General features: G+C 70.0%; 210 protein-coding genes, 2 tRNA genes and 2 pseudogenes (2 of these 214 running past the window's edge). 116 read left to right on the top strand and 98 right to left on the bottom strand.

Annotated features, from left to right (window positions below; translation table 11 throughout):
• The 3 genes from AC5DRG_RS22520 to AC5DRG_RS22510 all read right to left on the bottom strand — a co-directional run.
• Positions 1–832, bottom strand: the 5' portion of a protein-coding gene (locus tag AC5DRG_RS22520; protein ID WP_491812400.1) for a metallophosphoesterase. It extends 539 nt beyond the left edge of the window; only the first 832 of its 1371 coding nucleotides appear in the window; it begins with the start codon at positions 830–832; its stop codon lies beyond the left edge, outside the window.
• 691 nt (positions 833–1523) lie between these two features.
• Positions 1524–2438, bottom strand: a complete 915-nt coding sequence (locus tag AC5DRG_RS22515) for an SDR family NAD(P)-dependent oxidoreductase (RefSeq protein ID WP_491812399.1) — start codon at positions 2436–2438, stop codon at positions 1524–1526.
• Between the two features lie 299 nt (positions 2439–2737).
• The gene (locus tag AC5DRG_RS22510; RefSeq protein ID WP_491812398.1) at positions 2738–2887 is read right to left on the bottom strand and encodes a hypothetical protein; all 150 of its coding nucleotides are present in this window, start codon (positions 2885–2887) and stop codon (positions 2738–2740) included.
• 54 nt (positions 2888–2941) lie between these two features.
• Between AC5DRG_RS22510 and AC5DRG_RS22505 the strand changes: the two genes are divergently transcribed.
• Positions 2942–3445, top strand: a complete 504-nt coding sequence (locus AC5DRG_RS22505; RefSeq protein ID WP_491812397.1) for an MmyB family transcriptional regulator — start codon at positions 2942–2944, stop codon at positions 3443–3445.
• 250 nt (positions 3446–3695) lie between these two features.
• Here AC5DRG_RS22505 and moaA read toward each other — a convergent pair whose 3' ends face one another.
• From moaA to AC5DRG_RS22480, 5 genes are all read right to left on the bottom strand, one after another.
• Positions 3696–4685, bottom strand: a complete 990-nt coding sequence (gene moaA, locus AC5DRG_RS22500) for a GTP 3',8-cyclase MoaA (RefSeq protein ID WP_491812396.1) — start codon at positions 4683–4685, stop codon at positions 3696–3698.
• Positions 4675–5784: an XdhC family protein gene (locus AC5DRG_RS22495; RefSeq protein ID WP_491812395.1), complete on the bottom strand. Its 1110-nt coding sequence runs from the start codon at positions 5782–5784 to the stop codon at positions 4675–4677. The genes moaA and AC5DRG_RS22495 overlap by 11 nt, the downstream gene beginning before the upstream one ends.
• Positions 5785–5963: 179 nt before the next feature.
• On the bottom strand, positions 5964–8156 hold the full coding sequence (locus tag AC5DRG_RS22490) for a xanthine dehydrogenase family protein molybdopterin-binding subunit (protein WP_491812394.1): 2193 nt from the start codon (positions 8154–8156) through the stop codon (positions 5964–5966).
• Entirely contained in the window at positions 8153–9133 is a 981-nt protein-coding gene (locus AC5DRG_RS22485; protein ID WP_491812393.1) for an FAD binding domain-containing protein, read from the bottom strand. The genes AC5DRG_RS22490 and AC5DRG_RS22485 overlap by 4 nt, the downstream gene beginning before the upstream one ends.
• Positions 9134–9146: 13 nt before the next feature.
• Positions 9147–9797: a (2Fe-2S)-binding protein gene (locus tag AC5DRG_RS22480; protein ID WP_491812392.1), complete on the bottom strand. Its 651-nt coding sequence runs from the start codon at positions 9795–9797 to the stop codon at positions 9147–9149.
• 372 nt (positions 9798–10169) lie between these two features.
• On the opposite strand from AC5DRG_RS22480, the gene AC5DRG_RS22475 reads away from it, so the two are divergent.
• Together AC5DRG_RS22475 and AC5DRG_RS22470 are read left to right on the top strand one after the other, a co-directional pair.
• Positions 10170–11216, top strand: a complete 1047-nt coding sequence (locus AC5DRG_RS22475; protein ID WP_491812391.1) for an NAD(P)-dependent alcohol dehydrogenase — start codon at positions 10170–10172, stop codon at positions 11214–11216.
• 94 nt (positions 11217–11310) lie between these two features.
• The gene (locus tag AC5DRG_RS22470; RefSeq protein ID WP_389353236.1) at positions 11311–12228 is read left to right on the top strand and encodes an alpha/beta hydrolase family protein; all 918 of its coding nucleotides are present in this window, start codon (positions 11311–11313) and stop codon (positions 12226–12228) included.
• A 150-nt stretch (positions 12229–12378) separates the two neighbouring features.
• Here the strand turns inward: AC5DRG_RS22470 and AC5DRG_RS22465 are convergent, their stop codons facing one another.
• From AC5DRG_RS22465 to AC5DRG_RS22450, 4 genes are all read right to left on the bottom strand, one after another.
• Positions 12379–13197, bottom strand: a complete 819-nt coding sequence (locus AC5DRG_RS22465) for an aminotransferase class I/II-fold pyridoxal phosphate-dependent enzyme (protein WP_491812390.1) — start codon at positions 13195–13197, stop codon at positions 12379–12381.
• 206 nt (positions 13198–13403) lie between these two features.
• Positions 13404–14501 (bottom strand): Gfo/Idh/MocA family protein, encoded by a 1098-nt coding sequence (locus AC5DRG_RS22460; RefSeq protein ID WP_491812389.1) that lies wholly within the window; start codon positions 14499–14501, stop codon positions 13404–13406.
• Positions 14486–15184, bottom strand: a complete 699-nt coding sequence (locus AC5DRG_RS22455) for a ThuA domain-containing protein (RefSeq protein WP_491812388.1) — start codon at positions 15182–15184, stop codon at positions 14486–14488. Before AC5DRG_RS22455 ends, AC5DRG_RS22460 begins: the two co-directional genes overlap by 16 nt.
• A gap of 181 nt (positions 15185–15365) precedes the next feature.
• Positions 15366–16589 (bottom strand): ROK family protein, encoded by a 1224-nt coding sequence (locus tag AC5DRG_RS22450; protein ID WP_491812387.1) that lies wholly within the window; start codon positions 16587–16589, stop codon positions 15366–15368.
• Positions 16590–16978: 389 nt separating this feature from the next.
• On the opposite strand from AC5DRG_RS22450, the gene AC5DRG_RS22445 reads away from it, so the two are divergent.
• The 7 genes from AC5DRG_RS22445 to AC5DRG_RS22415 all read left to right on the top strand — a co-directional run bounded on the left by AC5DRG_RS22445 (position 16979) and on the right by AC5DRG_RS22415 (position 24739).
• Positions 16979–18118 carry a Gfo/Idh/MocA family protein gene (locus AC5DRG_RS22445; protein ID WP_491812386.1) on the top strand — a complete coding sequence of 380 codons (1140 nt, stop codon included), beginning with the start codon at positions 16979–16981 and terminating at the stop codon, positions 18116–18118.
• Positions 18115–19083, top strand: a complete 969-nt coding sequence (locus tag AC5DRG_RS22440; protein ID WP_491812385.1) for a sugar phosphate isomerase/epimerase family protein — start codon at positions 18115–18117, stop codon at positions 19081–19083. The genes AC5DRG_RS22445 and AC5DRG_RS22440 overlap by 4 nt, the downstream gene beginning before the upstream one ends.
• Complete coding sequence (locus tag AC5DRG_RS22435; protein WP_491812384.1) at positions 19080–20444, top strand: ABC transporter substrate-binding protein; 1365 nt, start codon at positions 19080–19082, stop codon at positions 20442–20444. Before AC5DRG_RS22440 ends, AC5DRG_RS22435 begins: the two co-directional genes overlap by 4 nt.
• A 77-nt stretch (positions 20445–20521) precedes the next feature.
• On the top strand, positions 20522–21493 hold the full coding sequence (locus AC5DRG_RS22430) for a carbohydrate ABC transporter permease (RefSeq protein WP_491812383.1): 972 nt from the start codon (positions 20522–20524) through the stop codon (positions 21491–21493).
• Complete coding sequence (locus AC5DRG_RS22425) at positions 21490–22422, top strand: carbohydrate ABC transporter permease (protein WP_491812382.1); 933 nt, start codon at positions 21490–21492, stop codon at positions 22420–22422. Before AC5DRG_RS22430 ends, AC5DRG_RS22425 begins: the two co-directional genes overlap by 4 nt.
• 112 nt (positions 22423–22534) lie before the next feature.
• Positions 22535–23692 (top strand): Gfo/Idh/MocA family protein, encoded by a 1158-nt coding sequence (locus AC5DRG_RS22420; protein WP_491812381.1) that lies wholly within the window; start codon positions 22535–22537, stop codon positions 23690–23692.
• 39 nt (positions 23693–23731) lie between these two features.
• The gene (locus AC5DRG_RS22415; RefSeq protein ID WP_491812380.1) at positions 23732–24739 is read left to right on the top strand and encodes a sugar phosphate isomerase/epimerase family protein; all 1008 of its coding nucleotides are present in this window, start codon (positions 23732–23734) and stop codon (positions 24737–24739) included.
• 539 nt (positions 24740–25278) lie between these two features.
• On the opposite strand, the gene AC5DRG_RS22410 is transcribed toward AC5DRG_RS22415, so the two are convergent.
• From AC5DRG_RS22410 to AC5DRG_RS22380, 7 genes are all read right to left on the bottom strand, one after another.
• Entirely contained in the window at positions 25279–26148 is an 870-nt protein-coding gene (locus AC5DRG_RS22410; RefSeq protein ID WP_491812379.1) for a helix-turn-helix transcriptional regulator, read from the bottom strand.
• A 93-nt stretch (positions 26149–26241) separates the two neighbouring features.
• Positions 26242–26556: a MoaF-related domain-containing protein gene (locus tag AC5DRG_RS22405; protein ID WP_491812378.1), complete on the bottom strand. Its 315-nt coding sequence runs from the start codon at positions 26554–26556 to the stop codon at positions 26242–26244.
• Between the two features lie 39 nt (positions 26557–26595).
• A complete protein-coding gene (locus AC5DRG_RS22400; protein ID WP_453679350.1) occupies positions 26596–26934 on the bottom strand; it encodes a MoaF-related domain-containing protein in 339 nt (112 codons plus the stop codon).
• A gap of 49 nt (positions 26935–26983) precedes the next feature.
• Entirely contained in the window at positions 26984–27685 is a 702-nt protein-coding gene (locus tag AC5DRG_RS22395) for a type 1 glutamine amidotransferase domain-containing protein (protein ID WP_491812377.1), read from the bottom strand.
• Between the two features lie 29 nt (positions 27686–27714).
• On the bottom strand, positions 27715–28104 hold the full coding sequence (locus AC5DRG_RS22390; protein WP_491812376.1) for a nuclear transport factor 2 family protein: 390 nt from the start codon (positions 28102–28104) through the stop codon (positions 27715–27717).
• A 46-nt stretch (positions 28105–28150) separates the two neighbouring features.
• A complete protein-coding gene (locus AC5DRG_RS22385) occupies positions 28151–28750 on the bottom strand; it encodes a flavodoxin family protein (RefSeq protein WP_491812375.1) in 600 nt (199 codons plus the stop codon).
• A 132-nt stretch (positions 28751–28882) separates the two neighbouring features.
• Positions 28883–29740, bottom strand: a complete 858-nt coding sequence (locus tag AC5DRG_RS22380) for a helix-turn-helix domain-containing protein (protein ID WP_491812374.1) — start codon at positions 29738–29740, stop codon at positions 28883–28885.
• Between the two features lie 296 nt (positions 29741–30036).
• Between AC5DRG_RS22380 and AC5DRG_RS22375 the strand changes: the two genes are divergently transcribed.
• The 4 genes from AC5DRG_RS22375 to AC5DRG_RS22360 all read left to right on the top strand — a co-directional run bounded on the left by AC5DRG_RS22375 (position 30037) and on the right by AC5DRG_RS22360 (position 34079).
• Positions 30037–31053, top strand: coding sequence for a zinc-dependent alcohol dehydrogenase family protein (locus AC5DRG_RS22375; RefSeq protein WP_491812373.1), 1017 nt, complete (start codon positions 30037–30039; stop codon positions 31051–31053).
• 89 nt (positions 31054–31142) lie between these two features.
• Entirely contained in the window at positions 31143–31514 is a 372-nt protein-coding gene (locus AC5DRG_RS22370) for a DUF2255 family protein (RefSeq protein ID WP_491812372.1), read from the top strand.
• 18 nt (positions 31515–31532) lie between these two features.
• Positions 31533–33119: a Na+/H+ antiporter gene (locus AC5DRG_RS22365; protein WP_491812371.1), complete on the top strand. Its 1587-nt coding sequence runs from the start codon at positions 31533–31535 to the stop codon at positions 33117–33119.
• Between the two features lie 24 nt (positions 33120–33143).
• The gene (locus tag AC5DRG_RS22360) at positions 33144–34079 is read left to right on the top strand and encodes an NADP-dependent oxidoreductase (protein ID WP_491812370.1); all 936 of its coding nucleotides are present in this window, start codon (positions 33144–33146) and stop codon (positions 34077–34079) included.
• A 230-nt stretch (positions 34080–34309) separates the two neighbouring features.
• On the opposite strand, the gene AC5DRG_RS22355 is transcribed toward AC5DRG_RS22360, so the two are convergent.
• The 4 genes from AC5DRG_RS22355 to AC5DRG_RS22340 all read right to left on the bottom strand — a co-directional run bounded on the left by AC5DRG_RS22355 (position 34310) and on the right by AC5DRG_RS22340 (position 41791).
• Positions 34310–35374 carry a LacI family DNA-binding transcriptional regulator gene (locus AC5DRG_RS22355; RefSeq protein ID WP_491812369.1) on the bottom strand — a complete coding sequence of 355 codons (1065 nt, stop codon included), beginning with the start codon at positions 35372–35374 and terminating at the stop codon, positions 34310–34312.
• 184 nt (positions 35375–35558) lie between these two features.
• Complete coding sequence (locus tag AC5DRG_RS22350; RefSeq protein WP_491812368.1) at positions 35559–37322, bottom strand: cellulase family glycosylhydrolase; 1764 nt, start codon at positions 37320–37322, stop codon at positions 35559–35561.
• A 50-nt stretch (positions 37323–37372) separates the two neighbouring features.
• The gene (locus tag AC5DRG_RS22345; RefSeq protein WP_491812367.1) at positions 37373–38887 is read right to left on the bottom strand and encodes a glycoside hydrolase family 43 protein; all 1515 of its coding nucleotides are present in this window, start codon (positions 38885–38887) and stop codon (positions 37373–37375) included.
• A gap of 54 nt (positions 38888–38941) precedes the next feature.
• Positions 38942–41791 carry a glycoside hydrolase family 3 C-terminal domain-containing protein gene (locus AC5DRG_RS22340; protein ID WP_491812366.1) on the bottom strand — a complete coding sequence of 950 codons (2850 nt, stop codon included), beginning with the start codon at positions 41789–41791 and terminating at the stop codon, positions 38942–38944.
• A gap of 369 nt (positions 41792–42160) precedes the next feature.
• Here AC5DRG_RS22340 and AC5DRG_RS22335 point away from each other — a divergent pair, with 369 nt between their 5' ends.
• From AC5DRG_RS22335 to AC5DRG_RS22320, 4 genes are all read left to right on the top strand, one after another.
• Positions 42161–43843, top strand: a complete 1683-nt coding sequence (locus tag AC5DRG_RS22335) for an ABC transporter substrate-binding protein (RefSeq protein ID WP_491812365.1) — start codon at positions 42161–42163, stop codon at positions 43841–43843.
• Positions 43844–43902: 59 nt separating this feature from the next.
• Positions 43903–44898 carry an ABC transporter permease gene (locus AC5DRG_RS22330; protein WP_491812364.1) on the top strand — a complete coding sequence of 332 codons (996 nt, stop codon included), beginning with the start codon at positions 43903–43905 and terminating at the stop codon, positions 44896–44898.
• Positions 44895–45848: a carbohydrate ABC transporter permease gene (locus AC5DRG_RS22325; RefSeq protein WP_491812363.1), complete on the top strand. Its 954-nt coding sequence runs from the start codon at positions 44895–44897 to the stop codon at positions 45846–45848. Before AC5DRG_RS22330 ends, AC5DRG_RS22325 begins: the two co-directional genes overlap by 4 nt.
• A 334-nt stretch (positions 45849–46182) precedes the next feature.
• A complete protein-coding gene (locus AC5DRG_RS22320) occupies positions 46183–46836 on the top strand; it encodes a zinc-binding dehydrogenase (protein ID WP_491812362.1) in 654 nt (217 codons plus the stop codon).
• Here the strand turns inward: AC5DRG_RS22320 and AC5DRG_RS22315 are convergent.
• Entirely contained in the window at positions 46785–47306 is a 522-nt protein-coding gene (locus tag AC5DRG_RS22315) for a winged helix-turn-helix transcriptional regulator (RefSeq protein ID WP_491812361.1), read from the bottom strand. The genes AC5DRG_RS22320 and AC5DRG_RS22315 overlap by 52 nt on opposite strands.
• A gap of 148 nt (positions 47307–47454) precedes the next feature.
• Here AC5DRG_RS22315 and AC5DRG_RS22310 point away from each other — a divergent pair, with 148 nt between their 5' ends.
• Positions 47455–48501 carry an LLM class flavin-dependent oxidoreductase gene (locus AC5DRG_RS22310; protein ID WP_491812360.1) on the top strand — a complete coding sequence of 349 codons (1047 nt, stop codon included), beginning with the start codon at positions 47455–47457 and terminating at the stop codon, positions 48499–48501.
• A 76-nt stretch (positions 48502–48577) separates the two neighbouring features.
• Here AC5DRG_RS22310 and AC5DRG_RS22305 read toward each other — a convergent pair whose 3' ends face one another.
• The 6 genes from AC5DRG_RS22305 to AC5DRG_RS22280 form a co-directional block, all read right to left on the bottom strand.
• Positions 48578–48820, bottom strand: coding sequence for an antibiotic biosynthesis monooxygenase family protein (locus AC5DRG_RS22305; RefSeq protein WP_491812359.1), 243 nt, complete (start codon positions 48818–48820; stop codon positions 48578–48580).
• Between the two features lie 340 nt (positions 48821–49160).
• The gene (locus tag AC5DRG_RS22300) at positions 49161–49520 is read right to left on the bottom strand and encodes a hypothetical protein (protein ID WP_491812358.1); all 360 of its coding nucleotides are present in this window, start codon (positions 49518–49520) and stop codon (positions 49161–49163) included.
• Positions 49521–49536: 16 nt separating this feature from the next.
• Positions 49537–50001 carry a hypothetical protein gene (locus tag AC5DRG_RS22295; RefSeq protein WP_491812357.1) on the bottom strand — a complete coding sequence of 155 codons (465 nt, stop codon included), beginning with the start codon at positions 49999–50001 and terminating at the stop codon, positions 49537–49539.
• A 31-nt stretch (positions 50002–50032) separates the two neighbouring features.
• Positions 50033–50452 carry a hypothetical protein gene (locus AC5DRG_RS22290; RefSeq protein ID WP_389353155.1) on the bottom strand — a complete coding sequence of 140 codons (420 nt, stop codon included), beginning with the start codon at positions 50450–50452 and terminating at the stop codon, positions 50033–50035.
• 660 nt (positions 50453–51112) lie between these two features.
• A complete protein-coding gene (locus AC5DRG_RS22285) occupies positions 51113–51298 on the bottom strand; it encodes a hypothetical protein (RefSeq protein ID WP_491812356.1) in 186 nt (61 codons plus the stop codon).
• Positions 51299–51335: 37 nt separating this feature from the next.
• Positions 51336–51602, bottom strand: a complete 267-nt coding sequence (locus AC5DRG_RS22280) for a hypothetical protein (protein WP_491812355.1) — start codon at positions 51600–51602, stop codon at positions 51336–51338.
• A 41-nt stretch (positions 51603–51643) separates the two neighbouring features.
• On the opposite strand from AC5DRG_RS22280, the gene AC5DRG_RS22275 reads away from it, so the two are divergent.
• A complete protein-coding gene (locus tag AC5DRG_RS22275) occupies positions 51644–51859 on the top strand; it encodes a hypothetical protein (RefSeq protein WP_491812354.1) in 216 nt (71 codons plus the stop codon).
• 14 nt (positions 51860–51873) lie between these two features.
• Here the strand turns inward: AC5DRG_RS22275 and AC5DRG_RS22270 are convergent, their stop codons facing one another.
• Positions 51874–52575 (bottom strand): response regulator, encoded by a 702-nt coding sequence (locus tag AC5DRG_RS22270; RefSeq protein WP_491812353.1) that lies wholly within the window; start codon positions 52573–52575, stop codon positions 51874–51876.
• Between the two features lie 406 nt (positions 52576–52981).
• Complete coding sequence (locus AC5DRG_RS22265) at positions 52982–54700, bottom strand: SulP family inorganic anion transporter (RefSeq protein WP_491812352.1); 1719 nt, start codon at positions 54698–54700, stop codon at positions 52982–52984.
• Between the two features lie 238 nt (positions 54701–54938).
• On the opposite strand from AC5DRG_RS22265, the gene AC5DRG_RS22260 reads away from it, so the two are divergent.
• The 5 genes and pseudogenes from AC5DRG_RS22260 to AC5DRG_RS22240 all read left to right on the top strand — a co-directional run.
• The gene (locus AC5DRG_RS22260; protein ID WP_491812351.1) at positions 54939–55574 is read left to right on the top strand and encodes a hypothetical protein; all 636 of its coding nucleotides are present in this window, start codon (positions 54939–54941) and stop codon (positions 55572–55574) included.
• A 207-nt stretch (positions 55575–55781) separates the two neighbouring features.
• Entirely contained in the window at positions 55782–56699 is a 918-nt protein-coding gene (locus AC5DRG_RS22255) for a universal stress protein (protein ID WP_491812350.1), read from the top strand.
• A 49-nt stretch (positions 56700–56748) separates the two neighbouring features.
• A complete protein-coding gene (gene adhP, locus AC5DRG_RS22250; protein WP_491812349.1) occupies positions 56749–57771 on the top strand; it encodes an alcohol dehydrogenase AdhP in 1023 nt (340 codons plus the stop codon).
• Between the two features lie 5 nt (positions 57772–57776).
• The gene (locus AC5DRG_RS22245) at positions 57777–58649 is read left to right on the top strand and encodes a universal stress protein (RefSeq protein WP_491812348.1); all 873 of its coding nucleotides are present in this window, start codon (positions 57777–57779) and stop codon (positions 58647–58649) included.
• A gap of 48 nt (positions 58650–58697) precedes the next feature.
• Positions 58698–59135 (top strand): annotated as a pseudogene (locus AC5DRG_RS22240) (flavodoxin domain-containing protein); the annotation flags it as partial.
• On the opposite strand, the pseudogene AC5DRG_RS22235 reads toward AC5DRG_RS22240, so the two are convergent.
• Positions 59121–59537, bottom strand: a pseudogene (locus AC5DRG_RS22235) (pyridoxamine 5'-phosphate oxidase family protein); the annotation flags it as partial. The pseudogenes AC5DRG_RS22240 and AC5DRG_RS22235 overlap by 15 nt on opposite strands.
• A 167-nt stretch (positions 59538–59704) precedes the next feature.
• On the opposite strand from AC5DRG_RS22235, the gene AC5DRG_RS22230 reads away from it, so the two are divergent.
• From AC5DRG_RS22230 to AC5DRG_RS22215, 4 genes are all read left to right on the top strand, one after another.
• Positions 59705–61219, top strand: a complete 1515-nt coding sequence (locus AC5DRG_RS22230; protein WP_491812347.1) for a GAF domain-containing sensor histidine kinase — start codon at positions 59705–59707, stop codon at positions 61217–61219.
• A 228-nt stretch (positions 61220–61447) separates the two neighbouring features.
• A complete protein-coding gene (locus AC5DRG_RS22225; protein ID WP_491812346.1) occupies positions 61448–62281 on the top strand; it encodes a hypothetical protein in 834 nt (277 codons plus the stop codon).
• Complete coding sequence (locus AC5DRG_RS22220) at positions 62281–64464, top strand: bifunctional serine/threonine-protein kinase/ABC transporter substrate-binding protein (protein WP_491812345.1); 2184 nt, start codon at positions 62281–62283, stop codon at positions 64462–64464. Before AC5DRG_RS22225 ends, AC5DRG_RS22220 begins: the two co-directional genes overlap by 1 nt.
• Before the next feature lie 22 nt (positions 64465–64486).
• Entirely contained in the window at positions 64487–66751 is a 2265-nt protein-coding gene (locus tag AC5DRG_RS22215; protein WP_491812344.1) for a bifunctional serine/threonine-protein kinase/ABC transporter substrate-binding protein, read from the top strand.
• A 42-nt stretch (positions 66752–66793) separates the two neighbouring features.
• Here the strand turns inward: AC5DRG_RS22215 and AC5DRG_RS22210 are convergent, their stop codons facing one another.
• The 3 genes from AC5DRG_RS22210 to AC5DRG_RS22200 form a co-directional block, all read right to left on the bottom strand.
• The gene (locus AC5DRG_RS22210) at positions 66794–68545 is read right to left on the bottom strand and encodes a tannase/feruloyl esterase family alpha/beta hydrolase (RefSeq protein ID WP_491812343.1); all 1752 of its coding nucleotides are present in this window, start codon (positions 68543–68545) and stop codon (positions 66794–66796) included.
• A 95-nt stretch (positions 68546–68640) separates the two neighbouring features.
• Entirely contained in the window at positions 68641–70311 is a 1671-nt protein-coding gene (locus tag AC5DRG_RS22205) for an IclR family transcriptional regulator domain-containing protein (RefSeq protein ID WP_491812342.1), read from the bottom strand.
• A gap of 222 nt (positions 70312–70533) precedes the next feature.
• Positions 70534–71820: a M6 family metalloprotease domain-containing protein gene (locus tag AC5DRG_RS22200; protein WP_491812341.1), complete on the bottom strand. Its 1287-nt coding sequence runs from the start codon at positions 71818–71820 to the stop codon at positions 70534–70536.
• Positions 71821–72086: 266 nt separating this feature from the next.
• On the opposite strand from AC5DRG_RS22200, the gene AC5DRG_RS22195 reads away from it, so the two are divergent.
• Entirely contained in the window at positions 72087–72731 is a 645-nt protein-coding gene (locus AC5DRG_RS22195) for a TetR/AcrR family transcriptional regulator (RefSeq protein WP_491812340.1), read from the top strand.
• Positions 72732–72878: 147 nt separating this feature from the next.
• Positions 72879–74408, top strand: a complete 1530-nt coding sequence (locus AC5DRG_RS22190) for an MFS transporter (protein WP_491812339.1) — start codon at positions 72879–72881, stop codon at positions 74406–74408.
• A 102-nt stretch (positions 74409–74510) separates the two neighbouring features.
• On the opposite strand, the gene AC5DRG_RS22185 is transcribed toward AC5DRG_RS22190, so the two are convergent.
• A complete protein-coding gene (locus AC5DRG_RS22185) occupies positions 74511–75041 on the bottom strand; it encodes a MarR family winged helix-turn-helix transcriptional regulator (protein ID WP_491812338.1) in 531 nt (176 codons plus the stop codon).
• A 137-nt stretch (positions 75042–75178) separates the two neighbouring features.
• On the opposite strand from AC5DRG_RS22185, the gene AC5DRG_RS22180 reads away from it, so the two are divergent.
• Complete coding sequence (locus tag AC5DRG_RS22180; RefSeq protein ID WP_491812337.1) at positions 75179–75970, top strand: dioxygenase family protein; 792 nt, start codon at positions 75179–75181, stop codon at positions 75968–75970.
• A gap of 20 nt (positions 75971–75990) precedes the next feature.
• On the opposite strand, the gene AC5DRG_RS22175 is transcribed toward AC5DRG_RS22180, so the two are convergent.
• Complete coding sequence (locus tag AC5DRG_RS22175; RefSeq protein WP_491812336.1) at positions 75991–76509, bottom strand: GNAT family N-acetyltransferase; 519 nt, start codon at positions 76507–76509, stop codon at positions 75991–75993.
• Between the two features lie 201 nt (positions 76510–76710).
• Between AC5DRG_RS22175 and AC5DRG_RS22170 the strand changes: the two genes are divergently transcribed.
• Complete coding sequence (locus tag AC5DRG_RS22170) at positions 76711–77709, top strand: sigma-70 family RNA polymerase sigma factor (RefSeq protein ID WP_491812335.1); 999 nt, start codon at positions 76711–76713, stop codon at positions 77707–77709.
• A 432-nt stretch (positions 77710–78141) separates the two neighbouring features.
• Entirely contained in the window at positions 78142–78885 is a 744-nt protein-coding gene (locus AC5DRG_RS22165; RefSeq protein ID WP_491812334.1) for a TetR/AcrR family transcriptional regulator, read from the top strand.
• A 21-nt stretch (positions 78886–78906) separates the two neighbouring features.
• Here the strand turns inward: AC5DRG_RS22165 and AC5DRG_RS22160 are convergent, their stop codons facing one another.
• Positions 78907–79872 carry a helix-turn-helix transcriptional regulator gene (locus AC5DRG_RS22160; RefSeq protein ID WP_491812333.1) on the bottom strand — a complete coding sequence of 322 codons (966 nt, stop codon included), beginning with the start codon at positions 79870–79872 and terminating at the stop codon, positions 78907–78909.
• 62 nt (positions 79873–79934) lie between these two features.
• Between AC5DRG_RS22160 and AC5DRG_RS22155 the strand changes: the two genes are divergently transcribed.
• The 5 genes from AC5DRG_RS22155 (at position 79935) to AC5DRG_RS22135 (ending at position 86073) form a co-directional block, all read left to right on the top strand.
• The gene (locus tag AC5DRG_RS22155) at positions 79935–81458 is read left to right on the top strand and encodes an MFS transporter (protein ID WP_491812332.1); all 1524 of its coding nucleotides are present in this window, start codon (positions 79935–79937) and stop codon (positions 81456–81458) included.
• A gap of 222 nt (positions 81459–81680) precedes the next feature.
• Complete coding sequence (locus tag AC5DRG_RS22150; RefSeq protein WP_491812331.1) at positions 81681–82442, top strand: DeoR/GlpR family DNA-binding transcription regulator; 762 nt, start codon at positions 81681–81683, stop codon at positions 82440–82442.
• Positions 82439–83386 (top strand): 1-phosphofructokinase, encoded by a 948-nt coding sequence (gene pfkB / locus AC5DRG_RS22145; protein WP_491812330.1) that lies wholly within the window; start codon positions 82439–82441, stop codon positions 83384–83386. The genes AC5DRG_RS22150 and pfkB overlap by 4 nt, the downstream gene beginning before the upstream one ends.
• Before the next feature lie 271 nt (positions 83387–83657).
• Positions 83658–85733, top strand: a complete 2076-nt coding sequence (locus AC5DRG_RS22140; protein ID WP_491812329.1) for a PTS fructose transporter subunit IIABC — start codon at positions 83658–83660, stop codon at positions 85731–85733.
• A 103-nt stretch (positions 85734–85836) separates the two neighbouring features.
• Positions 85837–86073: a hypothetical protein gene (locus tag AC5DRG_RS22135; protein ID WP_491812328.1), complete on the top strand. Its 237-nt coding sequence runs from the start codon at positions 85837–85839 to the stop codon at positions 86071–86073.
• 31 nt (positions 86074–86104) lie between these two features.
• On the opposite strand, the gene AC5DRG_RS22130 is transcribed toward AC5DRG_RS22135, so the two are convergent.
• The 4 genes from AC5DRG_RS22130 to AC5DRG_RS22115 form a co-directional block, all read right to left on the bottom strand.
• Positions 86105–86851, bottom strand: a complete 747-nt coding sequence (locus AC5DRG_RS22130) for a DUF6227 family protein (protein WP_491812327.1) — start codon at positions 86849–86851, stop codon at positions 86105–86107.
• 193 nt (positions 86852–87044) lie between these two features.
• Positions 87045–88259: a L,D-transpeptidase gene (locus AC5DRG_RS22125; RefSeq protein WP_491812326.1), complete on the bottom strand. Its 1215-nt coding sequence runs from the start codon at positions 88257–88259 to the stop codon at positions 87045–87047.
• Positions 88260–88463: 204 nt separating this feature from the next.
• The gene (locus tag AC5DRG_RS22120) at positions 88464–89492 is read right to left on the bottom strand and encodes a P1 family peptidase (protein WP_491812325.1); all 1029 of its coding nucleotides are present in this window, start codon (positions 89490–89492) and stop codon (positions 88464–88466) included.
• A gap of 40 nt (positions 89493–89532) precedes the next feature.
• Entirely contained in the window at positions 89533–90735 is a 1203-nt protein-coding gene (locus AC5DRG_RS22115; RefSeq protein WP_491812324.1) for a low temperature requirement protein A, read from the bottom strand.
• A gap of 138 nt (positions 90736–90873) precedes the next feature.
• Between AC5DRG_RS22115 and AC5DRG_RS22110 the strand changes: the two genes are divergently transcribed.
• Positions 90874–91056 (top strand): hypothetical protein, encoded by a 183-nt coding sequence (locus AC5DRG_RS22110; RefSeq protein WP_491812323.1) that lies wholly within the window; start codon positions 90874–90876, stop codon positions 91054–91056.
• 67 nt (positions 91057–91123) lie between these two features.
• Here the strand turns inward: AC5DRG_RS22110 and mscL are convergent, their stop codons facing one another.
• The 6 genes from mscL to AC5DRG_RS22080 form a co-directional block, all read right to left on the bottom strand.
• The gene (gene mscL / locus AC5DRG_RS22105) at positions 91124–91588 is read right to left on the bottom strand and encodes a large conductance mechanosensitive channel protein MscL (protein ID WP_491812322.1); all 465 of its coding nucleotides are present in this window, start codon (positions 91586–91588) and stop codon (positions 91124–91126) included.
• A 138-nt stretch (positions 91589–91726) separates the two neighbouring features.
• Positions 91727–92290, bottom strand: a complete 564-nt coding sequence (locus AC5DRG_RS22100) for a hypothetical protein (RefSeq protein ID WP_491812321.1) — start codon at positions 92288–92290, stop codon at positions 91727–91729.
• Positions 92291–92477: 187 nt separating this feature from the next.
• On the bottom strand, positions 92478–93311 hold the full coding sequence (locus AC5DRG_RS22095; protein ID WP_491812320.1) for an S-methyl-5'-thioadenosine phosphorylase: 834 nt from the start codon (positions 93309–93311) through the stop codon (positions 92478–92480).
• 108 nt (positions 93312–93419) lie between these two features.
• Positions 93420–93770, bottom strand: coding sequence for an FmdB family zinc ribbon protein (locus AC5DRG_RS22090; RefSeq protein WP_491812319.1), 351 nt, complete (start codon positions 93768–93770; stop codon positions 93420–93422).
• 67 nt (positions 93771–93837) lie between these two features.
• Positions 93838–95100, bottom strand: a complete 1263-nt coding sequence (locus AC5DRG_RS22085; protein ID WP_491812318.1) for an MFS transporter — start codon at positions 95098–95100, stop codon at positions 93838–93840.
• A gap of 277 nt (positions 95101–95377) precedes the next feature.
• Positions 95378–96916: a potassium/proton antiporter gene (locus AC5DRG_RS22080; RefSeq protein ID WP_491812317.1), complete on the bottom strand. Its 1539-nt coding sequence runs from the start codon at positions 96914–96916 to the stop codon at positions 95378–95380.
• A gap of 228 nt (positions 96917–97144) precedes the next feature.
• On the opposite strand from AC5DRG_RS22080, the gene AC5DRG_RS22075 reads away from it, so the two are divergent.
• A complete protein-coding gene (locus AC5DRG_RS22075; RefSeq protein WP_491812316.1) occupies positions 97145–99898 on the top strand; it encodes a penicillin acylase family protein in 2754 nt (917 codons plus the stop codon).
• A 76-nt stretch (positions 99899–99974) separates the two neighbouring features.
• On the opposite strand, the gene AC5DRG_RS22070 is transcribed toward AC5DRG_RS22075, so the two are convergent.
• A complete protein-coding gene (locus tag AC5DRG_RS22070) occupies positions 99975–100595 on the bottom strand; it encodes a 5-formyltetrahydrofolate cyclo-ligase (protein WP_491812315.1) in 621 nt (206 codons plus the stop codon).
• A 94-nt stretch (positions 100596–100689) separates the two neighbouring features.
• Between AC5DRG_RS22070 and galU the strand changes: the two genes are divergently transcribed.
• The 8 genes from galU to AC5DRG_RS22030 all read left to right on the top strand — a co-directional run bounded on the left by galU (position 100690) and on the right by AC5DRG_RS22030 (position 107699).
• Positions 100690–101592 (top strand): UTP--glucose-1-phosphate uridylyltransferase GalU, encoded by a 903-nt coding sequence (gene galU, locus AC5DRG_RS22065; protein ID WP_491812314.1) that lies wholly within the window; start codon positions 100690–100692, stop codon positions 101590–101592.
• Positions 101593–101597: 5 nt separating this feature from the next.
• Positions 101598–102920 (top strand): molybdotransferase-like divisome protein Glp, encoded by a 1323-nt coding sequence (gene glp / locus AC5DRG_RS22060; RefSeq protein ID WP_491812313.1) that lies wholly within the window; start codon positions 101598–101600, stop codon positions 102918–102920.
• Between the two features lie 85 nt (positions 102921–103005).
• On the top strand, positions 103006–103485 hold the full coding sequence (gene moaC, locus AC5DRG_RS22055; RefSeq protein WP_491812312.1) for a cyclic pyranopterin monophosphate synthase MoaC: 480 nt from the start codon (positions 103006–103008) through the stop codon (positions 103483–103485).
• Positions 103482–103991 carry a MogA/MoaB family molybdenum cofactor biosynthesis protein gene (locus AC5DRG_RS22050; RefSeq protein WP_491812311.1) on the top strand — a complete coding sequence of 170 codons (510 nt, stop codon included), beginning with the start codon at positions 103482–103484 and terminating at the stop codon, positions 103989–103991. Before moaC ends, AC5DRG_RS22050 begins: the two co-directional genes overlap by 4 nt.
• Complete coding sequence (locus AC5DRG_RS22045; protein ID WP_491813122.1) at positions 103988–104668, top strand: GNAT family N-acetyltransferase; 681 nt, start codon at positions 103988–103990, stop codon at positions 104666–104668. Before AC5DRG_RS22050 ends, AC5DRG_RS22045 begins: the two co-directional genes overlap by 4 nt.
• Positions 104669–104853: 185 nt before the next feature.
• A complete protein-coding gene (gene sepX, locus AC5DRG_RS22040) occupies positions 104854–106176 on the top strand; it encodes a divisome protein SepX/GlpR (RefSeq protein WP_491812310.1) in 1323 nt (440 codons plus the stop codon).
• Positions 106177–106256: 80 nt separating this feature from the next.
• Positions 106257–106330 (top strand) — tRNA-Ala (locus AC5DRG_RS22035).
• A gap of 121 nt (positions 106331–106451) precedes the next feature.
• Positions 106452–107699: an MFS transporter gene (locus AC5DRG_RS22030; protein WP_491812309.1), complete on the top strand. Its 1248-nt coding sequence runs from the start codon at positions 106452–106454 to the stop codon at positions 107697–107699.
• A gap of 22 nt (positions 107700–107721) precedes the next feature.
• Here AC5DRG_RS22030 and AC5DRG_RS22025 read toward each other — a convergent pair whose 3' ends face one another.
• The 3 genes from AC5DRG_RS22025 to AC5DRG_RS22015 form a co-directional block, all read right to left on the bottom strand.
• Positions 107722–108288: a cysteine hydrolase family protein gene (locus AC5DRG_RS22025; protein ID WP_491812308.1), complete on the bottom strand. Its 567-nt coding sequence runs from the start codon at positions 108286–108288 to the stop codon at positions 107722–107724.
• 113 nt (positions 108289–108401) lie between these two features.
• Complete coding sequence (locus AC5DRG_RS22020) at positions 108402–110954, bottom strand: FtsX-like permease family protein (protein WP_491812307.1); 2553 nt, start codon at positions 110952–110954, stop codon at positions 108402–108404.
• Positions 110948–111697: an ABC transporter ATP-binding protein gene (locus AC5DRG_RS22015; protein WP_491812306.1), complete on the bottom strand. Its 750-nt coding sequence runs from the start codon at positions 111695–111697 to the stop codon at positions 110948–110950. Before AC5DRG_RS22015 ends, AC5DRG_RS22020 begins: the two co-directional genes overlap by 7 nt.
• A 187-nt stretch (positions 111698–111884) precedes the next feature.
• On the opposite strand from AC5DRG_RS22015, the gene AC5DRG_RS22010 reads away from it, so the two are divergent.
• Positions 111885–113180, top strand: coding sequence for a sensor histidine kinase (locus tag AC5DRG_RS22010; protein WP_491813121.1), 1296 nt, complete (start codon positions 111885–111887; stop codon positions 113178–113180).
• Positions 113177–113812 (top strand): response regulator transcription factor, encoded by a 636-nt coding sequence (locus AC5DRG_RS22005; protein WP_491813120.1) that lies wholly within the window; start codon positions 113177–113179, stop codon positions 113810–113812. The genes AC5DRG_RS22010 and AC5DRG_RS22005 overlap by 4 nt, the downstream gene beginning before the upstream one ends.
• A gap of 12 nt (positions 113813–113824) precedes the next feature.
• Here AC5DRG_RS22005 and AC5DRG_RS22000 read toward each other — a convergent pair whose 3' ends face one another.
• Positions 113825–114301, bottom strand: coding sequence for a GNAT family N-acetyltransferase (locus AC5DRG_RS22000; RefSeq protein ID WP_491812305.1), 477 nt, complete (start codon positions 114299–114301; stop codon positions 113825–113827).
• A gap of 46 nt (positions 114302–114347) precedes the next feature.
• On the opposite strand from AC5DRG_RS22000, the gene AC5DRG_RS21995 reads away from it, so the two are divergent.
• On the top strand, positions 114348–115172 hold the full coding sequence (locus tag AC5DRG_RS21995; protein ID WP_491812304.1) for an exodeoxyribonuclease III: 825 nt from the start codon (positions 114348–114350) through the stop codon (positions 115170–115172).
• Between the two features lie 44 nt (positions 115173–115216).
• On the opposite strand, the gene AC5DRG_RS21990 is transcribed toward AC5DRG_RS21995, so the two are convergent.
• Positions 115217–116467, bottom strand: a complete 1251-nt coding sequence (locus AC5DRG_RS21990) for a recombinase family protein (RefSeq protein ID WP_491812303.1) — start codon at positions 116465–116467, stop codon at positions 115217–115219.
• Between the two features lie 318 nt (positions 116468–116785).
• Here AC5DRG_RS21990 and AC5DRG_RS21985 point away from each other — a divergent pair, with 318 nt between their 5' ends.
• Positions 116786–117385, top strand: coding sequence for a DinB family protein (locus tag AC5DRG_RS21985; RefSeq protein WP_491812302.1), 600 nt, complete (start codon positions 116786–116788; stop codon positions 117383–117385).
• 16 nt (positions 117386–117401) lie between these two features.
• On the opposite strand, the gene AC5DRG_RS21980 is transcribed toward AC5DRG_RS21985, so the two are convergent.
• The gene (locus tag AC5DRG_RS21980; protein ID WP_491813118.1) at positions 117402–118025 is read right to left on the bottom strand and encodes a MerR family transcriptional regulator; all 624 of its coding nucleotides are present in this window, start codon (positions 118023–118025) and stop codon (positions 117402–117404) included.
• A 191-nt stretch (positions 118026–118216) separates the two neighbouring features.
• Between AC5DRG_RS21980 and AC5DRG_RS21975 the strand changes: the two genes are divergently transcribed.
• The 4 genes from AC5DRG_RS21975 to AC5DRG_RS21960 all read left to right on the top strand — a co-directional run bounded on the left by AC5DRG_RS21975 (position 118217) and on the right by AC5DRG_RS21960 (position 121812).
• The gene (locus AC5DRG_RS21975; protein ID WP_491812301.1) at positions 118217–119716 is read left to right on the top strand and encodes a flavin-containing monooxygenase; all 1500 of its coding nucleotides are present in this window, start codon (positions 118217–118219) and stop codon (positions 119714–119716) included.
• Between the two features lie 8 nt (positions 119717–119724).
• On the top strand, positions 119725–120663 hold the full coding sequence (locus AC5DRG_RS21970; RefSeq protein WP_491813117.1) for an alpha/beta fold hydrolase: 939 nt from the start codon (positions 119725–119727) through the stop codon (positions 120661–120663).
• Positions 120660–121544: an SDR family oxidoreductase gene (locus AC5DRG_RS21965; RefSeq protein ID WP_491812300.1), complete on the top strand. Its 885-nt coding sequence runs from the start codon at positions 120660–120662 to the stop codon at positions 121542–121544. The genes AC5DRG_RS21970 and AC5DRG_RS21965 overlap by 4 nt, the downstream gene beginning before the upstream one ends.
• A gap of 88 nt (positions 121545–121632) precedes the next feature.
• Positions 121633–121812, top strand: a complete 180-nt coding sequence (locus tag AC5DRG_RS21960; protein WP_491812299.1) for a hypothetical protein — start codon at positions 121633–121635, stop codon at positions 121810–121812.
• Between the two features lie 141 nt (positions 121813–121953).
• Here the strand turns inward: AC5DRG_RS21960 and AC5DRG_RS21955 are convergent, their stop codons facing one another.
• The gene (locus tag AC5DRG_RS21955; protein ID WP_491812298.1) at positions 121954–125217 is read right to left on the bottom strand and encodes a S41 family peptidase; all 3264 of its coding nucleotides are present in this window, start codon (positions 125215–125217) and stop codon (positions 121954–121956) included.
• Between the two features lie 188 nt (positions 125218–125405).
• Here AC5DRG_RS21955 and AC5DRG_RS21950 point away from each other — a divergent pair, with 188 nt between their 5' ends.
• Entirely contained in the window at positions 125406–126005 is a 600-nt protein-coding gene (locus AC5DRG_RS21950; RefSeq protein WP_491812297.1) for a TetR/AcrR family transcriptional regulator, read from the top strand.
• A 137-nt stretch (positions 126006–126142) separates the two neighbouring features.
• Positions 126143–128362: an MMPL family transporter gene (locus AC5DRG_RS21945; RefSeq protein ID WP_491812296.1), complete on the top strand. Its 2220-nt coding sequence runs from the start codon at positions 126143–126145 to the stop codon at positions 128360–128362.
• A 55-nt stretch (positions 128363–128417) separates the two neighbouring features.
• Here AC5DRG_RS21945 and AC5DRG_RS21940 read toward each other — a convergent pair whose 3' ends face one another.
• From AC5DRG_RS21940 to AC5DRG_RS21930, 3 genes are all read right to left on the bottom strand, one after another.
• The gene (locus tag AC5DRG_RS21940; protein ID WP_491812295.1) at positions 128418–128621 is read right to left on the bottom strand and encodes a hypothetical protein; all 204 of its coding nucleotides are present in this window, start codon (positions 128619–128621) and stop codon (positions 128418–128420) included.
• 167 nt (positions 128622–128788) lie between these two features.
• Complete coding sequence (locus AC5DRG_RS21935; RefSeq protein ID WP_491812294.1) at positions 128789–129037, bottom strand: type II toxin-antitoxin system VapB family antitoxin; 249 nt, start codon at positions 129035–129037, stop codon at positions 128789–128791.
• 45 nt (positions 129038–129082) lie between these two features.
• Positions 129083–129484, bottom strand: coding sequence for an ATP-binding protein (locus AC5DRG_RS21930; RefSeq protein WP_491812293.1), 402 nt, complete (start codon positions 129482–129484; stop codon positions 129083–129085).
• Between the two features lie 137 nt (positions 129485–129621).
• Between AC5DRG_RS21930 and AC5DRG_RS21925 the strand changes: the two genes are divergently transcribed.
• Genes AC5DRG_RS21925 through AC5DRG_RS21915 form a run of 3 tightly spaced genes read left to right on the top strand, consistent with a single transcriptional unit; the run spans position 129622 to position 131065 of the window.
• A complete protein-coding gene (locus AC5DRG_RS21925) occupies positions 129622–130470 on the top strand; it encodes a helix-turn-helix domain-containing protein (RefSeq protein ID WP_491812291.1) in 849 nt (282 codons plus the stop codon).
• Entirely contained in the window at positions 130467–130652 is a 186-nt protein-coding gene (locus AC5DRG_RS21920; protein WP_491812290.1) for a DUF397 domain-containing protein, read from the top strand. Before AC5DRG_RS21925 ends, AC5DRG_RS21920 begins: the two co-directional genes overlap by 4 nt.
• A complete protein-coding gene (locus AC5DRG_RS21915) occupies positions 130652–131065 on the top strand; it encodes a thioesterase family protein (RefSeq protein ID WP_491812289.1) in 414 nt (137 codons plus the stop codon). The genes AC5DRG_RS21920 and AC5DRG_RS21915 overlap by 1 nt, the downstream gene beginning before the upstream one ends.
• Positions 131066–131070: 5 nt before the next feature.
• Here AC5DRG_RS21915 and AC5DRG_RS21910 read toward each other — a convergent pair whose 3' ends face one another.
• Positions 131071–131463, bottom strand: coding sequence for a DUF3592 domain-containing protein (locus AC5DRG_RS21910; RefSeq protein WP_491812288.1), 393 nt, complete (start codon positions 131461–131463; stop codon positions 131071–131073).
• A gap of 117 nt (positions 131464–131580) precedes the next feature.
• Between AC5DRG_RS21910 and AC5DRG_RS21905 the strand changes: the two genes are divergently transcribed.
• Together AC5DRG_RS21905 and AC5DRG_RS21900 are read left to right on the top strand one after the other, a co-directional pair.
• Complete coding sequence (locus tag AC5DRG_RS21905) at positions 131581–132087, top strand: YbaK/EbsC family protein (RefSeq protein ID WP_491812287.1); 507 nt, start codon at positions 131581–131583, stop codon at positions 132085–132087.
• On the top strand, positions 132084–132929 hold the full coding sequence (locus tag AC5DRG_RS21900) for an EamA family transporter (RefSeq protein WP_491812286.1): 846 nt from the start codon (positions 132084–132086) through the stop codon (positions 132927–132929). Before AC5DRG_RS21905 ends, AC5DRG_RS21900 begins: the two co-directional genes overlap by 4 nt.
• Positions 132930–133062: 133 nt before the next feature.
• Here AC5DRG_RS21900 and AC5DRG_RS21895 read toward each other — a convergent pair whose 3' ends face one another.
• Positions 133063–133470, bottom strand: a complete 408-nt coding sequence (locus tag AC5DRG_RS21895; RefSeq protein ID WP_491812285.1) for a RidA family protein — start codon at positions 133468–133470, stop codon at positions 133063–133065.
• Between the two features lie 127 nt (positions 133471–133597).
• Positions 133598–135070, bottom strand: coding sequence for a purple acid phosphatase family protein (locus AC5DRG_RS21890; RefSeq protein WP_491812284.1), 1473 nt, complete (start codon positions 135068–135070; stop codon positions 133598–133600).
• 125 nt (positions 135071–135195) lie between these two features.
• Here AC5DRG_RS21890 and AC5DRG_RS21885 point away from each other — a divergent pair, with 125 nt between their 5' ends.
• Positions 135196–135471: a DUF1876 domain-containing protein gene (locus AC5DRG_RS21885; RefSeq protein WP_491812283.1), complete on the top strand. Its 276-nt coding sequence runs from the start codon at positions 135196–135198 to the stop codon at positions 135469–135471.
• A gap of 62 nt (positions 135472–135533) precedes the next feature.
• On the opposite strand, the gene AC5DRG_RS21880 is transcribed toward AC5DRG_RS21885, so the two are convergent.
• From AC5DRG_RS21880 to AC5DRG_RS21855, 6 genes are all read right to left on the bottom strand, one after another.
• Positions 135534–136712: a serine hydrolase domain-containing protein gene (locus AC5DRG_RS21880; RefSeq protein WP_491812282.1), complete on the bottom strand. Its 1179-nt coding sequence runs from the start codon at positions 136710–136712 to the stop codon at positions 135534–135536.
• 34 nt (positions 136713–136746) lie between these two features.
• A complete protein-coding gene (locus AC5DRG_RS21875) occupies positions 136747–137214 on the bottom strand; it encodes an organic hydroperoxide resistance protein (protein WP_491812281.1) in 468 nt (155 codons plus the stop codon).
• Positions 137215–137341: 127 nt separating this feature from the next.
• Complete coding sequence (locus AC5DRG_RS21870; protein ID WP_491812280.1) at positions 137342–137812, bottom strand: MarR family winged helix-turn-helix transcriptional regulator; 471 nt, start codon at positions 137810–137812, stop codon at positions 137342–137344.
• Positions 137809–138567, bottom strand: coding sequence for an energy-coupling factor ABC transporter ATP-binding protein (locus tag AC5DRG_RS21865; protein ID WP_491812279.1), 759 nt, complete (start codon positions 138565–138567; stop codon positions 137809–137811). The genes AC5DRG_RS21870 and AC5DRG_RS21865 overlap by 4 nt, the downstream gene beginning before the upstream one ends.
• Complete coding sequence (cbiQ, locus tag AC5DRG_RS21860; protein ID WP_491812278.1) at positions 138555–139316, bottom strand: cobalt ECF transporter T component CbiQ; 762 nt, start codon at positions 139314–139316, stop codon at positions 138555–138557. Before cbiQ ends, AC5DRG_RS21865 begins: the two co-directional genes overlap by 13 nt.
• Positions 139316–140359, bottom strand: a complete 1044-nt coding sequence (locus AC5DRG_RS21855; RefSeq protein ID WP_491812277.1) for an energy-coupling factor ABC transporter permease — start codon at positions 140357–140359, stop codon at positions 139316–139318. Before AC5DRG_RS21855 ends, cbiQ begins: the two co-directional genes overlap by 1 nt.
• A gap of 173 nt (positions 140360–140532) precedes the next feature.
• Between AC5DRG_RS21855 and AC5DRG_RS21850 the strand changes: the two genes are divergently transcribed.
• A complete protein-coding gene (locus AC5DRG_RS21850; RefSeq protein ID WP_491812276.1) occupies positions 140533–140901 on the top strand; it encodes an SsgA family sporulation/cell division regulator in 369 nt (122 codons plus the stop codon).
• Here the strand turns inward: AC5DRG_RS21850 and AC5DRG_RS21845 are convergent, their stop codons facing one another.
• Both AC5DRG_RS21845 and AC5DRG_RS21840 read right to left on the bottom strand, forming a co-directional pair.
• Entirely contained in the window at positions 140902–142575 is a 1674-nt protein-coding gene (locus tag AC5DRG_RS21845) for a penicillin-binding transpeptidase domain-containing protein (RefSeq protein ID WP_491812275.1), read from the bottom strand.
• A 115-nt stretch (positions 142576–142690) separates the two neighbouring features.
• Positions 142691–144322, bottom strand: a complete 1632-nt coding sequence (locus tag AC5DRG_RS21840) for a penicillin-binding transpeptidase domain-containing protein (RefSeq protein WP_491812274.1) — start codon at positions 144320–144322, stop codon at positions 142691–142693.
• 243 nt (positions 144323–144565) lie between these two features.
• Between AC5DRG_RS21840 and AC5DRG_RS21835 the strand changes: the two genes are divergently transcribed.
• Positions 144566–144856: a hypothetical protein gene (locus AC5DRG_RS21835; RefSeq protein ID WP_491812273.1), complete on the top strand. Its 291-nt coding sequence runs from the start codon at positions 144566–144568 to the stop codon at positions 144854–144856.
• Positions 144857–144919: 63 nt separating this feature from the next.
• Here the strand turns inward: AC5DRG_RS21835 and AC5DRG_RS21830 are convergent, their stop codons facing one another.
• Positions 144920–146668, bottom strand: coding sequence for a dolichyl-phosphate-mannose--protein mannosyltransferase (locus AC5DRG_RS21830; protein ID WP_491812272.1), 1749 nt, complete (start codon positions 146666–146668; stop codon positions 144920–144922).
• A gap of 96 nt (positions 146669–146764) precedes the next feature.
• Between AC5DRG_RS21830 and rsmI the strand changes: the two genes are divergently transcribed.
• From rsmI to AC5DRG_RS21785, 9 genes are all read left to right on the top strand, one after another.
• Positions 146765–147622 (top strand): 16S rRNA (cytidine(1402)-2'-O)-methyltransferase, encoded by an 858-nt coding sequence (gene rsmI / locus AC5DRG_RS21825; protein ID WP_491812271.1) that lies wholly within the window; start codon positions 146765–146767, stop codon positions 147620–147622.
• 271 nt (positions 147623–147893) lie between these two features.
• The gene (locus tag AC5DRG_RS21820) at positions 147894–148331 is read left to right on the top strand and encodes a hypothetical protein (RefSeq protein WP_491812270.1); all 438 of its coding nucleotides are present in this window, start codon (positions 147894–147896) and stop codon (positions 148329–148331) included.
• A 234-nt stretch (positions 148332–148565) separates the two neighbouring features.
• Positions 148566–149444, top strand: coding sequence for a TatD family hydrolase (locus AC5DRG_RS21815; RefSeq protein WP_491812269.1), 879 nt, complete (start codon positions 148566–148568; stop codon positions 149442–149444).
• Positions 149445–149564: 120 nt separating this feature from the next.
• Positions 149565–150923 (top strand): resuscitation-promoting factor, encoded by a 1359-nt coding sequence (locus AC5DRG_RS21810; RefSeq protein ID WP_491812268.1) that lies wholly within the window; start codon positions 149565–149567, stop codon positions 150921–150923.
• A 154-nt stretch (positions 150924–151077) separates the two neighbouring features.
• A complete protein-coding gene (gene rsmA / locus AC5DRG_RS21805) occupies positions 151078–151965 on the top strand; it encodes a 16S rRNA (adenine(1518)-N(6)/adenine(1519)-N(6))-dimethyltransferase RsmA (protein WP_491812267.1) in 888 nt (295 codons plus the stop codon).
• Complete coding sequence (locus tag AC5DRG_RS21800; RefSeq protein WP_491812266.1) at positions 151966–152862, top strand: 4-(cytidine 5'-diphospho)-2-C-methyl-D-erythritol kinase; 897 nt, start codon at positions 151966–151968, stop codon at positions 152860–152862.
• A 295-nt stretch (positions 152863–153157) separates the two neighbouring features.
• On the top strand, positions 153158–154204 hold the full coding sequence (locus AC5DRG_RS21795) for an N-acetylmuramoyl-L-alanine amidase (protein ID WP_491813116.1): 1047 nt from the start codon (positions 153158–153160) through the stop codon (positions 154202–154204).
• A 245-nt stretch (positions 154205–154449) separates the two neighbouring features.
• Positions 154450–155229 carry an MHYT domain-containing protein gene (locus tag AC5DRG_RS21790; RefSeq protein WP_491812265.1) on the top strand — a complete coding sequence of 260 codons (780 nt, stop codon included), beginning with the start codon at positions 154450–154452 and terminating at the stop codon, positions 155227–155229.
• 104 nt (positions 155230–155333) lie between these two features.
• Positions 155334–157298 carry a sensor histidine kinase gene (locus AC5DRG_RS21785; RefSeq protein WP_491812263.1) on the top strand — a complete coding sequence of 655 codons (1965 nt, stop codon included), beginning with the start codon at positions 155334–155336 and terminating at the stop codon, positions 157296–157298.
• A gap of 109 nt (positions 157299–157407) precedes the next feature.
• Here AC5DRG_RS21785 and AC5DRG_RS21780 read toward each other — a convergent pair whose 3' ends face one another.
• Positions 157408–159006, bottom strand: a complete 1599-nt coding sequence (locus AC5DRG_RS21780; protein WP_491812262.1) for a S8 family peptidase — start codon at positions 159004–159006, stop codon at positions 157408–157410.
• A gap of 263 nt (positions 159007–159269) precedes the next feature.
• On the opposite strand from AC5DRG_RS21780, the gene AC5DRG_RS21775 reads away from it, so the two are divergent.
• The 3 genes from AC5DRG_RS21775 to AC5DRG_RS21765 all read left to right on the top strand — a co-directional run bounded on the left by AC5DRG_RS21775 (position 159270) and on the right by AC5DRG_RS21765 (position 163596).
• The gene (locus AC5DRG_RS21775; protein ID WP_491812261.1) at positions 159270–161072 is read left to right on the top strand and encodes an ABC-F family ATP-binding cassette domain-containing protein; all 1803 of its coding nucleotides are present in this window, start codon (positions 159270–159272) and stop codon (positions 161070–161072) included.
• A 156-nt stretch (positions 161073–161228) separates the two neighbouring features.
• Positions 161229–162635, top strand: a complete 1407-nt coding sequence (locus tag AC5DRG_RS21770; RefSeq protein ID WP_491812260.1) for an outer membrane protein assembly factor BamB family protein — start codon at positions 161229–161231, stop codon at positions 162633–162635.
• A gap of 253 nt (positions 162636–162888) precedes the next feature.
• Positions 162889–163596 carry a helix-turn-helix transcriptional regulator gene (locus AC5DRG_RS21765; RefSeq protein ID WP_491812259.1) on the top strand — a complete coding sequence of 236 codons (708 nt, stop codon included), beginning with the start codon at positions 162889–162891 and terminating at the stop codon, positions 163594–163596.
• On the opposite strand, the gene AC5DRG_RS21760 is transcribed toward AC5DRG_RS21765, so the two are convergent.
• Both AC5DRG_RS21760 and AC5DRG_RS21755 read right to left on the bottom strand, forming a co-directional pair.
• Entirely contained in the window at positions 163593–163790 is a 198-nt protein-coding gene (locus tag AC5DRG_RS21760; protein WP_491812258.1) for a DUF397 domain-containing protein, read from the bottom strand. The two genes, AC5DRG_RS21765 and AC5DRG_RS21760, sit on opposite strands and share 4 nt — an antisense overlap.
• A 10-nt stretch (positions 163791–163800) precedes the next feature.
• Positions 163801–164649, bottom strand: a complete 849-nt coding sequence (locus AC5DRG_RS21755; protein WP_491812257.1) for a helix-turn-helix domain-containing protein — start codon at positions 164647–164649, stop codon at positions 163801–163803.
• Positions 164650–164851: 202 nt separating this feature from the next.
• Between AC5DRG_RS21755 and AC5DRG_RS21750 the strand changes: the two genes are divergently transcribed.
• The 4 genes from AC5DRG_RS21750 to AC5DRG_RS21735 all read left to right on the top strand — a co-directional run bounded on the left by AC5DRG_RS21750 (position 164852) and on the right by AC5DRG_RS21735 (position 166669).
• The gene (locus tag AC5DRG_RS21750) at positions 164852–165265 is read left to right on the top strand and encodes an ATP-binding protein (protein WP_491812256.1); all 414 of its coding nucleotides are present in this window, start codon (positions 164852–164854) and stop codon (positions 165263–165265) included.
• A gap of 33 nt (positions 165266–165298) precedes the next feature.
• Positions 165299–166177, top strand: a complete 879-nt coding sequence (locus AC5DRG_RS21745) for a hypothetical protein (RefSeq protein WP_491812255.1) — start codon at positions 165299–165301, stop codon at positions 166175–166177.
• Entirely contained in the window at positions 166164–166460 is a 297-nt protein-coding gene (locus AC5DRG_RS21740; RefSeq protein WP_491812254.1) for a hypothetical protein, read from the top strand. The genes AC5DRG_RS21745 and AC5DRG_RS21740 overlap by 14 nt, the downstream gene beginning before the upstream one ends.
• Before the next feature lie 65 nt (positions 166461–166525).
• On the top strand, positions 166526–166669 hold the full coding sequence (locus AC5DRG_RS21735; RefSeq protein ID WP_491812253.1) for a hypothetical protein: 144 nt from the start codon (positions 166526–166528) through the stop codon (positions 166667–166669).
• 85 nt (positions 166670–166754) lie between these two features.
• Here the strand turns inward: AC5DRG_RS21735 and AC5DRG_RS21730 are convergent, their stop codons facing one another.
• The 3 genes from AC5DRG_RS21730 to AC5DRG_RS21720 all read right to left on the bottom strand — a co-directional run bounded on the left by AC5DRG_RS21730 (position 166755) and on the right by AC5DRG_RS21720 (position 169120).
• Entirely contained in the window at positions 166755–166952 is a 198-nt protein-coding gene (locus tag AC5DRG_RS21730; RefSeq protein ID WP_491812252.1) for a superinfection immunity protein, read from the bottom strand.
• Between the two features lie 124 nt (positions 166953–167076).
• The gene (locus AC5DRG_RS21725) at positions 167077–167406 is read right to left on the bottom strand and encodes a hypothetical protein (RefSeq protein WP_491812251.1); all 330 of its coding nucleotides are present in this window, start codon (positions 167404–167406) and stop codon (positions 167077–167079) included.
• 19 nt (positions 167407–167425) lie between these two features.
• A complete protein-coding gene (locus tag AC5DRG_RS21720; protein WP_491812250.1) occupies positions 167426–169120 on the bottom strand; it encodes a sodium:solute symporter family protein in 1695 nt (564 codons plus the stop codon).
• Positions 169121–169235: 115 nt separating this feature from the next.
• Between AC5DRG_RS21720 and galT the strand changes: the two genes are divergently transcribed.
• From galT to galK, 3 genes are read left to right on the top strand one after another with little or no spacing between them, the layout of a single operon-like run.
• Positions 169236–170321 (top strand): galactose-1-phosphate uridylyltransferase, encoded by a 1086-nt coding sequence (galT, locus tag AC5DRG_RS21715; protein ID WP_491812249.1) that lies wholly within the window; start codon positions 169236–169238, stop codon positions 170319–170321.
• A complete protein-coding gene (galE, locus tag AC5DRG_RS21710) occupies positions 170318–171286 on the top strand; it encodes a UDP-glucose 4-epimerase GalE (protein ID WP_491812248.1) in 969 nt (322 codons plus the stop codon). Before galT ends, galE begins: the two co-directional genes overlap by 4 nt.
• Positions 171287–172438: a galactokinase gene (gene galK / locus AC5DRG_RS21705; protein ID WP_491812247.1), complete on the top strand. Its 1152-nt coding sequence runs from the start codon at positions 171287–171289 to the stop codon at positions 172436–172438. It abuts the gene before it with no gap.
• Here galK and AC5DRG_RS21700 read toward each other — a convergent pair.
• Complete coding sequence (locus AC5DRG_RS21700; RefSeq protein WP_491812246.1) at positions 172431–172886, bottom strand: GNAT family N-acetyltransferase; 456 nt, start codon at positions 172884–172886, stop codon at positions 172431–172433. The two genes, galK and AC5DRG_RS21700, sit on opposite strands and share 8 nt — an antisense overlap.
• Positions 172887–173154: 268 nt before the next feature.
• On the opposite strand from AC5DRG_RS21700, the gene AC5DRG_RS21695 reads away from it, so the two are divergent.
• Positions 173155–173925, top strand: a complete 771-nt coding sequence (locus AC5DRG_RS21695; protein WP_491812245.1) for a LuxR C-terminal-related transcriptional regulator — start codon at positions 173155–173157, stop codon at positions 173923–173925.
• Here AC5DRG_RS21695 and tamR read toward each other — a convergent pair.
• Entirely contained in the window at positions 173884–174381 is a 498-nt protein-coding gene (gene tamR, locus AC5DRG_RS21690) for a MarR family transcriptional regulator TamR (RefSeq protein ID WP_491812244.1), read from the bottom strand. The genes AC5DRG_RS21695 and tamR overlap by 42 nt on opposite strands.
• 135 nt (positions 174382–174516) lie before the next feature.
• Here tamR and AC5DRG_RS21685 point away from each other — a divergent pair, with 135 nt between their 5' ends.
• From AC5DRG_RS21685 to AC5DRG_RS21675, 3 genes are all read left to right on the top strand, one after another.
• Positions 174517–175317 carry a trans-aconitate 2-methyltransferase gene (locus tag AC5DRG_RS21685; protein WP_491812243.1) on the top strand — a complete coding sequence of 267 codons (801 nt, stop codon included), beginning with the start codon at positions 174517–174519 and terminating at the stop codon, positions 175315–175317.
• A 4-nt stretch (positions 175318–175321) separates the two neighbouring features.
• Complete coding sequence (locus tag AC5DRG_RS21680; protein ID WP_491812242.1) at positions 175322–175687, top strand: VOC family protein; 366 nt, start codon at positions 175322–175324, stop codon at positions 175685–175687.
• 160 nt (positions 175688–175847) lie between these two features.
• The gene (locus AC5DRG_RS21675) at positions 175848–176471 is read left to right on the top strand and encodes a Uma2 family endonuclease (RefSeq protein WP_491812241.1); all 624 of its coding nucleotides are present in this window, start codon (positions 175848–175850) and stop codon (positions 176469–176471) included.
• Between the two features lie 6 nt (positions 176472–176477).
• Here the strand turns inward: AC5DRG_RS21675 and AC5DRG_RS21670 are convergent, their stop codons facing one another.
• Together AC5DRG_RS21670 and AC5DRG_RS21665 are read right to left on the bottom strand one after the other, a co-directional pair.
• On the bottom strand, positions 176478–177158 hold the full coding sequence (locus AC5DRG_RS21670) for a TetR/AcrR family transcriptional regulator (RefSeq protein ID WP_491812240.1): 681 nt from the start codon (positions 177156–177158) through the stop codon (positions 176478–176480).
• Positions 177155–178168 (bottom strand): acyl-CoA desaturase, encoded by a 1014-nt coding sequence (locus AC5DRG_RS21665; RefSeq protein WP_491812239.1) that lies wholly within the window; start codon positions 178166–178168, stop codon positions 177155–177157. Before AC5DRG_RS21665 ends, AC5DRG_RS21670 begins: the two co-directional genes overlap by 4 nt.
• A 241-nt stretch (positions 178169–178409) precedes the next feature.
• Between AC5DRG_RS21665 and ppc the strand changes: the two genes are divergently transcribed.
• Positions 178410–181163, top strand: a complete 2754-nt coding sequence (ppc, locus tag AC5DRG_RS21660) for a phosphoenolpyruvate carboxylase (RefSeq protein WP_491812238.1) — start codon at positions 178410–178412, stop codon at positions 181161–181163.
• A 67-nt stretch (positions 181164–181230) separates the two neighbouring features.
• Here the strand turns inward: ppc and AC5DRG_RS21655 are convergent, their stop codons facing one another.
• The 7 genes from AC5DRG_RS21655 to AC5DRG_RS21625 form a co-directional block, all read right to left on the bottom strand.
• Positions 181231–181908: an LAVTG motif-containing sortase-dependent surface protein gene (locus tag AC5DRG_RS21655; protein ID WP_491812237.1), complete on the bottom strand. Its 678-nt coding sequence runs from the start codon at positions 181906–181908 to the stop codon at positions 181231–181233.
• 158 nt (positions 181909–182066) lie between these two features.
• Positions 182067–182570 carry a hypothetical protein gene (locus AC5DRG_RS21650; RefSeq protein WP_491812236.1) on the bottom strand — a complete coding sequence of 168 codons (504 nt, stop codon included), beginning with the start codon at positions 182568–182570 and terminating at the stop codon, positions 182067–182069.
• A gap of 52 nt (positions 182571–182622) precedes the next feature.
• Positions 182623–183234 (bottom strand): aminoacyl-tRNA hydrolase, encoded by a 612-nt coding sequence (gene pth, locus AC5DRG_RS21645; RefSeq protein WP_491812235.1) that lies wholly within the window; start codon positions 183232–183234, stop codon positions 182623–182625.
• Between the two features lie 303 nt (positions 183235–183537).
• Positions 183538–184122, bottom strand: coding sequence for a 50S ribosomal protein L25/general stress protein Ctc (locus tag AC5DRG_RS21640; RefSeq protein ID WP_491812233.1), 585 nt, complete (start codon positions 184120–184122; stop codon positions 183538–183540).
• A gap of 186 nt (positions 184123–184308) precedes the next feature.
• The gene (locus tag AC5DRG_RS21635) at positions 184309–185289 is read right to left on the bottom strand and encodes a ribose-phosphate diphosphokinase (protein ID WP_491812232.1); all 981 of its coding nucleotides are present in this window, start codon (positions 185287–185289) and stop codon (positions 184309–184311) included.
• 136 nt (positions 185290–185425) lie between these two features.
• Entirely contained in the window at positions 185426–186874 is a 1449-nt protein-coding gene (glmU, locus tag AC5DRG_RS21630; protein WP_491812231.1) for a bifunctional UDP-N-acetylglucosamine diphosphorylase/glucosamine-1-phosphate N-acetyltransferase GlmU, read from the bottom strand.
• 126 nt (positions 186875–187000) lie between these two features.
• Positions 187001–187072, bottom strand: a tRNA-Gln gene (locus AC5DRG_RS21625).
• Between the two features lie 207 nt (positions 187073–187279).
• Between AC5DRG_RS21625 and AC5DRG_RS21620 the strand changes: the two genes are divergently transcribed.
• On the top strand, positions 187280–188602 hold the full coding sequence (locus AC5DRG_RS21620; RefSeq protein ID WP_491812229.1) for a sensor histidine kinase: 1323 nt from the start codon (positions 187280–187282) through the stop codon (positions 188600–188602).
• 63 nt (positions 188603–188665) lie between these two features.
• Here AC5DRG_RS21620 and AC5DRG_RS21615 read toward each other — a convergent pair whose 3' ends face one another.
• Together AC5DRG_RS21615 and AC5DRG_RS21610 are read right to left on the bottom strand one after the other, a co-directional pair.
• The gene (locus tag AC5DRG_RS21615; protein ID WP_491813115.1) at positions 188666–189160 is read right to left on the bottom strand and encodes an SUKH-3 domain-containing protein; all 495 of its coding nucleotides are present in this window, start codon (positions 189158–189160) and stop codon (positions 188666–188668) included.
• A 179-nt stretch (positions 189161–189339) separates the two neighbouring features.
• Positions 189340–189876 (bottom strand): YwqJ-related putative deaminase, encoded by a 537-nt coding sequence (locus AC5DRG_RS21610; protein ID WP_491812227.1) that lies wholly within the window; start codon positions 189874–189876, stop codon positions 189340–189342.
• A gap of 291 nt (positions 189877–190167) precedes the next feature.
• On the opposite strand from AC5DRG_RS21610, the gene AC5DRG_RS21605 reads away from it, so the two are divergent.
• The 6 genes from AC5DRG_RS21605 to AC5DRG_RS21580 all read left to right on the top strand — a co-directional run bounded on the left by AC5DRG_RS21605 (position 190168) and on the right by AC5DRG_RS21580 (position 198101).
• Complete coding sequence (locus AC5DRG_RS21605) at positions 190168–191154, top strand: SMI1/KNR4 family protein (RefSeq protein ID WP_491812226.1); 987 nt, start codon at positions 190168–190170, stop codon at positions 191152–191154.
• A gap of 8 nt (positions 191155–191162) precedes the next feature.
• The gene (locus AC5DRG_RS21600) at positions 191163–194303 is read left to right on the top strand and encodes an SUKH-4 family immunity protein (protein WP_491812224.1); all 3141 of its coding nucleotides are present in this window, start codon (positions 191163–191165) and stop codon (positions 194301–194303) included.
• Between the two features lie 137 nt (positions 194304–194440).
• Entirely contained in the window at positions 194441–194857 is a 417-nt protein-coding gene (locus AC5DRG_RS21595; RefSeq protein WP_491812222.1) for a YciI family protein, read from the top strand.
• 1 nt (position 194858) lies between these two features.
• Positions 194859–196004: an RNA polymerase sigma factor gene (locus AC5DRG_RS21590; protein WP_491812221.1), complete on the top strand. Its 1146-nt coding sequence runs from the start codon at positions 194859–194861 to the stop codon at positions 196002–196004.
• 138 nt (positions 196005–196142) lie between these two features.
• The gene (locus tag AC5DRG_RS21585) at positions 196143–197030 is read left to right on the top strand and encodes a cellulose-binding protein (protein WP_491812220.1); all 888 of its coding nucleotides are present in this window, start codon (positions 196143–196145) and stop codon (positions 197028–197030) included.
• A 144-nt stretch (positions 197031–197174) separates the two neighbouring features.
• Positions 197175–198101: a hypothetical protein gene (locus AC5DRG_RS21580; RefSeq protein ID WP_491812219.1), complete on the top strand. Its 927-nt coding sequence runs from the start codon at positions 197175–197177 to the stop codon at positions 198099–198101.
• A 30-nt stretch (positions 198102–198131) separates the two neighbouring features.
• On the opposite strand, the gene AC5DRG_RS21575 is transcribed toward AC5DRG_RS21580, so the two are convergent.
• Together AC5DRG_RS21575 and AC5DRG_RS21570 are read right to left on the bottom strand one after the other, a co-directional pair.
• On the bottom strand, positions 198132–199754 hold the full coding sequence (locus tag AC5DRG_RS21575; protein WP_491812217.1) for a sodium/solute symporter: 1623 nt from the start codon (positions 199752–199754) through the stop codon (positions 198132–198134).
• Complete coding sequence (locus tag AC5DRG_RS21570) at positions 199751–200170, bottom strand: DUF485 domain-containing protein (RefSeq protein WP_491812215.1); 420 nt, start codon at positions 200168–200170, stop codon at positions 199751–199753. Before AC5DRG_RS21570 ends, AC5DRG_RS21575 begins: the two co-directional genes overlap by 4 nt.
• Before the next feature lie 266 nt (positions 200171–200436).
• Between AC5DRG_RS21570 and AC5DRG_RS21565 the strand changes: the two genes are divergently transcribed.
• Both AC5DRG_RS21565 and AC5DRG_RS21560 read left to right on the top strand, forming a co-directional pair.
• A complete protein-coding gene (locus tag AC5DRG_RS21565) occupies positions 200437–201186 on the top strand; it encodes an NAD(P)-dependent oxidoreductase (RefSeq protein WP_491812214.1) in 750 nt (249 codons plus the stop codon).
• 167 nt (positions 201187–201353) lie between these two features.
• Positions 201354–202124 carry a hypothetical protein gene (locus AC5DRG_RS21560; RefSeq protein WP_491812212.1) on the top strand — a complete coding sequence of 257 codons (771 nt, stop codon included), beginning with the start codon at positions 201354–201356 and terminating at the stop codon, positions 202122–202124.
• A gap of 168 nt (positions 202125–202292) precedes the next feature.
• Here AC5DRG_RS21560 and AC5DRG_RS21555 read toward each other — a convergent pair whose 3' ends face one another.
• Entirely contained in the window at positions 202293–203045 is a 753-nt protein-coding gene (locus AC5DRG_RS21555; protein ID WP_491812210.1) for a GNAT family N-acetyltransferase, read from the bottom strand.
• 9 nt (positions 203046–203054) lie between these two features.
• Positions 203055–204548, bottom strand: a complete 1494-nt coding sequence (locus tag AC5DRG_RS21550) for an MFS transporter (protein WP_491812208.1) — start codon at positions 204546–204548, stop codon at positions 203055–203057.
• Between the two features lie 432 nt (positions 204549–204980).
• On the opposite strand from AC5DRG_RS21550, the gene AC5DRG_RS21545 reads away from it, so the two are divergent.
• The 4 genes from AC5DRG_RS21545 (at position 204981) to AC5DRG_RS21530 (ending at position 214294) form a co-directional block, all read left to right on the top strand.
• The gene (locus tag AC5DRG_RS21545) at positions 204981–205769 is read left to right on the top strand and encodes an ABC transporter ATP-binding protein (RefSeq protein WP_491812207.1); all 789 of its coding nucleotides are present in this window, start codon (positions 204981–204983) and stop codon (positions 205767–205769) included.
• Complete coding sequence (locus AC5DRG_RS21540; RefSeq protein WP_491812206.1) at positions 205766–208345, top strand: ABC transporter permease; 2580 nt, start codon at positions 205766–205768, stop codon at positions 208343–208345. The genes AC5DRG_RS21545 and AC5DRG_RS21540 overlap by 4 nt, the downstream gene beginning before the upstream one ends.
• A 348-nt stretch (positions 208346–208693) precedes the next feature.
• A complete protein-coding gene (gene mfd / locus AC5DRG_RS21535) occupies positions 208694–212224 on the top strand; it encodes a transcription-repair coupling factor (protein WP_491812205.1) in 3531 nt (1176 codons plus the stop codon).
• An 81-nt stretch (positions 212225–212305) separates the two neighbouring features.
• The gene (locus tag AC5DRG_RS21530; RefSeq protein ID WP_491812204.1) at positions 212306–214294 is read left to right on the top strand and encodes an NACHT domain-containing protein; all 1989 of its coding nucleotides are present in this window, start codon (positions 212306–212308) and stop codon (positions 214292–214294) included.
• A gap of 44 nt (positions 214295–214338) precedes the next feature.
• On the opposite strand, the gene AC5DRG_RS21525 is transcribed toward AC5DRG_RS21530, so the two are convergent.
• Both AC5DRG_RS21525 and AC5DRG_RS21520 read right to left on the bottom strand, forming a co-directional pair.
• Entirely contained in the window at positions 214339–214521 is a 183-nt protein-coding gene (locus tag AC5DRG_RS21525; RefSeq protein ID WP_491812203.1) for a hypothetical protein, read from the bottom strand.
• Between the two features lie 215 nt (positions 214522–214736).
• On the bottom strand, positions 214737–214919 hold the full coding sequence (locus tag AC5DRG_RS21520; protein WP_491812202.1) for an antitoxin: 183 nt from the start codon (positions 214917–214919) through the stop codon (positions 214737–214739).
• A 147-nt stretch (positions 214920–215066) separates the two neighbouring features.
• Between AC5DRG_RS21520 and AC5DRG_RS21515 the strand changes: the two genes are divergently transcribed.
• Entirely contained in the window at positions 215067–215813 is a 747-nt protein-coding gene (locus AC5DRG_RS21515) for an HNH endonuclease family protein (RefSeq protein WP_491812201.1), read from the top strand.
• Between the two features lie 92 nt (positions 215814–215905).
• Positions 215906–216457, top strand: coding sequence for a DUF5018 domain-containing protein (locus AC5DRG_RS21510; RefSeq protein ID WP_491812199.1), 552 nt, complete (start codon positions 215906–215908; stop codon positions 216455–216457).
• Here AC5DRG_RS21510 and AC5DRG_RS21505 read toward each other — a convergent pair.
• Positions 216443–216649, bottom strand: coding sequence for a toxin-antitoxin system HicB family antitoxin (locus AC5DRG_RS21505; RefSeq protein WP_491812197.1), 207 nt, complete (start codon positions 216647–216649; stop codon positions 216443–216445). The genes AC5DRG_RS21510 and AC5DRG_RS21505 overlap by 15 nt on opposite strands.
• A gap of 45 nt (positions 216650–216694) precedes the next feature.
• On the opposite strand from AC5DRG_RS21505, the gene AC5DRG_RS21500 reads away from it, so the two are divergent.
• The 10 genes from AC5DRG_RS21500 to AC5DRG_RS21455 all read left to right on the top strand — a co-directional run.
• Positions 216695–217960: an RNA-guided endonuclease InsQ/TnpB family protein gene (locus AC5DRG_RS21500; protein ID WP_491812196.1), complete on the top strand. Its 1266-nt coding sequence runs from the start codon at positions 216695–216697 to the stop codon at positions 217958–217960.
• 592 nt (positions 217961–218552) lie between these two features.
• Positions 218553–218813, top strand: a complete 261-nt coding sequence (locus AC5DRG_RS21495; RefSeq protein WP_491812194.1) for a hypothetical protein — start codon at positions 218553–218555, stop codon at positions 218811–218813.
• Positions 218814–219087: 274 nt separating this feature from the next.
• Complete coding sequence (locus AC5DRG_RS21490; RefSeq protein ID WP_491812192.1) at positions 219088–219921, top strand: glycoside hydrolase domain-containing protein; 834 nt, start codon at positions 219088–219090, stop codon at positions 219919–219921.
• A 42-nt stretch (positions 219922–219963) separates the two neighbouring features.
• Complete coding sequence (locus tag AC5DRG_RS21485) at positions 219964–220302, top strand: hypothetical protein (protein ID WP_491812190.1); 339 nt, start codon at positions 219964–219966, stop codon at positions 220300–220302.
• The gene (locus tag AC5DRG_RS21480) at positions 220299–220937 is read left to right on the top strand and encodes a type 1 periplasmic-binding domain-containing protein (RefSeq protein WP_491812188.1); all 639 of its coding nucleotides are present in this window, start codon (positions 220299–220301) and stop codon (positions 220935–220937) included. The genes AC5DRG_RS21485 and AC5DRG_RS21480 overlap by 4 nt, the downstream gene beginning before the upstream one ends.
• Positions 220938–221082: 145 nt before the next feature.
• The gene (locus AC5DRG_RS21475; protein WP_491812187.1) at positions 221083–221730 is read left to right on the top strand and encodes a SurA N-terminal domain-containing protein; all 648 of its coding nucleotides are present in this window, start codon (positions 221083–221085) and stop codon (positions 221728–221730) included.
• Between the two features lie 70 nt (positions 221731–221800).
• Positions 221801–222820: a nucleoside triphosphate pyrophosphohydrolase gene (locus AC5DRG_RS21470; protein ID WP_491812186.1), complete on the top strand. Its 1020-nt coding sequence runs from the start codon at positions 221801–221803 to the stop codon at positions 222818–222820.
• Positions 222821–222926: 106 nt separating this feature from the next.
• A complete protein-coding gene (locus tag AC5DRG_RS21465) occupies positions 222927–223283 on the top strand; it encodes a hypothetical protein (protein WP_491812185.1) in 357 nt (118 codons plus the stop codon).
• Between the two features lie 8 nt (positions 223284–223291).
• Positions 223292–223840: a type 1 periplasmic-binding domain-containing protein gene (locus tag AC5DRG_RS21460; RefSeq protein ID WP_491812184.1), complete on the top strand. Its 549-nt coding sequence runs from the start codon at positions 223292–223294 to the stop codon at positions 223838–223840.
• A gap of 228 nt (positions 223841–224068) precedes the next feature.
• Positions 224069–226291, top strand: partial view of a LamG-like jellyroll fold domain-containing protein gene (locus AC5DRG_RS21455; RefSeq protein WP_491812183.1) — the beginning only. It continues 8466 nt past the right edge of the window; 2223 of the gene's 10689 nt are visible here — the first part of the coding sequence; it begins with the start codon at positions 224069–224071; the stop codon falls past the right edge of the window.

The following is a 226291-nucleotide window of genomic DNA, read 5'->3' as shown; positions in this document are numbered from 1 at the left end:
CGTCCACCAGATCGCCGACGACCGCGATCAGGTCGGGCTGCGTCGCGTTGATGGTGTCGACAACCCGTTGGGAGAAGCCGCGGCCCAGGATCGGGCCGAGGTGCACGTCGCTGACCACGGCGATCCGGAACCCGTGTGCGCTGCGGGGCAGTTTGGCCAGGGGAACGGTGACGCGCTTCACCTGCGGGCCACGCAGGACGCCGTACGTGCCGTGGCCGACGGTCCCGACCGCGACGGCCGCTGCGGCACCGCCCACGACGCGGGAGACGAACAGGCGCCGCGAGGGCGGGGCAGGAGCGGTGGTGGGCGACGGCTCGGGCTCCTGTACGGGCGCGGGTCCCCGTACAGCGACCCGCTCGGCAGTGTCCCGTACGTCACCCGACTCGTCGCGTTGTGTGGTGACGGACCGGAGCTCACCGGCCAGGACGAGTGCCTCGTCCCGCTCGGCTCCGGGCTCAGCAGGGTGTACCGCCGTGGCTTCCGCGCCCTGCCGCGTCTTGTGTTCCGCTCCGGTGTCCCGCCGCGCGAGCACGCGGCGCAGCAGGGGACGGACGATCTCGCCCGCCAGAAGGGCGAGCAGCAGGTACAGGAAGAGCGCCAGCCACAGGTATCCGGGCCAGGCCAGGATCTGCTGGAGGAGGAACGGCGCTCCCGCGCGGTCGGCCACCAGGGTGCCCACCGTGAGCAGGGGACCGGCCACGAAGACGACGCTTCCTGCTCGCAGGAGGGCCGAGCCCCGGGCCGTGGTGTCGCGTACGAGGCGGCGCCACGCGTACCAGTGGAGTGCACCGAAAGCGGCCAGTACGGCGATGGGGGCCAGCACATTGACCACGGCTCGGCGCTGTCCTTCCTTGAGACGTTCCCGACGATGACTCGGCCTGGGGCGGAGGCGTACCTCTACGGCTTGTGACCGGTCGCGTCACGGGACGTGCGGGTGATCCGCGACCCGATGTCCGCAGTCTGCGGAGCCCGATGGTCGCGACGGATGTCCACAGCACATTAACCAGGGGACTGCAGATCGAACGCCCCGCCAAGGGGGGCGAATTTCCTCCCTGGATAACGGCGGTCATGCCGATCAGGAGCCCGAGACGGGCATCGACGTGGTCCGTGACGGCTGGTTCAGGCAGATGGCCGACGCCGAACGCCTGCTCGCCGCCTACGAGTTGTCCTCCGGCGACACGGCACTCTCGCTCCAGACGGTGTAGGACCGGGCCCGTCGGCCCGCGCACCCTGGTCGGCGAGGTCGCGCAGTTGGTCCGGGGCCAGGGCCAGGCCGATCAGCATGTCGCCCGGTTCGTCACCGGGTCGGCCGGTGCACCGGGCGAGCCAGAAGCCCACCGCGTCGTCCACTGTGTCGCCGTCCAGGCGGGCCAAGGCGCCGCAGGACACCGATCAGAGAGGATGACACGCGAGCGCGACCCCTGTTCATGATGAAAGGCTTCGACAACCTTGATCATCAGGTTCGCGTTCACTGCTGCCAGTCGGGCTGTTCGGTCACTGTTCGATCTATCCGTCCTCGCTGCTCACGCCGCGGTGAATCGTTCGGCGGCATCCCAGAGTTCGCCTTCGCGCCGTGGGTCGTAGGACTCCTCCGACGAGTGGTCCACACGGGTGCGGTCTACGTAGGAGCCGGTCGGCGCCTGGAACGTGCCGAGGACGACGTCAGCGAGACAGCGGCCCGCGGCATTGCGGCTGGTGGCGAACGGGGTGAGGGTCATCACCGGCAGGATGCGCCGCATCGCGAACCGGGAGACGGGGTCGGCATTGCGGGCAAGGTCGGTGCCGGGGACGAAGCCCGGGTTGTAGGCGACAGCGTCGATCCCGGCCGGCAGGCGGCGCGCGTACTCGTGCACGAGGTAGATGGCGGCCAGCTTGCTCGTCGAGTACGCAGTGCGCCCAGCGACCACGGTGGCTGGCTTGGGAAAGGCGCAAGTGCGGGCGAGGACGTCCGGCGACTTCCATGCCGGGCCGGGAACCATGCCCATGTTGTGCCTGAAGTCGCCGAAGTGGGTGTCACTGGCGGTGATCACGATCCGGGCGGGAGCGATGAAGCGGTCCCAGAGCAGGCGGACGAACAGGTGGTTGGCGAGCACGTTTACGGCGAAGGTGGACTCGAACCCATCGGGTGTCTCGGTGAGCGCGTTCGCGTACTGCATGCCCGCGTTGCCCACGAAGCCGCGCAGCGGCGGCAGGTCACCGCTATCGAGCCGGTCGCAGATCTCGGTAGCGGCCGAGCGGACGCTGCCCAGCGAGCCGAGGTCCGCCGAGACGTGTGAGACCGCGTGCCCGCCCGTAGCGAGTTCCGCAGCGAGCTGTGCGCCGGAGGACCCGCGGGCAACGACGAGGAGGTGCACGTCCGGCGACCGACGCAGGATGCGCCCCGCAGCGACGCGACCGATCCCGCGGCTCGCGCCCGTCATCACGATGGTGTGCTTCATGCAAGGCTCCTTCGCTGCTTCGCCGAGGCGCCCGGCTCGGACACATCTCCACGCTCGCCGCTTGCACCACCGCCAACCAGTGCCGTCCCCGTCACTAGGACCGGCAGTACCCAGGCTGATGCGGCGCCGCGCGGCGAGAATGACCCCATGGCTTCCTCCCGCTCCGACTTCGGCGCCCTCCTGCACGCCTGGCGAGACCGCCTGGCTCCGGCCGACGCCGGCTTCCCCGTGACGGACGGCCGTCGTGCCCCGGGACTGCGCCGCGAGGAGCTCGCGCAACTGGCCGGGCTTTCCGTCGACTACGTCCTGCGCAGGGACGCGCGAAGAACCCCTCGGCCCAGGTCGTCGGCGCCCTCGCCCGGGCCCTTCAGCTCTCCAACGCCGAGCGCGACCAGCTCTACCGGAGCACCGGGCTCCTGCCGCCGCAGGACGGGACTGTCAACACCCATGTACCCGCGGGCATCCAACGGCTCGCCGCGCGTCTGGGCGACGTCCCGGTCGGCGTGTTCAGCGCGGACTGGTCCCTGGTGTGGTGGAACACCTTGTGGAGCGCCGTGTTCGGCGACGCCGCCGTCGTCCCGCCCGCCGAACGCAACCTCGCCCGCGCGCTCTTCGGCAACGGCCTCGCACACGCCGCGATGCTGCCCGTCCAATCCGAGCGCGGACCAGACGTCTTCGAGGCGTCGATCGTCGCCGACCTCAAGGACGCGGTGTCCCGCTATCCCGGGGACGCCCAGCTCGATCGTCTGGTACAGGAACTGCGCGTCGTGTCCGACGCCTTCGCTCATTACTGGGCCGCTCAGACGACCGCCGCCCAACACACCACTGACCGCAAGACGATCCAACATCCGAAGATCGGCAACATCCAGCTCGACTGCGACGTCCTCATCGTCCCCGGTGCCGACCTGCGTCTGGTCGCCTACACGGCAGCGACCGGAAGCAGCGACGCGGGGAAACTGGACCTTCTTCGCGTCACAGGTGGCCATACCGCCACCGCGTTCCCCTGACCGACGGCTGCTGGGCGGTTTCACCAAGCCGACTGGGGCGAACCTCACCGCTGCCGCCAACCAGTATCGGTCGGGGCCCGAGCACGCGCTCGACCTGCTTCATCTCGCAGTCTGAGAACGCATCAGCCCTGCACGGAGGCCGCGAGCCCGTGCCGGTAGCCCGACACGGCGAACAGCAGCACGGCCAGCAGGATGAACAGGCCGAGCAGTGTCACGGAAGAATCCCTTTCCTGTCCCCCGAGAGATTTTCCTAGCCGCCGATGGCGGACATGGGCCGGTCCGGCTGGACGAAAGACGGGTCGTCCAAGCCTGCGCCCGCCTTCTTGCCCCACATCGCCACCTTCCAGATGCGGGCTATCTCCTCGTCCGGGGCTCCCGCGCGCAAGGCCGCGCGCAGGTCCGTCTCCTCCATCGCGAACAGGCATGTGCGGACCTGGCCGTCGGCGGTGAGGCGGGTGCGGTCGCAGGCGGAGCAGAAGGGGCGGGTGACCGAGGCGATGACGCCGACCACGTGCGGGCCGCCGTTCACCAGCCAGCGCTCCGCGGGGGCCGAGCCGCGCCTTTCGGCTCCCTCCTCCGTCAGCTCGAAGCGGGTGCGCAGGGAGGCCAGGATGTCGCCCGCCGTCACCATGCCCTCGCGCTTCCAGCCGTGCTGGGCGTCCAGCGGCATCTGCTCGATGAAACGCAGCTCGTAGTCGTGCTCGACCGCCCAGGCCAGCAGGTCCGGGGCCTCGTCGGCGTTCGGGCCCGGCATCAGCACCGAGTTGACCTTGACCGGGGTCAGACCCGCCTCAAGGGCCGCGTAGAGGCCCTCGATGACGTCCTTGTGACGGTCCCGGCGGGTGAGGGTCTTGAAGACGTCAGGGCGCAGGGTGTCCAGGGAGACGTTGACCCGGTCCAGGCCCGCCGCCTTCAAGGCGGTCGCGGTGCGCTTCAGCCCGATGCCATTGGTCGTCAACGACATCTGGGGACGCGGCTCCAGGGCGGCCACCCGCTCGACGATGCCCACCAGGCCCGGCCGCAGCAGCGGCTCGCCGCCCGTGAAGCGGACCTCCTCGATGCCCAGCGAGGTGACCGCGATGGCGATCAGGCGGACGATCTCGTCGTCCGTGAGCAGATCGGGCTTGGCCAGCCACTGCAAACCCTCTTCCGGCATGCAGTACGTACAGCGCAGATTGCACCGGTCGGTCAGTGAGACTCTCAGGTCGGTGGCCACTCGGCCGTAGGTGTCAATGAGCATGGATCGGTCCGGTGACCCGAGTCAGGGGCAGGCCGGTGCTCCGGTTGGCGTGGGCGATGATCTCGGCGGTGATGGAGATGGCCGTCTCCTCGGGGGTACGGGCGCCGAGGTCGAGGCCGATCGGGGAGCGGAGCCGTGCCAACTGCTCCTCGGTGACGCCGACTTCACGCAAGCGGTCAAGACGTGCGTCGTGGGTGCGGCGGGAACCCATGGCGCCCACGTAGCCGACGGGCAGGTCGAGTGCGAGCCGGAGCAGGGGGATGTCGAACTTGGCGTCGTGGGTCAGGACGCAGACGGCGGTCCGGGCGTCCACGGCCGTCTGGGCCAGGTAGCGGTGGGGCCAGTCGACGACCACCTCGTCGGCGTGCGGGAAGCGGGCTTCGGTGGCGAAGACGGGGCGGGCGTCGCACACGGTGACGTGGTAGCCGAGGAAGCGGCCGGCCTGGGCGAGGGCGGCGGCGAAGTCGATGGCGCCGAAGATCAGCATGCGGGGGCGGGTGGCGGCCACGTGGACGAGGACGGTGAGCTGCTCGGGGCAGGTGTCGGCGTCGCCGCCGAGCGAGACAAGTCCGGTGCGTCCGCTGCGGAGTTGGGCGGTCGCCCGGTCTCCCACGGCCCGGCCGGTCGGCCCGTCGCCGAGCGCGCGGCCGGCGATCCAGCTGTCGCCGAGCACGCTCAACGTGGCGCCGAGCAGTCCCTCAGCCCCGTCCACGACTTGGGCGATGGCGGCGGGCCGCCCCTCGACCGCCTCGGCGAACGCGGCGCCGAGATGCGGCTGGGCGGCCGGTTCGATGTGCTGGACCAGGACGTCGAGTTCGCCGCCGCAGGTCAGCCCGACGGCGAACGCGTCGTCGTCGGAGTAGCCGAACCAGGCCCGCTGGGCAGGCCCTTGGTCGTGCAGCACCTGGCGGCACAGTTCGTACACCGCGCCCTCGACGCAGCCGCCGGAGATGCTGCCGACGGCGTTGCCGTCCTCGTCGACGGCGACGGACGTACCGATGGGCAGGGGTGCGCTGCCGGTGACGTCGACGACGGTGGCCAGGGCGAAGGGGCGTTCCTCGCGGCACCAGCGGTGCAGTGTGTCCGCGATGTTCAGCATGGGGGGGGGCTCCAGAATCTCCAGGGTCTCCGGAGCAGGCGGTCGCTGTCGCAGAGGTCTCGGAAGGTGAGCGGGCCGCCGCCGCGTCGACAGGGGCGCGTGCGCGGCGGCGGCCCGGGGAGGGTCCGGCAGCCGTACGGGGGGCTCGGCTGCCGGACCCGTCTATGGAGGCGGTGGTGTCAGAGCAACGCCTCGGCGGTGATGGGCAGTTGGCGGACCCGTCGGCCGGTGGCGTTGAAGACCGCGTTGCCGATCGCGGCCGCCACGCCCACCTGGACGACCTCGCCGAGTCCCTTGACGCCCAGCAGGTTGCCGGCGTTGTCCTCGCCGTCCAGGTAGATCGCCCGGATCTCGGGGACGTCGGCGTTGACCGGGACGAGATAGTCGGCCAGGCTCGCGTTCACGATCCGCCCGTCCCGGTGGTCGGTGACCGTGTGCTCAAGGAGCGCCGTGCCGATGCCGCCCACGATGCCGCCGAGCGCCTGGCTGTCGGCGAGCTTGGGGCTGATGATCCGGCCGGCGTCGTACACACCGAGCATGCGCCGCACCCGCACCAGGCCCAACCGCCGGTCCACGGCGACCTCGGCGAAGGTGGCGTTGTAGGCGAAGTAGGCAGACCGCTCGGCGCCCGGCCCCTCGTAGGAGCCGTTGGCTTCGAGTTGGGCGCGGTCGTTGCGGGCCAGCAGCCTCTTGTACGTCTCGCCGCGCGCCGGATCGCCCTGCACGTGCAGTCGGCCGTTGCGCACGACCACGTCGTCCGCGTTCACGCCGTACAGCGGCGACTCGCGGTCCTCGACGGCCAGCTTGATCGCCTGTTGCCGCACCTTGTTGCAGGCGTCGACGACGGCCGAGCCGACGCTGGCCATGGTCGCCGAGCCGCCGTGCGGCGAGGTCGGCGGATAGAGGGAGTCACCGAGCCGGAAGGTGACCGTGCGCATGGTGAGCCCGAGCGCGTCGGCGGCGACCTGGGTCTGGGAGGTGTAGGTGCCGGGGCCCATGTCGGTGGTGGCCGCCTCGACCACCGCGGTGCCGTCGGCGTCCAGGCGGGCCCGGGCCTGCGCGGGAAATCGCCCCGGGTCGTACACGCCGGCGGCCATGCCGAGGCCGATCAGCCAGTCCCCGTCCCGCGTCGAGCGCGGCTTGGGGTTGCGGCGGTCCCAGCCGAACTCGCGGGCCCCGACCGTGTAGCACTCGCTCAGCCGCCGGGTGGAGAACGGCTCGTTAGTCGACTCGTCCTCGCTCGGCTCGTTGCGTCGGCGCAGTTCGATCGGGTCGATACCCAGGTTGTGCGCGAGCTCGTCCATCGCGGACTCGATCACGAACGACGCCGAGGCGAAGCCGGGGCCGCGCATCCAGATCGGGGTGTTCACGTCCAGGGGCACCCTCCGGTACGCCTGAGTGACGTTGGGCATGCTGTAGAGCATCTGGCCCGCACCCATGACGGCCTCGAAGAACGTCTCGTACGACGAGGTCTCGGCGTCGATGTCGTGGATCGCGGCGTTCAGCTTGCCGCGCCGGTCGCTGCCCAGGCGCAGCCGGTACTCGTACGACGGCCGGAAGCCGGTGCCGAAGTACATCTGCCTGCGGCTGAGGACCAGCTTCACCGGGCGCCGCACCACCCGCGCGGCCAGCGCGGCGACGATCGTGTGCGGCCAGCAGCGCAGCCCGCTGCCGAATCCGCCGCCGACGAACGGGTTGATGACCCGTACCGCGTCCGCCGGGAGGTCGAAGACCGCGGCGATCTCGTCGTGGGTGCCCATCACCCACTGGGTCTTGTCCCACACGGTCAGCTTGTCGCCGTCCCAGCTGGCGACGGTGGCGTGCGGCTCCATCGGGTTGTGGTGGTTGCGGGCCAGCTCGTACGTCAGGTCCAGCCGTACGGCGGAGGAGCGCAGGCCGGCTTCGGCGTCGCCGCGCGCGTAGGGAACCGCCTCGCCCGGCTCGGCCTCGTGCAGGTCGGTCGAGGGCTGTCGGGCGTCGTAGGCGAGTTCGACCAGGCTCGCGCCGTGCTGCGCGGCCTCCAGGCTGGTGGCGACCACGACGGCGACCGGCTGGCCGTGGAAGAGGACCAGATCGTCCTGGAAGACCCGAAGTCTGCGCCCGGGCGGGTTGTTGGACCCGGCATTGTCGCGGTACGGCAGCTTCGGGGCGTTGCCGTGGTGGATCACCCGCAGCACGCCCGCGTGTTTCTCGGCGGCGCGTGTGTCGATGGAGGTGATGCGGCCGCGGCCGATGCTCGCGTCGACGATGACGGCGTGCACGGCACCCTTGAGGTCGTGCTCGGCGGCGTACTCCGCCTTGCCGGTGACCTTGAGCCGACCGTCCACGCGGGACAGCGGCGCGCCCACGGCTGCCTGTGGCTGGGGGCTCACTTGGTACCTCCTACGATGCGCAGCTGGCGTTCGACGGTCCGCTTCAGCAGCTCGACCTTGAAGCCGTTCTGCTGGAGGGGCCGGGCGCCGGCCGCCGCCTTCGCGGCGGCGGACGTCCACAGGGACTCCGAGGGACGCTCACCGACGAGGTGCTGCTCGACGACGGGCAGTTTCCACGGCACGGTCCCCACGCCACCCGCGGCGACCTTGGCCTCCTGGATGACCCCGCCGCGTATGTGCAGCGCGACGGCCGCCGACGTCAGGGCGAACTCGTAGGACTGCCGGTCGCGCACCTTCAGATAGCCGGACTTGAGTGGACGCGGAAGCGCCGGGATCTCCACGGCCGTGATCAACTCGCCTTTTCTGAGGGCCTGTTCACGGTTCGGGGTCGTGCCGGGCCGGAGCAGGAAGTCGGCGAACGGCAGGGTGCGCGCGCCGTCCGGCCCGAGGAGGTGCACCGTTGCCTCCAGGGCGGCGAAGGCCACGGCGACGTCGGAGGGGTGGGTGGCCACGCAGGCGTCGGACGTGCCGAGGATCGCGTGCATCCGGTTGAAGCCCTCCCGGGCCGCACAACCGGAGCCGGGCTCACGCTTGTTGCAGGCGGCGGTGACATCCCGGAAGTAGGTGCAGCGGGTGCGCTGCATGATGTTGCCGCCGATGGTGGCCATGTTGCGCAGCTGGGCGGACGCGCTCAGTTCCAGCGCCTGGGAGACGACGGGATACAGGGTGCGCACCTTGGCATGCGCGGCGGCCTCGGACATGCTCACCAGCGCTCCGATGCGCAGGCCCCCGCGCCCGGTGACGGTGACCTCGTGCAGGGGCAGGCCGGAGATGTCGACCAGGGTGTCCGGGCGTTCGACGGTCTCGCGCATCAGGTCGACGAGCGTGGTGCCCCCGGCGATGTAACGCCCGCCCGTGCGACCGGCGTTGAGGGCTTCCCGGGTGGTGGAGACGCGGGTGTAGGAGAAGGGATGCATGTGGGGCCGCTCCTTACTTCCGGGCGGCGGTCTGCTCGACCGCGCGCACGATCTTGACGTAGCAGCCGCAGCGGCAGATGTTGCCGCTCATCCACTCCTGGATCTCCTCCGCCGAACCGGTGTGGCCCTCCTGGATGCAGCCGACGCCGGAGAGGATCTGCCCCGGGGTGCAGTAGCCGCACTGGAAGGCGTCCTCGTCGATGAACGCCTGCTGGAGCGGGTGGAGTTGGTCTCCCTTGGCCAGGCCCTCGATGGTGGTGACCTCTGCCCCTTCCAGCCGAACTGCCAGCGTCAGGCAGGAGTTGACCCGCTGTCCGTCGACCAGCACCGTGCACGCGCCACAAGCCCCCGCGTTGCAGCCCTTCTTGGACCCGGTCAGGTCGAGGTGCTCGCGCAGCAGGTCCAGCAGCGACGTCCGGTTGTCCACCGTCACGGTCCGGCGCATGCCGTTGACCGTCAACGACACCTGGCTGGAGGGAGACGCCCCGGCGGCGGCCGCCTCCGCGGAACCGGCAAGGTACGACCCCCCGATCACACCGCCCGCAACGACCGCACCACCCACCGCGGTACTCGTGGCGATGAACGTGCGCCGACTGGGCGCCGAGGATGACTCGCTGGACCCGGTGGGGGGTGGAGCAGCAGATTCAGAGAGATCAGTGGTCATGGATTTGCCTTCGCGTCACGGGCGGATCGGCCGTACAGAACGGCACGGAAGGAGGCGGGATCGTCGTCGCCGCAGACCTGGGCGGCCGCGCTCTCAGTGCTGCGGCCGTCCTCGTGAGGAGTCTGGCACCACGAGTAGTGCGTGTGACGGGGAGAGTTTTGTCCCCCCTTGGTTTTCTCACCGCCCAACTAGAGGTAGTTGAGCCTGTGTTCCCGGCGCCGTACGCACCCGGGCCTGCCCCCGCCAGAGGCAGGAACAGAGAAGGTAGGCACATTCCCTCCCTGGATGATCGCCCTGCGGAGCCGCATGCTCGTCACCGTGCCCGGCCGGAAGGCAGCCGGGCGCGTGAGCACCGCTAGGAGATCCCCCCTCATGACGACCACTGTCGCCGCCTACGCCGCCCCCTCCGCCAAGGCCCCGCTGGAGCGCACCACCATCGAGCGCCGCGAGGTCGGCGAGCACGACGTCCTGATCGACATCAAGTTCGCGGGCATCTGCCACTCCGACATCCACCAGGTCCAGGAGGGCTGGGGTACCGCCATCTTCCCGATGGTCCCCGGTCACGAGATCGCCGGCGTGGTCTCCGAGGTCGGTCCGGGCGTCACCAAGTACGCCGTCGGCGACCGGGTGGGCGTCGGCTGCTTCGTCGACTCCTGCCGGGAGTGCGACCACTGCAAGGCCGGTCTGGAGCAGTACTGCACCGGCACCGGCATGGTCCAGACGTACAACTACATCGGCAAGGACGGCGAGCCGACGTACGGCGGCTACTCCGAGAAGATCGTCGTCGACGAGAACTACGTCGTCCGCGTCCCCGACGGACTGGCGCTGGACGTGGCCGCACCGCTGCTCTGCGCGGGCATCACCCTCTACTCCCCGCTCAAGCACTGGAACGCCGGTCCCGGCAAGAAGGTCGCGATCCTCGGCATGGGCGGCCTCGGCCACATGGGCGTCAAGATCGCGCACGCGCTCGGCGCCGAGGTCACCGTCCTCTCCCAGTCCCTGCGCAAGAAGGACGACGGCCTCAAGCTGGGCGCCGACCACTACTACGCCACCAGCGACCCCAAGACCTTCGAGGAACTGGCCGGCACCTTCGACCTGATCGTCTCCACGGTCTCGGCCCCACTGGACTTCAGCGGGTACGTGAACCTGCTGAAGATCGACGGAGCCCTCGTGAACGTCGGCGCCCCCGAGGAGCCGATCTCCGTCAACGTCTTCCCCCTGATCATGGGCCGCCGCTCGATCGCCGGCTCCGCCATCGGCAGCATCGCCGAGACCCAGGAGATGCTCGACTTCTGCGCCGCGCACGGCCTCGGCTCCGAGATCGAGCTGATCCGCGCCGACCAGATCAACGAGGCGTACGAGCGGGTGCTGAACAGCGATGTGCGGTACCGGTTCGTGATCGACACGGCGACGATCTGACGCGGCAGCCGCGGCCGGACACGGGGAGCACCCACGAGATGAACTCGTAAACCTCCTATACCGCCCATAGCATCCCCATCGAGAGGAGCACATCATGACCGAAGTCGATATGGCGGAGCTGGCGTTCAACGGATTCGTCGGGCAGTGGACGGAGGGGACCACGGACGGCCGTCGCGCGCCCCTGTACCGCCGGCCCTCCGAGGTGGGCCTGGCCTACGAGGACGTGACGTTCCCGTCGATGGACGGCGTACCTCTCGAAGGCTGGTTCATCCCGGCCGACTCCGACCGGCTCATCATCCACAACCACTTCTCCCCCGGGAACCGCTACGGCTACCCCGGACATCTGCCGGGCTGGGACCGCTTCGGCGGCTTCGAGGTCAACTTCCTGCCCGCGTACAAGGGGCTGCACGACGCGGGCTACAACGTGCTCACCTACGACCTGCGCAACCACGGCATGAGCGGGTACGGCAACGGCGGGATCTGCACGATCGGCCTCACCGAGTACCGCGATGTCATCGGCTCCCTCCGCTATGTCGCCGCGCGTCCGGACACGGCGGGCATGAAGAAGGCGCTGCTGTCGGTGTGCCTGGGCGGCAACTCCACGGCCGTGGCGTGGGCGAAGCATCCGGAGGAGTTCGCCGAGATCCAGGCGATGGTCCTGCATCAGCCGCTGGAGGGCCGTTCCATCGGCGAGCAGTTCTCCAAGGCCATCGGCTTCGAGGGCGGCTACGACCGGCTCGACCAGGCCGTCCTGGAACGCACCGGCTTCCACCTGGCCGAACAGTCGCCCGCGAAGTACGCGTCCGCCATCACCGTGCCCACCCTGGTCGGGCAGGTGCACGACGACGTGATGACCACCCCGGAAGCCGTACAGGCGGTCCACGACGCCATCCCGGTCGAGGACAAGAAGATGCACTGGATCCACGGCACCACCCGCCGCTTCGACGGCTACAACTACTTCAGCGAACACCCCGAGGTCGCCGTCGCCTGGTTCGACGAGCACGTCCGCTGACCAAGGAACCTCTTCCAGGACTCCGGCGCCGCACCTGACCACGTACCGAGTGCTCAGGTGTGGCGCCGGTACTGCTTCCACGCGGTGGCAAGTCGGCCGACGCCCTCGGTGAGCTGGTCCTCGGGCAGGTGGTAGGAGACACGGATCCTGTCAGTGAAGTAGCCGGGCGCCGACAGGAGGGGTCCGGGCAGGACCGCCGCGCCGGCGCGCAGGGCGTACTGCTTGGCGTCGGCGCCGGGGAGGCGTACCCACAGGGACAGGCCTCCGGTGGGTTCTTGCCACTCCCATTCTGGCAGGTGTCGTTCGAGCTCGCGGGAGAGGACTCTGAGGCGGACGAATGCTGTCGCTCTGCGTTCCTGGTCTATCTCCGGTGCCTTGTGCAGGAGTTAGGCGGCGATGCACTGGCTGAGCTGGGGGGGTGCCGAGGTCGGCGACGCTCTTGGCGCGGCCGTGGGAGCCGACGGCGGAGGGGGGCGCGATGATCCAGCCGACTCTCAGACCGGTCCAGGCCCGTTTACTCATGGAGTCGGCGACGGCGATCTCCGCGGTCTGGCTGAAGGAGGCCAGTGGGGGCGGCAGTTCGTCGATGAAGCCGACTCCGGCATGGCTGCGGTCCTCGATGACAGTGGTGCCCGTCTCCTCGGCGACGCGGGCGATGCGGCGGCGTTCGAACACCGACGTCACCTCGCCGGTGACGTTGTTGTGGGTGGGGATGACGTAGATCAGTGCGGGCTGGCGTTCGGCGGCGAGATGGAGGAGTCCGTCGATGCCCTCGGGGCAGGCGGGGGCGGCTTCGATGCGGGCGCCGACGGCGCGGAAGGCGTCCAGCGCTCCGAGCGAGGTGGCGGGCTCGGTGATGACCAGGGCTCCGGGCCGCAGATGATGGGCGGCCAGGAGGGAGACAGCCTGCTGGACGCCGGTGGTGACGATCACCCGGTCGGTGTCGACGGGGACGCCTTCGCGGTGCATCTGAGTTTCGACCGCCCTCTCGAAGGTGCTCAGGGGCCATGGAGGGGCCACAAGGACAGAAACAGATCGACAAGCACCACACAGGGCCGACACCGATCAACGCGTCCGACCTGATCCGCGCCGGGCAGCAGCGGGGTGTGCGCGGCCAGGCGGGGCAGCAACCGGCGGGCCATAACGTGCAGTTGCTTCGGCGTGACCGGCTTGCCTCACGCCCGCCGCGCGAGATCCTGTAGCGGCACCGGCTCCGGCCGTTCGACGGAGCTGGTGACCGGCAGGCTCCTGTCGGCGTGTGCCGACTCCAGCAGCTGCTCCATCACGTCCAGCACATGGTGGGCCAGCAGCCCGCTCGCGCGCGGCGGCCGCTGCGGCGTGGCTGTGGCCAGGTCGGCCAGGCCGCAGCCCCGGCCCGTGTCGCGGTACCCGGCGGAGACCGGCAACACCTCCCAGCCGGTGCCGCCGAGCCGACGTATCGCGACGTCGCCGTCGAAGTTGTTCGGGTCGGGCACGACCAGGCTGCCGCGTTCGCCGTGCACCTCGATCCGGGACGCCTTCGAGTCCACCGCGTCGAAGCTCATGACGATGGTGGACAGCACCCCGCCACGATGTTCCAGCACACCGGTGACGTGGGTGTCGACGTCGACGGGTATCACCTCGCCGCGCCTGGGGCCGGAGCCGATGACCCGTTCGCTGCGGGTGCGGGTGGCCGCTCCGGTGACCCGGACGACGGGTCCGAGCATGGTGACCAGGGCCGTGAGGTAGTACGGGCCCATGTCCAGCAGCGGGCCGCCACCGGGCTGGTAGTAGAAGTCCGGGTTCGGGTGCCATGCCTCGTGCCCGGGCGTCACCATGGTGGCGGTGGCGGCGATGGGGGTGCCGATCTCGCCGTCGTCCACGGCCTTGCGTGCGGTCTGTATGCCGGTGCCGAGCACGGTGTCGGGGGCGCAGCCGAGCGCGAGTCCGGCGCGGTCTGCCGCGGCGAGCATGGTGGCCGCGTCCGCGGCGGTGCCGGCCAGCGGCTTCTCCCCGTAGACCGGCTTGCCCGCGGCGATGGCCCGCAGCGCCACCTCCGCGTGCGCCTGCGGCACGGTCAGGTTGAGGACCAGGTCCACATCCGACGCCGCGAGCAGGTCGTCGACGTCCGCCGTCCGTGCCGTCGGCACGCGCTCCAGCACCGCGGCCGCGCGCTGCGGTGCCAGGTCGGCCACGGCCACCAGTTCCAGGCTCTCCAGCACTGTCAGCCGGTCCAGGTAGGCGCTGCTGATCGCGCCGGCACCCACGAGCCCGATCTTCAGCGGCTGGCCCACAGCATCCCCCGCTCGATGATCGTTTTCACACTGCTGTGCTGCAGTACGTCGAGGCTGTGCCCCGGCGTGGCGACGAAGATCCGTCCGCGGCCCCATTCCCGTGTCCAGACGGCCGGGTGGACGACCTCGCGGTGCCATGGATCGAAGTCGCGGCGCTTCTGGGTGGTGGTGGCCAGCACATTGATGTACGAGTCGGCCAGCACCCAGTACTGCTCGGTGACCAGGTCGAAGTCGTCGATGCCTGCGGTGATCGGATGCTTCTTCCCGGCCTCGTTGATCTCGACCGTGTACGGCACGAATTCGTCGGTCGGGCCGTTGTTGTGCGGGAAGGGGTGCTTGCCGGGATGGCAGCCGAACTGGCCCCCGACCAGGTGCAGGTAGTCGTTGGTGTTACGGAAGGAGTCGACGATGCCGCCGTGCCAGCCGGCGAACCCGGTGCCGGCCTCCACCGCTGCGCGCAGTCCGCGGAACTCGTCGGCCTCGATTGTGCTCATGGTGACGCTCTGCAGGACGAGATCGACCCCTGCCATGTACGCGCCGTCGGCATAGACCGCCGTCGACTCCTCGACCCGCACGTCGTACCCGTTGGCCTTCAAGTGGGGGATGAACAGCTCGGTCGCCTCGACCGGCCGATGGCCTTCCCACCCGCCCCGTACTACCAGAGCGGTCTTGTTCGTTGACACGGATGTCCTTTCGTCACTTGCTGAATCCGACGGTCACACCTCTGACGAGCTGTCGGCACGCGACGACGTACACCACCTGCAACGGCAGGCTCGCCAGCACGACCGACGCCAGCACCGCCGGGGGATCCGCGGCAGGGCCGTGCCCGGGTGCGCGGCGTGAACGTACTTCACCGGGACCGGATCAGAGCCAGGCGGCGAGCCCTGCCGGGGAGAGGGCGTGTTCCACCGCGAGGTGGCCGCCGCCCAGCAGGCCGAGGTCGGCGTTGAGGGTCGTGGTCTCGATGCGGATGCGGTGGGTGGCCTGGGCCAGGGCTCGTTCGTAGACGACGCTGCGGACGCCGGCCAGCAGATCTTCCTCGAGGGCGGCGAAGGATCCGCCGATCACGATGAGTTCGGGGTTGTGGAAGCAGACCACGATGGCCAGCACCTCACCGAGTCGTTCGCCGGCCTCGCGCACCGCGCGCAGGGCTCGGGGTTCGCCCTGCTGGGCGAGGCGGATGACGTCGTGTTTGGTCTCTACGGGAAGCCCTTCGGCGGCGAGCCGGGCGGCGATGGCGTTGCCGTTGACGATCGCACGCAGGCAACCGGGGTTGCCGCAGCTGGTGCACAGCTGGTCTCCGTAATCGGTGCCGCGCAGTCGTACATGGGCGATCTCGCCCGCGATGCCGTTGGCGCCGCGGTGGATCCTGCCGTTGCTGATGATGCCGCAGCCGAGTGCGGAGCCGAACTTGACGAAGAGCATGTCGTCTACCGCATCGGCCCGGGACCGGTACTCGCCGAGTGCCATGAGGTTGGCATCGTTGTCGACCAGCACAGGGGCGTCGCACATGGGGGAGAAGACGTCTTGGGGCCGGAAGCTTTCCCAGCCGGGCAGTTTGACGGGCCGGATCGGAACGGCCTTGTCGGTGTCGACCGGGCCCGGCACGCCGATGCAGATCGCCCGGACGTCGGACCACCGGCGGTCGACTCCGGTGAGTAGTTCTTCAAGAGTGGCCAGGATGCCGGCCATGGCGGCTTCGTGCCCTGCCTCGGGCGTGATGTCGACGTAGCCGCTGTCGAGAAGTTGTACGCCCAGGTCGAGGACGCCGACGCGGCAGTGTGCGGCGCCGATGTCGATGGCGGCGACGACTCCGGCGGCCGGGTTGACGCTGAGTTCCACGGCGGGACGGCCGCCGGTGGAGTCGCCGAGGTGTGTGGTCAGGAGACCGCGCCGGGTCAGCGCGTCCAGTCGTTTGCCGACCGTGGTTCTGGACAGTCCGGTCAGCCGTGCCAGGTCGGTCTTCGATGAGGCGCGGCCGGTGGCGACATGGGTGACGAGTTCGCTGTGCTCGCGCAGCCCGGCATGCGCGGACTCGACACCGTTGACCGCACCAGTTCTGCCGGATCTGGCGAAAGCTTCTGACACTGCCGCTGTCTCCCTTGTCGAAGGTGCTGTTTGGAATGCCCTGATGCACAGTAAGCAGCTCGTTGAGCCAAGAGCAACTCCCCGTTGGACCCGTCATCCAGGCGGTGACGACGGGGTTCCGGGAAGGTTTCGTCGCATCTTGCATAAGTTCTGTCTTGTCTACCTGGCGGGGCCGGGGCAATAGTTGCGGTGCGGCGCCACCCGGCCGAAAACGACCGTCACCCGGTCTCCCGGACCACCGGCTTGTCGCCCACCACCTGCGGGTTCCCGTGTCTTCGGCGCTTCGCGCCCATCCCGGGATCACGGAACACAGATCCCATTCGGACACCCGCACTTCCGAGATTTCCAGATGTCCGAGAGACATCGAGTCGTCTGAGGCAGGAGTCGCGATGCATGACCCCGTCCGCGTCGGTGTGATCGGCTGCGGCAACATCTTCAGCCGGTACGCCACCGGTATGTCCCGCTTCCCCGGACTGGAACTGGTCGCGGTCGCCGACGCCGATCCCGTCCGGGCCCAGGCGGCGGCAGCCGAGTCGGGTGCTGTCGCCTGCACCGTCGACGGGCTGCTCGGCCGGACGGACGTCGATGTGGTCGTGAACATCACTCCACCCGCCGCGCATGCCGTCGTCAGCGAGCAGGTCGTGGCCGCGGGCAAGCACCTCTATGTGGAGAAGCCGCTGGCCGCCACCACGGCCGCGGCCCGCGCCGTGTTGGCCGAGGCCGACCGTCGGGGGCTGCTGTTCGGGGCCGCGCCGGACACGTTCCTGGGCTCCGCCGGGCAGACCGCACGGGCCGCGATCGACGGCGGCGTGATCGGCGAGCCCGTCGGTGCCACGGCCTTCGTGACGCATTCGCAGGCGGAGACCTGGCACCCGGACCCCACGTTCCTGTTCCGGCCCGGCGGCGGTCCGGCCCTGGACATGGGCCCCTACTACCTCAGCGCGTTGGTCAACTGTCTCGGGCCGGTGTCCGCGGTGTACGGCACCAGCCGGATCGGCGCTCCGCAGCGCACCGTGACCGCCCCGGGCCGCCTGGTCGACCGGATCGAAGTGAGCGTGCCGACGCACACGGCCGCCACGGTCACCTTCGCGAGCGGCGTGCTGGCCACCGTGATGCTGAGTTTCGACGTGTGGGACCACCACCTGCCCTTCGTCGAGATCTACGGCACCGAGGGCACCCTCTCCCTGCCCAACCCCAACGGCTACGACGGCCCCGTCCTGCTGCGCCGCCACGGCGACCCGCAGTGGTCCGAACTACCCCCGGCCGTACCACCGTTGGGCCGGCCGGGCAGCGACGATCAGCTGATGCGCGGCATCGGCGTCGCCGATCTGGCCGCCGCCCTGCGCGAGGCCCGCCCGCACCACGCCACCGCCGGCCTGGCCTTCCACGTCCTGGACGCGCTGGAGGCCATCGCCGTCTCCGCCGACACCGGCGCCCCCGTACAGCTGACCACCACCTGCGAACGCCCCGAGCCGGTCGACGGCACCTACGGGGCCGAGGCCCTGAACACCCTGGAGGTACACCCGTGAGCGACCCGCAGTCCACCCCCCGCTTCGGCGCCGACCTCATCACCTTCTACGACCCGGCGTTCTGGCAGGTCGCGAGCGACCGCGAACTCGCCGCCACCGCCGCCGAGCGCCCGGAATGGTTCTGGACCCGGCTGCTGGACTCGGCCGTGGAAGCCGGACTGTCCACCCTGGAGCTGACCTTCCCGCCCGGCGACTGGCGCACCGCCCTGGCCGCGTTCGGCTCGGCGGACGGTTTCCGCAAGGAACTGGACGTACGCGGGCTGAGCGTGCTGTCCGGGTTCTTCGTCGACATCTCCTCGCAGCCCAGCCTGGAGTCCACCGACTGGGCGGCCCTCACCGAGCAGGCCCTGGAGTACGCGGAGTTCCTCGCGTCGATGGGCTGCTCCACCATGGTCGCGGGCCTGCCCATGCGCACCACCCGCGACGCGGTACCGCCCCTGTTCGTCGACCTCGGCTACGCCACGACGCTCGGCGGCCACCTCAACGAGATCGCCGCCGCCACCCTGCGCGGCAGCGGTGTGCGACTGGCCCTGCACACCGAGGCGCACTCGGTGTTCTGGACCCCCCGTGACGTCGACCTGTTCATGATGGCGACCGACCCGCTCTACGTCGCCTTCTGCCCCGACACCGGCCACATCAGGATGTCCGGCAGCGAACCCGCGGGCGTCGCGGAGCGGCACCGCGAACGGATCGTGATCGCCCACTGGAAGGACGCCTCCGGCACCGCGCCCTTCGACATCCCCATCGACGAGCACCTCCACCACGACCACCAGACCTACTTCCGCCGCGTCGGCGCGGGCGCCGTGGACTGGGCGGCCTGGGCCACGCTGATGGCCCGGACCGGCCTGCGCGACGACGTGCTGCTGGAGGTCGACGCCGTCCCCGATCCGGTCGCCGAGCTCACCGCCGCCCGCACGTTCATCCAGCACAACCTCCTTCCCCTTCTGCACGGGAGCACCTCATGAGAAGCACCCTCGCCCGCGCCCTGCCCGCCGTCCTCATCACCTCCTGCCTGCTCGCCACCGCCGCCTGCGCGGACAACACCTCCACCGGGGCCGCTGCCAACGACACGGGACAGTCGGCGGCTCTGGCGGCCGCGGCCCGCAAGGAAGCCCTTGCCGCGGCCGGCGGCAAGAAGATCGGCGGCAAGGTCACCATGCTCGGCATCAACGGCGGCGCCGAGGGGCAACTGATCAAGAACGCCCTCAAACCCTTCACCGACGCGACCGGTATCCAGGTCGACTACACCGGCAACGAGGACCTGGCCACGGTCGTGCAGACCCGCGTCCAGGCCGGCAACGCGCCGGACGTCGTGGACGCCGCCGACCTCGGCTCCGTGCTCAAATACGCCAAGCAGGGCAAACTGGTCGACCTTGGCAGTCTCATCGGCACCAGCACCCTGAAGTCGAACTACCCGCAGAGCCTGCTGGACGCCACCACCGTCAACGGCAAGACCTACGGCATCTTCACGGAGATCGACAACTTCATGGTCTGGTACAACCCCAAGACCTACAAGGGCCCCAAGAACCCCTCCAGCTGGGCCCAGTTGGAGGCGTTCACCAAGCAGCAGGCGGCAGCGGGCAAGACCCCCTGGTGCATGGCGCAGAACGCGGGCGCGGGCAGCGGCTGGCCCGGCGCCCAGTGGATCGAGAACTGGTTCCTCAAGCACTACGGCGCCGCCAAGCTCACGGACTGGGCCGAGGGACGGCTGTCGTGGACCTCTCCCGAGGTCACCGCGGCCTGGAAGGCCTTCGGCGCGGTCGCCACCGACGACAAAATGGTCGCCGGCGGCCCCACCTCGGTCCTGTCCGCGTCGGTCGTCAACAACGGCACCGGCCTGGTCTCCTCGCCCCCGACCTGCTCGGTGATGCTGTGGGGCGTGTACGCGGGCGGCGTCACCCTCGGCCAGAAGCCTTCCCTGAAGCCCGGTACCGACCTGGACTTCTTCCCGGTCCCCGCCGGGTCCCCGGCCCACGCCGACGACGAACTGTTCAGCGGACATGTCGCCTACGCCTTCAACAGCAACCCCAGGACGCGTGCGCTGATGAAGTACTGGGCCTCCGCCCCGGCCCAGACGATGCTGGTCGCCAGCGGCCAGTGGACCGAGGCCAACTCCAGGATCCCCGCCTCCGCCTACACCAACCCGCTGCTGAAGAAGGCGTCCCAGCAGATGCTGACCGGCAAGAACCTGGTCGCGGGACCCAGCATGTACAGCGACCCGGCCGTCGTCGCCGCCTTCGACAAGGGCGTGGTCAGCTACATCCAGAAGCCGGGCTCCCTGAACGGCATCCTCGCCGGAATCCAGCGCACCGCCGCGACCGGCTGAGCCTGCCTCCCTTCCTCCCTTTCCACCCGCGCCCGCACGGCCTGTAACAACCGCTTCGCACAAAGAAGGTGACCGCCATGGGCCTGCTTCCCCGGTTGCTGCAGATCACCACCGCGGTGATCGCCGTACCCGCGATTATCGCAGCCCTGATCATCAGCGCCGAACGCGCACTCGGCCGACGCCCGCAGCGGGCGGTACGCGTCCGCCCATGGGTATGGCTGCTGCCCGCCTGCCTGCTCACCGGCGGCATCCTGGTCTACCCGATGGCCGACACCGTCCTGCTCAGCTTCCACCGCGCCGACGGGACCGGCTGGGCCGGACTGGGCAACTACGCATGGTCCCTCGGCAGCGCCCTGCTGCCGACCCTGCGCAACAACGCCCTGTGGCTCGTCCTGGTCCCCGCCGTCACCCTCACCCTCGGCCTGGCCGTCGCCGTCCTCGGCGACAAGGTCCGCTACGAGCGGATCGTTCGGACCCTGCTGCTGGTGCCGGCCGGGATCTCCTTCGCCGCGGCCGGGGTGATCTGGCGATTGATGTACGAGTACCAGCCTCCCGGCGCCCGGCAGACAGGCACCATCGACGGCCTGTTCTCCTCCGCGGGCCTCGATCCCGTCGCATGGATCGCCGACCCGTCCGTGGCCACCTACGCGCTGATCTTCGTCGGCTGCTGGATGACCTTGGGTACCACCGCGCTCATCCTCTCCGCAGGCGTGAAGAACATCCCCGGCGAGCTGATCGAGGCCGCCCGGCTGGACGGCGCCGGCGAATGGCGGATCTTCCGCTCCATCACCCTTCCGACGCTGTGGCCCAGCATTCTGGTCGCCCTCACCACCCAGGTCATCTTCTCGCTGAAGGTCTTCGACATCGTCTACGTCATGACCAACGGCCAGTTCGACACCGATGTCGCGGCCAACCGCATCTACTCCGAACTGTTCGTCGCCCAGAACTTCGGCCACGCGAGCGCCCTCGCAGTGATCCTGCTGATCATCTCCTCACCCGTCATCGTCCTCAACATCCGCCAGTTCCGGCAGGAGGCGACCGCCCGATGAGCGTCACCACCCCGCCCGCGCCCCGCGCCACCGAAGCACACCGGCCGACGGACACGACGCGCCCCGTGCCCCGGCTCCCACTCCGACTCCGGCTCAGGCGCACCCTGTCGCGCTCCCCGATGCATCTGGTCCTGACCGTCATCGGCGTCATCTGGGCCGTACCCGTCGTCGGACTCCTGGTCACCTCCTTCCGCACCACCGGCGCCGTCGCCACCAGCGGCTGGTGGACCGAGTTCGCCCACCCCGCCTTCACTCCCGAGAACTACGGCAACGCCGCCACCTTCATCGACCTCGGCGCCGCCGCGGGCAACAGCCTCGCCATCGCCGTCCCGGCCACCGTCGGCACCGTCACCGTCTCCGCCGTGGCCGCCTACGCCTTGGCCCGGATGTCCTTCCGGGGACGGCTGCCACTCCTGCTGCTGGTCATCGCCCTCCAGGTCACCCCGCCCCAGCTCACCCTCGTCCCCGTGTTGCGGCTGTTCAACGCGATCGGCCTGACGGGCAGCACCCCGGCCGTCTGGCTCTACCAGATCGGCTTCACCATCCCCTTCGGCGTGTTCCTGCTCTACGGCTTCTTCGCCTCCGTACCCGCCGAACTCCTGGAAGCCGCGGCCCTCGACGGCGCGGGGGAGTTCACCATCTTCCGCAGCATCGTGCTGCCCACCGCCACACCGGTACTGTCCGCCCTGGCCATGCTCCAGTTCATCTGGTCCTGGAACGACCTGCTCACCCCGTTGCTCTTCCTCGGCGGCGGCAGCGCGAACGCCCCCTTCACCGTGCAGATCGCCGGACTCCTGCAAGCCACCGGCCAGGGGCAGGAAACCATGGCCGCTGCCGCGCTGGTGTCCGTACTCCTTCCGTTGGCCGTCCTGCTGCTGCTCCAGCGGTACTTCGTCCGCGGCATCCTCGGCGGTGCGGTGAAGGGATGACCCGCCACCCGGGCGTAGTCGGCAGTCGTTTCACGCGGCCGGCCGGCCGGCCGAACCTGTGACCCGGGATCGGCGGCACGTCGGACACGCCTGAGCAGATTGGAATCCCCACGTGCAACACCTCGGCGTCGCACTCATCGGCCATTCGTTCATGGGAGCCGTGCACTCCCAGGCCTGGCGCACGGTCGGCCATGCCTACGACCTTCCGGCGCGACCGGCCAGGACAGTACTCGTCGGACGCCGCGCGCAGGCTGCCGCGCACGCGGCCGAGCGGCTCGGCTGGCAGGACTCCACCGACGACTGGAAGTCAGTGCTGCGACGCGACGACGTGCACATCGTCGACATCTGCACCCCCGGCGACAGCCACGCCGAGATAGCGGTGGCCGCGCTTGAGGCAGGCAAGCACGTACTGTGCGAGAAACCCCAGGCCAACACGGTCGCCGAGGCCGAGACCATGGCGGCAGCCGCACGCCGGGCCCACGAACAGGGGATCCGGGCGATGGTCGGTTTCACCTACCGACGCGTCCCCGCCCTCGCTCTGGCACGGCAACTCATCACGGAGGGCCGCCTCGGCGACATCCGGCACGTGCGCGCCGCCTACCTCCAGGACTGGCTGTATGACCCCCGCGCACCGTTCACCTGGCGGCTGCAGCGTGAACGGGCCGGAGCGGGCGCCCTCGGCGACATCGGCTCGCACATCGTCGATCTGAGCCAGTATCTGCTCGGCGACACCATCGACGGAGTCTCCGCACAGACCGCCACCTTCGTCGGTGTTCGTCCGCTCGCCGACAGCCCCGGGCGGACCGGGCAGGTCACCGTCGACGACGCGGCCGTGTTCACCGCGCGCTTCACCGGCGGCGCCCTGGCCACCTACGAGGCCACCCGGTACGCCACCGGCCGCAAGAACGCCCTCCGTATCGAGGTCAACGGGTCGTCCGGCAGTCTGGCCTTCGACTTCGAGTCGATGAACGAACTCTCCTTCCACGACGCCGCCCAGGACGCCGAGAACACCGGGGGCTTCCGCCGCATCCTCGTGACCGAGCCCGGACACCCGTATCTGGAGGGGTGGTGGCCGCCGGGGCACGGGCTGGGCTATGAGCACGCATTCGCGCACCAGGCACGCGATCTGGTGAAGGCGATCACCGAAGGGACCGATCCCGCTCCGGGGTTTGAGGAAGGCCTGCGGGTCCAGAAGGTGCTCGCCGCCGTGGAAGCGAGCGCAGTGGATGGCAGCCGCTACACGCGCATAGACCGCCACGGGTCGGTTTGAACCCCGCAACGAAGCCCGCAACGAACGAAGGAACCGCTGATGTCCCGTCCCGTCACCCTCTTCACCGGCCAGTGGGCCGATCTGCCCTTCGAGGAGGTGTGTGAACTTGCCGCCGGATGGGGTTACGACGGCCTGGAGATCGCCTGCTCCGGCGACCACCTCGACGTCGCCAGGGCTCTTGCCGACTCCGACTACGTGCCCGCCAAGCGGGCCTTGCTCGACAAGCACGGCCTGAAGGTTTTCGCGATCTCCAACCACCTGGTCGGCCAGGCGGTGTGCGACCACCCCATCGACGAACGCCACCGCGCCATCCTGCCCGCCCGGATCTGGGCCGACGGCGATCCCGAAGGCGTACGGCAGCGGGCCGCGACTGAGCTCAAGGACACCGCCCGGGTCGCCGCCGCGCTCGGTACACACGTCGTCACCGGCTTCACGGGGTCGTCGATCTGGCACACCGTAGCCATGTTCCCGCCGGTGCCCACTTCGGTGATCGAGCGTGGCTACGAGGACTTCGCCGAACGCTGGAACCCCATCCTCGATGTCTTCGACGCCCAGGGTGTGCGCTTCGCCCACGAAGTGCACCCCGGCGAGATCGCCTACGACTACTGGACCACCCAGCGCGCTCTGGAAGCCGTCGATCACCGCCCCACCTTCGGCATCAACTTCGACCCCAGCCACTTCGTCTGGCAGGACCTGGATTACCTCGGCTTTGCCTGGGACTTCCGAGACCGCATCTACCACGTCGATTTCAAGGATGCGAAGAAGAACCTCAACGGCCGTAACGGGCGCCTGGGATCTCATCTGGCTTGGGCCGACCCCCGGCGGGGCTGGGACTTCGTCTCACTGGGACACGGCGACATCGACTTCGAAGCGTGCGTACGCGTCCTGAACTCCATCGGCTACACCGGTCCCCTCTCGGTCGAGTGGGAGGACGCCGGCATAGACCGCCTCATCGGCGCCCCGGACGCCCTCGCCCGGGTGCGCGCCCTCACTGCCATCGAGCCGCCCGCCTCCTCCTTCGACGCAGCCTTCATCACAGGCCGCTGAGCAGGGCGTGGATCAAATTACGGGCACGGTTCGCCCAAGCGCGGGTGTGTCCAACTCATTGACCCCCAGGGGCCGTTGAGGGGCCACAAGGACAGAAACACAAGCGTTGATCGGCAAGGGCGAGTCCCACTCGCCCCACTGTGCAGGCTTCTGACCTGCGGAAGCGTCTCATCAGGGGTGCGGATTCAGAACTTTGGGCCAACGGACTGAATCCGCTGCTGGTTGGCTCGCCATCAGGGCAAGTCGCTGCAGGGCTTCGATCATGGTCGCTCGGACGGCCCGCGGATGGGTCGGCGCAGCGGGGCGGCGCGTGCGTACGCGGTGATCGAAGAGTCGGTCATGCCTTCTGTCCTCCTACACGTCCGCGGGCAGCGACCTGAGCCGTAGGGCTCCTCGGTGCGCGTCCGGGATCCGAGCCATCGCTCCTCATCCTGTGGCGGAGGCGCCGCCGGGTTAAGGACCACTTGCCGACGAATTGGTTCCCGTGTGGAGGGAGGAGGGCGTGCGGTGGACAATCCCGACGTGCCCGGACCGTGCGGTCAGGCGGAGCTGCCGCTGGTCGTGTGGCTGGGGTCCGCCGCCCAGGACGCCAGCATGCGCAGGCTGTCGTGGGTGGGCGTGCCGGACTCGGCGGTCCAGACGATGATCTGCAGGTCGGGATCGGCGGCCCAGGTCACGGCGTTCCAGTCGAGATGCAGATCCCCCACGACAGGGTGGCGCAGGTGCTTGGTCCCGGTGTCGCGGACGGCGACGTTGTGGGCTGCCCACCACTGGTTGAATTCACTGTCCCGGACCGAGAGTTCGCCGACCAGAGCGGCCAGTTGCGCGTCCCCGGGGTTGTTCGCGTTGTGCATCCGCATCTGGGCGATGGCCAGCCGGGTGACGCCCTCCCAGTCCGCGTACAGCTCGCGCATCGCGGGGTCGGTGATGAGCAGCCTGATGTAGTAGCGCTGTTTCTCCGGAATCTTTGCGAAGTCGGTGATCAGGGCGGCGCCCATGGCGTTCCAGGCGACGATCTCGGTCCGCGGACCGATCACGAAGGCGGGAGTGTGCGCCATGTCGTCGAGCATGCGCTGCAACTGCGGCTGCGCCTTGAGGCGTGGCTGCCTCCGGGGAGGGCGGAATTCGTCCTTGACCGCGAGCTCGTACAGGTAGGCGCGCTGATCGTCGTCCAGGCGCAGCACCCGGGCCAGGGACTCCAGCACGGACGGCGAGGGCTGGATACGGCCCTGCTCGAGGCGGGCGTAGTAGTCGGTGCTGATCGCCGCGAGCACGGCGACCTCCTCACGGCGCAGGCCCGCCACGCGACGCGAGCCGCCGTCGGGCAGACCGACGGCGGCCGGGTCGAGCTCGGCGCGGCGCGCTTTGAGGAATTCCCCAAGATCGTGACGGTGAGGATCGCGGTTCATGCCATCACCCTGACATCGGAACGCGGTGTTGTCAGGGGGAGAGACTTGTCCCTGGAAGTCCTCACCGCCGAGAAGCCGCGCTGCCCTGCGGGATCAGCGGACGCGGCTCCACTTCCCGGTGAGCTGGACGAACTCGCCACCCACGATGGAGCTGGCCAGGGACGTCCCCGCCGTGTAGTCCTGGATGTGGGTGACGATGTCACCGGAGAAGGGTTCGACCCAACGCACGACATACAGGCCGTCGCGAACCTTGGTCGCGCTGTAGTCCATGGTCTTGCCCTTGTGGTCGCCCGTTGTCAGCACGAAGCTGACCTCGGACTCCGATGCGAAGGTGATCTCCGCCGCGAAGGGGCCGAGTTCCGCCAGCCAGGTCTGGCCCACGCTGGGGAGAATTGCGTTGGTCTCCATCGGTACTGCCTCTCTATGACAGCGCTCGGCCCCGCGGGGTCAGCGGACCCGGGACCACTTCCCGTGGAGCTGGACGAACTCGCCGCCGATGACCGAGCTGGCCATGCAGGTGCCCTCGGTGTAGTCCTCGATGTGGGTGACGTGGTCACCGGCGTCGGGCTCGGTCCAGCGCACGACGTACAGGCCGTCGCGGAGCTGGGTGGTGGTGTACTCCATCGTCTGCTTGCGGCCCTTGATGGCACCGCCCGTCACCTCGAAGCTGACCTGGGTCGCCGAGTCGAAGGTGATCTCCACCGTGAAGTGGCCGAGCGGGGTGTCCGGGCCGAGGTCCGCCAGCCAGGTCTGGCCCACGCTGGGGAGGGTCGCGTTGCTGTCCATCCGTACTACCTCTTTCTTCGAACGTTGAGCGGTGTGGTGCGGGGTGTGGTCAGCCGAGGGCCTTGACGACTTCCTGGGCGAGCGGGACGGCCGAGGCGGGGTTCTGGCCAGTGATGAGAGTGCGGTCCACTTCGAGGTGGGGGGCGAAGTTGTCCTCACCCTTGTGGTAGTCCGCGCCCACGTCCGCGACGAGACGGTCCTGGAGCAGCCACTTCGCCCGGTCGGCGAGGCCGTTCTGGATCTCCTCGGAGTTGGACAGGCCGGTCAGGCGGTAGCCGGAGAACGGGGACTTGCCGTCGGCGTCCACGGTGGACAGCAGCGCGGCCGGGCCGTGGCACACCAGCGAGACGATCTTGCCGGAGGCGAGCCAGTCGCTCAGCAGCCGGCCGGCCGCGGGGTCGTCGGACAGGTCCTCCATCGGGCCCCAGCCGCCGGGCACGAACACGGCGTCGTAGTCGTCGATGTTCACGTCCTCGATGCGGACGGGGTTCGCCAGTTCGGTGGCCTCCTTGAGGGCGGTCCGCATCTGCTCGGCGCCCTCCTCGCCGCCGTTGAAGTCCGGGGTGAGGCTGAGTGCGTCGGGAGTCGGCGGGACGCCGCCCGGGGTGGCCGCGGCGATCTCGTAGCCGGCCTCCTTGAAGACGCCGTACGGGCCGATGGCCTCCTCGGCCCAGAAGCCGGCCGGCTGCTCGAACCCGTCGGCCAGGGTCCAGTGGTCGGCGGCGGTGATGAGGAAGAGGATCTTCGCCATGGGGTGCTCCCTGGGGTGAGTGCGGGCGGTCAGCTGTTCGCGGCCAACTGGACGACGTGGCTGTCGGCGGCCTGGATCAGGTGCGTGAGCTTGCCGTCGCCGACCGTCCACAGGTGGATGAAGCGGGCGTCCGACTCCTCGCCGGACTTGGCCACGGCGTGGTAGTGGCCACGGACGAACACGTGCTCACCGGCGTCGTAGAAGTCCTCGGCCACCGCGCCGAAGGAGGTGAAGCGCGGCGCGAGGCGGCCGAAGAAGTCGCCGCCGGCGCTGGCCCAGGTCTTGTAGACGCCGCCGTAGGGGAAGCCGGGGGTGATGTCCCAGACGATCTCGGGGTCGATGACCTCGGCGACCACGTCCGGGGCCATGCCGGAGTCGTAGAGCCGACGGACGAGGGCGAGGTTCGGGGAGTCGGACATGATGCTGCTCCTTTTGCGGGTCGGGCTGCGGGTGGTTCTGGGAGATTCAGGCGGCGAGGGCGGCGCGGCCGGCGCGGAAGAACGCGGTCTGCCGGGCGACTCGGGCGCCGAGGCCCTCGGCGGTGGCGATGTCGGACTTGTGGACCGCCTCCGGGCCGGCATCGACCGGGGTCTGCGCGCCCGCACCGACGAAGTAGCCCAAACGGTTGACGTCGTCCTCGCTGCCTTCGGTGGAGGCCCAGCCCGGCTGGACACCGAGGCTGATCCAGTGCATGCCGTGCTGGGCGGCCATGGTGAAGAAGTAGCCCAGGGTCGAGGACTTGTCGCCGTTCTTGGCACCGGAGTTGGTGAAGCCGGCGGCGATCTTGTCGGCCCAGGTCTGGGTGTACCAGCGCTTGCTGCTGGCCTCGGCGAAGGTGTGGAAGGCGGCGGAGGCGGTGCCCATGTAGGTGGGGGCACCGAAGATGATCGCGTCGGCGGCGTCCAGCTGCGCCCACTGCTCGTCGGTGATCGTGTCCACAGGGATGGAGATCACCTCGGCACCGGCTGCCGCGGCACCGCGCGCCACTGCCTCGGCGATGACAGTGGTGTGGCCGTAGCCGGAATGGAAAGCGACGGCGACCGTGGGGCGGGAGGTGGAGGACATGGGGGTATTGCTCCTCGAAAAGGATCTCGAAAGGGATTGCGTGAATCGCGCCCTGGAAGCTTGGCACGGAATTCAACAGCGAAGGTAGGAAGGATTTGTCCCTGGCTTTACGCCGGGAATCACCTGCTGATTTTACGAATTCATGGCGCGTGTCGCCGCCCAGGAGGAAAGGAAGCGCAGCCCCTCGTAGGCGCGCGAGTCGGGTTCGGCGCTCCAGACGATCAGCTGCTGGTCGGGGTCGGCCACGCAGGTGAGGGCGTCCCAGGCGAGGGCGAGTTCACCGGCGACCGGGTGGTTGAACACCTTGGTGCCTCCGCCGCGGGGTGCCAGATGGCGGCCTCCCCACCACTGACGGAACTGGTCGTCCTGGACCGACAGCTCACCGACGAGGGCGGTCAGTCTCCGGTCGTCGCAGCAGGCCGCGGCCTGCTGCCGCAACACGGCCACAACGTTGCGGGCGGAGTCCTCCCAGTCGGCGTACAGCGTTCTCATGGCCGGGTCGGTGAAGAGCCGGCGGACGTAGTTGCGGTGCGGCTTGGGGATTTTCGCGAAATCGGTACCGAACAAGGCGGCGGCCATCGGGTTCCACGCCAGGATGTCCAGGTGCCGGCCCAGGATCATGCCGGGGGCCACGCTCAGCTCGTTCAGCACGGTACGCAACCGGGGGTGCGCCTTCTGCGGAGCGCGCCGCCGCGTCCCACCGGCCTCCCGTCCGGCGAGCTCGAACAGCTGGTCCCGCTGGTCGTCGCTCAGGTGCAGGACGCGAACGAGCTCGGACAGCAGGGATGCGGAGGGGGCCGTACGGCCCTGTTCCAGGCGGGTGTAGTAGTTGGTGCTGATGGCGGCCAGTACGGCCACCTCGTCCCGGCGCAGACCGGCCACGCGCCGGTGCCGGTCGGTTTCGGGCAGGCCGACCGTACGGGGGCTGAGCTCGGCCCGGCGGGCCTTCAGGAATTGGCCCAGCTCCTTACGGTGCGCACTGCTGTTCATACTGCCCAGTGTGCGCTGCCCGCCACTCGGCTGGGTAGGAAGGTTTTATCCCTGGTTACTTCTGCCCTGGGGTGGAATTCTCCTGTACACAGGTCTTGCGGGCAGAGCCAGAGGCAGAGACCGGGAATTACATTTCTCAGACCGTCGACGCTAGCAGCAGCACCACAGCTACGCACGAAGAGAATCACGATGGAACTCCTGAAGCGTCCGCCGACCGGCCATGGCCGCCCGCCGGCGCGAAGACCCCACCCGCGCCCGAGCCATCCCCACACAAGAAACGCATCAGGAGAAAAGACATGCGCGCAACGCTGATCCACGCCCCCGGCGACATCCGGGTGGAGGACGTCCCCGAGCCCAAGATCGTCAAGCCGACGGACGCGATCATCCGCACCGTCGCCACCTGTGTGTGCGGCTCGGACCTGTGGCCGTACCGCGGCGTGGAGCCCGTCGGCGACCCGCACCCGATGGGCCACGAGTACGTCGGCGTCGTCGAGGAGACCGGCAGCGAGGTCACCCACGTCAAGCCCGGCCAGTTCGTGGTCGGCTCCTTCGCCACCTCCGACAACACCTGCGCCAACTGCGCCAAGGGCTGGCAGTCCTCCTGCCTGAACCGTGAGTTCATGAGCACCTGCCAGGCCGAGTACGTGCGCATCCCCAACGCCCACGGCACCCTGGTCGCCACGGACGAGCACCCCTCCGCCGATCTCGTACCCGGCCTGCTGGCCGTGTCCGACGTGATGGGCACCGGCTGGTGGGCCGCCCTGGCCGCCGAGGTCAAGCCGGGCTCGACGGCCGTGGTGGTCGGTGACGGAGCCGTAGGCCTGTGCGGTGTCATCGCCGCGAAGGAGCTCGGCGCGGAGCGGATCATCGCCATGTCCCGGCACGAGTCCCGGCAGAAGCTCGCCCTGGAGTTCGGCGCCACCGACATCGTCAGCGAGCGCGGCACCGAAGGCATCGCCCGCATCAAGGAGCTGACCGGCGGCATCGGCGCCGACTCCGTCCTGGAATGCGTCGGCACCGCCGAATCCATGAGCCAGGCCCTGCACTCCGCGCGCCCGGGCGGCAACGTCGGCTTCGTCGGCGTCCCCCACGAGGTCGCCGTCGACGGCCAGGAGCTGTTCTTCTCCCAGGTCGGCCTGCGCGGCGGCCCGGCGCCCGTCCGCCGCTACCTGCCCGACCTGATCGACCGCGTCCTGACCGGCCGCATCAACCCCGGCAAGGTCTTCGACCTCACCCTGCCCCTGGACCAAGTCGCCGAGGGCTACAAGGCGATGGACGAACGCCGCGCCATCAAGACCCTCCTCACACCCTGACCCGATCACCTCGTGGGCGTGAGCCGCGCCGACCGCGCTCACGCCCACGAGGACACACCCCGCCACACGGTCGTAGAGGAAGCACACCCATGACGACCTGGACGAACGACGAGCTGACCCGGATCGAGCAAGCCGAGGAACTGCGGATAGCCCCCTCGCGCAGCGACGGAACGCCGCGCACGCCCGTGCCGATCTGGGTCGTCCGCGACGGCGACGACCTCTACGTCCGCTCCTTCCGAGGCAACGCCGGCGCCTGGTACCGCGCGGCCCGGGCCGGCCACGAGGGCCACATCCGCTCCGGCGGCGTCGACAAGGACGTCACTCTTGTCGAGGTCACCGACCCCGACGTCAACGACCGCGTCGACACCGCCTACCGCACCAAGTACGGCCGCTACGGCGCGAGTTACGTGAATCCCATGGTGGCGTCGCGGGACACGACCCTGAAGCTCGTACCCCGCTGAATCCCAGGAGAGAACCCCTTGCTCGGCCTCGAACTCGTCGTGGTCCTGGGCGTGGCCGTGCTGGTGGGCAACGCCGTGGGACAGCGCCTCGGCATCGCCCCGCCCGTCGTCCTGCTCGTGACGGGCGTGCTCCTGGGATTCGTCCCGGCCGTCCGGAACGCGCAACTGCCCCCGGAAGTCGTGCTGTTGCTCTTCCTCCCGGTGCTGCTGTACTGGGAGAGCCTGACCACCTCCCTGCGGGAGATCCGCACCAACCTCCGCGGCATCCTGCAGCTGAGCACCGTACTCGTCATCCTCACCGCGTGGGCCGTCGCGGCTGCCGGGCATGCCCTCGGGCTGCCGTGGGGACCGGCGTGGGTGCTCGGCGCGGCCATGGCGCCGACCGACGCGACGGCGGTCGGTGTCCTCGCCCGCGCCCTGCCACGCCGCCAGGTCACCATCCTGCGCGCCGAGAGCCTGGTCAACGACGGCACGGCCCTGGTCATCTACGGTCTCGCGGTCGGCATCACGGTCGGCGAGGAACACCTGAGCATCCCGCACGTCGGCGGACTGTTCCTGCTCGCATACGGCGGCGGAGCCGCAGTCGGCGTGGCGGTCGCGTGGGTCAACATGAACCTGCGGCGCCGCCTGACCGATCCCCTGCTCGGCAACCTGGTCATGATCCTGGCGCCCTTCACCGCCTACCTGCTCGCCGAACTCATCGAGGCCTCCGGCGTCCTCGCGGTGGTCGTCAGCGGCCTGATCATGTCCCAGGTCGCCCCACGCATCATCCAGGCCGAACACCGCACGCAGGCACTGGCGTTCTGGCCGCTGGCCACCTTCATCATCAACGGGGCGCTGTTCGTCCTGGTCGGGGTGGAACTGCAGTACGCCGTCCGCGACCTGGGCCGCGCCGACCTCCAGGACGCGCTCATCGCGGTCGGTGTCATCTGCGTGGTGCTCGTCGCCGTACGCTTCGCGTTCCTGTACTCCTCCACCTACCTGGTCCGCGCACTCGACCGCAGCCCCCGGCAACGCACGCTCCGGGTCGGGCACCGCACCCGAGTCGTCAACGGACTGGCCGGCTTCCGGGGCGCGGTCTCGCTCGCGATGGTGCTCTCGGTCCCGCAGACCCTCGACTCGGGCGAGGCGTTCCCCGACCGCAGCTTCATCGTCTTCGTCACCGCCGGCGTCATCCTCGTGACGCTGGTCGTGCAGGGACTCCTGCTGCCGGTGGCGGTGCGCTGGGCAAAGCTGCCGCCCGACACCTCGGTCGACGAAGAACACGACCTCGCGGAGACCGCCGCCATCGAGGAGGCGATCAAGGCGATGCCGCAGCTCGCCACCGGTCTGCGGTCCGAACCGAAGATCGTCGAGTGGCTGCGCCAGGAGTACGAGGCCCACCTCGCCTCCGTCCGGGCCAGGAGCGCGGGCGCCCACGACGACCCCGCGGTACTCCAGCACCAGGACTACCTCGCGCTGCGCCTGGCCCTCATCGCCAACAAACGCGCCACCGTCGTCCGGCTGCGCGACGAGCGCCGGATCGACGACACCGTACTGCGCCGCCTGCAGGCCGCCCTCGACAGCGAGGAGATCCGCCTGTCGGGAGGCGTGGCGGTCGAATGACCGACCTCTGAGGAAGGACGATTCATGAAGGCGATAGGGCTGACCGAGTTCGGCGGGCCCGAGGTACTGCGGGTCCTGGACCTCCCGGTCCCCGAGGCGAGGCCGGGCGAGATCCGCATCCGGGTGCACGCGGCGACGGTCAACCCCGTCGACACGCTGGTGCGCCGCGGAATCGCCTTCGTCTCCGACGCCGAGCCGCCCTACGTTCCCGGGATGGACGCGGCCGGCGTGGTCGAGCAGATCGGTGAGGGAACCGACACCGGTCTCGCCGTCGGCGACCGCGTCATGGCCGTCGTGGTCGTCTCCGGGACGCACGGCGCGTACGCCGAACACGTGGTCGTTCCCGCCGAGTCGGTGGTCCGCGCACCGGCGGGCACCACCGACATCGAGGCCGCCACGCTGCCGATGAACGGACTCACCGCCCGGATGGCGCTGGACCTGCTGGAACTTCCCGCAGGCTCCACCGTGGCGGTCACCGGAGCGGCAGGCGCGGTCGGCGGCTACGCCGTCCAGCTGGCTAAGGCGGACGGGTTCCGGGTGATCGCCGACGCGGCACCGAAGGACGAACTGCTGGTGAAGGAACTCGGGGCGGACGTCGTACTGCCACGCGGCGCCGAGTACCCGGACCTGGTACGCGTGGAGATACCCGAGGGTGTCGACGGACTCGTCGACACCGCGGGCATCGCCGCTCAGGCCGTCCGCGCCGTGCGCGACGGCGGCCGGGTGGCCTCGTCGGTCGGCGGCACCCAGGTGCCCGCCGAACGCGGCATCGAGACCAGGTTCACGTTCGTGCCACAGTACGCACGCGAACACGCCAAGCTCGACCGCCTGCGCGAACTGGCGGAGGCGGACCGGCTCACCCCGCGGGTCGCGCGGACGCTGCCGGCCGAACAAGCCGTCGAAGCACACCGGTTGCTGGAGGCGGGCGGCCTCCGGGGACGGGTGATACTCACCTTCTGAGCGGACCACAGCGCTTAAGGTGCTGCTCGCCTGCCACCGACGTCATCCGCAGGACCTCGCGACAGGCCGGGCCGTGGTGACCGCTGCCACCGGCACGTGGATCTCGCCGTACCGGAAGAGCAGGCGGGGGCACGTGCACGGCAGGCGGCTGGTTCGTCGGGGCATGCACTCGTGAACGCCGGAAGGGTGTCGCCCTGAAGGCGTGTGGCCCGTGGGCCACATCAGCGGCCTCAGACCTTCCTCGGCTTCTTCGGGGGTTTCGCCGTGCTGCCGCGCACGGTGAGCGTGGTGGCGATCTCCACGCCGATCTGCGCCGGCCTCTCGCCGCGGCCGAGAGAGAGCGCGAGCTCGGTGGCCGCCGCCGCCATCTCCGTCAGCGGCTGGTGAACCGTCGTCAGCGGTGGGTCCACCCACGCCACGACAGGGAGGTCGTCGAAACCCACGACGCTGAGGTCACCGGGAATGGTGAGTCCCAGTTCGCGGGCGGCCTGGTAGACACCCAGTGCCTGCAGGTCGTTCGAGGCGAAGACGGCGGTGGGCCGCTCGCTCCGCACCAGCAGTTCACGCGCGGCTTCGCTGCCGCCTTCCCTGGTGAGCGGTGCATTGACGACCAGGCCGGGATCGGTGGGCAGGCCTGCCGCCTCCAAAGCAGATGTGTAACCGGCCTGCCGCGCACGGAAGCAGGAGACATCCCGGGGTCCGCCGATCATCGCTATGTGGCGGTGCCCGAGGTCGATCAGGTGCCGGGTTGCCGACTGGCCACCGCGCCAGTTGGTGGCGCCGACGAAGGGCACGTCGTCGGGGGGCTCCTCCGTCGGGTCGAAGACGACGAAGGGGATGCCCTTGACGCTGAGTTGCTCGCGCTCCTCGTCGGACAGTTGGGCGACGGACAGCACGCAGTGCGGTCGGCGGCCCACCATGTCTTCCACGGTCCGTGTGGGTGCGTCATGGAGCCCGAACTCCGAGACCATCACTCCCACCCGGTTCTTGCTGGCCACTCGCTCGACGCCACGGATGATCTCGACCGCCCACAGGCTCTTCAGCTCGCGGAACACCAGCTCCATGGTGGTGTTCCGGCTGCCCGGCGGCTTCTTGTAGCCGTAGCGGTTGATCAGTTCCTCGACGCGGGTGCGGGTGCCGCTGGAGACGCCCGACCTGCCGTTGAGCACCTTCGAAACGGTGGGGATCGAGACTCCTGCCGTCTCCGCGATGTACGCGATGGTGACCGGTCCCCGAGGTTCGTCGGGAACGTCTCCCACGTGCTCCGCCGACGCATCCGCCCCGTTGTCCGCCACGCTCGCCTTCCCTCGCTGCCGCAGCTCTTTGTGTTTTCGTCGTTCCCCGGTTCATTGTGGCACTTCAGGCCGGTGAGCGACCGCCGCGCGTGTTTCTCCCACTTGTTCCGCGGCGCTTCGTGTTTCGTGACCGGCCCGGTCACGGGTAATGGCACCGCGACCGGGCCGACGTGGATCCTCAGGGTCAGGTGCTCGACCCCGTCACCGTGGTGCCGGAGCGGGTGACCTGGTACGTCACGGTGGTGCCGCTCCAGAAGTGGAAGGTGAGGGTGACCGGCGCGCCGTCGGTGAGACTGCCCAGGAAGGCTGGGGTGAGGCCGATCGCCCGGCCGGGGTAGTCCGGGGAGAACGTCGTGTTGAACTGCTGGTAGGAGGTCCAGGTGGCGGTGCCGGCGTTGGACCCGTCCGCGTACCTCGCCTCCATGGTGGCCAGTTCGTCACCCCGGAAGTCCGTGGGGACGACCAGGCCGCTGCTCGTGCCGGACGCGTTCGAGAGCACGGGTGCGTCGTACGTGCGGATGTGGACGGGCCAGGGCAGACCGCAGGAGAAGCGGAACTGGATGGTCGAGTTCGCCCCGTAGCCGCGGTCCCCGGCGAGGCGGGTGAGAGCGGCGGCGGTGAGGGTGACCCGGTCTCCGGAGACGGTGTAGTCACGGCCCTGGGTGAGCTTCCGGTTGCCCTGCCACACCCCGCGGAAGGAGGCTCCGTTCGGGTTCAGAGTGAGCGTCTGCGCACCGATGGTGCCCGACTTGGGCAGGTACACGGTGTCGCTGGAGGCGGTCCCGGAACGCGTGGTCCAGGCGGACCTGATCCGGTTGATCAGCTCCAGGTCACGCCACTGCAGGGTCTCCCTGTTGAGGTAGTTGAAGGCGTCCCACAGTGCGGTGGTTACCCCGTTGACCCGGGCCTCGTGACCGAGTTGTTCGAAGTACTTGAACGCCTCGCCGCGCTCGACCGTGGCCGGGTGGTTGAAGTCCGGGTAGTTGAGGAGGCCGAACTCCCCCAGGTACACCGGGATGCCCTTGGCGACGAAGATGTCGTGCATGTGCTTGAAGGCCTGCGTCATGTCCTGCTGCGAGACGGTCTCGTAGCGGGTGTAGCCGGCGATGTTGACGCTGAAGGGCCAGAACCCGTAGTAGTGCACGGTCGCGACGAGGTTGTCGTCCTGCAGCGAGGCCATCTCGGCCGAGAGGTTCTCCAGCAGCGACTGGCTGGGCGTGCAGTACACGGTGGGCAGGAGCAGCAGCCTGTCGGTGTTGCCGCCGCCGGAGGCGCGGACGATGTGGTGGAACGAGGTGTTGAGTTCGTTCAGCAGCTGTTGGTCCTGGGCGTCGGTGGCGTTGTTGAACTGCGGTTCGTTGACGCTCTCGAAGAGCAGGAGGCGCGGCTCGTCCCTGAAGGCGTCGGCGATCTGGGTCCAGGTGGCGTTGAACCGGGCCAGCACTCCGTCGTGGTCGGAGGGCATGTCGGCGATCCACGTCCACGAGTCGTGGTGGAGGTTGAGGTCCACGTAGAGGCCGTCCGCGATGGCCCAGTCGACGACCTGCTTGACTCGGTTCATGAAGGCGGGCTCGATGGTGTACGGCGCCGTCGACGACTGGTGACTGCCCCAGGTGACGGGGAGCCGGACACTGCGGAAGCCCTGGGCCTTCACGGTGTCGAGCAGGGCCTTGGTGATCGGCGGGTTGCCCCAGGAGGTCTCGTCCGGGATGGCGTCCAGCGTGTTGCCGAGGTTCCAGCTGGGCTCCATGGCCTTGACAACGGCCATGCGGTCGGAGGGCACCGCGGACGCCTGGGGCGCTTGTGAGGCGGCGAAGGCGGCGCCGCCCCAGGCGAGGTGGGTCGCGGCTATGAGCCCGAGCAACAGGCCGACGAACCGGCGGAGCGGTCTGGGGCTTCGGTGGCCGTTCTCATGCCCACGCCTCGCGAGGCGTTGTGTCCGGTGCATGGTGAGATCCCTTCTGTGCGGGTGGGTTTCGCAGAGCTGAGGACTCCTCGTCAGCAGGAGCCGGGGACGTAGTCGAACCAGTCGAAGTGCACGGCCCCGTCGACGGCGCACAGGCCGACGACCCGGCCGGTGAAGCCTCCGGCGACCTCGGTCGAGAGGTAGCGGCCGTCCAGCGAGGCCACGTCCGTCGTCGTCCCGTCGGGCGCCTCGACGCCGAAGACCAAGGAGTCGGGACCAGTGCGGGAGTCGTGGGGCCCAGGGGCCTTTCCGGTGCGCACGGTGAGCACGAAGGGACCTGCGGGCAGCGGTAGTTCCGCTGACATGGAGCGCAGCGACCCGACGCGGGCGATCACCCGGACCGTGCGCTCGGACGTGGCCTCGATGGCGTAGTGGTGCCGGTCGTCCAGGCGGACGGCCAGGCCGCCGGTGCCTTCGGAGCAGTCGACCAGCGCCCGCGCCTGAAAGCCGAGGTGCTGCTGGCGCCGCCCGAGGAAGATGACGTCGGGCTCGTCCAGGGACGTACCGCGGGCGCGCAGAGTGAGCCGGCTGGAGCGTTCCTTGGTGGAGTAGTGCTCGGCCGGGCGGTCGTGCAGGGAGATCCAAGAGGGCCGCAGTTCGTTCGAGTCGAAGTCGTCGCGCTCGGCCGGTGCCGTGGTCGGTACCAACGGCCACGGCATCTCCGGGAGTTCGGGGTCGACCTCACCGACGACGGGCCAGCCGTCGATCCAGGAGACGGAGGCAAGGAAGGTCTCCCGGCCCAGGATGTGCCACCCGGGGGTGCCGCCCTGGGGACGGACGCCCAGCAGCACCATCCACCAGGAGCCGTCAGCGGCCTGGACGAGGTCGGCGTGGCCGGTGTTCTGGATCGGCCGGTTGGTGCTGCGGTGGGTCAGGATCGGGTTGGCCGGGCAGGGCTCGAAGGGGCCGTTGGGAGAGGTGCCGCGGGCGATGGAGACGCCGTGGCCGCGCTCGGTGCCGCCCTCGGCGATCATCAGGTACCAGTGGTCGCCGATCCGGTACAGGTGCGGGGCCTCCGGGGCGGCGGCACCCGGGGTCCCGGACCACACCGGCTGCGGCTCACCGAAGGTCTCGCCCGTGCTCGGGTCGATACGGACCTGGGCGACCCCGGAGATGGTGCACCAGCAGTTGCCTTCCTCGTCCCAGGCCAGGTCGGGGTCGATGCCGGGGACTCCGGGCAGGCGGACCGGGTCGGTCCAGGGGCCGACGGGATCGGTCGCGCTGACCACCAGATTGCCCTCACCGGGGGCGACATTGGTGACGATCAGCCAGAACCGTCCGTCGTGATGGCGCAGGGTGGGCGCATAGAGACCACCGGAGGAGGGGGTGTCCCGGGGCAGTCGGAGCTGGCCGGGCCGGTCCAGGGCGTTGCCTATCTGGGTCCAGTGCACCAGGTCCCGACTGTGGAAGAGGGGGATGCCGGGGAAGTACTCGAAGCTCGAACAGGCGAGGTAGTAGTCCTCGCCGACGCGGCAGACGCTGGGGTCGGGGTGGAAACCCGGGATCACCGGGTTGGTGGCGGATGCCGTCACGTTCTCGTCGTACACCTCGTCAGGTCCCTTCGGTTCTTGGGCTGTGGTTCGGTGGAGCTTCACGGCGGGTCAGGGGGTGAAGGTCAGCGTGCGCAGCCGCTGTTCGCCGGTGAGGACGATCCGCAGGTCGTGTACGCCCTCCAGTTGCTCGGTCAGCGGGGCGGTGACGGTGGTCCAGGCGTAGCGGTCACCGGTGACGGGCACCTCCAGGGCCGCCAACCTGCGCTCCCCCGCGTTGAGTTCGAGCACGGCGGCGGCCCCCTCCCCCGTCCGGGACACCTCGACGGTGAGCCGGCCCGCGCCGCTCAGGTCCACCTGGCGGAAGAGCAGCGTCGCGGTCTCGCCGGCCGGGGTCACCGCGTCGCCGTCCTCCCGGGTGGCGTCGACCAGGGCGAGGTCCTCGTAGTCGTCGAAGTCGACCGCGCACAGGGGGCTTTCGAGCGCGCGGCGTGACCGTGGGGCGGGGCCGGTGACGGTCAGCTGCGTGGTCAGGGCGGGAGCCGCCGCCGAGCGGGCGAGCACCAGTTCGTAGCGGCCGGGATCCACGGTGAAGGCCCCGGTGACCACGTCCCAGTGGGACAGCGCCTCGGTGACCGGCAGCCGGAACTCCAGCTCCGCCGTCCGGCCCGCTGCCAGGCGCGCCTTGCGGAAGCCGACGAGTTTCAGCCGGGGAGCGTGGTAGCGGGCGTCCAGGGCTCGGGCGTAGAGCTGCACGGTCTCCGTGCCCGCGCGCGGCCCGGCGTTGAGCAGCGAGACCCGGACCCGGATCTCGCCGTCCTGACCCAACCCTTTCTGGTCCAGGGCGAGTTGGGTGTACTCGAAGCGGGTGTAGGAGAGGCCGTGGCCGAAGGCGTAGAGCGGGGCGGCCTGGTGGTACTGGTACGTCCAGCCGGCCTTGATGATGTCGTAGTCCAGGCGGCCGGGCAGCTCGTCGTCGCCCCGGTACCAGGTCTGCGGGAGGCGGCCGGCCGGGTCGGCCTCGCCGTACAGCACGCGGGCCAGGGCGCGGCCGGTCTCCTGGCCGGCGTGCGAGATCCACAGCACCGCGGGCACATGCTCGTCGGCCCAGTCCAGCGCGTAGGGGTAACTGGACATGACGACCAGCACGGTGTCGTCATGGACCGCGACGACCTCGCGCAGCAGCCGGTCCTGCTGGGGCGGCAGTCGCAGACCGGCCCGGTCCGTGGTCTCCTTGCCGTTGATGTGCGGGTCGTTACCGACCACCACGACGACCGTGTCGGCGCTCCGCGCGGCCGCGACGGCCTCGGCGACACCGTCGCGCACCACGGTCCGGGTGAACCGGACGGCCTGCTCCGGGGTCTCGGCGGTCATGGTGAGGACACCGGTGTCCGGATCCGCCTGGGCGTAACGGCTGTTGCAGATGTTGAAGAGCAACTCCGCTCCGTCCCCGGCGGGTTCGATGCGGAAGGTTTCGTGGACCTCCCATTCACCGGGCTGGTCCCGGTCGGCGGCGACCTGCTGGTCGTCGTCGCGCAGCGAGGCGTAACGGCCGGTGGCGGCCGAGCGCAGGGTGAGCACTCCGAGGTCCCAGTCGAAGAGGTCCCACTGGGCGGCGGGGTCGGCGTCCTGGGCATCCGTCACAACCAGCCGTCCCTCCGGGCCTACGGCGGTGAGGGCGCGGCCGTCGGCGGTGCGCAGCACGATCCGGTCGACGCCCTCGATGCCCTCGACGCCCAGGCCGTCGGCGACGGTGACCCGGTACGGGTGGCTGCCGCTGTACCAGTCCTCGAACAGGGTGAGGGCGAGCGGCCCGACCACGGCCACGCGTCGGTCGGTGGCGAGCGGCAGCACGCCGGTGTTCTTGAGCAGGACGATCGACTCGGTGGCCGCGCGCAGCGCGAGCGCCTGGTGTTTTGGGGAGTTGACGACATCCCAGCCGATACCCGCGTACGGGTCCTGCTCGGGGTCGAACTCGCCGAGCCGGAAACGTATCGACAACTGACGGCTCACGGCGCGGTCCACGTCTGCCATCGACAGCAGGCCGCGCTCCAGGGCGGCGCTGATCCGGCCGAAGGTGGTGGCGCTGTCCTCGAAGTGGTCGGTGAAGCTGTCGATGCCGGCCTTCAGCGCGGCGGCGTGCGACTCGGCGTGGTCGTCGAAGTAGTGCTCCGGGTCGACCAGGTTCGAGGGGGCATCGGCGTCGCTGACGACGAAGAGTTCGTGGCCGGTGGGCTTCGCCCACTCCCGCAGCTGCTGCTCAAGGAGCGGACTGACGTGGCAGGGACGGCCGTTGACCAGGTTGTAGGCCGCCATCACGCCGGTGGCCGCGCCGGTGGCAACGGCCGGCCGGAAGGCGGCGAGGTCGTACTCGTGCAGGACCCGGGGGCGCAGGCCGGAGGAGGTGGTGCAGCGGTCGTCCTCGTTGTTGTAGGCGAGGAAGTGCTTGAGGACCGGTGCGGTGCGCAGGTGGTCCGGGTCGTCGCCGGACATACCGCGGCAGAAGGCGGCGCCGAGCCGGGAGGTGACCAGGGCGTCCTCGGAGTAGCCCTCCTCGTTGCGGCCCCAGCGCGGGTCGCGCAGCAGGTTCACCACGGGGGCCCACGCCTGGAGGCTGTTGCGGCCGGTGCCGACGGCCGGGGGACGGTGGTGGTGGAAGGCGCGCTGCTCGACGGAGACCGCCTCGGCGACCTCGCGGACCAGGTCCTCGTCCCAGGTCGCGCCCAGCCCGACGGCCTGCGGGAAGGTGGTGGCCTCGCCGAGCCAGGCGACGCCGTGCAGGGTCTCGGTGCCGGTGCGGAACTCGGCGACACCCAGGCGGGGAACGGCGGGCGCGTACTGGTGCAGCATCGCGACGCGTTCCTCCGGCGTGAGCCGGTGGAGCAGGTCTTCGACGCGTTCGGCCAGCGGGAGCCCCGGGTCGCGGAAGGGCAGCGTGGCGGAGACGGCAGCGGTACTCACAGGTGAGGTCCCTTGCGGAGTGCGACGACGGGGGTGGACGGCACCGTACGGCCGGGTCGCAGGGCCTCGATGCCGCGTGTTGAAGCGCTTCGACGCTGGCATGGGCTTGACGAGACGTCAAGAGAAAGTTTCCAAGAAACTTCTGTTTCTAAATGAGCGTTTCGGTTTCCTGCACGACCCTTGCCCGGCGCCCCAGGACGCGCTTAATCTCTCGGCGATGTCGAAGCGCTTCGACAGGCGGGCAACGATCCATGCCGCGTTTCAACGTCCTCGAAGCCGCTCACGCCTCCCGCACCGAGGTCGGGCGGCCACCGCGCAGCCCTCGCACGACGTTCGTCACAGAACCTCAGAGCCGAAGGACCGCCCACCATGAGCATCGCAACAAATCGCAGAGCCTTCGTGAACGGCGCCATCGCCGTCGCCGGGGCCGCCGCCCTGTCCCCCTTGCTGTCCGCGTGCGGAAACGGCTCCTCCGGCTCGAAGGGGGGAACCAACTCCAGGTCGGGGCTGGCCGCCGCGCTTCCCAAGTACCAGGCCAGCACCTCGGTGAAGCCCGACATCCCGTCGGTCACCGGACCCGACGGAGCGTTCACCAGCCCGGGTTTCCTGTCCTACCCGGCCCACCCCGTGACCACGGTGCGGGGAACCCCCGGCAAAGGCGGCAGCTACACCGCCGTGACACCGATCTGGGGGACCCTGCCCTCTCCGGACAACTCCTACTACCGGGCCATGAACAAGGCCCTCGGCATCGACCTGACCATGAAGCCGGCCAACGGCAACGACTACGCGACCGTCGTCCCGACGATGACCGCGTCCAAGAAGCTGCCGGACTGGGTCCAACTGCCGTCCTGGTGGAACGCCACCTTCAATGTCAGCGCGCTGGCGGGCACCCAACTGGCGGACCTCACACCGTACTTGTCCGGCGACAAGATCAAGAAGTATCCGAACCTGGCCGCGATCCCCACCGGCGCCTGGCGGGCCGCCGCCTGGCAGGACAGGATCTACGGCATCCCCTCCTTCGCCGGCGGCATGGCCGTGGCGGGGGCCGTCTTCTTCCGCGCGGACATCCTGGGGGCGCGGGGCATCACCGCGGACCAGGTCAGATCCGCCGACGACCTGTGGAACCTGGGCAAGGAGCTGACCGACGCCAAACGCGGCGTGTGGGCCTTCGACGACGTGTGGACCTACCTGTACCAGGCGTGGGGAGTCCCCAACAAGTTCACCATCGAGAAGGGCAAGCTCGTCCACAAGTACGACATGCCCGAGTTCCTGGAGGCCCTGAACTGGCACTACCGGCTTGCCAAGGCCGGTTACGTCCACCCGGACGCGCGGGCGGGCGACACCAACAACGGCCTCTCCCGGTTCTACGCCGGCAAGGCCCTGATCGAAGGCGGCGGCACCGGCGCGTGGAATCTTGCGGACCACCAGTCCGGCGTCGCCGCGAACAAGAACTACCGCCGTGCGGCCTTCGACGTCATCTCCGCCGACGGCAGGTCCAAGCCCCAGACCTTCCTCGGCCCTTCCACCAGCATCATGAGCTACCTCAACGCCAAGCTCAAGGGCGACCAGATCGAGGAGCTGCTGGCCGTCGCCAACTACCTTGCCGCGCCTTTCGGTTCGGCCGAGTACACGCAGGTCGTCTACGGCGTGGAGGGTGTCCACTACACGATGGTGAACGGCATTCCCTCCTACACCGAGGAGGGCAAGAAGACCGCACAGCAGCAGACGTTCAACTTCCTGGCCTCCGCCCCGCAGGTCGTCAGCAACCCGGGCGCCAACGCGGTGACCGAGGACTACACGGCCTGGTCGGCCCGGACCGTGAAGTACGTCTACAAACCGGTGTTCTGGAACATGAACATCACCGTGCCCAAGCGCTTCGCCACCGCCGACACCGCGCAGGCCGTCGAGGACGCGATCAAGGACTGCTACCACGGCATCAAGAAGGTCTCGGACGTCCAGGCCGCCATCGCGTCCTGGAAGTCCAGCGGCGGCGACCGGCTCACCGACTGGTACCGGACCGCCGTACTGGAGAAGAGCGGCAGCGGCCAGTAGCAGACGACGGCGTGCGGACCGGCCGCGTGACAGCGGCCGCCGCACAGCGAGGAGGAGCGGTGGCCGCAACGATCACCACCAAGGACAAGAAGGAACCCACGCCGGCAGCGGTCGAGGGCGGCGAGGAGTCGGTTCCCCCGGCGAACCGCATGAGTCTGCGGCTGCAACTGCGCCGGGACAAGTCACTGATCATCATGACCCTGCCGGCGGTCGCGCTGCTGCTGGTCTTCAACTACGCCCCGCTCTTCGGCCTCATCACCGCCTTCGAGTACTACGACCCGCTGGTCGGGGTGGTGCACAGCGACTGGGCCGGCCTCGACCAGTTCCGGCAGCTCTTCGACGACCCGCTGTTCTGGGAGGCACTGCGCAACACCCTCTGGCTCAGCTTCGTCCAGCTGATCCTCTTCTTCCCCGTGCCGATCGGGCTGGCGCTGCTGCTGAACACGGTGCTCAGCGAACGGCTGCGGAACTTCATCCAGTCCGTGGTCTACCTGCCCCACTTCTTCTCCTGGGTGCTGGCCATCACCCTCTTCCAGGAGATGCTCGGCGGCGCCGGAGTGCTCAACCACTTCCTCGCCCAGCACGACCTGGGCCCCTGGAACATCATGACCGACCCGGACACCTTCGCACTGCTGGTCACCTCCCAGGCCGTGTGGAAGGAAGCCGGCTGGGGCGTCATCGTCTTCCTCGCCGCCCTCGCCGCCATCGACCAGAACCTCTACGAGGCCGCCGCCGTCGACGGCGCGGGCCGCTGGCGCCGGATGTGGCACATCACCCTCTCCGGCATGCGGGGCGTCATCGTGCTGATGCTCGTACTGCGCCTGGGGAACGCCCTGTCCGTCGGCTTCGAGCAGTTCCTGATCCAGCGCAACGCCGTCGGCCACGACACCGCCGACGTGCTGGACACCTTCTCCTTCTACTACGGCATCGCCACCAACAACTACAGCTACGGTGCCGCGGCCGGACTGTTCAAGAGCGTGATCTCCCTGCTCCTGATCTGGGGCGCCAACAGGATCGCGCACGCCTTCGGTGAGGACGGGTTGTATCGCAGATGAGCCAGACACTGACTCCCACGCAGACCACCTCGACCCTCCGGCCCGACCGCCACCGCGGCCGTGCCGTCTGGGAGGAGGAGCCGACCGTCGCCGGTCAGACTCTCAAGGGCGGCGTCCTCGTCCTGGTCCTCGCCGCCGTCCTGGTGCCGCTCTACATCGTCGTACTCACCAGCTTCTCCACCCCCGGCGCCATCAACCGCGCCGGCGGACTGGTGCTCTGGCCCGACGGTCTCACCCTCGGCGCCTACCGGCAGATGCTCACCGACGGCCCGGTCACCCGCGCCGTCCTCGTCAGCCTCTTCATCACCGTCATCGGCACAGTGCTGTCCATGGTGGTCTCGGTGCTGTGCGCCTACGGCCTCTCCCGGTCCCGCTCCCTCGGCCACCGCAGCATCCTGACGGTGCTGATCGTCACCATGTTCGTCAGCGGCGGGCTGATCCCCACCTACCTCGTCGTCACCGGCCTCGGCGGCTACGGCCAGTACTGGGCGCTGATCCTGCCCAGCGCCGTCTCCGTCTTCAACATCCTGGTCCTGCGCTCCTTCTACTCCGGCACCGCCGCGGACCTGATCGACGCGGCCCGGATGGACGGATGCAGCGAATGGCGCATCCTGTGGTCGGTGGTACTCCCCACCTCCCGCGCGGTCACCGCGGTCGTGGCCCTCTTCTACGCCGTCGGCTACTGGAACGCCTTCTTCAACGTCATGCTCTACATGCCCACCGACAGCGCCAAGTGGCCACTGCAGTACGTGCTCTTGCAATACGTCAACTACGGCCTGACCATGCCCGGATCGGTCAACAACGGCTACGGCGGCACCCACATGCAGACAGCACCACAGTCACTCCAGATGGCCGTGGTGGTGCTGACGCTGGTCCCGATCCTGCTGGTGTATCCCTTCATGCAGAAGCACTTCAAGACCGGTGTACTCACCGGGGCGATCAAGGGCTGACCCGTGGGAAGCAGAGGGGTGACCACCGGCGGGGTGGCACTGACCCAGGTGGCTGCCGCGCAGGAGTCTTTCCGAGCACGGTGAGCTACGTTTCCAACGGCAAGCACTCCGTCTCTGGACTCCTCTGAGCAGCCGCAATTCCGAGTCCGCACCAAGGCCTCCTGACACTCGGTACGCATCGCGATCCCGAGGGACGGGACCGCCCACGAGGACACTCACGTCGTGGGCGAGAACGTGGTCGTCCTCGCCTGCTACACCGCCGTCAACAAGACCACAAGAGCGAACGACGTCCGGGATGCCATGAGCGACTGAGCAGTCCCCATGTCAGTGGCGGGTGGGGCGCGCCAGTGCGGTCGGCGGCTACGCCGTCCAGCCGGCCAAGGCGGACGGGTTCCGGGTGATCGCCGACGCGGCACCGAAGGACGAACTGCTGGTGAAGGAACTCGGGGCCGACGTGGTCCTGCCTCGGGGTACCGAGATCCCGGAGCTGGTACGAGGGGAGACTTCCGACGGTGTGAACGGCCTCGTCGACACCGCGGGCATCGCCAGCCTCGCCATCCGCGCGGTCCGGGACGGCAGCCGGGTGGCGTCGTCGGTCGGCGGTACACAGGCGCCCGCCGAACGCGGCATCGAGATCCGTTACACGTTCGCGCCGCAGTGCACACCCGAACACGCCAAGCTCGACCGTCTCCGCCGGCCGGCGGAGACGGACAGCATCACCCCGCGGGTCACCCAGAGCCTGCCGGCCGAACAGGCCACCGAGGCACACCAGCTGCTTGAGGTAGGCGGCCTCCGGGGACGAGTAGTGCTCACTTTGCGAGAGCGTCAGCCGCGTACACACGACCGACCTGCGCACGCTCGGTCCGCCAAAGCGACGGTGGGCGCTCCGAGTTGTGTCCGCCCGCCCCGCCGGGCTCTCTTCCGGGCGGACACCATTCAGTTCTGCTGTGGCGGCGCTTGGGCCGCGCCCTTCCCACGATGGCGGTAGCGGGCTCGCATCGCCTCGCCCGCGGCGGGGCCGGCCGCGAAGACGTAGGCGTCGCTGTCGTCGAGGCGGCGGCCGGTCGACGCGTCGACGACGACGGGGTCGATCTCCTCGCCCGTCGCCGCCTCGACGACGACCATCCTGCGCTCCTCCGGCGCGAGGCGGGAGTTGCCCCACGCGGTCAGCGCCATGATGACCGGCCACAGGGACCGCCCCAGTTCGGTGAGTACGTACTCGTGACGCACCGGGTTGGTCTGGTAAGGGCGGCGTTCCAACAGACCGTCGTCGACCAGGGCCTTGAGCCGGGTGGTCAGCATGCTGGAGGAGACACCCAGGTTCTCCTTGAACTGGTCGAAGCGCGTGTAGCCGTCGAAGGCGTCCTGCAGGATCAGCAGCGTCCACCACTCGCAGACGTGCTGCGCCGCCGCGCACAGCGGGCTCTCCCGGTCCTCCAGGTTGATCCGGCCGGCCAAGGTGAACCCCTCCCACTAGTTAGTGCTAAAGTCAAAGTGACTTGATTCTATTTTAGCACTTACTGGGTCGCGGCGTTTGACGTGCCCGTGGCTCGATCACGCAGCGCACCGGCCTCTGTGCCCGACCTGACGAGAAGAGACGACGACCATGGTGAAGCTCTCGATCCTGGAACAGGCCTCGATCCCGCGCGGCACGACTGCGTTCGACGCGTTCGACGAGGCGCTGGCCACCACCAAGCACGCCGAGGAGCACGGCTTCCACCGGATGTGGTTCGCCGAACACCACCTGCCCACCGTGGCCTCGCACGCGCCCGAGATCCTCATGGGCGTCGTGGCGCGGGAGACCCAACGCATCCGCATCGGCTCCGGAGCGATCCTCCTCAACCACTACAGCCCGCTGAAGGTCGCCGAGTTGTTCCTGCAACTGGAGGTCGTGGCACCGGGGCGCTTCGACCTGGGGCTCGGGCGGGCGACCACCGGCCCGCTCGCCGACATGGCCCTCAGGCGGGACCGGGACACCGGACATCTCGACGACTTCGACCAGCAGGTGCAGGAGGTGCTGGCCTTCCTGCACCGCACGTTCCCCGGAGACCACCCCTTCCGACAGATCCAGCTCATGCCGTCCGTGACCGCCCGCCCCGACCCGTGGATCCTCGGCTCCTCCGGGAGCAGTGCCGGACTCGCCGCCGGACTCGGCATCGGCTATGCCTTCGCCGGGTTCCTCAACCCGGGAGGCGCGGTGCCCGCACTGCAGGCGTACCGCAAGGCGTTCACTCCCACCCACTACGGCGCGGAGACTCCCCAAGTGATGCTCAGCGTCAGCGTGTTCGCCGCCGACACCGACGAAGAGGCCCACCGCATGACGTGGCCGATGCGAGCTGTCTTCGCCTACGCGGGCCGCGCCGGACGCGTACCCGAGATCGTGTCCGTCGACGAAGCCTCCCGCATGCTCACCACGGCACAGAGGGACGAACCGTCGCGGATCGCGAACGGCCGGTGGCCCCGCCAGGTCGCCGGCAGCCCGGAAACCGTACGGGACCAGCTCCTCCAGATGATCGAACAGACCGGCGCGACCGAAATCATGCTCCAGAGCATCAGCCCCGACCAGGAAGCCCGCCGCTACTCGCACGCACTCGTCGCCGAGGCACTCGGAATCAAGCCCGACGTGCAGACGGCCCCGGTCAGCGCCGCCTAGGGCGGCAGCGCCCACCACGAGCTGGAGTGCTCGGTCGCCCGCGGGTCCGGCGGCAGCCGCCGGTCGAGGCCCTCCCTCAGTCTCGGCTGAAGGCGTAGGAGCGCTCCACCCGCGCGACTTCCACGCTGTACGAGGAGTACCAGCGTGCACGTCCGAGCCGCTGCGCGTCGAGATGTTCGGGGTCGGCCTTCCAGGCCGTTATCGATGCCTCGTCCGCGTAGTAGATGACGACGAGGTCCTGGCCGTCCTCGCCCGTCAGCGACTCGCGGCCGAGATAGCCGGGCTGCACTTCACCGAGTTCGGCCATACGCTCACTCATCCACTCATCGCTGCGTAGCCCTCGGCATCCGCCGTCGGCCGGGTGGTGATGATTGCCGCGTAGTACGGCGGTTCAGGTCGGGTTGCCCCTACGACGGCGTGTTGACGGTGACGGTGACGATGCCACCGTCACGGAACGGCACCCGGCCGCTGAACGGGCCCGCGCTGCTCGTGCCCTCGCGGTACGCCGATGGCCACTACGAGTCCAGCGAACTGTCGACGGCCTCTTGGCGCGTGTCCTTGGCCGATGAGCTCGAAGCGCAGCGATAGGCGGACCAGACCCAGGGGTGTTCAAGCCCGATGATTGTGCCCATGGCGCTGACCATGTGCTGCCGGTGAGGTCAGGTCCGGTTCGATGTCCGGCGGCCGAGCTCGGGGAAGGCCTCTTCCCACACTGCACGGATGTGCCTGCTGATCATCGTTCGCAGGTCGGGCCACTGGGCGAGTAGGAGGTCGCGATCGAGGAAGGCGACGAGGTCGGTGCGCTGCCCCTCGGTCAGAACGATGCGGTAGAGACCCATCCGCTGCCGAGGCCGGTCGAGGTCGTAGGAGCGCAGCCCCGACCACGCGACATGCAGGGGCAACTCGACGCGGCCGTGTACGGGACCGGCAAGTTCTCTGAGCGAGCTCGGCAATCGCCCTGTGTATCTGGCACGCAGGACATCAGTTGCAGCTGATGAAGTACTGAACTGCGGGTCCATGGAGGGATTGTTCCACTCACGACGACATGCCGGGATCCTGCGAGCTGTCTGCGGGACCGCGACGGTCTGCCAGGATCCGTCTGATGTCCGCAGCCAACGTCGCGGGTGTCGAGACCCTGCCGGCCCGGACGGACAGAGCACCCGGAGTGTCGGGCGGATCAGCCTCCACCAGGTAACCCACCTCCGTCAGGATGCCGAACAAGGCCGCGTGGACATGACGTCGAGCGGCTTCGTGCGCGCGGTCCGCCGCGCCCATGGGCCAGCCCCGTAGCTGCTCGTCGGCGGCGGCGCGGCGCAGGCTACGGGAGGTGAACCACTCCACGCCGACCGACTCACCGCGATCCGTCACCAGCACACCGTGGGCGCGATAGCGGTCGTCGTTGTCTGCTTCGGGGATGCCGACGGCTGCCAGAAGCGTCCGGATCTCCAGCCGCAGAGGACCATGACTCGAAGGTCGGCGCCGATGCTGAGCACTTGTCACAGGACATGCTCCTTGGTTGGGAAATGAGTGGTCATTCGACGAGAGTGATGACGCCGTCAGGGATCCAGCCCTCGAGATATCCGCGTAGAAATGGGCCGAGTTCGCGCGGAAGGACGTCAAAATCCTCGTCCTCGACCTTCGATAGTGGATGCCAGACGAAAGAGAATTCCGTGACGGAGTGGACACGGGCGCGAAGGCTGATCGTTCTCATTTTGCTGGGGCGGGTGACGAAGACGCACGTCGATTCGTCCACGATGCCTCGCTGCGGCTGCGGGTTGAACCTTCCGATGACCGGGGTGCGGGCGAGGAACCAGTGGGAGAAGAGCGGGTCCAGAACGTGAATGACGGAAAACCGTGAGGGTCGGATGCGGATGACCCGAGAAGCGACCGGGCGCCAACACGACTCGCCTCGAACTCTGCACAGCAGCACACGTTCCTGGCGGTCAATCACAGCCAACACTGTGCGGCGAGATTTCTTTCGGAATGCGCTCCTCATGCCGTGAGCGTCCGTCGGAACCGATGCTCGCGCCTCCGCTGAGGCGGAAAGGAATGAAGCCGAGAAATATCGGAAGAATCGCTGAAGTGGGGCCCGGTGGCCATGTGTCCATCGACTGACGCTGTGACAGTCACCGAAGTAGGCAGAGGACAGGCCCTGACCTGCAGTGATGAGCTGAGCGTTTCCGAATCGACGGGCCTGCGTTCCGGAGCCATTTCCTGGCCCCCCGCTGACCTGCGGCGATGGAGTTTTCTACAAGCCCCACGAAGGCGGGGGCTTGTGGAAGACCTTGGCGAAAATCCACGAGGCGAATCTTCGACGAGGAGTACAAGCTCGCTGGTCAGACATGGTGCGACACGCTTCGCAGTCTCACATGCGCAGACAACGCGACGTACCAACGACCGACCAAGGACAGCCTAGCGGATGCGCGTCGGCGAGCGTCGTCTGTATGGGAGCAGGCGAGCGGGACGGCAAGCGAGAGCGCCTCTGATCCGCTGGACGCGCCGGATTCGGCAGAGCCTTGAGCAAAGCGCTCGGCCCGGGAGTCCCGGCCGAGCGCCTGCCGAAGCAACCCGGAGCACACGGAGTCATGCCTGGGGTTGCCGAGAGACCTGACTACGGACGCGTGAGGGTGACTCCCTCGTCGCCGACGACGACGGGGGCGTCCTCCAGCGGAGTGGCGTCTCCGGGCTCCACGCTCTGCGGCTGTGCGCCGGGCACCGGACCACCGATCGGGGCGCCCGCATGCTCCTGATCCTCCCCAGCGGACACCAGCCCGCCGGGCAGGGACCGTCGATCCATGGATAAACCTTCCTCTGCCGCCCCTGCCCGGGCGCTTCTACGGTCGGTGCCCTGCGTCTGCACGAGGCCGGCCACTAGGTGCCTCACAGGCCGAACAGCGTCCCGAAGAACTGGTCGATCTCGGGCGGCCGGGGGCCGGTTGGGACAGGATCTCGGAGCCGGGGGCGCGTAGTCCGTCGAGGAGCAGGCCGACATAGCGGTCGGTCAGGTCCGCCGTGGGGGTGTCGTCCCCCGTGTCGGGCAGGCGGGGCGGGATCGAGTTGAGGAGCAGGACGACGTCGTACGCGTTCACGTCGTCGCGCATGGCTCCCGCGGGCCCACCTGTGCGAGGGCGAGGGCGAGCGGATGCTCGACGGGGACGCGTACGCGGACGCCGCGGAGGCCGACTTCCGCGAGGTGCGCCGTTACGGGGCCACGGACGTGCCGTTCTTCGTCCTCGACCCCGCCTACGGTCTCTCCGGCGCCCAGCCGGCCGACACCTTTCTCTCCGCCCTGCGCACCGCGCACGCGGACGTCGCCCTGCGCACCGCGCACGCGGACGTCGACCGGGCGGCCCGTTGAGCTCGCGTCGAAGCTCACTTCGCGGGACGGTCGCCGGACTGCGGTTGCTCCAGGTGGGAGGCGAGGACCGCGGCCTGGACGCGACGCTGGACGCCGAGTTTGGCCAAGAGGCGGGAGATGTGGTTCTTGACGGTCTTCTCCGACAGGTAGAGCTTTTTGCCGATCTCGCGGTTGGTCAGTCCGTCCCCGATCAGGGCGAGGATGTCGCGTTCGCGGGGGGACAGGCTCGCCAGTTCGGGGGCGAGGGCGGACGTCTCGGCGGGCTCGGCGCGCAGCGAGCGCATCAGGCGGGCCGTGGTCGTGGGGTCCAGCATCGACTGGCCCGAGGCGACCGTCCGTACCGCCGAGACCAGGTCGGAGCCCCTGATCTGCTTGAGGACGTAGCCCGAGGCCCCGGCCATGATCGCGTCGAGCAGGGCGTCCTCGTCGTCGAACGACGTCAGCATCAGACAGGCCAGCTCCGGCATCCGGCTGCGCAGCTCCCGGCAGACCGAGATGCCGTCGCCGTCCGGGAGACGTACGTCGAGCACGGCGACGTCCGGGCGCAGCGCCGGGCAGCGGACGAGGGCGTGCTCGACGGTGCCCGCGTCGCCGACCACCGAGATGTCCGGTTCGGAGTCGAGGAGGTCGGTGATGCCGCGTCGTACGACCTCGTGGTCGTCCAGGAGGAAGACACGGATCGGGTTCTGCTCCGTGAAGGTGCGTGTCTCGGCCATGGCGACCCCTTGTTCCCCTTGTTCCCCGGCGGCGGACGGGCTGCGGGATTCCCGTGAGGACGATCATTGCTCGCCGGGTCCGTATGCACTAGGGCCGACCGGCCCCAGTCGGCTGCGAGGCGATACGGAGGGCGGGGCGCGCGAAGGTCAGGGGCCGGCGTGAGCCGCGGCGGCCTTCGTATCTTCGTTCCTTAGGGGTTTCGCCCCCGCCGCCCTTACCCGTCCCATCCCCAGGGGCGCCGCCCCTTCGACCCCGCCCCAGGGGGCTCCGCCCCCTGGACCCCCGTTCGGCCTGGACCCCCGTTCGGCCTGGACGGCCTCGTCCTCAAACTCCCCCAGAGGGGGACCCCAGACGGGCTGGAATTTCGCGGGCCGGCGCTGAGAGGTGCAGGCCGCTGCGGCCCTGCTACTGAGCGCGGCTCCATGTGCGGTAGGCGGTCACGGCCGTCGGCAGGGTCGGGAAGATCAGGTCTGGGCCTACGGAGTCCGCGAGGCCGTACGCCTCAAGGTCGTCCATGAGGTCCTGCTTGACGCGGGCGAGGGCGAACACGATGCCGCGGTGGGTGAGTTCGCGGCGTAGTTCGTCGACGGCGTCGAGGGCGGTGATGTCGACCTCGACGTTGGCCTCGGCGTTGAGGACGAACCAGCGCACGGGGTCGGTCTGTTCGGCGACGGCGGCCAGGGCGCGGCGCTTGAAGTTCTCGGCGTTGGCGAAGAAGAGCGGGGAGTCGTAGCGGTAGACCAGCAGGCCGGGGACGGTGCGGGCCTGTGGGTAGTCGTCCACGTCGTGCATGCCGGCGACCCCGGGCACCAGCCCCTCGACGGCGTCGTGCGGTCGGGCCACTCGGGTCAGCAGCTCGGCCACCGACAGGCCGACGGCCACGAGCACGCCGTAGAGGATGTCCAGGGCCAGGACCCCGGCCAGACAGCCGAGGGCGAGCAGGAGTTCGCGGCGGCGGAAGGACGCCAGGCGGCGGAAACCCGCCAGGTCGATCATGCGGACGGCCGCGTAGACGACGAGCGCGCCCAGGACCGCCGACGGTGTGCGCCGCAGCAGTGGGCTGAGGAACAGCAGTACCGCCAGCACGAACGCGCCGGCCACCAGGGAGTACGCCTGGCTGCGGGCGCCCGCCGAGGAGGCGAGCGCGGTGCGGCTGGCGCTGCTGCTGACGGGGAAGCCGTGCAGGACACCCGCGCCGAGGTTGGCCGTGCCCAGTGCCAGGAATTCCTGGTTGGCGTCCAGGCCGGGGCCGTCGCCGTCGTCGTCCCGACCCGAGAACGCCCGCGCTGTGAGGATGAAGTCGGTGTATCCGACGATGAGCACGCCCAGGGCCGGCAGCACGAGGCGTGGCAGCTCGCCGAGGTCCGGCCAGGCGAGGGCGGGCAGGCCCGACGGGACCTCGCCGATCACCTTGATGCCGTAACGGTCGTCCAGGTCGAAGGCCACCACGGCGAGCGTGGCCAGGACGACGGCGAGCAGGGGACCGGGGGCGGCACGGGCGTATCTGGAGACCGTGAAGAGGAACGCGAGGATGGCCGCGGACAGCACGACCGTGGCCGTGTGGGCGTCGGGCAAGTTCTCTACGAAGGACCACAGTTGGGGGAAGAACTCCGCGCCGGTCGTCTTCACTCCGGTGAGTTTGGGCAGCTGGTCCACCATCATGATCAGCGCCACGCCCGCCAGGTAGCCGATCAGGACCGGGCGGGAGAGCAGGTCCGCGAGGAAGCCGAGCCGCACCGCCCGCGCCACCAGGCACAGCAGACCGACCGTGATCGCGAGGGCGGCCGCGAGGGTGGCGTAGCGTCCGGGGTCGCCGGCGGCGAGCGGAGCGATCACGGTGGCGGTCATCAGCGCGGTCGTGGACTCGGGGCCCACCGACAGCAGGCGTGAGGACCCGAAGAGCGCGTACAGGGCGAGGGCGGGCAGGATCGCCCACAGTCCGGCGACCGGCGGGAGCCCGGCCACCCCGGCGTACGCCATGACCTGCGGCACCAGGTACGCGGCCACGGTGACGCCGGCCAGCAGGTCGCCCCTCAGCCAGGCGCGCCGATAGCCGAGGAGGGCGACGGCTCCGGGTACCAGACCGCGCCACCCCGGAACGTGTCTGCCTGCGCCCTCGGACATGAACCACCTCTCCCCATTCGGTCTCATGATCCACCGGCAGGCGCACGGATGCGACAGGCGAGCCGACATCCGGGTGGCCGGAGGCCGAGCACGCAACCCAACAGTCCCTGCGGGCAGGGCCGTTCAGCCCTGCGGCCACCGACCTTCGGCATCCGGCGGGTGCCGGCCCACGCGACCAGAGTGAGGAGCGTCGGAAACCGACCGGACCGTCCCACTCCTCCCTGAAGGGATCACCACCATGGCCGTGCACGAGCACCCTCACCGGAGCCCGGGCCTCCACCTGCCGTCCTTCCGCAGGAACCGGACCGCCCCCGCCTCCGCATCCGAGTCCGCCGTGTCGGCACGCGGCGACACGCGCACCGCGCAGGCCTACGCCTTCGCGTCCCTGCGCCTGCTCACCGGTTTCGTCTTCCTGTGGGCCTTCCTCGACAAGACCTTCGGCCTCGGCTACGCCACCCCCTCCGGCAAGGGCTGGATCGACGGCGGCTCGCCGACCAAGGGCTTCCTGAGCTCGGTGGCCGCCGGTCCGATGGAGTCCACGTTCCACTCCTGGGCCGGGGACACCTGGGCGAACTGGCTGTTCATGCTCGGTCTGCTCGGGATCGGGGTCGCGCTCGTCGCGGGCGTCGCACTGCGCTTCGCGGCCATCGCGGGCACCCTGATGATGGCGCTCATGTGGATGGCCGAGTGGCCGCCCGCACAGCACCTCTCGGACGGTTCGCTCAGCATGTCGCCGAACCCGTTCGTGGACTACCACCTCATCTACGCCGTCGCCCTGATCGCGCTGGCCGTCGCCTCCGCCGGGGACACCCTCGGCCTCGGCCGGCTCTGGGCGAAGCTCCCGCTGATCCGCCGCAGCCGCTGGCTGCGATGACCGCGGGAGGGGTGGCGGACCCCGGCACCGGGTCCGCCACCCCGCACACCGGCCAGGGCCGGTCGGTCCCCTGCGGGGACCTGCGGCCCATGCCGGGCGCCTCACCCGAAGACGAAGCTCGAATCAGGAACCCCGATCAAGGACCTGATCGAGGACCCCGATCCGGAACCCCCCGATCCAGAACCCCCGATCCAGGAGGTAGACATCATGACCCGCACCGTCACCGTTGGCCTCGACGGTTCCGCCGAGAGCCGCGCGGCGGCCGAGTGGGCCGCTCGTGAGGCACGGCTGCTCGGCCTGCCGCTGAAGCTGGTCCAGGTCTGGGAGCCCGTGCCGGCGCCCATGGCGCAGGCACCGCTGCTGGGCGCCGAGACCCAGCAGCACTGGACCGAGCGGATTCCCCGCGAGGCGGCCGAGGGCCTCCGGCTGCGCCACCCCGGCGTGGACGTGACCGTGGAGCAGGCGACCGGCACGCCCGCGGACGCGCTGGTGGACGCGGCGAAGGACGCCGAACTGCTGGTCCTCGGCTCCCGTGGACTGAGCGGGGTCGGCGGATTCCTCGTCGGTTCCGTCGGTCTCTCCGTCGTCGCGCACATCGAACGGCCCGTGGTGCTGGTCCGGGCCGGCGAACAGGCCTCCGACGAGCACGAGATGGACCCGGTGGGCATCCCGTCGGCCGCGACCCCGTACCGCCCCGTGGTCCTCGGCCTCGACGCCCACGCCCCCGCCGACGCGGTCATCGAGTTCGCGTTCGCCGAGGCCGCCCGCCGCGACACCGCCCTGCGCGTTGTCCACGGCTGGAACCCCCCGCCGTACTACGTCTACGGCCTCGCGCTGGACGCGGGTCTGAACGCGGACATGAACAAGGAACTCGCCCGCGAGGAGAACACGGTCCTCACCGAGGTCCTGCGCCCCTGGCGGCAGAAGCACCCCGCCGTCGAGGTCGTCCTGGAACCCCACATCGGCAGCGCCGCCGATCACCTGGTGGACGCCTCCCGCAAGGCCTCCCTGCTCGTCATCGGCCGCCGGATCCGCCGCGGCGCGCTCGGCGCCCACATCGGCCCGGTCGCGCACGGAGTCCTGCACCACGCCACCGCCCCCGTCGCCGTCGTCGCACACGACTGACCCACCCCCGTTCCCCCAGATCCCCCGCATCCCCTGAGGAGCAGCAGACATGAAGGCAGCAGTTGTACGAGCCTTCGGTGAACCCCTGGTCATCGAGGACCGCCCCGACCCCGAGCCCGGCCCCGGCCAGGTCCGCGTTCGTGTCGAGGCGTCCGGGCTGTGCCACACCGACATCCACGCCGCCCACGGAGACTGGCCGGTCAAGCCCAGCCCGCCGTTCGTGCCCGGCCACGAGGGCGTCGGCCTCGTCGAGAAGCTCGGCGACGGCGTCACCCACCTGGCCGTCGGACAGCGGGTCGCCGTGCCGTGGCTCGGCAAGGCGTGCGGGCGGTGCGAGCACTGCCTGTCCGGCTGGGAGACGCTGTGCGAGCAGCAGATCAACACCGGGTACGGCTGCGACGGCGGGTACGCCGAGAAGATGCTGGCCTGGGCCGACTTCGCCCAGCCGGTGCCCGAGGGCGTGACCGCCATCGACGCGGCCCCGCTGACCTGCGCCGGCGTCACCACGTACAAGGCGCTCAAGGTCGCCGACGTGCGGCCGACCCAGCTGGTCGCGATCTCCGGAGTCGGCGGTCTCGGCCACCTCGCCGTGCAGTACGCGAAGATCGCCGGGGCCACCGTCGCCGCGATCGACGTGACCGACGAGAAGCTCGAACTCGCCACCGCGCTCGGCGCCGACCTCGTCATCGACGCCCGCAAGGAAGACGTAGGAGAGGTACTCAAGCGGCACGGCGGAGCGCACGCGGCGATCGCGCTGGCCGTGAACGAGGCCGCGTTCGCAGCAGTCAACTCGGGCCTCAGGCGCGGCGGGAAGCTCGTCATGGTCGCCCTGCCGGCGCACGGCACGATCCAGGTCCCGATCTTCGACACCGTGCTGAACGGCACGAGCGTGATCGGCTCGATCGTCGGCACCCGGCAGGACCTCGCCGAGGTATTCCAGCTGCACGCTGCGGGCCGTACGAAGGTCATCTCCGAGACCCGGCCGCTGAGTTCGGTCAACGAGTCCATCGACGAGGTCCTGCGCGGCCAGGTCAAGGCCCGGATCGTCTTCGACCTCGGTACGGGACGGTGAGGGCGGTGACACTCCCGATCGTCGTCGGCGTCGACGGCTCCGAGCCCAGCCTGCGCGCCGTCGACTGGGCGGCCGACGAGGCCGCCGTGCGCGGACTGCCGCTCCGGCTGGTGTACGCGTCGCTGTGGGAGCGGTACGAGGGCGCCTCACTCGCGAAGGACGTCGGCAAGCCGTCCGAGCAGGTGCGGGCCGAGGACATCGTCGACAGCGCCGCCCGGCGCGCTCGTCGGCGTCAACCCGACGTGAAGGTCTCCACTGACGTGCTCCCCGAGGAACCCGAGTACGCCCTGGTGCGGGAGAGCCGCAGCGCCTCGGCGCTGGTGACGGGCACCCGCGGCCGCAGCGGCCTCGCCGAGGCGCTGCTGGGCTCCGTGAGCCTGACCGTGGCCGGGCACGCGCAGTGCCCGATGATCGTCGTGCGCGGAAACCACGACAACCAGGGCCGGAGCGGCGCGCACGGCCGGGTCGTCGTGGGCGTCGGAGAGAAGCCGGCGGGCTCGGCGGCGGTGCGCTTCGCCTTCGAGGAGGCGCGGCGCCGCGGGGTGCCGCTGGAGGTCGTACGGGCCTGGCGCTGCCCCGCGCACGAGACCACCGACCATCCCCTGCTCGCCGGAGAACCCGCCCGGCTGCACGAGCAGCAGGCGGTCGAGGCCCTGGAAACGGCGCTCCAGGACGCACCCGCCGACGTCGAATCACACCGCCACACCGTCGAGGGCCACACCCGGACCGTGCTCGTGAACGCCTCGCGCGACGCCGACCTCCTGATCGTCGGAGCCAGGCGCCGCCCCCGGCACCACGGGCTCCAACTGGGCCGGGTGGCCCACGGAGTGCTGCACCACTCGGCCTGCCCGGTCGTCATCGTGCCCGAGCAGGGATGAGCGAGCAGCCGGTCGACGTGAGCGGGATGTGAGAGGAGGCGGTCCGCCATGAAAGTGCTGGTGGCGTACGGGACCGCGAACGGATCGACCGCGCGGATAGCCGAGTCCATCGCCGAGGTCCTGCGCAAGGACGGGCTGACGGTGGTCACGCTGCCCGCCCGGTCCGTGGGGAGTGTGTCCTCGTACGACGCCGTCGTGGTCGGCGGCGCGCTGTACGCCGGACGCTGGCACAGGGACGCCCGCCGCTTCGTCCGTCGGCACGGCCGGGCCCTCGCCGAACGCCCGCTCTGGCTCTTCAGCAGCGGACCGCTCGACGCCTCCGCCGCCGTGCGGGACATCCCGCCCGTGCCCGGAGTACGGCGGGCCATGACCCGGCTGGACGCCAGGCGGCACGTCACCTTCGGCGGCTGCCTGGCGGAAGGCGCGAAGGGGCGCATGGCCCGGATGATCCTGCGCTCCGGGAAGGGCGGCGACTTCCGGGACTTCGACGACCGTGTGGTCCATGTTCGTCTCCACCCACGGCCGCACCATCGCCTGACAGCGGGCCAGTTCACCGGGATCGGTCACGAGCTGGGCGTAGCCCGTCACCACCACGCTCCAGCCGAGGTGCGAGTGAGGGTCGATGACGTCGGCCTCGTAGGCGACGACGACACCGGGGCCGTCGGCCGGCTGGGTGTGCGAGGTCAGGGCGGAACCCTCGTGGGTGCGGATGAGGATGTCCCCGTGGTCCAGGAGGTGGTTGACCGGCCGTACGGTCGGCAGCGCGTGCCGGGTGAAGACGATCCTCCCGAGCGACACGCTGCCCAGCAGCCGCAGCGCCTCGGCGCTGTCGAGCTCGACACGGCGGCGAGGGCCTGAGGGGATCGGTTGGTTGTCGTCGTTGACCATGATGGATTCCGTACCGTTCGGGTAGGTGCTGCCCTTCCCCGGCGTGGGGCCGAACGGCCCATGGGCCACCGGAGCCGATCCCATTTCGCCACGTTTCGCGCGCCGGTAGCGTGACCTGTATCCGGAGCGGCCGGTGCTCGCCCGCCCACAGGACCGAGGAGATACAGGTGGGAAGCTCCGAGAAGCCCCAGAAGGCCCGTACACGGCTGCCGCAGCTGAAGCTGGACGAGCTGCTGGAGGAGCTCCAGGCGCGGCTCGACGCGGCTCGGGGCACCCGCGACCGGGTGCACAGCCTGCTGGAGGCGGTGCTCTCCGTCGGCAGGGAGCTGGAGCTGGAGCAGGCCCTGCACAGCATCGTCGAGGCCGCCGCGGTGCTGGTCGACGCCGAGTACGCGGCGCTCGGCGTGATCGATCCCGACGGCAGGCGGCTGTCCGCCTTCCACACGGTCGGGGTCACCGAGGAGCAGATCGCCCGCATCGGCCCGTATCCGGAGGGCCACGGCATCCTCGGCGAGCTGATCCGGCACCCCGAACCGCTGCGGCTCGTGAAGATCTCCGAGCACTCGGCCTCGTACGGCTTCCCGCCCCACCACCCGCCGATGAACAGCTTCCTCGGCGTTCCCATCCGGGTACGCGACCAGGTGTTCGGCAACCTCTACCTGACCGAGAAGCACGGTGGGGCGCAGTTCGACGACGAGGACGAGTCGGTCCTGTCCACCCTGGCCGTGGCGGCCGGCGTCGCGATCGACAACGCCCGCCTGTACGAGGAGTCCCGGCTACGGGAACGCTGGCTGCGGGCCAACGCGGAGATCACCCACAGCCTGATGTCCGGCGACCCCCGCACCGAGGTCCTCGCGCTGATCGCCGAGCGGGCCGGCGAGATCACGGGCTCCGCCCTCGCGGCGGTCGCACTGCCGATGGAGGACACCGGGTCGCTCGCCGTGGAGATCGCCGTCGGGATGCACGCCGAGGCCCACCAAGGACTCGTACTGTCCATGGACCGCAGCCTGATGGGACTGGCCTTCTCCGGCGCCGCCCCCGTCACCAGCGCGGACGTCGGCCACGACGCCCGCATCTCCCTGGAACCACCGCGCTTCGGGGGACTCGGCCCCGCCGTGGCCGTGCCCATCGGCACGGGCGAGGCGGGTGCGCGGGGCGTGGTCCTGCTGGCGCGAGAAACCGGGCACCAGCCTTTCTCGGCGACGGAGACCGAGACCCTCCAGGCCTTCGCCGCGCAGGCGGCCATCGCGATGGAACTGGCCGAACGCCGTCGGGACGCCGAGGAGATCGCGGTTCTCAAGGACCGCGACCGCATCGCCCGCGACCTGCACGACCTCGCCATCCAACGGCTGTTCGCCACCGGCATGACCCTGCAGAGCACGAGCCGCTTCATCGAGCACGCCGAAGCCGCCGAGCGCGTCGTGCGCGCGGTGGACGACCTCGACGAGACCATCAAGATCATCAGGTCTACGATCTTCGGCCTGCGTTCGCGGGAAGGCGCGGGCGGGGACGGGCTCCGGTCGCGTGCCGTGCGGGTCGTGGGCGAGGCGGCACCGGTGCTGGGCTTCGCGCCCAGCCTGCGGAACATGGCGGAACGGGCTGTGGAGCTGGGCGGGGAGCTGGAGTTCGGCAGTCCTGATGGTGGCGGCACCAGGTTGGTGTGGTGGGTGCCGGCGGAGTAGCGGGGCCCCATTGCGCAGGTGCCGTTGGCACCGGTCGGTGGCAGTTGCCAACAGTTCACCACGCAGTCTGCGTACTTCCTGAGCGCTCTGAACTACCTTGCGATAAAAGGGTGTTGGGGGAACCGTTCGGTACTGGTGCGGCATCGGTAAAGGCATGAAACGGCCGTTGACGGGGGCACACGACGGCCGTCATGTCGAGCGCCGAGCACATGACGAGGGGGAGGGAACGTGACGTATGCGAGAGCCCGGTTGGTCTGCGGGATCGTGATGATGTGCGGGACGCTGCTGGCCGGCTGCTCGGACGGCGGCGGTGGGGGCGGGGAGCCGAGCCCGGAGACCGCGACGACTACGGACAAGGGCAAGGACACGGGCACGGACTCGGTCAGCGGCGCCGGTGCGTTACCGGCCGCTTCGCCGACCGAGCAGGCGGATCCGGCGAAGCAGCCGCACACCGCGGCCGAGGCACGGGCGTTCGTGCGGAAGGTGATCGCCGATCCGGAGCTGCTCGGGTCGGGGGCGGTGCCTGCGGCGCCGTACGAGAGTGATCCGAGCACCTGGGCGGTGCTGGGGGAGGACTGCGCCTGGCAGCGGGAGGGGCTGCCGGACGACGTACTGGCCACGCTCACCCGGCACTTCGAGATGCCCGCGAGCGGTGACGGGGCGACGGCGCGGCTGTCGGCCACGGTCACGGTGCACCGGACGGCGGTGGACGCCGCCTGGGAGGAGGCCGGGATGCTGGAGGAGGCCGTGCGGTGTCCGGACCAGACGCTGCGGGCGGGGGAGCGGTTGAACGGGCTCTCCTCCATCGCCGTCGCGTGGGGTGAGAGCGGCAACGTCTCCAGCGACGACTCGCTGTCGGAGTCGGGCGAGTGCGACAGCGACACCCGGGGCGGGCCGTACCCCTACTCGTGGACGCAGACGGTGTTCGGCCCGGTCGTGGTCTCCGCGTCCCTGTGCGGGCCGGAGGACGCCCCGAGCGAGCTGGACACGGCGGTCAGGATGCTGGTGCGGGTGCAGGACGAGATCGGGATGCCCACTGTGTCCGGAAAGGGGAGCGAGTGATGGAACGACTGATTCCCACCGACCCCTCCCGTCTGGGCGGCAACCGTCTCTTGGGGCGGCTGGGCGCCGGCGGCATGGGCGTGGTCTACCTGGCCCGTACCGAGGCCGGGGACCTGGCCGCGGTGAAGGTGATCCAGCCCGAGTACGCCGAACAGGCCGAGTTCCGGGCCCGGTTCCGGCGCGAGGCGGCGTCCGCCGGGCGGGTCGACAGCCCGTGGGTGGTGCCGGTGCTCGGCGCCGACACGGAGGCGGCGGCGCCGTGGCTTGCCACCGCGTTCGTGCCCGGCCCTTCGCTGGCCGAGGCGGTCGCGGCCTGCGGGGCGTTGCCGGACGGTGCCGTACGGGTGCTGGGCAAGGTGCTGGCGCGCGCTCTGGCCGCCGTGCACGACGCAGGGCTGGTGCACCGGGACGTCAAGCCCGGCAACGTCCTGCTCGCCCTCGACGGCCCCCGGCTGATCGACTTCGGCATCGCCCGCCCCACGGCGTCCGACGAGACGGAACTGACCTCGGACAGCGTGGTGGTCGGCACCCCCGGCTTCCTCTCCCCCGAACAGGCGCAGGCCCGCGAAGTCGGCCCGGCGAGCGACGTGTTCTCCCTCGGCTGCCTCCTGGCGTACGCGGCCACCGGCCGCCTGCCCTTCGGCACCGGCGCCGCGGACGCGCTCCTGTACCGCACCGTCCACGACGAGCCCGAGCTGGACGGGGTCGCGGACACCGAGCTGCGGGCGCTGCTCGGCCGCTGTCTGGCGAAGACGCCGGAGGAGCGGCCCACGGCCGCCGAGGTGGACGCCGAACTGGCGGAGGACGCCCCGGCCGGCACCGTCGACTGGCTGCCCGACCCGGTCGTACGGATGATCGCCGACCGGTCGGCGGAGATGCTCGCCCTGCCGGGCATCGAGCCCACCGAAGTCCCGCACGAGACACAGGACACGCAGGAGTCGGGAGCCGCGCAGGAGCCGAGGCGTCCCAGTCGGCGCAGGATCCTCGCCCTCGGCGGTGGCGCCGCGCTGCTCCTGGCAGGCGGCGGTACCGCGCTGTGGGCTGCTCTGCGCGACGACGACCCGGACACCCAGCAGGCGGCGACCGCGACCGGCCCCTGGGTCATCGGTGTCCACGCGGATCTCACGGGCCCGCAGCGGGAGGCCGGGCTGGCACAGGAGCGGGGGGCGCGGCTGGCGGTGGAGCGGTTCAACTCCCGCAAGTCCAAGCCGTTCACCCTCGCCCTGCGGACCGTGGACGACCGGGGCGAGCCGGCCCGGGCGGTGCAGGCGGCGCGGAAACTGACCGGCGCCACCGACGTCCTGGCCGTACTCGGCCCCACCGGCTACATCTCGGCGCAGGCCGGGGTGGAGGTCTACGAAGCGGCCGGGATGCCCCTGCTGACGGTGTCTGAACTGTCCGCCTACGCCGCCCAGACCTCCCTCGCGGGCGCCGCCCCGCGCGCGTACTTCCGTGCCGCGTCGCCGACGGCGTACGGCGCTTTCACCACCGTCACCGCGCTCGGCGCGGCAGGCGTCGGCAAGATGGGCCTGCTCTGCGACCGGGCGAGCAAGGTGGCCGGTATGGAGTCGGTGATCGTGGCCAGCAACGCGGCGGAAGGCCGGGTGGAGCTGTACATGCGCGTGGTACCCGCCCTCGCGGCGGCGAGCGCCCTGGCACCGGTCACCGACGACATGCTCGGCAACGGCGTCGACGGCTTCTACTACATCGGCACCCCCGAACGCGCCGCCGCCGTCGCCCGCGCCCTCGCGGAGCGGAATTTCACCGGACCCCGCTACCTCAACGCCGCATCGGCCACCGAGGCCTTCACCTCCGAGGCGGGCGAGGCCGCCGAGGGCTGGCAGGTCCTGACGTCGTACATCGCACCGGACGCCGACCCCGTGGCCGACTTCGCGACCGCCTACCGCAAGCGGTACGGCAGCGCGCCCGGCCCATGGGCGGCAGAGGCGTACGACGTGACAGGCCTGCTCGCCGACCGGCTCACCGCCCTCGCACCCAAGGGCGGCAGCCGTCCCGCCCGCGCCAAGCTCACCCAGGCCCTCGCCACGACCAGCTTCAAAGGGGTGGCAGCGACCTACGCCTTCGACGAGGAGAAGCAGATGAAGAAGCGGCTGCTGCATCAATTCCGCGTCGAGGACGGCCGGTTCGCCTACCTGGGCGAACTGGACGTCACCGGGACCTGACGCCCAAGGGAGGTTCCGGACGATGCGGGCGCTGCACGCGCAGGATCCCGGCGAACTGGGCGGGCAGCGGCTGCTCGCCCGTCTCGGCGCGGGCGGCATGGGCGTGGTCTACCTGGCCCGTAACGCCGACGGGACCCTGGTCGCCCTGAAGGTCATCCGCGCCGAGTACGCCGCCGAGACCGCCTTCCGGGAGCGGTTCCGGCGCGAGGCGCGGCTGGCGCGGGGGTTCACCTGCCGCTGGCTGGTGCCGGTCACCGCCGCCGATGCCGAGGCCCGCGAGCCGTGGCTGGCCACCGCGTTCGTGCCGGGACCCTCCCTGGCCGAGACGGTGGACGGCCACGGCCCGCTGCCGCCTTACGCCGTCGCCGCCCTCGGCGCCCGGCTCGCGGAGGCACTCACCGAGGTGCACGAGGCCGGCCTGGTGCACCGGGACGTCAAACCGGGCAACGTCCTGCTCGCCCTCGACGGCCCCCGGCTGATCGACTTCGGCATCGCCCAGGCCCACGGCGCCACCGCGCTCACCGAGCCCGGCGCGATCATCGGCACCCCCGGCTATCTCGCCCCCGAGCAGGCCAGGACCGGCGGCGAGGCCGTCCCGGCGAGCGACCTGTTCGCCCTGGGCTGCGTGCTGGCGTACGCGCTCACCGGTCAGCGGCCCTTCGGCTCCGGCGACCCGGCCTCCGTCCTGTACCGCACCGTGCACGAGCAACCCGACGTGCCCGGCCTCGACCGACTCCCGCCCCCGCTGCGTACGGCGATCACCGGCTGCCTGGCCAAGGACCCCGCAGGCCGGCCCACGCCAGCCGAACTCGCACGCTCCCTGCGGGCAGTTGACCGGACGGCGACCGCGCGCCCCGAGGAACGCGCCGACCCCCGCCGGGAGTTCGCCGGAATTCCGGACGACCCGGAAGATTCCCACGGCCCGGATCGCCCAGCCGTCGACTGGCTGCCGTCGGCGGTGCTGCGGCTGGTGGCCGAGCGTTCCGCCCGCGCGCTGGACCCGCCACCCCGGCGGACCGGACCCACGCCTCCACTGGAGCCCACCGTCGTCGACGAGGGGCGCGCGCCCTCCCGCCGCCGGGTGCTCGCCATCGGCGGCTCGGCGGTCGCGGTCCTCGCCGCGTCGGGCGCCGGTACGGCGGTGCTGCTGACGAGACGTCAGGAAGAAGCTCAGGGCGGCGGGACCAAGAACCTGCCCACCCATGTCATCGGTCTCCAGGCGGCTCTGACGGGTGATCAGAAAGCGGACGGACTGGCGCAGGAGCGCGGCGCCCGGCTCGCCGTGGCCCTCCACAACGCCCGCGATGACATCCGCTACCGGCTGGCCCTCACCTCGTACGACGACCGGGGCGAAGCCGCGCGGGCGAAGTCAGGCGCTCGCAAGCTGCTCGCCGAACCCTCCCTCTGCGCGGTCATCGGCCCCTCGACCGTCGCCGCCGTCCGCGCCGCGATCGGCCCGTACACGAAGGCGTACATGCCGGTCCTGCTTGTCTCGGCCGACTACGCCGCGGTGGGTCTTGGCCCACTGGAGGCCCCCACCCTCTGTGTGACCACGACCTCGACCGACTACCGGGAGATCCCGGTGCTCGCCTACCTGACCTGGGTCCACAAGATCAAGCGCACCGCCGTCATCGAGGACCGGGCCGCGGGCGGGACGGCCACCGCGATCGCCCGCGACCTGCGCGAGAATCCGCCCAGCGAGGGAAAGACCACCGTCCACCCCGTGGACTCCGACACGAACGACTTCGGCCCCGCCGTCGCCGCCGCGCTGGCCGCGCGCGCCGAGGCCGTCGTCTACGCGGGCTCCTCGCCGACCCGGGCCGCGGCCTGCGCCCGCGCGCTGGCCGGCGCGGGCTTCGACGGACCCCGCACGACCTTCGAACCCGTCATGCGCCCGGCCTTCCTGAAGACCGCGGGCGAGGCGGCCGAGAGCTGGGTGTTCGAGGCGCCCTACTGCGAACCGCAGTCGTCGAACACCAAGGCCGCCAAGGCCTTCACCGCCGCGTACCGCGACCGCTACGACGCGCCTCCCGCCCGCTGGGCCGCCGAAGCCTACGACGCCGTGGGTCTGATCGTCACCTCCCTGGACGCGCAGGGTGGCGGCGCCGCCATCACTCCCCGGCAGGTCGCGGAGCGCCTCTTCAAACTCGGCTACGAGGGTGTGGCCAAGCCCATCGCCTTCAAGCAGGACAACACCCACAGCCTCATCCCCGACAACACGAGCTTCCTCTACCAGGCCAAGGACGGGGAGTTCCGCTTCCTCGGCCGGTACGACCAACTGGGCTGAGCCGCGGCGCGAACTCAGCCCAGTGGACGAGGACTTGGTGGATCAGGACTTGGCCCGGGTCACCACCCACTTGCCGCCGACCCAGTTGCCGACCGTCTCGTAGCCGGAGCGGAAGGAACCGAGCCAGTTCAGGGTCAGGTTCGCCTCGGCGGTGGACTTGACGGGGGTGTAGCTGCTCGCCTCGTCGTCCGGGCCGCCGGTGGTGTTCTCGGCGATGTACGGGAAGGGATAGACCGGGCGGGTGGCGGTCGTGCTGCCGCCGCTGTCGACCGACCTGGTCGTCAGGCTGTCCGGGGCCTCGCCCTTGGTGACCCAGTCGGTCATCGCGGTCAGCGCGTCGAAGGTGTTCGGGCCCTGGCCGCCGCCGCAGTGCGCGACGCCGGGGAGCAGGAACAGCCGGGCGAAGCCGCTGGTCGCCGCCGGGCCGCCCATGACCTTCTGCACGGCCTTGTAGTACGCCATCGTGCCGACGGCCGGGATGTGCTGGTCACCAAGACCGTGCCACAGGATCAGCTTGCCGCCGGCCTTCTTGAACGCCGTGAGGTCGGGGTCGGTGGCGTCGTACATGCCCTCGCCCAGCGACATGACCTTCTTGTAGTAGGCCGCCGTGAACTTGATGTCCTTGTACGTCAGCGTCGGCTGCGGGGAGTCGAAGATCTGGTAGCGGATGGTCTCCCGTACGAAGCTGATGTCACCGCTGGCACCGGTCGCCGTGGCAGGCGTGATGATTCCGGCCCAGTTCAGCTCGGAGCCGCGCAACTGGTAACCCGGGTAGAGCAGTTCGCCGTGCTCGTCGGTCGGGCCGGCGTAGATCCGCCGCAGGGTGGTGACCTGGTCCGCCGTCAGGCAGAAGTCCGCGGTCGTGGAGGTCTGTCCGGCCGCGCACTTGATGCTCGCCGGGTCCCAGTCGCAGGCCAGCGGGTCCGCGATGATGCCGTCGGCGGGCGCGTCGCAGCCCTTGAGTACGGCCTGGTGGATGGGGGCGAGGTCGGCGTTGGTGATGGTGGCCGGGCCGCCGTCGAGATAGACGGACTGGGCGGTCCAGGCGTGCGAGAAGGTGTTCAGCGCGGTGAAGTTGTTCGCCGGGGCGCCCGCGATGATGCCGTCGAAGTCGGTCGGGTAGCGCTGCGCCTCGGTCAGGGCCTGGTGGCCGCCCTGTGAGCAGCCGTCGAAGTAGGAGTGGGCGGGAGCCTGCCCGTAGAACTGCTTGATGAGGACCTTGGCCGCCTGGGCGAGCAGGTGGTCGGACTTGTAGCCGAAGTCGGCGCGCAGGGTCGGGTCGGTGGAGAAGAGGCCGCCGCCCTGGGAGTGGCCCTCGTCGCTGGACGCGACCGCGAAGGCGCCGGTCGTGAGCGGGACGCAGCCGCTGGAGGCGGGGGCGCTGTTCGTGCTGACGTTGCCGCAGAGGCCGCCGCAGCCGACCTGGAGGTAGTTCGCCTCCCAGCCCGACAGGGGCAGCCGCAGCTGGAAGTGGATCTGTGGGGCGATGACGCCCTTGACGTCGCAGTACGCCCAGTTGCCCAACGTGTTGTTGCCGGCGGCCACTTCGGCGGCCGAGGTGATCTCGAAGGGGACACCGGGCACGGCGGCGGCCAGGTCGAGGGAGGTGATGCCGGCGCAGGACATGGCCGGGGCTATGCCGGAGGTGGAGGCGGAAATGGCGGTTGCGGAGGTGGTGGAAGTGGCCGCGGAGGTGGAGGTCGCCGCGCTGCCCGTCACGAGGGCGACGCCGGCGGCCAGGGCGGTCGCGAAGCTGACGGGCTTCCATCGACACCATCTGAACAACTGGGGCATGCGTCGTCTCCTCTGCCGCGTGGTGGGGGGTAACGCGGAGGACCGTAGCCCTGCGGCAATCTTGAGACAAGACTTGTCGACGAGATTGTTAACAATTAGCTCAACGGTACCCGGGTGAACCGCCCCGCCACATGCAGATCCGCCTCGATGCGCCCCGCCGTCTCCACCAGCTCGGGCAGAACGTCCCGCACGCACTCCTCGACCGTGCGGCGGGACGCGTGCATGGCCGAGTTGAGGGCGGCGACCACGCGGCCCGTGCGGTCGCGGACCGGCACGGCGATGGAGCGCAGGCCTGGCTCCAGCTCCTCGTCGACCAGGGCATAGCCCCGCGCGCGGACCTCGTCCAACTCACGCTCCAGGACCGGGAGTTCGGTGACCGTGCGCGACGTCAGCGGCCGCAGCTCGCCGAGTTCGCGCTCAGTCGCCGGTACGTCGGCCAGCAGCACGCGGCCCAGCGAGGTGGCGTACGCCGGAAGCCGCGTGCCCACGGTGATGTTGACGCTCATGACGCGGCGCGTGGCGATCCGTGCCGTGTAGTGGATCTCCGGTCCCGATCCCGAACTGGTCAGCACGGCAAGGGAGGTTGACTCGTGGATCCGTTCCGCCAGCGCGACCAGGTGCGGGTTCGCGATCTCCGGCAGGGAGGTACGGGACAGTTCCGGAAAGCCCAGGGACAGTACCCGCGGCGTCAGGGTGAACCGGCGGTCGTGCGTCTCCACCAGCCCCAGGTGCTCATAGGTGATCAGCGCCCGCCGTGCCGTCGCCCGCGCAAGGCCCGTCGCCTTCGCCACCTCCGTCAGGGTCAGCGCGGCCCTGCCCTCACCGAAGGACGTCAGTACGGTCAGCCCGCGCGCCAGGGACTCGACGAACTCCCTGCCGAGCTCCTGCTTGGACGCGCCCGTCCAGGTCGCCAGGTCCGAGGGAGTGGCCACCGCCTGTGCGGGCGGCGCCTCCCGCAGCTCTGCCTCCATCACGTCCACCGCCTCCCGCAGCTGAGGCAGCAGCGTGGCGCGCAGGCCGGCCGCGGTGTGCCGGCTCGTATGGCTCACGACACTCGCGGCGCAGGCGATCCGCCCGCCGCCCGGATCCCGTACGGGCACGGAGACCGCGACAAGACCCGGCTCGATCAACTGGTCGTCCAACGCCCAGCCGTCCTTGCGGGCTTGCCGCGCCCGCAGCTCGAACTCCTCGTCCGGGGGCCCGAGTTCACGCGGCGGTACGGCCGGAAACCGGCGGTCTTCCGGATCCGCCGCCCGGCGCTCCCGCCAGCCGCGCCAGTCCCCGTCGGTCCACTCGGCGGCGAACAGCGGGCCAGGCGCGGTGCGTTCGGCCGGCAACAGGTCGCCGATGCGGAAGCTGAGGGACATCGCGCGGCGCCGGGTGGCCTGGTGGATGAACCGGATGCCGTCGCCGTCACGCACCGCCAGCGACACCGACTCGTCCAACTCGTCGGCGAGGGCGTCCGCGCGGGCGCTCAGGAGATCGGGCAGCCGGAGGGCGGCCAGATAGGCGTTGCCCAGCTCCATCAGCCGAGGGGTGAGAACCGCTTCCCGGCCGTCGAGACGGACGTACCCCATACGAACGAGCGTCGCCGTGCTCCGGTCGACCGTCGAACGGGCGAGCCCGGTGGCCCGCTCAAGACGACTGAGGCTCAGCCTCCCCCCGGCCCCGGTCAACTCCCGCAACACGGCGACCCCCCGCATCAGAGGCGCGACCGCCTCAACCGGCACGGTGTCGTGGGCGGCTGTCGTGGTCTTCGCGGGCATCGATTCTCCGGTACGGCGGTGGGGGGCAGCCCTACGGTAATCCCGGACCGGGGATCGGGCGGGGCTCTGCCCCCCTGGACCCCCGCTCCTCAAACGCCGGAGGGGCTGGATTTAGCCCGTCCGGCGTTTGAGGACGAGGCCCGTTCAGGGCCGACAGCGGGGGTCTGGGGGCGCAGCCCCCAGGGATGGGACGGGTAGGGGCGGCGGGGGCGAGGAAAGCCCTCAGCCCCGCGTCCGCGTGACCCGCACCCGGTAGTTCCCCGCCAGATCCGCCCCCACCACCGAGATCCTGATCCCCCTGCCCGGATCCCGGAACCGCTCGCCGGGCGCGAGCGGCGCGTCCGACAGCTCCGCGTGGACGTTCGGACTACGCGTGCACCCCCCACTGTCGCGCCGCGAGTCGTACACCCGCACCGGCCCCCGCCCGGTGTCCACATCCGCGTCGACCTTGTAGATCAGCACGCCCGGCCGGCACACCAACTCGTCGTTGCCCTCACGGGTACGCAGCTCGACGGCGTAGCCGGTATCCGACCCGGTCGGAACGAAGACGAGCTTCGCCCCGCCGGACCGGGCCAGCGGGGTGAGGGTGTACTCGGTGGTCCCGGGCGCCACCGCGCAACTCACCTGGGACGGGTCCAGCCACCCGAGCTTCCACTTGTGCCAGCCGAGCAGATCGTTGTCGGCCCCCCAGTCCTCGCTCATGATGTCCCAGTGCCCGACCGCACCCCCGCCCTCCTGGGTGTAGAGGTCGGGCAGCCCGAAGACATGGCCGTTCTCGTGGGGGAGGACCCGGTAGCCGGTCGTGTCGTAGGTGCCGGAACCGTCGTCCTGACGGGAGTAGACGAAGGACGCGTTGGCGACCGGAACCCCGTCGGCGACAGGGGCGTCCGCGTTCCCGGCGAACGTCACCGACAGGACGGTGTCCAGCGCGGACGGCCCCGCGTTCGGGGTGACCAGCACGTTCATGAAGTCGTACGAGCGGAAGTCGACCTTGGGATCGGTCGCGGCCACGATGTCCTGGACGAGCTTGCGATAGCCGGGGTCGAAGGGGGCGCCGCGCTCTATGCCGTACGCCCTGAAGGGTTTCGGCATGCGCAGCCAGTCCTGGATGGGCGCCTCGGGACGGTAGTCGAGGCGGCCGTAGGAGCTGACGCGGAACCAGTCCCGGGTCCGCGGGAAGAATTCCGCGAGGCGGCTCAGGGCGCTGCCCTCGCCGCGGGCGTCGGAGAAGTCGACCATCAGGGTCAGGGCGCGGACGGTGCCGGTGGAGCGGGAGTAGCCGCCGGGCGTAGGGACGCCCTCCGACATCTGGACGGCCGGGCCGCCCCGGATCATGCAGGCGCCGAAGGTGGCGGAGCGGGCGAGGGCGGCGATCGGACCGGCCCCGGCCGTCGTGGAGGTCGCCGTGAGATGCCCGGTGCCGGCCGAGGTGCTGACCGCCAGGGTCAGGGCGGTGACGGACGCGAGGGCGGCCACGCGGCGGGGGCGTATCCGATGGCTGGGCTGCATGCAGGGACCCTTCGCGCCACGGCAGCCGCCGGTCTCTGGCTGCACCCTTTCGATCACCCTGGGTCGGGGGGTGGCGGGGCGCGCGCTGGAGGAGACCGATCGTGGGTTTCTCGCCGGTAGGGGCCCGGAAGTGGATGTGACTCAGGTCACATGGAATCTTCTTCCCGGCGGGAAATAACCGGGGACCGTTTCCCCGTTTGGTCATGTGTCCGAGCGAAACGGGGACTGCTTCCCCGGATCGCACCCAGTGACTCAAGGAGTACGCCGTGCAGACCGCCACCCCCGTGCAGCAGAAGGTGACCCGGCCCCGCGCCGACGCCCTGCGCAACCGGGAGCGGATCGTCACCGCCGCCCGGGAGATGTTCGTCGAGTTCGGCCCGGATGTGCCGCTCGACGAGATCGCCCGCCGGGCCTGCGTCGGCAATGCCACGGTGTACCGCAACTTCCCGGACCGTGACGCGCTGGTGCGCGAGGTCGTCTGCTCGGTCCTGGACCGTACGTCAGAGGCCGCCGAGCAGGCGCTCGCGGAGACCGGCGATGCCTTCGCGGCCCTGGAGCGTTTCGTGCACGCCGCCGCCGACGAGCGGATCAGCGCGCTGTGCCCGATGGTCTCCAGCTCCTTCGACCAGCACCACCCCGATCTCGAAGCGGCACGGGAACGGATCGAGCAGCTCACCGAGGAGATCATGGACCGCGCCAAGTCGGCCGGCCAGCTCCGCCCCGATGTGGGCGTCGGCGACGTGATGGTCGCCATGGCCCAGCTCAGCCGCCCCCCGGCCGGTCTCGGCTGCCTCAGCCTCGACCGCTTCGTCCACCGACACCTGCAGCTGTTCCTGGACGGACTACGGGCCCCGGCCCGCTCGGTCCTCCCGGGCACGGCGGCGACGATGGAGGACCTGCGCAAAGCCTGACCGATCAGCTCTGACCGATTAGTTCAGAGCACCACGCAAGTCACCAACGACAGACACCTGCCACCAAGTCTTCCGGCCGTCAGTGACGACGAGCCGTCCCCTTTCGACACCCTTTTTCCGTCACGAAGTCCCGAAGTGGGTACCTCCATGTCTGAAACAGCCCTCAAGGCTCCGGGCGTCCCCGACGCCAACCGCTGGAAAGCTCTCGTCTTCATAGCGCTCGCCCAGCTGATGGTCGTTCTCGACGCGACCATCGTGAACATCGCCCTCCCGTCCGCACAGACGGACCTGGGCATCTCCGACGGCAACCGCCAGTGGGTCGTCACGGCCTACGCCCTCGCCTTCGGCGGTCTCCTCCTCTTCGGCGGACGTATCGCCGACCTGTGGGGCCGCAAGAACGCCTTCGTCGTCGGCCTGGCCGGCTTCGCCCTCGCCTCCGCGCTCGGCGGCGCGGCCACCAACGAGGCGATGATGTTCGGCGCTCGCGCCCTCCAGGGTGCGTTCGGCGCACTGCTCGCGCCCGCCGCGCTCTCCCTGCTCGCCGTGATGTTCACGGACGCCAAGGAGCGCGCCAAGGCGTTCGGTATCTACGGTGCGATCGCCGGTGGCGGCGGCGCCGTCGGCTTCATCCTCGGCGGCGTGCTGACCGAGTACATGGACTGGCGCTGGACGTTCTTCGTCAACATCCCGTTCGCGATCATCGCGGCCGCCGGTGCGTACTTCGTCATCCGTGAGCCGGAGGGCGGCCGCAACCGCAACCCGCTCGACATCCCGGGTGTCCTGCTCTCCACCCTCGGCCTGGTCTCGCTGGTCTACGGCTTCACCCGCGCCGAGTCCAACGGCTGGGGCGACGTCACCACGATCGGCATGTTCGTGGCCTCGGCGGTCCTGCTCATCGCCTTCGTCATCACCGAGATGAAGGTCAAGGCCCCGCTGCTGCCCCTGCGCGTGATCACCGACCGCAACCGCGGCGGTGTCTACCTCTCGCTCGGCCTCGCGATCATCGCGATGTTCGGCACGTTCCTCTTCCTGACCTACTACCTGCAGATCGTGAAGGGCTACTCGCCGATCAACACCGGCTTCGCCTTCCTGCCGATGATCGCGGGCATGATGATCGGCTCGACCCAGATCGGCACCCGCCTGATGACCCGCGTCCCGGCGCGGGCGCTGATGGGCCCCGGCTTCCTGGTCGCCGCCGTCGGCATGCTGCTGATGACCCAGCTGGAGATCGGCTCGTCGTACGCCTCCATCGTGCTCCCGGCGATGCTGCTGCTCGGCCTCGGCATGGGTACGGCGTTCATGCCGGCCATGTCCCTGGCCACCCAGGGCGTCGAGGCACGGGACGCGGGTGTCGCCTCCGCGATGGTCAACACCTCGCAGCAGGTGGGCGGTGCGATTGGTACGGCCCTGCTGAACACGATCGCCGCCTCGGCCACCACGTCCTACATCGCGGACCACATCGGCTCCGCTTCCTCCCGCTCCCAGCAGCAGCTGGTCCAGCTGGAGGGCATGGTGCACGGCTACACCAACGCCATCTGGTTCGCCGTCGGCATCCTGGTCGTCGCCGCGGGCATCGCCCTCACCCTCATCAACGCCGGCCGCCCGGACATGTCCATCGTCCACGGCGCCGCCGAGGGCGCGGAGGACGAGGTCCAGGTCCCGGTGGTCGCCCACTGACCCCGGCTGCCGTCCCCCTCGTACCGCTTCGGGCCATCGCGTACGTCACGCGGGGTGGGGACGCCGAGTGACGTACGACCCCAGGACCTGCCCTGGTTCCGCTCAGCGGAGCCAGGGCAGGTCCGCACCCGCTTCGTTCGGCTGAAGTCCCTCGGCGACGATCTGCATGATCTCGCCGAGGGACTTCTGCTGCTGCGGGGTGAGCCGGTCGAACAGCGCCTGCCGTACGGCGGCCACATGGCCCGGCGCCGTGCGGCGCAGCACCTCCACGCCCTCGTCCGTCAGCACGGCGAACTGGCCGCGCTTGTCGGAGGGGCAGTCCTCCCGCCGTACCCAGCCGTTCTTCTCCAGGCGGGCGATCGCGTGGGAGAGACGGGAGCGGGTGATCTTGGCGTTCATGGCCAGCTCGGTCATCCGCAGCCGGCGGCGCGGGGCCTCGACGAGCTGGACGAGAAGGCCGTAGTAGATGTGCGGCATGCCCGCGTCACGCTGGAGCTGGCGGTCCATGTGGTCTTCGAGGAGGGTGGAGGCGTGCAGGTAGGAGCGCCAGACGCGCTGCTCCTCGGAGGTGAGCCAGCGGGGGTCCTCGGCGGGTTCGGAGGCAGGTGGCGCGGAGACGGATGCCGTGTTCATGTATCCCACTGTACGAGGCTCTCCTTGAATGTTAAACAAATGCGGCGTATGGTCTTGCAACAAGAACGTTTGAGAGTTCAAGTACGGTTCAGAATGATCTCCTGGATCTCCGGGATCTCCTGAAAGGAGTCGCCGTCATGTCCGCCGCCGCTCAGGAGCGCATGCCCGCCCTCTATCTCAGCCACGGCGCCCCGCCGCTCGCGGACGACCCGATCTGGCCCGGCGAACTCGCCGCCTGGTCCGCCGCCCTGCCGCGGCCCAAGGCGATCCTGATGGTCTCCGCCCACTGGGAGGAGGCCCCGCTCGCCCTCGGCGCCACCGAGACCGTCCCCCTCGTCTACGACTTCTGGGGCTTCCCCGAGCACTACTACCAGGTGAGGTACGACGCTCCCGGCGCCCCCGAACTCGCCGAGTCCGTACGTAAGTTGCTGCGCGCCCCGGGCATCCCCGTGCAGGACGTCCCGGACCGCGGACTCGACCACGGCGCGTACGTCCCGCTGGTGGAGATGTTCCCCGAGGCCGACATCCCGGTGCTCCAGATCTCCATGCCGACCCTCGACCCGGCGAAGCTGATGGAGATCGGCCGCAAGCTGGCGCCGCTGCGCGACGAGGGCGTGCTGATCGTCGGCTCCGGCTTCTTCACCCACAACCTCGCCGCGCTGCGCCACACCGGCGGGGGAGTGCCCACCTGGTCGTCCGAGTTCGACGACTGGGGCAGGCGCGCGCTGGAGTCCCGGGACTGGGACGGTCTGCTGGACTTCCTCCACAAGGCCCCGGCCGGCCGCTATGCCCATCCGCGCACCGAGCACTTCGCCCCGCTGTTCGTGACCATGGGCGCGGCGGACGTCAGTGGTGAGCTGGACACGCAGCACTCCGTGATCGACGGGTTCTGGCTGGGGATGGCGAAGCGGTCGGTGCAGTTCGGCTGACCCGCGGCTCCTGTTCTGACCTACAGCTCCTTCTCGTACCAGGCGACGTCCCAGTACCGGCCGAACTTGCGGCCCACCTCCGCGTAGGTGCCCACGTGCCGGAAGCCGAAGCGTTCATGCAGCCGCGTGGACGCTTCGTTGGGCTGTGCGATGCCCGCGTAGGCGCGGTGCAGGTCCTCGTCCGCCAGCGTCGCGAAGAGGGCCTTGTAGAGCAGCGTGCCGATGCCACGGCCGCCCGTATGCGGGGCCAGGTAGATGGTGACCTCCACGGAGGTCGAGTACGCGGGCTTCGGCCGGTAAGCGCTGGATGTGGCGTAACCCAGAATCTCCTGTGAGTCCACGGCCGTGGCAACCATCAGCCGGTGCGGTCCGTCTTCAAGGTGGGAGAGCAGCCAAGGGCGTCGCTCTTCCGGCGCGAAGACCGCGGTATCGAATGTGATGGGCGTCTCACGTACATAGTGGTTGTAGATGTCGGTGAGGGCATCGAGGTCAGCCTCGATTCCCGGCCTGACCTGCACCTCTGTACGTTCCGACAACATCACGGCTCCCCTCGTGGCGGCACAGGGTACTGCAAGATCATAAAAATAGGGGGGCGGGTTGGGAATTCTGTCCGGATTCCAGTCGTTCTTTCCATCGGATGCCGGACACAGGACGAGAGTCCCGAGAGTGTCGGGAGTCAAGTAGCCGGTATCGGGCATCCGAAGGACCACCCGCTGACTCACCATCGCAAGGGAGCACGCATGGCAACCCGTGCCGTCGCCCGTCGTAAGTCCGCCACCGGCGAGACCAGCGGCGTGGCACGCAGTGTTCGCACCCATGGCGGCGAGATCGCCGACCGCGACCTGGTCGGCATGTATCTCGACGAGATAGCGCGCACACCGCTGCTCGACGCCGCCAAGGAGGTCGAGCTGTCCCAGATCATCGAAGCGGGCGTGTTCGCCCGGCAGGTCCTCGACGGCGAGGCGGAGTCCGGGGTGGACGCCACTCGCGAGGAGCTTCAGGCCCTGGTCGACGAGGCGGAGCGTGCCAAGGACGTCTTCATCCGTTCCAACCTCCGCCTGGTCGTCGCCGTGGCGCGCCGCTACCCCCGGGCCGGCCTGCCCCTGCTCGACCTGATCCAGGAGGGCAACGCGGGCCTGGTGCGCGCGGTCGAGAAGTTCGACTACGCCAAGGGCTTCAAGTTCTCGACGTACGCGACCTGGTGGATCCGTCAGGCGATCACCCGCTCGATAGCCGACCAGTCGCGGACCATCCGCCTGCCCGTCCACCTGGTGGAGGAGCTGGGCCGGATCCGCCGTGTGCAGCGCGAGTTCAACCGCGAGCACGGCCGCGACCCGGAGCCCGCGGAGATCGCCACCGAGCTCGGCTCGACGCCGGAGCGCGTGACGGACGTCCTCGACTGGGCCCGCGACCCGGTCTCGCTCAACATGTCGGTCGACGACGACGGCGACACCCAGTTCGGCGACCTGCTCGAAGACACCTCCGCGGTGTCGCCCGAGCAGTCCGTCATGACCCTGCTGCGCAGCGAGGAGCTCGACGACCTCATCGGCCGCCTCGACCAGCGCACGGCCTCGATCATCAAGATGCGGTACGGCATCGAGGACGGCCGGGAGCGCACGCTGACCGAGGTCGGCAAGGAGCACGGCCTGACGCGCGAGCGCATCCGCCAGATCGAGAAGCACGCCCTGCTGGAGCTGAAGAAGCTGGCCCGCCAGACCGGCTTCGACGCGGCGGCGTAAGGCGGCGGCGTAGGCGCGGCGAGCGGGTCTTGGGGGCGACATGCGGGGGCGCGTACGGATGCGCGTGCGCCGGGTGGCGTACGACCGTCCGTGGCCGCGTACGCCGGGTGGCGCAGGCCCGCGCAAACATGGCGGTGTAATGCCGCTTCAATCCACTGGGCCCTGGGAACAAGACTTCAGGGCCCAGGAGTTCAGGTCCTGGGGTCATGCCCGCAGGACCTCCTGAGCCAAGTCCCGACGCACTCCCCCCCCAGCGCCGGGACTTTCCCTGAGCCGGGCTCCGGCGCCTCTCCCCCCCCCCCCTGGCGCTGGGGCCCGGCTCTCTATTGCCCGGGGGTGTGCGGCATGGTTGAGGGCGGGGCACCCCGTACCTGAACACCGGGGTGGCCCGCCAGATGGCAGATTGTGCCACATGGGCATAACCTGCCGAGCGTGAGCAGCCCCACCCCCGCACCAGCATCGCCGTCCACTCCGTCGGCCTCGGGCACGTCCGCCCCGACGGTCTCCCTGACCGAGCGACGCAAGGCCGAGACCCGGATGGAGATCGCCCGAGCGGCGGCCGGCCTCTTCGTCAGACGCGGCCTGCGTGCCACCCGCGCCGAGGACATCGCCCAGAGCGCCGGTATCGCGCCGCGCACCTTCTACCGGTACTTCGCCACCAAGGAGGAGGCTGTCGCCCCCCTCTACGCGGCCGGCGCCCAGCGCTGGGCGGAGGCGGTGCGCGAGGCCCCGGCCGAACTGTCCGTCCCCCAGGCCCTGGAGTACGCGGTACGGCACACGCTGACCCCCGGCGTCGGGGTGTCGGCGTCCTCCTGGGAATGGGTCCGCACCCTGGTCCGGCTGGCCCAGGCGAGCCCGGCCCTGCGCAAGGTGTGGGCCGAGGTGTGCCAGGCGTCGGAGGGGAGGCTGGCGGAGGTGCTGGCGGGGCGGGCGGGGTCGGCGGGAGCCGGGGACAACGTTGCCGGACAGCTGCCCGACGGTGCCGAACCGTCGGCCGTGAGTCCGGCGCTGCGTTTCGCCGCCGCGGTGGCAAGTGCCGCTGTCCGTACGGCAGTCGAGGGATGGGCGGCGGGCGACACCCCCTCCGACGGTCCGAAGGGCCCCGCCGAACTGGCCCTGCGCAACCTCACCGCACTGCGGGACTTCCCCTGGGACGCGGTGACGGCCAAGGGCTGAACCGCCTGCCTCCCGGGGAGGTCAGGCGCTCGCCGCCCGAGTCAGTCGCGCACCCAACTCCCGTACACACTCGACGAGTTCCGCGGGTTCCTGAACCGTGAACTCGCAGTCCAGCATCGCGAGCCGCACCGCCAGCCATTCGACGGGGTCTCCCGTGGTGGCCGTCAGGCGGCAGCTACGGGGGCCGAGGGGCTCGGGCGGGGTGAGCCAGGCCGGCAGCCGGGGCGCGACGGCCTCCGCGGACTCGGCGAACGTGACGGTGAACTCGTAGGTCTCCTGCTGCCGTTGGATGGACTGCCGCAGATACTCCGCCGCGCTCCCCGTCGGCAGCTCGCGCGGTGTGAAACGCGCCCCCGTCGCGAACGGGTCGCTGACCCGGTCGACGCGGAAGGTGCGCCAGTCGGCGCGGTCGAGGTCGTAGGCGACGAGGTACCAGCGGCGGCCGGTCGACACGAGCCGGTAGGGCTCGGTCACGCGTCGCGACTCGGTGCCGTCCTTGGCCCGGTAGGCGAACCGCAGCCGCTCCCGCCCCGCCACCGTCGACGCCATCACGGTCAGCGTCTCGGGCGCGATGCTCGCCCCGTCCCCGCTGGTCAGCGGTGTGGTCGCGGCCTGGAGGGTGGAGACGCGATGCCGCAGCCGGGACGGCAGCACCTGTTCCAGTTTGGCGAGCGCCCGTACGGAAGCCTCGTCGACGCCTTCGAGCGCGTGCCCGGCGCCGGCCCGCAGCCCGACCGCGATCGCCACCGCCTCCTCGTCGTCGAGCACCAGCGGCGGCATCGCCTTGCCCGCGACCAGCCGGTAGCCGCCGTCGGAACCCAGGGTCGCCTGCACGGGATAACCCAGCTCACGCAGCCGGTCGATGTCCCGCCGGACCGTACGGCGGGACACCCCGAGCCGCTCGGCGAGCTCACCGCCGGGCCACTCGCGAGGCGTCTGGAGGAGGGAGAGGAGCTGGAGGAGCCGGGCCGGGGTGTCCGTCGTCATACGGACGAGGATGCCGTAGAACTAGGACATGATCTGACCTAATGGGGTTCTAGCTTGAGGACATGACCTCCACCGAGACCCCTCTCACCGCTGAGCCCGCCGCAGGCGACCGGCGTCGCTGGTTCGCCCTCGCGATCGTGATGACCGCGGCCTTCATGGACCTCGTCGACGTGACCATCGTGAACATCGCGATCCCGTCGATACGGCGGGACGCGGGCGCCTCCTTCAGCCAGATCCAGTGGATCACCGCCGGTTACGCGCTGGCCTTCGCCGCCGGTCTGATCACCGGCGGGCGGCTCGGCGACATCCACGGCCGCAAGCGGCTGTTCCTGATCGGCATCGGCGGCTTCACCCTCGCCTCCGCGCTGTGCGGCTTCGCCGCGAACCCGGAGATGCTCGTCGCCTCCCGCATCCTGCAGGGCGGCATGGCCGCGCTGATGGTGCCGCAGGTCCTGTCGATCGTGCACGCCACCTTCCCGGCGCACGAGCGGGGCAAGGTGTTCGGGCTCTTCGGCGCGATCGTGGGGCTGGGGGCCGTCTCCGGTCCGCTGCTCGGCGCGCTGCTGACCGAGTGGAACCTGTTCGGCCTGGAATGGCGCCCGATCTTCCTCATCAACCTGCCGGTCGGCATCGCGGGCCTGCTCCTCGGCCGCCGCTTCATCACCGAGTCCAAGGCTCCCCGGGCCCTCAAGCTGGACCTCGTCGGCGTCGCGCTCGTGACGCTGGGCCTGCTGATGCTGCTCTACCCGCTGACCCGCGGGCGTGAGCTGAACTGGCCGCTGTGGGGGTACGTCTCGATGGCCGGCGCGTTCGTCGTCCTCGCGGTGCTGGTGGCGTACGAGCGGCGCAAGAGCGCGCGGGACGGCTCCCCGCTGGTCGAACTGTCGCTGTTCAGGGTGAAGAGCTTCGCCGCGGGCATCGCCGTCCAGACCGTCTTCGGGCTCGCCCTCGGCATCTTCTTCCTGGTGTGGACGCTGTACATGCAGGACGGCCTGGGCTGGAGCCCGCTGCGGGCCGGGCTGACGGGGGTTCCGTTCTCCCTCGCCGTGTCGGTGGCGGCCGGTCTCTCGGTCGGGAAGCTGGTCCCGCGCTTCGGGCGCAAGGTGCTCCAGGCGGGCGCGCTCGTGATGGCGATCGGCGTGCTGCTCTACATCTGGGAGTCCGACCGGTACGGCATGGGCATCGCCTCCTGGCAGATGGCGCTCCCGCTGGTCGTCATGGGTGCGGGCATGGGCCTGATCGTCGCCCCGCTCACGGACGCGGTGCTGTCGGAGGTGCCGCGCGAGCACGCGGGCTCGGCGTCGGGGCTCATCAACACCGTGATGCAGATGGGCAACGCGCTCGGGCTCGGCCTCGTGTCGGTCGTGTTCTTCGGCGAGATCGGCGACCGGCTGACTCCGGCCCAGATCGGCCCCGCCTTCGCAGACGCCTTCGAGCACGCGCTGGGCTGGGTCGCGGCGGTGCTGACGACCATCTTCCTGCTGATGTTCGCGCTGCCGAAGCGGCCGGCGCAGCATCTGGAGGGAGCCGAGGGCGGCGAGCCGGGACTCCGGGTGGAGGCCAAGGAGCCCGAGCTCGTCCCCTGAGTCCCCTCCCTGGGGACAGGGCTTCCTCTCTGGCGAAGGGCCCGGTACCTGACAGGTGCCGGGCCCTTCTGTCGTACCCGGAGAGGTCCGAAAGTCGTATCCGGACACAGCCAAAAGTCCGTTCATGCCCGGATGGCGTCCGACCCTGTTTACTTTCCGGAAATCCGGGCGTAGCCTCCAGACGAAACCACAAGTTCGGGCAACGGTCGGAGGTGAACGGACATGTACGCACCGGAGCGACAGCAGGAGATCCTCCGGCTCGCCCGTGACGGCGGCCGGGTGGATGTCGTGTCGCTGGCCGAGGAGTTCCAGGTGACGGCGGAGACGATCCGCCGCGACCTGAAGGCCCTGGACCGTGCGGGCCTGCTCCGCAGGGTGCACGGCGGTGCCATACCGGCCGGGCGCCTCGACTTCGAGCCGGACCTCAACGAGCGCGAGTCGACGTCGGCCGACGAGAAGGACCGCATCGCCAAGGCGGCCCTCGCGGAACTGCCGACCGAGGGCACGATGATCCTCGACGCCGGCACAACGGTGGCGCGTCTGGCCGGGGCCATCCCCCTGGAGGCCTCGCTCACCGTCGTCACCCACAGCCTGCCCATCGCGGCCCGCCTCGCCGACCACCCCGGCATGCAGCTCCACCTCGTCGGGGGGCGCGTACGGCACCGTACGCGCGCCGCCGTGGACGCCTGGGCGCTGCGCGCGTACGGCGAGATCCGGGCGGACGTCCTCTTCGTGGCGGCCAACGGCTTCTCCGCCGAACACGGTCTGACCACCCCCGACCTCGCCGAGGCGGCGGTGAAGCGGGCGGCGGTCGCGGCGGCCCGCCGAGTGGTGCTCCTCGCCGACTCGACCAAGCATGGCCAGGAGCACTTCGCCCGTTTCGGGGCCCTGAGCGACGTGGACCTGCTGATCACCGACAGCGGGCTGAGCCCCGAGGATGCCGCCGCCATCGAGCGCGGCGGTACGGAAGTAGTGCGCGCATGATCCTCACCGTCACCCCCAACCCGTCGCTCGACCGCACCTACGAGGTCCCCTCCCTCGACCGCGGCGAGGTCATCCGTGCCACCGGCGAGCGCATGGACCCGGGCGGCAAGGGCGTCAACGTCTCGCGCGCCGTCGCGGCCGCCGGGCAGCGCACGGTCGCGGTCCTGCCCCTGGGTGGTGCGCCGGGGGCGCTCGTCGCCGACCTGCTCGACGCGCAGGGCATCGAGGTCGCGCCGGTCCCGGTCGCCGGAGCCACCCGCTCGAACATCGCGCTCGCGGAGGCGGACGGGGTGCTCACGAAGATCAACGCGCCGGGTCCCGAACTGTCGGCGGCCGAGCAGGAGCTGCTCCTGGAGACGGTGCGCGTGCAGTCGCGCGACGCGGACTGGATCGCGTGCTGCGGGAGCCTGCCGCGGGGGCTCGCGCCGTCGTGGTACGCCGAGGTCGTCGCGCGGGCGCACGCCGGGGGCGCGCGGATCGCCCTTGACACCTCGGGGCGCGCGCTCCTGGAGGCGCTGCGCGAGCGGCCCGACGTGGTGAAGCCGAACGCCGAGGAGCTCGCGGAAGCGGTCGGGCGCCCCCTGGCGACGGTGGGCGACGCGGTGAAGGCGGCCGAGGAGTTGCGCGAGCTGGGCGCGGGCGCCGTGCTCGCGAGCCTGGGCGCCGACGGGCAGTTGCTCGTGGACGGCGCGGGCGCCTGGTTCGGCAGCGCGCGCGTGGACGTCGTACGCAGCAATGTGGGCGCCGGTGACTCCTCGCTCGCGGGCTTCCTGATCGCGGGCGGCAGCGGCCCGGAGGCGCTCGCCTCGGCCGTCGCGCACGGCGCGGCCGCCGTCCAGCTGCCCGGCAGCGTGATGCCGACCCCGGGCGACCTGGACCTGGCGGCGGTCACGGTCACGGCCGAGATCCCGGTGGACCGCACACTGACGGAGCCGGTCTCATGAACGTACGTACGACATCCCCCTGGCCGTCCCCTACGACGGCTCCCGGACCGGCACTGAAGCGGCGTAACTCCCCGTTACTCGCCGCAGCCACCGGGAGGCAGGGTCCTACCCGCCCTGCCGCCCTGGGGAGGCGGGGTTTCCCCGGCCCCGCCTCCACCAACTCCCCTGACCCCGCCGCCGAGGCGGTCCCCACAAGCCCCCACTGCACCACCCCCGTCCCCGTTTGCGCCCACTCAACTCCCCGGGCGATACGCGTGCGAAGGAGCCCGCGATGAGCGACATGATCACCGCGGACCTGGTCGACCTCGACCTGTCCGCCGATACCAAGGAAGCGGCGGCGCGTGCCCTCGCCGAGCGCATGGTGGCCCTGGGCCGGGTGACCGACCTGGAGGGCTTCCTCGCCGACGTGGCCGCCCGTGAGGCGCAGATGCCGACCGGCCTCGACGGCGGCATCGGCATCCCGCACTGCCGCAGCGAACACGTCACCGAGCCGACGCTCGGCTTCGGGCGCAGCGCGGCCGGCATCGACTTCGGCGCGGCCGACGGTCCTGCCGACCTGATCTTCCTGATCGCGGCGCCCGCCGGCGCGGACGACGCCCACCTGACGATCCTGTCGTCGCTGGCCCGCCAGCTGATGAACGCCGAGTTCACCTCCGCGCTGCGGTCCGTGGACAACCCGGCGGACGCGGCGGCGCTCATCCGCGGGGACGAGTCCCCGGCGGCCGAGGGTGCCTCGGTCGCGAGTGCCTCCGAAGGCTCCGTGGCGGCGTCGGGGGCGGCCTCCGCCGACGCCGCCACGGGTAGTGAGGGCGTGGAGGGCGGCTCCGGCGAGGCTGAGCGGCCGTTCCGTATCGTCGCCGTCACCTCCTGTCCGACCGGTATCGCGCACACGTACATGGCGGCCGAGTCGCTGGAGAACGCGGGCCGCGAGGCCGGTGACGTCGAGGTCGTCGTCGAGACGCAGGGCTCGGCCGGTTTCACCCGGCTCGACCCGGCCGTGATCGCGGCGGCGGACGGCGTGATCTTCGCGCACGACGTGCCGGTGCGGGAGAAGGAGCGGTTCGCCGGGAAGCCGACCGTGGACGTCGGCGTGAAGGCCGGCATCAACAAGCCCGCCCAGCTGATCGCCGACGTGCGCGGCAAGGCGGAGCGCGGCGAGGTGACCGCGGGCGCGGCCTCCGGCGGCACGCCGGTCGAACGCGCCGGTGACTCCGGCGAGGGCTACGGCACCAAGCTCCGCAAGTGGCTGATGTCCGGCGTCAGCTACATGGTTCCGTTCGTCGCGGCGGGCGGTCTGCTCATCGCCCTCGGCTTCGCGATCGGCGGCTACAAGATCAACGCGGCGCCGTCGGTCATGGACCACTTCGTGTGGACCCAGGGGGACAGCTGGGGCGCGCTGCTCTTCCAGATCGGCGGCGTGGCCTTCGGCTTCCTCGTCCCGGTCCTGGCCGGCTACATCGCGTACGGCATGGCGGACCGGCCGGGTCTGGTCCCAGGCTTCGTCGGCGGCGCGATCTCCCTCACCATCAACGCGGGCTTCCTCGGCGGTCTGGCCGCCGGTCTCATCGCCGGTGGCGTGGTGATCGCGATCCAGAAGGTCAAGATCCCGACAGCGGTGCGCGGCATCATGCCGGTGGTGGTGATCCCACTCATCTCGTCGGCGATCGTCGGGTTCCTGATGTTCGTGGTGATCGGAAAGCCCATCGCCTCGGCCCAGAAGGGCATGACGGACTGGCTGAACGGCCTCTCCGGCGCCAACGCCGTCCTGCTCGGCATGCTGCTCGGCCTGATGATGTGCTTCGACCTCGGCGGCCCGGTCAACAAGGTCGCGTACACCTTCGCCACCGCCGGCATCGCGGTCGCGAGTCCCAGCGACTCGGCGATGAAGATCATGGCGGCCGTGATGGCGGCCGGTATGGTTCCGCCGCTGGCGATGGCCCTGGCCACCACCGTGCGCGGCAAGCTCTTCACCCCGACCGAGCGCGAGAACGGCAAGGCGGCCTGGGTGCTGGGCGCCTCCTTCATCTCGGAGGGCGCGATCCCGTTCGCCGCGGCCGACCCGCTGCGCGTCATCCCCTCGTCGATGGTCGGCGGCGCGGTCACCGGCGCCCTGTCGATGGCCTTCGGCGCCACCCTGCGCGCCCCGCACGGCGGCATCTTCGTGGTCCCGCTGATCGGCAACCCGTTCCTCTACCTGATCGCCATCGCGGCGGGCGTCTGCGTCACGACGGCCCTGGTGGTCGTCCTGAAGGGCATGCGCAAGCCGGCGCCCGGGACACCGGGCTCGGGACCGGCGGAGGGCGCGGCCGTCACGACGACGGAAGCGAAGCAGCCGGTCGCCGCGTAGGAGAAGTCACACCCCTTTGGGTCGCTGTGAGTTGTTCGCGGCACCTGCGAGATACGTCACGGTCCGGGACCAAAGTCCCGGACCGTGGTGTCTACTGGAGCGCATGCCTGAGCACGCCTCGAACCTCCAGCTGATCGGTGTGGCCGTTCTCGCCCTGGCGACCGTCGCCTGGGTGGTCGGCCTGACACGCATCCTGCGCGGCAGCCGCTTCGAGGCCGCCACTCTCCACGCCCTCCCGCACCAGCGGCAGTCGAGCCCCCACCTGGAGTCCGTGGAACTGACCCCGGCGGAGCGCGACGCGTTCGCGGGTCTGGTACGACAGCTCAGCGACGGCCGCTGAACCAGGCGCCCAAGGCCTACAGGCCTACGGCCTAGGAAAGCTGCGCCGCCCGCCGCTCCATCGCATCCCGCGCCGCGTCCTCGGTGACGTACACCTCGCACATGTGCCGCCCGTCGGGCGTCGCCGTGTGCTCGACCTCCCAGAGGGAGACCTCCTCGCCGTCGCGCAGCAGGAACGCGTGCTCGTAGAGCGAGAAGCACAACCCGGCGCGACCCGCGCGGCACGGGCGGCCGAAGGCCTGCGTGATCTGGTGCGCGAACGCCGCAGTCAGCAGCGTGGCCGTCTTCGCGTCCGGCCGGTCCGGATTCTCCGCCCGGCGCAGAAGCCGGCGCGCGTGGTCCGCCGAGTCGTCGGGCACGTACGCGTGCCGAGGCAGGGGGATGGGCGACAGCTGCACTGTCACCGGCAGCTCGAAATCCGGCGCGTCCGGCGGCAGCGGCAGGCGCGCGGTGGCGGCGCGCAGCTCCTCCTCGTCGACGTACACCTCGTGCTGCGGCTCGCTGCCCGGCGCGGTGTTGTGGACGAGCTCCCACAGCGTGAGCGCCGAGCCGTCGGCGAGCAGCCACGTGTGCCGGTACGTCTCGCGATGCAGCCCCGCGCTGTGGTGCGCGGAGTGCAGTGAACTGTCGTGCGCCAGCGCGCAGTCGAGCCGCCGTATGGTCTCGTCGGGCAGCTCGAACGAGTTCAGGGCACGCCCGAGGAGTCGCGCGAGGTGCTCCTCCGGAGACTCGGGCGACTCAGGTGGTTCGTACGCTGCAGTCTCGTACGGAACGCTCAAGGTTTCTCCCGGCGTTGCTGCATGTCACCTTGTGGGTGCATACCGTAGCCCCTCGGTCGGACATCATGTCCGGGAACCGAGAAAACGTACGCTCAGAAGACGCCCGGGCCGCGCGGATAGTTCCCACGCGGCCCGATAGACCGTCAAATTGATCGTCGAACGGACCGTCAAAAGAAGCCGGTCAGACGGTATTTCACGCGATCCACTGGCTCCACGGCAGATTCCAGCCGTTCAGCCCGTTGTCCGGTGAGACCGTCTTGTCGGGGGAGTTCTTGACGATCACGACGTCCCCGAGGATCGAGTTGTCGTAGAACCACTTGGCGCTCGTGTCGCCCTGGGCACCCTTGACGTCCTGAAGCCCGACGCAGCCGTGGCTCGTGCCCTGGTTCCCGAAGGGCGGGTTGGCCTTGCTGTACCAGTAGTTGCCGTGGATGAACGTCCCCGACGTGGTCAGCCGCATCGCGTGCGGGACGTCCTTGATGTCGTAGGCGTTGGCGAGGTCCACCGTGCGGCTGTCCATGCGCGTCTGCAGGAGCTTCTCGGAGATCACCATCTGCCCGTTGTACGTGGAGAACTCCGCGCTGCCCGCCGAGATCGGCACCGACTTGAGGGTCTTGCCGTCCCGCACGACCGTCATGGTCTGCGTGTTGACGTCGACCGTGGAGACCTGCGAGCGCCCGATGGTGAAGGTCACCGACTTCTTCTGCACCCCGTAGACGCCGTTCGCGCCCTCGACCCCGTCCAGGTCGATGTTCATGGTGACCTTGGAGCCGGCCTTCCAGTACTCCTGGGGCCTGAAGTCGAGCCGCTGGGCCCCGAACCAGTGCCCGACCACCTTCTGCCCGCTGCTGGAGGTGACGGTGATGTGCGACTTCACGGCCTGCTGGTCACTGATGGCCTTGTCGAAGGTGAACGACACCGGCATCCCGACACCGACCGTCGTGCCGTTGTCCGGCGTGTACGTCCCGATGAAGCTGTTCGCCTTGCTCACCGTGGTGAAGAGGGAGTCGGCGGTGGCGGCGCGACCGTTCGTGTCCTTCGCGGTCGCCGCTATCTCGTACTTCGTCCCGCGCTCCAACTGCTCCTTCGGCTTCCAGCTCGCGCCGTCGGCGGATATGAAGCCCGCTACGGCCGTCCCCGTCCCCGCCACCGTCATCTTCACCTCGGTCAGCGTGCCGTTGCTGACCTTCACGCCGGTGGTGTTGATCGACGCGCCCGTCGAACCGTCCTTGGCCGAGATGAGGATCTTCGCGGCGGAGGCCTTGGCGGCGTCCTTGCCGCTCTTGGCGTCGTCGCTGTCGCCGTTGGCGTTCGCGTTGCCGCCGCACGCGGTCAGGGTGAGAGTGCCGACCATCAGGGCGGCACAGGCCCCGAGTACGCGCCGCGCTGCTGTGTCCGGCGTTGTCACGGGCTGCTCCAGGTTCGTGTGAGGTGAGTGGTCCACTTCAGTGCGTGGAGAAAGAGGGGACCGGCACCCGGTGGGGTTCCCTCCGAGTACCGACGCACGCCATCACGTGACAGAACCGGGACAATCGCCCGCACAAGACCCGCGCCGTGTCGAACCCGCGCCGCGCGCACGCGCCCCCGCGGATCGCCGCGCCCGCTACCGGCCTTAGCGCTCCCCGTACAACTCCTCGTACGACGGCCACACCCCGCCCGGCCCGTCCACCGACTCGGCGGCGCGTACGGCGCGCACGATCGCGCGGGTCACCAAGTCCGCGCCCGCCGCGAGGATCTCGTTCAGCGCGAGGGGGTTCTCGGCCCGCAGCGGGCGCGCCCCTGTCGCCAGCGCGAACACCGTGTCCCCGTCGTCGAGGAGATGCACCGGCCGCACGGCGCGCGCGATACCGTCGTGCGCCGTGCCGGCCACCTTCTGCGCCTGCGCCTTGGACAGTTCGGCGTCGGTGGCGACCACCGCGAGCGTGGTGTTGAGCGGCGGAGGCGCGTTCTTCGCGGCGGTCTCGGCGAGCCGCCGGCGTGCGTTCTCGTGGACGTGCGCGGCCGGATAGTCCACGCGCCCCTGGAACAACTCCCCGTACAGAACGCCGGTTTGAGGGTCCCGCACCGACCCCGCCGCGTTGGCCACCACCAGCGCGGCCACCGTGATCCCCGAGTCGAGGACGGTGCTCGCGGTGCCCACCCCGCCCTTCAGCAGACCGGCGGCGGCTCCCGTGCCCGCGCCCACACAGCCCTCCGGCACGCGCGCGCCGGGCTCGCTCGCCGCGGCCGCCTCGACCGCCGCCCGGCCGACGGAGGCATCGGGCCTGGCCCGGAAGTCGCCGCCCCGCCCCAGATCGAAGACGCAGGCGGCGGGCACCACCGGCACGACATGCGCCGGGTCCGCCCCGACGCGTACCCCGCGCCCCCGCTCCTCCAGCCAGGCCATCACCCCCGAGGCCGCGTCGAGCCCGTAGGCGCTGCCGCCGGTCAGCACGATCGCCTCGACCTTCTGCACCAGGTTGCGCGGGTCGAGAGCGTCGGTCTCCTTGGTGCCGGGCCCGCCGCCGCGTACGTCCACGGCGGCGACGGCCCCGCCCTCCGGTGCGAGGACGACCGTGGTGCCGGTGAGCCAACCGTCGCCGGTGCGCGTCGCGTGTCCCACCCGCACGCCGGCGACGTCCGTCAGAGCGTCAACTGTCATGAGGCTCAGTCTCGCCCAGCGCGCGGCGCATCCGGAGGTGTCAGACCACCGGCGCGCTCTCCTTGGCCCTGTGCTCGCCGCCGACCGTGCGCGCCGTCAGCGTCACCCCGACCGCCACTGAGAGCGCCGCCACGACGCCCGCGGCCGGCACCGCCCAGTCGCCCAGGAACGTGCAGCAGATCACCAGCAGAGCCGTGGTCGGCAGCACCAGTTGCTGGGCGATGCCCACCTTGAAGTGCCGCGCGTGCAGCACCCAGACGGCGAGCAGATACAGCGCCGTCGGCAGGGTCACGGAGGCCGAGGCCGCCAAGGTGGAGATGTGCGCCTTGCCGACCGCCTGCTCGACCGCCACCTCAAGGCCCGCGCCGATCGCGGCCGCCGACGCGAAGATCACGTAGTGGCCGTATCCCCACAGGAACGCGTGAGCGTTGGATCGCAGGTGTCCGTGGATCGGCACCACGAAGTAGATCCACCAGGCGGAGAACACGATCAGCAGTCCGCCCGCCGCGATGGGCAGCAGATCGGCCAGCGCGTGATGCTCGTCGAAGGCGGACTTCACGGCGACCGTGGCCGCGGCGATCGTCTCGCCGAGCACGATGATCGTGAACAGTCCGTACCGCTCGGAGATGTGGTGCGGATGCCAGGACGTGGCGAAGTCCTTCTCGGCGTAGACCGGCACGCACATTTCCAAGACCGCCATCACGAGGAACACCCAGCCGCGGGCCGATTCCGGCAGGACCAGCAGCCCCAGCCAGCCGACCTGGCACAGCAGCACGCCGCCGGCGTACCGCAGCGCCATGGTTCTCTCCGCGCCCTCGGTCGATATGGCCACCCGCAGCCATTGCGCGACCATCGCCAGCCGCATGATCAGATAGCCGAGCCAGACGGCCACGAACTCGTGGTCCACGAAGGCGCGCGAGACCCCGGCGGCGAGCACCAGCACGCCGGCGATCTGGACGAGAGTGACGACCCGGTAGAGCGCGTCGTCGTTGTCGTACGCCGAGGCGAACCAGCTGAAGTTCATCCACGCCCACCAGATGGCGAAGAAGACCATCGCGTAGTTGAGGATCCCCTCGCCCGCGTGGCCCTCGGCGATGGCGTGCACGAGCTGGACGCCCGCCTGGGCGATGGCCACCACGAAGCACAGGTCGAAGAAGAGCTCCAGCGGAGTGGCGACGCGGTGTTCCTCGCCGCGGGCGCGGGCACTGAGCCTGCGCAGTGGCGGAGTCGAACGGGATGTCATGGGTCCAAGCACAGCAGATAACGTCCGGAAATTCTTGTGAGCGCTTTCACAAGCGGTGAAGGGCATGCTCAGCCCCACCCCGGAAGCCACGGCGCTCGCCCGGAGTACCGGCCGCCCCCGGGGCCGTACCCTTGGGGCATGAGTACCGCCCCCGCCCCCGAGCCGCGCGACCCGAAGGCCGAGCTCGTCTTCGACGACCCGCTGTCACAGCAGTCCTCGGACGACACGGACCGCGGCTGGGGCGAGCGACCCGGCGCCGAAGGCGACAGTGCGGCCGACCTGAGGCGCTTCCTCGACGAGAAGCCGCCCCACCACCTCTGACCGCCCCGCCAACTCTGAGCCCGGCAGGCCCAGCGGGCCGGCGCCCGCCAAGCCCCGCGAGCCTTCGCTACCGCTCGTTGTGACCCGAGCCGCGCTGCTGGGCGACAACCGCGTCGCGGATCTCCTTGAGCACCTCCAGCTCGGTGATCTCGATGACCTCGTGGGTGCCCTCCTTCGCCTTCCGGCGGGCCTCCTGCAGGGACAGGTACTTCGCCATCGGCAGGACCATCAGGAAGTACACGACCGCCGCGGTGATCACGAAGCTGAGGGTGGCACCGAGCACCGAGCCCCACATCAGCTGGATGCCGTCGGTGCCCGAGCACGCGTCGCTCAGGCACGAGCTGTAGTGGTCGAGGTTCTTGGTGCCGATCGCCCCGACCAGCGGGTTGATGATCCCCTTCACCACCGAGTTGACGATGTTGGTGAAGGCGGCGCCGATGACCACCGCGACTGCCAGGTCGACGACGTTCCCACGCGTCAGGAAGGCCTTGAAGCCTTCCCAAAGGCTGGGTTCCTTCTTCTTCTCGCTCACCTCGGGGCCTCTCCTCGCACAAACAGGTTGTGGAACAAACAGCTCCGCAACCTACGTCAGCGCGATGCAACCCTGTCCAATTGGGTACCTCGAACGAGAGACTTGACAGGATGTCACCCAGGATGTGAGACACGCGACTCAGCACAACGTCACCGCCAGCCGCGCCGTAGAGCTCGCGCCGACGAGGCGCGCCGCCGTGGAGCGCGGCACCGAGAGCACGACCAGCGCCCCCGCCTCGGCCGCGCCGTCCAGGAGCTCCGGCACCTTCGTCACCCGCGCCCCGCGCGCGACCACCCGGGCGTCACCACCCGTCGCGGTCTCCTCGGCGGCGATGACGTCGACCCGGTCACCGGGGCGCAGCAGCCGGACCGTGGCCCCGTCGGCGATCCGCACCGGCGCCGTCACCATCTCGACGGCACGGTGATGTCGTACCGCATCCGCCACCGGGCGCCCACGCGCCCGTTCACCACGGTCGGGTTCCGCCGTATCGCGCGGGCCGGCCGCCACGAGCGCGGCCGCGGTCACCGCGAGCCCGGCGGCCACGGCCCGCCTCCGGTGCCGTACGAGCCGCTGGAGCTGATAACGCCCGCCGCGCACCCGCACGGGGGCGAAGTGCGGCACCTCGCACGTGGCGGGAGCGTCGGTGCCCAGCGGGCGCGGAGAAGGAGGAGAAGCGGGAGACGGGGACGGAGCGAAGGACATGGGACCACCACCTGCGACGAGGGATCGGCTTGCGCTGCCCACGATGAGGCCTCGCGCCGATGCCCGCTGGAGCCGGTGGGCTACTGGCGGGTTGTGGACAACTCCCTCACCCGAACGAGGAGTTCCGCCGTCGCCGGGCGCGGTTGTGCACAGCCGCCGTCACCCACGGCCGTCGCCGGGCCGCCCGCTACGGCAGCTCGAACCCCGGATCCATCCCGCCCAGCGCCGACGTGCACAGACAGTCCCGCTCCTCGTTCGCCGGCAGCCCGGCCACCGCGTCGAACAGCACGCCCCGCAGCCGGTCCACGTTGGCCGCGAACACCCGCAGCACCTCGTCGTGCGAGACGCCCTCGCCGGTCTCGGCGCCGGCGTCGAGGTCGGTGACCAGCGTCAATGACGAGTAGCACAGCTCCAGTTCACGGGCGAGCGCCGCCTCGGGATGGCCGGTCATGCCCACCACCGACCAGCCCTGCGCCCGGTGCCACAACGATTCGGCACGGGTCGAGAAGCGCGGCCCCTCGATCACGACCAGCGTGCCACCGTCGACCGCCTCCCAGTCCCGTCCCCGCGCCGCCTTCAGCGCGGCCGCCCGCCCGGTCGGGCAGTAGGGGTCGGCCAGGGACACGTGCACCACGTTCGGCACGTCGCCGCCGGGCAGGGGCAGTCCGTCGAAGTACGTCCCCACCCGGGACTTCGTACGGTCGACCAGTTGGTCCGGCACGAGCAGCGTGCCCGGCCCGTACTCGGGGCGCAGACCGCCCACCGCGCACGGGCCGAGGACCTGGCGCACCCCGACCGACCGCAGCGCCCAGAGATTCGCGCGGTAGTTGATGCGGTGCGGCGGCAGATGGTGGCCGCGCCCGTGCCGGGGCAGGAAGGCGACCCGGCGGCCGGCGATCTCGCCGAGGAAGAGCGAGTCGCTGGGCGACCCGTAGGGGGTGTCCACCTGGATCTCGGTCACGTCGTCGAGGAACGAGTAGAAGCCGGAGCCGCCGATTACGCCGATCTCTGCGTTCGCCATGCCGAGCACACTAGCCGGACCCGGAAACGCACAGGAGGCCTCCTCCGGCTCCGAAAACGCCGAGGACCCTGTCGTCGTACGACGACAGGGTCCCGTAAGCGGAGTGCGTTATGCGGCCGAGCTGTTGCTCGACGAGGAGCCGGTGCTCGACGACTTCGAGTCCGAGGAGGACGACGACGAAGAGGACGACGACGAAGAGGACGACGAGGTCTTCGTGTCCGAAGACGACGATGACGAGGACGCCGCCGGCTTCGACGACGCCGGTGAGCTGCTCGACGAGGAGCTGCGGCTGTCGTTGCGGTAGAAACCGGAGCCCTTGAAGACGATGCCGACCGCGGAGAACACCTTCTTCAGGCGGCCACCGCAGCTGGGGCACTCGGTGAGGGCATCGTCGGTGAACTTCTGCACCGCCTCGAGGCCCTCGCCGCACTCGGTGCACTGGTATTGGTAGGTCGGCACTGTCTTCCTCCTGGCACTCTCACTCAATGAGTGCTAACGACGGTCCATAGTGACGTATTCCTCGGGATCAGTCCACCGCCACCGGCACGCGGTGACCGACGCCACGTGCGACGGTGCGGCTGCGCGGCCGTGTCACCAGCCGTTCCCGCAGTGCCACGAGGGTCGTCAGGGCGAGCGCCGTGCCGATCATCGGGACCAGGAATCCGGCGCCGTCCCAGAGGCGGTCCTCCAGCTGTCCGGCGACCGTGACGGCGGCCGCCTGGCCGAGGGCCACCGCGCCGGTCAGCCAGGTGAACGCCTCGGTGCGGGCCCCTGCCGGGACCAGGCCCTCGACCAGCGTGTAGCCGGTGATCAGGGCGGGCGCGATGCACATGCCGACCACGAGACCCAGGCCCGCGAGGACGAGCACCGAGTGCGCGGCCCACAGGCCGGAGGCCGCCAGCGCGAGCGCCGTGTACCCGACGACGAGGCGCTGCCGCGGGGCGACCTTCCAGGCGACGGCGCCGCACACGATGCCGGAGAGCATGTTGCCCGCGGCGAAGATCCCGTACAGGACGCCGTTGAGGCCGGGCTCGCCGATCGACTCGGAGAACGCGGCCAGCGAGACCTGCATACCGCCGAAGACGGCGCCGATGCCCAGGAAGGCCGCGATCAGCACGCGCACTCCGGGGACGCGCAGCGCGGAACCGTGCTCCACGCGTGCGTGCCCGAAGGCGGTGACCGTGGGCTGTGTGCTCTTCTGCGCGGCGAACAGCAGACCGCCGATCAGCGTCAGCGACGCCTCGGTCACCAGGCCGGCGGCCGGGTCCACCGCCGTGCACAGGGCGGTGGCCAGCAGCGGGCCGAAGACGAAGGTCAGCTCGTCCGTGACGGACTCGAAGGCCGCCGCGGTGGTGTTCAGGGGCGAGCCCTGGAGCTTCACGCCCCAGCGGGCGCGCACCATGGGCCCGATCTGCGGCACCGAGGCGCCCGTGGGCACGGCCGCCGCGAACAGCGCCCACAGGGGCGCGTTCGCCAGCGCGAGCGCCGTGAGGGTCAGGACGGACAGCGTGTGGACCAGGACGCCTGGGAGCAGCACGGCGCGCTGTCCGTACCGGTCGGCGAGGCGGCCGGTGCAGGGCGCGAACAGTGCCATGGAGACACCGGTCGCGGCCGCCACGGCGCCCGCCGCCCCGTACGAGCCGGTGGTGTGCTGCACGAGCAGCACGATGGAGATGGTGAGCATCGCGAACGGCTGGCGTGCCGCGAAGCCGGGCAGCAGGAACGTCCAGGCGCCGCGGGTGCGCAGCAGTTGTCCGTATCCAGGGCGGGAAGTGACCGTGGATGCCACGGCCCGTGCCTTTCTGCCGCCTGGTAGCGCGGCCCCAAAGCCGGGGCGGCGGCGCCGAGAGCTGTCCTCTTGCGCGGACTGCGGTAGATGCCGTAGCCCACTACGGAGCGCTTCTCGGCCGCCATACGGTCGCGCCAGCACTGCATCAGGCAGAGTTGGTTCGATCAGAATGCGCCTTCATCATACAGGGAGTAACGCGTGGTGCGCCTGTGAAAGCGAGCACCACGCGCGCATCCACCTGCGATTGGCGTGAGTGTGAACCATGCGAAACACGCACTTAACGACTCGGGTCGGCGGTGTCCGTTCCGAGCCACCCGGCCAGCTTGCCGCCATGGCCCACCGCGCGCAGCCGCTGTTCCGCCGCGTCCCGGACCGGATCCGTGGCGACCACGAGCAGTTCGTCGCCGCGCCGCAGAACCGTCGTGGGCAAGGGAACAAACGATTTTCCGTCGCGTACGACGAGAGTGACCGCGGCGCCGGCCGGCAGCCTCAGCTCGTTGACCTCGACGCCGTGCATCTTCGAGCCGTCCGGGATCGCGACGGACAGCAGATGCCCGCGCAGCCGCTCCAGCGGCGCCGACTCGATGCCGAGGTCGGTGGCCTCCGGCCCCTCGCCCAGCCGCAGCTTGCCGGCCAGCCAGGGCAGCGTCGGCCCCTGGATCAGGGTGTAGACGACGACCAGGACGAAGACGATGTTGAAGATGCGGCGGCTGCCATCGACGCCGTTCACCATGGGGATGGTCGCCAGGATGATGGGTACGGCGCCGCGCAGCCCGGCCCACGACATCAGCGTCTGCTCCTGCCACGGCACCCGGAACGGCGCCAGGCTGGCCACCACGCTCAGCGGCCGCGCCACCATGGTCAGCACCAGCCCGATGACGAGCGCGGGCCAGATGTCGTCGCCCAGCTCGTGCGGGGTGACCAGCAGGCCGAGCAGGACGAACATGCCGATCTGGGCGATCCAGCCGAGCCCGTCGGCGAACCCGCGCGTGGCGGGCCAGTGGGGCAGTCGGGCGTTGCCGAGCATCATCGACGCGAGATAGACGGCGAGGAACCCGCTGCCGTGCGCCAGTGCGCCCGCCGCGTACGCCGTGACCGTGATCGCCATCACGGCGATCGGGTAGAGGCCGGAGGCCGGCAGCGCCACGTGTCTCATGCCCCAGGCGCCCAGCCAGCCCACCGCGAGACCTATGGCCGCGCCGATGGCCAGCTCAAGGGTTATCTCGCCCAGCAGCACGTACCAGTGCTCGACGGGGCCTGCCGTGGAGAACGAGACGACCAGGATGACCACCGGGGCGTCGTTGAAGCCCGACTCCGCCTCCAGCGTGCCCGTCACGCGCGCGGGGAGGGGGATTTTCCGCAGCACGGAGAAGACCGCCGCCGCGTCCGTCGAGGACACCACCGCGCCGATGATGAGCGCCTGCCGCCACTCCAGCCCGATCAGATAGTGCGCGCCCGTGGCTGTGACGCCGACGCTCACCGCCACCCCGACCAGTGCCAGCGTCGTGGCGGCCGGCAGGGCCGGCTTGATCTCCTTCCACTTCGTGCCGAGTCCGCCCTCGGCCAGGATCACGACCAGGGCCGCGTATCCGATGACCTGGGTCAGTTCGGCGTTGTTGAAGTGGATGCCGCCGATGCCGTCCTGGCCCATGGCGACGCCGATCCCCAGGTATACGAGCAGGCTGGGGAGCCCGCTGCGCGAGGAGATCCGGACCGCTGCCACAGCGACGAGCAGGACGAGCGAGCAGACGAGCAGAAGCTGGTTGAGGTGGTGGACAGTCAGCGGCCGTTCCCTTCCCTGGCTCACGCGCGGCACGCGTGCGTGGGCTCACGTACATCGGACACGAAGCGATGGCCCTTCGCACCCAACTACTTCATTACCTTACCTAACTCTTGACGATTTCTTGACGCTTCACGGGGCAAGATCGAACGTCCGTCCGCGCTGGTTCCCTACTCCGCGTCAAGTGGCGCGAGGCCCTGCGCCTATGGTTGCTCCAGCACTCCAGGACCGCCTGCCGCTCGCGTTAGGACAGCAAGGACAGCGATGCCCCCCAACACCACCGCCTCATCGGGTCAGCAGCCCGGCAAGTCCGGCAGGAAGAAGGGGCGCAAAGCCCGTCTGTTCGTGCTCGTGCTGGTCCTGGCCATCATCGGCGGTGTCGCCTACGGGGCCTACTGGTCGATCAGCACCGTCCGCGCCTCCTTCCCGCAGACAAAGGGTTCGATCACACTCGACGGTCTGTCAGGACCCGTCGACGTCAAGCGCGACAGCTACGGCATCCCGCAGATCTACGCCTCCTCCGACGAGGACCTGTTCATGGCGCAGGGCTACGTCCAGGCGCAGGACCGGTTCTACGAGATGGACGTACGCCGTCACATGACCTCCGGGCGCCTGTCCGAGATGTTCGGCAAGGACCAGGTCAAGGACGACGAATTCCTGCGCACCCTGGGCTGGGACCGGGTGGCGAAGGAGGAGTACGACAAGACCCTGTCGGACTCCACCAAGAAGTACCTCCAGGCGTACGCCAAGGGAGTCAACGCCTACCTGCAGGGCAAGGACGGCAAGGACATCTCCCTGGAGTACGCCGCCCTGGGCTTCATAAACGACTACAAGCCCGAGAAGTGGACCCCGGTCGACTCGGTCGCCTGGCTCAAGGCGATGGCCTGGGACCTGCGCGGCAACATGAAGGACGAGATCGACCGCTCCCTGATGACCAGCCGCCTCGGCCCTCAGCAGATCGCCGACCTCTACCCGGAGTACCCGTACAGCCGGAACGAGACGATCGTCCAGGAAGGCCAGTACGACGAACTGACCGGAACGTTCGAGCAGAGCGGCGGCACCGGCGGAACGTCCACGAGCGGCACCACGGGCGCGACGACGGCCTCGGACACCACAGGTCTGCAGAGCCAGCTCTCGAGCCTCTACAACGTCCTGGACGACCTCCCGACGGCAGTCGGCGTGAACGGCAACGGCATAGGCTCCAACTCCTGGGTCGTCTCCGGGGAGTACACGATCACGGGCAAGCCGCTCCTGGCCAACGACCCGCACCTGTCGGCCTCGCTGCCCTCCGTCTGGTACCAGATGGGCCTGCACTGCCGCAGCGTCTCCAGCAAGTGCCAGTACGACGTCTCCGGCTACACCTTCGCCGGCATGCCCGGCGTGATAATCGGCCACAACGGGGACATCGCCTGGGGCATGACCAACTCCGGCGTCGACGTCACCGACCTCTACCTGGAGAAGCTCAGCGGCGACGGCTACCTCTACGACGGCAAGGTCAAGCCGTTCACCACGCGCGAGGAGACCATCAAGGTCGCCGGCGGCACGTCCAAGACGATCGTCGTCCGGCAGACCAGTGACGGAATGCCCCTGCTGTCCGACCGCGACAACGAACTCGTGAAGGTCGGCAAGAAGGCCGAGGTCGACACCGCGGCCCCCGACCGCGGCGACGGCTACGGCATCGCACTGCGCTGGACCGCACTGGACGCGGGCACCTCCATGGACGCCGTCTTCGCGATGGACAAGGCGTCGAACTGGACGGAGTTCCGCGACGCGGCCGCCCTCTTCGACGTGCCCTCGCAGAACCTCGTCTACGCCGACACCGAGGGCAACATCGGCTACACGCTGCCCGGAAAGATCCCCACGCGCGGGAAGGGCACCGGCTACATTCCGGCGCCCGGCTGGGACTCCGACTACCGCTGGACCGGCTACCTCAAGCAGTCCGAACTGCCCTACGAGTACAACCCGGACCGCGGCTACATCGTCACCGCCAACCAGGCCGTGGTCGGCAAGAAAAAGGTCCCCTACACGCTGACCACGGACTGGGGCTACGGCACCCGCAGCCAGCGGATCACCGACCTGATCGAGTCGAAGATCAAGGGTGGCGGCAAGATCTCCACCGACGACATGCGTCAGATGCAGCTCGACAACAGCAGCGAGATCGCCAAGCTGCTCGTGCCCAAGCTGCTGAAGATCGACATCGACGATCCGGACGTCCGCGAGGCGCAGAAGCTCCTCGAAGGCTGGGACTACACCCAGGACGCCGACTCGGCGGCGGCCGCCTACTTCAACTCGGTCTGGCGCAACATCCTCAAGCTCGCCTTCGGCAACAAGCTGCCCAAGGAACTGCGGGTCGAGGGTCAGTGCCTGTGGGTCGAGAAGGTCGACTCCACCGGCCCGGTGGACGAGGACAACGAGGTGCGCGAGTGTGGCGAGCGGGAGGCCGACCAGGCGCAACCGAGCGGCGGCGACCGCTGGTTCGAGGTCGTTCGCAACCTCATGGACGACGAGGACAACGACTGGTGGACGACGCCCAAGTCGGGCACCCGCCCCGCGGCCACCAACCGTGACGAACTGTTCAAGCGCGCCATGATCGACGCCCGCTGGGAACTGACCTCCAAGCTCGGCAAGGACATCGACACCTGGAGCTGGGGCCGGCTGCACCGCCTGTTCCTGAAGAACCAGACGCTCGGCACCGAAGGCCCCGGCTACCTCCAGTACGTCCTCAACCGCGGCCCGTGGAAGCTCGGCGGCGGCGAGGCGACGGTCAACGCGACCGGCTGGAACGCGGCCGGCGGCTACGGCGTCGTCTGGGTGCCGTCGATGCGGATGGTGGTCAACCTCGACGACCTCGACAAGTCGAAGTGGATCAACCTCACCGGCGCCTCCGGACACGCCTACAGCGCCCACTACACCGACCAGACCGACAAATGGGTCGAGGGCGAACTGCTGGACTGGTCCTTCTCGGAGAAGGCGGTCGACGACAGCACGAGCGACACATTGGTGCTGCAACCGTCGTGAGCCGCTGAAAGCAAGCCGCTGAAATGGCCCCCCACGCGCGCGTGGAGGGGCCATTTCGCGTAGTGCGGGACGGGACTCACGTCTCCCGGAAGCGGCGCACTCCCGACGGCGTCACCACGGCGTGCACAGGGCGGTCGTGCGCCTCCTCGGGGACGCGTTCGACGACCTCGGAGTCGTACAGCAGCACCACCAGCGCGGGTTGTGCGCCCGCGCGCTCCAGCCGCGCCAGCACGCGGTCGTACGAACCTCCGCCGCGCCCCAGCCGCATCCCGCGCGCGTCGACCGCCAGGCCGGGCAGCAGGACCGTATCCGCGACGGTGACGGCGTCCGGGCCGAGGCGCTCGCCGGAGGGCTCCAAGAGGGCCATCTTCCCGCCGTGTTGGACACGCGCGAGGGAGCCCTCACCGGCGTACGCGCCCCAGTCGAGATCGTTGTCGGGGAGGAGCGCGGGGAGCAGGACGCGCACGCCCCGCGCGCGCAGTGCGTCAAGGAGCGCGAGCGTTCCGGGTTCGCTCCCCACGGAGACATACGCCGCCACCGTGCGCGCGTGCGCCAGCTCGGGCAGGTCCAGCGCGCGCTCGGCCAGCGCTCCCGCGGCTTCCCGCACGTCATCTGCCGTCAACCTGTTTCTCACCGCGAGGAACTCTCGCCGCAACATTCGCTTGTCAGGCTCGGCCTCATGCCCGATGTGGCTCATCCGTCGCTCCCGTAACGGTTCCAATGCGCTCATATGAGAGCGAATTAACCGGAGCCTCAGATTCACTACAAAGGCACCGGATAAGGTTGCGGACATGACTCAGTCGCACCCCAGGATCAGCAAGGCTGTCATCCCCGCAGCAGGCCTCGGTACCCGGTTCCTGCCGGCCACCAAAGCCACTCCCAAGGAGATGCTGCCGGTCGTGGACAAGCCGGCGATCCAGTATGTGGTCGAGGAGGCCGCGTCCGCGGGACTCGACGACGTTCTCATGATCACGGGTCGCAACAAGCGTCCCCTTGAGGACCACTTCGACCGCAACTACGAGCTGGAGTCCGCCCTTCAGAAGAAGGGCGACGCCGGCCGGCTCGCCAAGGTCCAGGAGTCCAGCGACCTCGCGACCATGCACTACGTGCGTCAGGGCGACCCCAAGGGCCTCGGCCACGCCGTTCTGTGCGCGGCCCCGCACGTGGGCCACGAGCCCTTCGCCGTCCTCCTCGGCGACGACCTGATCGACCCGCGCGACCCGCTGCTCAAGCGCATGGTCGACGTCCAGGAGCAGCGCGGCGGCAGTGTCATCGCGCTCATGGAGGTCGCGCCGGAGCAGATCCACCTCTACGGGTGCGCGGCCGTCGAGCCCACCGACGACGGCGACGTCGTCAAGGTGACCGGCCTGGTCGAGAAGCCCGACCCGGCGGACGCCCCGTCGAACCTCGCGATCATCGGCCGCTACGTCCTCGACCCGCACATCTTCGACATACTGCGCAAGACCGAGCCGGGCCGCGGCGGCGAGATCCAACTCACCGACGCCCTCCAGCAGCTCGCCCAGGACGAGAAGGTCGGCGGCCCCGTGCACGGCGTCGTGTTCAAGGGCCGCCGCTATGACACCGGTGACCGCGGCGACTACCTGCGTGCCATTGTCAGACTCGCGTGCGAACGTGAAGACCTGGGCCCGGACTTCCGGACCTGGCTTCGCAGTTACGTAGCCGAGGAGATGTAGCGATTTTGAGCACCGCCGCGACCCCCACCGCCGGCCAGGACCACCTCTGGTCGGTGGACGAGCACTTGGAGGACATCCTCGCCACCGTCCGTCCCCTCGAACCCATCGAGCTGCAACTGCTCGACGCCCAGGGCTGCGTCCTGGTCGACGACGTCACGGTGCCGGTGTCCCTGCCGCCGTTCGACAACAGCTCGATGGACGGGTACGCGGTTCGGGTCGCGGATGTCGCGGGCGCGAGTGAGGAGTTCCCGGCGGTCCTGGAGGTCGTCGGGGACGTCGCGGCGGGCCAGGCGGAGCTGCTTCACGTGGGCCCCGGCCAGGCGGCCCGCATCATGACCGGCGCTCCGCTGCCGCCCGGCGCCGAGGCCGTCGTCCCCGTCGAGTGGACCGACGGCGGCCTGGGCGAGGGCCCGGTCACCGGGATGCGTGCCAACAGCCTGGCCCCCGAGGGCGCCCACGGGCACGTGAACGTGTACCGGTCGGCACAGGCACGCGCGCACGTACGCGCGAAGGGCAGCGATGTGAAGGCGGGCGACCGCGCCCTCGAAGCCGGCACCGTCCTCGGGCCGCCGCAGATCGCGCTGCTCGCCGCGATCGGCCGCGGCACCGTACGCGTACGCCCGCGCCCGCGCGTGGTCGTGATGTCCACCGGCAGCGAACTCGTCCAGCCCGACGAGGAACTGGGCAGCGGCCAGATCTACGACTCCAACAGCTTCGCCCTCACCGCGGCCGCCCGCGACGCCGGCGCCATCGCCTACCGCGTGGGCGCCGTCGCCGACGACGCCGAAACACTCCGGTCCACCATCGAGGACCAGCTCGTCCGCGCCGACCTCATGGTCACCACAGGTGGCGTGAGCGTAGGGGCGTACGACGTCGTCAAGGAGGCGCTGTCGTACGTCGGTGACGAGGACGAGGCCGGCAGCGGCATCGAGTTCCGCAAACTCGCCATGCAGCCCGGCAAGCCCCAGGGCTTCGGCTCCATCGGCCCCGACCACACGCCCCTGCTGGCCCTCCCCGGCAACCCCGTCTCGTCGTACGTCTCCTTCGAGCTGTTCGTCCGGCCCGCGATCCGCACACTCATGGGACTCGACGACGTCCACCGGCCGACCGTCCGGGCGACCCTTGCGGCGGACAAGGCGCTGACCTCGCCGAAGGGGCGCAGGCAGTTCCTGCGCGGGACGCACGCCGACGGCACCGTGCGCCCCGTCGGCGGTGCCGGATCCCACCTTGTCGCGGCCCTCGCGCACGCCGACGCGCTGATCGTCGTCCCCGAGGACGTCGAGTCCGTCGAGCCCGGCACCGAGGTCGAAGTGGTCCTGCTCGGCTGAGTACCCCAGGTTGGCGGTACCGTGTCGCGCACAACAGGCCCGTGCGCCGCACCGCGGCGGGCCCGGACCGGGAGCGCCACACGCCATGAGCACGCAGGACAGACTGACGCACATCGACGAGGCGGGTGCCGCCCGGATGGTCGACGTATCCGGGAAGGACGTGACCGCGCGCACCGCGCGCGCGAGTGGCCGTGTCCTCGTCTCGCCCCGCGTGATCGAGTTGCTGCGCGGCGAGGGGGTCCCCAAGGGCGACGCCCTCGCGACCGCGCGGATCGCGGGCATCATGGGCGCCAAGCGCACACCGGATCTGATCCCGCTGTGCCACCCCTTGTCGGTGTCCGGTGTGAAACTGGATCTGTCGGTCGCGGACGACGCCGTGGAGATCCAGGCCACCGTGAAGACGACGGACCGCACGGGTGTCGAGATGGAGGCCCTCACCGCGGTCTCCGTCGCCGCGCTCACCGTGATCGACATGGTCAAGGCGGTCGACAAGGGAGCGGTCATCACGGACGTACGGGTCGAGGCGAAAACGGGCGGCAAGTCGGGCGACTGGAGCCGGGCATGACGGCAGGCCCGTACCGAGCCCTGGTCGTGACCGCCTCGAACAGAGCCGCCGCAGGGGTCTACGAGGACAAGGGCGGCCCCTTGATCGCCGCAGGCCTCAAGGGCTTCGGCTTCGCCGTCGACGGACCGCGGGTCGTCCCGGACGGCGATCCCGTGGAGGCCGCCCTGCGCGCCGCCGTCGAGGCCGGCTACGACCTCGTCCTCACCACCGGCGGCACCGGGATCTCGCCCACCGACCGCACGCCCGAGGCGACGCGCAAGGTGATCGACTACGACGTTCCGGGCATCCCGGAGGCCATCAGGGCGTTGGGAAGGGAGAAGGTGCCGACCGCGGCGCTCTCCCGAGGCCTGGCCGGAGTGGCGAGCGGGACACTGATCGTCAACCTGCCGGGTTCGACCGGCGGAGTGAAGGACGGTCTGGCCGCCCTCGAACCCCTCTTGATCCACGCCGTCGACCAGATCCGCGGCGGCGACCATCCCAGACCCAGCAGCGGGGGTGCGAGCTGAACAGCCCATCCTGGCCCGCCGTACTGGTGGACGGCGATGTCGTCCTGAGGCCGATAAAGGTCCGTGACCAGCGGGCGTGGCGCGAGGTGAACCGGCGCAACCGGGACTGGCTGCGCCCCTGGGAGGCGACCATTCCGCCGCCCACGCCCAGCGGACCGATCGCCCACCGGCCGACCTACCGGCAGATGGTCCGGCATCTGCGGTCCGAGGCGAACTCGGGCCGGATGCTGCCGTTCGTCATCGAGTACCAGGGGCGGCTGGTCGGGCAATTGACGGTCGCCGGAATCACCTGGGGCTCCATGTGTTCCGGGCACATCGGGTACTGGGTGGACGAGTCGGTGGCCGGTCGCGGTGTGATGCCGACAGCCGTGGCGCTCGTCGTGGACCACTGTTTCCGGACCGTTGGTCTGCACCGCATCGAGGTCTGCATTCGCCCCGAGAACAGGCCCAGCCGACGGGTCGTGGAAAAGCTCGGATTCCGCGAGGAGGGCCTCAGGCCCCGTTATCTCCACATCGACGGGGCCTGGCGCGACCACCTCGTCTTCGCACTCACGGCGGAAGAGGTGCCCGAGGGGTTGCTGGGGCGCTGGCAGAGGGCGCGCGCTCAGAACAACGCGCCCCGCAGCGGGCAGAACGTACCCCGGAACCCGCAGAACACTCCAGGGAATCCCGCGTAGCCCCGGAAATTGAATAAATGTTCGAAAGTGATCGAGAGGTGACCGTCTCAGGGCATTGAATTCGCACCCTCGGCGGCCTGTTGATCGCATCCGTCACAAAAAAAGTTCGAAATATCAGCCAGATCGTGCGACACACCGGCTCAATTGGCAGATGGCCTCACGCAAACCCCTCTACCGTGTGAGGCGTGAGCAGCAGCGGCCTCATCTACGCAGTCATTGTCGGGGCCTGGGCCGCCTACTTGGTGCCGATGTGGCTCCGTAGGCAGGACGAGCTGAATGAGGCCCGTCCGACGGAACGCTTCAGCACCGCCATCCGGCTGCTGTCCGGACGGGCGGGGATGGAGCGCCGGTACGCCAAGGACCTGCGGGCGCGCTCCACCGAAGAGGGGGAGCCCAGCGCCGACGAACCGGGCGTCGTCACCGATTCGGTGGACGTCCGGGCCTTCGCCATGCCCCCGACGCGTCCACAGGCGCAAGCGGTGATCCAGGCGCAGGCCCCGGCGGGTGGCGCGGGCGCCCGGCGGGAACGGCCCGAACCGGCGCGCGACCAGGTCGGCCAGGTCGGCGCTCCGGCGCGAGAACCCGTCGCCGGTCCGGCGCGCGAGGCGCCCAAGCCGGCGTCCGCATCCGCTGGCGCGTCGGCGCAGAAGCGCGTGCCGGTCGCCCGGCGCACGCCCTCCGAAGAGGCGGCCGCAGCGCGCGCCCGGCGCGTGAAGGTGCTCGCGCGCCGCCGGCGCACAACCGTGATGCTCTTCCTCGCTTTCACGCTCGGCGCGATCGTCGCGGCGGTCGGAGGGCTCGCGTTCCTCTGGGCGCCCGGCGTGCCGGCCGTGCTCCTCAGCGGGTACATCGCGTACCTGCGCTCCCAGGAGCGCCGCCGCTTCGCCTTCCAGATGGACCGGCGCCGGGCCGAGGTCGCGGCGCAGCGGCTGCGGGAGCGTGCGCGCCAGCCGCGCCGGCGCGCGTCCGTGGACGCCGGAGTGGACGAGACCGACGAAGGATCCGAGCCGGCGACGGACCCCGGACTGTCCGCGCTCGCCGCCGACCGGCGGGCGCTGGTCGAGCAGACCGATCACGCGGAGTGGGTCGATCAGCAGCGCGAGCGGCAGCGGCGGCCGGGGCAGGGAGACAGCTGGGATCCGGTGCCGGTGCCGTTGCCGACGTACGTGACCGCTCCGGTCGCTCCGCGGGCGACGGCCGATGTGGATCTCGGGGCGCCTGACGCGTGGAGCTCGGCGCGGTCGAGTTCCGTGGCCGGGGATCGTGAGACGGGCGCCGGTTCGCGGGAACGTGGCTCCGACGCCGGGGCCGGAACCGACTCCGGTTCGTCCGCAGAAGCGCGGGGTGCGGAGTCGGAAGAGGCGGACTCCGCGGAGGACAGGGGGGAGGGCGGTGGGCGCAGTGATGCTCGCCGAGCCGCTTCCGCACGGCGGGCGCGGGAGCGGGGCCGTACGCCACTGTTCGACCAGTACGAGGACGGCGAGCGGCCCCGAGCCGCCAACGAGTAGGCGCTGGTCCGGTCCCGTGGGCGGGCAGGAACGGATTTCCAAGCACGCGGATCGGGGTGCTAGAGTTTCACTCGTTGCAAGGGCCTGTGGCGCAGTCTGGTAGCGCACCTCGTTCGCATCGAGGGGGTCTGGGGTTCAAATCCCCACAGGTCCACGCACCGACTGTTCTTGAGCCAGCTCAGAGGCAGTTGACAAAGATCCCGACCGATCTGTTGATCGGTCGGGATCTTTGGCGTTTCCTGGGGCAGCCCAACTTGCGTTGACCCAGGGGGGACATGAAGATCGGGACGGACTTGCCCACGACCCGTGTGACACCGCTGAGGATTGCGGCCTTCCGGCGGTTCGTGCTGGCGAATCTGATCTCGGCGACCGGGTCCGCCATGGCTCCCCTGGCGTTGGCCTACTCCGTGATCGAGCAGGGCGGAGGAACCGGGGATCTCGGCGTGGTGCTCGTCACGAACACCGTGCCGACGATTGTGTTTCTCCTCGCCGGTGGAGTGCTCGCGGACCGGCTGTCGCGGAGCCGGATCCTGTTCCTCGGCAATCTGCTGGCGGCCGTCGCGCAGGGGACCCTGGCCGCGATCGTGGCCACCGGCCATGCGACGACGACCTCGATCGCGGTGTGCGGGTTCGCCTCGGGAACCGCGGTCGCCTTCACCGTGCCGGCCACCCAGGGGGCCGTAGGACAGATCGTTCCGACCGAGCATCTGCAGCAGGCCAACGCCCTGCTGAGGCTCCCGAACAACGCGGTCAAGGTGCTCGGTCCCGCCGTCGGTGGGATCGTCGTCGCGGCCGGCGGGCCGTCCTGGGCCCTCGCCTGGGACGCGCTCACCTTCGCCGTCGCGGCCCTGCTGCTTCTCGGCCTGCGCCTGGACACCCCGCTCACCGCCCGCAGCGCGCTGCAGGACCTGCGGGCGGGATGGAACGGCTTCCGGTCGCGCACCTGGCTGTGGACCTATACGGCCGCCGGAACACTGCTCGTCGCCGCGTGGCTGGCCGGCTTCCAGCTGCTGGGGCCCGTCGTCGCGGCGGAGCGGTACGCCGGCGCCCGTGACTGGGGGCTGGTCCAGGCGGCCTTCGCGTCCGGGCTGCTGGCAGGCACGCTGGTGTGCCTGCGCTGGCGGCCGTACCGGCTGCTGGTCGTGGCGGTCGCGGCCAGTTCCGCGCTGGTGCTTCCCCTGGCCGCCATGGGGTGCGGCCTGTCGCTGCCGTACGTCCTCGTCGCCTCCCTGCTCGCGGGGATCGGGCTCGATATCGCCGTCGTCGCGTGGAGTACCGCCTTCCAGCAGCATGTGCCGCAGGCCGAACTGGGCCGGATGAGCGCGTTCAACAGCGTCGGGGAACGCCTCGCCATCCCCCTCGGCTACCTCGTCACGACCTTCGCGGCCCGCGCCTGGAGCAACCAGACGGTGCTCATGGCCTGCGCCGGTCTCGTCCTCGCCGCCACCGTCCTCAACCTCTGCGTCCGGGACGTGTACCGCGTCAACCGCCTCCCAGGAGACAGATGCCTCCCAGGAAACTGACGCCTCCCGCGGAACTGACCGCTCAGCTCGCGTCGGCCGGGGTGAAGGACACCTCCGCCGTTTCGACGGTCGCCGCCTGACGCCCGGGGGCGTTCTCGTACCGCCAGTACAGATTGGTGTGGGCGATCACCTGCTCCGGGGCCGGGGCGCCGTACTGGGTGAGGTCCTCCGTGGTGTGGGCGTCGCCGACCAGGGTCACGTCGTAGCCGCGTACGAACGCGCCGTGGAGGGTCGCGCGGACGCACGCGTCGGTCTGGGCGCCCGTGACGACGACCCGGCCCACCCCGCGCTCGGCGAGCACGGTCTCCAGGTCGGTGTCCTCGAAGGAGTCGCCGTAGCGCTTGGGGACGAGGGGCTCGGTGTCGAGGCGGACCAGCTCCGGCACGTACTGCCAGTCCTCGGTGCCCGGCTGCAGTTCGTCGCTGGAGTGCTGCACCCAGACCAGGGGTACGTCCCCGGCGCGTGCCTTGCCGACGAGGGTGTTGATGTTCGCGATCACGTCGTCGCGCTTGTGGGCGCCCGCCACCACGCCGTTCTGGACGTCGATGATGAGCAGCGCGGTGTTCGGGCGATCGGGCAGGGTCGTCATGAGAGCTCCCGTCAGTGGGCCGCGTCGTCGGGCACGGCCGTCAGCGCTGGGCCAGTGCTGTGTCGGTACTGCGCCAGTGCTGTTCGGATATTCGGCTGTTCGGCTGCCATTTCCTACCGTAGAGCCGACCACTGACAACGCCGTAGCGCGAGCGCCGCCGGGATCACCGCCGACGGCACCGCCAAGGCCGCGCACGCGCCTGTCGTCGCGGCCAGCGCCGCCCAGGGGATCGCGGGCGGCGTCCACACGGACAGCAGGGCCAGGGCGCCCCACATGCCGGACAGGTTGAGGGCCGTCACCAGTACGCCCAGGGTCGTACCGACCGCGACGACGGCCAGGGTCTCCGCGGCGACCAGGCGCAACACCTGCCCGGTGGTGGCGCCGGTCAGGCGCAGTACCGCCAGCTCACGCACCCGGTCGGAGGTGGCCATGACCAGGGTGTTCGCGAGCGAGATGCCGGTGTAGAGGAGGGCGATGCCGAGGACGAGGAGGACTCCGAGGCGGGTGGATCGGTTCGGCTCGGGGTAAGTCGTCGCCAGCCACTGGGAGTTGGTGAGGACCTGCCCGCCGGGCCTTCCCAGCGCCCCGCGCAGGTCCGTGGCCACCGTCCGCGCGTCCCCACCTGCCCGGACCCTGACGTCGACACGGTCGACGGGGGCGCTCGGGGCGTTGGCCGGGGTGACGTACACGCCGTTGTCGCCGGTGCCCGTGGCCATCACCGCGGCGATCCGCAGCGACCTGCGCGTGCCGTCGCCCAGCCAGACGGTCATGCGCTGTCCGACCGAGTGCTGGGCCCACTCCTCGTTGACGATGACCGAGTCGTCGTCGAGGTCGGTGACCCGGCCGGCCGTGACGGGCAGACGCGCGGTCGCGGCGAGCAGGCTCGAATCGGCCGCGCGGGCATTGGACTTGACGAGAGCGACGCCGTCTTCGAGGACGTAGACGGTGGTGGGTCTGGTGATGGAGACCCACGCGCCTGGTACGTCGCGCAGGCGCTCGACCGTCGCCGCGTCGAAGCCGGAGTCGTTTGGCGCCGAGACGACGAAGTCGGCTGTCGTCCGCTCGCGGGTCTCCGAGGCCTGCGCCGCGTTCAGGGTGGCGGTGGCGCCGAGCAGTGAGCCCGCGAGGGCGACCGTGACGAGGACGGGGGCCGCGACAGCGGCGGTACGGCGGACCTGGGCGGCGGCGTTCTCGCGCACCAACATGCCGCCGGCACCGGGCAGTTGGGCCGGGAGCCAGGCGATCAGCCGGGTCAGCGGGCGGACCAGGAGGGGCGACAGCAGGGCCACCGCGGTGATCAGGAGCATCGGGCGGCTGATGTACGTCTTGCGGTGGAGCAGGTCGCCCGGCTCGGTCAGCAGGGCCAGGGCCAGGGTGACGGCGGCGGTGATCAGCAGGGCCGTGCCGGAGAGCAGGCGGCCCCACGTCATCGCGCCTCCGCCCATCCCGCCGGACCCGCCGTCCACGGACGCCTCTCGCAGAGCCTCGACCGGGCCCGTCCTGCCCGCCCGCCAGGACGCGGCGAACGCCCCGGACAAGGCCACCAACAGGCCCGTACAGAAAGCGAGTTGGTACGGCCACGTATGGCCGCCGATCGTGAACCAGGCCGGGGCGAGGCCGCCGTCCACGACGAGTTCGGCGAGGTACGGGGCGCCGTACGCGCCGAACACGCAGCCCGTGGCCGAGGCGAGCGCGCCGACGAGCAGGGCCTCCACCAGCACCGTCCGGCGGATCTGGCCAGGGGTAGCGCCGGCGGTGCGCAACAGGGCGAATTCCCGGCGCCGTTGGCCCACCGCGAAGGCGAAGGTCGAGGCCACGACGAACACCGACACGAAGCCCGTGGCCCCGCCGGCCGTGCCGAACATGGCGTTCATCGCGGTGAGCGCCTCGGCGTCCCGGTCGGGATCGGCGTCCGCGAGCCGCCGGTCGTCGCCGGTGAGGACGCTGACGCGGCTGCCCCGCACCGCGCGGCGTACGGCGGTCGGGTCGGCGTCCACGACGAGCTGCGTGCTGAGGGGGGAGAGGCGGGCGGCGGTCGCGTCGGTGTAGAAGACAGCGTTCTCGAAGGAGGAAGTGCTGGGCGCCGCCCCGGACTTGGGCGCCGTCTGGGACTCGGACCCGGGCACCTTCCCGCGCGCGGCCACCACCGCCGTCCCGGTAACCTCCACCGTCCCGACCACCTTCACCGTGCCGAAGCCGGTACGCAGGCGCTGCCCCACCGTCGCCCACTCACCGCTGGTCACGACCTCGTCGGCGGCCCTGGGCGCCCGCCCCGAGCTCAGCTCGTACGGTGCGAACGCCGCCGTCGACCACGGATGCCCCACCACGTCATCCGGCCCGCCCTCGACCCGTACGGCGAAGGAGCGATCCTCCGTCACGGTGCCGAGCTTTCTCAGCGCGGCGACCGTCTTGGCCGGTACGGCGTTCGGGCGGGCGAGGCGTTGGGTGCGGTCACCGGTCGGGGTCGGTACGCGCAGCGTGTCCTGGCCGCGTACGACCACCGGGGCGGCCGCGAAGCGTTCCGGGAGGCGTGGCGGGGCGTCTACGGACGAGGCCAGGGCCAACCCCATGACCGCGATCAGGGCGACGCCGAGCGAGAGGGCGACGAAGCTGCCGGCGAAGGTGATCCAGCGGGTGCGCAGGGTGTGCAGGGTGAGGGTCAGCACGGGGCGGTCTCCAGGCGGGTCATGCGGGCTGCGATGTCCGTGGCCGGGGCGCCGGTCAGTTCGCCGTCGACCCGGCCGTCGACCAGGAAGACCACGCGGTCGGCATACGAGGCGGCGACCGGGTCATGCGTGACCATGACGATGGTCTGGCCCTCGGTGTCGGCCATGCCGCGCAGCAAGGTGAGCACCTCATGGCCGGTCCGCGTGTCGAGGGCGCCGGTCGGTTCGTCGCCGAACAGGACCTCGGGGCGGGTGATCAACGCGCGGGCCAGGGCGACGCGTTGCTGCTGGCCGCCGGAGAGTTCCGTGGGCCGGTGCCGGGCCCGGTGGCCGAGTCCGACCTGCTCCAGGACCTCGCGCACCCGGGATTTGGCGGGGCGCCGGCCGGCCAGCCGCAGGGGGAGGGCGACGTTCTGCTCGGCGGTCAGGGACGGCAGCAGGTTGAACGCCTGGAACACGAAGCCGATATTCCGGCGGCGCAGCAGCGTCAGTCTGGTCTCGCTCAGCTTCGTCAGCTCCGTACCGCCGACCGTGACCGAGCCCGAGGTGGGCCGGTCGAGCCCGGCGGCGCACTGCAACAGCGTGGACTTGCCCGAGCCGGACGGGCCCATGACGGCGGTGAACGTGCCCCGGGGGAAGGCGAGCGACACCCGGTCGAGCGCTATGACGCGGCTGCCGCCGGACCCGTACTCCCTGCTCACGGCGCACAGTTGGACCGCCGCCGCACTCACTGTCGTACTCATCTGCCCCTCGGCTTCTTCGGATTCAGTGGGTCCACACAACCGCGCCACCGCCCTCCGAATCACTGCGGCAGAACCGAGACTTGGGGTAGGGCCAGGCGTACCCCCGACCCACCCCCTGGACGGATGGCCGGGACGGACGCCCCCCTCCTACGGTGATCCCATGACCCCCCGAAACGTCTGGCAGGCCATGTCCCGACCGGGCTTCCTGCTGTCGCCGTGGCCCTGGCGGGCAGCCGCCTATCTGCTCACGGGCGTGTTGGCGGGCGTGGCCGTGCTGGTGGCGTTCGTGACGCTGGTGGCGGTGGGCGGGGTCCTGGCGGTCGTACTCATCGGCCTGCCGCTGCTCGCCGTAACGGCCCTGGTGGGACTGCCCGTTGGGGCGGTGGAGCGGCGCAGGATGCGGCTGGTGGACCGGGATCCGGCGTACGGCGCACACGCCGAGCCACCCCTGCCTGGGCCGTGGAACTGGTTCACCACGCGGCTGCGGGAGCAGGCGACTTGGCGGGAGCTCGGGTACACCCTGCTGTTCGCGGGGTTGCTCTGGCCGGCCGAGGCGCTGGTCGTCACCGTCGGGTTGTTCTTCCCCCTGTCCATGGCCGCGACCCCGCTGCTGGTGGCGACGGTGGGCGACGGACAGGAGGCCAAGGTGCTCAAGCTGTGGACGGTCACCGGCTGGCCCGCCGCGTTCGGGGTCACCGTGCTCGGCCTCCTGCTGCTGGCCGCCGGTGCGTACGTTCTCGGCGTCGCCGCCGGAGCCCGGGCCGCGCTGACCCGCCTCCTGATCGCCCCGGGCGAGGGCGACTTGGGCGTCAGAGTGGTCGAACTGGCGCGGTCCCGGGTCAGGTTGGTCGACGCGTTCGAGGCGGAGCGGCGCCGGATCGAGCGCGATCTGCACGACGGGGCCCAACAGCGCCTGGTCGCCCTGACGATGACACTCGGCCTGGCCCGCCTCGACGCCCCGCCCGGCCCGCTCGCCGACCAACTCGCCAAGGCCCACGACGAGGCCGGCCAGGCGCTCGCCGAACTCCGCGAACTCGTCCAAGGCATCCACCCCAAGGTCCTCGCCGACTACGGCCTCGAAGCCGCCGTCGCCGACGCGGCCGACCGCAGCGCGGTACCGGTGGACCTGGACGTCGAACTCCCCGGCCGACTGCCCCAAGCCGTCGAGTCCGCCGCCTACTTCGTCGTCTGCGAGGCCCTCGCCAACATCGACAGGCACAGCGGTGCGAGCCGCGCCGCGGTGAGTGGCGGGTACGGCGGCGGACGGCTGTTCCTGGAGGTCGGCGATGACGGCAGGGGCGGTGCGGACGCGGCCGGCGGGAGCGGGCTGACCGGTCTCGCGGACCGGGTGTCAGTGCTCGATGGCAGACTTTCCCTGTCCAGTCCGCCGGGCGGACCGACCCTGCTGCGTGTGGAGATTCCTTGCGAACGGACCGAGGTGGGACGAGTGGAGCCGACGGGGCGCGCCGCTCCCTCCGCATAGTCCTGGCCGAGGACAGCGTCCTGCTGCGAGAGGGGCTCATCGGGCTGCTCACCCGTTGCGGACACGAGGTCGTCGCGGCGGTCGGTGACGCCGACGCGCTGCTCGCCGCGGTCGCCGAGCACATACCCGACGCCGTCGTGACGGACGTACGCATGCCGCCCGGGTTCCAGGACGAGGGGCTGCACGCGGCGGTGAAGCTGCGCGAGGAGCGGCCCGGGCTGCCGGTGCTGGTTCTCAGTCAGTACGTGCAGCGGACGTATGCCGCCGAACTCCTCGACTCCGGCGACGGATCCGGCGTCGGCTATCTGCTCAAGGACCGGGTCGGCCAGGTCGAGGAGTTCGTGGACGCGCTCGCCGAGGTCGCGGCCGGTGGCACGGTCGTCGATTCCGAGGTCGTACGACAACTGCTGCGCCGGCGCCGGGATCCGCTGGAGCGGCTCACCCCGCGTGAGCGGGAGGTGCTGGCGTTGGTCGCGGAGGGCCGGTCCAACGGGTCGATCGCGCGGGCGCTGGTGGTGTCCGAGGCGGCCGTCGGCAAGCACATCGGCGGCATCTTCACCAAGCTGGACCTGCCGCCGGCGGAGGAGACCCATCGCCGGGTGCTGGCGGTGCTGGCGTTCCTCAGGGCCTGACCGGTCCGTCTGTCACAGGGGCTTGGCGAAGCAGCGGCTCGACTCGAACTGACGGTAGTAGCCGAACTTCTTGCATGGCTCGTAGCCGCTGGAGACGTAGAGGCCGATCGCCTCCGGCTGGCGGTCGCCGGTCTCCAGGACCATGCGGACACGGCGGGCGGCGCGGGCGTCCTCCTCCAAGGCGGCCAGCATGCGGCGGGCCAGGCCACGGCCGCGCGCCTGCTCGATCACGAACATGCGCTTGACCTCCGCGTCCCCGTCCTCGTTGCCCTCTTCGTTCTCGTCCTGGCTGCGCCAGCCGCCCGTGGCGACCGGCCGGTCCTGCTCGTCGTACGCGATCAGGTACACGCCCTGCGGCGGATCGAAGTCCGATGGGGCCAGGGGCGTGGAGTCGCCGCCGTCGCCGTAGCGCAGGCCGTACTCGGCCTGGACCTCGTCGTTGAGCTTGACGGCGTCGGGGTGATCGAACGGAACGCGACGTATATTCATACCGATCATCGTACTTCTATGCGGAGCGAAGACTGGGCTGCGTCCAGTGTGCCGGTATCGTGCCCGGGTGCTCACTGTGACCTCTGCCAATGTGAACGGGTTGCGCGCCGCCGCGAAGAAGGGCTTCGTGGAGTGGCTCGCGGACACCTCCGCCGATGTGCTGTGCCTCCAGGAGGTACGCGCCGAGCCGCCACAGCTGCCCGAGTCCGTCCGCGAACCCGAGGGCTGGCACGTCGTCCACGCCCCCGCCGCCGCCAAGGGCCGTGCCGGCGTCTCCCTCTACACCCGCCGCGAGCCGGACCGCGTCCAGATCGGCTTCGGTTCGACGGAATTCGACACGAGCGGCCGCTACGTCGAGGCCGACCTCCCCGGCGTCACGGTCGCCTCCCTCTACCTCCCCTCGGGCGAGGTCGGCACCACCCGCCAGGACGAGAAGATCCGCTTCATGGACGAGTTCCTCGCCTACCTCAAGGACCTGCGGGCCCGGTCGGCCGCCGACGGCCGCGAAGTCGTCGTCTGCGGCGACTGGAACATCGCCCACCAGCAGGCCGACCTCAAGAACTGGCGCGGCAACACCAAGAACTCCGGCTTCCTGCCGGAGGAGCGCGAGTGGCTGGGGCGGGTCTTCGACGCGGAGGACGGGGGGTACGTCGATGTCGTGCGTTCCCTGAACCCGGACGTGGAGGGGCCGTACTCGTGGTGGTCGTATCGGGGGCGGGCCTTCGACACCGATGCTGGTTGGCGGATCGACCTTGCCGTGGCGACGCCCGGGCTCGCGCACCGCGCGGTCAAGGGGTTCGTGGAGCGGGCCGCCAGCCATGAGGAGCGGTGGTCGGATCATGCTCCGGTGACTGTGGTCTTCGAGAGCTGACAGATGCGGGGCGGCCCGATCAATACGGCCCGCCCCGCAGGTGTTCAGTCGGCCTGGCGTACGGCGGAGAACTCCTCGATGGTGAAGGTCAGACGTGAGAGGTCGGGCCCGGCCAGCCGGGCAGGACCACCTCCCGGGCGGCCTTTGGCCACGGTGACGCGGACACCGCTTCGAAGGAGGTGTTCCCTGGGTACCTCGGTCCCTGCGGAGGCCGTCTGGCGGTAGTGGGTGAGCACGAAGTGCTCAAGCCAGTCGGAGCGCATGGCGGCGGGTGCAGGGCACACCTCGCCCCGTGCGGTGGCACGGCAGGCGTAGTCGCCGTGCAGATACCCCTTCCGTACCGCGAAGTACATGCGCCCGTCGCAGCCTGCGCAATGCACTACCCCAGTGAGGAGGGCTGTTGTCGTTCGGCGTTCGCGGCGCGTTCCGTTGGAACGGGCCAGGAGGATGTCCTGGAGGGTCCGGAACTCGTCCTCGGTGAGCAACGGAGGGCCGATCAGCACCGGGGCTCCTACTCCATCGCGAACGGTCTGCCCCTGGTGCACGCGATGACCCATTAGCGACGGGCTGCGCAGCACTTTGGACAGAGTCCCGGACGTCCAGCGGAAGCGTTCGAAGTCGCGCCCGTGACGTCGGCCGCCCAGCGCACGTCCTTGGAGCTGGGCATGGCGGTCGCGCGGAACAAGCTCCCCCGCCTCATTGAGTTTTCGCGCGATGGCGATCAGAGACTGCCCCTCGTGCACCATTTTCACGATCATGCGGACGACAGCCGTGGTATCGGGGTCGGGGGTCAGGCACCATCCACTGCCGGATGGGTGTGGCGCCTTTCGGTAGCCGAACGGGACCAGACCTCCGCCGTAACGACCGGCGGCAGGCAGCGCTTCGTGGCTGTCGGTGAGCCGGTTGGAGATGGTGCGGACCTCCAGCTCGGCGGCGTAGGCGAGATCCATACACCTGCGAATGGTGGTGCCGTCCGCGTGCGGTGTCACCATGAGCGGTCGGCAGCCCTCGGTTGCTCCGAAAACAAGCGTCCGGTTGTGTTGCCGACCCCATGCGATCAACTCGGCCATGTGTGCCACGGATCGCACAGCACGGTCCACGTGAGACCACACGACAGCGCTGTATTCCTGAGGGCGGCCCAGCCAAGACGACAAGGACGGCCTCTCGAAGGGAGACGTCCTGCGGGCTGAGACGCCAAGGTCCGCGGCTTCGCCGATCAGCGCGAAGTCGAGCCGGTCGGCACAGAGTTGGATGGTGGCGCGCTGTCGGTCGGGCGAAGTGGTCACGCTGTTCATGGTGCTGAGGCGCAGTGCGGCGAGGGCACGTGGTTGCCCGTTGGAAGGCGCAGTCGGTGAAGCCTGTGAGCAACTAGGCTTGGGCATGTTGGCACTCCTTGTCAGTGTCGGCCGTGCCCCGGGGCTGGTGGGACAGCCGCCGGGGTTCTTTCGGTCTCACTTTCGGAGTGCAAACCCGAGTTCGTCTTCCATTCCCTGAAAGGTACCTACATAGGGTGAATTTCAGAGAGTAGATCATCTATGGCTGTGTGAATGTGTTATATCTGCGCAAAACTCTGCTATGCCCGGCTGTCAGTACTGGGTGCAAGACTGGCCGGCATGATCGAAGCGAATGCGAAAGCGGACCTTCTCCACTATCTGCAAGACGCTCGTGAAGCCCTGTTGTGGAAGCTCGATGGGCTCTCGGAGTACGACATACGCCGTCCTCTGTCGCCCACCGGTACCAACCTGTTGGGGCTGGTCAAGCATGTTGCCAGTGTGGAGCTCGGGTACTTCGGCGACACGTTCGGGCGGCCGTTCTTCGAGGGTGAGGTGCCTTCCTGGTGGTACACGGAGGACGCCGAACCCAACGCGGACATGTGGGCCACCGCCGACGAGTCGCGTGAGGACATCGTCGGGCTGTATCGGCGGGCCTGGGAGCACTCGGACAGCACGATCGCGTCGCTGGCGCTCGACGCGGTCGGACGCGTTCCGTGGTGGCCGGAGGAGCGGCGGGAGGCGACGCTGCATCACATCCTGGTGCGCGTGATAACCGATACCCATCGGCATGCCGGGCACGCCGACATCGTGCGCGAGTTCATCGACGGGGCCGTCGGGATGGAGGAAGGGAGCGACAACCTGCCGCCTGGCGATCAGGCGTGGTGGGAGAGCTACCGGGGGAGGCTGGAGACTGTGGCGCGGGAAGTCGGTGGCCGCTGATCTCGCGCGGAGGCTGCTACGGCTGTTCGCGCAGCCGTCGGTCCATCGCCAGGGACAGTTCCGCCTCCACCACGCTCTTCGCCAGCGGCCGTAGTCGCTGCAGGTCCTCCGCCGTGCGGCCCTCGGTGAGGACCAGGGTGGTGAAGAGTTCGGCGAGGGCCTCGGTGTGTTCGCGGACGCGGCGGCCGGCGTTGAGGACGTCGGAGAGTGGGATGCCCTCGCGGACCAGGGCGGCGGTGACATCGAGGAGGCGGCGGCTGATGTGGACGATCTCGCCGCCGTCGGTGCCGAGGTAGCCGAGTTCGAGGGAGGCGGCGAAGTTCTCGGGGGTAGCCTGGTCGCCGAAGTAGTCGGCGAGGGCCTCGGGGGTGAGGCGGACCGGGGTCTCCTCGGTGGGGGCGCCGAGGCCCAGTAGCTCGCCCACGTTGCGGCCGTGGTCGAAGGCCTCGGCCAGTTCCGCGATGCCGTTGAGGGTGTGGCCGCGTTCGAGAAGGGCCGAGATTGTGCGTAGGCGGGCCAGGTGCGTTTCGTCGTACCAGGCGATACGGCCCTCCCGGCGGGGCGGGGGGATCAGCTTGCGTTCGCGGTAGAAGCGCAGGGTGCGCACCGTGATGCCGGCCTCCTCGGCCAGCTCCTCCATGCGGTATTCGCGCTTCTCCGCTTTCTCTGCCTTCTCCGCCACGCCCGCACCCTACGTCGTACCACCGGTACCCACGGCGGCAGCCGCTGATGTCAACGTCCTGGTCCCGACCCCTACCCATGGGTACGGAGCTGCTCTACTCTCCGATTGCGCCAGTATTCACTGGCGAGGTCGCGTGGGGAAGGGCGAGGATGACCGAACACGAGCATGTGCGGGTGGCGGTGATCGGGTCCGGGTTCGGTGGGCTGGGGGCCGCCGTACGGTTGCGGCGCGAAGGCGTCACCGACTTCGTCGTCCTGGAGCGGGCCGACAGTGTGGGCGGCACCTGGCGCGACAACAGCTATCCCGGGTGCGCCTGCGATGTGCCGTCCCATCTGTACTCCTTCTCCTTCGCACCCAACCCCGACTGGCCGCGCACCTTCTCCGGGCACGAGCACATCCGCGCCTATCTGGAGCACGTCACGGACGTCTTCCGGCTCCGGCCCCACATCCGCTTCAACTCCGAAGTGAAGATGATGACTTGGGACGCGGAGCGGCTGTGGTGGGTGATCGAGACCTCCAGCGGGTCCCTCACCGCCGATCTCGTCGTCTCCGCCACCGGGCCGCTGTCCGATCCGAAGGTTCCAGACATCCCCGGGCTTGATTCCTTCCCCGGCCGCGTCTTCCACTCCGCCCGCTGGGACCACGACTACGACCTGCGCGGCAAGCGCGTCGCCATGGTCGGCACGGGCGCGTCCGCCATCCAGATCGTGCCGTCGATCCAGCACGAGGTCGAACGCCTCACCCTCTTCCAGCGCACCCCGCCCTGGGTGATGCCCCGCGTCGACCGGGCCATCAGCGGCGCCGAGCGCGCCCTGCACCGCGCGCTGCCCTTCACCACGCAGGCGCGTCGCGGACTGCTGTGGGGCATGCGGGAGTTGCAGGTCCAGGCGTTCACCAAGCGGCCCAACGAGCTGGGTCTGGTGGAGCAGTTGGCCAAGCGCAACATGGCCCGCGCCATCAAGGACCCGGTGCTGCGCGCCCAACTCACCCCCGACTACCGCATCGGCTGCAAGCGCATCCTGCTGTCGAGCGCCTACTATCCCGCCCTCGCCCAGCCCAACGTCGACGTCGTCGCGAGTGGGCTCAGCGAAGTGCGTGGGTCCACCGTCCTCGCCGCCGACGGGACGGCCGCCGAGGTCGACGCGATCGTCTTCGGCACGGGTTTTCACGTCACGGACATGCCGATCGCCGACCGGGTCGTCGGCGCGGACGGACGGACGCTCGCCGAGGCGTGGAAGGACGGCATGCAGGCCCTGCGCGGGGCCTCCGCCGCCGGGTTCCCCAACTGGATGACCATCATCGGGCCCAATACCGGCCTCGGGAACTCCTCCATGATCCTCATGATCGAGTCCCAGCTGAACTACATGGCCGACTACGTACGGCAGTTGGACGTCCTCGGCGGTCGCACCGCCCTCGACGCCCGCCCGGCCGCCGTCGACGCCTGGAACCACCGTGTGCAGGAGCGCATGAAGCGCACGGTGTGGAACACGGGCGGCTGTACGAGTTGGTACCTCGACTCGAACGGCCGCAACACCACCATCTGGCCCGGCACGACCAGCGAGTTCCGGCGGGCCACGCGACGCGTGGACCTCGCGGAGTACGACGTCCTGCGTGTCCCCACGACGAAGAACGCCGAGGTGAGCGCGTGAGCCGTCTCATGCGCCGGGGGTCTGGGGGCCGTCCCCCGGAAAAGCACAGCGCCTCCGGGCCCTACGCCCCGCCCGTCCCCGCCCGCGAGCTGACCGCCGTCTCCGCCGACGGCGCCCGGCTGCACGTCGAGGTGCACGGGGCCGACGACGCGCCCGCCGTCGTCCTCTCCCACGGCTGGACCTGCTCGACCGCCTTCTGGGCGGCCCAGATCCGCGATCTGGCCGCCGACCACCGCGTCATCGCCTACGACCAGCGCGGCCACGGACGCAGCCCGGCCGGCCCCGCCTGCACCACCGACGCCCTCGCCGACGACCTGGAAGCCGTGCTCGCGGCGACCCTCGCGCCGGGCGAGAAGGCCGTGATCGCCGGTCACTCCATGGGCGGCATGACGGTCATGGCCGCGTCCGCGCGGGCCCGGTTCCGGGAGCACGCGGCGGCCGTACTGCTGTGCAGCACCGGCAGTTCGCGGCTGGTCGCCGAGTCGACCGTCGTACCGATGCGGCCCGGGCGGTTGCGCACCGGGCTGACCAAGCGGATCCTCGGATCCCGGGCGCCGCTCGGGCCGGTCACGCCGCTCGCCCGGCGGATTCTCAAGTACGGGACGATGGGCGCCGGTTCGTCACCCGTGATGGTGGAGGCGTGCGCGCGGATCGTGCACGCGTGTCCGCGCAAGGTGCGGTACGCCTGGTCGCAGGTGCTCGACCTGCTCGATCTCGACCACGGCGTACGGGAGTTGAACGTACCGACGGCCGTCATCGCCGGTACGGCCGACCGGTTGACGCCGGTCGTGCACGCCCGCTCGCTGGTGGCCGCGCTGCCCCAGTGCGTCGGGATCACCGAGTTGCACGGGCTCGGCCACATGACACCCATCGAGGCACCCGAGCTGGTGGCCGGCCGGATCCGCGAACTCAGCACCACCTACGCACAGATCAGGGAGGGCGCATGAGCAGGACGAGCCTGGACGGTCAGGTCGCGGTCGTCACCGGAGCCGCACGGGGCGTCGGCGAACTCCTCGCCCGCAAGCTCTCCGCGCGCGGCGCGAAAGTCGCGCTTGTCGGGCTTGAGGCGGACGCGCTCAAGCAGGTCTCCGAGCGGCTGCGGGGCGACAGCGACCACTGGTACGCCGACGTCACCGACCATGAGGCGATGGCGCGTGTGGCGCGGGAGGTCAAGGAGCGGTTCGGGAAGGTCGACATCGTCGTCGCCAACGCGGGCGTCGCGAGCGGCGGGCCCTTCGTGGACTCCGATCCGGACGCCTGGCGGCGGGTCATCGAGGTCAATCTGATCGGGTCCGCGGTGACCGCGCGTGCCTTTCTGCCGGTGCTGATGGAGAGCCGGGGGTATCTGCTGCAGATCGCCTCCCTCGCCGCGATCACTCCGGCGCCGATGATGACCGCGTACTGCGCGTCCAAGGCGGGCGTCGAGGCGTACGCGCACAGCCTGCGTGCCGAGGTCGGGTACAAGGGGGTGCGGGTCGGGGTCGGGTATCTGTCCTGGACCGACACCGACATGGTGCGCGGGGCCGATCAGGACGACGTCATGCGGGAGTTGCGGCAGCGGTTGCCGTGGCCGGCCAACAAGACGTATCCGCTGGGGCCGGCCGTGGACCGGATCGTCGCCGGGATCGAGCGGCGGTCGAGCCATGTGTACGGGCAGTGGTGGCTGCGGGGCACGCAGGGCGTGCGTGGGTATCTGCCTGGGCTGATCGGGATGGCCGGGCAGCGGGAGATGCGGCGGTTCGGGTCACGGTTGGAGGGCATTCCGTCCGGGCTCGTCGGTGCAGGTGGGGCGGCTGATGAGGAGGCTCGCGCTACAGGGCGTAACTGATCGAAATGCGTAGTGTGTCCGGGCGTGTGAATCTGGTCGAGGCCCGACCAAGGGCCATTCCCCTCACCCTCCATGGGAGTGAACCCACATGGGTATGAAGGACCAGTTCCAGGACAAGTCGGAGCAGTGGCAGGAGCAGGCCAAGCGGAAGGCTGCGCAGGCCAAGGAGTCGGCTCAGCAGCGCGGTAAGCAGCGGGACGAGGACAAGGACACGGAGCGGCTCCAGCAGGAGGAGCAGGACCGGTTCGACCAGGACTACGACGTGTAGTTGCGCTTGGCTTCACCCGCACCGGGTGCCCTCCTTTTGTGAGGGTGCCCGGTGTTTTTTGGGTTCGTTGTCGGGTGGCGGCTCGGTGGGGGCTTGTCGCGCAGTTCCCCGCGCCCCTAGGTGGGCTGACCCCTACCCCTCTCAAGACCTTCTCGGGAGTTTTGGTCTTGATCTGTTCGGTACTTCGCTGTAGTCCGGCGGCGTTGCCGGCGGGTTCGTCTTCAGCAGGTCCAGGGCCAGCTGTACCGCGTCGTCCAGCTGGGCGTGTTTGCCCTCTGCCCAGTCCAGGGGGGTGCGCATGATCTCCAAGTCCGGGGCTACGCCCTGGTTTTCGATTGACCAGCCGTATGCGTCGAACCAGGCCGCGTTCATCGGGACTGTGATCACCGTGCCGTCGCCCAGGCGGTGGCGGCCGGTCATGCCTACTACTCCGCCCCAGGTGCGTTGGCCTACCACCGGGCCCAGTTTGAGGAGTTTGAAGGCTGCCGTGATCATGTCGCCGTCCGAGGACGTCGCTTCGTCGGCCAGGGCCACCACCGGGCCCCTTGGGGCGTTCGAGGCGTACGACACCGGCTGGGCGTTTCTCGTCAGGTCCCAGCCGAGGATCGTGCGCGTGAGTTTCTCCACCACCAGCTCGCTGATGTTCCCGCCCGCGTTGCCGCGTACGTCGACCAGGAGGGCGGGGCGGGAGACCTCCAGGCGTAGGTCGCGGTTGAACTGGGCCCAGCCGGAGCCGCCCATGTCGGGGATGTGGAGGTAGCCGCAGCGGCCGCCGCTCAACTCCCGTACGACTTCTCGGCGTTTGGCCACCCAGTCCTGGTAGCGCAGGGGGCGTTCGTCGGTCAGCGGGACCACGGCCACGCGGCGGGAGCGGCCTTCCCCCTCCGCCGGGGTGAACGTCAGCTCCACCGTCGTACCGCCCGCTCCCGCGAGGAGGGGATACGGGCCGGTGAGGGGGTTCACCGGGCGGCCGTCCACGTGGGTCAGCACCGCGCCCTCCCTGATCCCCATTCCGGCCAGCGGTGAACGGGCCTTGGAGTCGGAGGAGTCGCCGGGGAGGATGCGCTTGACCATCCAACCCTCGTCCCTGTGCACGAAGTTGGCGCCGAGGAGGCCTTGGAGGCGCTGGTAGTGGGGTGGGCCCTCGTTGCGGCGGGCGGGGGAGACGTAGGCGTGCGAGGTGCCCAACTCGCCCAGGACTTCGCGGAGCAGGTCCCCGAACTCGTCCGGGGACGCCACCCGTTCGACCAGCGGGCGGTACTGCTCCAGCACCGCGTCCCAGTCGATGCCGCACATGCCCGGATCCCAGTAGTAGGCGCGGATGAGGCGGCCTGCCTCCTCGTAGGACTGGCGCCATTCCGCGGCCGGGTCGACCTCGTGGAGGATGCGGCGCAGGTCGATCCAGACCGTCGAGTCGCCGTCGCCGGACTCGGAGGAGGGGACGGCCCGCAGCTCGCCCTCGTCCACCACCACCAGTCTCGATCCGTCGCCGCTCACCGCGAACCAGTCCAGGTGGTCGACCAGTTCGGACTTCTTCGCCTTGGTGATGTTGAAGTACTCCAGCGTCGGGCGTCCGCTCGTGTCGTCCGGGTTCGCGAACGTCTCGCCGAGTGCGCCCGAGATCGGCCAGCGCAGCCAGACCAGGCCGCCGCCCGCGACCGGGTACAGCGCCGAGTACTTGGAGGCGGTGACCGGGAAGGGGGTGACCCGGCTCTCCAGGCCCTCGACCTCGACGGTCACCGCGCCGCCGTCGCCAGCCTCGTCCTCGCCAGGGTCCAAGCCTCCGGCAGCGGGGCGGCCCTCGGGGGTGAGCGCGAAGGGGGAGGGGGTGGCCGAGGAGAGGGGGACGAGGTAGGGGCGGCAGCCGAGCGGGAAGGAGAGGTCGCCGGTGTGGACGTCGTAGACCGGGTCGAAGCCGCGCCAGGAGAGGAAGGCGAGGTAGCGGCCGTCCCGCGTGAAGACCGGGTTCTCGTCCTCGAAGCGGCCGTTCGTCACGTCGACGATGACACGGTCCGCCTGTCCCGTACGGGAGATCCGGGCCATCTTGATCTGGCGCAGGGAGCGTCCGATGCCCGGGTGCGACCAGGTCAGCCAGGCCCCGTCCGGGGAGAACGCGAGGTCGCGGACCGGGCCGTTGATCGAGCGGATCAGCTCCGTGACCTCGCCGTTGGAGTCCTCGCTCCCCGCGGCGGTAGCCGCCTTATCAGACACAGTGATCAGCAGGACGCGTCCGTCGTGCGACGCGATGGCCAGGCGCTCGCCCTGCGGGTCCGACACCAGCTCAAGGACGCGGCCCAGCTCGCCGGAGGCGAGTCGGCGGGGCTCGCGGTCGCCGCTGGCCCGGGGAAGATACGCGATCTCGACGGCGTCCTCGCCCTCCGCGTCCGTCACATACGCGACCTGACCGCTCGAGCCGAGCATCTCCGGGAGCCGGACCCGTACACCCGGCGTGTCGGTGATGGTGCGGGCGGGGCCGTCGCGGTGGGTCAGCCAGTACAGGCTGCCGCGTACGACGATGGCGCTCGCGCGACCCGTCTCGTCGACCGAGATGCCGTCCACGTGCTGGGCAGCGGGCACCTGGTAGGTACGACGGCCCGCGCGCGGACCACTGAGCCGTACGTCGAGCTTCCGCGGCTCGGCGGTGAGGTCCTCGACGATCCACAGGTCGCCCCCGCACTGGTACACCACCCGGGTGCCGTCGCTGGCGGCGTGCCGGGCGTAGAAGGCGTCGTGGTCGGTGTGGCGGCGCAGGTCGGAGCCGTCGTGGGCGCAGGAGTAGAGGTTGCCGATGCCCTCGTGGTCGGAGAGGAAGGCGATCCGGTCACCGACGAACATGGGGGAATGGAGATGGCCTTCGAGGTCGGCCAGTAGCCGTTGGCCGTGCAGCCACAGCCTGCCTGTCGCGCCGCCCCGGTAGCGCTTCCAGGCGGCCGGTTCGTGCGGCGGGGTGCCGGTCAGGAGGAGGGTGCGGCGGTCGCCGTCGAGGTCGGCGACCTGGATGTCGGAGACCGGGCCCCAGGGGAGCTTGCGGCCGGGGTCGCCGTCGGGGGAGACCTTGTAGGCCCAGGTGAAGTAGGAGAAGGGCTGGCCGTGGGAGGCGACGGCGAGGATGTCGCCGTCTGGGGTCCAGCCGCATACCTGGGTGTCCGCGCTGCCCCAGTAGGTGAGACGGCTGCCCGGGCCGCCGTCTACCGGTGCCAGGTGGATCTCCGGGACAAGACTTCGCCAGCTCGTGTACGCGATGTGCCGGCCGTCGGGCGAGAAGCGGGGGTGGCCGGCCTTGGTGCGGTCGACGGTGAGCCGCCAGGCGCGACCCGGGCCGTCGAGGGGGGCCAGCCAGAGGTCGTCCTCGGCCACGAAGCAGAGCAGGTCGTCACTGAGATGCGGCAGGCGCAGATAGCTCACCTCCCTATGCTTTTCCGGGGGACGGGCCCGGGCAACTTATGAAAATTGGCGCGCAAGGCCCGGCGGGACTCGGCGCGTGGCAGGTTGCGTGACCCAACACACGTACGAAACTGTTTCGTTTCGCAGAAGGGTGCGCTACATTCGTCACGTACGAAACCGTGTCGTTCAAAGCCGGAGAGGTGAGTGGCATGACTGAGGTCGCAACGGCGCGTCGCAGTCGCATCACGCCCGAGCGCGAGGCCGAGCTGTACGCGGCCGTGCTCGACCTGCTCCGGGAAGTCGGCTACGACGCCCTCACCATGGACGCCGTAGCGGCTCGCACCAAGTCCAGCAAGGCGACGCTCTACCGCCAGTGGGGCGGCAAGGCCCAGCTGGTCGCGCGGGCGATGCGCCACGAGAAGCCCGTGGGCATGAGCGGCATCGACACCGGATCCCTGCGCGGCGACTTCTACGCCATGGTGTCCCGCGAGGACGACTGCGCCATCGAGCAGAACTCCGCGCTCATGCGGGGTCTGGCCATGGCGGTCCACTCGGATCCCGAGCTGCTCCGGGCTTTCAAGGAGCTGATGATCGAGCCCGAGCTCCAGGAACTGCGTGTCGTGCTGCGGCGTGCCGTCGACCGGGGCGAGATCAGTGCGGACAACCCCGCGCTGGACTATGTGCTGCACATGATGATCGGGGGCTTCGCCGCCCGCACGCTCATCGATGAGCTGCCGCCGACGCAGGCCTTCCTACGTTCGTACATCGACGCCGTGATCCTCCCTGCCCTCGGCGCGCCAACCGCCTGACCATTCCCCGCAGTTCACTCGTCACCACCTGCACCTGACGCGCACCGCTCACGTCGTCGGGCCGATCACCCCTGCCACCCACCGGGTTGATCACCTCTGCCCTGAATACCCCACGACCTGACCGGGAGTACGCCCTAGTGGCCACGTTCCTCTACAAACTCGGCCGGCTCGCCTTCCGGCGACGGCATTTCGTCGCCCTGATATGGGTCGCCCTGCTGACGCTCGCGGGCGTCGGCGCGGCGAGCGCACCCGCCGCCGGATCCACCTCCTTCTCCATCCCCGGCGTCGAGGCCCAGAAGGCCTTCGACCTGCTGGAACAGCGTTTCCCGGGCTCCAACGCCGACGGCGCCACCGGGCGCATCGTCTTCAAGGCGCCCGACGGGGAGAAGATGACGGACGCCGCCAACAAGGCGACCGTCGAGAAGACCGTCCAGACGCTGAGCGACGGCTCCGAAGTCGTCTCCGTCACCGACCCGTTCACGACGAACGCCGTGAGCAAGGACGGGACGGTCGCCTACACGTCGATCAAGTACGACGCCCCCGGCATGGAGTTGAAGGAATCGACCAGGGACGCCTTGGAAGCGGCCGGGGACGAGGCCCGGGCCACCGGGCTGACGGTCGATGTCGGAGGTGACGCGCTCCAGGCCGCGGCTGAGGCAGGGGCCATCGGCGAGGCCATCGGTCTCGCCATCGCCGCGGTCGTCCTCGTCATCACCCTGGGTTCACTGGTCGCGGCCGGACTTCCGCTGCTGACTGCGATCATCGGCGTCGGAATCGGCGTCTCCACCATCACCGCCCTCGCCAAGGCACTCGACCTCGGCGACACCACCTCCACGCTGGCGCTGATGATCGGCCTCGCGGTCGGCATCGACTACGCGCTGTTCATCGTCTCCCGCTACCGGGGCGAACTGGCCGAGGGCCGCGACCGCGAGGAGGCGGCAGGCCGGGCCACCGGCACCGCCGGCTCGGCGGTGGTCTTCGCGGGCCTCACCGTGGTCATCGCCCTCGCCGGCCTCGCGGTCGTCAACGTACCGATGCTGACCAAGATGGGCCTCGCGGCGGCCGGCACGGTCGTGATCTCCGTCCTCATCGCCCTCACCATGATCCCGGCGCTGCTCGGATACGCGGGCAAGAAGATCCGCCCGGCGGGCGAGAAGAAGCGCAAGCAGTCCACGGGCGCCACCCCCGACAAGCCGGCCAAGCCGGCCAAGCCCAACATGGGCACCCGCTGGGCGAGCTTCGTCATCCGCCGCCCCGCCGTCGTACTGCTGCTCGGCGTGGTCGGCCTCGGCACGATCGCCCTTCCGGCCACCCAACTGCAACTGGGCCTGCCCGACGACGGCTCCCAGCCGACGTCCACGACCCAGCGCCGCGCCTACGACCTCCTCTCGGAGGGCTTCGGCCCCGGCTTCAACGGCCCCCTGATGATCGTGGTCGACGCGAAGAACAGCGACGACCCCGAGGCCGCGGCCACGACCGTGACCGACGGGATCAAGGACCTCAAGGACGTCGTCACCGTCACTCCGGCGACGTTCAACAAGGCCGGCGACACCGCGACCATCACGGTGATCCCGAACTCCAAGCCGTCCTCGACCCAGACCGAGGACCTGGTCCACGCCATCCGTGACCAGGGCACCGAGGTCCAGTCCGACACCGGCGCGGACGTCCTCGTCACCGGCACCACCGCCATGAACATCGACTTCTCGCAGAAGCTCACCGACGCGCTGATCCCGTACCTGGCCCTGGTCGTCGGCCTCGCCTTCCTCCTCCTGATCGTGGTCTTCCGCTCGATCCTGGTCCCGCTGAAGGCGGCCCTCGGCTTCCTGCTGTCGGTCCTCGCCGCGCTCGGCGCCGTCGTCGCGGTCTTCCAGTGGGGCTGGCTCGCGGGCCTGATCGGCGTGGAGGAGACCGGCCCGATCATGTCGATGATGCCGATCTTCATGGTGGGCGTCGTCTTCGGCCTCGCGATGGACTACGAGGTGTTCCTCGTGACCCGCATGCGGGAGGCCTACGTCCACGGCGAGTCGCCCAGCCAGGCCGTGGTGACCGGGTTCCGGCACAGTGCCCGGGTCGTGGTCGCCGCCGCGATCATCATGATGGCCGTCTTCGGCGGCTTCATCAGCTCCAGCGAGTCGATGATCAAGATGATCGGCTTCGGCCTCGCGATCGCCGTCTTCTTCGACGCGTTCGTGGTGCGGATGGCGATCGTCCCGGCGGTGCTGGCCCTGCTTGGGAAGAAGGCCTGGTGGCTCCCGAAGTGGCTCGACCGCGCCCTGCCGAACGTGGACGTGGAGGGCGAGGGTCTGCGCACGCAAGCGGAGAAGGGCGACGAGGACCGGGAGTTGGTACGGGTCTGACGTACCGCTTCTGAAAGAGACCAGCCGGTGAGGGCCCCGTGGGGACGGGGAGCCCTCACCGGCTTTCTTTCCATGAGCCCGCGTTCAGCTCGGGGGCGCGAACACGCTGCGCGGCGGTGGCGTAGACCAGCCAGTCGACCGTGGAGAGGCTCTGGTGCTGCCCCCGCTGGGCGAGCCGGTACTGGGCCGACTCGATCCAGCGCCACGTGCTCTTCGGGACGGCGAGGTCCGGGTACAGGTAGGCGAACATGTCCGTCATACGGTCGTGTTCGTCAAGGTTCCGCGCGGACTGAAGGAACTCCGTGCGTTGGGGTGCGTAGGAGCCAATTGTTCCGTCGGGAACCTCGGGTGCCCAAAGGCCACTGCGTTTCTGGTCGCGTTGCAGTCGCCAGACGGCCGTTGAGTCGGCGAGATAGTGGATCACGGTCAGGCGACGCCCTTCTCCGTGTCGTCTCCGTCAGAGGGCCCCTTCTCCGCTGCGTGTCGACGCCAGAATCCCTCCTCGTCCCACTGCTGTGCCAGTTCCAGAGAGCGCAGCCGGGCCTCCGTGCGTCGTCGGCGCTCCGCGTACTCACGCAGCGCCAAGTTGACCATCTCATCCTTGGTCTTGGCGCCGGAAAGCCGCATGGCCTCCGAGAGTGCTTCGTCGTCGATGTCGATCTGTGTCGCGGACATGGAGTACCTCCCTGACATCCATCTCATACAAAGGTGCCCCACGCTTCATGCATTCAGCTCGGCCCAGACCGTTTTGCGCGGACGCGGGCCCGGTGCGACACCCCAGCGGTCGGCTAGGGCGTCCACGAGGAGGAGACCCCGGCCGGACTCGGAGTCCGGTGTGACCGGGGTGAGTCGGGGGTGGAGGTCGCCTCGGGTGTCGGTGACCTCGATACGGAGGGTCTCGCCGACGACGTAGAGCGTCAGCCGGAAGTCACGTCCCGGGACGCGACCGTGAGTGGCCGCGTTGGTCGCCAGCTCGGCGACGATCTGGGGTGCGGTGTCCAAGGGGAGGCCCCAGGCGCGGAGTTGTTCTGTGGCGAGCAGTCGGGCCAGGCGGGCGCCTCGGGGGGTGGGGGAGAGGGGCACCGAGAAGTTTCGGACGGGGGTGGCGACTTCTTGATTCATGTCACTCAGCGTGGCGGATTCTGCTTACTTGGATCAGTGATCACGCCTGTGCGTACGGTGACTGTCCTGGCTTTGTCTCGCACTGTCTCGGCTGTCTCGTCGGTTGTACGGGTACGGGTGCGCGGTGGAGGTGGGGCATGAACGAGGATGCAGACGAGGCTGGTTGGGATGTCGAACCGGGCGATGAGGTCGAGCCGCTGGTTCAGGCGGTAGGGCGGCTGCTCAAAGTCTGCCGGGAGGCGGCGGGGATGCGGGCGGCCGACTTCGGGGAGATCATGGGCTACGGCGAGGACATGATCCGCAAGATGGAGCGAGGGCAGCGGATTCCGAGGCCGGAGTTCCTGGACAGGGCGGACACGGTTCTGAAGGCGCAGGGCCATCTGCGGGCGTTCATGGAGGACATGCGGAAGGCTCGGTATCCGAAGCCGGTGCGCGAGCTGAAGGCACTGGAGGACCGGGCGGCCGAGGTGCTGGTGTACAGCAACCACAACATCCAGGGGCTGTTGCAGACACCGGAGTACGCGCGAGCCCTGTTCGAGATGGCGCAGCCCGCGTACTCGCCGGACGAGGTCGAACGGGGAACAGCCGCACGCATGGCTCGAAAGGCGATCTTCGAGCGGGAGCCCGCCTCGACGCTCAGCTTCATCCAGGAGCAGGTGACCCTGGAGCGCCCTCTGGGTGGGAAGCCGGTACTGCGTCGACAACTCGAACACCTGCTGCAAGTAGCTCAGTTGCGGACCGTGACACTCCAGGTCATGCCGACCGATCGGTACGAGCACGCCGGAATTCACCACGGGCCGATCCATTTGCTGAAGTTTCCCGATGGCACGGGGATCGGACGCTCTCCAGGGGCCTTCAACGGCCGACCGGTCTCAAACCCCAAGGATCTTCGTATCCTTGAACTGCGCTATGGAATGATCCGGTCGCAGGCTCTCCCACCGAGGGAGTCGCTGGCCTTCATCGAGCAAGTGCTGGGGAGACTATGAACACGCCGGAACTCCACTGGTTCAAGAGCAGCTACAGCGACAGTAGCGACATCAACGACTGCGTCGAGATAGCCGTAGCCCCCACTACGATCCACATCCGCGACTCCAAGTCGCCCCGAACTCCCCACCTCACCATCGCCCCCGACACCTGGACCGAGTTCCTCACCCACATCTCGCACTAATGCGCCCAACCCTCCTGCCCGGGCTGACCGCCCAGATGCGGTACCCCGTGTCCGCAGAGCGCACCGTGCCCTATCTGTTGCCCGAGGCCGAGTCCTTCGCGCGGATGCCGGAGGTGTTGGCCACCGGATACCTCGTCGCCCTGGTCGAGTGGACCTGTATGCAGGCGCTGGAAGGCCACCTCGACGAGGGTGAGCGCAGCCTGGGTGTGCACGTCGACCTCAGTCACGAGGCCCCCACCGCGCCCGGCGGGACCCTGACGATCGACGTCGAGTTGACGGGGGTGGACGGGCGCCGCCTGACGTTCGAGGTCAGCGCCCGTGACGAGGCCGCGGTGGTGTGCCGGGGTACGCACCGGCGTGGGGTGGTCGACCTGGAGCGGTTCGAGGCGAGGCTGTCCACGCAGGCCGGGTGAGGGCCTCAGGTCGTCGCGGTGATCGCCACCGCCGCGGCGAGGAAGGCCAGTCCGCCGAACAGCAGGAACCACGTCGGCCCCGACAGATGGCGCCACATCCGTACGCGCGCGTCCTGCGGATCCTGGGCGAGGTAGATCACGGGCACCTCGCGTCCGGTCGCCAGCCCCATGCCGGCCCCGCGGATCTTCGGCGAGAACTCCACGCGGTGTCCCCGCTGGTCGGTGAAGGCGATGACCGGCGCCCAGGACGGCCCGTCGCTGTCGTGGACCCGTACGTTGTCGACGACGAAGCCCTGCGCACGCACCCCGTGCCGCCGCAGCCGTCGTACCCGAAGACCGTCCCGCACACCGAACACGAGGAGCAGTACCGCGGCCGCTCCGCACAACATGACGCCCACGGGACCCTCCCTTTGCCGCCGTCCCTTTGGCAGGGACGCGGCGACCCGGTCGCCCGGTTGCGGCCGCGACGCAAACCGGCTCGCGTGGCGTCTGCACCCACCACTACCGTGCCGACCATGACGACGACCGACACGGAACCCTCCGGGGCCCACCCCCGATTCGCCGAGGCCCTGCACGAGCTGGGCCTGGACGACCTGACCGCCCGGATCCGCCGCTTCCCCGACGCGACCCGCACCGCCGCCGAGGCCGCCGCCGCGATCGGCTGTGAGCTGAGCCAGATCTGCAAGTCGCTGATCTTCGCGGCGGACGGGGTCCCGGTGCTGGTCCTGATGGACGGGGCCTCGCGGGTCGATGTCGAGCTCGTCCGGCGGGAGTTGGGCGTGGAGAAGGTCACGCGGGCCAAGGTGGACGTCGTACGGGAGACGACGGGGTACGCGATCGGCGGGGTACCGCCCTTCGGACACCGCACCAAGACCCGTGTCCTCGCGGACCGTTCACTCCTCGACCACGACATCGTGTGGGCCGCCGCCGGCACCCCGCACGCCGTCTTCCCCATGGAGCCCAAGACCCTGATCGCCCACGCGGGCGGCACCCTGGTGGACGTACGCGAGCAGCCGGCGTGACGCCACTGGTCACCGTGGCCGTACTGCTGGCCGCGGTCACCCATGCCACTTGGAACGCCCTCGCTCACCAGATCACCGACAAACTGGTCGGGTTCACGCTGATAGCCGGCGGCGGAACGCTGATCGGGCTGGCGATGGCGCCGTTCGTGGCGGTACCGGCGGCCGCCGCGTGGCCGTACCTGATCGCCTCCGCGCTCATCCACATCGTGTATTACGTGCTGCTGATGAGGTCCTTCCGGCTGGGCGACTTCGGCCAGGCGTACCCGATCGCGCGCGGCACCGCGCCCCTCGTGGTCACCGCTCTCGCCGCCCTCTTCGCCCACGAGGTACCGGACGGCTGGGCAGCCGCAGGCATCGCGCTGTCCTGCGCGGGCCTCACGGGTGTCGCCCTGTGGGGTTTGCACGGACACCGCCCCAACTGGGCGGCGATCGGCGCCGCGTTGGCGACCGGCCTCTCCATCGCCGCGTACACCGTGGTCGACGGCCTCGGCGTACGCGCCTCTGGCTCCGCGCTCGGCTACATCGCCTGGCTGATGGCCCTGGAGGGCGTAGCGGTCCCGGCGTACGCCTTCTATCGCTGGCGAGGCCAACTGGTCGCTGTCCTACGGCCGTTCGCCGGTGTGGGCCTGCTGGGCGCGGCCCTGTCCGTGTCGGCGTACGGGCTGGTCCTGTGGGCCCAGACCAAGGCGGAACTCGCGCCGATCGCCGCGTTGCGCGAGTCCTCGATCATCGTGGGCGCGGCCATCGGGGCCGTGTTCTTCAAGGAACGGTTCGGGGCGCCACGGATCGCCGCGGCGGGACTGCTGGTCGTGGGCATCGGGCTGATGCTGCACGCCGGTTAGGGGGTGATTGGAGCGTTTGGCCCACGGCGGCGGCAGCCGACCTGCGGCTTTTCCCTCGCCGCCTGGTCCAAAGGGGCCAATCGTCGGGACTGAACCCCACCGGCGCTCGCGATGAGGCTGCCCGCGGCTCCCGTCACCGTGGCCGTACGGCCACCGCGTCGACCTCGAACAGCATCCCCGGCAGCGCGAGGGCGGCCACGCCGCTGAGGGTCTGGGCCGGGAGGCGGTCGCCGAAGTGTGCGTGCAGCGCCTTGCCGAGGGTCTCCAGCTTGGTGAGGTCGTGGTCGACGATGTACGTGCCGAGCCGGACGATGTGCTCGAAACCGAGGCCCACTCCTTCCAGCGCCGCCCGCAGTCGGTCGAACGCCAGGTCCACCTGGGCGGCGAAGTCGCCGGGCACGGCCGCGCCCGTGGCGTCGGAGGCGTACTGGCCGCCGATGAAGACGAGTTCGCCCGGCGCCGAGACGGCATGGCTGTAACCGAAGGGGGTCGGGTCGTGGAGGGCGGCGGGGTTGGTGATCGTACGGCGGTCGTGCGTCATGAGCGGGGTCCTTCCCTGCGCTACGGCCGCCGGGCGGGCGGCGTGGGGGAGTGGGCGTTGCTCCCCGTTTCCGCCAACATCCCGCGCCTACCTGCTCATTCCGCCCCGCCCACCCCGTACCGGCGCCCTAGACACCCACCGCCCTCGCCGCCGAGATCCCCGACATGTCGTGGGCCCGGACGCTGTTGCGGTCGGTGAAGGAGCGGCCGAAGGCGTGGTGGGGCCAGAGGCCTCCGGCGAGGCGGCGGCCGCGTTCCGCCCAGGTCAGGGCCGGGGCGTCGTCGCACTTGTAGTGGTTGAGGGCGTAGCCGCCGGTGTGGATGCGGAGGAGGGAGAAGCCGCCGGGGTAGTCCTTGACGGCGCTGACTTCCTGCTGGGTGACGTGCGGGGCCTGGTTCAGGATCGTGCGCTTGTTGCGGTGGGTGTGGCCGGCGTGGTGGAGGAAGACGCCCGGCGAGGCGGCGTAGGCCTCGACGATCGCGCGGGCCTGACGGCGGTCCAGGCGCTGGCCGCGGCCCATCGGGAAGACCGAGTCCCGTACGGTCAGGGGGTGGTGGCCGAAGACCAGGGTGGGTTGGTCCGGGTGGTCTCGCAACTTCGCCTTGAACCACGCCAGTTGGTCGGCCCCTAGCCCGCCCGCGTCACCGCCGTTGCCGTCCTTCTCGTAGGTGTCGAGGCCGATGAGGCGCAGTCCGCCCAGGTCGCGGGCGAAGTAGCCGGGGCTCGTGCCGTCCAGGAATCCGGCCCGGAAGGAGTCGTCACCGCCGGCTCTCGCCCGGTCGTGGTTTCCCCGTACGACGAAGTAGTCACGTCCGTGGACGCCGAAACCGTCCAGGATCCGCCGCGCCTCGGCCAGGTCCACCGCCGCGCCGCCCGCCGAGATGTCCCCGGCGGCGAGCAGCACGTCGGCTCCGCGCCGGCGGGCCTCCTCGACCACCGCCCGGGCCATGATCTCCGGGTAGGGCGCGAGCCCGGGCTTCTGCGACAGGCCGCGCATGAGCGGGACGCCGGCCACCAGGCCCGCGGTGGTCTCGCCGAGGTGCAGGTCGTTGCAGAGGGCGATGGAGATCAGGTGCCGGCCGGGTGGCGGTTGGGGCATGGTGAAGGAGTACGGGCCGCCCTTGGTGCCCAGGCCGAAGAGCGAGGTGCCCACCGCGTTGCCGCGCATCAGGTGCAGCGGTGAGGGGAGGGCGGGCACGCCTCGTGAACGGGCCTGGTAGTAGTACGTCTGGCCCGGCTCCAGGTCAGTGAGCTCGACGTGGTGGTGTGCCGTCGGGCGGTTCTGGGACGCGGTGCGGTTCAGGCGCGCGGGGTGGGTGCCGTAGACGACCTCGCCCTCGGTGATCGCCGGGAACATGTGGCCGAGGCCGTCGTCGGTGCCGGGGATGCCGGTGTACCAGGTGATGACGGCACGGTCCTCGGTGAGGGTGACCAGCTCCAGGTGGACGGCGGCCAGGTCGTCGCGGTGGCGCGGGCGGCCCCGGAGGGCGGACGCCGAGCGGAGCAGAGCGGGGCCGAGGAGGGCGCCGGAGTGCATGAGGTCGGCGGGGGAGGGGAGGGCGGACAGGGCCGCCAGGGGAGCGGAGAGGCAGCAGCGCATACCCGAGTGTGTGCCCATCCGCCGTGAACGGGGGCCGTGGTGCACAGGTCCGGCCTCGGTCCGGGGCGCGACAACTACCTCCTCGAGGGAGCACTCTGGAAGCAGATGCTCCGGAGGTGATCGTCATGACACGGACCACTGTGGGATGGCATGTCGAGCTGGAATTCGCCGAGGATGATCAGCACACGCGGGCGGTAGCGCTGGTGCGCCTGCCCGACGGCACCGAGATACGCGCACATGGGCACGCCCGCCGGTACCGCGCCGACGCCAATCAGCCGCGCGTCGGCGAGGAGATCGCCGGGGCCCGCGCGCTCAACGAGATCGCCATGCAGATGCTGACGAAGGCGCACGACGAGATCGACGAGGCGTCCGGACGGACGTCCCATCCGATCCACGTGTGAGCTACACGCGAAGGCCGCATGAATTACGTCACAATGCGGCCTTCGTCACCCTGCGGCCCACCTCAGAGCGACGTGGCCGTTGCCGTCCGTACCGCTCGCACCAGTGCCTGCGCTCGCGGGTCCGCCGTCACGCTCTTGCGGAAACCGTTGGTCACATAGCCGAAGGCGATGCCCGACTCCGGGTCGGCGAAGCCGAGGGCGCCGCCGCGGCCGGGATGGCCGAAGGAGCCCGCGCCGAGCAGCGGGGACGCCGAGCCGTGCAGCATGTAGCCGAGCCCGAAACGGGTGCCCACGACCAGGACGCGGTCGGGCCCGGCGGACTGCTCGGTGCGGGCTGATTCCACCGTGCCCGGAGTGAACAGGCGCTTCCCGCCGTCCACTTCGCCGATCAGCGCCGCGTAGAAACGGGCCAGCCCGTCGGCCGTGGCGATGCCGTTGGAGGCGGGCAGGGCTGCGGCGCGGTACGCGGGGTCGTTCTCGTCCGGCAGCGGGGTGATCGCGGCGAAGGCGCGGCGGGTCAGGGACTCGGGGTCGGCGTAGGCCTCGGACACGGACCGCTTGGGCCGCGTCCTGAGGCCGCCCGCGTCCACCGGGGCCTCGATCTGCGCCACCCGGCCCACACGCGGTGCCTCGCTCTCCGGCAGCCCGATCCACAGATCGGCCCCGACCGGCCCGGCGATCTCCTCCGCGACCCAGTCACCGATTCCCCGGCCCGTGACCCGCCGGACCAGCTCACCGGTCAGCCAGCTGTACGTCTGCGCGTGGTACCCGTGGTCCGTCCCCGGCTCCCACACCGGCGCCTGCGCCGCGACTGCCTCGGCACCCAGTCGCGGGTCGGCGGCCTGCTCGGGCGTCAGCGGCCGGTCCAGCACCGGCACACCCGCCCGATGCGCGAGCAGATGCCGTACGAGGGTCCGCTCCTTGCCGGCCGCCTTGTACTCCGGCCAGTACTCGCCCACCGGCGCGTCCAGGTCCAGCTCTCCGCGCTGGCTCAGCAGCAGGAGTACGGCGGCGGCGACGCCCTTCGTCGCGGAGCGCACGATCTGCGCGGTGCCCTGCTCCCAGGGCGCGGAGTCGGTCGTAGCGTCGACGTCCTTCGTGCCGCCCCACAGGTCGACGACCTTGTGCCCGTCCCGGTAGACGGTGACCGCCGCGCCCCGGTCCCCGAGCACCTCGAAGTTCCGCAGGAACGCCTCCCTGACCGGCTCGAAGCCCTCGGCCACCGCACCGTTCACGTCCACGCCCGTGCTCCTCCTGCTTCCGGGTACTGCCTACTTACCCAAGCAGGATCGTCACGTCGATGTTCCCCCGGGTCGCGTTCGAGTACGGGCACACCTCGTGGGCCGCGTCCACCAGCTTCGCGGCGATGTCCGGGTCGAGGACCGGGAGCGAGACGCTCAGGGCGACCGCGAGGCCGTAGCCGCGCTGCTTGTTGGGGCCGATGCCGACCTTCGCGGCGACCGTGGAGCCGGTGAGGTCGAAGCCGCTGCGGCGGCCGACCAGGACCAGCGCGTTGTGGAAGCAGGAGCTGTAGCCGGCCGCGAAGAGCTGCTCGGGGTTGGTGCCGTTGCCGTCGCCGCCCAGCTCCGGCGGCATCGCGACCTGGAGCTCGATCTGCCCGTCCTGGCTGGTGACGAAGCCGTCCCGGCCGCCGTGCGCGGTGGCCTCGGCGACGTACATGATCTTCGTGGGACGGGTGTCGACGGCGGTCGGGTCGGTGGCGGTGGTGGTGTCGTCAGTCATGGCCGGCTCCCCCCGGAACAGGTGCGCGCAAATGCATCGTGCACAAGGTACTGACTGGTAGGTCGGCTGCTGTTACCGGGGGGTAGTAACCGGGGGTAGCCCGAGGTCAGCGGTGAGCGGTCAGCGGTCAGCGTGCGCGCTGGGCCGCCGCGCCCGCGCGCGCCGCCAGCTCGAACAACTCCTTGCGCAACCCCGCGGCCTGCGCGCCGTCGAGCTCGGTCGCCGTGAGCAGCGCGCCGGGCACGCGCGCCGCGCGCTCCCTCAGTTCCTCTCCGCGCCCCGTGCACGTGACGAGCACCGAGCGCTCGTCACGTGCCGCGCGCTCCCGGTGGACAACCCCCGCGCCCTCCAGCCGCTTGAGCAACGGCGACACCGTGCCGTAGTCGAGCCGCAGCGCCTCCGCCAACTCCTTCACCGTGCTCTCGCCGCGCTCCCACAGGACCAGCAGGACGAGGTACTGCGGGTAGGTGAGGCCCAGCTCGTCGAGGAGCGGGCGGTAGGCCGCCGTCACCGCTCGCTGGGCGGCGTACAGCGCGAAGCACAACTGGTCGTCCAGCAGCAGTGAGGCCTTGCTCTGCTCGGGCTCCTCGTTCGTCACGCGCCCATTGTCACGGAGCGCGGGTCGAAGCCGAAGGGCAACTCCAGGCGGTGGGCGCGCATCAGGGCGTCGTCGGAGAGGAGTTCGCCGGTCTCCCCGTCCGCCGCGATGACGCCCTGGCTGAGGATCAGGGCGCGCGGGCACAGCTCCAGGGCGTACGGCAGGTCGTGGGTGACCATCAGCACCGTCACGTCCAGCGAGCGCAGGATGTCGGCGAGTTCGCGGCGGGAGGCGGGGTCGAGGTTGGAGGAGGGCTCGTCCAGGACGAGGATCTCCGGCTCCATGGCGAGCACGGTCGCCACGGCCACCCGGCGGCGCTGCCCGAAGGAGAGATGGTGCGGCGGGCGTTCCTTGAACTCCGCCATCCCCACCTGGGCGAGCGCCCGGTCCACGCGCTCCTCCAGCTCCGGCCCCTTCAGCCCGGCCGCCGCCGGTCCGAACGCCACGTCCTCGCGCACGGTCGGCATGAACAGCTGGTCGTCGGGATCCTGGAAGACGACGCCGACCCGGCGACGAATCTCCGCCATGTGCTTCTTCCCGACGGGCAGCCCGGCGACCGTCACGCTCCCTGCGCCCCCGGTGAGAATGCCGTTGAGGTGCAGCACGAGGGTCGTCTTGCCGGCGCCGTTCGGCCCGAGCAGCGCGACCCGCTCCCCGCGCGCGACGGTGAAGTCCACGCCGAACAGCGCCTGGTGGCCGTCGGGGTAGGCGAAGGCGAGGCCCGAGACCTCAAGAGAAGGGGTCACAGCGTCCATCCCAACAGGCATACGACAAGGGCGGCGAACGGGAGCGCGAGGGCGTACGACCACTGTGCCCGGGACGCGGTCACCTCGTCGATGACCGGCATCGAACCGGCGTACCCCCGGCTCACCATGGCGAGATGCACGCGCTCGCCGCGCTCGTAGGAGCGGATGAAGAGGGCGCCCGCGGACTTGGCGAGCACCCCCCAGTGCCTGACCCCGCTCGCCTCGAAGCCGCGCGACTCCCGCGCGATCCGCATCCGCCGCATCTCGTCCGTGATGACATCGCCGTAGCGGATCATGAAGGACGCGATCTGCACCAGCAGCGGCGGGAGTTTGAGGCGTTGCAGGCCGAGGAGGAGTTCGCGCAGCTCGGTGGTGGAGGCCAGGAGGACGGAGGCGGCGACGCCCAGGGTGCCTTTGGCGAGCACGTTCCAGGCGCCCCACAGGCCGTTGACGCTGAGCGAGAGCCCGAGCACGTCGACCCGCTCGCCCTCCGCCACGAACGGCATGAGCACCGCGAACGCGACGAACGGCACCTCGATCAACAGCCGCTTGAGCAGGAACGACGCGGGCACGCGCGCGACGTACGCGACCGACGCGAGCAGCACGGCGTACAGCCCGAACGCCCACATCGCCTCGCGCGGCGTCGACACGACGACCACCACGAAGGCGAAGGCGGCGGCGAGCTTGGTGTGCGGCGGCAGGGCGTGCACGGGGGAGTGCCCGTGCCGGTAGAGCCGATGCGCGTGCCCGGCGCCCATCAGACGCCCGTGCTCACGGGAGAGACATCGGCCGTACGCCGCCTGCGCACCGCCCAGAAGACCCCGCTGCCCGCGACGACGGTGACGCCGACGCCGATCACGCCCGCGAGCCCACCGGAGAGCCGGGCGTCGGTGACGTCCTTGACGCCGTAGCCGGCGAGCGGGGAGTCGGAGGAGGCGTGCTTCTTCTCCTGCTTGGCGATGCCCTGGTCGACGGCGACCTTCTCCAGGCCGTCCGGGTCGGCCGAGGCGTAGAAGCTGACGAAGCCGGCCAGGACGAGGGAGGTCGCGAGGCCGGTGATCCACAGCGCGCGCCGGGAAGTGCGCGCTGCCACGGGCGCCGTGGGAACCGGCGCGTCGACGAGCTCCCCGCGCACGCGCAGCTTCAGGCGCTGCTGGAGGCCGCGCGCGCCGTACACGAGGTCCGGCCGTACGGCGATGACGGCGCTCACGGTCAGCGCGGTGATCGCGGCCTCGCCGATCCCGATGAGGACGTGCACGCCGATCATCGCGGTGGCGACCTTGCCGATGGAGACATCCGTCGTGCCGCCCACGGAGTAGACGAGGGTGAAGACGACCGCGGCGGCGGGCACGGACAGGAGCGCGGCGACGAAGGACGCGACGGTGATGGACCGGCGGCCGCGCGGCAGCACCTTCACCAGCCCGCGGAAGACCGCGTACCCGACGACAGTCGTGACGATCGCCATGTCGGTGATGTTCACGCCGAGCGCGGTCAGACCGCCGTCCGCGAAGAGGATGCCCTGCATGAGCAGCACGACGGAGACACAGAGGACCCCTGTGTAGGGGCCGACGAGTATCGCTGCCAGGGCGCCGCCGAGCAGATGTCCGCTGGTCCCGGCCGCGACCGGGAAGTTCAGCATCTGCACGGCGAAGATGAACGCCGCGACCAGTCCGGCCAGCGGCGCCGTCCGTTCGTCGAGCTCGCGGCGCGCGCCGCGCAGGCTCACGGCGATGGCGCCGGCGGCGACTGCGCCGGCGGCGGCCGACACGGGGGCGTCTATGAATCCATCAGGCACATGCACCGTTCGATGATAGAGCCTTGTTGCGAACGGCTTGCAAGAGCGTGGGCTCGCGAATTACCGCCAGGCTGTGACATTCGGCGGCACCGGAAGCGCATTCCGGAAAATATGCGACATTGGAGTGGAAGCGGATGCACAGCTTTCGCACAGGTGACGCAGCGTAAGGGGCCCTCCCCATGTCCGTAGTCGAGCAGTACGCGCGAGCCCACATCGTCACGGACGCCGACGCCGCCCGCGTCGATCCCGACGCCGTCCCGGTGATCCTGCGCTACGACCCCGAGTCCGACCCACGCTCGGTCCGCGTCGGCCTGCCCGGCCCGCACGAGTGGACCTTCTCCCGCGCCCTGCTGGAACAGGGCCTGCGCGCCCCGGCCGGCTCCGGCGAGGTCCGGGTCTGGCCGTGCGGCCGGGTGCAGGCCGTCGTCGAGTTCCACTCGGCCCAGGGCGGCGTCTCGGTGGTCCAGTTCGAGACAAAGACGCTGGTGAGGTTCCTGCGGCGGACGTACACCGCCACCGCCGCGCCGGTGGCGCACCGAACCGGCTGATCAGCTGCCCATCTTCAGCAGTGACGCCACGATCGGGCCCGCCGTGTCGCCGCCGTGGCCGCCCGCCTGGACGACGCCCGCCGCCGCGAGGTCGCCGCGGTACGCCGTGAACCAGCCGTTGGGCTTCTTCTGGCCGTCGACCTCCGCGGAGCCGGTCTTCGCGCCGACGTTGCCGTAGACCCCGGACATCGCCTCCGCCGCCGTGCCGTAGGCCGCCGTGTACGACATCAGCTCACGCAGCTGCGAGAGCGTCGACGACGACATCGTGCGGGACGCGGTCGCCAGGGTGCGGTTGTCGACCGTAGGGGAGACCAGGTACGGCTGGCGGAAGACGCCCGACTCGATCGTCGCGGAGACCGACGCCATGTTCAGCGGGTTCATCCGGACCCCGCCCTGGCCGATCAGCGACGCCGCCATCTGCGCCTGCGACTGCACCGGCACCGAGCCGTCCATCGACGAGACGCCGATCGCCCAGTTGTTCATCGACAGCCCGAAGACCTGCTGCGCCTGCTTGGTCAGGTCGTCGTCTTCCAGCTTCTTCGCCTGGCTGATGAAGGCTGTGTTGCAGGAGCGCGCGAAGCTCGCCTTGAAGGTGCCGCCGTTGATCGAGAAGTCGTCGTCGTTGTGGAACTTCCAGCCGCCGTAGGTGACCGTCTTGGGGCAGGGGTGCACCTTGTCCGCCGACGCCAGGCCCTTCTCGATCAGCAGCGTCGACGTGATGACCTTCATCGTGGAACCGGGGGCAAGGGAGCCCTGGAAGGCCGTGTTGAAGCCGTGCGAGGAGTTCGCGACGGCCAGGATCTCGCCGGTCGAGGGGCGCATCAGCACGACCGACGCCCGCTCCTTGGCGGCCACCTGCTGCTCCGCGGCCGCCTGGAAGGTCGGGCTCAGCGTCGTCTTCACCGTGCCCGGAGTGCCCTTGCTGAGCGTCAGCAGCGTCTTGTCCGCGGACTTGGACGACTTGGCGCGGATCACCTGGAGCTCGATGCCCGCCTTGCCGCCCGCCTTCTTGCCGTACTTCTCGCGCAGCCCGTCAAGGACCGTGCCCAGGGACGGGTACTTGGCGGCGGTCAGCTCACCGCCGTCCCGGTCGAGCGCCTTGATCGGCGGGGTGCCGGACTCGCCTGTGACCAGGGTGTCGCCGTCCGCCAGATCCGGGTGGACGACCGCGGAGTGCCAGTCGACCAGCGGCTTGCCGTCGCTGGTGCGCCGTACGACCGTGAAGGAACTGTCGTACGTGAGCGGCTTGCTGGTGCCCTTGTACGTCACCGTCGCCTTCACGGAGAAGGGGACCTTGGCGCCGGTGTGCGTGCCCTCGGTGAGCGTGACGTTCGTGATGTGGGCGTCCTTGGTGTAGCCCGTGAGGAGAGCGGTGGCCGCCGTGGAGTCGTCCGTCACGGCGGCCGCCTGCGGCACCTTGCCCAGTTGCCAGGCCGCGAGGAACGTCTTCGCCACGGTGTTGACCTCGGTCGCCGACACCGGGCCGGTCTTTACGGCCTTCTCGTCGGCGTGGGCGGCCGTGTTCGCCGTCCGCTCGTCGGCCGCCGCCCCGGTGCCGTACAGCGCGTACACGCCGACGCCGGCGCCGCCGACCACCACGGCGATCATTCCGCCGATGACAGCCGGCTTCGTCTTCGTCTTCCGTCGCTCGGCGACGAGCCTTCTCTTGCCCACAGTTCCCGAATCCTCCGCGAATTCCCCAGGGTCCCCGTCGCCCCAATAGCGCCCACTGCCCTCACGCTCCTCAACGACGATGACCACCCTAGAGTCCCGCCCTGTGGGGGTGAGTTCAGCCACCAGTTCGTAGCACGGCTGCGACAATCGGCCCGGCCGCGTCCACGCCGTGACCGCCGCCCTGGGCCATGGCCGCGGCGGCGATGTCGTCGCGGTAGCCGGTGAACCAGCTGTTGGACTTGCCCTCGCCGTCGACCTCGGCGGAACCGGTCTTCGCGCCGAAACTGCTGCCGCCGACGCCCGCCATCACGCCCGCCGCGGTGCCGCTGGTGGCGGTGCGGTTCATCATCGCGCGCAGCTGGGCGACCGTGTCACTGGACAGTCCCCGCGCCTTGGCGATCTCGCGGTCGTCGAGGTCGGGCGAGACGAGGACCGGCTGCCGGAAGGTGCCCGTGATCGCGGTCGCCGTCACCGAGGCCATGTTCAGCGGGTTCATCTGGACCTGGCCCTGGCCGATCATGTTGGCCGCGGTGTCCGGGCCGCCGGAGGCGGGGACCGAGCCGTCGAAGGACGGGATGCCGGTCTTCCAGTTGTCCCGGCCGAGCCCGAAGCGGTCCTCGGCCTCCTTGGTCAGCGAGTCCACCTTGACCGAGTCCGCGAACTTCACGAACGCCGTGTTGCAGGAACGCGCGAAGCTCTCGGAGAGGGTCGCGTTCAGGTTCTCCTTCATGCCCTTGATGTTCTGGAAGGTCTGGCTCTGCCAGGCCGCCGTGTCGGGGCAGGGCGCCGGCCCGTTCGCGGTGGTGAGGCCGGTGTCGATGAGAGTCGCGGCACTGATGATCTTCATCGTCGAACCGGGCGCCAGCGTCCCCTGGAACGCGGCGTTGAACCCGTCCTCACGGTGGTTCGCCACCGCCAGCACCTCACCGGTGCTCGGCTTGACGGCCACCACGGACGAGTCGGCGTACTTCTTCACCTGGGTCTCGGCCGCCGCCTGAGCGCTCGCGCTCAGCGACGTCTCCAGCGTGCCCGCCTTGCCCTTGGCGAGGGTCAGCAGCGGGGTGTCGGCGGCACCGTCGGCGACATGCCGGATCGCGAGCTCGACGCCGGGCGTACCGCCCGCCTGCTCCCCGTACTTGGCGCGCAGTTCGTCGAGGATCGGCCCGAGCGAGGGGTACTTCTCCTTCGCCAGCACGGCACCGTTGCGGTCCACGGCCTCGATCTCCGGGCTCGCCGACTGCCCCGTGACGAGTAGATCGTCCTTCTTGAGCTCGGGGTGGACGACGGACGCCTCCCAGTCGACCAGGGCCTTTCCGGTGGTGAGTCCGCGCACGACGGTCAGCTCGCTCTTGTACGACAGCGGCTTGGAGTCGCCCTGGTACGACACCTTCGCCTGCACCGTGAAGGGCACGGTGTCACCGGTCGTCGTACCGGGCGTGATCTTCACGTCGGTGATGTACGCGTCATCGCTGTAGGAGGTCAGCAGGGTCTCGGCCGCCGCGTTGTTGTTCGTGAGCGCCGCCGCCTGCGCCGCCAGCCCCTTCTCCCAGGCCGCGAAGAACTTCGTACTCGTCTCCTTGACCTCGGAACCGCTCGGCGGCCCGGACTTCACGGGCGCCGGTCCGCTCGCCCCCGAACCCCCGTCGCCGTTCAGCGCGGACACGATGTTGAAGGCCCCGTACCCGGCCCCACCCACCATCACGGCGAACACACTGCCGATGACGGTGACCTTTACCCCCTTGCGCATGGCGCGTCCCCTCCCCGTTTCGGTCCTCGCACTGTATGTGGCGTGAGAGGCACCTGTGAGGGGGGTTTCCGTTGTTCGACAGAAGAAAGATCGGTCGATAAGCCGGCAAAGGGTGCTCTACGGGCGAGGGTTGGGGCCGTTGGGCCCTTGATGGAAGCTACCCCTCCGCAGATCCTCCCGTTGTCAACCAACGCTGGACCTCGGGGGATTGGGATGCAGTGCCCGAAATGTAACTCCGTCAACGTGCAGCAGCTGCGCGGCTACTGGCAGGACCTCCCTGCCGAGTCGCCGAACAAGAAGAATTTCGCGCCTCCGAACGAGGTGGACGTGCGGCAGTGGCTGGGGCTGCTGGTGATCGTGGCCGGAATCTGGGTGATGTCGACGGGCAGCCTGGGCTGGGGCCTGCTGCTGGCCCTGGGCGGTCTGCTGTGGGGTGCCTACATGGCGGCCCAGGTGCAGCGCTACCGGCTGTCGCTGGAGGAGTACAACGCCTCGCTGATATGCCTGGCCGGCTACCACACGTTCCCCAAGTAGCCGTGGACAGCGCGAAGGCGCCCCACCGAGGTGGGGCGCCTTCGCCGCCGGATCCGCGTTCCGCTAGATCCAGGTATCGAGCCACATTCTCGACCGCCAGTCGTCGTACGGGATCGACGTGCCCGTGTACAGCGGCCAGAAGTAGATGAAGTTCCAGGCGATCAGCAGGACCAGTACGCCCGCCCCCGTCGCGCCCGCCACGCGGCGGGTGTCCGTCGAGCCCGGTGGGCCGATGATCGAGCCGATCATCATGGCCACCGCCAGGCAGAGGAACGGCAGGAAGACGACCGCGTAGAACAGGAAGATCGTGCGCTCCTGGTACATGAACCAGGGCAGGTAGCCGGCCGCGATGCCGCAGGCGATCGCGCCCGCGCGCCAGTCGCGGCGGAACAGCCAGCGGTAGAGCACGTACATGATCGCGAAGCAGGCCGCCCACCACAGCAGCGGGGTGCCGATCGCGAGGACCTCGCGGGCGCACTTGCCGCCGGTGTCGGTGGGGCAGCCGTCCTTGCCGGGGGCGGGGGACTCGTAGAAGTACGAGACCGGGCGGCCCAGGACGATCCAGCTCCACGGGTTCGACTGGTACGTGTGCGGGGACGAGAGGCCGACGTGGAACTCGTAGACCTCGTGCTCGTAGTGCCACAGGCTGCGCACCCAGTCCGGGAGGAACGTCCAGTTGCCGCCCTTCCCGGCGCCCGCGGCCCAGTCGCGGAAGTAGCCGCCGGTGCCGTCGGCCGGGGAGAGGATCCAGCCGATCCAGGAGACGAAGTACGTGACGATCGCGACCGGGACCGTGGCCAGGAACGTGAGGCCCGTGTCGTACTTGAGGACCGCGAGGTACGGGTTCCGGGCGCCCGCGACCTTGCGCGAGCCGACGTCCCAGAGCAGGGCCATCAGGCAGAAGGCGGCGAGGATGTAGAGGGCGTTCCACTTCGTGCCGAGGGCCAGGCCCAGCATCAGGCCCGCCAGCCAGCGCCAGGGGCGCCAACCGAAGCGGGTGTGCTCCGCCGTGTACGCGTCCGGGCGGACCCGGCCGTCCGCGTCGGCGGGCAGCGCGGCCGCGAGTTTCTCGCGCACCCGGTCGCGGTCGACGACCAGACAGCCGAACGCGGCCAGCACGAAGAACATCAGCACGCCGTCGAGCAGCGAGGTGCGGCTCATCACGAAGTGCAGGCCGTCCACCGCCATCAGCGCGCCCGCCAGGCAGCCCAGGAACGTGGAACGGAACAGCCGGCGGCCGATCCGGCACAACAGCAGGACCGACAGCGTGCCCAGCACCGCCGTCATGAACCGCCAGCCGAACGGATTGAACCCGAACATCAGCTCGCCGAGCCCGATCATGTACTTGCCGACCGGCGGATGCACGACGTACGCCGCGTCCGCGGGGATCGACACATGTCCGCCGGTGGACAGGATCAGGTCGTTGGCGTTCTTGTCCCAGTTGACCTCGAAACCGCGGTGGACGAGCGCCCACGCGTCCTTCGCGTAGTACGTCTCGTCGAATATCACCGCCTTCGGGCTGCCCAGGTGGTAGAAGCGCATCACGCCCGCCATCAGCGTCACCAGCAGCGGACCACCCCAGCCCGACCAGCGGGTGAGGCGCTCGGCCAGCTCGTGCCGGATGCCGAGCGCCGCCCAGATACGGGGGCTCGGCTGGGCGTACGGCGGCACCAGCCGGTCGCGGACATCACTGTCGGGCCCCGCCGAATATCCGAAACGGCGCAGCCGCTGCTGCCACGACGGCCGTTGCTCTTGGGGGGCCTGGCCCTGGCGAGTGTCCGTGGAGTCCGTGGACGACGCTGTACTGGTCACCGCGCCATCGTAGGGAACGGCGCTGTGTGAGTCCCGTGCATGCCCCGTACCGGTCCGGATGCGTTCGGTTTGGGCGGCCCCTGGGAGGATGGGAGCGTGACTGGAACCCTCGTACTCGCAGGCACCCCCATCGGCGACACCGCGGACGCTCCGCCCCGGCTCGCCGAGGAGTTGGCCGGTGCCGACGTCGTCGCCGCCGAGGACACCCGACGGCTGCGCCGGCTGACCCAGGCGCTGGGCGTGACGCCCAAGGGGCGCGTGGTGTCGTACTTCGAGGGCAACGAGAGCGCCCGGACGCCCGAGCTGGTCGAGGAACTCCTCGGCGGCGCGCGCGTGCTGCTCGTCACGGACGCCGGGATGCCGTCCGTCTCCGACCCCGGATACCGGCTGGTCGCCGCGGCCGTCGAGAAGGACATCAAGGTGACGGCGGTGCCGGGCCCGTCCGCCGTGCTCACCGCGCTCGCCCTGTCCGGGCTGCCCGTCGACCGGTTCTGCTTCGAGGGGTTCCTGCCCAGGAAGGCCGGCGAACGGCTGTCGCGGCTGCGGGAGGTGGCCGAGGAGCGGCGCACGCTTGTCTACTTCGAGGCCCCGCACCGGCTCGACGACACCCTCGCCGCGATGGCCGAGGTCTTCGGCGCCGAGCGGCGGGCCGCCGTCTGCCGGGAGCTGACCAAGACGTACGAGGAGGTCAAGCGCGGTCCGCTCGCCGAGCTGGCCGCGTGGGCCGCGGAGGGCGTACGGGGTGAGATCACCGTCGTCGTCGAGGGCGCCCCGGAGAAGAGCGGCGAGGAACTCGACGCCACCGAACTGGTCCGGCGTGTGCGGGTGCGCGAGGAGGCGGGGGAGCGGCGCAAGGAGGCGATCGCGGCCGTGGCCGCCGACGCGGGGCTGCCCAAGCGGGAGGTTTTCGACGCCGTCGTGGCCGCGAAGAACGCGGGTCCCGCGGGGGCGTGAGCCGGGGGCGTGAAAGAGGGCGCGCGAGACGGCGCGCATGCCCTCTGAGCAGGGCGCATTTCGTTTGAGCGTGCGCCCTGTGCTGCGCCCCATGCGGGGGCAAAGGACCATGGTGAAAAGCAAAGCCCGGACCGGGTGAGCGAGGCGTTCCGGCAAGGGATCGCCAAATCGCCTCCAACACTCGACAGGGCTGATGCGTTCGCGCCGGTAGAAGCGTCCACTGGGTTGTGGGACACACCCGTCCTTTGTCCAGCGGACAAGAGGAGCTGGCATGAGTGAGATCGCAGGGCAGACCGGCCTCCGCGGCGCGGCTACCGCAGTCGTCAACGAGTCTTATTCCTTCGCCTGCATGCGTTGCGGGCACGGCTGGGAGCAGTCGTACGAGATCGAGCACCACAAGGACGCCGAGGGCCACGACTTCGTCATGTATGTGGCGAACGGCCGGGTCGTCCCGTCTCCGCTGAGCCGGCCCGAGTGCCAGAACTGCGACGGCCATGTCGTGCGCATCATGCGTGCCGGGCAGGTCTCGTCGGTACATGAGGCAGCGCTGCGCCGCCCGCCGGTCCAGGCACGGTCGGCCGAGGGGCAGTCGGAGACGGCAGCGGGCGAGGCCGAGACCGAGACCGGGCCGGAGGGGCTGCCCAAGGAGCACCACCACTGGCATCTGTCCGACCTCCTGCACCCCTTCCACCACCGCAAGGCGAGCTGATCCCGCTCGGCCGCTGGGGCCTGTCCGGCGGATCAGGTCGCAGGAAAGCTACGGCACTCCATAGACGCGGGCGAGCGGGGTGTGGTGCGTGCAGCTGCAAGGCGGAGGAGGGAGTCGAAGCGGAGCTTCGGCGACCGACGACAACGCGGCAGATGTGCGTGCCACACCCCGCGTCTGCGGCATGATCCGCCGGACAGGTCCCAGGCAGGCGTGCCCCTTTCGTAGGATCGGGGCATGCCTTCCTCCAGCGAGAAGAACGCGGCGCCGCCGCTCCCGGAGCCCCTCCAGGTGCCGGTCGCCGACTCCCACACCCACCTCGACATGCAGTCCGGCACGGTGGAGGAGGGTCTCGCCAAGGCCGCGTCGGTGGGTGTGGCGACGGTCGTGCAGGTGGGCTGCGACATACGGGGCTCGCAGTGGGCCGCCGAGACGGCCGCCGCGCACGACAGCGTTCACGCGACCGTCGCCCTGCACCCCAACGAAGCCCCCCGGATCGTCCACGGTGACCCCGACGGCTGGTCCCGGCAGGGCGCGCGGCAGCCCGGGGGCGCGGGGGCGCTCGAAGAGGCGCTCATCGAGATCGACCGCCTGGCCGCGCTCCCCCAGGTCAAGGGTGTCGGCGAGACCGGCCTCGACTACTTCCGCACCGGGCCCGAGGGCAAGGAGGCGCAGGAGCGCTCCTTCCGCGCCCACATCGAGATCGCCAAGCGGCACGGCAAGGCGCTCGTCATCCACGACCGCGACGCCCACGCGGACGTGCTGCGCGTCCTGAAGGAAGAGGGCGCCCCCGAACGGACCGTGTTCCACTGCTACTCCGGCGACGCCGACATGGCCGAGGTGTGCGCCGGCGCCGGCTACTACATGTCCTTCGCCGGGAACGTCACCTTCAAGAACGCCCAGCACCTCCGCGACGCCCTCGCCGTCGCCCCCCTGGAGCTGGTCCTCGTGGAGACCGACGCGCCCTTCCTGACGCCTGCGCCGTACCGCGGACGGCCCAACGCCCCGTATCTCATTCCGGTCACGGTGCGCGCGATGGCCGCCGTGCGCGGCATCGACGAGGACGCGCTGGCGACCGCCCTCGCGGCCAACACGGCACATGCCTTCGGCTACTGACGCATAATCTTTGCGACCGTGTGTAGTTGCGTCGCTTTGGAGAGTGACGGACCCTCCGCTAGGTTCTGGTGGCCCGATCCTGACCCCTCTGGCCTTCTGGACCTTCTGGAGCGTGTCGGCGTGAGCAGCAACTCGCAGTACGAGACGTACGAGCCACCGGCGTACGGCGCCTTCGATCCGCACGAGGCGGAGACGGTGGCGGCTGGGGTGTACGGGGCGTACGAGGACACGTACCGGCCGGCGTACGAGGCATACGAGGTGCCCGAGCCGTCGCTGCCGCGCCAGACGGGGAGTGTGTCGTCCGGAGGGGCGCAGGCGCCCGTTGCGCGCGCCGGGAGTGGACCGCGCCCCGCGCGTCGGCACAAGGCGCGCTACACCGAGCGCTCGGACTCCGCGATGCGCCGGCTGGTGCCCCAGGCGCTGGTCGTCGCGTTCCTCGCGGGCGGCACCACCGCCTTCGTCGCCAAGGACAAGGCGATCGAGCTGAGCGTCGACGGGAAGCCGCGCACGCTGCACACCTTCGCGGACGACGTCACCGAGCTGCTCGCGGAAGAGGGCGTACGCGTGGGCGCGCACGACGTGGTGGCGCCCGCCCCCGGCACGGCGCTCGGCAGCGGCGACGAGGTCGCGGTGCACTACGGGCGCCCCGTACGGCTCACGCTCGACGGTCAGCGGCGCGAGGTGTGGACGACGGCGCACACCGTGGAGGAGGCGCTCGATCAGCTGGGGGTGCGTGCGGAGGGCGCGTACCTGTCGGCTTCGCGCTCCCTGAAGATCGGGCGCGAGGGGCTCGCCCTGGACGTACGCACCGAACGCACGGTGACGATCATGGCGGACGGCCGGGCGCGCACCGTCCGCACGAACGCCGCGACCGTCGGCGAGGCCGTCGAGGAGGCGGGGGTCACCCTCCACGGACAGGACGCCACCTCCGTCGCGCAGGAGAGCTTCCCGCGCGACGGACAGACGATCACCGTGCTGCGGATCACCCGGACGAAGGAGGTCCGGGAGGAGCCGATCCCGTTCGAGGTGCGACGGACGGACGACCCCTCCCTGTTCCGGGGCACGGAGGTCGTCGAGCGGGCGGGGCAGGCCGGGATGCGCCGGGTCACGTACGCACTGCGAACCGTCAACGGGGTCAAGCAGAAGCCGCGCTGGGTGGAGTCCGAGCTGGTGCGCGAGCCACGGGCCCAGCTGGTGAAGGTGGGGACGAAGCCGCTCCCGACGTCGGTGCAGGGGGCCGACCACCTGAACTGGCAGGGGCTGGCGGCGTGCGAGTCCGGAGGCCGCCCCGGAGCGGTGGACCCGTCGGGAACGTACGGGGGCCTGTACCAGTTCGACACACGCACCTGGCATGGCCTCGGCGGCAGCGGCCGCCCGCAGGACGCACCGGCGGCGGAACAGACGTTCCGCGCGAAGAAGCTGTATGTGAGGCGGGGGGCGAGCCCTTGGCCGCATTGTGGGGTGCGGTTGTACGGGTGAGGGGGCTGCTCTTCGAGCTCGTGTTCTCAACCAGCCGAGTCGGGCCGTGGGTGGGCATAGGTCGGGGGTCTGGGGGCGGAGCCCCCAGCGAGGCCGGCCCCAACGCGGGGCAACCTGGGACGGCGCGCTCACTACCGCCCCGTACCCTGGACCAGTGAGTACCAGCCCCGCCCCCGACGCCCTCCTGGGCCCCGCCGACATCCGTGAGCTGGCGGCAGCCCTAGGCGTGCGGCCCACCAAACAGCGTGGCCAGAACTTCGTGATCGACGCGAACACGGTCCGCCGTATCGTCCGTACCGCAGGGGTACGCCCCGACGACGTGGTCGTAGAGGTAGGCCCGGGGCTCGGCTCGCTCACCCTCGCGCTGCTGGAGGCAGCGGACCGGGTCACGGCGGTCGAGATCGACGACGTACTGGCGAGCGCGCTGCCCGCGACCGTGGCCGCCCGGATGCCGGACCGCGCCGACCGGTTCGCGCTGGTGCACTCCGACGCGATGCACGTGACCGAGTTGCCGGGCCCCGCGCCGACCGCGCTGGTGGCGAACCTGCCGTACAACGTCGCCGTGCCCGTGCTGCTGCACATGCTCGACCACTTCCCGACGATCGAGCGCACGCTCGTGATGGTGCAGGCGGAGGTCGCCGACCGGCTCGCCGCGCCACCCGGTTCGAAGGTGTACGGCGTGCCGAGCGTGAAGGCGAACTGGTATGCCGAGGTGAAGCGGGCCGGTGCCATCGGGCGCAACGTCTTCTGGCCCGCGCCGAACGTCGACAGCGGGCTGGTCTCGCTCGTCCGGCGGACCGAGCCGATCAAGACCACCGCCTCCCGGCGCGAGGTCTTCGCGGTCGTGGACGCCGCCTTCGCCCAGCGGCGCAAGACCCTGCGGGCCGCGCTCGCCGGATGGGCGGGGTCGCCCGCGGCCGCCGAGAAGGTGCTGGTCGCCGCCGGGGTGTCGCCGCAGGCGCGGGGCGAGGCCCTGACCGTGGAGGAGTTCGCGCGTATCGCGGAGCACAAGGAGATCGCGGAACACAAGGAGTCCGAGTAAGTGAGCGTGACGGTTCGCGTCCCCGCCAAGGTCAACGTCCAGCTCGGTGTGGGCGCCGCCCGCCCCGACGGCTTCCATGATCTGGCCAACATCTTCCTCGCCGTAGGCCTGTTCGACGAGGTCACGGTCACGCCGGCCGACGAGCTGAGCGTCACCTGCGAGGGCCCGGACGCGGCCCAAGTGCCCCTGGACCGTACGAATCTGGCGGCGCGGGCGGCTCTCGCGCTGGCCGAGCGGTACGGCCTCGACGAACCGGCCGTGCACATCCACATCGCCAAGGACATCCCGGTGGCCGGCGGTATGGCGGGCGGCAGCGCGGACGGTGCGGGAGCGCTGGTGGCGTGCGACGCGTTGTGGGGGACGAGCGCCTCGCGCGACGAACTCCTCGACATCTGCGCCGAGTTGGGCAGCGATGTGCCGTTCAGCCTGGTGGGCGGGGCTGCGCTCGGTACCGGTCGGGGCGAGAAGCTCACCGCGCTGGAGACCGGCGGCACCTTCCACTGGGTGTTCGCGATGGCCGAGCGCGGCCTTTCGACCCCGGCCGTGTTCCGGGAGTTCGACCGGCTGGCGGAGGGCCTGGACATCCCCGAGCCCGTGGCCTCCGGGGAACTCCTGCACGCCCTCGCCAAGGGCGACCCGGACGCGCTCGCCGCCGCCGTCTCCAACGACCTCCAGCCCGCCGCCCTTTCCCTCTTCCCGGAGCTCGCCGACACCCTCGCCGCGGGCCGCGCCGCCGGTGCCCTCGCCGCGCTGGTCTCGGGTTCAGGCCCGACCACGGCGTTCCTCGCGCGCGACCCGGAGTCGGCGTCGAAGGTGGCGGAAGCGCTGCGGACGTCGGGGACCTGCCGCTCGGTCCGTACGGCGTCGGGGCCGGCGCCGGGCGCCATCGTGCTCTAAAGTTCTAAACCTTTTCCGAGCCTCATCCGGAACAGATCACTCCCATTTGTCCGACACGCACAGGGAATTCACGGTTCTTTGGCCTGCAGTGGTGCAGGTTGGGCGGAAGTGGTGAGTAGGGTCCTTTTACCTTCAAGCACTCGCCGTCGCAGGTCGCGGAGCGCGTACCGCACGGTGTCCCCCGAGTGACCCGAGTGAACAGCCCCCGGAAGGCCCCTCAGTGTCAACAACCCCCACACCCGAGCACTCCGACGTACCCTCCCACCGCCGTAAGCGCCCCCTCTCCCGGCGCGGCGTGATCGGCGCCGCGGGCGCGGTCGCCGCCGGCGCCGCCCTCACTCCGGTGGTCTTCGCGGCCACCGAATCGGACTCCACCGCGGATTCCAACTCCGGCACCGAGCCCCAGAAGTTCCCCGCCACCCGTACCGAGGCCGCCACCGGCACCACCGCCACCAGCACCGCCTTCGCCATCTCGTACGTCGGTGTCCGCTGGACCGGCGACGCCGACGGCGCCGGGATCCGGTTCGCGGACGGCAAGTGGCAGGAGCTGAGCGGCGGTTGCGCGACCGTCGAGGGCGGCGGCACGGCGCTGGTCGCGGCGGGGGACGCCACCGCGTACGAGCTGAAGGCGCCGGCCGGGGCCGACGCGAGCGGCGTGCGTTCGCTGGCGATCGACACGACCGGCGGGGCCGACAAGGCCTTCCAGGTGCCGACCGAGCCGACCCGGGTGCGTGGCGTGCGGTACCTGTCGCGGCCGGCGTGGGGTGCCGACGAGTCGAAGCGGTACAAGGACGGGCAGGTCAACTCGCCCGAGGTGTACTACCCGTTGCAGACGATCACCGTGCACCACACGGACACCCCGAACGCCGATCCCGACCCGGCGTCGACCGTGCGCGGCATCTACGAGTACCACGCGGTCACCCTCGACTGGGGCGACATCGGCTACCACTTCCTCATCGACGAGGCCGGCACCGTCTACGAGGGCCGCTACTCCGGCGACGACGGCATCCCGGCCTTCGACAAGGACGGCAAGCTCGTCACCGCGTTCCACACGGCGGGCTTCAACTCCGGCAACCTCGGCATCGCGCTCCTCGGCACGCTGACCGGGCAGCCGCCGACGGACGCGGCCAAGGCCTCGCTGATCCGCCTGATCAAGGTCATCGCCCGCTTCAAGGGCCTGGACCCGCAGGCGCAGGTCACCTTCGTCAATCCGGTCAACGGCGTGACGAAGGACGTCAACACGGTCAGCGGCCACCGCGACTGGCTGCAGACGGAATGCCCGGGCCAGACGATGTACGACCTCCTCACCGAGGTCCGCGCGGCAGCTGCCGCAACTGGCTGATTCACAACGGTGTCGAGAGGCCGGCGAAAGTCGGCCTCTCTCGTATGAACCTGCACAAATATGCAGGTCAATTGTTACCTACGTCACCGCAATCTAATGTTCGCCATTCCGCCCCATGGTCCCTTTCGCGCCATCTGGCACATGGGAACGGGTGGCATGATCGGCCGTCCCCGGTCTTCTGTTACCGGCGGTACTTCCTGGACGCGGCCCCCTGTCCGCGCCTCGGGCGAGAGGAACTTCCCCCCATGGGCCACATGGATCACTTCAGTGCCGGATGGGTCACCCCCGTCCTTTCCTATGTCATGGCAGTCGTGGGCTCGGCGCTCGGACTGCGCTGCACCGTAAGGGCGTTGGAGGCGGACGGAGCCTCCAAGCGCAACTGGCTGGTGCTGGCCTCCCTCGCCATCGGCTCCGGCATCTGGACCATGCACTTCGTTGCGATGCTCGGCTTCAGCGTCGACGGCTCCCCGATCCGCTACGACGTCCCGCTGACCATCCTCAGCCTGCTGATCGCCGTCGCGGTGGTCGCGGCCGGCATCTTCACCGCCGGTTACGGACGCTCGCGCGTGACGTCCGTCGTACTCGCCGGACTCGGCACCGGACTTGGCGTCGCCGCCATGCACTACACGGGCATGGCCGCGCTCAACCTGCACGGTCAGGTCGACTACGACCCGGCCATGGTCATCGCCTCCGTCGTGATCGCGATCGTCGCCGCGACCGCCGCGCTCACCCTCACGCTCATCGTCCGCGGACCCGTGCTGGCCAGCATCGCCGCGCTCGTCATGGGGCTCGCGGTGGTCAGCATGCACTACACCGCGATGTACGCCGTGAGCATCTCCCTCGACCCCAGCAGCGCGGCCCTGCCCGGCGCCACCGCCACGGAGTTCATCTTCCCGCTCGCCGTGGTGCTCGGTTCGTTCCTCTTCCTGGCCGCCGCGTACGTCGCTCTGTCCCCGACCGGCAAGCGCGAGGAGTCGGCCGCCGCAGCCGAACTCCTGCGCCAGGTCGAGCTCGCCACGGCCTGATCCATCCCCTCCATCCCCTCCATCCGCTCCACTGTCTCCGCCGAACCCCCCACCCCCGCTGTCCCCCTGAACTCCCCCTGCTCTCCCCCTGAACGAGGTCCCCCATGCGAGTCCTCCGTGCAACAGGCCGGCTGCGACCCAGATCGGTCAGAGCGAAGATCGTCGCCCTGCTCATGCTCCCCATCGTGTCCCTGATGGCACTGTGGGGCTTTGCCGCAGTCACCACCGCGTCCAGCATCGGCGACACGGAGCGTGCCAAGGACGTCAACGCCGAACTCCTCACCCCGGTCGGCGACTTCGTGACCGCGCTGCAGGCCGAGCGGACCGCCGTACTGCGCCACGCGAGCGCGCCGGACGCCTACACGAAGGCCAGGTCGGCCACCGACAAGGCCACTTCCGCACTCCTCGACGGCGTCAACGCCTCCAGCTCGGACGCCGCACTCCTCAACGCGAGTCTGCCGGGGCGCATCGACCGGCTGGAGGCCGACGCCGGTGCGCTGAGCGCCCTGCGCTCCGAGGCGACGGCCAAGGGCGCGGCGCCCGCGACCGTGTTCACGCAGTACTCCACGATCGTCGAGCACGGCTTCGCGGTCACCGGCGCGCTCACCGGCGACAAGACCACCGACGCCGCCTCCGAGGCCCGCGTGGTCCTCGAACTGGCCCGCGCCCGCGAGGCGGTGGCCCAGGAGCAGGCGCTGCTCGACGCCGCCCAGGCGGGCGGCCAGCTCACCCAGGCGCAGTACGCGCTGTTCGTCGGCGCCGTCGCCACCCAGCGCGAGCTGCTCACCCCGGCGGTCGCCGACCTGAAGGCCACGCACCGGGCGGCGTACCAGGAGGTCCTGGACAGCGACGAGTTCGCGAGCATGCGGGCCGTCGAGAACCGGGTGCAGAGCGCGGGCCCCGGGGCGTCGGCGGTGTCGGCGGGCTTCCTCAAGGACTGGGACGCGGCCGTGGACAGCGTGTTCGCGGGCATGACCAAGGCCGAGACGCGCGCCGGTACGGGCGCCACCGCCAAGGCCGATCCGTTCGGCTGGGACACGTTGGGCGCCTCGGGCGTAGCGGTGGTCCTCGGCCTGGTAGGCGTACTGCTGTCTCTTCTGGTCTCGGTGCTCGTCGGCCGAGGCCTGATCGTCGAACTCCTCGACCTGCGCAACTCCGCCCTTGAGGTGGCCGGCCGCCGCCTCCCGCAGGCCATGCGCAAGCTGCACGCCGGTCAGGGCGTCGACATCGACGCCGAGGCCCCCATGCGACGCCTGGTCGGTGACGAGCTGGCCCAGGTGGGCACGGCCCTGACCGCCGTCCAGCGGGCCGCGCTGAAGGCGGCCTCCGAGCGGGCCGAGCTGCTCAGCGGCATCTCCGGGGTGTACGTCAGCCTCGCGCGCCGCAGCCAGGTGCTGCTCCACCGCCAGCTGGACCTGCTCGACACCATGGAGCGGCGCCAGCAGGACGAGGCCGAGCTGAGCGACCTGTACCGCGTCGACTACCTCGCGACCCGGATGCGCCGCCACTCCGAGAGCCTGCTCATCCTGTCCGGGATCGCGCCGGGCCGTGGCTGGCGGGACCCGATCCCGCTGTCGGACATCCTGCGTGCCGCCGTCGCCGAGGTCGAGAACACCACGCGCGTCCAGATCTGGGCGGTGCCGCGTGTCTCCGTGGCGGGCGGCTCGGTCGCCGACGTCATCCACCTCCTCGCCGAACTCGTCGAGAACGCCACCTCCTTCTCGCCGCCCAGCACCCAGGTGCAGCTGCGGGCCGCGCGGATGCGGGACGGCGGTGTGCTCATCGAGGTCGAGGACAGCGGCTTCGGCATGAACGAGGACGCGATGGCCGACGCCAACAGCAAGATCCAGTCCGAGAAGGTCGACCTCCTCGACGCCAAGCAGATCGGCCTGTTCGTGGTGAACCGGCTGCGCGAGCGGCAGGGCCTGCGCGTGGAACTCCGCTCGTCGGCGAACGGCGGCGTCACGGCAGCGGTCCTCATACCGGAGATCCTGGTCCAGGACGACATGCCGGGCGCTTCCGGGGGCCGTGGGCTGGCTCCGGCGTCGGCGCTGATCCAGCGGGGTTAGTGACGCGCGTAGGAGATCGTTTAGAGGTCAGGGAACAGCGGTGCGCCCCGGGTGAGTTGCCCCCGGGGCGCACTTGCTTGTGAACGGAAGCCTCAGAGGTTCAGGGACCTCAGAAGGTGAGCTTCCAGCTGTTGATGTAGCCGGTGTCCGCGCTGTAGACGTCCTGGACCTTGAGCTGCCAGGTCCCGTTGACCGTCGTCTCGCTGGACGCGTCGACCGTGTAGGTGGCGTCGACGTTGTCCGTGGAGTCGGAGGAGCTGCTGCTCTTCAGACGGTAGGTCGAGCCGTCCGGGGCGACCAGGTCGATGACGAGGTCGCCGCGGTAGGTGTGGACGATGTTGACGTACACGGACAGGTCGCTGGGCGCGCTGCCGGTGATGCCGCTGACGGTGATCGGCGAGTAGACGGCCGAGCCAGCGTCCGGGATGGACACGTCGGTCGTCGACTCGAAGGCGGTGCCGGTGTCGCCGCCGTCGTCGTCCCCGTCACCGGCCGGGGTGACCTGGAGCAGCAGGTTGGGGCTGCCGGTGCCGACGCTGGTGAGCGTGCCGCTGGAGGCGGCCGAGGTCAGCGCGGTGGACACCTGGGCCGGCGTGGCGCTCGGGTTCTCGCCGAGGTAGACGGCCGCCGCGCCGACGACGTGCGGGGTCGCCATCGACGTACCGGAGAGGGTGGCGGTGGCGGAGTTGGAGGTGTTGTAGGACGACAGGATGCTCGATCCCGGCGCGAAGATGTCCAGGATGGAACCGTAGTTGGAGAAGGACGACCGGGCGTCGGCGCTGGTGGTGGCGCCCACGGTGATCGCGGTGGAGACGCGGGCCGGGGAGTACGAGGACGCGTTGGCGTTGTCGTTGCCCGCCGCGACGGCGTAAGTGACGCCCGCCGCGATGGAGTTGGCGACGGCGGTGTCGAGGGTGGTGTCCGCGCTGCCGCCGAGCGACATGTTGGCGACGGCCGGGAACACGGCGTTCTCGGTCACCCAGTCGATGCCGGCGACGACACCGGCGGTCGTGCCGGAGCCCTCGTCGTCGAGGACGCGCACGGCCACGATCTTGGCTGCCTTGGCCACGCCGTACGTGGTGCCCGCGATCGTGCCGGCGACGTGTGTGCCGTGCCCGTTGCCGTCGTCGGCGGTGGAGTCGTCGTCGACCGCGTCGTAGCCGTAGGAGGCGCGGCCGGAGAGCTCGGTGTGGGTGATGCGGACGCCGGTGTCGATGACGTACGCCGTCACGCCGCTGCCCGCGCTGGACGGGTAGGTGTAGGCGGAGTCGAGGGGCAGGTCGGCCTGGTCGATGCGGTCGAGGCCCCAAGTGGGGCTGGACTGCGTGTCGTTGAGGTGCACGGTCTTGTTCGTGGCGACCGAGGCGACGGCCGGGTCGGCGGCGAGCCGCTTGGCCTCGGTCTCGGTCATCTCGGTCGCGTACCCGTTCAGGGCGGCCGTGTAGGTCTGCTCGACCTCGGCGCCGTAGCGGGTGGCGAGCGCCTTGCCCTTGCTGGAGGCGGCGGTGTAGCCCGCGCTGTCCTTGAGGGTGACGATGTAACTGTCCTTGATGGCACCGGCGGCGTCGGCGCCGAGGATCACGCCTTCGGCGGGGGCCGCGGACGCGGGGGCGACGGTCGCGGTACCGACGGCGAGGACCGCGGCGGCGGAGACGAGAGCGGCGAGGGCACCGCGTCTGCGACGTGTGGGGGAGTGCGGACCGAACATGGGGAGGGTTCCCCTCTCGTGGAGTGGGCACGGGGGTGGAGCCGTGGGGGGTGGCGGTCCTGCGGGGATACCGTGGCGTCTTTGACGAGATCACGTCAATGAGGGGAATCCCTACGTCCGGGTAGGGGGTCGGAGCCTTGCAGCTCAGGCCTGCTGCATTCAGCCCGTCCGGCGTTTGAGGGGGGCGAGGAAAACGCGGCGGAGGGATCATCCGCCCGGCCGATTACCCTGGAGGGTCGAGCGACCCCCGCGTCAGGAGAGTAATGGCCGTCAATCTGGTCAATGTCGAGAACGTCAGCAAGGTGTACGGCACCCGTGCCCTCCTCGACGGCATCTCCCTCGGCGTCTCGGAAGGGGACCGCATCGGCGTCGTGGGCCGCAACGGCGACGGCAAGACCACCCTCATCCGCATGCTCGCCAAGCTGGAGGAAGCCGACACCGGCCGCGTCACCCACAACGGCGGCCTGCGCCTCGGCGTCCTCACCCAGCACGACTCCCTCGACCCGGCCGCCACGGTCCGCCACGAGGTCATCCGCGACATGGCCGACCACGAGTGGGCGGGCAACGCCAAGGTCAGGGACGTACTGACCGGCCTCTTCGGCGGCCTCGACCTCCCCGGCTTCCCCCAGGGCCTGGACACCGTCATCGGCCCCCTCTCCGGCGGCGAGCGCCGCCGTATCGCACTGGCCAAGCTGCTCATCGAGGACCAGGACCTGATCGTCCTCGACGAGCCGACCAACCACCTCGACGTCGAGGGCATCTCCTGGCTCGCCCGCCACCTGCGCGAGCGCCGCTCCGCGCTCGTCTGCGTCACCCACGACCGCTGGTTCCTCGACCAGGTCTGCACCCGCATGTGGGACGTGCAGAAGGGCGACGTCTACGAGTACGAGGGCGGCTACTCGGACTACGTCTTCGCCCGCGCCGAGCGCGAGCGCATCGCCGCCACCGAAGAGGTCAAGCGGCAGAACCTGGTCCGCAAGGAGCTCGCCTGGCTGCGCCGCGGCGCCCCGGCCCGTACATCCAAGCCCCGCTTCCGCGTCGAGGCCGCCAACGAGCTGATCGCGGACGTACCGCCGCCCCGGGACACCTCCGAGCTGATGAAGTTCGCCTCGTCCCGGCTCGGCAAGACGGTGTTCGACCTGGAGGACGTGACCGTCCAGGCCGGCCCCAAGGTGCTGCTCAAGCACGTGACCTGGCAGCTCGGCCCCGGCGACCGCGTCGGTCTCGTCGGCGTGAACGGCGCCGGCAAGACCTCCCTGCTGCGGGCCATGGCCGAGGCCGCCCGCAGCGAGGGCGAGACGCAGCCGGTCGCCGGCAAGGTCGTCGTCGGCAAGACGGTCAAGCTCGCCTACCTCTCCCAGGAGGTCGGCGAACTCGACCCGGAACTGCGGGTGTTGCAGGCGGTCCAGGCCGTCCGCGACCGCGTCGACCTCGGCAAGGGCCGCGAGATGACCGCCGGGCAGCTGTGCGAGACGTTCGGCTTCAACAAGGACAAGCAGTGGACGCCGGTCGGCGACCTGTCCGGCGGTGAGCGGCGCCGGCTCCAGATCCTGCGCCTCCTCATGGACGAGCCGAACGTCCTCTTCCTCGACGAGCCCACCAACGACCTGGACATCGAGACCCTGACCCAGCTGGAGGACCTCCTCGACGGCTGGCCCGGCTCGATGATCGTCATCTCCCACGACCGGTTCTTCGTCGAGCGCACGACGGACAACGTCTACGCCCTTCTCGGCGACGCCACTCTGCGGATGCTGCCGCGTGGAATCGACGAGTACCTGGAGCGGCGTCAGCGCATGGAGGCGGCGGTCGTGGCCGCGACCCCCGTGACGGTGAAGGCCGTTCCGGAGAAGAGCGCCGCCGACCAGCGCGCCGCCAAGAAGGAGCTCCAGAAGGTCGAGCGGCAGCTCGACAAGCTCAACGACCGGGAGACCAAACTGCACGCCCAGATCGCCGAGAACGCCACGGATTTCGCCAAGGTCGCCGAACTCGACGCCGAGCTGCGGGACTTGGCGGGCGAGCGCGACGAACTGGAGCTGCGTTGGCTGGAGTTGGCCGAGGACGCGTAAATCCCGTGCCGGGACACGCAGGCGCATAACGGCGGTATCACGGGCCGGTTCACCCTTGGGAACAGGGGCGGAACCGGCCCGTTCGCATGGGGTTCCAAGTGATAGAAAGAGCCGCCTGAGACCTGCACGTTCAGCGAGACCGGGGGAACCGCGCGGATGACTCGGCCGCCCAACCGCCGTCCCTTCAAGGGCAGGCCGACACTGATCATCGGGGCCGCGGTGGCGGCGCTGCTCGTCATCGGCGGCACCGTCTTCGCGACGACCGGCGACGACGGCGAGGTTGCGACCGCCGGGAAGAGCGACGCGGTCAGGCCCTCCGGCTCGGACTCGTCCCCCGACGCCACGGTCGAGGACCTCAACAGGGGCCGCTGGGCCGGCGAGGCCAAGGTGCTCTGGTTCAAGGACGCGCCCGACAACGTACCCGGTACCGGTGCCGACGCCCTCGGCATGTGGGTCACCGGCAAGTCGGTGGTGAAGGCGGCGTACAAACAGCTCCTGGCCTTCAACATCACTGACGGCACGCCGAGTTGGTCCCCGATCGTGTTCCCGCAGAAGATCTGCGCGGTCACCCCGGAGGAGACGTCCGACGGCGAGATCGTCGTCGCGTACATGAGCGGCGGCGACGACCAGGCCGAGTGCGACAAACTCCAGCAGATCGACCTCGACACCGGCGAGAAGGGCTGGACCGCCGAGGTCCCCGACAGCATGCTCGCCCTCGAACTGACCGTCACCGGCGAGACGTTGATGGTCGGCCGCTCGCGATCGGGCACGGCCTACGACATCACCACCGGCAAGAAGCTGTTCGACAGGAAGAGCTACGGCGACGGCTGCTCCCCGGCCGCCTTCGCGGGCGGCGCCAGGCTCATCGCCGTCTCCTCCTGCGACGCGTCCGGGACGGACGAGCACGAGGAGATGCAGGGGCTCGACCCGACGACCGGCGAGGTCAGATGGACCCGGAAGTCGGAGAAGGGCTGGCGGATCGAGCGCGTGTACTCCGTCGACCCGCTGGTCGTCTACAGCACCAATGACGACGACGGCGCCTGGAACATCTCCGCGTTCAAGTCCGACGGCACCTTCCGCTCCCAGGTCCGCGTCGACGAGGACTTCGCCCCCGAGTGCGGCGTGGCCGTCCTCACCCGCGACCTCCAGGGCTGTACGGGCGTGACGGCCGACGCGGACACCCTCTACCTCCCGGTGGTCGACGCGACGGGCGGCGCGGGCGAGATCGTCGCGATCGACCTGGACACCGGCAAGGAGAAGTGGCGGGTCAAGTCCCCCACCGGGGCCGCGATGCTGCCGCTGTCGGTGTCGGCCGGACAGCTGACCGCATACGCCGAGCCGTCGAACGAGTCGTACGGGACGGGCGGGCGCGTCGTGGCGATCTCCACGACCACCCACAAAACGACGACGCGACTCCAGTTGCCGCAGGCCACCGCGGACATCGAGGCGGGCTTCTCGGCGAAGGCGTTCGAGTGGGTGGACGGGCGCTTCTACCTCTCGACGAAGCGCGTGACCGGCAATGCCGAGCCGGCGGAGAAGCTGATACTCGCGTACGGCGAGTGAGGCGGGCCTGTGTGTTGGCGGCCGCGTCCCTGCTCAGGGGTAGGGGCGTGCGCTTACCGCTCATCACCCTCGAATGCGATGAATTTCGGCGATCCGGGGCACTTCTCACCAGTAGGGGGAGCGCAACGTCGAACAAGCGTGTAGCTTCCGGGGGCATGAAGGCGGGGGTGCCGGGGGGCCTCTTTCCGCGCGGACCAGTGGACATCCATAGTGGGCGTCCGTTGGGGTGACTGGGGGGACTGGGGGGTTCTCGATGGGAGTGCGGCTCATGGTGGTCGACGACCACCGACTGCTCGCCGAGGCGTTGGCCTCGGCGCTGAAGCTGCGGGGTCACCGGGTGCTCGCCGCGGCGGCGCCGGCCGCGGGCGCGGCGGAGCTGGTGATCACACGTGCACCTGAGGTGTGCCTGCTGGGCACGGCGACACCGGCCGAGCCAGGAATATTCGACCCGGTGGTGAAGATCAAGCGCGAGCGTCCACAGGTCGCGGTCCTGGTCCTGGGCCCGGTCCCGAGCCCACGCGGCATCGCGGCGGCCTTCGCGGCGGGGGCCTCCGGCTATGTACGGCACGACGAGCGCATCGAGGGCGTGGAGCGGGCGATCATGAAGGCGAGGGCGGGGGAGGCGGCCGTAGCCCCGCAGCTGTTGCAAGGAGCCTTCAGCGAACTGTTGAACCCGGCGGCCCAGCCAGACGACGAGGGCCAACGCCTGCTGCAGATGCTGACGCCGAGGGAGGTCGAGGTCCTGGTCCGCGTGGCCGACGGCGAGGATACGAGGCTGATCGCGGCGGGGATGGGAATCGCGCCGTCCACTGCTCGGACCCACGTCCAGCGGGTACTGATGAAGCTGGGGGTGGGGTCGAGGCTGGAGGCGGCGGCCCTGGCGGCTCGGACGGGCTTGCTGGACCGGGCGGGCCCGGTGCCGCACTCGCCTCCGGGGGAGGGTACGGGGCTGGACTCCTAGCCCTGGGAGAGCGCGCCGGAGCGTATGCCTGCCAGGAGGTGGGCGAGGGCTGTGGCGGTGGTGGTGAGGCGGGTGGCTGGGGTTTCGCTTTCGCGGAGGTGGAGGGTGGCGGGGGCGGCGGCGAGTTCGACACAGGTGTTGCCGTCGCCTCCTTGGGAGAAGGACGACTTCTGCCAGTGAAGGACCCCGGTCATGCTGACTGCCTCACAGTTCCTTGGCGATGCGGTGGATGAAATCCCGTGACGGTACGGGGGAGAGAGCCGCCGTCTCCACCTTACGAAAGAACTTTCGGAAACGGTCCAGCTGGGACTCCGCATCGAGGAATGCCGTTCCGTGGGGGAAGTCTCTGAGAACCGTGTCCAGTCGGGGCAGCGATGCGCCCACGTACATCATCTCGCCGCCGGCCCCCGCAAATCCCGTCACGTCCAGGGGGATGACCCGTACGGTGTGGCCCCGCTCAATCTGCCGCAAGATCTCCCCGAGTTGGGCACGGGCCACCTTGTGGTCGGCCACGAGCACGCGAAGCGCGAACTCGTGGACGATCGTCTCGTATTCGGCGGCATGGTCGCCCTCGATGGCCGCTCTGCGCCGCATCCTGTGCTCGATCCGGGGTTCAAGTTCACTGGGGGGTAGGTCCGGGACCATGTATCCGAAGATCGCGCGAGCATAGTCGGGGGTCTGGAACAGCCCGGGAATGTGGGTGATGACGACCTCGCGGAGGAACTTCGCATGGTGTTCCAGCTCGGCCACGTCCAGGAAGACGGGCGGCAGGACTCCACGGAACTCCTCCCACCAGCCGCGTGTGCGGTCGGTGGCCATGGCGACCAACGCGTCCACCAACTCCCCGTCGGCGCAGGCGTAGTGCGCGGCAAGGCGTCGTACCCGCTCCTCGCTGACGCCGGAAAGCCCCGCTTCGACCTGGCTTATTTGGGCCGAGGTCGAGTTGAGCAGGCCCGCGATCTCTCGCGCCTTCAGGCCGGCGGCCTCGCGCAGTCGGCGTAGCTCGGTGCCCAGGCGCACCTGCCGTGCGGTGGGTTGGGTCCTCGGCGCCATGCACACTCCTGTCTCAACCTACGCGTCAGCACGCCTAGTTCGGGTGTCAGATTACGCGACCCGCTTGCGTGAGGAGAAAATTCTCCTCTACTGTCAGTGATGCGACACACACGCTGCGGAAGCGCACCACTCCGCCCTGCCATGACGGCTGCGGCAATGCCACCGCCTGTATCCCCAACTACCCCCCACCTGGAGCTGCCTCATGCCCGAAACCGGCCCCGACCTCTGGGAGTACTCCCTCCGCATCCCGAACGACCCCCGGGCCGTCACCGTCTGCCGCCGCACCCTCCGTCTGATCCTGACCATGCACGGCCTGATCACCCTCGTCGACACCGCCGAGCTGCTCACCTCGGAGTTGGTGTCCAACTCCGTCCTGCACACCAAGGGCCCCGCCGAGCTACGCGTGCGCTGGTCGAACGGCGTGCTGCGCCTCGGCGCGTGGGATGCGAACCCCGAACCCCCCGAGCCTCCAGGGAGGTTGGGAGACCTCACCGACGTGGAGAACGGCCGCGGCATGGCCCTCATCCAAGCCTGCTCCGACCTCTGGGGCTGGCAGCCACTGTCCAGACATGGCAGTCGAGGCAAGTACGTGTGGTGTGACCTTGCCGCTGCGTAGCTCGTTGATCAAGTCGGAAAGAAAGGAGAGCCCATGGTCAGCTCAACACACGAGGCGATGCATCGGATCTTCCAGAAGGATCCAGAACTCCTCACCCGTGCTCTGCAGGACGTGTTAGGTGTTGCCTTCCCCAAGCCCCACGACATGGCCGCCATGAACATCGACCTCACGGAGATCGAGCCGGTCGAGCGTCGCGTGGACACGCTGATGCGGGCGGAGACCAACGAGGGTGCGTACCTCCTGGTCGTGGAGTCGCAGAGGCAGCCGGACGAGAGAAAGCGGGGCAGTTGGCCGTACTACCTCAGCTACCTGTACGAGAAGTTCCGCTGTGAGCCGGTACTCATCGTCACCACGCAGAGCAGCACCACGGCCCGTTGGGCAGCGCAGCCCATTCACCTCGGCGTGCGGGGGTGTCCTTCGCTCACCGTCACGCCTCTCGTGCTGGGCCCGGACAACGTTCCGCTGATCGTGGACGTGCAGGAGGCTGTGGGGGATCCACCCCTTGCGGTGCTTTCGGCGATGACGCATGGCCGGGGCCGGAAGGCTCCCGCCATACTGGAATCGCTGGCAACCGCCCTGGACACCATCGATCCGGACACTGCCGCGGTGTTCGTGCAGTTCGTCGACTCATGCCTGGCCGACCCCCAGGCGAAGCAGATGTGGAGGGACCTGATGACCACGATGCAGTACTTCTGGCGGCACCCCCTCGCCGAGCGGGTACGTGAAGAGGGCGTCGTGCAGGAACGCGCCGCGACAGTCCTCAAGCTCCTTCGACTGCGTGGCATCCCGGTCCCGGACTCGGTGCGTGACCAGGTGCAGGCGTGTTCCGACCTCGACCTGCTGGAAACCTGGGTCGAGCGGGCGCTGCACGCGGAGAAGGCGGAGGATCTGTTCGTCGATGACCGGTCCTGATGGCAAGGTTCCCTGGCGTCTGCCCTCGTACATCTGGCTGGACCACTGGCGCCGAGCGTGGCTGGAGGCGGCGGAACACGCCTTCAGGGAGGGCTATGAGGAGGGCTTCCAGGAGAACCTTGAGCGGTCGGTGATTCTCAGGCTCTTCTTCTGGCGGAGCATCGACGTGCCGGAGTCTGTCAGGCGCAAGCTGCGGGAGAGCAAGGACCTGGCCGAACTCCAAACCTGGCGTCAGCTCGCCTACGACGTCACCGATCCGGCGGACCTGTTCCTGACCGAGTAGCAGTAAGGGGGCCGGACCCGCCCCAGCAGGTACGCGAAGAGGGCCGGATCGAGGACCGTGCCGAGATGACCCTCCGTATCCTGGAGTGGCGTGGCATCTCGGTGCCCGACGTCGTCCGGGAACGAAAACTCTGTTCCGACCTCGATCAGCTCGAAATCTGGGCCCAGCGAGCGGTCCACGCGACCACCGCCGACGACCTTTTTCGGTGATTGGAGCCTTTGGACCAGGCGGTGGGAGGAAAACCGCAGGTCATCGCTGCCGGTCGTGGGCCAAAGGCTCCAATCGCCCCAGCCGTCAGGCGAGACCCTCCGCAGTGCCCTGCGCCTTCTTCGGTGTGCGGGTCGCCATGTAGAGGGCGACACCCCAACCGATGATCGATCCACCGAAGATCAGGTTGATGGCGAGGATCAGCCACCGGTGCTTCGATCCACGGTTGAACGCTATGTACGACGGCAGCAGATAAACCACAGCACAAGCCAGAACAACGGCCATGGTCAGTACAGTTCCCACAACTCACACCCCAACTGGAACAGTGTTTTGCGAGCCGCAACTCTATGCGTACGGGGCCGGATCCGCCCAGGCGATCCCGGCCCCGCCCCGTCCCCCACAGTGAACGTCACCCACCAGGCTCGTCCGGCGTAGGCGTAGGCGGAGCCGTAGGCCTCAGCCACAGCCATGCCAGGAAGAACAGGCCCAACGCCAGCATCCCCAACCCCGTCCACAGGTTGATGTTGATGCCCTCCGACTTGTCGATCTCGGCGTCGGATGCCGTGATGCCCGCGATCGTGACCATGATTCCGTAGATCACGAAGAGGCCGCCGATGATGCGCCGGATGTCGAAGAGGCGGGCCGCTGTCGCGGACTTGCCCTCCAGCTCGGTGACTTCCCGCTGGACGTCCTTCTCGGAATATCCGTGGTGCTCAGGGTGAGACTCGGACTCAGACATGGGTTCTCAACCTCCCCTACTAGAACGAGAACGGGATGTAGCAGGCGGCCGCCAGGATCACGGCGCCCCAGCCGAGCAGCGCCGGCCTGCGGTACCAGGCGTCGTCGCCGACGCCGGGCGGCTCCTCCATGCCGGGGGAGCGGGTGCCGTAGACCAGGCCCTGGAGGTCTTCCTGCGACTTGGGGGCGGTGAAGAGGGAGACGGCGACCATGACGACCGCGCCGGCCACGAAACCGGCGATCGCGGAGACGAAGTTGGCGCCCTGGTCGGAGGGGAAGTCGATGACGCCCTGCTTGTAGAACCAGAAGTAGTTCACCATCGCCGTCACCGTGCCCGCGAGCAGGCCCCAGAAGCCGGACTTGGTCGAGGCGCGCGGCCAGAACATGCCGAGGATGAAGACCACGAACATCGGCACGTTGAAGAAGGAGAACAGTGTCTGGAGGTAGCTCATGATGTTCGAGAACGACGACGCGAGGAACGCCGTGCCGATGGAGGCCAGGACACCGATCGCCGTGATCAGGCGGCCGAAACGGACGTAGTACGTGTCCTCGCGGTCCCTCACCACGTACTTCGCCCAGATGTCCGTCGTGAACACCGTGTTGAAGGAGGAGATGTTGGCCGCCATTCCTGCCATGAACGCGGCCAGCAGGCCCGTCACCGCGATGCCCAGGACGCCGTTCGGGAGCAGGGCCTCCATCAGGTACGGGATCGCGTCGTTGTACTGGAGGTCCGAGTCCGAGGTGCCGATCTTCGGCACCAGCACCGCCGCTACCAGGCCCGGGATCATCACCAGGAAGACGATGAAGATCTTCGGATAGGCGGCGATGAGGGGCGTCCGCTGGGCCGCGGAGAGGTTCTTCGCCGACAGCGCCCGCTGGACCTCCGCGAAGTTCGTCGTCCAGTAGCCGAAGGACAGCACGAAGCCCAGGCCCAGGACGATGGTCAGCCAGTTCGCGCCCAGCGGGTTCGAGGTGCCGATGCCGGTGCCGCCCCACGCCGTGACGAAGTCGTCGCCATGGGTCGCGGTGAGGGAGTCGGTGAGGCCGTCCCAGCCGCCGACCTTCTTCAGGCCGAGCACGGAGAGCGGGATGAGGGCGGCAAGGATCACGAAGAACTGGAGCACCTCGTTGTAGATCGCCGAGGAGAGGCCGCCGAGGGTGATGTACGCGAGCACGAACAGGCCCGCGACGACGATCGACACCCACTCCGGCCAGCCGAGCAGCGCCTCGACGACGATCGCGAGGGCGTACAGGTTCACCCCGGCGATCAGGATCGCGGCGAAGGCGAACAGGATCGAACTCAGCAGGTGGGCGCCCTTGTCGAAGCGCAACAGCAGGAACTCGGGGACCGACCTGACCTTGCTGCCGTAGTAGAAGGGCATCATCACCAGGCCCAGGAAGACCATGGCCGGGATGGCGCCGATCCAGTACCAGTGCACGGTGTAGACGCCGTACTGCGCGCTGTTGGCGGCCATGCCGAGGATCTCGGTGGCGCCCAGGTTGGCGGCGATGAACGCGAGACCGGTGACCCAGGCGGGCAGCGAGCGTCCGGAGAGGAAGAAGTCGAGGCTGGTCTTCACCGAGCGGCGGGCGGCGAAGCCGATGCCCAGGACGACGACGAAGTAGATGCCGAGGATCGTGTAGTCGAGCCAGTCGGTGGGGAGCCGTAGCTCGGCCGCCAGATCGGCGAACGCCAGGTGTGTGGGGGTGTCCATGCAGTCTCGCTTTGCTTGGTGTTCTTTGTTCGGTTGTGACGGTGACGGACGTGGGGTTTTATGATTTGCTGTGTTCGGTTCTGTTTGAAGCTTGGGGATGGATGGAGAGCTCGGAGTGAAGAAGACCTCGACGCGGCTCGCCGACGGTCGTGAGCTCATCTACTACGACCTGCGCGACGACTCGGTACGCGACGCGGTGGACCGGCGCCCGCTGGAGCGCACGGTCACCACTTCGGAGGTACGGCGGGATCCGCTGCTCGGCGACTCGGTGGCGATCGCCTCCCACCGGCAGGGCCGCACCTACCACCCGCCGGCCAACGAGTGCCCGCTGTGCCCGTCCGAGGGTGACCGGCTGAGCGAGATCCCGGACTCGTCGTACGACGTCGTGGTCTTCGAGAACCGCTTCCCCTCGCTGGCCGGCGACTCCGGCCGCTGTGAGGTCGTCTGCTTCACCTCCGACCACAACGCGTCATTCGCCGATCTGACCGAGGAGCAGGCGCGGCTGGTCCTGGACGCGTGGACCGACCGGACGTCGGAGCTGTCCCATCTGCCCTCTGTTGAACAGGTGTTCTGCTTCGAGAACCGCGGCGCCGAGATCGGTGTCACCCTCGGCCACCCGCACGGGCAGATCTACGCCTACCCCTTCACCACCCCGCGTACCGCGCTGATGCTGCGTTCACTCGCAACTCATAAGGAAGCGACCGGCGGAGAGAACCTCTTCGACGCCGTGCTGGAGCGCGAACTCGCCGGCGAGCGGGTCGTCCTGGAGACCGAGCACTGGGTCGCCTTCGTGCCGTACGCCGCGCACTGGCCGTATGAACTGCACCTTTACCCCAAGCGTCGGGTCCCGGATCTGCTCGGGCTCGACGAGGACGCGCGCACAGAGTTCCCCAAGGTCTATCTGGAACTCTTGAAGCGCTTCGACCGGATCTTCGATGGGGGGGATGGCGGGGAAGAAGGTGTGGGCGAGCCCGCGACGCCGTACATCGCGGGCTGGCACCAGGCGCCGTTCGGCGCGCTGGAGGAGTTCGAGGGCGTCAACCGTGACGACTTCGCGCTCCACCTTGAGCTTTTCACCATCCGCCGCACTTCCGGCAAGCTGAAGTTCCTCGCGGGCTCCGAGTCGGGGATGAACGTGTTCATCAACGACATCAGGCCGGAATCCGCGGCCCAGCGACTGCGAGAGGTAGCGAGTTCATGAGTGGGAAGTACCTGGTCACCGGTGGTGCGGGCTATGTGGGCAGTGTGGTCGCGCAGCACCTGCTGGAGGCCGGCCACGAGGTCGTCGTCCTCGACAACCTCTCCACCGGCTTCCGCGAGGGCGTGCCGGCCGGCGCTTCCTTCATCGAGGGCGACATCCGCGACGCCGCCAAGTGGCTCGACTCCTCCTTCGACGCGGTCCTCCACTTCGCCGCCTCCTCCCAGGTCGGCGAGTCCGTCGTAAAGCCGGAGAAGTACTGGGAGAACAACGTCGGCGGCTCGATGGCCCTGCTGGGTGCCATGCGCGAGGCCGGCGTTCGCAAGCTCGTCTTCTCCTCTACGGCGGCCACGTACGGGGAGCCCGAGCAGGTCCCGATCGTCGAGACCGCGCGCACCTCCCCGACCAACCCCTACGGCGCCACCAAGCTCGCCGTCGACCACATGATCACCAGCGAGGCGAACGCCCACGGCCTCGGCGCGGTCTCGCTGCGCTACTTCAACGTGGCGGGCGCGTACGGCAGTTGCGGCGAGCGCCACGACCCCGAGTCGCACCTGATCCCGCTGGTCCTCCAGGTCGCGCAGGGCAAGCGGGACGCGATCTCGGTCTACGGCGACGACTACGCGACGCCCGACGGCACCTGCATCCGCGACTACATCCACGTCGCGGACCTGGCCGAGGCCCACCTGCTGGCCGTCAAGGCCGCCACCCCCGGCGAGCACCTCATCTGCAACCTCGGCAACGGCACGGGATTCTCCGTCCGCGAGGTCATCGAGGCCGTCCGCCAGGTCACCGGCCACCCGATCCCCGAGATGACGGCCCCGCGCCGCGGCGGCGACCCGGCGGTGCTGGTGGCGTCGGCGGCCGCGGCCCACGACAGGCTCGGCTGGAACCCGTCCCGCGCGGATCTCGCGGGGATCGTCGCGGACGCGTGGGAGTTCGCTCAGAACATCGCAAGGGAGCAGTAGGTGGCCGCACAGCAGGTTCGCGAGGGCTTCGAGGAGTTGTACGCGGCGGCTCCCGAGGGCGTCTGGGCCGCGCCGGGCCGGGTCAACCTGATCGGCGAGTACACGGACTTCAACGAGGGCTTCGTGATGCCGCTCGCCCTGCCGCACACGGCGGTCGCGGCGGTTTCGCGACGGACCGACGGGGTGCTCCGGCTCCACTCGGCGGACATCGAGGGTCCGGTCGTAGAACTGCATGTGGACGACCTCGCGCCGCTCACGAACACCAGCTGGGCCGCGTATCCGGCCGGCGTGGTGTGGGTGCTGCGCGAGGCGGGCCACGCGGTCACCGGCGCGGACATCCACCTGTCCTCCACGGTGCCCACGGGCGCCGGCCTGTCGTCGTCGGCGGCCCTGGAGGTCGTCACGGCTCTCGCGCTGAACGACCTGTACGAACTGGGCCTGTCCCGCGAGGAGTTGGCCCGCGTCTCCCAGCGCGCGGAGAACGACTTCGTCGGCGTCCCCTGCGGGATCATGGACCAGACGGCCTCGGCCTGCTGCGAGGAGGGCCACGCCCTGCACCTCGACTGCCGTGACCTGTCCATCCGCCAGATCCCCTTCGACCTGGCCTCCCAGGGCCTGTCCCTGCTGGTCGTCGACACCCGCGTCAAGCACGCGCTGGGCGACGGCGCCTACGCGGAACGCCGCGAGGGCTGCGAGGAGGGCGCCCGCCGGCTGGGCGTCTCGCACCTGCGGGACGTGGCCTACGAGGACCTGGCGGCGTCGCTGGAGAGGCTGACGGACGAACGGGTCCGCCGCTACGTCCGTCACGTCGTCTCCGACGACCACCGCGTGGACCAGGTCATCGGCCTGCTCGACGCGGGCGAGGTCCGCGCGATCGGCCCGGTCCTGACCGACGGGCATGTCTCCCTGCGGGACGACCTGCGCATCTCCTGCCCCGAGTTGGACCTGGCCGTCGACACCGCCAACGCCGCCGGCGCCCTCGGCGCCCGCATGACCGGCGGCGGCTTCGGCGGCTCGGCGATCGTGCTGGCGGAGGCCGCCGACGGCGACACGATCACCAAGGCGATCGAGGAGGCCTTCGCGGCGGCCGGCTTCACCGCGCCCCGGGTGTTCCCGGCGGTGCCTTCGGCCGGGGCGCGGCGGATCAGCTGAGCCGCTTCGTCAAGGTGTACTCCGTGATCCCCGGCGGATAGTCGGGGATCACGCACACCACCTCGTACCCCAACTTCTTGTAGAACTCCGGCGCCTGGAAATCCCACGTCTCCAGACGGGCCGAGCGGCAGCCCCGTTTCTCGTGTGCGACCCGTTCCGCTTGCGAAAGGAGTCGCGTACCGAGGCCCGCGCCCCGATGGTGGTCGTCCACCCACAGGTACGTCACGTGCAGCCAGGTCGCCCAGGTGTGCCCGACGAGTCCGCCGGCCAGATCGCCCGCCTCCGTCAACGCCCATACCTGGAGCGGAAGTTCGCGTTCACCGGGGGTTCCGCGCAGTGCGCGCAGCACCGGTGAGGCCGCCGTGTTGGCGTCACGGAGACGCGACCGGAGCAGATCCCGTCGCTCTTTGTCGACTTCTGTCTCGATACGAAACATGCGGCTCACCATAAACGCGCCGGGCAGTCAGTTCTGCAAATTACCTTCCGCTCCCCGCCCCCGGCCGTACCCTGATGAACAGCACCGGTGGGGGCCGGTGCTGATCAGGGGGCGAGACAGTCGGGTACGACGCTCGAAGTGGGGGTAGCAGTTCCTGCACGGCGGCGGCCGTGCGGGCTTCGGCAGCCAACAACCACCTCGGGTGTCGTACCTGCGCCGTCGTCGACTCCCGACTATGAGGTATCCCCTGCTCTGACAAGAGCTTGGGGAAGGGGGTTTCGTGGTTCGCATCCGAGTTCTGGTAGTCGACGACCATCGCATCTTCGCCGAGTCCCTCGCCGCCGCACTGGCGGCCGAGCCCGACGTCGACGTCTCCGCCGCGGGCAGCGGTCCCGCCGCGCTGCGCAGTCTGGAGCGGGCGGCCGCAGAGGGCCGCCGCTACGACGTGCTGCTCGTCGACGCCGATCTGGGCGGAAACATTCAGGGCATCCGGCCCGCCGCCGTGCCCGTTCAGGAGGGCGGTGAGGACGGCATCGTCGACGGGATCTCCCTCGTCGCCGGTGTGCGCTCCGGGCAGCCGAGCGTGCGGACCGTCGTACTCGCCGAGAAGGACGACCCGCGGCGCGCCGCGCTCGCCCTCCAGGCCGGCGCCTCCGGCTGGGTGGCCAAGGACTGCTCGCTGTCCCGGCTGCTCACTGTCATACGAGGGGTGCTGCGCGACGAGACCCATCTGCCGCCCGCCCTGCTGACGGGCGTCCTGCGGGAGTTGACGGCCGCGCGCAAGCACCGCACCGAGAGCGAGCGGCTGGTCGAGTCGCTCACCCCGCGGGAGCGCGAGGTGCTGCGCTGCATGGTCGCCGGCCTCGGCCGCAAGGCCGTCGCCGAGCGGCTGTTCCTCTCCCCGCACACCGTCCGCACCCATATGCAGAACGTGCTGGGCAAGCTGGGCGTCCACTCCACCCTCGCCGCGGTCGCGCTGGCACGGCGGGCGGGTGTGGGGCCGGTGGACCTAGCCGGGGATGTTGTCGAACGGGGCGGTCAACTGGCGTAGCAGTCCCGCCAGTTCGCCCCGCTGGGCGCGGGACAGCTCGGCGAGGATCGCCCGCTCCTGGTCCAGCAGGCCGGCCAGGGCCTGGTCCGCGCGGTCCTGGCCCTCGTCGGTCAGCCGGACCAGCACGCCCCTGCGGTCACTGGGGTCGGGGAGTCGCTCCACCAGGCCCTTCTTGGCCAGGCGGTCGATGCGGTTCGTCATCGTGCCGGAGGTCACCAGGGTCTGCGTCAGCAGCTGGCCGGGGGAGAGCTGATAGGGGCTGCCCGCGCGCCTGAGCGCCGTCAGGACGTCGAACTCCCAGGGTTCCAGGCTGTGCTCGGAGAAGGCCAGCCGACGGGCCCGGTCCAGATGCCTGGCCAGTCTGCTCACCCGGCTCAGCACCTCGAGCGGTTCCACGTCGAGGTCCGGGCGCTCCCGGCGCCACGCAGCGACCAGCCGATCGACCTCGTCCTCCATGACGATCAGTGTAGTGGTTGTGTCGACGTGAAGTCTCTTGATATGAAGTATCTCGGTATAGGGCCTCTCGATATGAAGTCTCTTGATGTGGAGTCTCTTGACATCAAGATAAAATCCCGGGGAAGGTATGGAGACGTGACCACTCCCACCTGGAACCCAGCCCAGTACCTGCGGCACGCCGGCCATCGCGCCCGCCCCTTCACCGACCTCCTGGCCCGCATCCCGGACCTGCCCACGACCACACCCCGCATCGCCGACCTCGGCTGCGGCCCCGGCAACGTCACCGCCCTCCTCACCACCCGCTGGCCCGCCGCCCACATCACCGGCTACGACAACTCACCCGAGATGCTCGACAAGGCGTACGTCGACCACGCCGGCCCCACCCCCGGCGGCGGCAGCCTCAACTTCGCCCAGGCCGACGTCCGCACGTGGACGCCCACCCGCCAGTACGACCTGATCGTCAGCAACGCCACCCTGCAATGGATCCCGGGCCACGTGGACCGCTTCGCGGACTGGGTCACCGGCCTCGCCCCCGGCGGCGTCTTCGCCTTCCAGGTACCGGGCAACTTCGACGCCCCGAGCCACCGGCTGATGCGCGAACTCGCCGAGGCCTCCGGGCTCGACGAGGTCCTGCGCCACGACGACGCCGTCCTCGCCCCCGAGGCGTATCTGGCAGAGCTGGCCGACCTGGGGTGCGAGGCGGACGTATGGGAGACGACGTACGTCCATCTCCTGGAGGGCGAGGACCCGGTACTGGACTGGGTGAAGGGGACGGGGCTGCGTCCGATCCTGACCGCACTCGCAGACGACCCGGCGGCCAGGGAGAAGTTCGTGGGCAAGTACCGGGCCGCGCTGCGCGAGGCGTATCCGGCGGGGGTACACGGCACCGCGTTCCCGTTCCGCCGGATCTTCGCCGTCGCCCGCAAGGAGGCATGACCGCGTGATCACCGCCGTCGACCACGTCCAGCTCGCCGCGCCGCCGGGCTCCGAGGATCGGCTGCGCGCGTACTACGCCGGAGTCCTCGGGATGACCGAGATCCCCAAGCCGCCGGCGCTGGCCGCCCGCGGGGGTTGCTGGTTCCAGACGGGAGTCGTGCAACTGCACCTGGGGATCGAGGAAGACTTCCGACCGTCCAAGAAAGCCCACCCCGGGCTGCGAGTCACGGACATCGAGGCGTACGCCGCCCGGCTGGAGACACATGGGGCGCAGGTCGTCTGGGACGGGGACCTGCCGGGACACAAACGGTTCTACTCCTACGACCCCGTGGGCAACCGACTGGAGTTCCTGGAGTCGACCGCGGACTGAGGGGGCGGCGGCTCTGGCCATCGCTCAGCGGGGTGCGATCACTCATTCGGATGATCAGCCCCGATGGGGGCGCCACCAGGCGTTTCGCATCCGTAGCGTTCCGGTGTCGCTTGTGCCGCAGTGGCGCCCGCGCCCACACTGATGGAGGAGGTGCTTCTTGATGACCGCTCCCGCACACGAGATGATCCCGGTGACGGACGACGAACCGGTCTCCGAACTCGACGAGATCCTCTGGCGGACCTGGAAGGCCATGGAGCTTCCCGAGGGCTACCGCGCCGAGATCATCGAGGGAGCCGTCGAGGTGTCGCCCACCCGTCGCCGTCGTCATGCGGTGCTCATCAACCGTCTCCGCCGGGCGCTGGACGCCCATCTGGCGGACAGTGACTACGCGGCGTACCAGAACGTCAACGTCATCCACCGCCGCAAGTCCTGGATCCCCGACATCTTCGTCGCCCCCGAGGACCTCGACGAGATCCCCGACGAGGAGGACCTGGGCGTCGATGCCGCCGGTGTTCCCATGGTTGTCGAGGTCGTCTCGCCCGGTCGCCGGAACATCGAGCGAGACAGGGTCCGCAAGCGCCGTGAGTACGCGCGCGCGGGCATCGCCGTCTACGTGATCATCGACGACTTCGACGAGGAGGGCGCCGTACTCGTGCTCACCGCGCCCAACCCCAAGAAGGCCACGTACGAAGACGAGCACCGGGTCCCCTACGGTGCGGACGCCGTCATCCCCGTCGGTCCCGCCAAGGGCTTGACGATCGGCGAGGCGATCACCCGAGCCTGACGCCCGTCAGCTCTTCCGGCGCCCTATCAGCCGCGGCTTCGCCTCCAGGCCGTCCAAGCCGTGCCACGCCAGATTCACCAAGTGCGCCGCCACCTCCGATTTCCTCGGGCGGCGGACGTCCAGCCACCACTGGCCGGTCAGGGCGACCATGCCGACCAGGGCCTGGGCGTAGAGGGGGGCCAGTTTGGGGTCGAAGCCTCGGCTTTTGAACTCGCGGCCCAGGATGTCCTCCACCTGCGTCGCGATGTCCGAGATCAGCGAGGCGAAGGAGCCTGTCGACTGGGGGATGGGGGAGTCGCGGACCAGGATTCGGAAGCCGTCCGTGTACTCCTCGATGTAGTCGAAGAACGCGAAGGCCGCCTGTTCCAGCAGTTCCCGGGGGTGGCCCGCCGTGAGGGAGCTCGTCACCATGTCCAACAGGCGGCGCATCTCGCGGTCCACCACCACCGCGTACAGGCCCTCCTTGCCGCCGAAGTGCTCGTACACCACCGGCTTGGACACCCCGGCCTTCGCCGCGATCTCCTCCACCGACGTGGCCTCGAAACCCTTCTCCGCGAAGAGGGTGCGACCGACTTCCAGCAGCTGGGCCCGGCGCTCGGCTCCCGTCATCCGGGCCCGGCGCGCGCGCCGTGGTTTGTCGTTGCTGCCTGCGGTGCTGCTGGAGTCGGTCGCCACGGCGTCAATCATGCAGCCTCGGCCGTCTCCTTCTGGTGCCCGGAGCCGTCCGGATCGGTGTTACGGCGGGAATCGATACGCGAGCGTGACGGCCAGCGCACGTCGTACGCCCAGCCGAGCTGCTCGCACCAGCGGATGATCCGGGCCGAGGAGTCCACCTGGCCGCGCATCACACCGTGCCGCGCGGAGGTCGGGTCGGCGTGGTGCAGGTTGTGCCAGGACTCGCCGCAGGAGAGCACGGCCAGCCACCAGACGTTGCCCGACCGGTCACGCGACTTGAAGGGGCGCTTGCCGACGGCGTGGCAGATCGAGTTGATCGACCAGGTCACATGGTGCAGCAGAGCCACTCGAACGAGTGAGCCCCAGAAGAAGGCCGTGAAGGCGCCCCACCAGGACATCGTCACCAGACCGCCGATCAGCGGCGGCAGGGCCAGCGACAGCATCGTCCAGTAGATGAACTGGCGCGAGATCGTCCGGATCGCCTTGTCCTTGATCAGGTCGGGTGCGTACTTGTCCTGCGGCGTCCGCTCCTCGTCGAACATCCAGGCGATGTGCGCCCACCACAGGCCCTTCAGCAGCGCCGGGACGGTCTCGCCGTAGCGCCACGGGGAGTGCGGGTCGCCCTCGGCGTCCGAGAACTTGTGGTGCTTGCGATGGTCGGCGACCCAGCGGACCAGGGGCCCCTCGACCGCCAGCGAGCCCGCGATCGCCAGGGCGATGCGCAGCGGCCGTTTCGCCTTGAAGGAACCGTGGGTGAAGTAGCGGTGGTAGCCGATCGTGACGCCGTGGCAGCCGAGGTAGTAGAAGAAGACCAGCAGGCCGAGGTCCAGCCAGCTCACACCTCCCCAGCTCCACGCCAGCGGTACCGCCGCGGCCAGGGCGACGAACGGGACGGTGATGAAGAGGAGAAGCGTGAGCTGCTCCAGGGTGCCCTTCTTCTCGCCGCCCAGGGTGGCGGGGGGAAGCGGGGTGCTGTCGGTGGCCTGCGGGGATTCTTCGATCACATCGGAACTTGTGGACATGCGCGTCCCCTGTGGGGTTCGTGGGATGTGGGGGCGGAAGCCGGGCTGCGGGGACCGCGGACTACTTCCTACGGTTCCGTAACCTACGGCATCGTAAGTATGGCAGCGCGTCGCCCGGCGGCAAGAGCCCGAGAGACTGCGCGTCCGCGTGGACACCTATCCTTGGAATCGGTCGGACAGCGCGGTCCGCTCTGATTTGTTCCCTGCCAGACGAGCTTCAACACTGCAAGGAGCCGCACCTGTGAGCAGTGCCGACGACCTGACTACGCCACCGACGACAACGGGCAGCGAACTGCGCGCCGACATCCGGCGGCTGGGCGACCTCCTCGGCGAGACGCTCGTCCGGCAGGAGGGCCCCGAACTCCTCGACCTGGTCGAGAAGGTGCGCCGCCTGACCCGTGAGGACGGCGAGGCCGCCGCCGAGCTGCTGCGCGGCACCGAACTGGAGACCGCGGCCAAGCTGGTCCGCGCCTTCTCCACCTACTTCCACCTGGCCAATGTGACCGAGCAGGTGCACCGCGGCCGCGAGCTGCGCGCCCGGCGTGCCGCCGAGGGCGGTCTCCTCGCCCGCACCGCGGACCGGCTCAAGGACGCCGACCCCGACCATGTGCGCGAATCGGTCAAGAATCTCAACGTTCGGCCAGTGTTCACGGCTCACCCGACGGAGGCCGCGCGCCGGTCGGTCCTCAACAAGCTCCGGCGCATCGCCGCGCTTCTGGAGACCCCGGTCCTGGAAGCCGACCGCCGCCGCTACGACACTCGCCTGGCCGAGAACATCGACCTGGTGTGGCAGACCGACGAGCTGCGCGTCGTACGCCCCGAGCCCGCCGACGAGGCCCGCAACGCCATCTACTACCTCGACGAGCTGCACGCCGGCGCGGTGGGCGACGTACTGGAAGACCTGACGGCCGAACTGGAGCGCGTCGGCGTCAAGCTCCCCGACGAGACCCGCCCCCTGACCTTCGGCACCTGGATCGGCGGCGACCGCGACGGCAACCCCAACGTGACCCCCGAGGTCACCTGGGAGGTGCTGATCCTCCAGCACGAGCACGGCATCAACGACGCCCTGGAGATGATCGACGAACTCCGCGGCTTCCTGTCGAACTCGATCCGCTACACGGGCGCGACGGAGGAACTCCTGGAGTCCCTCCAGACCGACCTGGAGCGCCTCCCCGAGATCAGCCCCCGCTACAAGCGCCTCAACTCCGAGGAGCCCTACCGGCTCAAGGCCACCTGCATCCGGCAGAAGCTGGAGAACACCAAGCAGCGCCTCGCCAAGGGCACGCCGCACGACCCGGGCCGCGACTACCTCGGCACCGCCCAGCTCCTGCACGACCTGACCCTCATCCAGGCCTCCCTGCGCGCCCACCGCGGCGCTCTCTTCGCCGACGGCCGCATGGACCGTACGATCCGCACGCTGGCCGCGTTCGGCCTCCAGCTCGCCACCATGGACGTACGGGAACACGCGGACGCCCACCACCACGCGCTCGGCCAGCTGTTCGACCGGCTCGGTGAGGAGTCCTGGCGCTACACCGACATGCCCCGCGAGTACCGGGCCAAGCTGCTCGCCAAGGAGCTGCGCTCGCGCAGGCCGCTGGGCCCGACGCCGGCGCCCGTGGACGCGGCCGGCGCGAAGACCCTCGGTGTGTTCGAGACCGTGAAGCGGGCGCTTGAGGTGTTCGGGCCCGAGGTCATCGAGTCGTACATCATCTCGATGTGCCAGGGCGCCGACGACGTCTTCGCCGCCGCCGTCCTCGCCCGTGAGGCCGGTCTCGTCGACCTGCACGGCGGCTGGGCGAAGGTCGGCATCGTGCCGCTCCTGGAGACCACCGACGAGCTCAAGGCCGCCGACACGATCCTGGAGGACATGCTCTCCGACCCGTCCTACCGGCGCCTGGTCGCGCTGCGGGGCGATGTCCAGGAGGTCATGCTCGGCTACTCCGACTCCTCCAAGTTCGGCGGCATCACCACCTCCCAGTGGGAGATCCACCGGGCGCAGCGGCGGCTGCGTGACGTGGCGCACCGGTACGGGGTGCGGCTGCGGCTCTTCCACGGCCGCGGCGGCACCGTCGGGCGTGGTGGTGGCCCCTCGCACGACGCGATCCTCGCGCAGCCCTGGGGCACCCTGGAGGGCGAGATCAAGGTGACCGAGCAGGGCGAGGTCATCTCCGACAAGTACCTCGTGCCGTCGCTGGCCCGGGAGAACCTGGAGCTGACCGTCGCGGCCACCCTCCAGGCCTCCGCCCTGCACACCGCCCCCCGCCAGTCCGACGAGGCCCTCGCCCGCTGGGACGCGGCCATGGACGTCGTCTCCGAGGCCGCCCACGGCGCCTACCGCCGACTGGTCGAGGACCCGGACCTGCCCGCGTACTTCTTCGCGGCGACCCCGGTCGACCAGCTCGCCGACCTGCACCTGGGGTCCAGGCCTTCGAGGAGGCCGGACTCGGGCGCCGGGCTCGACGGCCTGCGCGCCATCCCGTGGGTCTTCGGCTGGACCCAGTCCCGGCAGATCGTGCCCGGCTGGTTCGGCGTCGGCTCGGGTCTGAAGGCGCTGCGCGAGGCGGGCCTGCGGCAGGAAGGGGACACGGTGCTCGACGAGATGCACGAGCAGTGGCACTTCTTCCGCAACTTCATCTCCAACGTCGAGATGACCCTCGCCAAGACGGACCTGCGGATCGCCGCCCACTACGTCGACACCCTCGTCCCCGACGAGCTCAAGCACGTCTTCGAGACGATCAGGGCCGAGCACGAACTGACCGTGGCCGAGGTGCTGCGGGTGACCGGCGAGCGCGAACTGCTCGACGCCACCCCGGTGCTGAAGCAGACCTTCACCATCCGCGACGCCTACCTGGACCCGATCTCCTACCTCCAGGTCACCCTCCTCAAGCGCCAGCGCGACGCGGCGGCCGCGGGCGAACAGCCCGACCCGCTGCTCGCCCGCGCCCTCCTGCTCACCGTCAACGGCGTGGCGGCGGGCCTGCGCAACACCGGCTGACCCGCCTCGCGTACGACCGTGCCCCCGAGCCTCGTAGGAAGCTCGGGGGCACGGTCGTACGCGTACGTCAGTTGCGGCCGGCCTTCCGGCGGCGCATGACCAGGTAGCCGCCCGCGGCGAGGAGCGCCGCAGCGGCGGCCGACAGCGGGCCCACGGGGGTGCCGCTGCCGGTCTCGGCGAGGTCGCCGGTGCCGCCCTGGGCCGAGGGGGACGAGGACGCGGCGGCGGACGGGGTCGCCGACTCGTCGGCGGAGGAGCTCGGGTCGGCGGACGCGGTGGGCGTCGCGGTGTCACCGGGCGACGTGCTGGCGCTGGGGTCGCCGCCGCCCTGCTCGTCGTCCTCGCAGTCCGTCCAGAACACCTTGTGCTTGGCGGAGCCGTTCTCGCCCTCGAAGTTCCAGAACAGCTTGTAGTGCCCGTCGGGCAGCGACAGGTCCGTCGTACGGCCGTGGCCCTCGTCGTCCAGGGTGATCTCGCCGGACTTCACGGTCTCGCCCTTGGTCTCGGCGGTCGGGGCCCACGCCTCGATGTGCCAGTCGACCTCCTGGACGGTGTCGAAGCCGAAGGCGTCGAGGTAGAAGGTGCAGACGTGGGGCTCGTTCTGATGGAGCTCCTCGCCGGTGGTGGCGTCGTGGATCTTCACCGTGCCGTTGTCACCGGGAGCGGTGGCGTAGGCGGCCGAGGCCAGGAGCAGGGTGGCAGAGACACCGGCGGTCAGCGCGCCGGCGCGCATGAGGGTACGCATGGGGCAGTCCATCTTCGAGAGTCGAGCGGGGAAGATGTGGAGGGGGCGGCTCAGCATCCAACCCCGCCTGACCTGCGGTCAATCACGAACAGAGAACAAACAGAATTGGCGTAGACACGGAGAGTGCCTATATCCGCTCAGACCGCCATGAAACCCGCTCAGAGCGCTACGAAAGCGGCCGTGAGCAGCAGCATCCCCGAGCCCGCCATGACCCACGCGGCCCGCGTCAGCCGCAGCCCGCCCGCGACCACGACGGAGGCCAGCAGCAGGGCGCCGCCGAGCGGGACCCACGCGTACAGGATTCCGGCGGGGCCCGAACGCACGACCTCGCTGCTGCTCGGCTTCATGACGACGGTGTAGGTCTGGCCCTTCTTCACGGCCACGTTCTTCTCGATCTCGACCTGCTCGCGCGCCCGCGACCCCGCCGACATCGGCGTGTAGGGCCCGGTGCAGGTGTCCTCACCGCACCGCGTCACCTTGATCGTGCCGCTCTCGCGCCCCTTGGTCAGCATCACGTGCTGTGCCGTGCCCCAGGACGCCCACACGCCGGCGATCAGGATCAGCGCGGCGACCGTACCCATCGCCGCGATCCGCCCGAACCGCAACACGGCGTACGCGCCCTGAGAGGAGGAGGTGGCTGTGGCAGGCATGGCCGGGATCATTGGCCATACCCGCACGCCCGGTCAACTCACACAGAGTCAGGGACCGGACAAGTCACGAGTTGTAGGTGCTTTGCGCCCGCTCAAGGCCCTCGATCACCAGGGCCTCCACCGCGTCCGCCGCCCGGTCCACGAAGTAGTCCAACTCCTTGCGCTCCGCCGCCGCGAAGTCCTTCAGCACGAAGTCCGCGACCTGCATCCGCCCCGGCGGACGCCCGATCCCGAACCGCACCCGGTGGTAGTCCGCGCCCATCGCCTTCGTCATCGACTTCAGCCCGTTGTGGCCGTTGTCACCGCCGCCCAGCTTCAGCCGCAGCATCCCGTAGTCGATGTCCAGCTCGTCATGGACGGCCACGATGTTCGCGAGGGGCACCTTGTAGAAGTCGCGCAGCGCGTTCACCGGGCCGCCCGACAGATTCATGTACGACATCGGCTTGGCCAGGATGATCCGCCGGTTCGCCGGTCCGGGGGGACCGATACGGCCCTCGATCACCTGCGCCTGCGCCTTGCCGGCCCGCTTGAACCGGCCGCCCGTCCGCTCCGCCAGCAGGTCGGCGACCATGAAGCCGACGTTGTGCCGGTTCATGGCGTACTCGGGCCCGGGGTTGCCCAGCCCCACGATCAGCCAGGGGGCATTGGCGTCGGTCGTCACGTCCGTGTCTCCCATGTGTCCTTGATACGCGCCGGCCGCCGCTTAGGGCCTGTCGTCACATTCCCGTCTGCCGGGCGGCGCCATGCACGCTCCCCCACTGCCTTAAGGGCGTGGGAGGTGCCCCCACTCGCCGCACCGGGCACAGACCCACGTACAACCAGTACGAGGGACTGCGCCCGGCACTCCCCCAGCCTTCGGCCGGGGGGACCCCCAGAGCACGCACCTGACGCCGCCCGGCCCGCCCTCCGGGCGGACGACGCGAATGTGACGACAGGCCCTAGTGGGAGCGGCGGCCGGCGAATGAGATTCCTGAGGGGATCAGGCCTCGGCGACCTCGGTCTCGCCCTCGGCCGGGGCCTCCTCCGCCTGGGCGGCGAGGACCTGGAGGACGACCGCGTCCTCGTCGATGGCCAGGGTGGTGCCGTCCGGGAGCGGGATGTCCTTGGCGGAGATGGAGGCACCGGCCTCCAGGCCCGCGATGGACACGGTGACCGACTCGGGGATGTGCGTGGCCTCGGCCTCGACGGTCAGCGTGCTCAGCACGTGCTCAAGCAGGTAGGCGCCCGGGGCCAGCTCGCCCTCGGTGTGGACGTAGACCTCGACGGTGACCTTCTCGCCGCGCTTCACGGTGAGCAGGTCGACGTGCTCCAGGAAGCCCTTGATGGCGTCGCGCTGGACGGCCTTCGGGATCGCCAGCTCGGTGCGGCCCTCGATGTCCAGGGTGAGCAGGACGTTCGGGGTGCGCAGGGCGAGCTGCAGCTCGTGGCCCGGCAGCGTGATGTGGACGGGGTCGGCACCGTGGCCGTAGACGACCGCGGGAACCTTCTTGTCGCGGCGGATGCGGCGGGCGGCACCCTTGCCGAACTCGGTGCGGGTCTCGGCGGTGAGCTTGACGTCGGCCATGGTCACTCCTCGTAGATCAGTTGGGGAAGGTGGTCACCCGGCCGAACATCGGCCTGCTACGAAGAGCGCGTCGATAACGGACCGCCGTACGCGCGCGTAACGCGGTACGGCCTCCCTCGCCGAGCAACTGTGACAGCTTACGCGGCGGGAAGGCCGTACCAGAAATCGATCTAGAGGAGCAGGGGCTTACTGCTCGTCGAAGAGGCTCGTCACCGAACCGTCCTCGAACACCTCACGCACCGCGCTCGCGATCGTCGGCGCGATCGACAGCACCGTGATCTTGTCGAGGTCGCGGCTCAGCTCACCCGGGGTCGGCAGCGTGTTCGTGAACACGAACTCGCTCACCCGGGAGTTCTTCAGCCGGTCCGCCGCCGGGCCCGACAGCACACCGTGCGTGGCCGTCACGATGACGTCCTCGGCGCCGTGCGCGAACAGCGCGTCCGCCGCGGCGCAGATCGTGCCACCGGTGTCGATCATGTCGTCGACCAGGACACAGACCCGGCCCTCGACCTCGCCCACGACCTCGTGGACGGTCACCTGGTTCGCCACGTCCTTGTCGCGCCGCTTGTGCACGATGGCCAGCGGCGCCCCGAGACGGTCGCACCAGCGGTCGGCGACGCGCACGCGGCCGGCGTCCGGGGAGACGACCGTGAGCTTGCTCCGGTCCAGCTTCTCGCCCACGTAGTCCGCGAGGAGCGGAAGGGCGAAGAGGTGGTCGACCGGGCCGTCGAAGAAGCCCTGGATCTGGTCCGTGTGCAGGTCGACGGTGAGGATCCGGTCCGCACCCGCCGTCTTCATCAGGTCCGCGACCAGACGCGCCGAGATCGGTTCACGCCCACGGTGCTTCTTGTCCTGCCGCGCGTAACCGTAGAAGGGCACGATGACCGTGATGGAGCGGGCCGACGCGCGCTTCAGGGCGTCGATCATGATCAGCTGCTCCATGATCCACTGGTTGATCGGGGCCGTGTGGCTCTGGATCACGAAGCAGTCCGCGCCACGGGCCGACTCCTCGTAACGGACGTAGATCTCGCCGTTCGCGAAGTCGAAGGCCTTCGTCGGGACAACCCCGACACCCAGCTGGTGGGCGACCTCCTCGGCAAGCTCGGGGTGGGCGCGGCCGGAGAAGAACATCATCTTCTTCTCGCCGGTCGTCTTGAACCCGGTCACAGCACTGTCTCCTCAGAGGTGTCTCAGCTTGGGTGTCGAAGAGGACGTCGCGCGCCTGGGCGTGAGAGTCCTCTCAGCTGGTGGGTGCGGGTGGGCACTTATCACGGTACGCCGTCACAGACGTGCCTGTTTCCGGTCAGCTTTCGCCCTGGGGCTCCTGGGACGCCGCCTCGGCCGCCTTCGCCGACGCGCTTCCCGGACGCTTACGAGCCACCCAACCCTCGATATTCCGCTGCTGGCCACGGGCCACGGCCAGCGAACCGGGCGGCACGTCCTTCGTGATCACGGACCCGGCGGCGGTGTACGCACCGTCCCCGACCGTGACAGGCGCCACAAACATGTTGTCCGATCCGGTCTTGCAGTGCGACCCGACGGTGGTGTGGTGCTTGTGCTCCCCGTCGTAGTTCACGAACACGCTCGCGGCACCGATGTTGGTGTACTCACCGATGGTCGCGTCACCGACGTAGGAGAGATGCGGGACCTTGGTCCCCTCCCCGATCGACGCGTTCTTCGTCTCGACGTACGTCCCGATCTTGCCCTTCGCACCGAGCCGGGTACCCGGCCGCAGATACGCGTACGGCCCCACGGTCGCCTGCGGACCGACGTCGGCGCCGTCGGCGACGGTGTTGTCGACCCGGGCCCCGGCCCCGACCCGCGTGTCCTTCAGACGGCTGTTGGGGCCGACCTCGGCGCCCTCCCCGAGGTGCGTGGAGCCCTGGAGCTGCGTGCCCGGGTGCACGACCGCGTCCTGGTCGAAGGTGACGGTGACGTCGACCCACGTCGTCGCGGGGTCGATGACGGTCACGCCGGCGAGCATCGCGCGGGTGAGGAGGCGGTCGTTGAGGATGCGGCGGGCCTCCGAGAGCTGCACGCGGTTGTTGATGCCGGCGATCTCCCGGTGGTCGCCGGCCACGGAGGCGCCGACGCGGTGACCGGCCTCGCGCAGGATCCCCAGGACGTCGGTCAGGTACTCCTCGCCCTGACTGTTGTCCGTACGGACCTTGCCGAGCGCGTCCGCGAGCAACTGCCCGTCGAAGGCGAAGACTCCGGAGTTGATCTCACGGATGGCGCGCTGGGACTCGCTCGCGTCCTTGTGCTCGACGATCGCGGTGACGGCACCGGAGGCGCCGTCCCGCACGATGCGCCCGTAGCCGGTCGCGTCCGGCACCTCGGCGGTCAGGACGGTCACGGCATTGTCGTCGGCGGAGTGGGTCGCGGCCAGGCCGCGGAGGGTCTCACCGGTGAGCAGCGGGGTGTCCCCGCAGACGACCACGACGGTCCCGTCGACGACCCCGCCGAGCTCCTCCAGTGCCATCCGGACGGCGTGCCCGGTGCCGTTCTGCTGCGCCTGGACCGCGGTACGTACCTGGGTGTCGATCTCGGCGAGATGCGCGGTGACCTTCTCGCGCGCGTGTCCGACGACGACGACGAGGTTCTCCGGCTCCAACTCGCGCGCGGCGGCGAGCACATGGCCGACCAGGGATCGGCCACAGAGCTCGTGGAGGACCTTGGGTGTGGCCGACTTCATACGGGTGCCCTCACCCGCTGCGAGAACGACGACGGCGGCCGGGCGAATGGCGCTCACGGGATGCCCTTCGGCTGTGGAGGGGGTGGGGTGACATCCGCAGGATACCGGGGCGTTTCAGGGGATACATGAGAGTGGGCCCTGACAGAGCTGTCAGGGCCCGGAGGGAATTCCGTAGGAGCGAAGCTCCCCCGCCAGGACTCGAACCCGGACAGATGGCACCAAAAGCCACAGTGCTGCCAATTACACCACGGGGGATGGAACTCGACTGAACCGGACATCCGGTCAGATCGCCGAGTGGCATCCAACACTATGCCGTACGGGGCCCCTTCCACGCGACGGCGTGTGATTTGGCAGTTCGAGGGATTCCGGTGGGTTTCGTTGTTATTCGATTACGGAGTGTGGTGTAGGCCAATCGGTGAAACTCGCCGGAAAAGCGGTGGCGGCCGCCCGTAGGCTGGACGCATGACCACGACGGGGGCAGACCACGCCGCGGCCCGGACCGGGCCGTGGTGGTGGACGAGGTGGCGAAGTGCGGTGCTCGACGGGGGTCTGGCGCTGGCGTCGGCGGCGGAGTGCGCGGCGCAGGGGATTCCGTTCGCGCGGGACGCGGGGATCCCGACGGCGGCCGGAATCGTGTTCGGGGTGCTGGCCGGGTCGGTTCTGCTGGTCCGGCGGAAGTGGCCGATCGCCGTCGTGCTGGTGTCGATCGCCATCACGCCGGCCCAGATGGGCTTCCTGATGGGCGTCGTCGGTCTGTACACCCTGGCATCGGCCGAGTTGCCGCGCCGGATCATCGGGGCGCTGGCCGGGATGTCGTTCGCCGGCACGCTGATCGTGACGTTCGTGCGGTGGGGACAGGGGCAGGATCTGGCGCGCGGGGACGTGTCGGTGGGGGAGTGGTTCGTTCCGTTCGCCGCCATCGCGGCCTCGCTGGGGCTGACCGCTCCGCCGGTACTGCTCGGGATGTACGTCGGGGCCCGGCGGCGGCTCATGGAGAGCCTGCGGGAGCGCGCGGACAGCCTTGAGCGGGAGTTGCAGCTGCTCGCGGAGCGGGCGGAGGAGCGCGCGGAGTGGGCGCGCAACGAGGAACGGACCCGGATCGCGCGCGAGATGCACGACGTCGTGGCGCACCGGGTGAGCCTGATGGTCGTACATGCCGCCGCGCTTCAGGCCGTCGCCCGGAAGGATCCCGACAAGGCCGTGAAGAACGCCGCCCTGGTCGGGGACATGGGGCGCCAGGCGCTGACCGAGCTGCGGGAGATGCTCGGCGTGCTGAGGAGCGGGGACGGCTCGGGAGCGCGCGAGCGGTCGGCCGTACCGCTCGCCGCCGTGGGGATGGCCGCGGCCGCCGCGGCCTCGCGGGCCGTCGACGACGAGGGGTCCGTGGACGGGCCCTGTCTGTCCGAACTGGACGAGCTGCTCGGGCAGTCGGCCGCCGCGGGGATGGTCGTGGACCTGACCGTGGAGGGCGAGGTGCGGGTGTACGCGGCGAAGGTCGAGGTGACCGCGTACCGCGTCGTGCAGGAGGCGCTGACGAACGTCCACAAGCACGCGGCGGGCGCCAAGACCCATGTGCGGCTGGCGCATCGGGTGTCGGAGATCGCGATGCAGGTGGAGAACGAACCGCCCCCCGAGCCCGCGTCCGCCTCCGCGGCCCGGCTGCCCTCGGGCGGCAACGGCCTGCTCGGGATGAAGGAGCGGGTCGCCGCGCTGGGCGGGGTGTTCGTGTCGGGGCCGACGGACGCGGGGGGTTATCGGGTGTCGGCGGTGATTCCGGCGGCGTAGGGGCTGCGGCGTAGGGCCCTGTGGTCAGGGGCCAGTTGAGCTTCCCGCTTCCCGCCGACCGGTTCAGCCCGCGGTGAGCCGTACCGGCTCGATGCCCGAGATGAGGCCGGAGAGGGCCTGGTCGATGTCGGGGCCGACGTACCAGTCGCCGGTGTGGTCGAGGGTGTAGACGCGGCCCTCGGTGTCGATGGCGAGCAGGGAGTGCGAGTCGGTCTCCTCGCCGAGCGGGCTGACCTCGGTGTCGAGGGCGCGGCCGAGGTCGCCGAGGGTGCGGGCCATGTGCAGGCCGTGCAGCGGGTCGAGGTGGAGGGCGACGGGGGCGACCTGGCGGCCGGGGCCCACCGGCGTGATGTGCAGTCCGCCGAACTCGGCCCATGCCTCGACGGCCGCGGGGAACACGGCGTGCCGGTGTCCCGCGGACGAGGTGTGCTCGCGCAGGGCGTCGGCCCAGTACTCGGCCTGCTTTATGTCCCAGCGCCCGGGCTGCCAGCCGGCGGCGCGCAGGGCGGTTTCGACGGGTGCGGGGAAGCGGGTGGTGGAGGAGCGGTCGGCGTGCATCTGCCCTTCGTTCGTCGAGGTCATGGGCCGTCGGCGTGCCGGAGTGGGGGGCCGCCGGGGTGCGTCGTGCGCGTGCGGTTCGTGCGGGTGCGTTTTGTGGCGGTGGTTCGTGCCGGTGATTCGTGCGTGTGATTTGTACGTGTGACTCGTGTCCGTGATTCGTGCCTGTGATCGGGGGGTCAGTCGCCGGGCGCCGTGGGGTCGACGATGCGGACGCCGAAGTGGGCGCTGAGGGCGGTGCAGGCGCGGCAGGGGGCGGCGAAGGCGCCGTGCCGGGGGTCGCCGTCCTCGCGGATGCGGCGGGCGGTGAGCTTGGACTGCTTGAGGGCCTTGCGGGCCTCGCCGTTGGTCATCGGTTTGCGGCCGGCGCGTTTGCTGCGTTCGGCGTCGGCGGCTGCGATGTGCCGGGAGATGAGGATGGCCTCGGCGCACCGGCCGGTGAAACGGTCGCGCTGGGCGCTGCCGAGGGTGTCCAGGAAGTCCTGGACGAGCGGGTGCAGAGCGGGGGCCTGGTCGCCGCGGGCGGCGGTGCCGGTGAGGGTGGCACCGCGGACGGAGAGGGCGGCGGCGACGGTCGGGAGTATGCCGTCGCGGCGGTGCAGAAGGGCGGGCGCGTGGAGGGTCTCCGCGCTGCTCCAGCCGACTCTGGGGTCACCGGACATGCCTGTGTGCGGTCCTGGGTGCGGACCCGTTTGTGTCCCGTTCATGATCATCATCCCCTCCCGTGCATCCCCCCGGCCGTCACAGAGTGCCAAATGGCGTGGCTGGTGCGGAAGCTGGGGCGGTGCGACACGCCCGGGCTTCGGCGGGCTGTCACGACGGGGTGACGGCTGGTCACGGAAGCGGAGGCCTGGTGACCTGGTGCCGGTGACCGGGTTCGTCGTACCGCATAGGCTGTCGGCACCGCCATGCGCGCGGGCAACGCGTTGGAGACAGTCGAATACGGACCGTAGTGAGCCGGAGGTGGCTCCCACGGGTCGTACAGAGTGCCGCAGGGGGCAACCGCCATGACGACAGGTCGGCTCGGGCAAGCCGCGCCGCCGAACGCGGCCTACGCCGGGCAGGTCGTGCACTTCCCGGATCCGGTCCGGGCGTCCCGTCACCCCAGGGGGGTGCGGGTGGACGAGCACGGCTACCCCGACTTCTCGCCCTACGCGCGCGCGGTCGCGGAGATCGCCGAACCGCCGGCGGGCTTCGGCGTCGACGAACTGCGCCTGACGGACTACGTGTCGGCGAACGCGGCCCTCTCGGCCTCCGGCCACGAACTGTGGGACACGATCCCGGCCGTGGCGACCCCGCACGGCTGGACCTGGCACCACGTGGCGGGCAGCCGGCGCCTTGAGTTGGTTCCGGTCGAGGTGAAGGCGCTGCTGCGGCACCACGGCGGAATAGCCACCTCGCCCGTCGACCACGACAAGCGCGGCACCCGGCCCCTCCAGGAGACCCGGCCCGCCCATCTCGGGCTGCCGAAGTCCGCGTTGGCCGTGACCGAGTCGCAGGTGCAGGGCGTCGAGGAGGACCTCGGCTACCGACTGCCGGGCGCCTACCGCTCGTTCCTGAAGGCCGCGGGCGGCTGCGCCCCGGTGGGCACCGCACTGGACGCGGAGTTGGGCCTCCTGATCGACCAGCCCTTCTTCACCGTGCGGGACGAGGCGGCCGTCAACGACCTCGTCTACGTCAACAAGTGCCTGCGCGACCATCTCACCAAGGACTACCTGGGAGTCGGCTTCGTCCAGGGCGGTCTACTCGCGGTGAAGGTGAAGGGCGACCGGGCCGGTTCGGTGTGGTTCTGCGCCTACGACGACGCCCGCGACGTCGACCCCTCCTGGGCACCGGCGGACCGCGTACGGCGGCTACTGCTGCCGTGCGGCGACGACTTCGACCAGTTCCTGTCCCGACTGGCCGGAAATCCGCCCGAGTTGGAGACGGTCGCGAACCTGATGGTGGACGGTGGTTTCGCCCATGCCGTTCCCATCCCTTCGGTGGGGGAGTGAACTGACCGATGGTGACCTTCGCGCAGGCGCAGGAACGCGCCGAGGAGTGGATCAACGGTGACCTGCCCGCGTACCAGCACCGCGAGGTGCGGGTACGGGAGTTCGGGCTCGGCTTCGTGGTCTGGGCCGAGGACCGGCCCGACGGACCGCGCTCGGACGGCGGCGCCCAACGGCTCGTGCTCGCCCGCGACAGCGGCGAGGCCACGCTCTGGCCCTCCCTTCCGGTCGGCGAGGTCATCCGCCGGTACGAGGAGGTGTACGGCCATGAGGACACCCCCGAGGACGCGGTGCCGGTTGCTCCGGCTCGGGTCGATCTGAACCAGACGTCGTTTTTGTTGAGTCCGCCGGAGTGGTTGCAGGAGGCGGCGGACAAGTTGGGGATTCCGGATCGGCGGGCTGGGGCGGGGGCTGGGTCCGGCTCGGGTGCGGTTTCCGATGCGGTGCCCAGCGCGCCCGGGAGTGGTGCCTCGTGGCCGGCCGCCGGGGCGACCGGGGGTAGTGGGGCGGGGAACGGCGCGGGGGCGTATCCGGGGGCGCCCGGTGTGGCCAGTGCGCCGGGTGTACCCGCCGGGGCGACCCCTTGGACGGGGACGGACACCAACGGCGGCGAGGACCTCTCCGTCCCGTTGCCCGCGACCGTGTTCGCATCGCCGATCAGTGACGCCGACGACGCCGTCCCGCCGGGCTCGACGCCGCCCGACGCCGAGACTGAGCTGATGTCGGGAGGCAGCCAGCTGCCGCCGACGGTGCGGGCGTCGGCGGTTGAGGACAGGAACGCGCCGGTGCCGCCCGCGGCGCCTGCGTCGCGGGGTGGTGCGCAGGGGGCGGGCGCCCAGGGTGTACCGGGCGCGCCAGGCGTGCGGCAGGGCAGCACGCCGCCTCCCGCGCCGCCTGCGCCGTCGTACGGCTACCCGCAGGGCGCGGGGCAGGGCAGCGCGCCCCCGCCTGCGCCGCCCGCGCCGTCTTACGGCTACCCGCAGGGACCCGGCGCCGCTTCGGGCGCCCCGGGTACGCCGCCGCCGAGCGCACCTTCCTCTTATGGCTATCCGCAGGGCCCGGGTGGTGCCCCTGCGCCGAACGCGCCCCAGCCTCCGGCCGCTCCGGGCGCCCCCCAGCGGCCCCTCGCGCCGAACGCCGGGGACATCGCCGACGCCGCGACGAGCATGGCGGCGCCCCCTCCGAGTCGCGCGCGGGGCGGGGCTTCTACGACGCCTCCTCCGCCGGGTGCGCCTGGGACGCCGGGGGCGCGGGCGGGGGGCACGCCTCCTTCTCCGCCGCCGCCCGGTCCGGGTGCGCAGAGTGCGCCGGGTGCGCCGGGCGCGGCCGGGGGCGGGTATGTGCCGACGCAGCTTGTGTCCGCGCTTGGCCCCAACGGGCCCGGGGCGCCTGGCGGTTCCGGTTCGCCGGGGGCGCCAGGGAGTCCCGGTGCGGCTCAGGGTTCCGGTGCGTCTCAGGGGCCTGGTGCGCCGCAGCCTCCGGGTGTGCCTGGGGTGCCGGGTGGGTTCCAGCCGCCGGGCGCGCCTGGAGCGTCCGGGGCGTCTCAGCCTCCGGGTGCGTCCCGGACCGCGGGCGCTCCGAATCCGCCCGGTGCGCCGAATCCTCCTGGTGTTCCGAATCCGCCTGGTGTGCCGAATCCGCCTGGTGTGCCGAATCCGCCGGGCGGTACGCCTCCCGGGGTTCACCACGCTGACACGATGTTCTCCAGCGCCGGGCGCAGCGGCGCGGGTGGGGGCGCGCAGCAGCCTCCGGGCGCCCCTGGTGTGCCGGGTGCGCCCGGTGCTCAGGACGTGCCTGGCGCCCCGAGTGCAGCCCAGTACCCCGGCGCTCCGAGTGTCCCTGGCGCCCCCGGCGCACCGCAGGCACCGGGCGCCCCGGGTGTTCCGCGCACGCCTGGCGCGCAGGGCGCTTCAGGCAGCGTGCCCGGTGGTGTGCATCACGCGGAGACCATGCTGTCCACGCCCCCGGTGGGCGCCCCCGGCGCACCGCCACCGCCGCAGGCCCCGGGCGCACCTGCTGCCCCCGGCGCATCCGGTGTTCCGAGCGCCCCCGGTATGGCTCAGGGCGCCCCCCAGTCGATGCCGCCCGGCGCGATGATGCCTCCGGGCGCCGTGCCGCCTGGTGCGACGCCGCCTCCCGGGCAGCCGGCGGGGTACGGATATCCGCAGCAGCAGGGGCGGCCGACGGTCGGGCCGGGGTATCAGGCTGTGCTGCGGTATCGGGCGCAGGACGGTTCCGAGCAGCAGTTGATCCGGCGTTCGGCGCCGGGGACGCCGCACCCGGAGTGGCAGATCTTCCACGAGCTGCGTGGGATGAACGTGCCGCCGGACCAGGTGCTGGAGCTGCACACGGAGTTGGAGTCGTGCGAGCTGCCGGGGGCGTACTGCGCGCGGATGATCCGGGAGCAGTGGCCGCAGGCGCGGATCACGAGCATCGCGCCGTACGGCACGGATCACGCGAGCCGGCAGCAGGGGATGCAGCAGTTGCTTGCGCACCAGGGCGAGTTGCACCAGGTGGCGGACGGTCCCGCGCGGCTCGCGCCGGTGCGGGCGCCGTTGCCGCCGGTGCAGTCGGCGCCGCCGATTCCGCCGGAGGGGATCGGACAGGAGCTGGCGGGTGCGTTCGGGCCGGGGGTGTTCCGGTTCGAGCAGGCGGCGGTGTCCCGGCAGGGTGTGCCGCCGATCGTGGCGCAGACGCTGGTGGTGGCGGGGCTGCCGATAGACATGGGCCCGTTCTTCTGGGCGCAGGCCCAGCCGGGGCGGCCGGTGCCGACGTTGGCGGAGCTGGCGGCCGAGCGCGGGGTGCGGCCGGCGCCGGACGCGGGCTCGTACCTCGTGATGGGCAGCGACTTCGGCAAGGCGATCTGCGTGCAGTACGGCACGGCGAACATCGTCGCCGTGCCCGTGGAGGCGGGGCCGGGCGGTGCCTCCGTACCGCCGCAGTTCGTGAACACGGGGCTGCCCGAGTTCGCGCGCTGCCTGGCGCTGCTCGGACGGATGTGGCGGTTGCGGTTCGGGCTCAACCAGGAGCAGGCGGGGCGGTGGACCGTCGATTTCCAGGCGCAGTTGGCGTCCCTGGACCCGGCGGCGCTCGGTTCGCCGGAGAGCTGGTGGTCGGTGCTGCTGGAGCAGATGTGGGACGGGCTGTTGTGACGTCCCGCGGTTGATGTCTCGTCCCTCGCGAGGGGGCCGGGAAAAAAATCGGGCGGCGATGTCGAGAACCCGCGTCCGGCTCCGTCCCCGGGGTGAACGCGACCACAATGGGTCGCACGAGCACCGAGGAGAACACCATGGCCAAGTACCTGATGCTGAAGCACTACCGAGGCGCCCCGGCCGCGGTCAACGACGTGCGGATGGACCAGTGGACCCCGGAGGAGATCTCGGCGCACATCCAGTACATGAACGACTTCGCGGCCCGGCTGGAGAAGACGGGCGAGTTCGTCGACGGTCAGGCGCTCGCCCCCGAGGGAGTGTGGGTCCGCTACGACGGTGAGGGGCGCCCGCCGGTCACCGACGGGCCGTTCGCGGAGACCAAGGACCTCATCGCAGGCTGGATGATCATCGACGTCGACAGCTACGAGCGCGCCGTCGAGCTGGCCGGGGAGCTGTCGGCCGCCCCCGGTGCGGGCGGCAAGCCGATCCACGAGTGGCTGGAGCTGCGCCCGTTCCTGGCCGCGCACCCCACCGTCGCGGAGGAGTGCCACTGAGGTGGACGAGGTCCTGCTTCGGAGCCTCACGCCGAGTGTGCTCGCCGTCCTCGTCCGCCGCGGAGCAGATTTCGCGGCGGCCGAGGACGCGGTACAGGACGCCCTGATCGAGGCGGTCCGCGTGTGGCCGGCCGATCCGCCGCGGGATGCGAAGGGCTGGCTGGTCACCGTGGCCTGGCGCAAGTTCCTCGACGCGACCCGGGCGGACACCGCTCGCCGCCGGCGCGAGGACCTCGTAGAAGAGGAACCGGCGCCCGGGCCCGCGCCCGCGGCCGATGACACGCTCCAGCTCTACTTCCTGTGCGCCCACCCGTCGCTGACCCCGGCATCGGCGGTCGCGCTCACGCTGCGTGCCGTCGGCGGGCTGACCACCCGGCAGATCGCCGAGGCCTATCTGGTGCCCGAGGCGACCATGGCGCAGCGCATCAGCCGGGCCAAGCGCACCGTCTCCGGGGTGCGCTTCGACAAGCCCGGGGATGTCGCCACCGTGCTGCGCGTCCTGTACCTCGTCTTCAACGAGGGCTACTCCGGCGACGTCGACCTCGCCGCCGAGGCCATCCGGCTCACCCGGCAGCTCGCGGCCGTGATCGACCACCCCGAGGTGGCGGGGCTGCTCGCGCTGATGCTGCTCCACCACGCCCGGCGCGCCGCCCGGACCGCGCCCGACGGCAGCCTGGTGCCGCTCGCCGAGCAGGACCGCGGCCGCTGGGACACGAAGGTGATCGCGGAGGGCGTCGGGATCCTCCAGGCGGCCCTCTCCCGTGACCGGCTTGGCGAGTTCCAGGCCCAGGCCGCCATCGCCGCCCTCCACGCGGACGCGCCCACCGCCGAGGAGACCGACTGGGTGCAGATCGTCGAGTGGTACGACGAGCTCGCGCGCCTGACCGACAGCCCGGTCGTCCGGCTCAACCGCGCGGTCGCCGTCGGCGAGGCCGACGGACCGCGCGCCGGCCTGAAGGCACTCGCGGCGCTGGACGACACCCTGCCCCGGCACACCGCGGTGGCCGCCTACCTCCACGAGCGCGACGGCGACCTGGCGACGGCGGCACGGCTGTACGCCGAGGCCGCCCACAAGGCACCCAACCTCGCCGAGCGCGACCACCTGACCCGCCAGGCCGCCCGGCTCAACGCCCGCCGGAGTCGCTGACGGGTCGCGTAGCGTGACCTGTGACCGGAGTGTCGCGTTATGCGTACTTACGTCCGATCCATCAAGATATGCGCGAAATCGTTCTTAAACGTTCGTACTTCGTACGTCATGTCGTGTGGGTCGGCGGAAGGGTTCAGGATGAGCAGCGCATCGGCGTCGGCACAAGGCTTCGTGGCCGTACGGGGGCGCGGCTACCGTCCCGAACAGGTCGACGTGTACGCCGCCGTGATCTCCCGGGACCGGGACGCCGCGTGGGAGCGGGCCGCGCGCCTGACCGTGCTCGCCCGGGACATGGAGGCGAAGGCGGCGCGGCTGCGGGAGACGGTGGCGCGGCTCGCGCCGCAGACGTACGAGACGCTCGGGGAGCGCGCACGGTGCCTTTTCCAGCTCGTGGAGGAAGAGGCGGCGCACGTGCGCGAACAAGCGCGGCACGCGGCGCAGGAATACGTCGCGCAAGCCGAGACGCGCGCCCTCGGCGTACGCCGGGAGGCGCACGAAGAGGCGGATGCGCTCCGTGCGGACGCCGAGGAACGCGCCCGCCAGCGCCTCCTCGCGGCGCGCGCCGAGGCCGACGACATCCGTGTCAGCGCCCGGCGCGAGGTGAAGGAGGGGCGCGGCGAGGCGCTCGCCGCGTTGCGCGAGGTGCGGCAGCGCACCACCGGCATGCTCGCCGAGCAGGAGAAGGAGCACGCCGAACGCTGGGAGCGGGCCGAGCGGGAGGCGGCCGAGCGCGAGGCCGCGCTGGACGCACACCACGCCGAGCTGGTGGCGCGCGCCGAGGCCGCGCTCTCCGACGCGAAGCAGGCGTTCGCCGACGCGGAGGAGTCGACGCAACGGCGCCAGGAGGAGGCACACGCGCGTGGCGCCGAGCTGCTCGCCGAGGCGCGGGTGCGGGAGGAGCGGATCGCCCGGGAGACGGAGCGGGTGCTGCGCGAGCACGGGGAGACGTGGGACGACCTACAGGCCCACATGGATCACGTACGCAACAGCCTTACGGCGTTGACGGGGCGGGCGCCGGCGGAGTGACGTAGTGATGTGCTGACGTAACGAAAAGGACAACACCGGGGAGTGCGGCGAACGTCTGTCCCTGGTGTGGCGTCACAGGGGCGATACGGCCTCAAACGGCCTCCACACGCCCATCTGTTCGTCACTGTCAGCCCGGGGGGATCCATGCGTACGAGCACCGCGCGCGCTGTCAGGCTGCATGCGGCCCTGGCCCTGTTCACCGCCGTCACCACCGCTGTTGTGGTCGGGTGTGGCACTGCCGAAGTTGATGACGACGGCGGTGGTGCGCGGGTTCGGAATGCCGTGCAGGCGCCCGAGGCGAAGGAGCGGGCCCGGGAGGTTGCTGAGGCCTGGGAGGGGTCCGAGGCCGCCGAGGTGTGGGCCAAGGGGTATTACCCGATGGGGGATACCGTCCAGCTGCCCGACAACGCCTTCCTCGACGGGAACGACAAGGAGGCCTACTTGGCGGGGCGCTTCGTCCTGCGTGGCGAGCTTCCCGAGTCCCCGAAGGGGGAAGGGAAGGTGGAGTGGGAGAGCGGGGGTTCGCTCACACTGCCGTTGACGGGGGCGCGGAAGTCGTACGAGAGCATGGCGAGCGGTGGCGACGGCGAGCCGCATCTCACCGTGACCGGGGCGAAGTTGGGGGAGATGAGCCTGGTCACCAGTAGGGGACCGGCGACCGTGCCGGCGTGGCTGTTCACGCTGGAGGGCTACGACACTCCGCTCAAGCGGGTCGCGCTCAGCTCGTCGCAGCTTCCCGAGCCGCCGATCAGGCCCGCCGCGGACACGCCCTCCGCCGAACTGTGGGAACTCGCCGGGCTGGTGAAGGCGGCCGAGGACGGGCGGTCCCTCACCGTCATGGCCCACCACGGAGCCTGCGACGACGGGCCCGCCGTACATGTGCTGGAGACGGCCGGGAGTGTGGTGCTGTCCGGGTCGATCGTTGGGACAAAAGACGGTGCATGCACCTCCCAACTGCTGAGCAAGCAGGTGACGGTGAAGCTGGAGCGGCCGGTCGGCGAACGGATCCTGTTGGACGCGTTCACCGGCGAGCCCCTGCCGTACGTGAAGCGGTACATGTCCTGGTCCTGACAGAGCCGGCCGCTCTCGACGGGCGTGGTGTCAGCCGCGCCTGCGTACCGCCCCCGCCAGGATCCACCCCTCCACCGCCTCGTACTGCCGCCGCTGTTCACCGGCCTCGCGCCGCCCGGAGACCACCGTCCCCAGCCAGCCGAAGCCGAAGCCCAGCGGGATGGAGACCAGGCCCGTCGTCGTGAACGGGAAATAGGTGAAGTCCGAGCCCGGGAAGGCCGAGACGGGGGAGCCGGAGACGAGGTTCGTGCCCGGAATCAGGAGCAGGACCGTGAGGGAGCCGCCGATGAGGGTGCACAGGAGGCCGGTTCGGGTGTAGCGGCGCCAGAAGAGGCTGTAGACCAGTGCGGGGGCGAGGGCGGAGGCGCCCAGGCAGAAGGAGAGCGTCACCAGCGGTTGCAGGCTGCGGTGTTGGACCTGGGTCGCGAGGGCGATCGCCGGAACTCCTATGGCCAGGGCGGAGATTCGCGCCAGGGTCATCTCGCGGCGCGGGGACAGTTCACGCGCGCGTGCCGCGAAGACGTCGTGGGCAAGGGAGTTGGCGCAGGCCAGGATCATGCCGGCGACGGAGGCGAGCAGGGTGAGGAAGAGGGCGGTGGTGACCGTCGTGAACAGCAGCGTCTCCGCCGTGGACAGGTCCGGCCCGAAGGCGGCCTGCGAGCCCAGCAGATACGCCGTGTTGCCCTGCGGATCGGCCTGCGCGATCGCCGTACGCCCGACCAGCGCTGTGGCGGCGAAACCGACGACCGTGATGACGGGCACGAACAGCGCCACGCACGACACCGCCCAGGACATCGAACGGCGCACCTGGCGGGCGCTGGACGCGGTGTACATCCGCATGGTGACGTGCGGCAGACAGGCGCCGCCCAGGACGACGGTCAGCTCCGAACTGATCATGTCCAGACGGGGATTGGGCCCACCCTCGAACTGCAGCCCCGAGTGCAGAAAGGCCCCGCCCGCACCGCTCCCGTCTGCCGCCGCGTCGAACAGCGCGCCCGGGCTCCAGCCGAAGCGGTTCAGGACGAGTACGGAGACCACGGCCCCCGAACCGAGCAGCATCACGATCTTGAGGATCTGGATGACAGCGGTGCCCTTCATACCGCCGATCGCCGCGTAACTGATCATCAGCGCGCCCAACCCGATGACGCAGCCCGTCTTCACCGAGTCACCGGAGAAGCCGAGGATGAACGCCAACAGCTGCCCGGCGCCCGCGAGTTGCACCAGCATCAGCGGAAGCAGCGCCGCGAGGGTCACGACGCACGCGGCGATACGGACGCGACGCCCCGGCATACGACGGGCGAAGGCGTCCCCCATGGTGAACCGGCCCGCGTTGCGCAGCGGTTCGGCCAGCAGGAACATCAGCAGCACCAGCGACAGGGCCGTGCTCAGGGCGAGGACGACACCGTCGTAGCCGCACAGCGCGATCACCCCGCTGGTGCCCAGGACGGTCGCGGCGGAGATGTAGTCGCCGGCGATCGCGAGGCCGTTGCCCAGTGGGGACAGGGAGTTGGAGCCGGTGTAGAACGCGTCGAGGTCGTCCCGGTCCGGGCTCGTCAGCACACACAGCAGCAGGGTGATCGTGGCTACGGCCGTGAAGGCGACCAGTGACGTGGTCTGCGCGGAGTCGCTGAACCCCGCCCCGATTCCCGTCACCGGCCCACCCCCGCCCCGCGCCTCGCGTCCAGCTCCGCCAGCTTGCGGATGCGGTCGGCGAGCGGATCGACGTAGCGGCGGGCCGTGCGCTCGTACAGGACGATCGCCAGCCAGGTGACGGGGAGTTGGAGCAGCGCGAGCAGCAGGCCGGTGGGCAGGCCGTCGGTGACGGTGCTCGTCATGAAGGACGGTGCGAAGGCGGACAGGAGGAGGAAGAGCGTGAAGTAGCCGAGCGCCGTGAGACCGGCGACGCGACGCTGGCGGCGGTAGGCGCCGCGCAGGATCCGCAGGTCGCTGTGGTGGCCCAACGGGGGGCGGCTGGGCGGGCGTTGCCTCGGCGGTTCGGGCGGCGGCGGTGGTGCCCAGGGGTAGGTGGGCGGGTTCGGGTGCGGGTGGTGGCCATGGTCGTACGACATCCCGGTGCTCCTTGGGTGAACTCCAGGTGAGCGAAGGGTGGGTGACGGGTGAGCGGGCCACGCACGTTACTTGGAGGTAGCGAGTGTGGGCAGTGCTTCCGCCGAACTGGTCCGTCGGTATGCGCTTACTGCGCTGACCTCGGGTGTTACCTGCGTTAACTCATACCTTTGAGCTGCCGCCTCACCTCACCTCGTCCACCCCATGTCACACTCGCGGCCGCCATCCCCTCTTGATGGGAAAGAACCGACAGTCGAGGGGATCACCGATGAACATCGTCATCTTCGGAGCGAACGGACCGACCGGCCGCCTGGCCACGCAACGGGCCGGCGCGGCCGGGCACACCGTCACCGCGGTCACCCGCCATCCCGATACCTTTCCGCTGACCGGTCCGTGGCTGCGTGTGGTCGCCGCGGACGTGTACGACGCCGGCGCGGTGGAGGACGCCGTGGCCGGGCAGGACGCGGTGATCTCGGCACTCGGGGTGCCGTACGGGCGGGAGCCGGTCACCGTGTACTCGGTGGGGATGGGGCAGATCATGCGGGCCATGGGGGTGCACGGGGTGCGGCGGGTCGTCGCGGTGTCGTCGACCGTGCTGTTCGATACCGCGGCGCCCGGGGAGGGGTTCTTCTTCCGGAAGGTGCTGGAGCCGGCTGTCGTGCGGTTCATGGGGCGCACGGTCTATGAGGACATGCGGCGGATGGAGGACGCGATGCGCGCGAGCGACCTCGATTGGACGGTCATCCGGCCCGGTGGCCTCTTCGACGCGGAGGGGGTGAGCGAGTACCGGGTGGGCACGTCGCGGCTGCCCGGGCGGTACACGGCGCGGGTCGATCTGGCGCACGAGTTGGTACGGCAGGCCGTGGACGACGACCGTCATACGCGGATGTTCGTCGACGTGCGGACGACGGAGAACACACCGAGCTTTCTCGACCTCATCCGTAAGGAGGCGTTGGGTGGTGGGGGCGGCAAGGGGGCCAAGGGCGGCAAGGGTGCCAAGGCGGGTGCTCTTGGCTGAGGAGCGGCTCGGCGGTGGAGGCATGGGGATGGTGTGGCGGGCGCGTGATCCGGCGCTGCACCGTGAGGTTGCCAGACGTGGTGACGGGCGGCGAAGGTAATCCCGTGTCTGTGTCCGGGAGTTGAGCGAGCTTTGATGCCGGGGGCGATACCCGCGTGAAGAGAAGAATGCTGCGACGCTCGGCGCTGGCCGTCGTGCTCCTGCTGATGTGGGTGGGTCCCCTGGTCGGCGCGGTCGCGGTCGGCGAGGCCCTCACCGGCGCCGGGCATGATGATCTCGGGGGAATCGCCTTCGTGACGCTGACGATCTGCCTCGGCACCTCCGCGATCTTCACACTGCCGACCTTGGCCATGGTCACCGGTCGGGACGGGAAGGTCCTCGACGACTCGGTCGAAGGACTCATCGCGGCTCTCGTCGTCGTCGGCATAGTGATGTGGTTCTGCGCATTCGTCATCGCGTTGAACCTGCCGGCGTGGTACCTGGATCACCATGGCGTCGAAACCGACGCCCTGATCTCCGCCGAGCACTGCGACGGCGGCCAGGGTCCCGTCTGCGAACAGGATCTGCGGGTGTCATCCCCGTCGGGCCAAGACCTCGGCTGGGTGGGCTGCAACGGCACCGGTCACTGGCATGTCGGCGAGTGGGTGCGGGTGCGCGTCGATCCGGACGGCTGGGCAGCCCCGCAGATCGCCAACTGCACAAGGGCCGGCTTCCTGGACACGATGATCCCGGTCACTCTCGGCGTCAGCGGCATCGCGTTCGCCGCGGCGGCAGCGGCCCCGCTCATCGCCGCACACGGCCGCGACAAGGAGGAACCGGTCGGGGACAGCGCCGTCGAGGACAGTGTCGTAGAGGACAGCGTCGTAGAGGAGGACATCGCCGAACCGGAGGACGCGGTCCCGTCCGGGCCCTCGCCCGAGCCACCCGGGGCCCAGTGAGGGGGCGGTGGCGGAGGTGATTGGAGCGTTTGGGCCATGCCCTGGACAGCCGACCTGGGGTTTTCCAGTTGTCCCCTGGCCTAAACCGGCCAATCACCGCCAGCCGCCAGCCGCCAGCCGCCAGCCGCCAGCCGCCAGCCGTTCAGCCCCCCACGTGCCGTGACTGAACTAAGCGAGCTCGATGCTCAGTTGACTCCCCAGCTCGCGGAAGCCCAGGGCGCGGGCGACTCTGCGCGACGCCGGTGGGCGGGCTCGCCACTGCGGGAGCAGGCCGGCCGTGAGGGCGTGGGTTGTTGCTGCCGAGGCCGTTGCCCGGGCCAGGCCTCGGGCGCGCCACGCGGGTGCTGTCAGCACGCTGATGTGGGCGGTGCGGTTCGGCCAGAGGGTGTATCCGGCGGCGGCCACCACCTCGCCCTCCTCACCGCCCTCGCGGATCACGAAAGCGGGGGAGGTTATGTCCGTCAACCCGGCCTCGCCGGCGTCCTCTTCGCCCGCCAGCCTCTCCAGGCGGCGTATCTCCGGGTGCTGCTCTACCGGCAGTTGAATCACCGTCAGATCCTCTGGCCTCGCCGGGACGAACTCGTCCGGACCCGCGTACGCCAACGTCGCCGGGCCCAACACCCGTGCCACCGCCAGCGCATCACACACTGCCTCCGCCGACAGACGTGCAAGCGGCGCAAGCGGTGCGAGCGCCTCCCGGACCGTCCTCGCCGCGTCCTCCGTCGGCGCCGTGGCGATCGCCGAACCTCCCAGGGCCACGATGCCGACCCAACCCGGCGGACACAGCCGTGACTTCGATGAGACGGCCACGGATATGTTCGTAGCGCTGCCCGTCGGCCCGAACGACACCGGCGCCGAAGCCAGTCCCACCCACAGCTCACGTGCTCTGGCCAGCAAGGCATCCTCCGTCTCCGTCGACACGCCTCCCCCTCAATCCTTCAGCACCGGAAACCGCCTCGGAGCCAGCAACAGCAGTGCCAGGAAAGCCAATCCGGCCGCGCACCCCGCCCCCACATACACCGCATGCACGGCGTCCGCGATCGCCCGCCGAGTCGCCTCGGGGGCCGCGCCTCCGCCGAGGTCTCTCGTGACCTCGTCCAAGTCACTCGCCCCGCCCAGCCTCGCCGCCAGCACCCCATTAGCCACCGCGCCGAACAGGGACGCGCCGATCGTCTGGCCGGTCTGGCGGCAGAAGAGCACCGATGCCGTCGTCGTGCCCCGCTCCGACCAGCCCACCGTCGACTGCACGCCCACGATCAGGGGGAGTTGGAACAGGCCCAGGGCGGCGCCCAGCACCAGCATCAAGAGCGTTGGCTGCCAGGCCGACCCCGGGTACGGCAGGAACGGGAACGCGAACAGCGTCAGCGCTGCGACGCCGATGCCCAGCATGGCCGTATTGCGGAAGCCGATGCGGCGGTACACGTGTTGGCTCAGGGCCGCCGATATCGGCCAGGTCAGCGTCCATACGGAGAGGACGAATCCCGCCGCGACCGGGGCCAGGCCCAGTACCGACTGCGCGTACGTCGGGAGGAACACCGTCGGTGCCACCATCAGCAGGCCCAGCGCGCCCAGGGCGAGGTTGACCGCGGCGATCGTACGGCGGCGCCACACCCAGCCGGGGATGATCGGTTCCGTAGCCCGGCGTTCGACCAGGACCACGACTCCGGCCAGCGCAAGTCCCGTACAGAACAAGGCTATTGAGGGGGCCGAGAGCCACTCCCACGCCACCCCGCCCTGTACCAGGGCCGTCAGCAGGACGCCGCCGCAAGCGAACACCGCCAGTGCGCCGACCCAGTCGACACGCGCGCGTGCCGCCTGCTCCCGGGCCGGTTCGTGCAGGTAGCGGACGATCAGCCACAACGCCACCGCCCCGATGGGGAGGTTGACGAGGAAGATCCAGCGCCAGTCCGCGTAGGCCGCCAATAGTCCGCCCACCGCCGGGCCCGCGATCGCCGACACCGCCCACACCGTGGACAGTTTGGATTGGATCTTTGGGCGGTCTTTCAGTGGGTACAGGTCGGCGGCCAGGGTCTGGACCGTGCCCTGGAGGGCGCCTCCGCCCAGGCCCTGCACGATACGGAAGGCGATCAACGCCGCCATGTTCCACGCCACGGCGCACAGAAGTGAGCCCAGCAGGAAGACCGCCGCTCCGGCGATCAGGACCGGCTTTCGGCCGAAGGTGTCGGAGAGTTTGCCGTAGACGGGGAGCGTGACCGTCACCGCCAGCAGGTAGCCGGAGAAGAGCCAGGAGAAGACCGCGAAGCCGCCCAGGTCGCCGACGATCTGCGGTACGGCCGTCGACACGATGGTGGAGTCGAGGGCCGCCAGCGCCATCGTGAGCATGAGGGCCGCCACGACCGCTCCGCGCTTGTCCGTTCCGGCGCGCTGTGCGGTGTCGCGTATCGCGGGTGTCGTACCGCCCACCGGATTCCGGCCCCCATCCATTTTCTTTCCCCCTGCATCTATCTGTCGTACGACAGGGTCCCACTTGACCCTCACGTCGCGGGAGGGTGCACGCTGGCCGGGGTTGAGGGTGGAGGCGACCCCGAGGAGTTCTCCACCGACGGGTGGACTGCCCCTAGGGGTTCCTCCGTACTACGGCTCGGGGAGGGTTCGTACTGCCGGAGGAGGAGAACGTACGGCGGTCGTCCTTAACCTGGCTTTACGCCGCTGAGGGCGGTGGACCGCAGCTACGGGGGTGGGGTTTTCCCCAGCAAAAGACTGCGCTGAGCACCAGCGCGCCGGACCCCCGTCGCGGACCAGACTCAACGACGTAACCACCGCACTTCCGCAAGGCCCGTTCGCCGGGCTCCGTACACACACGACTTACTCGTCGACCGATATAGGAGACATACCGTGACATCGGCTGTGACCATCACCAGGCACGGGGGCACTGGAGGGCGTACGGCCGTTGCCGCTCGGGCGCGGCAGGTCGTCAAGGCGTACGGGTCCGGGGAGACCCGGGTCGTCGCTCTCGATCACGTGGACGTGGACATAGCGCGGGGGCAGTTCACCGCGATCATGGGGCCCTCCGGGTCCGGCAAGTCCACGCTCATGCACTGCCTCGCCGGGCTCGACACCGTGACGTCCGGGGAGATCTACCTCGACGACACCGAGATCACCGGGCTGAAGGACAAGAAGCTCACGCAACTGCGCCGGGACCGGATCGGGTTCATCTTCCAGGCGTTCAACCTGCTGCCGACGCTCAACGCGATCGAGAACATCACGCTGCCCATGGACATCGCGGGCAGGAAGCCGGACAAGGCGTGGCTGAGCCAGGTGGTCGACACCGTCGGGCTCAGCGGCCGGCTCAAGCACCGGCCCACCCAGCTCTCCGGCGGGCAGCAGCAACGTGTCGCCGTGGCGCGGGCGTTGGCCGCCCGTCCCGAGATCATCTTCGGGGACGAGCCGACCGGAAACCTGGACTCGCGGGCCGGCGCCGAGGTGCTCGGCTTCCTGCGGCGGTCCGTCGACGAGCTCGGGCAGACCATCGTGATCGTCACCCACGACCCGGTGGCGGCCTCGTACTCCGACCGTGTGCTGTACCTCGCCGACGGCCGGATCGTCGACGAGATGTTCAAGCCGACCGCCGACACCGTCCTCGACCGCATGAAGGACTTCGACGCCCGGGGGCGTACGTCATGACCGTCATGAAGACCTCGATGCGCAACTTCTTCGCGCACAAGGGGCGGATGGCGCTCTCCGCGATAGCCGTACTGCTGTCGGTGGGCTTTGTGACAGGGACCCTTGTCTTCACCGACACCATGTCCACCACCTTCGACAAGCTCTTCGCCGCCACCGCCTCCGATGTGACCGTGAGCGCCGAGAACGCCTCGGACAGCGGTGAGACCCAAACCGACAACGGCAAGCCGCCCGTCATGCCCGCCTCCGTCCTCGCCGAGGTGCGCGAGGCGGACGGGGTCAAGTCGGCCCAGGGGACGGTCTTCTCGACCTCCGTCACCGTCGTCGACGCCGACAAGGACAGCCTCTCGCCCACGAGCGGCGCCCCGACCATCGTCGGCAACTGGAACACCAACGACGCCCGCACCATGAAGATCACGTCCGGTCAGGCGCCGCGCGGGCCGGACCAGATCATGGTCGACGCCGACACCGCCGACAAGCACCACCTGGGGCTCGGCGACGAGATCGGCGTCATCAGCGCCGTCGGCACGCACAAGGCGAAGGTCTCCGGCATCGCCGACTTCACCGTCACCAATCCCGGTGCCGCGATCTTCTACCTCGACACCAAGACCGCGCAGGAAGCGCTCGTCGGTGCGACCGGCGTCTACACCAACGTCAACGTCACCGCCGACGCCGGGTTCAGCGACGCGCAGGTCAAGAAGAGCGTCGCCGCCTCGCTCGACGGCGCCTACAAGGTGCAGACCGCCAAGGAGGTCGCGGACGCTAACGCCGACGACGTCGGCGACTTCATGGGCGTCATCAAGTACGCGATGCTCGGCTTCGCCGGGATCGCCTTCCTCGTCGGCATCTTCCTGATCATCAACACCTTCTCGATGCTGGTCGCCCAGCGGACCCGCGAGATCGGCCTGATGCGGGCCATCGGGTCCAGCCGCGGCCAGGTCAACCGGTCCGTGCTGGTGGAGGCGCTGCTGCTCGGCTTCCTCGGTTCGGTGCTCGGCGTGGGCGCGGGTGTGGGCATCGCCGTCGGGCTGATGAAGCTCATGTCGATGGCGGGCATGAACCTGTCCACCGACGACCTGACGATCGCCTGGACGACTCCGGTCGTCGGGCTCGTACTGGGCATCGTCGTCACCGTCCTCGCCGCCTACCTGCCGGCCCGCCGCGCCGGCAAGGTCTCCCCGATGGCCGCGCTGCGCGACGCCGGCGCTCCCGCCGACGCCAGGGCAGGTGTCGTACGGGCCGTGCTGGGGCTGTTGCTGACCGGGGGCGGCGGATACGCGCTGTACCTCGCGACCGCCGCCGACAAGGCGAGCGAGGGGTCGTTGTGGCTGGGCGGCGGGGTCGTCCTGTCGCTGATCGGGTTCGTCGTCATCGGGCCGCTGCTCGCCGGTGGTGTGGTGAAGGTGCTGAGCGCCGTACTGCTGCGGGTCTTCGGGCCCGTCGGGCGGATGGCCGAGCGCAACGCGCTGCGCAACCCGCGGCGGACCGGGGCCACGGGTGCGGCCCTGATGATCGGCCTCGCGCTGGTCGCCTGTCTGTCGGTGGTCGGGTCCTCGATGGTCGCCTCGGCGACCGACCAGCTGGACAAGACCGTCGGTACCGACTTCATCATCGGCTCCGACGGCGGGCAGCTGATCACCCCGCAGGCCGTCGAGGCCGCGCGGACCGCCAAGGGCGTGAAGAGCTTCACCGAGTACAAGTGGACCGAAGGCGACTTCACCACCCCCGACGGCAAGACGCTCAAGGACACGGCGATCACGGCGGCCAGCCCGTCCTATGCGACGGACCTGGCCACCAAGACCGTCGCCGGCAAGCTCGCGGACGCCTACCGGCCGAACTCGATGTCCGTGCACGAGGAGTTCGCCAAGGACCACGGCATCACCCTCGGGTCCAAGATCGCCGTCGACTTCAAGGACGGTTCCACGGCCCGGCTGACGGTTCGTGCCATCACCAGCAGCGACGTCGTCATCGACCAAGGCGCCATGTATACGTCGATCGACACGCTCGCCAAGTACGTCCCGGCCGACAAGATGCCGCTCGACGACATGCTCTTCGCCTCGGCGAAGGACGGTCAGGAAGCGGCCGCGTACAAGTCGCTCAAGGCGGCGCTCGACGACTATCCGCAGTACAAGGTCCGTGACCAGACCGACTACAAGGAAGCCCTGAAGGACCAGATCGGGCAGCTCCTGAACATGATCTACGGGCTGCTGGCGCTGGCGATCATCGTGGCGATCCTGGGTGTGGTGAACACGCTGGCCCTGTCGGTGGTCGAGCGGACGCGGGAGATCGGCCTGATGCGGGCGATCGGTCTGTCGCGGCGGCAGATGCGCCGGATGATCCGCCTGGAGTCGGTGGTCATCGCCCTGTTCGGCGCGCTGCTGGGCCTGGGGCTTGGCATGGGCTGGGGCGCGACCGCCCAGCAGCTGCTCGCCCTGGAGGGGTTGAAGGTCCTGGACATTCCGTGGCCGACGATCATCTCCGTGTTCATCGGATCGGCCTTCGTGGGGCTGTTCGCGGCGCTGATCCCGGCGTTCCGGGCGGGCCGGATGAACGTACTGAACGCGATCGCCACCGAGTAGGACAACCGAGCACGCACGCGTGCGTGACTGTAAAGCCACCGCACGCGTGCGTGCCCGCACAGCCACCGCACACGGGGGTTGCGGGGGAGAGCCCGGCGCTGGGGAATCCGACCGATTTCCCGGCGCCGGGCTTCGCCGTGCGTCCGGGGGAGAGGGGTTGCCCATGAGTGCGGCGTTGTCCACAAGCGCGGCGTTGTCCACAGCCTCGGCATGAATCTGCCCGGCGTCGTACGCTGGACACCCCCGGCCCGCACCGCGTGTCGGGCGGTTCGCGTTGCCCACCCCCCATCCGCTACTCGCCCGCTCCCCCTTCGCACCTCGCCCACCCTCGGACGGAAGCCCCCTTCAATGAGCCTGCACGGTCTGCTCGACGTCGTCGTCAAGGACACCGCCCTCGCGGAAGCGATCAAGGCGGCCCAGGACGGCAACCGCATGCACGTCGACCTGGTCGGCCCCCCGGCGGCCCGGCCCTTCGCCGTGGCCGCACTGGCCCGCGAGGCCGGCCGTACCGTGCTGGCCGTGACGGCGACAGGGCGGGAGGCCGAGGACCTGGCGGCGGCGCTGAGGTCGCTGCTGCCGGCGGACGGGGTCGTGGAGTACCCGTCCTGGGAGACCCTCCCGCACGAGCGGCTGAGCCCGCGCAGCGACACCGTCGGGCGGCGCCTCGCCGTCCTGCGCCGCCTGGCCCACCCCCGCCCCGACGACCCCGAGACCGGGCCGGTCTCCGTGGTCGTGGCTCCCGTACGGTCTGTGCTGCAGCCGCAGGTCAAGGGGCTCGGCGACCTGGAGCCGGTGGCCCTGCGGACCGGGCAGACCGCCGATCTCAACGTCACCGTGGAGGCGCTCGCCGCCGCCGCGTACGCGCGCGTGGAGCTGGTCGAGAAGCGCGGCGAGTTCGCCGTACGCGGCGGGATCCTGGACGTGTTCCCGCCCACCGAGGAACACCCCCTGCGCATCGAGTTCTGGGGCGACGACGTCGAGGAGATCCGCTACTTCAAGGTCGCCGACCAGCGCTCCCTCGAAGTCGCCGAGCACGGGCTGTGGGCGCCACCCTGCCGTGAGCTGCTGCTCACGGAGGAGGTACGCGCGCGTGCCGCCGCCCTCGCCGAGGCGCACCCCGAGCTGGGCGAGCTGCTCGGGAAGATCGCCGAGGGGATCGCGGTCGAGGGCATGGAGTCCCTGGCGCCCGTTCTGGTCGACGACATGGAGCTGCTGGTCGACGTACTGCCCAAGGGCGCCATGGCCGTCGTATGCGATCCGGAGCGGGTACGCACGCGTGCGTCCGATCTGGTGGCGACGTCGCAGGAGTTCCTGCAGGCGTCCTGGGCGGCGACCGCCGGTGGCGGTGAGGCGCCCATCGACGTCGACGCGGCCTCGCTGTGGTCCATCGCGGACGTGCGGGAGCGGGCGCGCGAGCTGGACATGATGTGGTGGTCGGTGTCGCCGTTCGCGGCGGATGAAGAACTCGACGCGGACACCCTCAAGTTGGGCATGCACGCGCCCGAGACCTATCGCGGGGACACCGCGCGGGCGCTCGCCGACACCAAGGGCTGGCTCGCCGACGGCTGGCGCACGGTGTACGTGACGGAGGCGCACGGTCCGGCGGCCCGTACGGTCGAGGTACTGGGCGGGGAGGGCATCGCGGCCCGCCTGGACGCCGAACTGGCCGAGATCTCGCCGTCCGTCGTGCACGTCGCGTGCGGCTCGATCGACTACGGCTTCGTCGATACGACGATGAAGCTGGCCGTGCTGACCGAGACCGACCTCTCCGGGCAGAAGGCGGCCGGCAAGGACGGCGCGCGGATGCCGGCCCGGCGCCGCAAGACCATCGACCCGCTGACGCTGGAGACCGGCGACTACATCGTGCACGAGCAGCACGGTGTGGGCCGGTACATCGAGATGGTGCAGCGGACCGTGCAGGGCGCCACGCGCGAGTACCTGGTCGTGGAGTACGCCCCCGCCAAGCGCGGCCAGCCCGGCGACCGGCTCTACATCCCGACCGACCAGCTGGAGCAGATCACCAAGTACGTGGGCGGCGAGGCCCCGACCCTGCACCGGCTCGGCGGCGCCGACTGGACGAAGACGAAGGCGCGCGCGAAGAAGGCCGTAAAGGAGATCGCCGCCGATCTGATCAGGCTGTACAGCGCGCGGATGGCGGCGCCCGGACACACCTTCGGCCCGGACACCCCGTGGCAGCGCGAGCTGGAGGACGCCTTCCCGTACGTCGAGACGCCCGACCAGCTGACCACGATCGCCGAGGTCAAGGACGACATGGAGAAGTCGGTCCCCATGGACCGCCTGATCTGCGGCGACGTCGGCTACGGCAAGACGGAGATCGCGGTCCGGGCCGCCTTCAAGGCCGTACAGGACGGCAAGCAGGTGGCGGTGCTGGTCCCGACCACGCTGCTGGTGCAGCAGCACTTCGGGACCTTCAGCGAGCGGTACTCGCAATTCCCGGTGAACGTACGGGCGTTGAGCCGCTTCCAGACGGACACCGAGGCGAAGGCGACGCTGGAGGGCCTGCGGGAGGGTGCGGTCGACGTCGTCATCGGCACCCACCGCCTGTTCTCGTCGGAGACGAAGTTCAAGGACCTGGGGCTCGTCATCGTCGACGAGGAGCAGCGGTTCGGCGTCGAGCACAAGGAGCAGCTGAAGAAGCTGCGCGCGAACGTAGACGTACTGACGATGTCCGCGACGCCGATTCCCCGAACCCTGGAGATGGCGGTCACGGGGATCCGCGAGATGTCGACGATCACGACCCCGCCGGAGGAACGCCACCCGGTGCTCACCTTCGTCGGCCCCTACGAGGAGAAGCAGATCGGCGCCGCGATCCGCCGTGAACTCCTGCGCGAGGGCCAGGTCTTCTACATCCACAACCGCGTCGAGTCGATCGACCGAGCGGCGGCCCGCCTCCGCGAGATCGTCCCCGAGGCGCGGATCGCCACAGCCCACGGCCAGATGTCGGAGCAGGCGCTGGAGCAGGTCGTCGTCGACTTCTGGGAGAAGCGGTACGACGTGCTCGTGTCGACGACGATCGTGGAGTCGGGCATCGACATCTCCAACGCCAACACGCTGATCGTGGAGCGGGGCGACAACTTCGGCCTGTCGCAGCTGCACCAGCTGCGGGGCCGGGTGGGCCGAGGAAGGGAGCGAGGCTACGCCTACTTCCTCTACCCGCCGGAGAAGCCCTTGACGGAGACGGCTCACGAACGCCTCGCGACCATCGCCCAGCACACCGAGATGGGCGCCGGCATGTACGTCGCGATGAAGGACCTGGAGATCCGCGGCGCCGGAAACCTCCTCGGCGGCGAACAGTCCGGCCACATCGCGGGCGTCGGCTTCGACCTCTACGTCCGCATGGTCGGCGAGGCGGTCGCGGACTACCGCGCCTCGCTGGAGGGCGGCGTCGAGGAGGAGCCCCCGCTCGACGTCAAGATCGAACTCCCCGTCGACGCCCACGTCCCGCACGACTACGCCCCGGGCGAGCGCCTGCGCCTGTCGGCCTACCGCGCCATCGCCTCCGCCAACACGGAGGCGGACATCAAGGCCGTACGCGAGGAACTCGTCGACCGCTACGGCAAGTTGCCGGAGCCGGTGGAGAACCTGCTGTTGGTGGCGGGCCTGCGGATGCTCGCGCGCGCGTGCGGCGTCGGCGACATCGTCCTCCAGGGCAACAACATCCGTTTCGCCCCTGTGGAGTTGCGGGAGTCGCAGGAGCTGCGGCTGAAGCGGCTGTATCCGGGCACCGTCATCAAGCCTGCGGCGCACCAGGTGCTGGTACCGAGGCCGAAGACGGCGAAGGTGGGCGGGAAGCCGTTGGTCGGGCGGGAGTTGCTGGGGTGGGTGGGGGAGTTCTTGGCTTCGATTCTGGGGTCGTAGGTCTCTCCGGTCCCTGGTTCCTCGTCCGTTCGATCGTGAAACCCCGGGTCGCGGACACCTGACCTCCGGCAAGATGTCGCCATGGCAGGCAGGGGGCGCGCGAGCATGATCGCGTGGACGGGGGCGGCGTGCGCGCTGGTCGCTGTGGCTCTGGTGTTCGCTCTGGTGCCCGCGCACGCCCCGCTGGGTGTGTCGGACCGCAGTGGTCTGGTGTCCATGGCCGCCGCCCTGTTGGCCCTGGTGGCCGCCGTGATCGCTCTGCTGTGGGCTCGGCCGGGCGGCCACGAGGACGAGGCGGCCGCCGTGGCCCGGCTGGCCCGTGAGGTACGCGCGGTGGGTGAGCCGCAGTGGGCGCACAGCCTCGGCGGCGACCTGACCGCCATCGATGTGACCTTCGACTTCCGGCCGTACGCGAACGCGCGCGCCGCTGTCCTCCCGCCCACGCCGGCGGGCCAGTTGGAGCGAGTGGTTGAGGACTACCGCGCGCTGCGGCCCCGTCGGCTGGTGATCACCGGTGAGTCGGGGGCCGGCAAGACCGTGCTGGCCTGGAAGCTCGTCATGGAGCTCAACAAGGCCCGCATGGAACACGAACCGGTGCCGGTCCTGATGGCGCTGGCCGACTGGGACGAGGAGGAACCCGTTGGCGACTGGATCGCCCGCCACCTGGAGCGTGACTACGGCCTGCCGGCACGTTCCGCGCGCAAGGTCGTCGCCGCGCGCATGGTTCTCCCGGTGCTCGACGGCCTGGACGAGATGGATGACGAGGACATGCCCGCGGCAAAGTCACGCGCACGTGCCGCGCTGGAGGCCCTGGCCCGCTACCAGGACGGCATCGAACCGGCTCCTCTGGTGCTGACCTGCCGTACGCGCCGCTACGACACCCTGGAGGCCGACGCCAACCACCTCCTGGACGCGGCCCGAATCGAGATCGATCCGGTCACCCCGGAGCAGGCCGTGCGCTTCCTAGAACAGCGCGGGGCGGCCCGCAGACCGGGCGTGTGGCAGCCGCTGCTGGACGAACTACGAGGGCCGCCCGGCGGAGTGATGAGTCGGGCGCTGAGCACTCCGTGGCGGCTGACTCTCCTCGCGACCGTTTATGAACGGGAAGGCGACCCGTCGGAGTTGCTGAGCGCGGCCACGGCCGACGAGGCGGCGGATCTTCTGCTGGCCCGCTACGTCCCCGCGGCGATGCGGGCGGCGGAGGAGGCGCCGGGGCGGTGCGGGGCGGCGGAGGTGCACCGCAGACTCCGGGTCCTGGCGCGGTCCTTGGAGTTTGCCGGAGGAGCACAGACGGACCTGAGGCTGCGGCAGTTGAGCCGACAGCTGGGTGGGCGCCGACCACGATGGATGTTGTGCGGGTTGATCGTGCTGTGCGGCTCGGAGGTGATGTGGGGTCCGCCTGTCGACTTCCAGCCGTTCGTGGTCGTCCTCAGCGCCGGGGTGGTCGCCGTCGCGCTGGCGCCAGTCCTGTCGACGACCGTGCGGCGGAGGCTCGGGATCGTCTCGTACATACCCCGACCGGGAAGTGCACTGTGGAAGGTGGGCCTGCGGCTGGCGTTCAAGGGACGTGGGGTCCGGCGGCTCAACCTGTTCATGTTCGTTGTGCTGCTGGCCGCGTATGGGGCGATGTTCACCCCTTGGGCGGCCGACGAGAACTGGAGTCTTCTGGGACTGATCATCACCCCGCTGATCGTCGGAATGGCTCCCGTCCTCGCGACTCAATGGGTCGACGTCGCCGCCGTCGGGCCGTCGGGATGGGTGCGCGGCGGAGTCGTCGGAGCGGTCGTTGCGGGTACCAGCCTGGCTCTGATGATCGCCACACTGCGCCCGGTGACCGGCGGCCTGGCCCTCGCCGGGCTGATGGCCGCGATCTGCCTCGGCGCCGGCTGCGAGTGGGTGGAGTACGCCCTGTACCTCCTCCTGACCCGCCGACTCCCGTTCCGCCTGGTGAGGTTCCTCGACTGGTCCGTCTCCGCCGGCCTGTTGCGCACATCCGGCATCGCCTACCAGTTCCGGCACCGGGAGTTTCAGGAGTGGCTCGTGCGGCATCCGGAGCCGGTGGCGGAGTAGCGGGGCGGAGTAGCGGGGCGGAGGAGTGGGCGGTCGGCGTCGGTCTAGCCGGGCCGGTCGGCGCGGAAGAGCATCGACGCCAGCGACCGGAACACCTCCTCCGGGTCGCGGTCGCCCACCGCCCTCTGGCAGACCATCGGCCCGGCCGGCGCCGCCCGCCTCAGTGAACTGCTCGGCGACTTCTGGGTCGCGGTGCTGTCCAGCGGGCTGCTGCCCTCGGAGACCACGTTGGGGATAGGGAAGGTGTGAAAGTCTGATCGGGAAGGTGTAAGGGCCGGGAAGCAAGCGGGAGTTGAGAGCGCCCGCCGGCACGCGCGAAGCCGCCCGCGGAAGGTAAGTCTCCGCGGACGGCCACTGTCGCAAGGTGGTTCAGTCGGCTCCGTGAGCGGCGGCGCCGCGCGCCTGGCCGCCGGGCCTCGTGATTCCTCCGTGGGTCTCCGGCTTATGGCTGATCGGGCCGGTCGCGGTCCATTCCGAGTTGGCCCTCGATCTTCTGCTGGGCCTGGTCGACCTGGCTCTCGTACTTGTTGCCCGTCTTCTCGTTGACCTGCCGCTCCGCGGCGTCGGACATTTCCTTGCCCTTGTTGCCCTTCATCTGGCTCTTGAACTTGTCGAAGATGCCCATCCAGAGCTCCTTCCGGAGGCGATTCGGAATCGACGATACGCCCGGTATCAGAGGAGTGCGCACTTTAGGCCTATATGGTCTGGACCTCTTCGCCGCTAACGTTGTCCTTGCGGGGCAGTGCTGGTCAGGCAAGGGGAGGGACGCATCGTGGTGCGTCTTAAGGGTGGGGCGGCTGCGGCCGTCGCCGTCGTGATGGTGTTCGGCGTCGCAGGGTGTTCGGAGGACGGGCTCGGCGGACTCGGCGGGTCCGAGGAGAGCACGGGTGCCACCGGTGGCAGCGGTGGCGGCGGCGGCCCGGCCCTCGCGGCCGCAAAGGCGTTGACCGTGAAGGGGCGGGCGCCCAAGACCGGGTACGACCGGGACAAGTTCGGCTCGCCCTGGGCGGACACCGACTCCAACGGGTGCGACACCCGGGACGACATACTCGGACGCGATCTGGAGGGCGTGAAGTTCACCGACGGCGACTGCAAGGTGGCCTCCGGGAAGCTGGACCCGGACCCCTATACCGGCAAGGACGTGGCCTATGAGCGTGGCCGCAGCCAGGTGGACATCGACCACATCGTCGCCCTCTCGGACGCCTGGCAGAAGGGCGCCAAGTACTGGGACGACAGCAAGCGCATAGCCCTCGCCAACGACCCCCTCAATCTCCGTGCCGTCGACGCGAGCACCAACCGCAGCAAGGGTGACGGCGACACGGCGACCTGGCTGCCGCCCAACAAGGCCTACCGGTGCAACTACGTCGCCGACCAGGTCGCGGTGAAGAAGAAGTACGGCTTGTGGGTCACCGCCGCCGAGCAGGACGCCATGGTGAAGGTGCTCTCCGGCTGCCCGGACCAGAAACTCCCCTCGGGCGGCAACCCGACCGAGGCACCGGCACGCTTCCACGCGAGCTGAGGACCCTTTCAGGTGGATACGGCCTCATCTCGGTAACCGACGCCAACGGGCGTGCCATCAACCTGACGTGGAGCAGCGGTCACATCACCAAGATGGCCGCCGCCGTCTCCAGCCGTTCCCTCAACCTCGCCTGGTCCACACCGACCGACGCCTCGGCCGCGCACGTGGCCACCGTCACCACCGACCCGGTCACCGCCGGTGACTCCTCCACCGTGTCGACCTGGACCTACGGCTACCGGACCGGCTCCCAGCACCAGAACGCCTCCCTCGACCTCGACGCGGACGTGATGTGGCCGCTGACCGAGGCCTCGGGCACGAGCGGGAAGGGCGCCGTTCTCGCCAACGAGGCTACGAAGAACGCCACTTACGAGAACGTGACGCTCGGCGCGACCGGCCCGCTCACCGGCTCCTCGTCCACCGCCGCCTCCTTCGACGGCACCACCTCCGACGTCTCCCTGTCGAAGAACACAGGCAACGACACCGACTCGGGTGCACTGTCCCGGTGGTTCAAGGCCTCTGCCGGACCAGGGGTGTTGTACTCGTACGCCTCCCAGGCCATCGGCTCCGGACAGGCCGCGAGCTTCTACACGTCGTCGATCTACCTTGCCTCCGGGCATCACCCCGGTCCTTCAGGGTCGGGGTGAATGCCCGTTCCCGCGTAGTGGGGCAGGGGAAGCCGAATCGCCGTCAGGGCGATTCGGCGTCTTGCCGGGCTCGGCAGCGCGGCGCACGACGGCGATCAGCCATGAGTTGAGGGAGCGGTCATCGGCAGCCGCGGCGGCCGCGGCCATCTCGTGCACGTCGTCGGGGAGGCGCAGGTTCACATGCTTCGTCATGGTCCCATTCTGGCACTGGACCTGTAATGATGCTAGAATGGGACCATGTCCCGATTTCGCATGTACCCGACGGCCGCCCAGGAGGCGGTCATGCGTGAGCACTGCGCGCACGCCCGGTATGTGTGGAACCTGGCGGTCGAGCAGCACTCGCACTGGCGCCGGTGGCGCAAACCCGCTCCCGGTTTCGCCGAGCAGTGCCGCCAGCTGACCGAGGCCCGGCGCGAGAACGAGTGGCTGGGTGTGGGGAATGCGGACGTTCAGCAGCAGGCCCTGAAGGACTTCGCCCAGGCCAAGAACGCCAGGTTCACCTCCGGCTTCGGTGAGCCGACCTGGCGAAAGAAGTTCATGCACGAGGGCTTCCGCGTCATCGGCACCGACCGCGTCCCGGAGTTCGGCGACGACGACACGCCGAAGCTCAACGCCAAGACGGGCAAGCAGGTCCTGGGCCGCTTGGTCGTCGTGCAGAAACTGAACCGCAGGTGGGCGCAGGTGAAGGTGCCCGGCTGCGGCTGGGTGAAGTTCCGCCTCACCCGCACCGAGCTCCCGTCGGCGAAGACGTTCCGCGTCACGCTCAAGAACGGGCAGTGGCATATCGCGTTCGCGGTCGTCCCCGAACCGATCGCCGCGCCCGGCACGGGCGAGGTCATTGGCATCGACCGGGGCGTGACTGTCACCGCCGCCCTGTCCGACGGCCGGAAACTGAACTGCCCCCAGCTCACGGCCAAGGAGCGGGCGCGGATCCGCAAACACCAGCGCCGCGCCGCCCGCGCCCCCAAGAGCAGCGAGGCCAAGACCGCCGAGTACGCGAAGGCGGCCCGACTCAAAGCACGGGAAGCCGACCGGCGCAAGGACTGGTGCGAGAAGACCAGCACCATGCTCGCCCGCACCTGTGACCTCGTGCGGTTCGAGAAGCTGAACATCAAGAACATGACCTGCTCGGCCAAGGGGACGGCCGAGCAGCCCGGCAAACGCGTGAAGCAGAAGACCGGGCTCAACCGGGCCATCCTCGCCCAGGGCTGGGGCCTGCTCCGCCAGCGCACCGAGCACAAGGCTCCCGGCCGTGTCGAGGACGTCCCCGCCCCGTACACGAGTCTGCGGTGCAGTGCCTGCGGATGGATCGACAAGAACTCGCGCAAGAGCCAAGCCGAGTTCGTCTGTTCCTTCTGCGGCTTCACCTGCAACGCGGACACCAACGCAGCAGCCAACGTCGCGGCAGGACAGGGCGGGATTTCCCGCCCCCGGCGAACAGCCGGTGCCGGAGGGACAACACCCCGCAAGGGATCGAGTGTCCGTGAACCCCAGCCCAAGTAGGCTGGAATCCTCCTCTTTTTAAGAGGGGGAGGATGTCAACACCCGTTCTACGACGAGACCCAGTCGGCGTTCGTCGACGCCAAGGATCTCCACACCGGGGACGTCCTCCAGACCCCGACCGGCACGGCCGGGAGGTCACCGGTGTCCGCCTCTACCGCGCGAACACCACGACGTACGACCTCACCATCGGCAGTCTCACGTACTACGTGGAGGCCGGGGCGACGCCGGTTCTGGTCCACAACTGCGACGGCCAGGTCGACTACGGTTCGACGCGACTGAGTCAGGCAGTGCAGCGGGCGCGGGTGGCTCAGAACAACACGGACAACAACTATGCCTCGGCTCTCCTGAGATGTACTCCGAGTTCCAGCCCTGCGCCACCCGGTGTTCGAAGATTCTGGGCAAGTTGCCCAATCTCAAGAAGATCAGCAAATCCGGGACGGAACTTGCTGCCGCGTCGACGGCGGCGAGAAATGCCGCGGTGCGCGCACTTTTCGGAAGGAAGTAGGCGAATGGCGGAGGTCGTTCGTTGGAATCGCGACGAGGCACTCGTGATTCGGGACAGCAAGGCGATGAATTCCTTGTTGAGCGAGGGGTGCCCAGATCCGCCTTGCTCTTCGAGGCCGCCGAAACTCCGTCGGAAGCCTTCGGAGCGGACGACGGCCGAGAGGTGATCGAGGTCGGGGATTTCGACGACGACCTCCGCATCTTCCTCGAAATCGACCGAGGGCAGGTGCTGTTCGGTCTCGACCGGGACACGAGTCCGACCTTCGTCAACGAGACCCTCGGCGACTTCATCTCGTGTCTCCTCAAGTTCGACGAGGGATACCCCTTCTGTGTCCGTCGGCGACTATGACGAAGGGTCTGTCTGACCAGGCACGGTCCCTCCCAACACCCGTGTCTTTGCCCCGCCATGAGGGAATCTTGTGGCGATCAAGACGCCCCGTTTCCCGGCCCGAGGGCCGGGGTCGATTAGCGTTCGATCCGCTTCGCGCGCCGGACTCCTGTGCGCGCCGTACACGCTCCCTGTGCCGTCGCTGTCCATGACGCGCGGCTCCAGGGGGCCCAGAACAACTTCCGCGGCCACACGTCGACATGTCGTGCGCCGCTCGTCATGCATTGGGGTGGGGATGGCCGGGCATCGGCAGTCCAGGAAGCGCAGATACATCACGTGGGGCGTCGCGGGCACCGCCGTGGTCGCCGGAGCCGGCCTCGCCGCGCAGAGCTCCATGGCGGCGACAACGACCACCTGGCCCGCGCAGAAGACCTACACCGGCCGCGCCTTCGACACCTGCGCCGCACCCTCCCTTTCCGCGATGAAGGCCTGGCACGGCGGCCTCTACGGCGCCGCCGCCGTCTACATCGGCGGCAAGAACCGTGGCTGCTCCCAGCCCAACCTCACCGCCTCCTGGGTGAAGTCGGTCAGCACGGTCGGCTGGAAACTCATCCCGCTCTACGTCGGCGCCCAGCCGTCCTGCCAGACCGGCTCCAGCCCCGAGAAGCTCACCGCCACCACGGCCGCCTCCCTCGGCGCGAGCGACGCGGCCGACGCGGTGTCCAAGGCCTCGGCACTCGGCATGAAGGCCGGCAGCGCGATCTACCTCGACATGGAGTCGTACGACATCACGAACACGTCGTGCAACAACGCCGTCCTGACCTACGTACGCGCCTTCGACAAGGGCCTGCACGCCAAGACGTACCGCGCCGGCTACTACGGCTTCACCAGCTCCAGCGCCAAGGCGATCGCGGGCGCCACCGACAAGACCGACCTCCCGGGCAACCTCTGGTACGCGCTGTGGGACAAGCAGAACACCACGACCACGGACTGGCCGTTCGGCGCCACCCAGTACACCAACCACAGCCGCGCCCACCAGTACATGGTCAACAGCAAGGAGACGCGCGGCGGTTACACGATCACCGTGGACCGCGACGCGTGGGACGCGCCGGTCGCCATCACCGGCTGACACGGGGAATCACGGGGAATCACGGGGAATGAGGGACGGGACATGAAGGTCACTGTCGTACCGGCACTGGCACTGCGGCCGCTGCTGAAGCGGCCGTTCACCGCGCGCGTGGTGCTCGCCGTGCTGCCCGTCGTCAGCCTGGGCCTGCTGTGCCCCGTACCGTCCCTCGTCATCGCGCTACGGCGGGGCAGCCGGGCCGACTGGTGGGCCTTCGGGGCGTTCGGCGCGGTCCTCGTGGCCTGGGTCGCCGAGCTCGCTCTGACGCCGGAGACCACCCACGGACCGCTGTTCGCGACCGACGTACTGCTGATCCTTACGTCCATGGTGGGCGCCTCGGTGCACGCGTGGACGGTCTGGCCCCGGAAGGCAGGGCATCGGTGACCAAGCAGGTCAGACAGGTCTCGCGGGCGAGGTCCACGGCTTCGGCAGCCGAGGGCCAGGAAGGGCGCCTCGCGCGCGTGGGACGCGGCGCCGTCACCTGGCTGCGCTCGCTCAGCGGACGCACCATCGGCCTTGCGGCGGGCGCACTGTCGGTCGTCGCCGCGCTGATCGTGGCCGGCGTCTTCGTCTTCCGGCACGACGACCGGCCGCCGATCCCCGAGACCCGGGCCCGCCATTACACGGACATGGACGCCTGCCTGCTCACCGACAAGGACGGCATCACCGCCGGCACCGCCGCCGCCCAGGTCTGGCAGGGCATGCAGGACGCCTCCCTGAAGACGCACGCGCGCGTGAGCTACGCCCAGGTCACCGGTGAGCAGAGCGCCGCGGCCGCGCGCCCGTTCCTCAACAGCCTGATCCAGCGCTCCTGCGACGTCGTCCTGGCCGTCGGACGCCCCGAGGTCGAGGCGGCGTCGCAGACGGCACCCCGGTACGGCAAGGTCGGCTTCGTGCTGGTGGCAGGGGACGAGGGTGGCCGGAAGGCCGGCACGAACGTGACGACCGTCCCGCGCGGCGACGGGGTACGGGCCGGTGTCGCGTCCGCCGTGGAGCGAGCGGTGAACGGCGAGGACTGAGCCGGTCACCTCCCGCCGAAGCGCGGCGGTACCTCAGCCCCCACGGATTCGTTGGTCGAATGGGTTGGCCACAGCTTGCCCACTGCCTACCATCGATCACCGCAAGACTTTGTGCACCGCCGCACAATCTCCTCGGGAGGCTTCCTTGCACCGCCGCCGTCGCACCGCGCTCGTCCTGTCCGCCGTGATCGCCGCCGCGGCCCCTCTTCTCACCGCCTGCGGAAACGATGCGCATCCCGGCGCGGCAGCCGTCGTGGGCGGCCAGCGGATCACCGTCGCCCAGCTGGAGACCCGGGTGAACGAGGTGCGCGAGGCACAACGGGCCGCGGTGCCGGACGACGCCCAGTACGCGCAGGCCATCGCCAAGACCGGGACTCTCACCCGCGACACCCTCCAGGGCATGGTCCTCGACCGGGTGCTGCACCGCGCCGCCCAGGACGCGGGCGTCACCGTCAGCCGCAAGGAGATCCTGGAGCTGCGCAGCGGCCTGGAGCAGCAGGCAGGGAGCGCCCAGGCGCTGGAGACGGCGTGGCTCCAGCAGTACGGCGTCGCCCCCGAGCGCCTCGACGAGAACCTGCACCTCCAGCTGGAGGCCCAGAAACTCGCCAAGCAACTCGGCACCGACACCGCCCAGCCCGCCTTCTGGAAGGCCCTCTCCGAGGCCTCCGAGGAACTCGGCGTCGACCTCAACCCGCGCTACGGCACCTGGGACGTCGAGAAGAGCAGCCGCGTCGACGCGAAGACTCCGTGGGTACGGGAGGTCACGGCGGCGGGGACGCAGGAAACGGCGTAACGGCACGCCAGCCCCGCCTGGCCTGTGGATAACTCGTGGGGCTGTCGGTGGCGTGGGTTACGTTCGGAGAGTGAACGCAACCAGCACCGGTCCCGAGGCTGCCCCCGGCCGCATCGTCCTGCTCACCACCAGCCACCGCGTCGCCCCCGGCCTGCTGTCCTGGCCCGCCTGGCAGGCCCTGCACGCCGCCGACAGCGTGCTGTGCGCGGACGGCACGCACCCGCAGCTGCCGTACCTCCGTGAGGCCGGGATAGGGGTCGACGAAGCGTCGCCTACCGCCGAGGAACTGGTCGACGCGTGCGCCGGGAACCGGACGGTCGTGATCGTCGCGTCGGGCGAGGGCGAACCGGCCCTGACGGACGGACTGGCCCGCCTCGCCGGCTCCGGCCGCGTCCACATGCCCGAACTGGAACTCCTCCCCGCCTCCTACGACCTCCCCGGCGCCCGCCTCCTCGACCTCGTCCAGGTCATGGACCGCATCCGCAGGGAGTGCCCCTGGTCCTCGCAACAGACCCACAAGGGCCTGGCGAAATACGGCATCGAGGAGGCGTACGAACTCGTCGAGGCCATCGAGGAGGGCGACCGCGCCGAACTCCGCGAGGAACTGGGCGACGTCCTTCTCCAGGTCGTCTTCCACGCCCGCATCGCGGAAGAGGGCGCTCCGGATGATTCGGGTGATCCGGATGACCCGGACGACGACAACGCCCCCTTCTCCATCGACGACGTCGCCTCCGGCATCGTCACCAAGCTCATCCACCGCCACCCCCACGTCTTCGGCGACGAGACCGCCACCACCCCCGAAGAGGTCAAGGAACACTGGCTGCGCACGAAGCAGATAGAGAAGCGCCGCGAATCCGTGACGGACGGCGTCCCCCTCGGCCAGCCGGGCCTCGCGCTGGCGGCAAAGCTGGCCTCACGCGTCCGCACGGCGGGCCTGGACGTCCCGCTGCCCACCGGCGAGGGCATCGGCTACGAACTGCTCGCGCTGGCGGTCCGCGCGGAGGCGGCGGGCGTGGATCCGGAGGCGGCGTTGCGCGCGGCGGCCCGGGTCTATCGGGATGGGATCAGGGAGACCGAGAGCCGGGGATAGCGGTTCCTCAACCGCGTGTACTGTACGGCGCCGTGATCGCGCACGTGTCCGCACGTTTCCGCGAGACGACTTCGCACGCTCCCGAGAAGAACAGAGGTAGACGGCCGTGAAGCACGACATGGTCGCCGCGACCGCGGCTCAACCGGTGACCGGCACCGGCACCGGCACGTTGCCGGGGCTGCGCCCGAGGGTGGCCCTCGCACTCGTCCCCCTGTTGAGCCTCGGCCTCCTGGGCGCCGTGCCCGCGCTGGTGCTGGCGTTCCGGCGGGGCAGTCGCGGCGACTGGCTGGCGGCGGTGGGGTTCACGGCGGTGACCGTGGCGTGGCTGTGCCGGACGCTGCTGACGCCGGATGAGACGTATGGCGCGCAGTACGCCCTTGATGTACTGCTGCTCTCCCTCTCCACGCTGGGAGCGGTGCTGCACTGCCTGTTCGTCAGACCGTCCGCCGGCGGCTCCCGATGAAGATGAAGATGACGAAGCCCACTTGGTGGGTGGCCGGCGGTGCGGTCGCCGTCCTGGTCGGCGCACTGGCCGTCGTAGGGCTGCTCGGCGGTGACGAGCAGACGCCGCCGGACACCCGGGCGCGGCAGTACACGGAGTTCGACGCCTGTCTGCTGACCGGTGAGCAGGGCATCGCGCAAGGGACACCGGCGGCGTCCGTGTGGACCGGGATGCAGGACGCGTCCCTGGAGACCCGGGCCCGTGTCACCTATGTGCCGGTGACGGGCGCGCAGTCGACGGCCAACGTCCGGGCGTTCCTCAACAGCCTGATCCAGCGTCAGTGCGAGGTGATCGTCGCGGTCGGTGCCGCGCAGTCCGAGGTCACGCGGGACGCGGCCGAAGCCCATCCCGACGTCCGCTTCGTCGCGGTCGACGGCGCGGCGACCCCGAGTGCGGGGTCCACTCCCGCCAACCTCACCACCGCCGATCCCGGCCCCACCGCCGCCGAGACCGTGGCGGATGTCATCCGCAAGGCGGTTGAGGTGTCCGGTGATGCGTCGCGGGCGTCCGGGTCATGAATGGATCGTGAAGGTTCCGGGGAATTATAAAGATCGACTAACGGTGTCGATCTTATGTGGCGCCTGTGATCGAGCTTGGGGCAATCTGTCGAAACTTTGTCAGCTCCAAGTGAAGGCTTTGCCATGCGTGCTCGCTGGGTCCGTGGCTCTCGCATGTTCCCGCTGGGTAGATCCGGCAGGCGCAGGGCGAGAGTTACGGCGGTATCCGTTCTCGTCGGCTTCTCCTTCGTGCTCACCACGGAGACGGCCGCGGCCACCGGCGCCACGCTGTCGGCGCCGACGATGCCCGAGATATCCCTGAGTGGTCTGTGGGATTGGGCCAGTTCGTCCGAACTGGACACCCCCGGCCAGCAGGGCGGCACCGCGCGGGGCAAGAGCCACCGTGCCTCGGCGGACGCCACCAGCGCCGATCGCGGGGTCGGCCGCAAGCCCGGTGAGGGCAAGGGGCAACTCGACGCGTACGAGCGGCCGGTGGACAAGCCGGAGAAGGTCACGACCGGCGAGGCCGCGGGCGCGGCGAAGAGCTTCAGCCTCAAGACCAGTGAGCGGGACGCCAAGAAGTCCACGGCGACGTCGGACTACTACGTCAACGACGACGGCTCGACCACGATCCGGCACTACACCGACCGCGCCAACTACAAGGCGGCGGACGGCACCTGGAAGCCGATCGACACCAGCCTGGTCGAAGAGGCCGACGGCCGGTTCGGACAGGACGCCAACCCCCTCGACGTCGAGTTCGCCCCGGACGCCACCGACAAGAAGCTGGCCTCCGTCGACTTCGGCTCCGGCCGCACCCTCGCGTACACCCTGAAGGGCGCGAGCGAGGCCGCGGCTCAGCAGGACGCGAACGGCACGCTCGTGTACGCCGACGTCCTGCCCGCCACCGACCTCCAGTTCGTCCCGATCGCGAGCGGCTTCAAGGAGAACCTCGTCCTGCATTCCAAGGACGCGGCCAACTCCTGGGTGTTCCCCGTCCAGGCCGAGGGACTCACCCCCCGCCTGGCCAAGGGCGGCGGGGTCGAGTTCACCGACGCGGGAAGCGGCGCCGACGGCAAGGTGGTCGCCACTATCCCCGCCGGCTACATGGAGGACTCCAAGGTCGACCGGCGCTCCGGCGACGGCGCCCGTTCGCGGCAGGTGTCGTACGAGATCATCACGGTGGGCGGCGAGCCGGCCCTGCGGATGACCGCCGACCGGGACTGGCTGGACGACCCCGAGCGGGTCTATCCGGTCACGGTCGACCCGACGACGACGCTCGCCGCGAGCGAGGCGACGTATGTGCAGAACGACTACGCCGCCGACCGCTCCGCCGAGAACCAGATCAAGGTCGGTTCCTACGACTCGGGGACGAACAAGGCGAACTCGTTCCTCCAGTTCTCGGCGCTGAGTTCGACGATCGCCGGGCAGAAGGTCAGCGCGGCCGCCCTCAACGTGTGGGCGCTGTGGTCCTCGACCTGTACCGCGACGCCGTTCTCGGTGCATCCGGTGAGCGCGTCGTGGGCGACGTCGACGACCACGACCTACCCGGGTCCGGCGTACGGCTCGGCGATCGGCTCCGCCACGGTCGCCCCCGGCAGCTCGTGCACCAACACCACCGGCGCCACGACCGTCGGGGTCAAGATGCCGGTGACGCTGTCGACGTCGTGGCTCACGCAGATCGCGACGGGCTCCGCCAACTACGGGCTGGCGCTGACCGCGCCGACGGGCGACGCGCTGCACTGGAAGAAGTTCCACTCCGACGACTCGGCCACCACGAGCTGGCGTCCCTCCCTGGACCTGACCTACGCGGCCAACACCAAGCCGCAGGTCAACGCCCAGTACCCGCCGGAGAACTTCCAGGCCAACACGCTCCAGCCGGAGCTCCTTGTCTACGCGAGCGACGCCGACAAGTGGCCGAACTCCACGCTGACCTACACCTTCGAGGTGTACGACGCCGACACGGGCAGCACCACCCCGGTCGTCACCTCCGCCGCCCTGTCCAAGGGCAGCTGGAAGATACCCGCCGGCAAGCTCAAGTGGTCCAAGAACTACGCCTGGTACGTGGGGGTGAGCGACGGCTACGAGGAGGTGACGTACTCCAGCCGTTTCACTACCGCCGTGCCGCAGCCGCCGGTGACCTCGGGGCTGGCGCAGAACACCGACGGCCATGAGTTCGACCCGTCGGACGCCAACTACACCACCGAGGACACCGACGCGGACGTCGAGGTGGTCGGTCCCTCGCTGGGCATCGACCGGTCGTACAACAGCCTGGACCCGCGTCTGGACGGGGCGTTCGGGGCCGGCTGGTCGACGGCCGTCGACATGAAGGCGGCCGAGGTCAAGGACCCGTCGGGGACGGTCACCAGCGTCGTCGTCACCTACCCGGGCGGTGAGCAGGTCGCCTTCGGCCGCAACAGCGACGGAACGTTCCAGCCGCCGCTGGGACGCTACGCCCGGCTGCAGGTGGTGACC

This window comes from Streptomyces sp. JLBG701, from assembly GCF_058544905.1.
This window is presented reverse-complemented; position numbering and strand designations above follow the sequence as displayed.

What these genes read in the sequence shown, in the direction of transcription:
- AC5DRG_RS21500 (WP_491812196.1), top strand. Translation starts at nt 216,695, where the DNA reads ATGTCCCGATTTCGCATGTACCCGACGGCCGCCCAGGAGGCGGTCATG.
- AC5DRG_RS21765 (WP_491812259.1), top strand. Translation starts at nt 162,889, where the DNA reads ATGGGAGTGCGGCTCATGGTGGTCGACGACCACCGACTGCTCGCCGAG.
- AC5DRG_RS21675 (WP_491812241.1), top strand. Translation starts at nt 175,848, where the DNA reads ATGACCGCTCCCGCACACGAGATGATCCCGGTGACGGACGACGAACCG.
- AC5DRG_RS21930 (WP_491812293.1), bottom strand. Translation starts at nt 129,484, where the DNA reads ATGAATCAAGAAGTCGCCACCCCCGTCCGAAACTTCTCGGTGCCCCTC.
- AC5DRG_RS21905 (WP_491812287.1), top strand. Translation starts at nt 131,581, where the DNA reads ATGACGACGACCGACACGGAACCCTCCGGGGCCCACCCCCGATTCGCC.
- moaA (WP_491812396.1), bottom strand. Translation starts at nt 4,685, where the DNA reads ATGCTCATTGACACCTACGGCCGAGTGGCCACCGACCTGAGAGTCTCA.
- AC5DRG_RS21950 (WP_491812297.1), top strand. Translation starts at nt 125,406, where the DNA reads ATGACTGAGGTCGCAACGGCGCGTCGCAGTCGCATCACGCCCGAGCGC.
- AC5DRG_RS22155 (WP_491812332.1), top strand. Translation starts at nt 79,935, where the DNA reads ATGACCTCCACCGAGACCCCTCTCACCGCTGAGCCCGCCGCAGGCGAC.
- AC5DRG_RS21820 (WP_491812270.1), top strand. Translation starts at nt 147,894, where the DNA reads ATGAGTGAGATCGCAGGGCAGACCGGCCTCCGCGGCGCGGCTACCGCA.
- AC5DRG_RS22265 (WP_491812352.1), bottom strand. Translation starts at nt 54,700, where the DNA reads ATGTCCGAGGGCGCAGGCAGACACGTTCCGGGGTGGCGCGGTCTGGTA.
- AC5DRG_RS22300 (WP_491812358.1), bottom strand. Translation starts at nt 49,520, where the DNA reads ATGGACCCGCAGTTCAGTACTTCATCAGCTGCAACTGATGTCCTGCGT.
- AC5DRG_RS21670 (WP_491812240.1), bottom strand. Translation starts at nt 177,158, where the DNA reads ATGATTGACGCCGTGGCGACCGACTCCAGCAGCACCGCAGGCAGCAAC.
- AC5DRG_RS22515 (WP_491812399.1), bottom strand. Translation starts at nt 2,438, where the DNA reads ATGAAGCACACCATCGTGATGACGGGCGCGAGCCGCGGGATCGGTCGC.
- AC5DRG_RS22360 (WP_491812370.1), top strand. Translation starts at nt 33,144, where the DNA reads ATGAAGGCGATAGGGCTGACCGAGTTCGGCGGGCCCGAGGTACTGCGG.
- AC5DRG_RS22325 (WP_491812363.1), top strand. Translation starts at nt 44,895, where the DNA reads ATGAGCCAGACACTGACTCCCACGCAGACCACCTCGACCCTCCGGCCC.
- AC5DRG_RS21650 (WP_491812236.1), bottom strand. Translation starts at nt 182,570, where the DNA reads ATGATCCCGGCCATGCCTGCCACAGCCACCTCCTCCTCTCAGGGCGCG.
- adhP (WP_491812349.1), top strand. Translation starts at nt 56,749, where the DNA reads ATGAAGGCAGCAGTTGTACGAGCCTTCGGTGAACCCCTGGTCATCGAG.
- AC5DRG_RS22425 (WP_491812382.1), top strand. Translation starts at nt 21,490, where the DNA reads ATGAGCGTCACCACCCCGCCCGCGCCCCGCGCCACCGAAGCACACCGG.
- AC5DRG_RS22370 (WP_491812372.1), top strand. Translation starts at nt 31,143, where the DNA reads ATGACGACCTGGACGAACGACGAGCTGACCCGGATCGAGCAAGCCGAG.
- AC5DRG_RS21730 (WP_491812252.1), bottom strand. Translation starts at nt 166,952, where the DNA reads ATGGCCGTTGTTCTGGCTTGTGCTGTGGTTTATCTGCTGCCGTCGTAC.
- AC5DRG_RS22310 (WP_491812360.1), top strand. Translation starts at nt 47,455, where the DNA reads ATGGTGAAGCTCTCGATCCTGGAACAGGCCTCGATCCCGCGCGGCACG.
- AC5DRG_RS22075 (WP_491812316.1), top strand. Translation starts at nt 97,145, where the DNA reads ATGCCCCCCAACACCACCGCCTCATCGGGTCAGCAGCCCGGCAAGTCC.
- AC5DRG_RS21725 (WP_491812251.1), bottom strand. Translation starts at nt 167,406, where the DNA reads ATGTCTGAGTCCGAGTCTCACCCTGAGCACCACGGATATTCCGAGAAG.
- AC5DRG_RS22170 (WP_491812335.1), top strand. Translation starts at nt 76,711, where the DNA reads ATGGCAACCCGTGCCGTCGCCCGTCGTAAGTCCGCCACCGGCGAGACC.
- AC5DRG_RS22395 (WP_491812377.1), bottom strand. Translation starts at nt 27,685, where the DNA reads ATGGCGAAGATCCTCTTCCTCATCACCGCCGCCGACCACTGGACCCTG.
- AC5DRG_RS21510 (WP_491812199.1), top strand. Translation starts at nt 215,906, where the DNA reads ATGGCCGCCGCCGTCTCCAGCCGTTCCCTCAACCTCGCCTGGTCCACA.
- AC5DRG_RS21570 (WP_491812215.1), bottom strand. Translation starts at nt 200,170, where the DNA reads ATGTCGTACGACCATGGCCACCACCCGCACCCGAACCCGCCCACCTAC.
- AC5DRG_RS21985 (WP_491812302.1), top strand. Translation starts at nt 116,786, where the DNA reads ATGATCGAAGCGAATGCGAAAGCGGACCTTCTCCACTATCTGCAAGAC.
- AC5DRG_RS21875 (WP_491812281.1), bottom strand. Translation starts at nt 137,214, where the DNA reads ATGACTGACGACACCACCACCGCCACCGACCCGACCGCCGTCGACACC.
- AC5DRG_RS22380 (WP_491812374.1), bottom strand. Translation starts at nt 29,740, where the DNA reads ATGAACAGCAGTGCGCACCGTAAGGAGCTGGGCCAATTCCTGAAGGCC.
- AC5DRG_RS21620 (WP_491812229.1), top strand. Translation starts at nt 187,280, where the DNA reads ATGACCACGACGGGGGCAGACCACGCCGCGGCCCGGACCGGGCCGTGG.
- AC5DRG_RS22140 (WP_491812329.1), top strand. Translation starts at nt 83,658, where the DNA reads ATGAGCGACATGATCACCGCGGACCTGGTCGACCTCGACCTGTCCGCC.
- AC5DRG_RS22175 (WP_491812336.1), bottom strand. Translation starts at nt 76,509, where the DNA reads ATGTTGTCGGAACGTACAGAGGTGCAGGTCAGGCCGGGAATCGAGGCT.
- AC5DRG_RS21990 (WP_491812303.1), bottom strand. Translation starts at nt 116,467, where the DNA reads ATGAACAGCGTGACCACTTCGCCCGACCGACAGCGCGCCACCATCCAA.
- AC5DRG_RS21770 (WP_491812260.1), top strand. Translation starts at nt 161,229, where the DNA reads ATGACTCGGCCGCCCAACCGCCGTCCCTTCAAGGGCAGGCCGACACTG.
- AC5DRG_RS22280 (WP_491812355.1), bottom strand. Translation starts at nt 51,602, where the DNA reads ATGCGCGACGACGTGAACGCGTACGACGTCGTCCTGCTCCTCAACTCG.
- AC5DRG_RS22030 (WP_491812309.1), top strand. Translation starts at nt 106,452, where the DNA reads ATGAAGATCGGGACGGACTTGCCCACGACCCGTGTGACACCGCTGAGG.
- AC5DRG_RS22510 (WP_491812398.1), bottom strand. Translation starts at nt 2,887, where the DNA reads ATGGGTGTTGACAGTCCCGTCCTGCGGCGGCAGGAGCCCGGTGCTCCG.
- AC5DRG_RS22160 (WP_491812333.1), bottom strand. Translation starts at nt 79,872, where the DNA reads ATGACGACGGACACCCCGGCCCGGCTCCTCCAGCTCCTCTCCCTCCTC.
- galU (WP_491812314.1), top strand. Translation starts at nt 100,690, where the DNA reads ATGACTCAGTCGCACCCCAGGATCAGCAAGGCTGTCATCCCCGCAGCA.
- AC5DRG_RS22200 (WP_491812341.1), bottom strand. Translation starts at nt 71,820, where the DNA reads ATGCAGCCCAGCCATCGGATACGCCCCCGCCGCGTGGCCGCCCTCGCG.
- AC5DRG_RS21865 (WP_491812279.1), bottom strand. Translation starts at nt 138,567, where the DNA reads ATGGACGCTGTGACCCCTTCTCTTGAGGTCTCGGGCCTCGCCTTCGCC.
- AC5DRG_RS21580 (WP_491812219.1), top strand. Translation starts at nt 197,175, where the DNA reads ATGCGTACGAGCACCGCGCGCGCTGTCAGGCTGCATGCGGCCCTGGCC.
- AC5DRG_RS22135 (WP_491812328.1), top strand. Translation starts at nt 85,837, where the DNA reads ATGCCTGAGCACGCCTCGAACCTCCAGCTGATCGGTGTGGCCGTTCTC.
- AC5DRG_RS21745 (WP_491812255.1), top strand. Translation starts at nt 165,299, where the DNA reads ATGGTCAGCTCAACACACGAGGCGATGCATCGGATCTTCCAGAAGGAT.
- AC5DRG_RS21520 (WP_491812202.1), bottom strand. Translation starts at nt 214,919, where the DNA reads ATGGGCATCTTCGACAAGTTCAAGAGCCAGATGAAGGGCAACAAGGGC.
- AC5DRG_RS22100 (WP_491812321.1), bottom strand. Translation starts at nt 92,290, where the DNA reads ATGTCCTTCGCTCCGTCCCCGTCTCCCGCTTCTCCTCCTTCTCCGCGC.
- AC5DRG_RS22415 (WP_491812380.1), top strand. Translation starts at nt 23,732, where the DNA reads ATGTCCCGTCCCGTCACCCTCTTCACCGGCCAGTGGGCCGATCTGCCC.
- AC5DRG_RS21975 (WP_491812301.1), top strand. Translation starts at nt 118,217, where the DNA reads ATGACCGAACACGAGCATGTGCGGGTGGCGGTGATCGGGTCCGGGTTC.
- AC5DRG_RS22120 (WP_491812325.1), bottom strand. Translation starts at nt 89,492, where the DNA reads ATGACAGTTGACGCTCTGACGGACGTCGCCGGCGTGCGGGTGGGACAC.
- AC5DRG_RS22475 (WP_491812391.1), top strand. Translation starts at nt 10,170, where the DNA reads ATGACGACCACTGTCGCCGCCTACGCCGCCCCCTCCGCCAAGGCCCCG.
- AC5DRG_RS22210 (WP_491812343.1), bottom strand. Translation starts at nt 68,545, where the DNA reads ATGCCCCAGTTGTTCAGATGGTGTCGATGGAAGCCCGTCAGCTTCGCG.
- AC5DRG_RS21895 (WP_491812285.1), bottom strand. Translation starts at nt 133,470, where the DNA reads ATGACGCACGACCGCCGTACGATCACCAACCCCGCCGCCCTCCACGAC.
- AC5DRG_RS21640 (WP_491812233.1), bottom strand. Translation starts at nt 184,122, where the DNA reads ATGGCCGACGTCAAGCTCACCGCCGAGACCCGCACCGAGTTCGGCAAG.
- AC5DRG_RS21665 (WP_491812239.1), bottom strand. Translation starts at nt 178,168, where the DNA reads ATGTCCACAAGTTCCGATGTGATCGAAGAATCCCCGCAGGCCACCGAC.
- AC5DRG_RS22110 (WP_491812323.1), top strand. Translation starts at nt 90,874, where the DNA reads ATGAGTACCGCCCCCGCCCCCGAGCCGCGCGACCCGAAGGCCGAGCTC.
- AC5DRG_RS21775 (WP_491812261.1), top strand. Translation starts at nt 159,270, where the DNA reads ATGGCCGTCAATCTGGTCAATGTCGAGAACGTCAGCAAGGTGTACGGC.
- AC5DRG_RS22435 (WP_491812384.1), top strand. Translation starts at nt 19,080, where the DNA reads ATGAGAAGCACCCTCGCCCGCGCCCTGCCCGCCGTCCTCATCACCTCC.
- AC5DRG_RS21940 (WP_491812295.1), bottom strand. Translation starts at nt 128,621, where the DNA reads ATGACGGACATGTTCGCCTACCTGTACCCGGACCTCGCCGTCCCGAAG.
- AC5DRG_RS21960 (WP_491812299.1), top strand. Translation starts at nt 121,633, where the DNA reads ATGGGTATGAAGGACCAGTTCCAGGACAAGTCGGAGCAGTGGCAGGAG.
- AC5DRG_RS22180 (WP_491812337.1), top strand. Translation starts at nt 75,179, where the DNA reads ATGTCCGCCGCCGCTCAGGAGCGCATGCCCGCCCTCTATCTCAGCCAC.
- AC5DRG_RS21935 (WP_491812294.1), bottom strand. Translation starts at nt 129,037, where the DNA reads ATGTCCGCGACACAGATCGACATCGACGACGAAGCACTCTCGGAGGCC.
- AC5DRG_RS21490 (WP_491812192.1), top strand. Translation starts at nt 219,088, where the DNA reads ATGGCCGGGCATCGGCAGTCCAGGAAGCGCAGATACATCACGTGGGGC.
- AC5DRG_RS21530 (WP_491812204.1), top strand. Translation starts at nt 212,306, where the DNA reads ATGGCAGGCAGGGGGCGCGCGAGCATGATCGCGTGGACGGGGGCGGCG.
- AC5DRG_RS21885 (WP_491812283.1), top strand. Translation starts at nt 135,196, where the DNA reads ATGACACGGACCACTGTGGGATGGCATGTCGAGCTGGAATTCGCCGAG.
- AC5DRG_RS22410 (WP_491812379.1), bottom strand. Translation starts at nt 26,148, where the DNA reads ATGAACCGCGATCCTCACCGTCACGATCTTGGGGAATTCCTCAAAGCG.
- AC5DRG_RS21780 (WP_491812262.1), bottom strand. Translation starts at nt 159,006, where the DNA reads ATGTTCGGTCCGCACTCCCCCACACGTCGCAGACGCGGTGCCCTCGCC.
- AC5DRG_RS21505 (WP_491812197.1), bottom strand. Translation starts at nt 216,649, where the DNA reads ATGACGAAGCATGTGAACCTGCGCCTCCCCGACGACGTGCACGAGATG.
- AC5DRG_RS22050 (WP_491812311.1), top strand. Translation starts at nt 103,482, where the DNA reads ATGACGGCAGGCCCGTACCGAGCCCTGGTCGTGACCGCCTCGAACAGA.
- AC5DRG_RS21965 (WP_491812300.1), top strand. Translation starts at nt 120,660, where the DNA reads ATGAGCAGGACGAGCCTGGACGGTCAGGTCGCGGTCGTCACCGGAGCC.
- AC5DRG_RS22275 (WP_491812354.1), top strand. Translation starts at nt 51,644, where the DNA reads ATGCTCGACGGGGACGCGTACGCGGACGCCGCGGAGGCCGACTTCCGC.
- AC5DRG_RS21565 (WP_491812214.1), top strand. Translation starts at nt 200,437, where the DNA reads ATGAACATCGTCATCTTCGGAGCGAACGGACCGACCGGCCGCCTGGCC.
- AC5DRG_RS21815 (WP_491812269.1), top strand. Translation starts at nt 148,566, where the DNA reads ATGCCTTCCTCCAGCGAGAAGAACGCGGCGCCGCCGCTCCCGGAGCCC.
- AC5DRG_RS22070 (WP_491812315.1), bottom strand. Translation starts at nt 100,595, where the DNA reads ATGAGCCACATCGGGCATGAGGCCGAGCCTGACAAGCGAATGTTGCGG.
- AC5DRG_RS21750 (WP_491812256.1), top strand. Translation starts at nt 164,852, where the DNA reads ATGCCCGAAACCGGCCCCGACCTCTGGGAGTACTCCCTCCGCATCCCG.
- AC5DRG_RS21735 (WP_491812253.1), top strand. Translation starts at nt 166,526, where the DNA reads ATGACCCTCCGTATCCTGGAGTGGCGTGGCATCTCGGTGCCCGACGTC.
- AC5DRG_RS22335 (WP_491812365.1), top strand. Translation starts at nt 42,161, where the DNA reads ATGAGCATCGCAACAAATCGCAGAGCCTTCGTGAACGGCGCCATCGCC.
- AC5DRG_RS21915 (WP_491812289.1), top strand. Translation starts at nt 130,652, where the DNA reads ATGCGCCCAACCCTCCTGCCCGGGCTGACCGCCCAGATGCGGTACCCC.
- mfd (WP_491812205.1), top strand. Translation starts at nt 208,694, where the DNA reads ATGAGCCTGCACGGTCTGCTCGACGTCGTCGTCAAGGACACCGCCCTC.
- AC5DRG_RS22350 (WP_491812368.1), bottom strand. Translation starts at nt 37,322, where the DNA reads ATGCACCGGACACAACGCCTCGCGAGGCGTGGGCATGAGAACGGCCAC.
- AC5DRG_RS22465 (WP_491812390.1), bottom strand. Translation starts at nt 13,197, where the DNA reads ATGCACCGCGAAGGCGTCCCCGTCGACACCGACCGGGTGATCGTCACC.
- AC5DRG_RS21615 (WP_491813115.1), bottom strand. Translation starts at nt 189,160, where the DNA reads ATGCACGCCGACCGCTCCTCCACCACCCGCTTCCCCGCACCCGTCGAA.
- AC5DRG_RS21890 (WP_491812284.1), bottom strand. Translation starts at nt 135,070, where the DNA reads ATGCGCTGCTGCCTCTCCGCTCCCCTGGCGGCCCTGTCCGCCCTCCCC.
- AC5DRG_RS21785 (WP_491812263.1), top strand. Translation starts at nt 155,334, where the DNA reads ATGCGAGTCCTCCGTGCAACAGGCCGGCTGCGACCCAGATCGGTCAGA.
- AC5DRG_RS22480 (WP_491812392.1), bottom strand. Translation starts at nt 9,797, where the DNA reads ATGACCACTGATCTCTCTGAATCTGCTGCTCCACCCCCCACCGGGTCC.
- AC5DRG_RS21920 (WP_491812290.1), top strand. Translation starts at nt 130,467, where the DNA reads ATGAACACGCCGGAACTCCACTGGTTCAAGAGCAGCTACAGCGACAGT.
- AC5DRG_RS22025 (WP_491812308.1), bottom strand. Translation starts at nt 108,288, where the DNA reads ATGACGACCCTGCCCGATCGCCCGAACACCGCGCTGCTCATCATCGAC.
- AC5DRG_RS21720 (WP_491812250.1), bottom strand. Translation starts at nt 169,120, where the DNA reads ATGGACACCCCCACACACCTGGCGTTCGCCGATCTGGCGGCCGAGCTA.
- AC5DRG_RS22150 (WP_491812331.1), top strand. Translation starts at nt 81,681, where the DNA reads ATGTACGCACCGGAGCGACAGCAGGAGATCCTCCGGCTCGCCCGTGAC.
- AC5DRG_RS22015 (WP_491812306.1), bottom strand. Translation starts at nt 111,697, where the DNA reads ATGAGTACGACAGTGAGTGCGGCGGCGGTCCAACTGTGCGCCGTGAGC.
- AC5DRG_RS22285 (WP_491812356.1), bottom strand. Translation starts at nt 51,298, where the DNA reads ATGGATCGACGGTCCCTGCCCGGCGGGCTGGTGTCCGCTGGGGAGGAT.
- AC5DRG_RS21585 (WP_491812220.1), top strand. Translation starts at nt 196,143, where the DNA reads ATGAGCAGCGCATCGGCGTCGGCACAAGGCTTCGTGGCCGTACGGGGG.
- moaC (WP_491812312.1), top strand. Translation starts at nt 103,006, where the DNA reads ATGAGCACGCAGGACAGACTGACGCACATCGACGAGGCGGGTGCCGCC.
- AC5DRG_RS21925 (WP_491812291.1), top strand. Translation starts at nt 129,622, where the DNA reads ATGAACGAGGATGCAGACGAGGCTGGTTGGGATGTCGAACCGGGCGAT.
- AC5DRG_RS21460 (WP_491812184.1), top strand. Translation starts at nt 223,292, where the DNA reads ATGACGAAGCCCACTTGGTGGGTGGCCGGCGGTGCGGTCGCCGTCCTG.
- AC5DRG_RS22385 (WP_491812375.1), bottom strand. Translation starts at nt 28,750, where the DNA reads ATGTCCTCCACCTCCCGCCCCACGGTCGCCGTCGCTTTCCATTCCGGC.
- AC5DRG_RS21540 (WP_491812206.1), top strand. Translation starts at nt 205,766, where the DNA reads ATGACCGTCATGAAGACCTCGATGCGCAACTTCTTCGCGCACAAGGGG.
- AC5DRG_RS22405 (WP_491812378.1), bottom strand. Translation starts at nt 26,556, where the DNA reads ATGGAGACCAACGCAATTCTCCCCAGCGTGGGCCAGACCTGGCTGGCG.
- AC5DRG_RS21840 (WP_491812274.1), bottom strand. Translation starts at nt 144,322, where the DNA reads ATGCGCAAGGGGGTAAAGGTCACCGTCATCGGCAGTGTGTTCGCCGTG.
- AC5DRG_RS22470 (WP_389353236.1), top strand. Translation starts at nt 11,311, where the DNA reads ATGACCGAAGTCGATATGGCGGAGCTGGCGTTCAACGGATTCGTCGGG.
- pth (WP_491812235.1), bottom strand. Translation starts at nt 183,234, where the DNA reads ATGGGAGACACGGACGTGACGACCGACGCCAATGCCCCCTGGCTGATC.
- AC5DRG_RS22220 (WP_491812345.1), top strand. Translation starts at nt 62,281, where the DNA reads ATGGAACGACTGATTCCCACCGACCCCTCCCGTCTGGGCGGCAACCGT.
- AC5DRG_RS21600 (WP_491812224.1), top strand. Translation starts at nt 191,163, where the DNA reads ATGGTGACCTTCGCGCAGGCGCAGGAACGCGCCGAGGAGTGGATCAAC.
- AC5DRG_RS22390 (WP_491812376.1), bottom strand. Translation starts at nt 28,104, where the DNA reads ATGTCCGACTCCCCGAACCTCGCCCTCGTCCGTCGGCTCTACGACTCC.
- AC5DRG_RS22430 (WP_491812383.1), top strand. Translation starts at nt 20,522, where the DNA reads ATGGGCCTGCTTCCCCGGTTGCTGCAGATCACCACCGCGGTGATCGCC.
- AC5DRG_RS22375 (WP_491812373.1), top strand. Translation starts at nt 30,037, where the DNA reads ATGCGCGCAACGCTGATCCACGCCCCCGGCGACATCCGGGTGGAGGAC.
- AC5DRG_RS22255 (WP_491812350.1), top strand. Translation starts at nt 55,782, where the DNA reads ATGACCCGCACCGTCACCGTTGGCCTCGACGGTTCCGCCGAGAGCCGC.
- AC5DRG_RS22010 (WP_491813121.1), top strand. Translation starts at nt 111,885, where the DNA reads ATGTCCCGACCGGGCTTCCTGCTGTCGCCGTGGCCCTGGCGGGCAGCC.
- AC5DRG_RS21605 (WP_491812226.1), top strand. Translation starts at nt 190,168, where the DNA reads ATGACGACAGGTCGGCTCGGGCAAGCCGCGCCGCCGAACGCGGCCTAC.
- AC5DRG_RS21850 (WP_491812276.1), top strand. Translation starts at nt 140,533, where the DNA reads ATGTCCGTAGTCGAGCAGTACGCGCGAGCCCACATCGTCACGGACGCC.
- AC5DRG_RS21970 (WP_491813117.1), top strand. Translation starts at nt 119,725, where the DNA reads ATGCGCCGGGGGTCTGGGGGCCGTCCCCCGGAAAAGCACAGCGCCTCC.
- AC5DRG_RS22260 (WP_491812351.1), top strand. Translation starts at nt 54,939, where the DNA reads ATGGCCGTGCACGAGCACCCTCACCGGAGCCCGGGCCTCCACCTGCCG.
- AC5DRG_RS22205 (WP_491812342.1), bottom strand. Translation starts at nt 70,311, where the DNA reads ATGCCCGCGAAGACCACGACAGCCGCCCACGACACCGTGCCGGTTGAG.
- tamR (WP_491812244.1), bottom strand. Translation starts at nt 174,381, where the DNA reads ATGGAGGACGAGGTCGATCGGCTGGTCGCTGCGTGGCGCCGGGAGCGC.
- AC5DRG_RS22305 (WP_491812359.1), bottom strand. Translation starts at nt 48,820, where the DNA reads ATGAGTGAGCGTATGGCCGAACTCGGTGAAGTGCAGCCCGGCTATCTC.
- AC5DRG_RS22000 (WP_491812305.1), bottom strand. Translation starts at nt 114,301, where the DNA reads ATGAATATACGTCGCGTTCCGTTCGATCACCCCGACGCCGTCAAGCTC.
- AC5DRG_RS22485 (WP_491812393.1), bottom strand. Translation starts at nt 9,133, where the DNA reads ATGCATCCCTTCTCCTACACCCGCGTCTCCACCACCCGGGAAGCCCTC.
- AC5DRG_RS22270 (WP_491812353.1), bottom strand. Translation starts at nt 52,575, where the DNA reads ATGGCCGAGACACGCACCTTCACGGAGCAGAACCCGATCCGTGTCTTC.
- AC5DRG_RS21485 (WP_491812190.1), top strand. Translation starts at nt 219,964, where the DNA reads ATGAAGGTCACTGTCGTACCGGCACTGGCACTGCGGCCGCTGCTGAAG.
- AC5DRG_RS21560 (WP_491812212.1), top strand. Translation starts at nt 201,354, where the DNA reads ATGCTGCGACGCTCGGCGCTGGCCGTCGTGCTCCTGCTGATGTGGGTG.
- AC5DRG_RS22095 (WP_491812320.1), bottom strand. Translation starts at nt 93,311, where the DNA reads ATGGCGAACGCAGAGATCGGCGTAATCGGCGGCTCCGGCTTCTACTCG.
- galE (WP_491812248.1), top strand. Translation starts at nt 170,318, where the DNA reads ATGAGTGGGAAGTACCTGGTCACCGGTGGTGCGGGCTATGTGGGCAGT.
- AC5DRG_RS21760 (WP_491812258.1), bottom strand. Translation starts at nt 163,790, where the DNA reads ATGACCGGGGTCCTTCACTGGCAGAAGTCGTCCTTCTCCCAAGGAGGC.
- AC5DRG_RS21595 (WP_491812222.1), top strand. Translation starts at nt 194,441, where the DNA reads ATGGCCAAGTACCTGATGCTGAAGCACTACCGAGGCGCCCCGGCCGCG.
- AC5DRG_RS22445 (WP_491812386.1), top strand. Translation starts at nt 16,979, where the DNA reads ATGCATGACCCCGTCCGCGTCGGTGTGATCGGCTGCGGCAACATCTTC.
- AC5DRG_RS21740 (WP_491812254.1), top strand. Translation starts at nt 166,164, where the DNA reads ATGACCGGTCCTGATGGCAAGGTTCCCTGGCGTCTGCCCTCGTACATC.
- AC5DRG_RS22190 (WP_491812339.1), top strand. Translation starts at nt 72,879, where the DNA reads ATGTCTGAAACAGCCCTCAAGGCTCCGGGCGTCCCCGACGCCAACCGC.
- AC5DRG_RS21980 (WP_491813118.1), bottom strand. Translation starts at nt 118,025, where the DNA reads ATGGAGGAGCTGGCCGAGGAGGCCGGCATCACGGTGCGCACCCTGCGC.
- AC5DRG_RS22115 (WP_491812324.1), bottom strand. Translation starts at nt 90,735, where the DNA reads ATGACATCCCGTTCGACTCCGCCACTGCGCAGGCTCAGTGCCCGCGCC.
- AC5DRG_RS22400 (WP_453679350.1), bottom strand. Translation starts at nt 26,934, where the DNA reads ATGGACAGCAACGCGACCCTCCCCAGCGTGGGCCAGACCTGGCTGGCG.
- AC5DRG_RS21790 (WP_491812265.1), top strand. Translation starts at nt 154,450, where the DNA reads ATGGGCCACATGGATCACTTCAGTGCCGGATGGGTCACCCCCGTCCTT.
- AC5DRG_RS21610 (WP_491812227.1), bottom strand. Translation starts at nt 189,876, where the DNA reads ATGATGATCATGAACGGGACACAAACGGGTCCGCACCCAGGACCGCAC.
- AC5DRG_RS22495 (WP_491812395.1), bottom strand. Translation starts at nt 5,784, where the DNA reads ATGCTGAACATCGCGGACACACTGCACCGCTGGTGCCGCGAGGAACGC.
- cbiQ (WP_491812278.1), bottom strand. Translation starts at nt 139,316, where the DNA reads ATGGGCGCCGGGCACGCGCATCGGCTCTACCGGCACGGGCACTCCCCC.
- AC5DRG_RS22215 (WP_491812344.1), top strand. Translation starts at nt 64,487, where the DNA reads ATGCGGGCGCTGCACGCGCAGGATCCCGGCGAACTGGGCGGGCAGCGG.
- AC5DRG_RS21655 (WP_491812237.1), bottom strand. Translation starts at nt 181,908, where the DNA reads ATGCGTACCCTCATGCGCGCCGGCGCGCTGACCGCCGGTGTCTCTGCC.
- pfkB (WP_491812330.1), top strand. Translation starts at nt 82,439, where the DNA reads ATGATCCTCACCGTCACCCCCAACCCGTCGCTCGACCGCACCTACGAG.
- AC5DRG_RS22185 (WP_491812338.1), bottom strand. Translation starts at nt 75,041, where the DNA reads ATGAACACGGCATCCGTCTCCGCGCCACCTGCCTCCGAACCCGCCGAG.
- AC5DRG_RS21700 (WP_491812246.1), bottom strand. Translation starts at nt 172,886, where the DNA reads ATGGTGAGCCGCATGTTTCGTATCGAGACAGAAGTCGACAAAGAGCGA.
- AC5DRG_RS21755 (WP_491812257.1), bottom strand. Translation starts at nt 164,649, where the DNA reads ATGGCGCCGAGGACCCAACCCACCGCACGGCAGGTGCGCCTGGGCACC.